The 230,686-nt window shown below is 40.1% G+C and carries 198 protein-coding genes, 12 tRNA genes, 3 rRNA genes, 1 pseudogene, 1 riboswitch and 2 other annotated features (1 of these 217 only partly in view); of the genes and pseudogenes, 43 read left to right on the top strand and 171 right to left on the bottom strand.

Annotated elements, in window-relative coordinates:
• Positions 1–250: 250 nt before the first annotated feature.
• The 12 genes from PQ456_RS16850 to cymR all read right to left on the bottom strand — a co-directional run bounded on the left by PQ456_RS16850 (position 251) and on the right by cymR (position 11,016).
• A complete protein-coding gene (locus PQ456_RS16850; protein WP_273613335.1) occupies positions 251–1,621 on the bottom strand; it encodes a peptidase U32 family protein in 1,371 nt (456 codons plus the stop codon).
• 40 nt (positions 1,622–1,661) lie between these two features.
• Positions 1,662–2,594, bottom strand: coding sequence for a peptidase U32 family protein (locus tag PQ456_RS16855; protein ID WP_273613336.1), 933 nt, complete (start codon positions 2,592–2,594; stop codon positions 1,662–1,664).
• A gap of 24 nt (positions 2,595–2,618) precedes the next feature.
• Positions 2,619–3,668, bottom strand: a complete 1,050-nt coding sequence (mltG, locus tag PQ456_RS16860; RefSeq protein ID WP_273613337.1) for an endolytic transglycosylase MltG — start codon at positions 3,666–3,668, stop codon at positions 2,619–2,621.
• A 90-nt stretch (positions 3,669–3,758) separates the two neighbouring features.
• On the bottom strand, positions 3,759–4,067 hold the full coding sequence (locus tag PQ456_RS16865; RefSeq protein ID WP_204822994.1) for a DUF1292 domain-containing protein: 309 nt from the start codon (positions 4,065–4,067) through the stop codon (positions 3,759–3,761).
• Positions 4,068–4,071: 4 nt separating this feature from the next.
• The gene (locus PQ456_RS16870; RefSeq protein WP_204822993.1) at positions 4,072–4,368 is read right to left on the bottom strand and encodes a DUF1292 domain-containing protein; all 297 of its coding nucleotides are present in this window, start codon (positions 4,366–4,368) and stop codon (positions 4,072–4,074) included.
• Positions 4,369–4,379: 11 nt separating this feature from the next.
• The gene (gene ruvX, locus PQ456_RS16875) at positions 4,380–4,796 is read right to left on the bottom strand and encodes a Holliday junction resolvase RuvX (protein ID WP_204822992.1); all 417 of its coding nucleotides are present in this window, start codon (positions 4,794–4,796) and stop codon (positions 4,380–4,382) included.
• Positions 4,797–4,813: 17 nt separating this feature from the next.
• Positions 4,814–5,074 (bottom strand): IreB family regulatory phosphoprotein, encoded by a 261-nt coding sequence (locus tag PQ456_RS16880; protein WP_069329188.1) that lies wholly within the window; start codon positions 5,072–5,074, stop codon positions 4,814–4,816.
• 221 nt (positions 5,075–5,295) lie between these two features.
• Entirely contained in the window at positions 5,296–7,923 is a 2,628-nt protein-coding gene (alaS, locus tag PQ456_RS16885) for an alanine--tRNA ligase (protein ID WP_273613338.1), read from the bottom strand.
• A 557-nt stretch (positions 7,924–8,480) separates the two neighbouring features.
• Positions 8,481–8,675, bottom strand: coding sequence for a hypothetical protein (locus tag PQ456_RS16890; protein WP_273613339.1), 195 nt, complete (start codon positions 8,673–8,675; stop codon positions 8,481–8,483).
• A 28-nt stretch (positions 8,676–8,703) separates the two neighbouring features.
• The gene (locus tag PQ456_RS16895) at positions 8,704–9,210 is read right to left on the bottom strand and encodes a PRC-barrel domain-containing protein (RefSeq protein WP_273613340.1); all 507 of its coding nucleotides are present in this window, start codon (positions 9,208–9,210) and stop codon (positions 8,704–8,706) included.
• 119 nt (positions 9,211–9,329) lie between these two features.
• Positions 9,330–10,481 (bottom strand): cysteine desulfurase family protein, encoded by a 1,152-nt coding sequence (locus PQ456_RS16900; RefSeq protein WP_273613341.1) that lies wholly within the window; start codon positions 10,479–10,481, stop codon positions 9,330–9,332.
• Positions 10,482–10,596: 115 nt separating this feature from the next.
• Positions 10,597–11,016 carry a cysteine metabolism transcriptional regulator CymR gene (cymR, locus tag PQ456_RS16905; protein WP_069329183.1) on the bottom strand — a complete coding sequence of 140 codons (420 nt, stop codon included), beginning with the start codon at positions 11,014–11,016 and terminating at the stop codon, positions 10,597–10,599.
• Between the two features lie 330 nt (positions 11,017–11,346).
• Here cymR and mnmA point away from each other — a divergent pair, with 330 nt between their 5' ends.
• On the top strand, positions 11,347–12,471 hold the full coding sequence (gene mnmA, locus PQ456_RS16910) for a tRNA 2-thiouridine(34) synthase MnmA (protein WP_273613342.1): 1,125 nt from the start codon (positions 11,347–11,349) through the stop codon (positions 12,469–12,471).
• Between the two features lie 172 nt (positions 12,472–12,643).
• Here the strand turns inward: mnmA and crcB (PQ456_RS16915) are convergent, their stop codons facing one another.
• From crcB (PQ456_RS16915) to PQ456_RS16925, 3 genes are all read right to left on the bottom strand, one after another.
• Positions 12,644–13,009, bottom strand: coding sequence for a fluoride efflux transporter CrcB (gene crcB, locus PQ456_RS16915; protein WP_273613343.1), 366 nt, complete (start codon positions 13,007–13,009; stop codon positions 12,644–12,646).
• Positions 12,999–13,391 (bottom strand): fluoride efflux transporter CrcB, encoded by a 393-nt coding sequence (gene crcB / locus PQ456_RS16920; RefSeq protein ID WP_204822986.1) that lies wholly within the window; start codon positions 13,389–13,391, stop codon positions 12,999–13,001. The genes crcB (PQ456_RS16915) and crcB (PQ456_RS16920) overlap by 11 nt, the downstream gene beginning before the upstream one ends.
• 68 nt (positions 13,392–13,459) lie before the next feature.
• Positions 13,460–13,522, bottom strand: a riboswitch (Fluoride riboswitch).
• A gap of 45 nt (positions 13,523–13,567) precedes the next feature.
• Positions 13,568–14,887: a replication-associated recombination protein A gene (locus PQ456_RS16925; RefSeq protein ID WP_273613344.1), complete on the bottom strand. Its 1,320-nt coding sequence runs from the start codon at positions 14,885–14,887 to the stop codon at positions 13,568–13,570.
• Between the two features lie 153 nt (positions 14,888–15,040).
• Between PQ456_RS16925 and PQ456_RS16930 the strand changes: the two genes are divergently transcribed.
• Positions 15,041–15,334, top strand: a complete 294-nt coding sequence (locus PQ456_RS16930; protein ID WP_273613345.1) for a cupin domain-containing protein — start codon at positions 15,041–15,043, stop codon at positions 15,332–15,334.
• A gap of 110 nt (positions 15,335–15,444) precedes the next feature.
• Here the strand turns inward: PQ456_RS16930 and PQ456_RS16935 are convergent, their stop codons facing one another.
• The 8 genes from PQ456_RS16935 to PQ456_RS16970 all read right to left on the bottom strand — a co-directional run bounded on the left by PQ456_RS16935 (position 15,445) and on the right by PQ456_RS16970 (position 26,908).
• The gene (locus PQ456_RS16935; RefSeq protein ID WP_273613346.1) at positions 15,445–17,586 is read right to left on the bottom strand and encodes a HelD family protein; all 2,142 of its coding nucleotides are present in this window, start codon (positions 17,584–17,586) and stop codon (positions 15,445–15,447) included.
• 556 nt (positions 17,587–18,142) lie between these two features.
• Positions 18,143–18,898, bottom strand: a complete 756-nt coding sequence (locus PQ456_RS16940; RefSeq protein WP_273613347.1) for a tRNA threonylcarbamoyladenosine dehydratase — start codon at positions 18,896–18,898, stop codon at positions 18,143–18,145.
• Positions 18,899–18,964: 66 nt separating this feature from the next.
• Complete coding sequence (gene aspS / locus PQ456_RS16945) at positions 18,965–20,755, bottom strand: aspartate--tRNA ligase (RefSeq protein WP_273613348.1); 1,791 nt, start codon at positions 20,753–20,755, stop codon at positions 18,965–18,967.
• 82 nt (positions 20,756–20,837) lie between these two features.
• Positions 20,838–22,082, bottom strand: a complete 1,245-nt coding sequence (hisS, locus tag PQ456_RS16950; RefSeq protein WP_273613349.1) for a histidine--tRNA ligase — start codon at positions 22,080–22,082, stop codon at positions 20,838–20,840.
• 846 nt (positions 22,083–22,928) lie between these two features.
• A complete protein-coding gene (locus PQ456_RS16955; RefSeq protein WP_273613350.1) occupies positions 22,929–23,375 on the bottom strand; it encodes a hypothetical protein in 447 nt (148 codons plus the stop codon).
• A gap of 84 nt (positions 23,376–23,459) precedes the next feature.
• On the bottom strand, positions 23,460–23,966 hold the full coding sequence (locus tag PQ456_RS16960) for a type 1 glutamine amidotransferase domain-containing protein (protein ID WP_273613351.1): 507 nt from the start codon (positions 23,964–23,966) through the stop codon (positions 23,460–23,462).
• Between the two features lie 220 nt (positions 23,967–24,186).
• Positions 24,187–24,639 carry a D-aminoacyl-tRNA deacylase gene (gene dtd / locus PQ456_RS16965; protein WP_273613352.1) on the bottom strand — a complete coding sequence of 151 codons (453 nt, stop codon included), beginning with the start codon at positions 24,637–24,639 and terminating at the stop codon, positions 24,187–24,189.
• A gap of 94 nt (positions 24,640–24,733) precedes the next feature.
• A complete protein-coding gene (locus PQ456_RS16970) occupies positions 24,734–26,908 on the bottom strand; it encodes a RelA/SpoT family protein (protein ID WP_273613353.1) in 2,175 nt (724 codons plus the stop codon).
• 376 nt (positions 26,909–27,284) lie between these two features.
• Here PQ456_RS16970 and uraA point away from each other — a divergent pair, with 376 nt between their 5' ends.
• Complete coding sequence (gene uraA / locus PQ456_RS16975; protein WP_273613354.1) at positions 27,285–28,604, top strand: uracil permease; 1,320 nt, start codon at positions 27,285–27,287, stop codon at positions 28,602–28,604.
• Positions 28,605–28,875: 271 nt separating this feature from the next.
• Here uraA and PQ456_RS16980 read toward each other — a convergent pair whose 3' ends face one another.
• The 68 genes from PQ456_RS16980 to PQ456_RS17315 all read right to left on the bottom strand — a co-directional run bounded on the left by PQ456_RS16980 (position 28,876) and on the right by PQ456_RS17315 (position 95,511).
• Positions 28,876–30,069, bottom strand: a complete 1,194-nt coding sequence (locus tag PQ456_RS16980) for a cation:proton antiporter (RefSeq protein WP_273613355.1) — start codon at positions 30,067–30,069, stop codon at positions 28,876–28,878.
• A 1-nt stretch (position 30,070) separates the two neighbouring features.
• The gene (locus PQ456_RS16985) at positions 30,071–30,568 is read right to left on the bottom strand and encodes a cation:proton antiporter regulatory subunit (protein ID WP_273613356.1); all 498 of its coding nucleotides are present in this window, start codon (positions 30,566–30,568) and stop codon (positions 30,071–30,073) included.
• Between the two features lie 246 nt (positions 30,569–30,814).
• On the bottom strand, positions 30,815–31,333 hold the full coding sequence (locus PQ456_RS16990) for an adenine phosphoribosyltransferase (RefSeq protein WP_204822972.1): 519 nt from the start codon (positions 31,331–31,333) through the stop codon (positions 30,815–30,817).
• Positions 31,334–31,383: 50 nt separating this feature from the next.
• Positions 31,384–33,789, bottom strand: a complete 2,406-nt coding sequence (gene recJ / locus PQ456_RS16995; protein ID WP_273613357.1) for a single-stranded-DNA-specific exonuclease RecJ — start codon at positions 33,787–33,789, stop codon at positions 31,384–31,386.
• A gap of 11 nt (positions 33,790–33,800) precedes the next feature.
• Positions 33,801–34,784 (bottom strand): cation diffusion facilitator family transporter, encoded by a 984-nt coding sequence (locus tag PQ456_RS17000; RefSeq protein WP_273613358.1) that lies wholly within the window; start codon positions 34,782–34,784, stop codon positions 33,801–33,803.
• Between the two features lie 73 nt (positions 34,785–34,857).
• Complete coding sequence (gene secF, locus PQ456_RS17005; RefSeq protein WP_273613359.1) at positions 34,858–35,766, bottom strand: protein translocase subunit SecF; 909 nt, start codon at positions 35,764–35,766, stop codon at positions 34,858–34,860.
• A complete protein-coding gene (gene secD / locus PQ456_RS17010) occupies positions 35,756–37,228 on the bottom strand; it encodes a protein translocase subunit SecD (RefSeq protein ID WP_273613360.1) in 1,473 nt (490 codons plus the stop codon). The genes secF and secD overlap by 11 nt, the downstream gene beginning before the upstream one ends.
• A gap of 152 nt (positions 37,229–37,380) precedes the next feature.
• Positions 37,381–37,665 (bottom strand): post-transcriptional regulator, encoded by a 285-nt coding sequence (locus PQ456_RS17015; protein ID WP_204822967.1) that lies wholly within the window; start codon positions 37,663–37,665, stop codon positions 37,381–37,383.
• Between the two features lie 103 nt (positions 37,666–37,768).
• Positions 37,769–39,091, bottom strand: coding sequence for an ArsB/NhaD family transporter (locus PQ456_RS17020; protein ID WP_273613361.1), 1,323 nt, complete (start codon positions 39,089–39,091; stop codon positions 37,769–37,771).
• A 129-nt stretch (positions 39,092–39,220) separates the two neighbouring features.
• The gene (gene yajC / locus PQ456_RS17025) at positions 39,221–39,535 is read right to left on the bottom strand and encodes a preprotein translocase subunit YajC (RefSeq protein ID WP_204822965.1); all 315 of its coding nucleotides are present in this window, start codon (positions 39,533–39,535) and stop codon (positions 39,221–39,223) included.
• Positions 39,536–39,619: 84 nt separating this feature from the next.
• Positions 39,620–40,759 (bottom strand): tRNA guanosine(34) transglycosylase Tgt, encoded by a 1,140-nt coding sequence (gene tgt / locus PQ456_RS17030; protein ID WP_204822964.1) that lies wholly within the window; start codon positions 40,757–40,759, stop codon positions 39,620–39,622.
• 153 nt (positions 40,760–40,912) lie between these two features.
• The gene (queA, locus tag PQ456_RS17035) at positions 40,913–41,941 is read right to left on the bottom strand and encodes a tRNA preQ1(34) S-adenosylmethionine ribosyltransferase-isomerase QueA (protein WP_273613362.1); all 1,029 of its coding nucleotides are present in this window, start codon (positions 41,939–41,941) and stop codon (positions 40,913–40,915) included.
• An 8-nt stretch (positions 41,942–41,949) separates the two neighbouring features.
• Positions 41,950–44,061 (bottom strand): SpoIID/LytB domain-containing protein, encoded by a 2,112-nt coding sequence (locus PQ456_RS17040; protein WP_273613363.1) that lies wholly within the window; start codon positions 44,059–44,061, stop codon positions 41,950–41,952.
• Positions 44,062–44,542: 481 nt separating this feature from the next.
• On the bottom strand, positions 44,543–45,562 hold the full coding sequence (ruvB, locus tag PQ456_RS17045) for a Holliday junction branch migration DNA helicase RuvB (protein WP_069329815.1): 1,020 nt from the start codon (positions 45,560–45,562) through the stop codon (positions 44,543–44,545).
• 285 nt (positions 45,563–45,847) lie between these two features.
• A complete protein-coding gene (gene ruvA, locus PQ456_RS17050; protein WP_273613364.1) occupies positions 45,848–46,462 on the bottom strand; it encodes a Holliday junction branch migration protein RuvA in 615 nt (204 codons plus the stop codon).
• Positions 46,459–46,962 (bottom strand): crossover junction endodeoxyribonuclease RuvC, encoded by a 504-nt coding sequence (gene ruvC, locus PQ456_RS17055; protein WP_204822960.1) that lies wholly within the window; start codon positions 46,960–46,962, stop codon positions 46,459–46,461. Before ruvC ends, ruvA begins: the two co-directional genes overlap by 4 nt.
• A gap of 494 nt (positions 46,963–47,456) precedes the next feature.
• Positions 47,457–47,530: transfer RNA gene (locus tag PQ456_RS17060), tRNA-Pro, on the bottom strand.
• 10 nt (positions 47,531–47,540) lie between these two features.
• A tRNA-Leu gene (locus tag PQ456_RS17065) sits at positions 47,541–47,620 on the bottom strand.
• Between the two features lie 15 nt (positions 47,621–47,635).
• Positions 47,636–47,712 (bottom strand) — tRNA-Arg (locus PQ456_RS17070).
• A 20-nt stretch (positions 47,713–47,732) separates the two neighbouring features.
• A tRNA-Gly gene (locus PQ456_RS17075) sits at positions 47,733–47,807 on the bottom strand.
• Between the two features lie 54 nt (positions 47,808–47,861).
• A tRNA-Asp gene (locus tag PQ456_RS17080) sits at positions 47,862–47,937 on the bottom strand.
• A 7-nt stretch (positions 47,938–47,944) separates the two neighbouring features.
• Positions 47,945–48,018 (bottom strand) — tRNA-Met (locus tag PQ456_RS17085).
• A gap of 26 nt (positions 48,019–48,044) precedes the next feature.
• Positions 48,045–48,120, bottom strand: a tRNA-Val gene (locus PQ456_RS17090).
• Between the two features lie 12 nt (positions 48,121–48,132).
• Positions 48,133–48,204 (bottom strand) — tRNA-Glu (locus PQ456_RS17095).
• 100 nt (positions 48,205–48,304) lie between these two features.
• A tRNA-Ser gene (locus tag PQ456_RS17100) sits at positions 48,305–48,396 on the bottom strand.
• A gap of 3 nt (positions 48,397–48,399) precedes the next feature.
• Positions 48,400–48,475 (bottom strand) — tRNA-Asn (locus PQ456_RS17105).
• A gap of 52 nt (positions 48,476–48,527) precedes the next feature.
• Positions 48,528–48,644 (bottom strand): 5S ribosomal RNA (rrf, locus tag PQ456_RS17110).
• A gap of 63 nt (positions 48,645–48,707) precedes the next feature.
• Positions 48,708–51,631, bottom strand: a 23S ribosomal RNA gene (locus PQ456_RS17115).
• Between the two features lie 279 nt (positions 51,632–51,910).
• Positions 51,911–53,463 (bottom strand): 16S ribosomal RNA (locus tag PQ456_RS17120).
• The 16S, 23S and 5S rRNA genes sit together here with 10 tRNA genes alongside, the layout of an rRNA operon.
• A 384-nt stretch (positions 53,464–53,847) precedes the next feature.
• Positions 53,848–54,726, bottom strand: a complete 879-nt coding sequence (gene pheA / locus PQ456_RS17125) for a prephenate dehydratase (RefSeq protein WP_273613365.1) — start codon at positions 54,724–54,726, stop codon at positions 53,848–53,850.
• On the bottom strand, positions 54,723–55,718 hold the full coding sequence (gene thrB / locus PQ456_RS17130; RefSeq protein WP_273613366.1) for a homoserine kinase: 996 nt from the start codon (positions 55,716–55,718) through the stop codon (positions 54,723–54,725). The genes pheA and thrB overlap by 4 nt, the downstream gene beginning before the upstream one ends.
• A gap of 47 nt (positions 55,719–55,765) precedes the next feature.
• The gene (locus tag PQ456_RS17135; RefSeq protein WP_273613367.1) at positions 55,766–57,055 is read right to left on the bottom strand and encodes a homoserine dehydrogenase; all 1,290 of its coding nucleotides are present in this window, start codon (positions 57,053–57,055) and stop codon (positions 55,766–55,768) included.
• A gap of 111 nt (positions 57,056–57,166) precedes the next feature.
• The gene (locus PQ456_RS17140; protein WP_204826679.1) at positions 57,167–57,604 is read right to left on the bottom strand and encodes an ACT domain-containing protein; all 438 of its coding nucleotides are present in this window, start codon (positions 57,602–57,604) and stop codon (positions 57,167–57,169) included.
• 225 nt (positions 57,605–57,829) lie between these two features.
• Entirely contained in the window at positions 57,830–59,140 is a 1,311-nt protein-coding gene (obgE, locus tag PQ456_RS17145; RefSeq protein ID WP_273613368.1) for a GTPase ObgE, read from the bottom strand.
• 10 nt (positions 59,141–59,150) lie between these two features.
• Entirely contained in the window at positions 59,151–60,002 is an 852-nt protein-coding gene (locus tag PQ456_RS17150) for a Spo0B domain-containing protein (protein WP_273613369.1), read from the bottom strand.
• A gap of 179 nt (positions 60,003–60,181) precedes the next feature.
• Positions 60,182–60,493: a 50S ribosomal protein L27 gene (gene rpmA / locus PQ456_RS17155; protein ID WP_069325503.1), complete on the bottom strand. Its 312-nt coding sequence runs from the start codon at positions 60,491–60,493 to the stop codon at positions 60,182–60,184.
• A 16-nt stretch (positions 60,494–60,509) separates the two neighbouring features.
• Entirely contained in the window at positions 60,510–60,845 is a 336-nt protein-coding gene (locus PQ456_RS17160) for a ribosomal-processing cysteine protease Prp (RefSeq protein WP_273613370.1), read from the bottom strand.
• 13 nt (positions 60,846–60,858) lie between these two features.
• Positions 60,859–61,170 carry a 50S ribosomal protein L21 gene (gene rplU / locus PQ456_RS17165; RefSeq protein WP_204826684.1) on the bottom strand — a complete coding sequence of 104 codons (312 nt, stop codon included), beginning with the start codon at positions 61,168–61,170 and terminating at the stop codon, positions 60,859–60,861.
• Positions 61,171–61,184: 14 nt separating this feature from the next.
• Positions 61,185–61,270 (bottom strand) — a sequence feature (ribosomal protein L21 leader region).
• A gap of 56 nt (positions 61,271–61,326) precedes the next feature.
• Positions 61,327–62,574: an Rne/Rng family ribonuclease gene (locus PQ456_RS17170; RefSeq protein WP_273613371.1), complete on the bottom strand. Its 1,248-nt coding sequence runs from the start codon at positions 62,572–62,574 to the stop codon at positions 61,327–61,329.
• 145 nt (positions 62,575–62,719) lie between these two features.
• On the bottom strand, positions 62,720–63,865 hold the full coding sequence (locus tag PQ456_RS17175) for an FtsW/RodA/SpoVE family cell cycle protein (RefSeq protein WP_273613372.1): 1,146 nt from the start codon (positions 63,863–63,865) through the stop codon (positions 62,720–62,722).
• A gap of 6 nt (positions 63,866–63,871) precedes the next feature.
• Positions 63,872–64,666, bottom strand: coding sequence for a septum site-determining protein MinD (gene minD / locus PQ456_RS17180; RefSeq protein ID WP_273613373.1), 795 nt, complete (start codon positions 64,664–64,666; stop codon positions 63,872–63,874).
• 3 nt (positions 64,667–64,669) lie between these two features.
• Positions 64,670–65,344, bottom strand: coding sequence for a septum site-determining protein MinC (minC, locus tag PQ456_RS17185; RefSeq protein ID WP_273613374.1), 675 nt, complete (start codon positions 65,342–65,344; stop codon positions 64,670–64,672).
• Positions 65,345–65,455: 111 nt separating this feature from the next.
• Entirely contained in the window at positions 65,456–65,986 is a 531-nt protein-coding gene (gene mreD / locus PQ456_RS17190) for a rod shape-determining protein MreD (RefSeq protein ID WP_273613375.1), read from the bottom strand.
• Positions 65,986–66,858: a rod shape-determining protein MreC gene (gene mreC, locus PQ456_RS17195; protein WP_273613376.1), complete on the bottom strand. Its 873-nt coding sequence runs from the start codon at positions 66,856–66,858 to the stop codon at positions 65,986–65,988. The genes mreD and mreC overlap by 1 nt, the downstream gene beginning before the upstream one ends.
• Before the next feature lie 60 nt (positions 66,859–66,918).
• Positions 66,919–67,953, bottom strand: coding sequence for a rod shape-determining protein (locus PQ456_RS17200; RefSeq protein WP_069325512.1), 1,035 nt, complete (start codon positions 67,951–67,953; stop codon positions 66,919–66,921).
• A 40-nt stretch (positions 67,954–67,993) separates the two neighbouring features.
• A complete protein-coding gene (radC, locus tag PQ456_RS17205) occupies positions 67,994–68,683 on the bottom strand; it encodes a RadC family protein (RefSeq protein WP_204826691.1) in 690 nt (229 codons plus the stop codon).
• Positions 68,684–68,711: 28 nt separating this feature from the next.
• Positions 68,712–69,314 (bottom strand): Maf family protein, encoded by a 603-nt coding sequence (locus PQ456_RS17210; protein ID WP_273613377.1) that lies wholly within the window; start codon positions 69,312–69,314, stop codon positions 68,712–68,714.
• Positions 69,315–69,355: 41 nt separating this feature from the next.
• Positions 69,356–69,598, bottom strand: a complete 243-nt coding sequence (locus tag PQ456_RS17215; protein ID WP_273613378.1) for a DUF4321 domain-containing protein — start codon at positions 69,596–69,598, stop codon at positions 69,356–69,358.
• A 171-nt stretch (positions 69,599–69,769) separates the two neighbouring features.
• Complete coding sequence (murC, locus tag PQ456_RS17220; RefSeq protein ID WP_273613379.1) at positions 69,770–71,155, bottom strand: UDP-N-acetylmuramate--L-alanine ligase; 1,386 nt, start codon at positions 71,153–71,155, stop codon at positions 69,770–69,772.
• Between the two features lie 5 nt (positions 71,156–71,160).
• A complete protein-coding gene (locus PQ456_RS17225) occupies positions 71,161–72,537 on the bottom strand; it encodes a bifunctional folylpolyglutamate synthase/dihydrofolate synthase (protein ID WP_273613380.1) in 1,377 nt (458 codons plus the stop codon).
• Between the two features lie 10 nt (positions 72,538–72,547).
• Positions 72,548–75,217 (bottom strand): valine--tRNA ligase, encoded by a 2,670-nt coding sequence (locus PQ456_RS17230; protein WP_273613381.1) that lies wholly within the window; start codon positions 75,215–75,217, stop codon positions 72,548–72,550.
• A 62-nt stretch (positions 75,218–75,279) separates the two neighbouring features.
• Positions 75,280–75,540, bottom strand: a binding site (T-box leader).
• Between the two features lie 82 nt (positions 75,541–75,622).
• Positions 75,623–76,567 (bottom strand): RluA family pseudouridine synthase, encoded by a 945-nt coding sequence (locus tag PQ456_RS17235; RefSeq protein WP_273613382.1) that lies wholly within the window; start codon positions 76,565–76,567, stop codon positions 75,623–75,625.
• Positions 76,564–77,871, bottom strand: coding sequence for a glutamate-1-semialdehyde 2,1-aminomutase (gene hemL, locus PQ456_RS17240; RefSeq protein ID WP_273613383.1), 1,308 nt, complete (start codon positions 77,869–77,871; stop codon positions 76,564–76,566). The genes PQ456_RS17235 and hemL overlap by 4 nt, the downstream gene beginning before the upstream one ends.
• 39 nt (positions 77,872–77,910) lie before the next feature.
• Complete coding sequence (gene hemB, locus PQ456_RS17245) at positions 77,911–78,915, bottom strand: porphobilinogen synthase (RefSeq protein ID WP_273613384.1); 1,005 nt, start codon at positions 78,913–78,915, stop codon at positions 77,911–77,913.
• 122 nt (positions 78,916–79,037) lie between these two features.
• Complete coding sequence (gene cobA, locus PQ456_RS17250; protein ID WP_273613385.1) at positions 79,038–80,588, bottom strand: uroporphyrinogen-III C-methyltransferase; 1,551 nt, start codon at positions 80,586–80,588, stop codon at positions 79,038–79,040.
• Between the two features lie 4 nt (positions 80,589–80,592).
• Positions 80,593–81,543: a hydroxymethylbilane synthase gene (gene hemC, locus PQ456_RS17255; RefSeq protein ID WP_273613386.1), complete on the bottom strand. Its 951-nt coding sequence runs from the start codon at positions 81,541–81,543 to the stop codon at positions 80,593–80,595.
• 26 nt (positions 81,544–81,569) lie between these two features.
• Entirely contained in the window at positions 81,570–82,280 is a 711-nt protein-coding gene (locus tag PQ456_RS17260) for a precorrin-2 dehydrogenase/sirohydrochlorin ferrochelatase family protein (RefSeq protein WP_273613387.1), read from the bottom strand.
• Positions 82,277–82,978, bottom strand: a complete 702-nt coding sequence (gene ccsA, locus PQ456_RS17265; RefSeq protein ID WP_273613388.1) for a cytochrome c biogenesis protein CcsA — start codon at positions 82,976–82,978, stop codon at positions 82,277–82,279. Before ccsA ends, PQ456_RS17260 begins: the two co-directional genes overlap by 4 nt.
• Before the next feature lie 140 nt (positions 82,979–83,118).
• Complete coding sequence (gene hemA, locus PQ456_RS17270; RefSeq protein ID WP_273613389.1) at positions 83,119–84,504, bottom strand: glutamyl-tRNA reductase; 1,386 nt, start codon at positions 84,502–84,504, stop codon at positions 83,119–83,121.
• 278 nt (positions 84,505–84,782) lie between these two features.
• Positions 84,783–85,187, bottom strand: a complete 405-nt coding sequence (gene speD, locus PQ456_RS17275) for an adenosylmethionine decarboxylase (protein ID WP_204826703.1) — start codon at positions 85,185–85,187, stop codon at positions 84,783–84,785.
• A 317-nt stretch (positions 85,188–85,504) separates the two neighbouring features.
• Positions 85,505–86,086 (bottom strand): non-ribosomal peptide synthetase module, encoded by a 582-nt coding sequence (locus tag PQ456_RS17280; RefSeq protein WP_273613390.1) that lies wholly within the window; start codon positions 86,084–86,086, stop codon positions 85,505–85,507.
• Positions 86,087–86,283: 197 nt separating this feature from the next.
• Positions 86,284–86,973 carry a ribosome biogenesis GTP-binding protein YihA/YsxC gene (gene yihA, locus PQ456_RS17285; RefSeq protein ID WP_273613391.1) on the bottom strand — a complete coding sequence of 230 codons (690 nt, stop codon included), beginning with the start codon at positions 86,971–86,973 and terminating at the stop codon, positions 86,284–86,286.
• Between the two features lie 320 nt (positions 86,974–87,293).
• A complete protein-coding gene (gene lon / locus PQ456_RS17290) occupies positions 87,294–89,651 on the bottom strand; it encodes an endopeptidase La (protein WP_273613392.1) in 2,358 nt (785 codons plus the stop codon).
• 192 nt (positions 89,652–89,843) lie between these two features.
• On the bottom strand, positions 89,844–90,962 hold the full coding sequence (gene ispG, locus PQ456_RS17295; RefSeq protein ID WP_204826707.1) for a flavodoxin-dependent (E)-4-hydroxy-3-methylbut-2-enyl-diphosphate synthase: 1,119 nt from the start codon (positions 90,960–90,962) through the stop codon (positions 89,844–89,846).
• Positions 90,963–91,088: 126 nt separating this feature from the next.
• Positions 91,089–92,345, bottom strand: coding sequence for an ATP-dependent protease ATP-binding subunit ClpX (clpX, locus tag PQ456_RS17300; protein WP_069325531.1), 1,257 nt, complete (start codon positions 92,343–92,345; stop codon positions 91,089–91,091).
• A 14-nt stretch (positions 92,346–92,359) separates the two neighbouring features.
• Positions 92,360–92,950, bottom strand: coding sequence for an ATP-dependent Clp endopeptidase proteolytic subunit ClpP (clpP, locus tag PQ456_RS17305; protein ID WP_069325532.1), 591 nt, complete (start codon positions 92,948–92,950; stop codon positions 92,360–92,362).
• 214 nt (positions 92,951–93,164) lie between these two features.
• Complete coding sequence (gene tig / locus PQ456_RS17310; RefSeq protein ID WP_273613393.1) at positions 93,165–94,481, bottom strand: trigger factor; 1,317 nt, start codon at positions 94,479–94,481, stop codon at positions 93,165–93,167.
• A 139-nt stretch (positions 94,482–94,620) separates the two neighbouring features.
• On the bottom strand, positions 94,621–95,511 hold the full coding sequence (locus tag PQ456_RS17315; protein WP_420540621.1) for a hypothetical protein: 891 nt from the start codon (positions 95,509–95,511) through the stop codon (positions 94,621–94,623).
• A gap of 276 nt (positions 95,512–95,787) precedes the next feature.
• Between PQ456_RS17315 and PQ456_RS17320 the strand changes: the two genes are divergently transcribed.
• A tRNA-Arg gene (locus tag PQ456_RS17320) sits at positions 95,788–95,861 on the top strand.
• Between the two features lie 98 nt (positions 95,862–95,959).
• Here PQ456_RS17320 and PQ456_RS17325 read toward each other — a convergent pair.
• Positions 95,960–97,196: pseudogene (locus PQ456_RS17325) on the bottom strand (DUF438 domain-containing protein).
• Between the two features lie 218 nt (positions 97,197–97,414).
• Positions 97,415–98,713, bottom strand: a complete 1,299-nt coding sequence (locus tag PQ456_RS17330; protein ID WP_273613394.1) for a Gfo/Idh/MocA family protein — start codon at positions 98,711–98,713, stop codon at positions 97,415–97,417.
• A 238-nt stretch (positions 98,714–98,951) separates the two neighbouring features.
• On the opposite strand from PQ456_RS17330, the gene PQ456_RS17335 reads away from it, so the two are divergent.
• Positions 98,952–99,833 carry an AraC family transcriptional regulator gene (locus PQ456_RS17335; RefSeq protein ID WP_273613395.1) on the top strand — a complete coding sequence of 294 codons (882 nt, stop codon included), beginning with the start codon at positions 98,952–98,954 and terminating at the stop codon, positions 99,831–99,833.
• Between the two features lie 66 nt (positions 99,834–99,899).
• On the opposite strand, the gene PQ456_RS17340 is transcribed toward PQ456_RS17335, so the two are convergent.
• The 3 genes from PQ456_RS17340 to psiE form a co-directional block, all read right to left on the bottom strand.
• Positions 99,900–100,442: a GNAT family N-acetyltransferase gene (locus tag PQ456_RS17340; RefSeq protein WP_273613396.1), complete on the bottom strand. Its 543-nt coding sequence runs from the start codon at positions 100,440–100,442 to the stop codon at positions 99,900–99,902.
• A gap of 276 nt (positions 100,443–100,718) precedes the next feature.
• Positions 100,719–101,162 (bottom strand): hypothetical protein, encoded by a 444-nt coding sequence (locus PQ456_RS17345; RefSeq protein ID WP_273613397.1) that lies wholly within the window; start codon positions 101,160–101,162, stop codon positions 100,719–100,721.
• A gap of 38 nt (positions 101,163–101,200) precedes the next feature.
• Positions 101,201–101,620 carry a phosphate-starvation-inducible protein PsiE gene (psiE, locus tag PQ456_RS17350; RefSeq protein ID WP_273613398.1) on the bottom strand — a complete coding sequence of 140 codons (420 nt, stop codon included), beginning with the start codon at positions 101,618–101,620 and terminating at the stop codon, positions 101,201–101,203.
• Between the two features lie 237 nt (positions 101,621–101,857).
• Between psiE and PQ456_RS17355 the strand changes: the two genes are divergently transcribed.
• Positions 101,858–102,205: an aegerolysin family protein gene (locus PQ456_RS17355; protein ID WP_204826715.1), complete on the top strand. Its 348-nt coding sequence runs from the start codon at positions 101,858–101,860 to the stop codon at positions 102,203–102,205.
• A 105-nt stretch (positions 102,206–102,310) separates the two neighbouring features.
• Here PQ456_RS17355 and PQ456_RS17360 read toward each other — a convergent pair.
• A tRNA-Arg gene (locus PQ456_RS17360) sits at positions 102,311–102,384 on the bottom strand.
• A gap of 292 nt (positions 102,385–102,676) precedes the next feature.
• On the opposite strand from PQ456_RS17360, the gene PQ456_RS17365 reads away from it, so the two are divergent.
• Positions 102,677–104,551: a flagellar assembly protein A gene (locus tag PQ456_RS17365; RefSeq protein WP_273613399.1), complete on the top strand. Its 1,875-nt coding sequence runs from the start codon at positions 102,677–102,679 to the stop codon at positions 104,549–104,551.
• Between the two features lie 74 nt (positions 104,552–104,625).
• Here the strand turns inward: PQ456_RS17365 and PQ456_RS17370 are convergent, their stop codons facing one another.
• The 7 genes from PQ456_RS17370 to rph form a co-directional block, all read right to left on the bottom strand.
• Entirely contained in the window at positions 104,626–105,510 is an 885-nt protein-coding gene (locus PQ456_RS17370; RefSeq protein ID WP_273616347.1) for an STM4011 family radical SAM protein, read from the bottom strand.
• 2 nt (positions 105,511–105,512) lie between these two features.
• A complete protein-coding gene (locus PQ456_RS17375) occupies positions 105,513–106,823 on the bottom strand; it encodes an STM4012 family radical SAM protein (protein ID WP_273616348.1) in 1,311 nt (436 codons plus the stop codon).
• Between the two features lie 199 nt (positions 106,824–107,022).
• Positions 107,023–107,811, bottom strand: a complete 789-nt coding sequence (locus PQ456_RS17380; RefSeq protein WP_273613400.1) for an STM4013/SEN3800 family hydrolase — start codon at positions 107,809–107,811, stop codon at positions 107,023–107,025.
• A gap of 19 nt (positions 107,812–107,830) precedes the next feature.
• The gene (locus tag PQ456_RS17385; protein ID WP_273613401.1) at positions 107,831–109,189 is read right to left on the bottom strand and encodes an STM4014 family protein; all 1,359 of its coding nucleotides are present in this window, start codon (positions 109,187–109,189) and stop codon (positions 107,831–107,833) included.
• 10 nt (positions 109,190–109,199) lie between these two features.
• On the bottom strand, positions 109,200–110,051 hold the full coding sequence (locus tag PQ456_RS17390; protein ID WP_273613402.1) for an STM4015 family protein: 852 nt from the start codon (positions 110,049–110,051) through the stop codon (positions 109,200–109,202).
• 126 nt (positions 110,052–110,177) lie between these two features.
• Positions 110,178–110,801, bottom strand: a complete 624-nt coding sequence (locus tag PQ456_RS17395; RefSeq protein ID WP_373462045.1) for an XTP/dITP diphosphatase — start codon at positions 110,799–110,801, stop codon at positions 110,178–110,180.
• A gap of 5 nt (positions 110,802–110,806) precedes the next feature.
• Entirely contained in the window at positions 110,807–111,565 is a 759-nt protein-coding gene (gene rph, locus PQ456_RS17400) for a ribonuclease PH (RefSeq protein ID WP_273613404.1), read from the bottom strand.
• Positions 111,566–111,730: 165 nt separating this feature from the next.
• On the opposite strand from rph, the gene PQ456_RS17405 reads away from it, so the two are divergent.
• Positions 111,731–112,315 (top strand): phosphatidylglycerophosphatase A family protein, encoded by a 585-nt coding sequence (locus PQ456_RS17405; RefSeq protein ID WP_273613405.1) that lies wholly within the window; start codon positions 111,731–111,733, stop codon positions 112,313–112,315.
• A 121-nt stretch (positions 112,316–112,436) separates the two neighbouring features.
• On the opposite strand, the gene PQ456_RS17410 is transcribed toward PQ456_RS17405, so the two are convergent.
• The gene (locus PQ456_RS17410) at positions 112,437–113,099 is read right to left on the bottom strand and encodes a hypothetical protein (RefSeq protein ID WP_273613406.1); all 663 of its coding nucleotides are present in this window, start codon (positions 113,097–113,099) and stop codon (positions 112,437–112,439) included.
• Positions 113,100–113,227: 128 nt separating this feature from the next.
• Between PQ456_RS17410 and PQ456_RS17415 the strand changes: the two genes are divergently transcribed.
• Positions 113,228–113,656: a hypothetical protein gene (locus tag PQ456_RS17415; RefSeq protein WP_273613407.1), complete on the top strand. Its 429-nt coding sequence runs from the start codon at positions 113,228–113,230 to the stop codon at positions 113,654–113,656.
• 159 nt (positions 113,657–113,815) lie between these two features.
• Here the strand turns inward: PQ456_RS17415 and PQ456_RS17420 are convergent, their stop codons facing one another.
• From PQ456_RS17420 to PQ456_RS17455, 8 genes are all read right to left on the bottom strand, one after another.
• Entirely contained in the window at positions 113,816–114,793 is a 978-nt protein-coding gene (locus PQ456_RS17420) for an MBL fold metallo-hydrolase (RefSeq protein WP_273613408.1), read from the bottom strand.
• Between the two features lie 131 nt (positions 114,794–114,924).
• On the bottom strand, positions 114,925–115,356 hold the full coding sequence (locus PQ456_RS17425) for a hypothetical protein (protein WP_273613409.1): 432 nt from the start codon (positions 115,354–115,356) through the stop codon (positions 114,925–114,927).
• 621 nt (positions 115,357–115,977) lie between these two features.
• On the bottom strand, positions 115,978–117,345 hold the full coding sequence (locus tag PQ456_RS17430) for an Nramp family divalent metal transporter (protein ID WP_273613410.1): 1,368 nt from the start codon (positions 117,343–117,345) through the stop codon (positions 115,978–115,980).
• Positions 117,346–117,745: 400 nt separating this feature from the next.
• Positions 117,746–118,795, bottom strand: coding sequence for a LacI family DNA-binding transcriptional regulator (locus PQ456_RS17435; RefSeq protein ID WP_273613411.1), 1,050 nt, complete (start codon positions 118,793–118,795; stop codon positions 117,746–117,748).
• Positions 118,796–119,002: 207 nt separating this feature from the next.
• A complete protein-coding gene (locus tag PQ456_RS17440; RefSeq protein WP_273613412.1) occupies positions 119,003–120,346 on the bottom strand; it encodes an ABC transporter substrate-binding protein in 1,344 nt (447 codons plus the stop codon).
• Between the two features lie 31 nt (positions 120,347–120,377).
• On the bottom strand, positions 120,378–121,229 hold the full coding sequence (locus PQ456_RS17445; protein WP_273613413.1) for a carbohydrate ABC transporter permease: 852 nt from the start codon (positions 121,227–121,229) through the stop codon (positions 120,378–120,380).
• Between the two features lie 12 nt (positions 121,230–121,241).
• Entirely contained in the window at positions 121,242–122,132 is an 891-nt protein-coding gene (locus tag PQ456_RS17450; RefSeq protein ID WP_273613414.1) for a carbohydrate ABC transporter permease, read from the bottom strand.
• A gap of 18 nt (positions 122,133–122,150) precedes the next feature.
• A complete protein-coding gene (locus PQ456_RS17455; RefSeq protein ID WP_273613415.1) occupies positions 122,151–123,245 on the bottom strand; it encodes a Gfo/Idh/MocA family protein in 1,095 nt (364 codons plus the stop codon).
• Positions 123,246–123,678: 433 nt separating this feature from the next.
• On the opposite strand from PQ456_RS17455, the gene PQ456_RS17460 reads away from it, so the two are divergent.
• Together PQ456_RS17460 and PQ456_RS17465 are read left to right on the top strand one after the other, a co-directional pair.
• Positions 123,679–125,667 (top strand): DUF4832 domain-containing protein, encoded by a 1,989-nt coding sequence (locus PQ456_RS17460; protein ID WP_273613416.1) that lies wholly within the window; start codon positions 123,679–123,681, stop codon positions 125,665–125,667.
• Between the two features lie 308 nt (positions 125,668–125,975).
• Complete coding sequence (locus tag PQ456_RS17465; protein ID WP_273613417.1) at positions 125,976–127,331, top strand: dipeptidase; 1,356 nt, start codon at positions 125,976–125,978, stop codon at positions 127,329–127,331.
• A gap of 174 nt (positions 127,332–127,505) precedes the next feature.
• Here the strand turns inward: PQ456_RS17465 and PQ456_RS17470 are convergent, their stop codons facing one another.
• Both PQ456_RS17470 and pgmB read right to left on the bottom strand, forming a co-directional pair.
• On the bottom strand, positions 127,506–128,720 hold the full coding sequence (locus PQ456_RS17470) for a MalY/PatB family protein (RefSeq protein WP_273613418.1): 1,215 nt from the start codon (positions 128,718–128,720) through the stop codon (positions 127,506–127,508).
• Positions 128,721–128,831: 111 nt separating this feature from the next.
• Positions 128,832–129,470 carry a beta-phosphoglucomutase gene (gene pgmB / locus PQ456_RS17475; protein ID WP_273613419.1) on the bottom strand — a complete coding sequence of 213 codons (639 nt, stop codon included), beginning with the start codon at positions 129,468–129,470 and terminating at the stop codon, positions 128,832–128,834.
• Positions 129,471–130,439: 969 nt separating this feature from the next.
• Here pgmB and efeO point away from each other — a divergent pair.
• The 8 genes from efeO to PQ456_RS17515 all read left to right on the top strand — a co-directional run bounded on the left by efeO (position 130,440) and on the right by PQ456_RS17515 (position 139,280).
• Positions 130,440–131,339, top strand: coding sequence for an iron uptake system protein EfeO (gene efeO / locus PQ456_RS17480; protein WP_273613420.1), 900 nt, complete (start codon positions 130,440–130,442; stop codon positions 131,337–131,339).
• 5 nt (positions 131,340–131,344) lie between these two features.
• Positions 131,345–132,736: an iron uptake transporter deferrochelatase/peroxidase subunit gene (efeB, locus tag PQ456_RS17485; protein ID WP_273613421.1), complete on the top strand. Its 1,392-nt coding sequence runs from the start codon at positions 131,345–131,347 to the stop codon at positions 132,734–132,736.
• 127 nt (positions 132,737–132,863) lie between these two features.
• Positions 132,864–134,684, top strand: coding sequence for an FTR1 family iron permease (locus tag PQ456_RS17490; protein WP_273613422.1), 1,821 nt, complete (start codon positions 132,864–132,866; stop codon positions 134,682–134,684).
• Positions 134,685–134,831: 147 nt separating this feature from the next.
• Positions 134,832–135,401, top strand: coding sequence for a histidine phosphatase family protein (locus PQ456_RS17495; RefSeq protein WP_273613423.1), 570 nt, complete (start codon positions 134,832–134,834; stop codon positions 135,399–135,401).
• A gap of 177 nt (positions 135,402–135,578) precedes the next feature.
• On the top strand, positions 135,579–136,439 hold the full coding sequence (locus PQ456_RS17500) for a MurR/RpiR family transcriptional regulator (protein ID WP_273613424.1): 861 nt from the start codon (positions 135,579–135,581) through the stop codon (positions 136,437–136,439).
• Between the two features lie 2 nt (positions 136,440–136,441).
• A complete protein-coding gene (gene nagB / locus PQ456_RS17505; protein WP_273613425.1) occupies positions 136,442–137,170 on the top strand; it encodes a glucosamine-6-phosphate deaminase in 729 nt (242 codons plus the stop codon).
• On the top strand, positions 137,170–138,363 hold the full coding sequence (gene nagA / locus PQ456_RS17510) for an N-acetylglucosamine-6-phosphate deacetylase (RefSeq protein ID WP_273613426.1): 1,194 nt from the start codon (positions 137,170–137,172) through the stop codon (positions 138,361–138,363). The genes nagB and nagA overlap by 1 nt, the downstream gene beginning before the upstream one ends.
• 161 nt (positions 138,364–138,524) lie before the next feature.
• Positions 138,525–139,280 (top strand): DeoR/GlpR family DNA-binding transcription regulator, encoded by a 756-nt coding sequence (locus tag PQ456_RS17515; RefSeq protein WP_273613427.1) that lies wholly within the window; start codon positions 138,525–138,527, stop codon positions 139,278–139,280.
• Between the two features lie 108 nt (positions 139,281–139,388).
• Here PQ456_RS17515 and fba read toward each other — a convergent pair whose 3' ends face one another.
• The 11 genes from fba to PQ456_RS17570 form a co-directional block, all read right to left on the bottom strand.
• Complete coding sequence (gene fba / locus PQ456_RS17520) at positions 139,389–140,255, bottom strand: class II fructose-1,6-bisphosphate aldolase (RefSeq protein ID WP_273613428.1); 867 nt, start codon at positions 140,253–140,255, stop codon at positions 139,389–139,391.
• 111 nt (positions 140,256–140,366) lie between these two features.
• Entirely contained in the window at positions 140,367–142,280 is a 1,914-nt protein-coding gene (iolD, locus tag PQ456_RS17525; protein WP_273616349.1) for a 3D-(3,5/4)-trihydroxycyclohexane-1,2-dione acylhydrolase (decyclizing), read from the bottom strand.
• Between the two features lies 1 nt (position 142,281).
• The gene (gene iolC, locus PQ456_RS17530) at positions 142,282–143,280 is read right to left on the bottom strand and encodes a 5-dehydro-2-deoxygluconokinase (protein ID WP_273613429.1); all 999 of its coding nucleotides are present in this window, start codon (positions 143,278–143,280) and stop codon (positions 142,282–142,284) included.
• A gap of 48 nt (positions 143,281–143,328) precedes the next feature.
• Positions 143,329–144,144, bottom strand: a complete 816-nt coding sequence (gene iolB / locus PQ456_RS17535; RefSeq protein ID WP_273613430.1) for a 5-deoxy-glucuronate isomerase — start codon at positions 144,142–144,144, stop codon at positions 143,329–143,331.
• Between the two features lie 15 nt (positions 144,145–144,159).
• Positions 144,160–145,632, bottom strand: coding sequence for a methylmalonate-semialdehyde dehydrogenase (gene iolA / locus PQ456_RS17540; RefSeq protein ID WP_273613431.1), 1,473 nt, complete (start codon positions 145,630–145,632; stop codon positions 144,160–144,162).
• Positions 145,633–145,907: 275 nt separating this feature from the next.
• Positions 145,908–146,894, bottom strand: a complete 987-nt coding sequence (locus tag PQ456_RS17545; protein ID WP_273613432.1) for a DUF4340 domain-containing protein — start codon at positions 146,892–146,894, stop codon at positions 145,908–145,910.
• 18 nt (positions 146,895–146,912) lie between these two features.
• Positions 146,913–148,328 (bottom strand): GldG family protein, encoded by a 1,416-nt coding sequence (locus tag PQ456_RS17550; protein WP_273613433.1) that lies wholly within the window; start codon positions 148,326–148,328, stop codon positions 146,913–146,915.
• 5 nt (positions 148,329–148,333) lie between these two features.
• Positions 148,334–149,047 (bottom strand): ABC transporter permease, encoded by a 714-nt coding sequence (locus PQ456_RS17555; protein ID WP_273613434.1) that lies wholly within the window; start codon positions 149,045–149,047, stop codon positions 148,334–148,336.
• Positions 149,044–150,063 (bottom strand): ABC transporter ATP-binding protein, encoded by a 1,020-nt coding sequence (locus PQ456_RS17560; RefSeq protein WP_273613435.1) that lies wholly within the window; start codon positions 150,061–150,063, stop codon positions 149,044–149,046. The genes PQ456_RS17555 and PQ456_RS17560 overlap by 4 nt, the downstream gene beginning before the upstream one ends.
• A 127-nt stretch (positions 150,064–150,190) precedes the next feature.
• Positions 150,191–150,646 carry a hypothetical protein gene (locus PQ456_RS17565; protein ID WP_273613436.1) on the bottom strand — a complete coding sequence of 152 codons (456 nt, stop codon included), beginning with the start codon at positions 150,644–150,646 and terminating at the stop codon, positions 150,191–150,193.
• 1,467 nt (positions 150,647–152,113) lie between these two features.
• The gene (locus tag PQ456_RS17570) at positions 152,114–153,028 is read right to left on the bottom strand and encodes a DMT family transporter (protein WP_273613437.1); all 915 of its coding nucleotides are present in this window, start codon (positions 153,026–153,028) and stop codon (positions 152,114–152,116) included.
• A gap of 118 nt (positions 153,029–153,146) precedes the next feature.
• Here PQ456_RS17570 and PQ456_RS17575 point away from each other — a divergent pair, with 118 nt between their 5' ends.
• On the top strand, positions 153,147–154,037 hold the full coding sequence (locus PQ456_RS17575) for a LysR family transcriptional regulator (RefSeq protein ID WP_273613438.1): 891 nt from the start codon (positions 153,147–153,149) through the stop codon (positions 154,035–154,037).
• A gap of 115 nt (positions 154,038–154,152) precedes the next feature.
• Here the strand turns inward: PQ456_RS17575 and clpB are convergent, their stop codons facing one another.
• The 7 genes from clpB to PQ456_RS17610 form a co-directional block, all read right to left on the bottom strand.
• Positions 154,153–156,816, bottom strand: coding sequence for an ATP-dependent chaperone ClpB (clpB, locus tag PQ456_RS17580; RefSeq protein ID WP_273613439.1), 2,664 nt, complete (start codon positions 156,814–156,816; stop codon positions 154,153–154,155).
• A gap of 13 nt (positions 156,817–156,829) precedes the next feature.
• Complete coding sequence (locus PQ456_RS17585; RefSeq protein ID WP_273613440.1) at positions 156,830–157,744, bottom strand: DnaJ C-terminal domain-containing protein; 915 nt, start codon at positions 157,742–157,744, stop codon at positions 156,830–156,832.
• Between the two features lie 173 nt (positions 157,745–157,917).
• Positions 157,918–158,409 (bottom strand): Hsp20/alpha crystallin family protein, encoded by a 492-nt coding sequence (locus PQ456_RS17590; RefSeq protein WP_273613441.1) that lies wholly within the window; start codon positions 158,407–158,409, stop codon positions 157,918–157,920.
• Between the two features lie 293 nt (positions 158,410–158,702).
• Entirely contained in the window at positions 158,703–159,659 is a 957-nt protein-coding gene (locus PQ456_RS17595; RefSeq protein WP_273613442.1) for an acetylxylan esterase, read from the bottom strand.
• Between the two features lie 51 nt (positions 159,660–159,710).
• Entirely contained in the window at positions 159,711–159,935 is a 225-nt protein-coding gene (locus PQ456_RS17600; RefSeq protein WP_273613443.1) for a hypothetical protein, read from the bottom strand.
• A gap of 73 nt (positions 159,936–160,008) precedes the next feature.
• Positions 160,009–160,569, bottom strand: coding sequence for a pyridoxamine 5'-phosphate oxidase family protein (locus PQ456_RS17605; RefSeq protein ID WP_273613444.1), 561 nt, complete (start codon positions 160,567–160,569; stop codon positions 160,009–160,011).
• A gap of 79 nt (positions 160,570–160,648) precedes the next feature.
• Positions 160,649–161,092 carry a GNAT family N-acetyltransferase gene (locus PQ456_RS17610; RefSeq protein ID WP_273613445.1) on the bottom strand — a complete coding sequence of 148 codons (444 nt, stop codon included), beginning with the start codon at positions 161,090–161,092 and terminating at the stop codon, positions 160,649–160,651.
• A gap of 329 nt (positions 161,093–161,421) precedes the next feature.
• Here PQ456_RS17610 and PQ456_RS17615 point away from each other — a divergent pair, with 329 nt between their 5' ends.
• A complete protein-coding gene (locus tag PQ456_RS17615; RefSeq protein WP_273613446.1) occupies positions 161,422–163,137 on the top strand; it encodes a glycoside hydrolase family 13 protein in 1,716 nt (571 codons plus the stop codon).
• A 51-nt stretch (positions 163,138–163,188) separates the two neighbouring features.
• Here PQ456_RS17615 and PQ456_RS17620 read toward each other — a convergent pair whose 3' ends face one another.
• Positions 163,189–163,983, bottom strand: coding sequence for a GNAT family N-acetyltransferase (locus tag PQ456_RS17620; protein WP_273613447.1), 795 nt, complete (start codon positions 163,981–163,983; stop codon positions 163,189–163,191).
• A gap of 128 nt (positions 163,984–164,111) precedes the next feature.
• Here PQ456_RS17620 and PQ456_RS17625 point away from each other — a divergent pair, with 128 nt between their 5' ends.
• The 3 genes from PQ456_RS17625 (at position 164,112) to PQ456_RS17635 (ending at position 167,715) form a co-directional block, all read left to right on the top strand.
• Positions 164,112–165,320: a cytochrome P450 gene (locus PQ456_RS17625; protein ID WP_273613448.1), complete on the top strand. Its 1,209-nt coding sequence runs from the start codon at positions 164,112–164,114 to the stop codon at positions 165,318–165,320.
• Positions 165,321–165,518: 198 nt separating this feature from the next.
• Positions 165,519–166,490, top strand: coding sequence for a nuclear transport factor 2 family protein (locus tag PQ456_RS17630; RefSeq protein WP_273613449.1), 972 nt, complete (start codon positions 165,519–165,521; stop codon positions 166,488–166,490).
• 280 nt (positions 166,491–166,770) lie between these two features.
• Entirely contained in the window at positions 166,771–167,715 is a 945-nt protein-coding gene (locus PQ456_RS17635; protein ID WP_273613450.1) for an AEC family transporter, read from the top strand.
• 94 nt (positions 167,716–167,809) lie between these two features.
• Here PQ456_RS17635 and PQ456_RS17640 read toward each other — a convergent pair whose 3' ends face one another.
• Together PQ456_RS17640 and PQ456_RS17645 are read right to left on the bottom strand one after the other, a co-directional pair.
• Positions 167,810–168,427: an NUDIX hydrolase gene (locus PQ456_RS17640; RefSeq protein WP_273613451.1), complete on the bottom strand. Its 618-nt coding sequence runs from the start codon at positions 168,425–168,427 to the stop codon at positions 167,810–167,812.
• Between the two features lie 40 nt (positions 168,428–168,467).
• A complete protein-coding gene (locus tag PQ456_RS17645) occupies positions 168,468–169,067 on the bottom strand; it encodes a histidine phosphatase family protein (protein WP_273613452.1) in 600 nt (199 codons plus the stop codon).
• Between the two features lie 333 nt (positions 169,068–169,400).
• Here PQ456_RS17645 and asd point away from each other — a divergent pair, with 333 nt between their 5' ends.
• Positions 169,401–170,237: an archaetidylserine decarboxylase gene (asd, locus tag PQ456_RS17650; RefSeq protein ID WP_273613453.1), complete on the top strand. Its 837-nt coding sequence runs from the start codon at positions 169,401–169,403 to the stop codon at positions 170,235–170,237.
• Between the two features lie 478 nt (positions 170,238–170,715).
• Here the strand turns inward: asd and PQ456_RS17655 are convergent, their stop codons facing one another.
• Together PQ456_RS17655 and pdxR are read right to left on the bottom strand one after the other, a co-directional pair.
• Positions 170,716–171,501, bottom strand: coding sequence for a helix-turn-helix domain-containing protein (locus PQ456_RS17655; RefSeq protein ID WP_273613454.1), 786 nt, complete (start codon positions 171,499–171,501; stop codon positions 170,716–170,718).
• A 100-nt stretch (positions 171,502–171,601) separates the two neighbouring features.
• Positions 171,602–173,170 (bottom strand): MocR-like pyridoxine biosynthesis transcription factor PdxR, encoded by a 1,569-nt coding sequence (gene pdxR / locus PQ456_RS17660; RefSeq protein WP_273613455.1) that lies wholly within the window; start codon positions 173,168–173,170, stop codon positions 171,602–171,604.
• A 114-nt stretch (positions 173,171–173,284) separates the two neighbouring features.
• On the opposite strand from pdxR, the gene PQ456_RS17665 reads away from it, so the two are divergent.
• Positions 173,285–173,902, top strand: coding sequence for a pyridoxamine 5'-phosphate oxidase family protein (locus PQ456_RS17665; protein WP_273613456.1), 618 nt, complete (start codon positions 173,285–173,287; stop codon positions 173,900–173,902).
• Positions 173,903–174,095: 193 nt separating this feature from the next.
• On the top strand, positions 174,096–175,394 hold the full coding sequence (locus tag PQ456_RS17670) for an aminotransferase class I/II-fold pyridoxal phosphate-dependent enzyme (protein ID WP_273613457.1): 1,299 nt from the start codon (positions 174,096–174,098) through the stop codon (positions 175,392–175,394).
• Positions 175,395–175,534: 140 nt separating this feature from the next.
• Here PQ456_RS17670 and PQ456_RS17675 read toward each other — a convergent pair whose 3' ends face one another.
• The 8 genes from PQ456_RS17675 to PQ456_RS17710 all read right to left on the bottom strand — a co-directional run bounded on the left by PQ456_RS17675 (position 175,535) and on the right by PQ456_RS17710 (position 183,567).
• The gene (locus PQ456_RS17675; RefSeq protein WP_273613458.1) at positions 175,535–176,239 is read right to left on the bottom strand and encodes an ABC transporter ATP-binding protein; all 705 of its coding nucleotides are present in this window, start codon (positions 176,237–176,239) and stop codon (positions 175,535–175,537) included.
• On the bottom strand, positions 176,236–177,039 hold the full coding sequence (locus PQ456_RS17680; protein ID WP_273613459.1) for an ABC transporter ATP-binding protein: 804 nt from the start codon (positions 177,037–177,039) through the stop codon (positions 176,236–176,238). Before PQ456_RS17680 ends, PQ456_RS17675 begins: the two co-directional genes overlap by 4 nt.
• A gap of 65 nt (positions 177,040–177,104) precedes the next feature.
• Positions 177,105–178,373, bottom strand: coding sequence for a branched-chain amino acid ABC transporter permease (locus PQ456_RS17685; protein WP_273613460.1), 1,269 nt, complete (start codon positions 178,371–178,373; stop codon positions 177,105–177,107).
• 9 nt (positions 178,374–178,382) lie between these two features.
• Positions 178,383–179,369: a branched-chain amino acid ABC transporter permease gene (locus tag PQ456_RS17690; RefSeq protein WP_204826776.1), complete on the bottom strand. Its 987-nt coding sequence runs from the start codon at positions 179,367–179,369 to the stop codon at positions 178,383–178,385.
• Positions 179,370–179,501: 132 nt separating this feature from the next.
• A complete protein-coding gene (locus tag PQ456_RS17695; protein WP_273613461.1) occupies positions 179,502–180,713 on the bottom strand; it encodes a branched-chain amino acid ABC transporter substrate-binding protein in 1,212 nt (403 codons plus the stop codon).
• 468 nt (positions 180,714–181,181) lie between these two features.
• Positions 181,182–181,802, bottom strand: coding sequence for a TetR/AcrR family transcriptional regulator (locus PQ456_RS17700; RefSeq protein ID WP_273613462.1), 621 nt, complete (start codon positions 181,800–181,802; stop codon positions 181,182–181,184).
• Between the two features lie 102 nt (positions 181,803–181,904).
• Entirely contained in the window at positions 181,905–183,056 is a 1,152-nt protein-coding gene (locus PQ456_RS17705) for a YhgE/Pip domain-containing protein (protein WP_273613463.1), read from the bottom strand.
• A 238-nt stretch (positions 183,057–183,294) separates the two neighbouring features.
• On the bottom strand, positions 183,295–183,567 hold the full coding sequence (locus PQ456_RS17710; protein ID WP_273613464.1) for a DUF6809 family protein: 273 nt from the start codon (positions 183,565–183,567) through the stop codon (positions 183,295–183,297).
• 460 nt (positions 183,568–184,027) lie between these two features.
• Between PQ456_RS17710 and PQ456_RS17715 the strand changes: the two genes are divergently transcribed.
• Positions 184,028–185,119, top strand: coding sequence for a hypothetical protein (locus tag PQ456_RS17715; RefSeq protein ID WP_273613465.1), 1,092 nt, complete (start codon positions 184,028–184,030; stop codon positions 185,117–185,119).
• A gap of 99 nt (positions 185,120–185,218) precedes the next feature.
• On the opposite strand, the gene ald is transcribed toward PQ456_RS17715, so the two are convergent.
• The 7 genes from ald to PQ456_RS17750 form a co-directional block, all read right to left on the bottom strand.
• Complete coding sequence (gene ald / locus PQ456_RS17720; RefSeq protein ID WP_273613466.1) at positions 185,219–186,355, bottom strand: alanine dehydrogenase; 1,137 nt, start codon at positions 186,353–186,355, stop codon at positions 185,219–185,221.
• A gap of 232 nt (positions 186,356–186,587) precedes the next feature.
• On the bottom strand, positions 186,588–187,802 hold the full coding sequence (locus PQ456_RS17725; protein WP_273613467.1) for a PucR family transcriptional regulator: 1,215 nt from the start codon (positions 187,800–187,802) through the stop codon (positions 186,588–186,590).
• 405 nt (positions 187,803–188,207) lie between these two features.
• Complete coding sequence (locus PQ456_RS17730; RefSeq protein WP_273613468.1) at positions 188,208–189,434, bottom strand: ABC transporter permease; 1,227 nt, start codon at positions 189,432–189,434, stop codon at positions 188,208–188,210.
• Positions 189,435–189,436: 2 nt separating this feature from the next.
• Positions 189,437–190,183, bottom strand: a complete 747-nt coding sequence (locus tag PQ456_RS17735; RefSeq protein ID WP_273613469.1) for an ABC transporter ATP-binding protein — start codon at positions 190,181–190,183, stop codon at positions 189,437–189,439.
• Between the two features lie 10 nt (positions 190,184–190,193).
• A complete protein-coding gene (locus PQ456_RS17740; RefSeq protein ID WP_273613470.1) occupies positions 190,194–191,675 on the bottom strand; it encodes a DEAD/DEAH box helicase in 1,482 nt (493 codons plus the stop codon).
• A 206-nt stretch (positions 191,676–191,881) separates the two neighbouring features.
• The gene (locus PQ456_RS17745; RefSeq protein ID WP_273616350.1) at positions 191,882–192,661 is read right to left on the bottom strand and encodes an SDR family NAD(P)-dependent oxidoreductase; all 780 of its coding nucleotides are present in this window, start codon (positions 192,659–192,661) and stop codon (positions 191,882–191,884) included.
• 100 nt (positions 192,662–192,761) lie between these two features.
• Positions 192,762–193,166 carry a hypothetical protein gene (locus PQ456_RS17750; RefSeq protein WP_273613471.1) on the bottom strand — a complete coding sequence of 135 codons (405 nt, stop codon included), beginning with the start codon at positions 193,164–193,166 and terminating at the stop codon, positions 192,762–192,764.
• A 534-nt stretch (positions 193,167–193,700) separates the two neighbouring features.
• Here PQ456_RS17750 and PQ456_RS17755 point away from each other — a divergent pair.
• Both PQ456_RS17755 and PQ456_RS17760 read left to right on the top strand, forming a co-directional pair.
• Complete coding sequence (locus tag PQ456_RS17755) at positions 193,701–195,014, top strand: zinc-ribbon domain-containing protein (protein WP_273613472.1); 1,314 nt, start codon at positions 193,701–193,703, stop codon at positions 195,012–195,014.
• A 12-nt stretch (positions 195,015–195,026) separates the two neighbouring features.
• Positions 195,027–196,163, top strand: a complete 1,137-nt coding sequence (locus tag PQ456_RS17760; RefSeq protein ID WP_273613473.1) for a S1C family serine protease — start codon at positions 195,027–195,029, stop codon at positions 196,161–196,163.
• Positions 196,164–196,280: 117 nt separating this feature from the next.
• Here the strand turns inward: PQ456_RS17760 and PQ456_RS17765 are convergent, their stop codons facing one another.
• The gene (locus PQ456_RS17765; protein WP_204826789.1) at positions 196,281–196,739 is read right to left on the bottom strand and encodes a chemotaxis protein CheX; all 459 of its coding nucleotides are present in this window, start codon (positions 196,737–196,739) and stop codon (positions 196,281–196,283) included.
• A gap of 406 nt (positions 196,740–197,145) precedes the next feature.
• Between PQ456_RS17765 and PQ456_RS17770 the strand changes: the two genes are divergently transcribed.
• Positions 197,146–198,048, top strand: coding sequence for a LysR family transcriptional regulator (locus tag PQ456_RS17770; RefSeq protein ID WP_273613474.1), 903 nt, complete (start codon positions 197,146–197,148; stop codon positions 198,046–198,048).
• A gap of 137 nt (positions 198,049–198,185) precedes the next feature.
• Complete coding sequence (locus tag PQ456_RS17775; protein WP_273613475.1) at positions 198,186–198,995, top strand: histidinol-phosphatase; 810 nt, start codon at positions 198,186–198,188, stop codon at positions 198,993–198,995.
• A gap of 320 nt (positions 198,996–199,315) precedes the next feature.
• On the opposite strand, the gene PQ456_RS17780 is transcribed toward PQ456_RS17775, so the two are convergent.
• The 9 genes from PQ456_RS17780 to PQ456_RS17820 form a co-directional block, all read right to left on the bottom strand.
• Positions 199,316–200,251, bottom strand: coding sequence for a DMT family transporter (locus PQ456_RS17780; RefSeq protein ID WP_273613476.1), 936 nt, complete (start codon positions 200,249–200,251; stop codon positions 199,316–199,318).
• Entirely contained in the window at positions 200,248–200,889 is a 642-nt protein-coding gene (locus tag PQ456_RS17785) for a GNAT family N-acetyltransferase (protein WP_273613477.1), read from the bottom strand. The genes PQ456_RS17780 and PQ456_RS17785 overlap by 4 nt, the downstream gene beginning before the upstream one ends.
• A gap of 17 nt (positions 200,890–200,906) precedes the next feature.
• The gene (locus PQ456_RS17790; RefSeq protein ID WP_273613478.1) at positions 200,907–201,650 is read right to left on the bottom strand and encodes a metallophosphoesterase family protein; all 744 of its coding nucleotides are present in this window, start codon (positions 201,648–201,650) and stop codon (positions 200,907–200,909) included.
• Positions 201,651–201,854: 204 nt separating this feature from the next.
• Positions 201,855–202,796, bottom strand: a complete 942-nt coding sequence (locus tag PQ456_RS17795; RefSeq protein ID WP_420540672.1) for a metallophosphoesterase — start codon at positions 202,794–202,796, stop codon at positions 201,855–201,857.
• A 294-nt stretch (positions 202,797–203,090) separates the two neighbouring features.
• Positions 203,091–203,867: a DUF3891 family protein gene (locus tag PQ456_RS17800; RefSeq protein WP_273613480.1), complete on the bottom strand. Its 777-nt coding sequence runs from the start codon at positions 203,865–203,867 to the stop codon at positions 203,091–203,093.
• A 69-nt stretch (positions 203,868–203,936) separates the two neighbouring features.
• Entirely contained in the window at positions 203,937–204,734 is a 798-nt protein-coding gene (locus PQ456_RS17805) for an AAC(3) family N-acetyltransferase (protein ID WP_273613481.1), read from the bottom strand.
• Between the two features lie 119 nt (positions 204,735–204,853).
• Positions 204,854–205,642: a succinate dehydrogenase iron-sulfur subunit gene (gene sdhB / locus PQ456_RS17810; RefSeq protein ID WP_273613482.1), complete on the bottom strand. Its 789-nt coding sequence runs from the start codon at positions 205,640–205,642 to the stop codon at positions 204,854–204,856.
• Between the two features lie 51 nt (positions 205,643–205,693).
• Positions 205,694–207,436: a succinate dehydrogenase flavoprotein subunit gene (gene sdhA, locus PQ456_RS17815; RefSeq protein ID WP_204826799.1), complete on the bottom strand. Its 1,743-nt coding sequence runs from the start codon at positions 207,434–207,436 to the stop codon at positions 205,694–205,696.
• 178 nt (positions 207,437–207,614) lie between these two features.
• A complete protein-coding gene (locus tag PQ456_RS17820) occupies positions 207,615–208,283 on the bottom strand; it encodes a succinate dehydrogenase cytochrome b558 subunit (RefSeq protein ID WP_204826800.1) in 669 nt (222 codons plus the stop codon).
• 277 nt (positions 208,284–208,560) lie between these two features.
• On the opposite strand from PQ456_RS17820, the gene PQ456_RS17825 reads away from it, so the two are divergent.
• The gene (locus PQ456_RS17825) at positions 208,561–209,478 is read left to right on the top strand and encodes a LysR family transcriptional regulator (protein WP_273613483.1); all 918 of its coding nucleotides are present in this window, start codon (positions 208,561–208,563) and stop codon (positions 209,476–209,478) included.
• An 11-nt stretch (positions 209,479–209,489) separates the two neighbouring features.
• On the opposite strand, the gene PQ456_RS17830 is transcribed toward PQ456_RS17825, so the two are convergent.
• The gene (locus PQ456_RS17830; RefSeq protein WP_420540622.1) at positions 209,490–210,830 is read right to left on the bottom strand and encodes a TrkH family potassium uptake protein; all 1,341 of its coding nucleotides are present in this window, start codon (positions 210,828–210,830) and stop codon (positions 209,490–209,492) included.
• A 234-nt stretch (positions 210,831–211,064) separates the two neighbouring features.
• Here PQ456_RS17830 and PQ456_RS17835 point away from each other — a divergent pair, with 234 nt between their 5' ends.
• Complete coding sequence (locus PQ456_RS17835) at positions 211,065–212,864, top strand: CPBP family glutamic-type intramembrane protease (protein WP_273613484.1); 1,800 nt, start codon at positions 211,065–211,067, stop codon at positions 212,862–212,864.
• A 138-nt stretch (positions 212,865–213,002) separates the two neighbouring features.
• On the opposite strand, the gene uvrC is transcribed toward PQ456_RS17835, so the two are convergent.
• The 4 genes from uvrC to PQ456_RS17855 form a co-directional block, all read right to left on the bottom strand.
• Positions 213,003–215,072, bottom strand: coding sequence for an excinuclease ABC subunit UvrC (gene uvrC / locus PQ456_RS17840; protein WP_273613485.1), 2,070 nt, complete (start codon positions 215,070–215,072; stop codon positions 213,003–213,005).
• 199 nt (positions 215,073–215,271) lie between these two features.
• Entirely contained in the window at positions 215,272–215,598 is a 327-nt protein-coding gene (gene trxA, locus PQ456_RS17845; RefSeq protein WP_465264549.1) for a thioredoxin, read from the bottom strand.
• Between the two features lie 175 nt (positions 215,599–215,773).
• Positions 215,774–216,736, bottom strand: a complete 963-nt coding sequence (gene dnaI, locus PQ456_RS17850; protein WP_273613486.1) for a primosomal protein DnaI — start codon at positions 216,734–216,736, stop codon at positions 215,774–215,776.
• 29 nt (positions 216,737–216,765) lie between these two features.
• The gene (locus PQ456_RS17855) at positions 216,766–218,328 is read right to left on the bottom strand and encodes a replication initiation and membrane attachment family protein (RefSeq protein ID WP_273613487.1); all 1,563 of its coding nucleotides are present in this window, start codon (positions 218,326–218,328) and stop codon (positions 216,766–216,768) included.
• A 320-nt stretch (positions 218,329–218,648) separates the two neighbouring features.
• Here PQ456_RS17855 and hemQ point away from each other — a divergent pair, with 320 nt between their 5' ends.
• The 3 genes from hemQ to PQ456_RS17870 all read left to right on the top strand — a co-directional run bounded on the left by hemQ (position 218,649) and on the right by PQ456_RS17870 (position 224,032).
• On the top strand, positions 218,649–219,398 hold the full coding sequence (gene hemQ / locus PQ456_RS17860) for a hydrogen peroxide-dependent heme synthase (RefSeq protein WP_273613488.1): 750 nt from the start codon (positions 218,649–218,651) through the stop codon (positions 219,396–219,398).
• Between the two features lie 305 nt (positions 219,399–219,703).
• Positions 219,704–221,722 carry a methyl-accepting chemotaxis protein gene (locus PQ456_RS17865; RefSeq protein ID WP_273613489.1) on the top strand — a complete coding sequence of 673 codons (2,019 nt, stop codon included), beginning with the start codon at positions 219,704–219,706 and terminating at the stop codon, positions 221,720–221,722.
• A 288-nt stretch (positions 221,723–222,010) separates the two neighbouring features.
• On the top strand, positions 222,011–224,032 hold the full coding sequence (locus tag PQ456_RS17870; RefSeq protein WP_273613490.1) for a methyl-accepting chemotaxis protein: 2,022 nt from the start codon (positions 222,011–222,013) through the stop codon (positions 224,030–224,032).
• A gap of 67 nt (positions 224,033–224,099) precedes the next feature.
• Here PQ456_RS17870 and PQ456_RS17875 read toward each other — a convergent pair whose 3' ends face one another.
• Both PQ456_RS17875 and PQ456_RS17880 read right to left on the bottom strand, forming a co-directional pair.
• A complete protein-coding gene (locus PQ456_RS17875) occupies positions 224,100–224,357 on the bottom strand; it encodes a hypothetical protein (protein ID WP_273613491.1) in 258 nt (85 codons plus the stop codon).
• A gap of 1 nt (position 224,358) precedes the next feature.
• On the bottom strand, positions 224,359–225,552 hold the full coding sequence (locus tag PQ456_RS17880; RefSeq protein ID WP_273613492.1) for an NAD(P)/FAD-dependent oxidoreductase: 1,194 nt from the start codon (positions 225,550–225,552) through the stop codon (positions 224,359–224,361).
• A gap of 564 nt (positions 225,553–226,116) precedes the next feature.
• Between PQ456_RS17880 and PQ456_RS17885 the strand changes: the two genes are divergently transcribed.
• The 6 genes from PQ456_RS17885 to PQ456_RS17910 all read left to right on the top strand — a co-directional run bounded on the left by PQ456_RS17885 (position 226,117) and on the right by PQ456_RS17910 (position 230,416).
• Positions 226,117–227,115 (top strand): NAD(P)/FAD-dependent oxidoreductase, encoded by a 999-nt coding sequence (locus PQ456_RS17885; RefSeq protein ID WP_069326229.1) that lies wholly within the window; start codon positions 226,117–226,119, stop codon positions 227,113–227,115.
• 163 nt (positions 227,116–227,278) lie between these two features.
• On the top strand, positions 227,279–227,476 hold the full coding sequence (locus PQ456_RS17890; RefSeq protein WP_069326228.1) for a hypothetical protein: 198 nt from the start codon (positions 227,279–227,281) through the stop codon (positions 227,474–227,476).
• A 12-nt stretch (positions 227,477–227,488) separates the two neighbouring features.
• The gene (locus tag PQ456_RS17895) at positions 227,489–228,127 is read left to right on the top strand and encodes a TraX family protein (RefSeq protein ID WP_273613493.1); all 639 of its coding nucleotides are present in this window, start codon (positions 227,489–227,491) and stop codon (positions 228,125–228,127) included.
• Between the two features lie 149 nt (positions 228,128–228,276).
• Complete coding sequence (locus PQ456_RS17900; RefSeq protein WP_204826813.1) at positions 228,277–228,504, top strand: hypothetical protein; 228 nt, start codon at positions 228,277–228,279, stop codon at positions 228,502–228,504.
• Between the two features lie 199 nt (positions 228,505–228,703).
• Positions 228,704–229,300: a hypothetical protein gene (locus PQ456_RS17905; protein WP_273613494.1), complete on the top strand. Its 597-nt coding sequence runs from the start codon at positions 228,704–228,706 to the stop codon at positions 229,298–229,300.
• Between the two features lie 291 nt (positions 229,301–229,591).
• Positions 229,592–230,416, top strand: coding sequence for a hypothetical protein (locus PQ456_RS17910; RefSeq protein ID WP_273613495.1), 825 nt, complete (start codon positions 229,592–229,594; stop codon positions 230,414–230,416).
• A 100-nt stretch (positions 230,417–230,516) separates the two neighbouring features.
• On the opposite strand, the gene PQ456_RS17915 is transcribed toward PQ456_RS17910, so the two are convergent.
• Positions 230,517–230,686 carry the end of a hypothetical protein gene (locus PQ456_RS17915; RefSeq protein ID WP_273613496.1) on the bottom strand. 604 nt of this gene lie beyond the right edge of the window, so the window shows 170 of its 774 coding nt (coding positions 605–774); its start codon lies off the right edge, out of view — the gene reads right to left on this strand; its stop codon occupies positions 230,517–230,519.

Genomic DNA, 230,686 nt, shown 5'->3' on the forward strand with positions numbered 1-230,686 from the left:
CCGTTTTAGATTTCGTGTGCATACAGGTTTTTTTATGTAATTCGACTGGTTTATCCCTGCTTCACCTTAATAAACGAAACAAAAAATAAGCATCGAAAATGCTCTTGATTCCATTATCGGTTATAAAACAGGAAATTTGAACCCCTTTTCGCAAAAAAATAAGGTCTATTATACTATGACGTATAATAGACCTTATTACATAATATGATTGTAAACTATCTAGCTTATGATACAGAATCATGAACTATGATTAGACGGTTACTGTTGCTTTTACAGCTTGTTTGGCTTGTTTAGTGTTATTTTTGCGCATCATATCAAAATAACGAACAGGATGATCTACTTTCATTTTCACTTTTTGTAAAGGATGGCGGGCAGCATCTAATTCATGGCCTGCTTCATCCCATAATTGACCGACTGTTTGTTTGAAGAACATTTGATTTGGTCCAAAAAATTCAATTTGCTGTCCTGGTTTGAAATGATTACGTTGTTGCACAGTAGCGATCCCTGTAGCTTCATCATAATCCAATACCAATCCTGCAAAATCATAAGGAACTGCTTTTTCTTCTGCTTCGTAAATATGATCTTCATGATCAGGTGTATCATAGAAAAATCCTGTATTTAGCGGACGGTTAGCTGCTTTGTTAATATCTTCAAGCCATTCTGGCTTTAAAACATAGTTCTCGGGATCAGCCATATAAGAGTCGATCGCTTGACGATATGCATTAACCACAGTCGCTACATAGTGAATAGATTTCATACGACCTTCGATTTTGAAGCTATCTACGCCGACTTCAATCAGACTAGGAATATGCTCTAACATACACAAATCTTTAGAACCCATCGAGAACGCAGAATCTTGTTCTTCGTATAAAGGCTTTTGATTCACGCCCAGACTAAACTGTTGCAACATCTGTTGGTCTGCTGCATCTTCTTCGGATACCCATTCTTGTTCTGAACGTGCATCTTCAAAAAGATCATATTTCCAACGACAAGACTGACAGCATCCACCACGATTAGAATCACGATCTGTAAAATGGTTCGATAATACACAACGTCCAGAGAAAGAAGAACACATTGCTCCATGAATAAACGCTTCGATTTCAACATCAACATGTTTTTTGATCTCCGCGATTTCTGCAAAGCTTGTTTCCCGTCCTAATACCACTCGTGGCAATCCTTCTTCTTTCCAGAATTTCACCGCTTGCCAGTTCAATGTGGATTGCTGAGTACTCAAATGCACTTCCAGACCCGGTGCACAACGAAGAGCGGTCTCAATAATCGCAGGATCGGCTACAATCACCGCAGAGATACCGACTTCTTCTAATTTACATAAATATTCTTCCAGACCTGCTATATCTTCATCATGAGCATAAATATTTGTAGCTACAAATACTTTAGCACCATAGCGATTAGCAAATTCGACTCCTTCGCGCATTTCTTCAAAGCTGAAGTTATCTGCATTTGAACGAAGACCGTATTTTTGTCCACCAATATAGACCGCATCTGCCCCATAATGAATAGCAAATTTCAGTTTTTCCAAATTACCAGCCGGTGCTAGTAATTCAGGTTTGGCAAGACGATGACGTTTACCATAATACTTTGGTTTTTCCGTTGTTGACATGGAAAGCCCCCCTTTTTCAATCATTCCATCTATACTGCAATCAAAATACTTGTTCTTTATAAAAGAATCCAAATGACAATTCACGTTCAGGATCTTGCATACGGCGAATCTCATCCATCCATGATTCATCAAATTCATACTGTTCTGGATCTTGAGCATACTGATCAATCGCTTGACGGAACATCCGGACCGCTGTTTCGTTATATGCGATAGATTTAAGAATGCCTTCGATTTTAAAACTTTGAACGCCAGCTTCCATTAACAAATGCAAATCTTCCAGAATACACACATCTTCTGAACTCATGATATGCGTTCCATTGTTATCTTCATAAATAGGGAATTTTTCATCACGACGCTCAGCTTCGATCAAAAACAGTCCACGTTGCAGACCCAAATCATCACCATCAACCGGTCGACCTTGATGCTGCATATAACTTCCTACTAGGCGTCTTTTGGAATGATAAATATTGGTCATCCCATGTACTTGTACTTGAGCTTCTACTTCTAATGTATCAATCATGCCTGTAATCTCATCCATATTGAGCTCACGTGCTAGCACAGCACGTGTAGCGCCTTTACGACCCCAGTAGTTCGCTGTAGTCGCATTGGTAGAAGTCATCTCTGCATTCCAGTGCAAAGCGATCTCAGGCGCATACTCACGAGCTAGACCTACTATCGCTGGATCACCAAATTCGATCCCATCGACTTGTAACTTTGCCATCTGCTCCATATAATCCGGTAAACCTTCTAATAAGTCATTTGTCATTAAATTATTAACCGCTACATAAATACGCTTGCCATGTTCATGCGCATAATCTACTGCTTGTGCAATATCTTCTACTTTGAACTCCCCAGACAACCGCATACCATAACGTTCTTCACCGATCAAAAAAGCATCGGCTCCCGCTTCTGCTAAACGATACAATTCTTCGAGTGAAGATGCTGTAACTAACAGTTCAGGTTTTTTATTCATCTTGAAGCCGCCTCCCACACAGCCTTATTTGGCTGTACTCTTGCTTGTTTCTATATTTTTGAGATGTTCTTGATACGTTTTGGCGAATAAATGACCGCCTGTACCGTCTTTTTTCGTAACATAATACAGATATTCTGAAGCTTCAGGTGCCAGTGCTGCTTTGATCGCATCCAGACCTGGATTAGCGATTGGCCCCGGTGGTAAACCTTCATGTAAGTACGTGTTGTAAGGACTATCTATTTTAAGATCTGAGTATAACAGTCGATCTTTTTGCTTGCCTAGGGCATATTGCACAGTTGCATCAATTTGAAGCTTCATCTTTTGTTTGAGACGATTATCGATGACACCTGCGACTTGCGCTCTTTCTGCTGGAACTACGACTTCACGCTCCACTAGAGAAGCTTCTGTCAACAGTTGGTGAACCGTGAGATTACGTTCTTTTAGTTGAGCATCCAGATTATCAATTGAGCGTAGCTTGGTGCGAGTCGCTAACAACATATTAGCAATAATATCGGATTCTGTACTTTCGATCGGTAGATCATACGTTGCCGGGAACAAATAACCTTCCAGTGGATGCAGAATACCATCACCTGTTGGCACTTTAAGTTCTTGAGCGAGTTTTAAAGATGAAGGATCATCTACTAATTTCATAAAAGCATCGCGATCTACATATCCAGCCTCACTTAATTTATCGGCAATCTGAGTTACTGTATACCCTTCAGGAATCGTAAATTTCATCGTTTTGGGCACAACAACTTCTGCATTATCTAACTTTGAAATAATCTGATCATACGTTAATCCTGGCGTGAATTCATAATCACCTGCTTTGAATTCACTGCCCTCACTTTTCATTTTCAAATACACTTTAAAAGCGAACGCATTTTTGATTAATCCATTTTGAGCTAATTCATCAGCTACTGTAGCTGTGCTTGTGCCTTGCTTTAACGTATACGGTACTACTTGATCCGATGCTGCTGTAGGTTGCATAGCATTCCACCCATAGCCAATACCGGCTGCAATCACAATCAGAACAATCAATATAATCCATATCCCTGTCCTACCTCGTCTGCGCAATGAATATAACAGCTCCTTTTACAGCCAAAAAGAGCGGAAAGATCCCGCTCTTTTTGGAAGATAATTGTGCATATTGTACTGCATCCGTGATTAATCTTCAAACGGTAATGTCAGTTCGTCATATAGCTCGGCTACATCTTCCCATTCATCATCATCATCAATAGTCACAAGTTCAGGTTGTCCATCCGCAGCATCGATAATTTTTAAAATCTCGACTTCGTCTTCAGGAATACCATTATCTTTTTGCAAGACTGCATAAGTCCCTGTGTCTATCTGAAATTCACTGACAATACGATAAACAGTCACTTCGTTCTGTTCATCCGTTAGTTCAATCAACAGACCATAAGCTTCCAGCAATCTTGACGTAAACTTGACGTTACTCGCAGAAAGATCAGTCATAGGTTTATTCACCATCCAATTCAGCAACTAAAGTATTGAATGTTTCTTCAACGATCTGCCATTCCTCTTCATTTTCGATAATGAAAAGTTTGAGATCTTCGCCTTCTTCTTCATATCGAAACGCATATACTTCGTCGGTATCGTCCTCTGTGGATTCCATAGGCACGACCATCATATATTTGGCGTCCGAACCATCAACCTCGAATTTCATGATGACTTCAAACTCTTCCTCATTACCTTCATCATCAGGAATATAAATAATTTCTGGTTCTTCCTCAAGCAAATTTTGATCTTTAGCCATATTTACCACCCTCACCTTTTACTTTTGGCATCCAAGTAATTTTGTAAAATCAAGCTTGCAGCCATTTTATCAACCACTTGCTTGCGTTTCTTGCGACTTACATCTGCTTCAATAAGCGTACGCTCGGCTGAGACAGTGGTAAGCCTTTCATCCCATAGGTGAACAGGTAGCTGCACAGATTCTTTGAGACTTTCAGCGAATTCCATACTTAGTTGACCACGGGGACCGACGCTTCCGTTCATATTCTTAGGTAATCCAACCACGATCTCTGTCACTTCAAGCTCACGTATAAGCTCGACGATACGCGCATCCACATCTTTGGTACGCTTGCGATCAATGACTTCTACCCCTTGAGCGGTCCAGCCAAAAGCGTCGCTGATTGCAACGCCAATTTTTCGATCCCCATAATCTAAACCTAATATTCTCATTTCTTTACGCTCCGTCTCTACCGATGACTGGCCAGGTAGGATCGGACCAGTTCTTCTATTAATTCATCCCGCTCTTTTTTGCCGATCAAACTTCTAGCATTTTTATGCCGGGGAATGTAAGCGGGGTCCCCTGAGATTAAATATCCAACCATTTGATTGATCGGGTTGTATTCCTTCTCAACCAGTGCATCGTATACAGTGAGAAGTATTTCCTGAGAAGAGGTTTCGTGCTCGTCACCCTTCACATTAAATTTAACTGTTTTATCCATGGAGTCCACTCGCTGACACCTCGCTTTTTGGAAAAAGTGTATACTTGTACACTTCCTCAAAATGGAATCCCTTGCTATTCATGCTGATTCTTTTTCATCATAACACAACAAGGGATATACAAGGAATATTTACGTTAAAACAATTCAAAAAGTTACAAAATTGTTTCACCTTTTTGAATCTAACACGCTATTCCTTATCTTTTTATACCCATTATCTGTTCCTAATATCATTAAATCGAAGCGACATGTTGCTTCGCTGCTGCAAGAGCTTCTGTTAATTTGGAAGCATCTTTACCACCAGCTTGTGCCATATCAGGACGACCACCACCACCGCCACCACAGATAGCAGCGACTTCTTTCACCAATTTACCTGCATGTAGTCCGCGTTCAATACCAGACTTCGGAACAACAACAACAAAGTTTACTTTGTCGTCTTGAGCTGCACCTAGCACAAGCACTGCTTCAGGCAACTTACCTTTTAATTCATCTGCTAGACCACGCAAAGCATCCATACTTGGAACATTAACAGAGACAGCTAACAGTTGAGTAGAACCTACAGTTTCAACTTGATCTGTTAATTGACCTGCTTCAATCAAGCTTAATTTGCTTTGCAGTGATTCATTCTCACGACCTAGATCGCGTAGTTGTTGGTTAAGCGATTCGATACGTTTAGGAACATCATGTACGTTTGATTTCAATTGTACCGCAGCTTGCTTCAAAATATCCAATTGGCTATCTAAAAACATGTATGCTAAACGTCCAGTAACGGCTTCGATACGGCGTACACCCGAACCAATACCACTTTCAGATACCAATTTGAACAATCCGATACGTGCTGTGTTATCAACATGACAACCACCACATAATTCAATACTGTAATCACCGATTTGGACTACACGTACAATATCGCCATACTTTTCGCCAAATAGTGCCATAGCGCCCATTGCTTTCGCTTCGTCGATTCCTTTGTACTCAATCTCTACATCTAGGCCTTTCCAGATTTCCTGATTCACACGACGCTCAATATCTGCAAGTTCTTCCGGTGTAATACTACCGAAGTGAGAAAAGTCAAAACGCAAACGCTCTGCTTCAACCAGTGAACCTGCTTGATTAACATGTGTACCTAATACATCTTTAAGCGCTTGATGCAATAAGTGAGTCGCTGTATGGTTTTTGATAATATCGTTACGGTTTGGTGCATCTACTTCTGCTGTTACGACATCGCCGATATGCAGTTCACCCGAACTTACAGTAACGATATGCACAAATTGTCCGCGTGGAGCTTTGAACAATCCTTCGACAGAAGCTTCAACCGTATCATTGCTCAAACGACCTACGTCACTGATCTGACCGCCACTTTCTGCATAGAAAGGAGTTACATCCAGAATCACCTGACATTGTTGCCCTTCGCCTACACGATCTACCGATGCTTCTTCTTGAATCAAAGCGACTACAGTAGCTTGTACTGTTAATTGCTCATAACCGATAAATTCACTTTTGCCTTCAAAATCAGACAATACGCCGCCTTGAACTTTCATACTGCCGCTATCTTGACGAGCTGCACGAGCGCGATCACGTTGCTCTTGCATAGCTACATCAAAGCCTTCACGGTCTACAGTTAGTCCATTTTCTGCTGCATAATCTTCTGTCAAGTCAAACGGGAAACCATACGTATCATATAATTTGAACGCTTCTGCACCACTGATTGCTGTTTGTCCATTTTGCTTCGCTTGTGTACTCAGATCAGCCAAAATATTCAAACCATCGGATAAAGTTTCATGGAAACGCTCTTCTTCTGTACGAATAATTTTCTCGATAAATTCACGTTTGGATACCACTTCTGGATAGTAGACACCCATAATCTCGCCTACGATACCTGTTAAGCTGAATAAGAACGGTTTATCCAGACCGATCACTTTACCGTAACGTACAGCACGACGTAGCAAACGACGAATAACATAACCGCGTCCTTCATTGGAAGGCAATACACCGTCAGCCGCTGCAAAAGCAACAGTACGAATATGGTCAGCAATAACTTTCAATGCTACATCGGTTTCTTCGTTTTGTTTGTAAGTTACGCCTGCAATTTGAGCAGCTTGTTGAATAATCGGTTGGAACAAGTCAGTGTCAAAGTTAGAATCCACTTCTTGCAAAATCGAAGCAAAACGTTCTAAACCTGCACCTGTATCTATATTTTTGTTCGGTAGCGGTGTGTAGCTACCATCTTTGTTATGATTAAATTGAGAAAATACCAGGTTCCATACTTCTAAGAAACGTTCGTTTTCTCCACCTGGATACATTTCTGGATCATTTGGATCAAGAGCACCATAAGCATCTCCACGATCATAGAAAATCTCACTACACGGTCCACAAGGGCCTTCGCCGATATCCCAGAAGTTTTCTTCTAGACGAATAATACGTTCAGCCGGTAGACCGATTTTCTCGTTCCACAATTTGAAAGCTTCTTCATCTTCTGGATAGACTGTAACTGATAAACGTTCTGGATCAAATCCGATCCATTCTTTGCCTGTCAAAAATTCCCATGCCCAAGTGATCGCTTCTTCTTTGAAATAATCACCAATCGAGAAGTTTCCTAACATTTCAAAAAATGTATGGTGACGACGTGTTTTACCTACGTTTTCAATATCGTTGGTACGAATACATTTTTGTGAATTAGTGATACGTGGATTTTCAGGTTTTTCGCGTCCATCAAAATACGCTTTCAGTGGAGCCATACCCGCATTAATCCATAATAGAGATGGGTCATTATGAGGTACCAGTGGAGCACTTGGCTCTACATTGTGTCCTTTGCTTTCAAAAAAAGCGAGCCATTTGGAACGAATTTCACTTGCTTTCATAAGTAATGAGCCTCCTCAGAATAGTTAAACATCTATTTCTTGTTGATCCAGTGTGATCTATCCAACCTGTATCTACTGACAAGTCGGTAAAAAAAAAGCGCCCTGCGCAAAATCAGGGGCGGTGTTCTGGTGTGTATCTAACATTAGTCCCTGCAACCGCTCTTTTATTGTGTATAGGTTTTGTGAATCAAGTGACAAACAACCGCTTAATACGTCCAATAATACCTATGTAGGGTTCGGTCATCACTTCAATTACCTGTGTAACAAAAGATGTATGCCTGGATCTCCTTTATTTCGATTCATGGATCGTCCATATTCCGAAATTTCACGGTTCTTTAACAACTATATCAGTATATCTAGCGCCCATACGTCTGTCAATCGCATCGGTCATGCTTAAAAGCCCCGACTTCTATCGCCACCTCTACAGATGTGCAATACAAGACGGGGTTTTTAAAATAGCGCTGATACACGTAGTATGTATAAGATAAGAATTGTACCGCGCTGTCAAAACAGCCGATATTCGCCACTCTATACATCGTTCATGTTTATAAAAAGGCTCAAGCTTGTGTATACATAGCTACTGGTTCTTCGACAAACAAATCATCTAATGAACTTAGTGTGCCGTCTTCTTCGACTTGATATACAGACATTTTGCCACCATTTACTGTTAGCTCGATAAAACAACCCCAGCAATAAAATTGATGGGAACCAATTTTACCAATATCTTTTGAATTACAATTTGGACATTTCATTCAGCGCTCACCCTATCCGTCTCCAAGTTTAATGACATTCCTCTAGTCGTTCATTACTTTCGATCGGCACCATAATCGCGCTTTCACCAAAAGCAACTTGTCCGCTTACCGGAAGCCACTTTCTTCCACCTATCATATCCGAGATAAAGCCATCACTGATTTCAATCCCGGTAATGCTTTTACCCAACTCGTGGTCAAAATAAACATCAGAGACATACCCTAACATCGCTCCATCACTTGTCAGAAGTGGCATATCTTTAATTTTGTTTTGACCGATCAAAAATGTATGTTTAATATCGTCAGCCGCGATCTGGCGGACTGCCTGTTGATTACGGATCATAATAGCGTCTTCTCCATAGGACACAATATCTTCCCACAGTATGGTACGCACTTGTAATGAGAAAAAGCTTTTACCTTCCAGTTCAAAACCTTGAACAGACCAGTCTTCGCTTAATATAAAATCATGAATTTTACCAAGTTGCTTGCCATCTTCAATATCAAATACAGCAAGTCCAATCATTCCCTGCATCTTCATAACGCTCAGGACCTCCTCATCGCATAGATTGCGCAGGAAGAAAATCATTTCTTTCTTGCCCGGCTGTTGGCGTCATATGATCATCTTCCCTCCCTTATTATTCACCACACAGGGGAGCCCTAATTTCTACTACGTATACGCTTTAAAATAGTTGCAATCTTTTGTGTAGCATATGCTATTTCTTCCCTAGTATTACCCATACCAAAGCTAAAGCGAATCGCAGAATTCAAGAGATTTTCAGGAATTTTCATTGCTTGAAGAACATGTGACAATTCCAGTGAGCCTGAAGTACAAGCTGACCCACTTGCAGCCGCAATATTTTCCATATCCAAGTTCATTAACATCGTTTCACTTTTCACATCGGGAAAGCTAATATTCAGAATATGAGGCAAGGATTGATCGATAGGTGTATTGACTGCATACCCTTCTGATCCTACTTCATGTTCCAGACATTCCAGCATATACGTACGCAACGAATGAAGATGCTGTATACGCTCTGGTAATCCTTCTACTGCTAGTTCTACCGCTTGACCAAAACCGGCAATACCCGCTAAATTCTCAGTACCTGCACGACGTTTGCGTTCTTGCAGTCCTCCATAAAGAACAGGTTCTACTTTGACACCATGACGAATATAAAGAGCACCGATCCCTTGAGGACCATTGATTTTGTGAGAGGAAAAGCTAATCAAATCAACAGGCAATTCATGACAGTTCAAATCAATAGCACCTAATGCTTGTACAGCATCGGTATGAAAAATAATGTCTTTAGAACGTGCCAGCTGTCCTATTGCTGCAATCGGCTGAATCGTACCGACTTCATTGTTGCCAAACATAATACTAATCAATATCGTTTCTGGACGGATCGCCGCTTCTACATCTTCAATATGAACCAATCCATGTTGATCGACAGGCAGATAAGTCACTTCATATCCACGACTTTCCAGAGCTTCACACGCATGAAGTACCGCATGATGTTCAATTTGTGAAGTGATAATATGATTGCCTTTATGACGTAATGATTCAGCAATACCGAATAAAGCCAAATTATCACTTTCAGTTCCTCCTGCTGTAAAAACAAGCTCATCAGGACGGCATCCTAACCGCTTAGCCATCTGATCTCTTGCTCCACTGACTACTTTTTTCGCAGAGCGACCAAAAGCATGGACACTTGAAGCATTACCGTGAGTATCTGTCATTACTTTTAACATCTGTTCAGCGACTTGTGGATGAATCGGTGTAGAAGCCGCATGATCTAAATAAATAGCTTTCATCATGTATTCACCTTTCTGTATAAGAAAATAAAATATACGTACAAAGACAACAAAAAACGGAAGGGAGCAGCAATATACCTGCGGGTTCCCCTCCGTCTTGTGGTCTACATCGAATTTAGATATAAAACATATAATTGTCTTCTTGACCTTGCTCACGATACGTGATCAAGTCTTTGAGCGTCGTTGAATCAATCACTTGTGCGATTGCGTCACGAATCTGCATCCATAAATGACGCTTCGCTGCTACATCTTCATCGGTAAAATCAACCACTGAGATTGGACCTTCAAGTACACGGATCACTTCACCTGCTGTGATCGTTTCCGGTTCACGAGACAAAATATAACCGCCATACGCACCACGGATACTTTTTACTAATCCGGCATTACGAAGTGGAGCGATCAATTGCTCCAGATAATGTTCAGAAAGTTGATTTTTTTCAGCGATACTTTTGAGTGATGTCGGGCCTTCACCAAAACGGGAAGACAATTCCATCATAATCGTTAGACCGTAACGTCCTTTAGTTGATATCTTCATATAGGGCACCTCACTTAAATTTGGCAAAAACAATGATAAATCGTTGATTTATTGAACAACCTCAATTATTATTAATAGTTGCACGTATCGTAAAATTCCGATAATTCACTGTATTCCGATCATTCTTGTTACCTATCGTAACATATATACAGGCTTTATGGGAAATTATTCGTGCCTTTTACAACGTTATGTTACAAGAAAATGGTACAATGAATTATTGCTGTCGGTTAGATATACCTTTTACAGATGAATTCTTATTATTGTGCACTTCCTATTAATCATTTCGCAAATAATAGAATCATCTCATCTTATATAAAGTGGTGAGTACAAATGGAAAAAGCAAAAGCAGACACTCGTGTCGTTGTCGGTATGTCCGGCGGAGTCGATTCCTCAGTAACCGCGTTGCTACTCAAACAACAAGGTTATGATGTAATCGGAATTTTTATGAAAAACTGGGATGATACCGATGAGTTCGGTCATTGCACAGCAGAAGAAGATTCAGAAGATGTACGCCGGGTCTGTGAACAGATCGGGATTCCTTACTATACCGTCAATTTTGAAAAAGAATATTTCGATAAAGTATTCACTTATTTCTTAGATGAATACAAACGTGGACGTACACCGAATCCAGACGTGATGTGTAACCGTGAGATCAAGTTTGGTGAATTTTTAAATAAAGCGATGGATCTAGGTGCTGATTATGTAGCTACAGGTCATTATGCACGTGTCGTTGAAAAAGACGGCGTGTTCCAATTACTACGTGGTATCGATAATGGCAAAGATCAAACGTATTTCTTAAATGCATTGAATCAAAAGCAATTATCCAAAACGATGTTCCCGATCGGTCATTTACCAAAACCTGAAGTTCGTCGTATTGCAGAAGAAGCAGGTTTATATACAGCGAAGAAAAAAGATAGCACAGGCGTATGCTTTATCGGCGAACGTAATTTCCGCGAATTTTTAAGTGGATATTTGCCTGCCAAATCTGGCAAAATGGTCGATATTGCAACAGGTGAAGTAAAAGGCGATCATGATGGATTGATGTATTATACGCTTGGACAACGTCAAGGATTGGGTATTGGCGGTTCAGGAAATGGTAATCCATGGTTTGTCGCTGACAAAGATTTAGAACAAAATATTCTGTATGTTGTACAAGGTGATCAACATCCAAGTCTATACTCTACTGGTCTTGTAGCATCTGTAATGAACTGGATTGATGGTTCAGAGCATGCACCAGGTACTACACTGCATTGTGTAGCCAAATTCCGTTATCGCCAACCGGATCAAGGAGTTACATTAACATGGCAAGCAGACGGTAATGTCCATGTACAGTTCGATGAGCCACAAAAAGCTATCACTCCAGGACAAGCTGTTGTTTTTTATGATGGCGAACTTTGTCTTGGTGGCGGTACAATTGATGTCGTAGAAAAAGTAGCTTACGAAGCAGTAGTATAATTGCTCTGTATAGTATCGGCTCAAACTACCGATAGTATTTTATGTAATAGTATAGGTTCAAGAGTAACAGTATTTGATAGACATGATCATAAATAAGTATTACAAAAAAGAGTTACTGATGATTGTCATCGGTAACTCTTTTTTGATTGGGTATTTTAGATTTTCGAGATGATTAGAAATACGTATTTCCAACCCATAATCCAAGCGCTGCACAGCCGATACCTAGTATATATGAAGCACCGATATAACTCCAAAATAGACGATACTTTTGCTTGAGATGCAATTCAATATTTTCTAATTTGAATGTTGAGAAAGTAGTATAACTACCCATAAAACCAGTTCCAATTAACAATTGAAAGTGACTATTCAACCCTGAAGCGAATAATAATCCTAGCAAAAAAGAACCGCTAACATTAATACATAATGTCGCTAAAGGAAATTGCATCGGCCACTTCGTTTTCATCCAATTGGATAACAATAAGCGAGCCAGAACGCCAAATACAGCTCCTACCGATACCAACAGCATATTAATGAGCATGACGGTTCCTCCTTCTGTTCAGCCACTGTTCACTAACATAGAATCCGAAGCGTGAAGATAACAATCCACCTATAAGACTTGCTCCAATATAAAGTGCTGCTGTGCCATACCAGTGTTTTTCGATCAGTTGGATACTTTCCAGACTGAATGTTGAAAAGGTAGTAAATGAACCTACAAATCCTGTACCTAATGCTGTAATAATCGTTTTGGAGATATAAGGAAGTTCCGCTAAGTATTTCATCACTATAGCTAATAGAAAACATCCAACAATATTAATAATCAATGTCGCTAGTGGAAAGCCAGGGCTGACAATCCATACTCCTGTTAGATAACGACATAATGCTCCTAACACGCCAAATAGAGCTACCCAGACATAATACATATTCATAATCCCCTTCCCTGTCCATAAAAATAACTCCTACTCGAACAACACACAGTAATCCTGTGATTGCACAAGTAGGAGTCATTAGCTGAAACCAGCAGTCAATGGCGAACTCCATCGCCGATTTAGTTGATTTTAATATAACGTATGACTATTGGTTTGTAAAGATTGGCATATTACAATCCTCTACGGCGCTCTTGATTTAGCTTGATTTTCGATTCATTGCCTTGCTCTGTCGCTTGATAAAACACTTTACGAGACAGCCCTTTTGGCAGATATTCTTGTTTGACAAAATGATTCGGGAAGTTATGAGGATACTTGTATCCTTCATGCCCTAACTGAGCAGCCCCTTTGTAATGAGTATCCCGTAAATGCAGTGGAACTTCAGCAGATTTGATCTCATCTATCGCTGACATGGCGCTGGAGATCGCTGTATAGACTGCATTAGACTTCGGACTTTCTACAGCAAACAAAATCGCTTGTGCAATATTTAGCTTCGCTTCAGGCCAACCGTTCGTACGATAAGCATCCAGCGCTCCTAACGACTGAATCATCGCTTGTGGATTAGCCAGACCGATATCTTCACTACTAGCGGCGATTAAGCGTCGTAGAAATGTCATCGGGTCCATCCCTAACTTTTCAACTGCATACAAGAACCAGAATAAAGCGGCATCACTGGAACCTCGTATACTTTTGTGAAAAGCAGACAACACATCATATTGAGTCGATTCATCTGCTCGGACAATCGGACGACGAATCGATTCTTCCGCCACCTCTAGAGTCACATGAATATTGCCTTCTGCATCTGGAGGAGTAGTTACAGCGGCAAGTTCTAATGCATTAAGAGCACGCCGAATATCTCCATTTGCCATCGAAGCAATATGTTGTAGTGCTTCTTCATCCACCTGTAATTGCATAAATCCAAGTCCACGTTCAGCATCGCTTAATGCACGTTTCATCGCAATCATAGAATGCTCTTGATTCAGTGGTTCTAATTGAAACAAAGTTGATCGGCTCATTAATGCGCCATTCACATAGTGAAAAGGATTTTCGGTAGTTGCTCCAATAAAAATAATCGTTCCTTTTTCTACTGCTGGTAATAGAGCATCCTGACGAGAACTGTTAAAACGATGTACCTCATCTAAAAAAAGAATCGTTTTCGTTCCATATAGCGACTTATTCGTCTGTGCACGCTCGATCACTTCACGAACTTCTTTAACCGTCGCTTCAACGGCATTTAATCGTACAAATTCAGCTTTCGTATGCTTGGAAATAATATGAGCTAATGTGGTCTTACCACAACCCGGTGGCCCATATAGCAAAATAGACGATACTTGATCGGCTTCAATCGCACGACGTAACAATTTACCTTGACCTACAATCTGTTCTTGCCCTATATATTCATCTAGTGACTGTGGACGCATCCGGTCAGCAAGTACACCCATACTATTCGATCCAGCATCCTGACCACCACCATCATACGAAAATAAGTCCATACGTTCACATCCTATCTATAATCCATCATTTGTACTGTCACATTTATAGTGACTGTAATCACCTATATCATGATCATTCCGGTATATATTAAAAGCAGATCCACATCGATCATATTATTGCTTTATTTTATTAACCCAAAGGAGACCTATATTATGCAAACTATTTCATTAGATACAGTCATACCTCAACAAGACAAAAAAATAACTTCGATCTACAATACCGAAGCCCGTCAAATCGTTCATCTGCAATTAAGTGCAACACAAGAAATTCCTACTCATAAAAGCCCTAAACAAGTATTCATTATTGTCAAAAGTGGAAAGGTTGTATTTACCGTATCCGATCAAGAAATCACACTATCTCCTAATGAAGTATTAGTGATGGAACCGGATGAATACCATTCACTTAAAGCGCTTGAAGATACATCGATTTTAGTGATCAAATCTTAAATCATACTAAAGCCCGTCTCTTTATTTTAACATTATTTTGCACAAAAAGCAGAAAAGAGAGTTCTTCTACAGATCAACTGTACAGAGAACTCTCTTTTTCTGTATTCTTTTTATTCTGTATCGCTCGTAATATACTCAGGGATCTGCTGTCCGTGCATAATCCATAATTCATGCAATGCACGCGTACAACCTACATATAATAACTTGGCATCCCATGCATCATTTCGATAATGGTCGGTATCCACATCACTCACAATAACAGCATCAAATTCTAACCCTTTGGATAAATATACAGGTAAAATCGAATGCCCACCTTGATAAGCGGCTTTACCTCCATCAATTAAATGAATCTCTATCCCTTGCTCGGTTAGTTGTTGATGTAATTCAATAGCTTCATGTAATGTTCGCGTCAAAATGGCTGTAGTCCGGTAATCTTTGGTCTGCAATTGTTGCCAGTTCGCGCGGATTGTCTCCAGACGTGTATCTGTTGAACAAGGAATCATCCGCACAGGATCACCACTACGGAATACAGGCACAGCTGTAATTCCATTTTGTACACCTTTTTCCAAAATGATATTTGCAAATTCGATAATTTCCATCGTCGAACGATAACTTCGAGTTAGCGGGAAATAATCAGTCTGTTCTGGAGTAAATAAATCACTGATCTCTTCCCATTGATGTACTCCGCGATAAGCATGAATCCCTTGCGATAGATCACCTAATATTGTAAATGAACTACCACGTACATAAAGATCAAGCAAAGCGACATGAAAAGGAGAAAAATCTTGTGCTTCATCCATAACCACATGGTCAAATCGATGTTCTGCTTCCATCTCATGAAGTAACGTATGGATATAGACTAGAGCAGGCAGATCATCTTCACGAATACGATCTTTTTTTAATTCAGTAGATACCTGTTTTAGCACGTCTGCCGGGATTTGTTCCCAGATCGATTGAAGTGCTTCAGCATGGTTACCACTTTTGATCGCTTTAAATAACTGTTTATATAATGATAATGGCTCGTATTTAGGCCATTTATTTAAGTATGCTTTTTCTCGTTGAGCTGCTTTTTTCTTGCGTTCTTTGCGAATTGCTTCTGAAGGTGCTACTTTAAGCTGCATTTCTATCCAGCGATGAACACGTGCCATCACCCGTTCTTTGCGCTTCGCTAATGGATAATGTTTGTATTCGTTATTAAACCATTCCAGTATCTCTTGCTGTGACAAAACAGCCTCATCCCACGGATTGAAATCAAGCTCAGGTACAGCCGTCTGTTCCAATACATTCACATACTCACGAATCAACTGCATAAAAGCAAGTGATCCTTTGTAACGTGAAGGAGTGTGATCTGTAACAGCCGGACGATCTGCATTTTCAAACCAGTATTCATACGTCTCTGATTGAGGTACCAGACGAATATCACTTTCCAGAATCTGTTGTGCCCAATCACTAAATGTACTCTGCTGAATATCGCCTACACCCAGTTCTGGCAACACTTCCGAAATGTAATCTAAAAACATATGGTTGGGTGCAAAAATAATCATTTTATCGGCGGATACTTGCTCTTGATATTGATACAGTAAAAAAGCTAATCGGTGCAAAGCAACCGTTGTTTTTCCACTACCTGCGACGCCTTGAATGACCAGTGCTGTATTTTTGGCAGCACGGATAATCCGATCTTGCTCGGCTTGAATCGTAGATACAATATCGCGTAGTTTGTTGTCTTTGTTTTCGCCCAGACGGTACACTAGAAATTCATCGGTGACTGCGGGCTCTGTACTTTCACGATCATACGTATCTGCTAGACGTTCTAACATGCGTTGATGAATAACAATATTGCGCTTGAGATAGACTAATCCTTGAATCAATCCTTCTGGCGCTTCATACACCGCTGCTTCTTCTCCACCTGTAAATGAGTAAAACAAACTTGCTACAGGTGCTCGCCAATCAATCACTAACGGCTGATCCTCTACCTCAGACTTGCCCACACCGATCTTACCAATATACAGAGGTTGGCGTGTTCCTTCTTCTCCTTCTGCAAAATCCAGACGACCAAAATATGGTGCTTGTGCGCTTTTCGAAAGAGATTGACGTTGCTGTTCACGACCGGATTCCAAAATCTGTTCGGTAAAATCATGCCCCGTATAGACAGGAATCTGGCTTAAACGCTCTAGTTGTTCATCAATCTCAACAACTGTTTGTTGCAACTTGTCTTGCTCTTCTTGATAGGCACTTTGAAAGTTGTCCTCCAATTTCAGTTACCTCCTAAGAAATCTACTTATGATCTCTTTGTTAAACACGCAAAAAAACAAAACGCAGACGTAACAGTAAAAGGTACACTTCTCATGATCACTTTTTGCAAAGCGAATATGGTGTCATGTGTACTATTTTCAGGTCAGTCTGCGCTTATGTTTATAGTTTTGCCATTAACAAAGGATTTTTAATATACCACAAGCATTTTGAAAAAACTAGTTCTTTTTTGAAGGATATCTATGGAGTGAGTTGTTTTTAAATGCTTGTTTTAAGCATCATCCGCTTCAGAAAAGTCTTTGTTCTTGCCGTCGCTGGTGAAATGAAATCCCTTGATTAGACTGCATAGCAGTCAGGATTCCACTTCAAAGGCGACTTTCAGAACAATGCCATTTCTTACGCTATGTTGGTACTTGGATTCTTTACATTAACTGTAGCAAAATCGTAAATAATCACGAATGGATACTAATCATTCTTAAAAAGAACTACAAGAAAAGAGCATGTATCTTTTAAAAGATAACATGCTCTTTATTGGTGGAAATTATTTAGAAATACGTATTAAAGTTCGATACCATTTTTTTCGAGCAGTTCACGAACGGTGACGCTGACCATAATTAGTCCTGCTACAGGAGGAACGAAAGCATTACTTGCTGGTGGTTGTTTAGCTTTGCGAATCTCCGGTGCATTTTCAGGTACAATTTTATCGGTAATATCTTGACGTGGTTTCATCGGTTTTTCGGTAGAAAAGACTACTTTCACGCCTTTTTTGATTCCTTCTTGACGCAATTTGGTACGGACAATGCGTGCAATCGGGTCCATTTTAGTTTGTGAAATATCTGCGACCTGAAATTGACTAGGGTCCATCTTATTAGCAGCACCCATGCTCGAAATCACTGGAATATTGCGTTCCAAGCATTGTTTAATCAAATGGATTTTGTAAATAATCGTATCAGACGCATCAATGACATAATCAAGATCATATTTAAATAATTCTTCATACGTTTCTTCGGTATAAAACATGTTAAGTGCTATTGCTTCACATTCTGGATTGATCAATTTCACACGATCAACCATAAGATCAGCTTTCTTTTGTCCAACAGTAGTCGTTAGCGCATGAATTTGACGATTGATATTAGTGATATCGACTGTATCTTTATCGATCAAAATAATGCGTCCAACCCCTGTACGTGCTAGAGCTTCGACAGCGATTGAACCGACTCCACCGATCCCAAGAACGGCAACGGTACTGTTTTTCATCACTTCCATACCTTCTGAACCGAAAGCAAGTTCTGTACGTGAGAATTGATTTAACATCGATGTTCACTCCTTTCTTTATAAATGAGAAACTGCAACTATAATCATCATTTGTTACAAACGAGTTTAGTTGTTTTCTTGTTTTTTATCGTCGCCTGGTTTTTTAGCAAGCTTGATATGCAATTGTTGTAATTGAGAAACGTCAACTTGAGACGGTGCATCCATCAATAAGTCAGTAGCATTGGCTGTTTTCGGGAATGCGATCGTTTCACGCAAGTTCGTACGTCCTGCAAGCAACATCACTAGACGGTCAAATCCGAAAGCAATACCGCCGTGTGGAGGTGTTCCGTATTCAAATGCATCCATCAAGTAACCGAATTTATCACGAGATTCTTCTTCTGGAAGACCTAGTGCTGCGAACATTTTTTCTTGTACATCACGTTTGTAGATACGCATCGAACCACCGCCTACTTCGTAACCATTCAATACGATATCGTAAGCTTGAGCACGAATTTGACCTGGATCGGTATCGAATAAATGGACATCTTCTTCACGAGGACGTGTGAACGGATGGTGTTCTGCTACATAACGTTTTGCATCTTCATCGTAACCAAGTAATGGGAAGTCTACAACCCATACAAATTTGAATGCTTTGTCATCGATTAGACCTAGATCGCGTCCAATTTTCAGACGTAAAGCACCTAATACATCTGCAACTACTTTTTTGGTATCTGCTGAGAATAACAATAAGTCGCCATCTTCTGCGCCTACAGCTGTTTTGATTTGCTCTAATTCTTGCTCATTGAAGAACTTAACGATAGGTCCTTTAAGCTCGCCTTCTTTGACTTGAATCCAAGCTAGACCTTTAGCGCCATAACGTGCTGCATATGGCTCTAAGCTATCGATTTCTTTACGAGTCCATGTGCCACAGCCTTTAGCGTTTAAGCATTTCACTTCTCCACCTTTTTCAATCACAGAAGCAAATACTTTAACACCACTAGCTGCTACAATATCACTCACATTGACCAATTCTAAGCCAAAGCGAAGATCTGGTTTATCTGAACCGTATTTGTCCATTGCATCTGCATGTGTAATGCGTTGGAATGGTGTAGGAATATCTACATTCACGGTTTCTTTAAATAATTTCACCATTAATTGTTCCATCATATCAAGCAAGTTGTCTTGAGTTAAGAACGAAGTCTCGATATCGACCTGTGTAAATTCAGGCTGACGGTCTGAACGCAAATCTTCATCACGGAAACAACGAGCGATCTGGTAGTAACGTTCAAGTCCACTCACCATTAACAATTGCTTAAAGATCTGTGGTGATTGTGGCAATGCGAAAAATTCGCCTGCATGAACACGACTTGGTACAAGATAATCACGTGCACCCTCTGGTGAACTCTTTGTCAAAATTGGCGTTTCTACATCAATAAACCCTTCTCCATCCAAGAAGTCGCGGAAAACTTTAGCTGCTTTGGAACGCAACATCAATGTTTTTTGCATTTCAGGGCGACGCAAGTCCAAGTAACGATATTTCAGACGAACTGATTCGTCGACTTCAATACCATCTTCGATAAAGAATGGAGGCGTTTTGGCTGCATTCAATACTTCGATTTCGGTAATACGTACTTCGATTTCACCTGTAGGCAAGTTTTTGTTAATTGTCTCATCATCACGTAGTACCACTTCACCTTTAACGGCTAATACATATTCGCTACGAACACGATCTGCGACTTGTAAAGCATCGCCAGAGTATGCAGGGTTGAATACAACTTGTACAATCCCTGTACGGTCACGTAGATCGATAAATAGTACGCCACCCAAGTCACGACGAGTCTGTACCCAGCCGTTCAACGTAATCGTTTCGCCAATGTTGGCAGTTGTTAATTGTCCACAGTTATGAGTCCTTAACATAAGTTATTCATTCTCCTTTAAATTGAGTTGATCGTTTTTCGCTATTGCAGTGATACAGTGTTGCTTAATCAGATATAGCTATTTATTTCAAGTGATCTGCTAACTCGTCCATTTTGACAGTTTGCTGTTCACCAGTATCCATACGTTTCAATGCAATTTCTCCACGTAACAATTCATCATCACCTAAGATCGCTGTATAGCGGGCTTTGAAGCGATCGGCTGATTTCATTTGAGCTTTCATTTTACGTCCTAGATAATCGCGTTCTGCGGAGAAACCTAGTTTACGTAATTTGAATAATTGTTTGACCACTTCAACTTCTGCTGCTTCCCCTAAGGCAAGCAAATATACATCAAGTGGTTGAACACCTGGAACTTCTACTTCTTGATCTTCCAGTAACAATTGCAGACGTTCCATTCCGATACCAAAGCCGATACCCGGTTGATCCGGTCCGCCGACTTCTGATACTAATTTGGTATAACGTCCACCGCCACCAACCGTATCAATAGCACCGATTCCTTGCGCTTTGTATTCAAAAGCAGTGTGTGCGTAGTAATCCAAGCCACGTACAAGACGAGGGTTGATCGTATACTCTACATCCATAATCTCCAAATACTCTTTGACTTTAGCAAAATAAACAGTACTTTCTTCATCCAGACTATCTAAAATCGAAGGTGCATCTACAAATTTGTCATGATCGATTTTGCAATCTAATACACGCATCGGGTTACGTTCCATTCGAGTCTGACAATCTTTACACAATGTGTCGCGCATCGGGCGCAAAAATCCAAGTAATGTCTCGTTATAGTTGGCACGTGTCTCTGCTGTACCTACAGAGTTCACTTCAACCGTAACTCCTTTTAATCCTAATTCTCTAAAAAATTCTAAACCTAGTGCAATCACTTCTGCATCAATCGCTGGATCAACAGAACCAAAAGCTTCGATACCGAATTGGTGAAATTGACGATAACGCCCTGCTTGTGGACGCTCATAACGGAACATAGGTCCCATATAATATAATTTGCTGACATCAGGCTCGCCATACAATTTATTTTCAGCATAAGCACGTACAACACCAGCTGTTCCTTCAGGACGTAGCGTCATACTTCTGCCACCTTTATCTTCAAACGTATACATTTCTTTTTGTACCACATCGGTTGTTTCCCCTACACCACGCTGGAACAATTCTGTAGATTCGAATAATGGAGTACGGATCTCACGATAGTTATATCGTCTACATAGATCGCGTGCTTGTTGTTCGATATACTGCCATTTTTCTACTTTACCTGGTAAAAAATCTTGCGTACCTGTTGGTTTTTGAAAAGCCATGACTGATTCCTCCTTGATTCAAGTGATTCTTTATCTTGTTCATAAATGACACAAAAAAATCCCACGCCTCTGTTTATTATAAACAGGGACGAGGGATTGGATTATTCCATTCACCCGTGGTACCACCCACATTTCGAATACAACCTTCTATCTCAAACGATAACAGTCTGATCTAGAGTACAACCATTGCACTCGCTTCATTAGCGGTTAACGCCCGCTGACTACGCATGAGGTTACTTGGATTCCAAAAGGAATAGTTATACTGCAAATATCAATTTACAGCTCCTATCTCACTTTTCTATCTTTCACATCATGTTCTCGGGGAGGTCTTTTCACAAAGGAATACAGGGAATTCTTCCAGCCACGGAATTCCTCTCTTTATCGATCATCGATACTGTATCGTTCTAAGCTACTTTTCCCGTCTACAAATTCGTATATTTAAAGATTACTTTAATCAACATAATCTTATATTCAATCGTTCCAACTTTCATCTACTATGACATTTGCAAAGCTCATAGTCAGAATCATGTTATATTTAACGATTGTAATGAACCACTGCACTAAAGTCAACACTTTCACTTAATAAAAATATACTGTGCAAGTACAGTATATCGCTATAGACAAAAAAATAACCTACAGCAACGGGCTGTAGGCCAACATAGTATGTTAAAAAGGGGGTCATAGGTACATTATAGATGGTGATTGTTAAGAGAAGATGTTTCCTATATTACAGTTTCATTACAATAGGTAAACTTTTATCATAAAAATCAATAAAAAAGGTGTTACAAATGGAGAAACTCCACCTGTAACACCGATTATTTCATCTATTTGTTACTAAAATAAAAATTAATCTAACACTTCTACAAATGCATTATTTGTACGCAATGCTTGTACCACATGCTCTACATCGGCTTCCATCACAGAAGCAGATAATACATATTTAAGATCATCATAGTCTTTTTCTGTCGCATTGCTTGCACTGTATGCTGCATCATTGTCACTGTCGCTACGAGGAGAATCTTCACCCTCAAGACGATCTTCACGATTTTCAATGATAGCCGTTGGAGCAACAATACCGCCTGGACCTGCTCCAGATGGAGCTCCTGCTGTACCTACAGCACCGCCTGTATTTGTAGCAATCGGAACGAGTGGTACTAATACTTTACCACTTTGACTAATTTGGTGTGGCAATCGTCCCACCTCAAGTTGTTTTACATTGAACGTTTGCAGAGCTGTTCTAGCACCCTCTGCTTGATCTTCTGTTTGAAAATAAGCTTGAATATGTTTAGTCATTGTCATTACCTCCTTGCTGTATTTTAAATACGTATTACAGACATACTATTTAAGAAAAAGAAATCTTTTCGTGGTGCGTTACACTTACAATGCTTTTAGTATTTCACGTACAAACGCAGGCTCGTCTTTTGGCGTACGAGAAGTGATAAAATTACCATCTACAATCGCTTCACCATCTTCAAACGTTGCTCCTGCATTGACCATATCGTCTTTTAGCGGAGGGAACGAAGTGATCGTACGTCCTTTAAGCAAATTAGCACTTGCCAGAATTTGTGGACCGTGGCAAATCGCTGCGATTGGTTTTTTCGCTGTATTTACTTCAGTAACAAATTTCAAAATGTCTTGATCCAAACGCAAGCCTTCCGGTGAAGAACCACCAGGGATTACAACTGCATCATAATCCGCAGCATTAACTTCACTGATTGCTTTTTCGATCGTGTATTCCTCTTTACCGTTTTTACCTTTCACCGTTTCTCCTTTTTGGAGACCGATGATATCTGCATCATGACCTGCTTTTTTTAGCTCGTCATAAGGTACCTGCATTTCGGAATCTTCAAATTGGTCTGCTAATAAGAATGCTACTTTACTCATGGGAATTGTTCTCCTTTCGTGTTGCTATCTAGTTAATCAATACAGTATAGTACTGTAATTGTTCTCGCTTTCTTATTACCCTGTTCTCCTGTTCTTCTACCACAATCAGCTCTTGAATTGATAAATAAATAACAAAAAGGACAATCTTTTGTCCGAAAGATTGCCCTTTTCATCTTGTTAATATTATATTTTTGATCACGATCATCTACATATCAACGTATTAATTTTTAGCAGCAGGGCTATCAATAATCAATGTTACTGGTCCCCAATTGGTCAGAGATACATCCATATCTGCGCCAAATATTCCTGTTTCTACACCTACGCCTAGACTGCATAAAGCCTCGTTAAACGCTTCATAGATAGGGGTAGCGACTTCAGGACGTGCAGCATCACTGAACCCCGGGCGCTTTCCTTTGCGGCAATCTCCATATAACGTAAACTGGGATACCGATAATACTTCACCACCGATATCTTGTAGACCTAGATTCATTTTACCTTGCTCATCTTCAAAAATACGAATGCCTGCTACTTTGCCTGCAAGATACTTCGCATCTTCGATCGTATCCGTATGAGTAACACCGACTAACACCATTAATCCTTTACCAATCTGCCCGACAATTTCTTCATTTACAGTGACAGAAGCATGTTTGCAACGTTGAACGACTACTCTCATAAATTCAAATCCTGCCTTTCTATGTAGAAAAGAAGCTAAACATTCCAGTAAAGGAGATTAGCTTCTTTTCAATTTGTATCATCATGTGTTGGTTTTACTGCATAATCCGGTGAACGGTATATACATCTTGGATTCGTTTGATTTTATCAACAACCGATTGCAAATGATCGGTATTACGAATCAGAATCGTCATATGAATCATTGCCATTTTGTTTTTGTCTGAACGTCCAGACACAGCCGAAATATTGGTTTTATTTTCAGCTACTGTCTGCAACACTTCATTTAGCAATCCACGGCGATCATGACCGGTAATTTCAATATCAACACTGTAGTTCGATTCGACTGCATTTTCCCAGCCGACTTCGATAATACGTGCTGCTTCACTGTTATCACTGACATCAGGCACATTGGTACAATCGCTACGGTGAATCGAGACACCCCGTCCGCGTGTAACATAACCGACAATATCATCACCTGGAACTGGATTACAACATCGAGCAAAACGAACTAATAGATTATCAATACCTTTGACGCTCACGCCATTGGTTGGACGTGGACGTTTTTCTTCCGGTGCTGTTTTGACTTCTTTAACCTGTTCGCTCAGTTCAATAATTGCAGATTCTTCTTGTTCTTTACGCAATTTTTCAGTTAAACGTGTACAGACTTGAGCTGCTGTAATGCCGCCAAATCCTATAGCAGATAACATATCTTCGCTATCATGAAAGGCAAACTTTTTACCGACTTCGACTAACTTATCATCGGTTAACCAGACAGAAGGCTCCAGATTTAGGCGTTTGATTTCACGTTCTAATGCATCGCGACCTTTTTCTACATTCTCTTCACGTTTTTCTTTTTTGAACCATTGCTTAATTTTGCTACGTGCATGAGAAGACTGTGCAATTTTGAGCCAATCTTGACTTGGGCCATATGAATGTTTGGAAGTCAAAATTTCAATAATATCGCCTGTTTTTAAGCGGTGATCGAGCGGTACAATACGACCGTTGACTTTAGCACCAATCGTTCGATTCCCCACTTCGGTATGAATACGGTAAGCAAAATCTAGCGGTACTGAACCGATTGGTAATTCAATGACCTCGCCTTTTGGTGTAAATACAAACACTAGATCAGAGAAAAAGTCCATTTTAAGGGATTCTACAAATTCAGAAGCATCTTTCGCTTCATGCTGTAATTCGAGAATTTCTTTGAAAAAAGGAACTTTATTTTCGATTGTACCTGTTGTGCCTTCTTTGTATGCCCAGTGAGCCGCAATACCAAATTCAGCGGTGCGGTGCATATCCCATGTACGAATCTGTACTTCTGTAGGTTCACCATTTGGTCCTACAACGGTAGTATGCAAAGACTGATACATATTTGTTTTAGGCATCGCGATATAGTCTTTAAATCGACCAGGCATCGGCTTCCATAAGGTATGAATAATACCGAGTGTTGCATAACAATCTTTAATATTATCTACGATAATACGGATCGCCAGCAGATCATAGATTTCATTAAATTGTTTATTTTTGATCGTCATTTTTTGATACACACTATAGATATGTTTCGGTCTACCGGAAAGGTCAGCTTCTACACCCATCTCTGATAGCTTTTCATTAATACGACCGATAACATTATCGATATATTGTTCACGTTCAGCACGTTTTTTGTGCATCAAATTAGCAATACGATAGTACTGTTGTGGATTCAAGTAACGAAGTGCAATATCTTCCATTTCCCATTTAATCGCCGAAATACCCAGACGATGAGCAACAGGACAGAAAATTTCAAGCGTTTCGTACGCAATCCGGCGTTGGCTTTCTTCGGATTGGTATTTGAGCGTACGCATATTATGCAGACGGTCAGCCAGCTTGATTACAATTACGCGGATATCTTGCGCCATTGCGATAAACATTTTACGGTAATTCTCATTTTGTTGTTCTTCTTTGGAGCGGAATTTAATTCGTTCTAGCTTGGTTAGACCATCAACCAGCATGGCACAATTATCGCCAAACCGGGTACGAATTTCATCAAGGGATACGGTGGTATCTTCAACAACATCATGCAGAAGTGCGGCGATAATGGAGATCGTATCCATTTCCATGCCAACAACAATATCTGCAACCGCCAAAGGATGCAAAATATAAGGTTCTCCTGACTTCCGCACCTGGCCGTGATGGGCTTGATCAGCAAACTCATAGGCTTCCCGTATGCGGTGAAGATCCTTTTCTTTAATGTAGGCGGACGCCTTTTCAAGTAATCGCTCTATGCCCATAGAATCGTTGTCGTATCCTTTCTATTTATAAATAAACATTGTGAGTTCCTTTAAAAAAAACAAAGAATATCACCTGTTTTCACATCTTTTTTAAAATTTTCAGTAGTTGTCAAAAATACATATCAAAATGGAACCTGCCCATATCTGTGTGGCATCAGGTTCCGAAAAGGGGATTTCCTATAATTATGCCTCTTGCACGTATCCGCGTCAACCATTCTGGATGAATGGTTTATGAAGATTATCAAGCTTTTCTGAAAAACGTTATTGAAAAAAACATCCAAACTCATTAAGCTATTAAAGATATGCGTTCTAGTTGTGAGTCAGACAGTTGTTTCATGATTGAAGTAGTGCCATTTGATACAGAGGAGTGAATAGCGTGCAGCGTGAAATTCAAGTGAATGAGAAACTGCCTTTATTTCAGGGATTGCTGTTAAGCTTACAGCATCTTTTTGCTATGTTCGGAAGTACTGTTCTTGTTCCTAATCTATTCCATGTTGATCCAGGTATGATTTTATTGATGAATGGTATAGGAACCCTGCTTTACATTTGGATCTGTCGGGGCAAAATTCCGGCTTATCTCGGTTCTAGTTTTGCTTTTATCGCTCCAGTTACCCTTGTTTTGACCAAATACGGATTTGATGAGAATGGATATTCTCTAGCTTTAGGTGCTTTTATTATAACAGGAGTTATCTTTGCACTAGTCGCTCTTATTGTAAAATATGCTGGTACACGCTGGTTAGATATTGTATTCCCACCAGCAGCGATGGGCGCTATTGTGGCTTTGATCGGACTTGAACTGATTCCGGTTGCTGCACAAATGGCTGGATTTATAGCTCCTTCAGGTACAGATGCAAGTACATGGGCTCCTGATATGAAAGTCATTACGTTATCGCTGATTACACTGGGAGTTACCCTGCTAGGTGCAGTAACGTTTCGTGGATTTCCCAAAATCATACATATTCTAATTGGTATTGCTGTTGGTTATGGACTCGCTTTTCCGATGGGATTAGTCGATACCACCAAAATTCATGAAGCAAGCTTTATCCAATTACCACAGGTTGTGACACCTTCATTTAACTGGTCTGTTATTTTGACTATTATTCCAGTGGCATTAGTTGTTATTGTAGAACATGTAGGTCACTTGCTAGTCACCAGTAATATTGTCGGCAAAAATTTATCCAAAGATCCAGGGCTACATCGTTCCTTATTAGGTAATGGTATTTCTACGATCTTATCCGGGTTTGTCGGTTCTACACCGAATACTACTTATGGTGAAAATATCGGTGTTATGGCGTTGACCAAAGTGTACTCTATTTATGTGATTGCAGGTGCAGCGGTATTCGCTATCGTATTATCATTCTCAGGTACATTTACAGGAGCAATCTCTGCTATTCCTCAACCGGTTATGGGCGGTGTTTCTCTACTGCTATTTGGAGTTATTGCTGCGTCTGGTCTACGTATTCTGGTCGAGCAAAAAGTCGATTATTCCAAAGCGCAAAATATGCTACTTACTACTATGGTACTGATTACAGGTCTAAGCGGAGCGACTTTGAAATTTGGCTCTGTAGAGTTAAAAGGCATGGCACTTGCTACGATTGTAGGTATTGTACTGAGTTTGTTTTTCCGTTTGCTACATGTAACCGGATTATCGAATGATAAAGACGATCCATCTTTGCCAGCCAAAAATCCAGATTGATAGATTAATATATTCATCTTCACTACTTTAAATAAAAAAGACTACCTTTAGCGTACAAAGTAATTGTACAAAGGTAGTCTTTTTTATTGAATGCTATGCCTTGTTTCTTTTTAGAAATAGCGTTGTATTTTCTGTTCGAGATATCAAGGTCATGATGACCATCCCAAGCAAGTCATTTTCTTATAATACGAGTCATATACCATACTCAATATATGGTTGCTGAATAACGCTCACATCTGTTCGCTCGACGTGTTATAGGAAAATAATTTGCTTATTTTTTGAGTCTGAAAATACGAGCTATTCCATTGTGAATCCATTTCGATTCTTTGGTCATCAAAGGGCCCAAAATTGCTAAAATTAATACATAGATTGCAGCAAACGGTTGTAAAATCGCAGCCAGTCCACCAGCAGCACCCAGATTCGCTACAATAATTGAAAACTCACCACGCGACATAATCGTTAGCCCTACATTGGATGAAGATTTAGGTGACAATTTAGCTGTTTTGCCTGCTAACATTCCTGCCGAGTAATTACCAATCATCGTCAAAATCACAGCGCCGATTGCTAACCAGACAGCATTTCCACCTAATGACAATGGATCAATCGTTAATCCAAAGCTAAAGAAGAACAATGCGCCAAAGAAATCACGGAAAGGTAAAATAATTTTTTCGATCCGATGCATATGCGAAGTTTCGGCAAGAACAAGCCCTACTAACAAAGCACCGATTGCTTCTGCGACATGAATCGTCTCGGAAAATCCAGCAATTAAAAATAATGCAGCAAATACAGTACACATAAAAATTTCATTCGACGGGATATTGAGTAGCTTATTCAATAACGGTACAGCTTTGCGTCCAATGACTAAGATGAGTAACATATATCCAAGTGCCAAAGCAGCCGATAGAAGAATACCACCAATAGAAGTTGCTCCACTTAACAATAGACCGGAGAGTACAGACAGATACACTGCTAAAAATACATCTTCAAACATAATAATGCCGAGTATCATTTCTGTTTCTGGATTAGCAGTCCGTTTGAGATCAACTAACACTTTCGCTACAATCGCGCTAGAAGAGATCGTTGTAATCCCTGCAATCACCAATGTTTCTTTGATGCCGAATCCAGTAGCAAAACCGAACAGCAATCCAAGTGTAAAGTTAATTCCAATATAAATCGTTCCGCCAATCGCTATTGATTTACCGGCTTTGACCAACCGACCTACCGAGAATTCGAGTCCCAGATAGAACAGCAGGAAAATAACGCCGATCTTTCCCATAAATTCAATCAATTCCGCACTTTGAATAAATCGAAAATCTAAAATGCCGAATACCGGTGCATGAGGTCCTACAGCCATTCCTGCTAAAATATAAAAAGGAACTACCGAGAACTTCAATTTGGATGCAAGTAATCCTGCTAGTGCTACTAACAGAACAGCAATCCCAATCTCAAAAACAATATAGTCCATATTATCCAGACCCCCTCTCAAGCAATTGCTTAAGAATCTGAATACCACTACGCTCACCAGCTACTACAAGTGTATATCCTTCTTGAAGTACATATTCTGGTCCTGGACTGATCTTCTGCTTACGACTGGATTCAATACTTGCAATAACGACAGTGCCTGTATTTTCCCGAATCGCTAAGTCGCCAATCGTTTTACCCAGACAATCCATATTTCTTTTCAATTTGTACCATTCGATACTTAATTGAGATAACGATAATTCAGCTTGTTCCAGTCCACTAGGTCGATAACTCATCCCACCAATAATACTAGCAATTTGACGAGCTTCTACATCTCCAAGTGTAACGACCAACTCATACTCTTCCGGGCTGTCCGGTGGATTGTGAAAAATCTCTCGCTTCCCATCTTCATGGACAATAATCGAAATTTTCTCACTCTCTTCTGTTTCTACTGAAAATTTCCTGCCAATACCGGGTAAGTCCGTCTCACGAATGTTAGCCATACTTCCCCCTCCTTTATCTTTAAAATAGCATGACTATTTGATACAGAAAGAACTGTACATACAGTATGCTTCTACAATGTTATACGGGCTTCTATTCAATAGGTTTCATAAAAAAACTCATTTTTGACCAATTTAGCTCAAAAAACGCCAAAAAACCCGATTTACCAATAATAGTTATTGGCAATCGGGTGATATTACAACACTTTTTATATATGATTCTTTTTATTTCCCGGGAAATGCTCTGTTTTAGAACGGATATTGTGTCAATGTGAACACATCAACGTCTGGCAATTTTTCACGACCATTTAAATCTTGCAACTCGATCATAAATGCTGTACCAACTACATTACCACCCAATTGACGAATCAAATTGATGGATGTAGCAATAGTTCCACCTGTAGCAAGTAGATCATCAGCAATCAGAACATTTTGTCCTTCTGTGATCGCATCAGCATGCATTGCCAGACTATCTTGACCATATTCAAGCGCATAATCAGCTTGAATCGTTTTGTAAGGAAGTTTACCAGCTTTACGAATAGGTACAAAAGCTACACCTAATGCATAAGCAAGTGGCGCACCTACTACAAAACCGCGTGCTTCTGGACCAGCAATCACATCAATTTGTAAATGCTCAACCATTTTTTTCAATTCATTGATAGACTGTTGGTAGACAGGTCCATTTTGCATCAAAGTGGTGATATCTTTAAAACTGATTCCTTCTTGCGGGAAATCAGGAATCACGCGAATATACTCTTTAAAATCCAAAAAAATCTCCTCCTCAAAATAAAAACCTGTATAACCCTATACTTTTTTTGTTATGACGCGCCTTGCATGCGGGAAATCATCCATGATGTTAACTGCGGCAGATCACTTTCACATAACATATATTCCATTTCAGCCAGCTCGCTAAGTTCCTGATACCGCTTCGAACTATCCAGAGGACGTTTGGAAGGAGAAGTATTAACCGTAACCTTTCCTTGCTCTCGGATAATAAATTCCAGTTCCTCGAATACTTCCAGCATAAGCTGTACCATTCTTATTGAACTGGATGTTTTTTGACTCAGGTAAGGAATAAGCTCATCTTCATGAACAAATTGCTGATTGCTTTTGACAAGCCATCCATAGATCAATTTAAATTGATCTCGATCAGGTTTTTGCAGAAGTTCCTGCTGTTGCCGCTTATCATGGAGAAGAATGATATTTTCAAGAGAAGTGAACTGGGCAAAAATCATATCCAATTGCCCTGTATGCGCTGGTAAAGACAATACACATAACGTGCGTACAGCTTCTGCACCATATTGCATAGAAATAGTATTGCCAGCGATAATGCCAGCCTTTCTATCATAACCCCAAAGGGATACATCACACAATTGGCTTTTTAATAAATCTTCATCTTCTTCACTTAATATCGCCCATTGTCCTTGTTCCATCGCCATATAACGTCCAAATTGTTGACGAACTTTAGTCAATTCACTATCGATCGCTTTGCAATCACGACGATCCCAGATTTGTAAGCCCGGTACAGCGATATCCTGAATCATCAATTGAGGTTTGCGATTACCCCGCCATTCATTGATACTCGTTTCGGCAAGCAGATCGATATGATCTCCTTCAGCAAGTAAACCCGCAAGTTCTCCTTTACCAAAAGCAACACCTTCTATCATCGTATCCCCTTGCTCTACAACTAATCGCAGATGTGTACCTGTTTTACCAATCGTTTTGGCTTGAATCACTTTAACACCGCGCAACACAATCCGGGGTAATGGATTAGACATCCCAAATGGAGCCAACTGATCTAATTCTTCAATCGCAGATAAAGATAACTCGCTTAACTCACATTCACAATCCGCTTGTGTCTGTGGAACCAACTCTTTTTCCGTTAAGATCGTAGCTGCTCGCTCATTCAAAGCGTGACGAAAAGCATCCAATTGATCACGATGAAGTGTCATTCCTGCCGCCGCTGGATGTCCTCCAAAATGATCCATTAAATCGGCACAGTTCAGTAGCGCTTGATAAATATCGTATCCGTCAATCGAACGAGCAGAACCTTTACACAGCCCTGTTACGGGATCAATTCCCAATACAATCGTAGGACGATAATAACGATCTAACAATTTAGAAGCCACAATCCCAACTACACCTGGATTCCAACCTTCTCCTGCGACTACAATCACATCTGGAATCTCTTTGGTCTGTCCCTCGTATCCTTTTGCAACCATCTGATGTGCTTCTTGAGTGATCGTATTTACAAGCTCCTGACGAGATTTGTTTAATTGATCCAGCTCATGAGAAATATAATCGGCTTGCTCTGCATCTGTTGTAGTCAACAATTCTACAGCACGCATCGCATGTTCCATTCGTCCACTTGCATTGATACGTGGAGCCATTGCAAATGCAATATGTGTAGCCGATACTTGTTCATGTTCAATACCAGCTACATTCATCAAAGCGGTAATCCCTACAAATGAACTATTTTTCATTTTTTCTACACCTGCACGTACCATCATGCGGTTCTCACCTTCAAGTGGCATCAGATCGGCTACCGTACCGATAGCGACGATTTCTAACCATTGCTCAGGCATAGAACCTAATAAAGCGTGAGCAAGCTTAAAAGCAACCCCAACACCTGCTAACCCTTTAAAAGGATATGGGCAATAAGGTAGCTTCGGATTCACTAACGCATACGCTTGTGGCAACACAGCAGGTGGTTCGTGATGATCGGTAACAATAACATCTATACCATATTGCGCTGCATGAGCAATTTGTTCTACTGCACTAATACCTGTATCCACGGTAATAATTAAGGTTACACCTTGTGCATGAGCTTGATCGATCGCATGTTGATGCAGTCCATATCCTTCTTTGGAACGATGAGGAATATACGTATCAAAGTCAGCCTGTAAATGACGCAACAAATAGATCATAAGGGTCGTACTGGATACACCATCTGCATCATAATCCCCGTAGATCCATATTTTTTCCTTTTGTTCTAAAGCTTGACGTATTCGTCCGACCGCTTCTGTCATCCCTGCTAGCAAATACGGATCATGAATATCATCACGACTTCCATGAAGAAAATGCAGTGCTCGTTGTTCCTCTGTATAGCCTCTACTGGTTAAAAGAGTAGACATTAATGAAGATATGCCCAACTTGTTCGCTAGAGACTGTGAAATCGTCTGATCAGGACGACGAATATTCCAATGATATTGTGAATGAATCATATGGTTCCTCCTTATTGAAGCATACCGTTTCCAGATGTATCTCTGCTTTGTGTCAGTTCATAATTCGATTTATACGGATATCCACCGTTATAAGGCACTACCTGTACCTGTACACTACTGACATGAGCAAAACGACTTAACAATAAATTTTTGGCATACTCTGAAATTTCTGCCGCTTCTCGAACCGTAATTTGTGGATTCACACTGATTTTAAGATCGATTTTGACACTGTCTCCTACTTCTTGTGCTTTTAATTCTTCTACAGTGATAACACCCTGTACACGTTGTACGGTATCCATAAAATCTACAGCATCCTGTTGATCTAATTCTTGTACCAGTGATCCATAAATAGAATGCTTCGCAATTCGATATCCTTGACGCCATACAATACCAGCCACCAGAATAGCTGAAATCGGTTCGATATAATACAGTTGATCGATATTCAGTTCCAAAGCTGCAATTGTACTTAACATCCCGGCAAGCACCAGAATAGAAGAGTACAACGAATAACGGTGATTATCTACATCATCTGCTAGACGAGCATTTTTTTGCTTTTTCGCATAACGATAACGATAACGGAATACCGCTTCATTGATAGCAATAGATAAAAATACAGGAATAATCGCATACGGCTTAGGATCAGGAGTCTCTATAGACATCATATCTCGTATAGCTGAAATGCCAATTTCTAATCCACCTAACAACAAAAGCACAGTTATCATCAAGTTAGCAAATGGAGCACCTGTTTTGGCAGGAGGTTGATTTTGCGCTAATTTGTTATGTTGGCGTGTGTGCTGTTTTGCAGTCCCATTGGGATTGGATAAACGTTCGACAAGACTACTTGCCGCTGTAGAAGCTGTATATAATGCATCTCCCATCAATGCTTTATTGTTAGCAATATAACCGGTAACTCCTTTGACAATCGCCAATCCGAGTCCCGTAACAACCGATGTCCAAAACACCTTTTCTCCTTGATGGATATCTTGGTTTTTCACGATTTCCCCTCCTAAAACAACATAAAGCCGCGTCTGTAACAGGACGCGGCTTCAACATGTTGGACTTGCAATGTTACGCCGTCGTTTTAGACGGAGTTTTCGCTTTTGGTTTTTGTCTGTTTTTAAGCAATAACCACAATGGGCTAGCAATAAAGACAGAAGAGTAAGCACCAAATACAAGACCAAGAATCATTGCTAATGAGAACATACGAATCGACTCACTGCCGAATATGAACAAACATACGCAAGCGATAAATACAGTTAATACTGTATTTAGTGAACGAGTCATGGTTTGAGAAATACTGTTGTTGACGATGGTTTTAACATCACCAGTTTTCTTCTGTTTAGAGAAGCGTAGATTTTCCCTGATACGGTCAAAGATAACGACAGTATCATTCAGCGAGTAACCGATAATAGTCAGGATCGCTGTAATAAAGGTAAGATCGACTTCCAAACGGAAAATAGAGAAAATCGCAATTACGATAAATGCATCATGAAGCATTGCTACAACCGCAGCGACAGCAAAGCGCCATTCAAAACGAATCGTAATGTAGATAATAATACCCAAACTTGCAGCTAATACTGCCCATAGAGCATTACGCTCTAATTCTTGTGCAATCGCTGGGTCTACCGTGTTGACTTCAAAAGAAGCTCCACTATCCAATTGTTTGGTAAATGCTTGTTTGAACTGATTTTCTTGAGTATCACTTAATACTTTTTCGAAACGGACATTCATTCGTCCATCACCGATTGTAATACTAGGATCATCACTCAATTTTAAAGCTTCAATAACTGGTTTGGCTTGAGCTTCTGTGATTGGTTTTGTTAATGTGACATCCACATTAGAACCTGAACGGAAATCAACGCCATAATTTAATTTGAAGATCGCTAGACTCAAAATACCAAGTACGATCAAAATGATCGAGAACGTATAGAAATACTTACTGATTTTGACAAAATCATAATTCCACTTAAAGCGCACTGCGTTCACTCTCCTTTACACCGAACGACTTCGCTTTGGTAATAATCTTTCCTTTGAGAAGCAAAGATAGCAAGAAGCGAGAGAAGAACACATTCGTCAAGATACTTACTATGATATTAAGAATCAATACTAATGCAAAACCTTTTACTGCCCCTGTACCTAATGCGAACATTACAGCACCAGCAATAATCGTTGTGATATTAGCATCCATAATTGTTCCGAATGAATTACGTCCACCTGCTTTGAATGCAGACAATAAGCTCTTACCACTACGAAGTTCATCTTTGATCCGTTCGTAGGTAATAATATTCGCATCTACACCCATACCAACCCCGAGAATAAATGCTGCAATACCTGGCAAGGTTAATGTAAAGTCACCTGCAATAAAGATCATAACCAACAACCATGTATGAACGATAATACAGAAACCTGCAATAAGACCAGGCACACGATAGACTAGAGCCATAAATAACAGGATCAAGATCGAACCAATAACACCTGCAAGCAATGTATCTTTCAACGATTGTTGACCTAATGTTGCGCCAACACTTTGTGAATACACTTCTGTCAATTTAAGTGGCAAAGCACCCAAGTTGATCTGGTCTTTCAATTGTTGTGCTTCTTCTTGTGTATACGTACCTGTAATAACAGCTGTTCCGTCTGAAAGTTCACCTTGTACTCTAGGAGCAGAAAGCAATTGATCATTTAGGAAAATAGCTAAGTTTTGACCTGTCAAACGTTTAGTGATCTCAGCAAATTTGCTTGCATCTTTCAACTTAATCGCAATTTGTGGCTCATTCAGTTGAGTGTACGAAATAGATGCTCCATTTTCTGTGAAATCATTACCTGTCAATTCTACTTTACAATATACTTTAAGCGGATCTTGTGCTGCTGGATCCTGCTCTGCTGCGCCATTGTATGTATCTCCAGGGGCAGTTGTAGCTTCTCCAGTCGTTGGATCAACATTAATTTCTTGTGTTGCTCCTGCCGATTGAGTCGATACTTCATTGCTGTCTTTGGAAGTCGATTTACTCGTAGCATCAGATTTTTTAGTGCTACTTGTAGATTTGCTTGTTGCTTCATCTTTTTTCGCAGAAGAATCTGTTGTACAGCCATCTGCGCTACGGAATGTTAATTCCGCTGGTTCTTTCATCGTTTGGCGAACTGTTGCTTCGTCTGTAACTCCAGCAATTTTCAGACGAATACGATCTGTACCCTCTGTTGTAATTTCTGGTTCACTGGTTCCCAAAGCATTTGCACGTTGTTCCAAACTTTTTGCTGTTTGCAATAATGATTCCCTGGTGACTTGTTCCCCCTGCGTGGTTGGCGTAGCCTGATACAAAATCTCGAAACCGCCTTTAAGATCCAGTCCTAAACGAACATCCTTAAATAACGGTGTCGTTGCGCCAATAACGCCAGCAACGACGAGCATAACGACTACGAAGCTGATGATTCTTTTCATCCCGTGTGTGGTTCCCCTTTCATTCTCAATATTCCTATTATAGCGATGGCACAAATTACAGTCAATTTACCACTGGTCTGCAAAATAAACAAGCTGATGTCGATAAAGTACCGACTCCAGCTTATCATTGGTTCATGCTGTTATTCAACAGTTTATGATTGATCCAACGGTGCCTGGTTCCAAGTATCTGGTGCGCTTTTATAAGATGACATTGTTACATAATTCATAAACTGATTTACCCTCATCGACAAAATGTCACTAACCAACTCATGAAGTTTGGGCATCCCCTGCTTATCATATTTGTGGCCGAGGCAATCCCATATCTCATCTGAAGTCACATTTTCGTAGCCAAGCAGACGAAATTCTTCTGCTTTACTTTCGCATAATGTCTCAATTACTTCAGTAAGCTCGGCATTGGTCAATTCTTCCATCGCCATTGGAGCACCTTTCCTTCCCACACTTGATTACCCTGTCTATTTTTTTATTTGTCCATGCTCAACATTAAGTAATTCTGCATTGAATTGGAATCTCCTGCTACATTCACAAGATAATAAAATAAAGATAAGCAGAAGCTATTGCCAAAGAAATAAGTGTTAATGGTAATCCTACTTTCAAAAATTCCATATAACTAAAATGATGTTTTTCACGATGAGCTATAGCAGCGACCAATAGATTGGAAGAAGCACCGATTAATGTTCCATTTCCACCAATACAAGCACCTAGGGATAAAGCCCACCAGAGAGGGTTAAGCACAGCAGGCGCATCTGCATTCATTTGCACTCCTGCTTCTTGAATTAAAGGAATCATCGTCGCAACCCATGGGATATTATCAATCGCCGCAGATACCAGACCTGTTATCCACAATATAATCATCGCTGCAAATCCCAGATTTCCATTCGTTAATTCTAATAATTGTGTAGCTCCCAGACTAATCCATCCTGTATCGACTAGACCGCCTACCAATATAAATAGCCCGATAAAAAACAAAACGGTTTCCCATTCGATCTCACGCCAGATTTCGCCAGTACGCCACTGGGATCGAGTGCTGACTAACAGCATCAATACAGCGCCGCTTAAAGCAATCACAGGAGTCTCAATGCCTATCCAGTTCTGACTTATAAACGCAAGCAACGTCAATATAAATATAATCAATATCGCTATTGCGCGACGAGGGTTCTGAATATAAGAACGCGCTTCTTCCTCCAAATGTTGCAGTGGAACCTTGAGTGAGTGTTGCCGGAATGATTTGCGATAAAACAACAATAACAGTCCTACATTTACAACCAATAATATAAGTACAATAGGTCCAAGTACTGTCAGAAATAAATTAAAAGTCAACTGAGTATTAGCTGATCCGATCCAAATATTCACCGGGTGCCCAATCAATGTCGCAGCACCGCCCAGATTACTCACCAAAATCTCAGCAATCAAAAAAGGAACAGGATTCAGCTCTAATTTACGAGTAATCACAAATGTGACCGGTACGATCAATAATACCATCGTGACACTATCTAACAGTGCTGAACCAATAGCAGTCAAACAGGTCAGCAAAAGCATAACCCGTACAGGCCCGCCTTTCGTCCATTTCAGACTATAGATCGCTGCATACGGTATCAAGCCACTTCGATTCATCACAGCCGCAATGAGCATCATACCGATCCAGAGAAAGATCGTATTCCACTGGATATGCATCATATAAGCATCTTGCCAATGCACAATACCAATCACAAGAAAAATCAGAGCTCCTGCTAACGCAACTAACGCTCTACTGATCCGATCGGTCATCCAAACTGCATATATGATCAAAAAGATCACAATCGCTGCCACAGGCTGCCATGAACTCATCAACGCTGTCGGTTGCATATTGCACCTCCTTATTCATACTTTATGTTTATCCTATCTACTTCAATATATCATCTTCAAGCAAAAAACGGACCTGTTAATCAGGCCCGCTTCGATGTAAACATTATTATTAAGGATCAATACACGTAATTATTTAGTCAAAACAGGTGCTTTTTCGCCTGTTGCATGACTGATTGAAGCACGATCAAATGTTAATTTAGTAACATCGTTTACGCGCAAAACAACGATATCGTCTGTGATTTCAGCAATCGTACCGTGCAATCCACCGATCGTTACCACTTTATCACCTTTAGACAATGTATTTAACATCATTTTACGTTGCTTTTGTTTCTTTTGTTGCGGACGAATCAGTAAGAAGTAAAAAATAACGAACATAAATACAAATGGAAGGATTGCTCCCCAGATACCGCCTGTTCCACCTGCAGCTGCTGCTGTTTCAAACATGTTATTTCCCCCTTTTTCTTATCAACCATTAATCGAAAAACAATATCATATCGTTTTCGATGGATGTCATGTACATACCGTTTTTTAGAACCCTTTATCATTATCATGTAGTCCATATTGCGTGAAGAACTCTTCTTTGAAGTCGAGAAGACGATCATCCATAATCGCTTGACGTACATTTTTCATCAGATTCAATAAGAAATGCAGATTGTGATAAGTGGTCAATCGTAGACCAAATGTCTCGTCTGCTTTGATGAGGTGACGCAGATAGGCACGGGAATAATTCCGACACGTATAACAATCACAGTTCGGATCAAGTGGTCCAAAATCACGTGCATATTTTGCATTACGCACCACTACGCGTCCTTCACTAGTCATGGTTGTACCATTGCGTGCAATCCTTGTAGGCAACACACAATCGAACATATCTACTCCACGAATCGATCCTTCGATCAAAGCATCAGGCGAACCTACACCCATGAGATAACGTGGCTTATTGTGCGGAAGAAACGGTATAGTGAAATCCAAAGCTTGATACATCAAGTCTTTAGGCTCACCTACACTCAGTCCACCAATAGCATACCCCGGAAAATCCATCGAAGTCAAATCAAGTGCACTTTGTTTACGTAGATCTTCATGCATCCCACCTTGAACGATTGCAAACAGCCCTTGATCATGTGGACGACCATGACTTTCAAGGCAACGTTCTGCCCAACGAGTCGTACGTTCAAGTGACTTTTTCACATATTCATATTCAGCAGGATATGGAGGACATTCATCAAATGCCATCATAATATCCGAACCTAATGAATTTTGAATATCCATTGCAATTTCAGGAGATAAAAACAACTTATCTCCATTCAAATGCGATTTAAAATGAACGCCTTCTTCACTAATTTTACGCATATCGCTCAGGCTAAATACTTGGAATCCACCGCTGTCTGTCAAAATTGGGCGATCCCAGTTCATAAATTTGTGTAACCCACCAGCATCACGAATCAAATCATGTCCTGGACGAAGAAACAAATGATACGTATTACTCAAAATAATATGCGCATCCATCTGTTTTAATTCTTCTGGACTCATAGTTTTGACTGTTGCTTGTGTACCTACAGGCATAAAAGCAGGTGTTTCAATAACTCCATGCGGAGTATGAACACGTCCAAGACGTGCTCCTGATTGCTTACAAGTTTTGATATGTTCGTACGTAATAGGTCCAGCCATAGTATTGGTTCTCATCCTTCTGCTTATAAAATAGGATAGTCAGTCTTATCACTAAGTTAGCTTATCCTGTTAACGTCACTATAGATATAGCTTACAACAACGTTCATCAACAGTTAATTATACGGGAGCATCCCTATGAAATACAATCATTTTCTAATAAATAAACATCGCATCACCAAAGCTGAAAAAGCGATACTCCTCAGCTACTGCCTGCTGATAAGCATCCATAATATGCTCTCGTCCAGCTAATGCACTGACTAACATGACCAAGGTAGATTTAGGCAAATGGAAATTCGTAACCATTGCATCAACCAGACCAAACTCATGTCCTGGATAAATAAAAATCTGCGTCCAGCCACTAGAAACTTCGATCAATTGCCCTTTTGCTTCACGAGCTACAGTTTCCAGTGTACGTGCAGAAGTTGTACCTACAGCAATAATACGGCCACCGCGCGCTTTCGTTTCATTTAACAATTGAGCCGTCTCAGCAGACAATGAGTAAAACTCTTCATGCATCACATGTTCTTCAACCGTTTCGACAGACATAGGACGGAATGTACCTAATCCAACATGCAAAGTCACAAAGCCTACCTGTACACCTTTGGCTACAATTTGATCTAACAATTCTTTTGTAAAATGAAGCCCGGCTGTTGGTGCAGCTGCGGAACCTTCATGTTTTGCATATACCGTCTGATAACGTTCACGATCATCTAACTTTTCTTTAATATATGGAGGAAGTGGCATTTCTCCTAGACGATCTAGGATTTCTTGAAAAATCCCTTCATATCGGAAAGACAATACACGCATCCCCATATCCGATTCTTCTTCTATTACGGCTTCCAGCTCACCGCCAAAATCAATAACAGCGCCTTTTTTCAGCTTTTTACCTGGTTTTACTAGTGCTTCCCAACGATCACCTTCCAGTTGAGTTAATAACAATACTTCTGCTTTAGCACCTGTATCACGTTTGATCCCAAATAGACGAGCTGGAATTACACGTGTATCATTCAAAATCAATGTATCGCCTTCATGTAAATAATCTAAAATTTCACCAAAATGCTGATGTCTGACTTCACCTGTTTGTTTGTTTAAAGTAAGCAAGCGTGAAGCTGTTCGATCTTGCAATGGAACTTGAGCAATCAAATGCTCTGGTAATTCAAAATCATATACATCTACTTTCATGGTTCTACTTACCCCTTCGTAATTTGCACATTGTTATAATAATGTTGCAAGATTTGTTTATAATTTGATCCTTTGTCAGCCATACCTTTAGCGCCCCATTGGGACATACCTAATCCATGACCATTCCCGTTACCTGTAAATAAAAATCCACCTGCTTCAGTCACTCTAGCTACACCATCACCATTTAAAATCACCGTTGAGCTTGAACCTGTTCCCTGTCCTGAAGCTCCTAAAATAACAGTCCCGGCAGCTGGCATTTCATTTTGATCATTATTTGAACCTACAACTACATAATTTGCTGTATTTACCACATCAAACAATGTACTTGGTAGACTATTCAGTGCAGAACGGAACACATCTGGATACTTCACTTTCACAACAGCTCCATTTACTTTGATTTCAGTAACACGTCCAGAAGGACCACGCTGAGAAACCTGAATAGAAGTGATTGTAGATGGTAAGCTTGCGGTTGTTTTACCTTTTAACGTTGCCAGTATTTGCGCCGAAGTAAAAGGGCCACGTATCCACTGATAGCTATTGGACTCAGGTAATAATTCTAACACAACAGCTTGATCACCTGGATTCATTTGACCTACCATAGATACATTACTTTGTACCACTGGTAAAGGACGCACATTTGTATTTTTAGCAGTAACTGTCATATAGTCTAGTCCAGCCGATGTTTTCTTGCCTGATAATTTTACATTATCTTCACGTACATAACCAGACTTTCCGTTATCTAATAATACATGATACCAATTTTTAAGCGCCGCTTGTGAAGCCGCATCTTCTTTTGATACCACACTCACAAATACGTCTCCACCGCCGTTCCATACTTCAGAAGGATCAGCTGAAGCCCCGCCACTATTGGCAGAAAATATCGCCTCAATCACTTTATTATTTTTTGTAACGATTTCACCTGCTGTAGCATCGACAGCCGCAATGATTCGTTTATCTTCTGCACTCACACCGTTATACGCTTGACTCAGTGTAGTATCGACCACATCTGCTATTTTAAATTTAGAACCTTGCTCTTGAAATCTAGCATAACTACGTGCAGCTACTGCTTGAGCTTTCAAAGCTTCTGCCGGCCATGAAGCAGATACTTCGCCACCGACTACCGAATACAGATACTCTTCCATAGGCAAAACATTAATCCATGCCAGTTGACCGTTGTAATTACTTATTTCAAAATCACCACGATATGTTCGAGCAGAACGTTCAGTCACTTGAGTCCCTGAATCGTTTCCTTGTAACATCATTTTGACATCTGTTCCACTAACCATATAATGATCAATCGGTGAGGGGCTAGTAATACTTGAAGTCACATTTGTACGTTTAATAAGCACCGCTTGTGTACTACTTACAGTAGTGAGCGTGATATCAGGTAATGATGTTGCTGCAACTGATTTAATACTTGCCAAAGAAGCCGCATCTGCTTCTTCCCCTACCCATACATTGTAAGCGAGAGCTCCGCCACTTTTAGTAATAGCGACAAATCCATCCAATCCAGCTGCACTGACAGTAGCAAGTCCAGCATTCGCTTGTGCTTCAGTTGCATAACTTCCCGCAGACAAATGGAAACCACCTTTTACCGCAGGTGTCTGACCATTCAAAATAGATCTTACTGTAGAAGCTACACGAGAAGCTCCAGTCGTAGCCGCTGCTTTAGAAGAATACATCCCTGTATACAATTGATATACGGTGCCACCATTTTTGGAAGCTGAGAATACGATAGGTTTATCACTTGTCGATTGTAATAGTTTGATCCCTGCCGCCGCTGTGGTGAAATCAGCCGTTTCCAATACTTTCACCCGATAGCCATCAATACCAAAGCTTGCTTGATTGCCAATAGATAACCAAGAATCAACTACTCCAGTCTTCGATTGACCTACACTAAGACTCCCTGCGGATTTCACATTAACTACAGGGACTATCGAAGAATATGTATTCCCCACATCTAAAAATAGCCCTACACGCACTTTTTCATTATCAACAGATGGTGTTGCTGCATAAGAAGATTGAGGCAATGTTCCTGCTAAAAGTATCACTACAGGCAAAAGCCATAATGTTTGCTTCCATTTTTTCAACGTTGTATTTACATTTGTAGTCACATTCATTCACTTGTTCCTTTCTTGAGTCCATACTTATACATCGACACTCTTATCCATTATACGCATAAGTAGTCCAAATGACTTGGTTTGCACCGAAATTCTCTTAAAATCCTTGCGACTGGTCATACTCAAGTCCTTTTATGCAAAATGTTTTAATATTCAAATCCTCTATTTCCTAGTCATGTCTTTCTCAGTCTATACTCGTTGTAAATTATATCTATATTACTACACTACATATTTAAAATTGCTCTATTTAACTTACAACACTCAACACTCAACACTCAACACTCAACACTCAACACTCAACACTCAACACTCAACACTCAACACTCAACACTCAACACTCAACACTCAACACTCAACACTCAACACTCCAAAATTATACGGATAGCTGAACAGTAAGCAACTTCTTTGAGTGCAAAAAAAGACTGACTATTTATAGCATCTTGCTCTCTACAAATAACCAGCCTTTTCGATTCATTCAATTTTATGCTTTTCCATTCAAATGATCAGGCATAGGTATCCCCAAATAATCATAAGCCATAGGCGTAACAATACGTCCTCGTGGAGTACGTTGTAGGAATCCTAACTGAAGCAGATACGGTTCATATACATCTTCAATCGTTTGGCCTTCTTCACCGATGGTAGCAGCGATAGTGTCCAACCCTACAGGACCACCGCGGAAATTATGAATCATCGCTTGCAATACCTTATGATCAATCTGATCCAATCCTCGCGGATCAACTTGTAACATATCCAATGCTTCGTCTGCAATCTCAGGTGTGATAATCCCATCGCCACGTACCTGTGCATAATCCCGTACACGTTTGAGTAGACGGTTAGCAATACGCGGTGTTCCTCTACCACGAAGTGCAATCTCGTCTGCTGCATCGCCTACAATATCAATTCCGAGAATCTCTGATCCCCGGCTTACAATAAAGGAAAGTTCATCGACTGTGTATAATTCTAGCCGACTCACTACTCCAAATCGATCACGCAAAGGAGCAGATAACAAACCTGCACGTGTTGTTGCACCAATCAATGTAAATGGCGGCAAGTCCAAACGTACTGAACGAGCACTAGGTCCTTTACCAATCATAATATCAAGCGCCGAATCTTCCATAGCCGGATACAAGACTTCTTCTACAGACCGATGTAATCGATGAATCTCATCAATAAACAATACATCCCCATCTTGCAGATTAGTCAGCAAAGCCGCTAGATCACCAGGACGCTCAATAGCAGGCCCTGAAGTTGTTCTTAAGTTAACACCAAGCTCATTGGCAATAATGTTAGCAAGTGTAGTTTTACCTAACCCTGGGGGGCCATATAAAAGAACATGATCCAACGCCTCGCCTCTCAACTTAGCAGCTTCAATATAAATTTTCATATTTTCTTTAATCCGAGTTTGCCCGATATATTCTGAAAGGTAACGGGGACGTAGACTCAGTTCCACCGCTTGGTCTTCCATCATCAAGTTAGCAGATATGATGCGGTCATCCGTCATCTTTATTCGCTCCCCTTCATCTTTTCTACCTGTCTTTTTAAATCTTTTTAAAATTTCATTACCACTATCTTTAAATATACCATAGCTATTCTAATATAAATATTTAGCACAAGATAAGTTCATAGATTGCCGTTTTTTAAAATAGTATCCATTGATCTCAATTACTATATTATTCATCATATGTGCAAAATAGAACTAAGCTTTCACCTTCATTAGCTTTGTTTCCAAATATACCAAAATAGAACGAATTTCTATTATTCCGATGTATTTAGCATAGTAATGACGTTAGCCAGTATACAACATTTTTAATGCTCTCTTCATAACATCATCGGCTGTATCGTCAGGGAATACTTCGTGTTTCAACGTTTGCCAGATTCGATCCAATTCGGTATCCGTATACCCCAGAGCTTTCAATCCATCACGTACTTCAGGCCATACTTCTCCAGAAGCAGTACTAGTCGTTGGTGGAGCAAATAATCCTGTAGCAATAATAGAATCACCAATACCACCCAATTTATCTTTCAAATCCAGAATCATACGTTGTGCAGTCTTTTTACCGATCCCAGGCAGTTTGGTCAAAAACGTAATATTTTCTTGATAAATAGCAGTAACCACACCTTCAGGGCTACCACCACTTAGAATACCAAGAGCTACACGTGGACCAATACCAGATACTTCAATCAATTTGCGAAATAATTTCTGTTCATCACGTGTAGGGAATCCAAATAATTGAATTGCATCTTCACGTACATGATGATGAATATAAATGGTAACTTCACCGGTTTCTTTCATCCATGCATAAGGGTTAGGGCAAAATACGCGATACCCGATTCCTTGCATATCTACAACCACATATTCATTTTCTAAATGCACTATCGGCCCGCGCAAAAAATCAATCATTTTTTCAATACCTCATTTATCTTCGAATTTAGCACATAAGAATGAGCATGACATACAGCTACAGCTAATGCATCAGCGACATCATCAGGTTTCGGAATTTTTTGCAAATTCAAAAACATTCGAATCATTTCTTGAACTTGTCTTTTTTCAGCTTTACCATACCCTACAACAGCTTGTTTTACTTGCATAGGTGTATATTCTGCAATAGGCAAACCCTTTTGTTTAGCTGCTAAGATCATCACACCACGCGCCTGACTCACAGACATCGCATTGGTTACATTACGGTTAAAAAATAGTTTTTCAAAAGCAACCGTATCTGGTTGATACTTTTCGATTAATTGTACAGTACCTTCATATACATGCAATAATCTATCTTCATCAGGTGTATGAGCTTCTGTCTGAATACAACCGTATTGAACAGGAGTCAACTTGCTTCCATTTTTATCTATAAACCCAAAACCAACAATCGCAATTCCGGGGTCAATTCCCATTACACGCAAATCGATCTCTCCCTTGTTCTATTACATAAATATTAATCCTCTTTTTATAAATAAAATAGTAATCATAATGAATACATGTATTCTGTTTTCCAAACAAATGAAATGAGTTCTTCATGATGATAGAGAGTAATTTATTATAGGGCTTACTACTACTCATCATCTTAATCATATATTCAAGTAAAGCTAAATAGGCGAACATATGTATCTCTTTCATTTCATTATAGCAAATATAAATCCACTTGAGTTAATAAAATAACAAAATTTCATTTCGATAAAATCTATTCCATTTCAAAGCTAGGTTAAGTTATTCTTATTAAAATCATAACTATAAATATGTACGTATAATTCATCTATATCAGTAGATGTAAGTCGATACAGTAGATGCTATAGCAAGGTTTATATTATTCTTATAACTATTTATCATAAGCAAATTAAAACGAATATAAATGAACATAAAAAAACCATTGATCGCAATGATCAATGGTTTTTTAGTATCGGGACGACACGATTTGAACATGCGACCCCCTGGACCCAAACCAGGTGCTCTACCAAGCTGAGCTACGTCCCGATAAATAATATGCCGGTGAAGGGACTCGAACCCCCACGGTTTCCCTCACGATTTTGAGTCGCGCGCGTCTGCCAATTCCGCCACACCGGCCAATCAAGATAAAAATGGCGCGCCCTAAGAGATTCGAACTCCTGGCCTTTTGATTCGTAGTCAAACGCTCTATCCAGCTGAGCTAAGGGCGCATATAAAATTTAGAAAATATTGGAGCGGACGATGGGAATCGAACCCACGACCCTCGCCTTGGCAAGGCGATGCTCTACCGCTGAGCCACGTCCGCAGTATAATATGAATTACAAAGTCTTATGATCGAACCAATTTCTTTAAAAGAAAATGGCGGAACCGACGGGATTTGAACCCGCGATCTCCTGCGTGACAGGCAGGCATGTTAACCCCTACACCACGGTTCCAGATTAATTGCGGGGACAGGATTTGAACCTGTGACCTTCGGGTTATGAGCCCGACGAGCTACCGGACTGCTCCACCCCGCGTCATTAATACTTACTATAAAATTCTATGGTGGAGATTGACGGGATCGAACCGCCGACCCTCTGCTTGTAAGGCAGATGCTCTCCCAGCTGAGCTAAATCTCCAAAGAAGTAATATGACCCGTAGGGGACTCGAACCCCTGTTACCTCCGTGAAAGGGAGGTGTCTTAACCACTTGACCAACGGGCCACAACAAAACCGATACTTTACATACTAACATCTTATTACTTTTAGAACAAGTCCATTTACAACTAATATTCTAGGCTAGTGGCTGTAATAAAACGGCCTCTGGCGGAGAGAGAGGGATTCGAACCCTCGAGACGCTTGTGACGCCTACACGATTTCCAATCGTGCTCCTTCGGCCAACTCGGACACCTCTCCATATGGCTCCCCGAACAGGACTCGAACCTGTGACAACTCGATTAACAGTCGAGTGCTCTACCAACTGAGCTATCAGGGAATAGTCACCGCTTCGCCGGATCTCTCCTCGAAACGGTCAATTGTCTTGCTTCGCTTGGCAACGTCCTACTCTCCCAGGACCCTGCGGTCCAAGTACCATCGGCGCTGGAGGGCTTAACGGTCGTGTTCGGGATGGGTACGTGTGGAACCCCTCCGCCATCATTACCAAACGGGCAGGTGTGTTGCTCCCTGAAAACTGAATCCGAAAACGAAAACCATCGCGTGTTAGCTTATTGGATAAGCCCTCGACCGATTAGTATTGGTCAGCTCCATGCCTTACGGCACTTCCACCCCCAACCTATTGACCTCGTCGTCTACAAGGGGTCTTACATACTGGGAAATCTCATCTTGAGGGGGGCTTCACGCTTAGATGCTTTCAGCGCTTATCCCTTCCGCACGTAGCTACCCAGCGATGCTCCTGGCGGAACAACTGGTACACCAGCGGTGCGTCCATCCCGGTCCTCTCGTACTAAGGACAGCTCCTCTCAAATTTCCTACGCCCACGACAGATAGGGACCGAACTGTCTCACGACGTTCTGAACCCAGCTCGCGTACCGCTTTAATGGGCGAACAGCCCAACCCTTGGGACCTACTTCAGCCCCAGGATGCGATGAGCCGACATCGAGGTGCCAAACCTCCCCGTCGATGTGGACTCTTGGGGGAGATAAGCCTGTTATCCCCAGGGTAGCTTTTATCCGTTGAGCGATGGCCCTTCCATGCGGTACCACCGGATCACTAAGCCCGACTTTCGTCCCTGCTCGACGTGTCTGTCTCGCAGTCAAGCTCCCTTATGCCTTTACACTCTTCGAATGATTTCCAACCATTCTGAGGGAACCTTAGGGCGCCTCCGTTACACTTTAGGAGGCGACCGCCCCAGTCAAACTGCCCACCTGACACGGTCCCTGTACCGGATCACGGTACGAGGTTAGAACTCAAATGCGATCAGGGTGGTATCCCAACGGCGCCTCAACCGAAGCTTGCGCTCCGATGTCTACGGCTCCCACCTATCCTGTACAAATCGCACCCCAGTTCAATATCAAGTTGCAGTAAAGCTCCATGGGGTCTTTCCGTCTTGTCGCGGGTAACCTGCATCTTCACAGGTATTAAAATTTCACCGGATCTCTCGTTGAGACAGCGCCCAAATCGTTACGCCATTCGTGCGGGTCAGAATTTACCTGACAAGGAATTTCGCTACCTTAGGACCGTTATAGTTACGGCCGCCGTTTACTGGGGCTTCGGTTCATAGCTTCGCTTGCGCTAACCACTCCCCTTAACCTTCCAGCACCGGGCAGGCGTCAGCCCGTATACTTCGCCTTGCGGCTTCGCACAGACCTGTGTTTTTGCTAAACAGTCGCTTGGGCCTTTTCACTGCGGCCCCCTCGTGCTATTCACACTACCGGGGCACCCCTTCTCCCGAAGTTACGGGGTCATTTTGCCGAGTTCCTTAACGAGAGTTCTTCCGCGCGCCTTAGAATTCTCTTCTCACCCACCTGTGTCGGTTTACGGTACGGGCACCTGCTTCCTGGCTAGAGACTTTTCTTGGCAGTGTGAAATCATGACCTTCGCTACTACAATTTTCGCTCCTCATCACAGCCTGGCCTTGGGGTATGCGGATTTGCCTACATACCAGCCTCACTGCTTGAACGGACATCCATCAGTCCGCGTCACTATCCTCCTGCGTCATCCCATTGCTCATAACGGCTTTCGGTGGTACAGGAATTTCAACCTGTTGTCCGTCGACTACGCCTTTCGGCCTCGCCTTAGGTCCCGACTTACCCTGAGAGGACGAGTCTTCCTCAGGAATCCTTGGGTTTTCGGCGGATCAGATTCTCACTGATCTTTTCGTTACTCATACCGGCATTCTCACTTGAATGAGGTCCAGCGCTCCTTGCGGTACACCTTCAATCTTCATTCAACGCTCCCCTACCCCTGATACGAATGTATCAAGCCATAGCTTCGGTGGTGTGTTTAGCCCCGTTACATTTTCGGCGCAAAGTCACTCGACCAGTGAGCTATTACGCACTCTTTCAATGGTGGCTGCTTCTAAGCCAACATCCTGGTTGTCTGTGCAACTTCACATCCTTTCCCACTTAACACACACTTGGGGACCTTAGCTGATGGTCTGGGCTGTTTCCCTTTCGACAATGGATCTTAGCACTCACTGTCTGACTCCCGGAATAAAGTCTGTGGCATTCGGAGTTTGACTGAACTTGGTAACCCTTGCGGGCCCCGCATCCAATCAGTGCTCTACCTCCACGACTCAACTTCCGAGGCTAGCCCTAAAGCTATTTCGGGGAGAACCAGCTATCTCCAGGTTCGATTGGAATTTCTCCGCTACCCCCACCTCATCCCCGCACTTTTCAACGTGCGTGGGTTCGGGCCTCCAGTACGTGTTACCGTACCTTCACCCTGGACAGGGGTAGATCACCTGGTTTCGGGTCTACGTCCACGTACTCAGTCGCCCTATTCAGACTCGCTTTCGCTGCGGCTCCGGCTTTTCACCTTAACCTTGCACGGGAACGTAACTCGCCGGTTCATTCTACAAAAGGCACGCCATCACCCATTAAACGGGCTCTGACTTTTTGTAAGCACACGGTTTCAGGTTCTATTTCACTCCCCTTCCGGGGTCCTTTTCACCTTTCCCTCACGGTACTGCTTCACTATCGGTCGCTAGGGAGTATTTAGCCTTACCAGATGGTCCTGGCAGATTCATACGGGGTTTCACGTGCCCCGCACTACTCGGGATCCGTCTCGGAGAGAAGATGATTTTAGCTACAGGGCTTTCACCTTGTCTTGCGGGCCTTTCCAGACCTCTTCGCCTACCATCTTCCTTTGTAACTCCAAAGAGACGTCCCACAACCCCAACAAGCAAGCTCATTGGTTTGGGCTGTTCCGCGTTCGCTCGCCGCTACTGACGGAATCACTCTTGTTTTCTGTTCCTGAGGGTACTTAGATGTTTCAGTTCCCCTCGTCTGCCTCTGCACACCCTATGTATTCAGGTGTGAGTAACTGGAGATGAATCCAGTTAGGTTTCCCCATTCGGACATCCCCGGATCACAGCTTGCTTACAGCTCCCCGAGGCCTTATCGTTGTTCGCCACGTCCTTCATCGGCTCCTAGCGCCTAGGCATCCACCGTGTGCTCTTAGTAGCTTAACCTAAGTGTTTCTAAATTAATAGAAACGGTGTATTTCAATTTCTCGCCTACTGCTGTTTAACACAGTCGTAGAGAAGAAACCTTCTAAAACGCGATGTTTCGTTTTCGGTATCCAGTTTTCAAGGATCAACAGTCTGAAAGAGGTTTACTCTTTCAAAACTGAACAACGAGTGAGTGTGTCACCACTTGGGTGACCACAGATCCACCGAAGTGTTCTGCGTTTGTCTTTCCCGAAAGAAAGACGTTCGAATGTTTCCGTTGCAGGAAACGATTCTCCATAGAAAGGAGGTGATCCAGCCGCACCTTCCGATACGGCTACCTTGTTACGACTTCACCCCAATCATCTACCCCACCTTCGGCGGCTGGCTCCTTGCGGTTACCCCACCGACTTCGGGTGTTGCAAACTCTCGTGGTGTGACGGGCGGTGTGTACAAGACCCGGGAACGTATTCACCGCGGCATGCTGATCCGCGATTACTAGCAATTCCGACTTCATGCAGGCGAGTTGCAGCCTGCAATCCGAACTGAGACCGGCTTTTAAGGATTGGCTCCATCTTGCGATATTGCTTCCCGTTGTACCGGCCATTGTAGTACGTGTGTAGCCCAAGTCATAAGGGGCATGATGATTTGACGTCATCCCCACCTTCCTCCGGTTTGTCACCGGCAGTCTGCTTAGAGTGCCCACCATCATGTGCTGGCAACTAAGCATAAGGGTTGCGCTCGTTGCGGGACTTAACCCAACATCTCACGACACGAGCTGACGACAACCATGCACCACCTGTCTCCTTTGTCCCGAAGGAAAAGACTATCTCTAGTCCGGTCAAAGGGATGTCAAGACTTGGTAAGGTTCTTCGCGTTGCTTCGAATTAAACCACATACTCCACTGCTTGTGCGGGTCCCCGTCAATTCCTTTGAGTTTCAGTCTTGCGACCGTACTCCCCAGGCGGAATGCTTAATGTGTTAACTTCGGCACCAAGGGTATCGAAACCCCTAACACCTAGCATTCATCGTTTACGGCGTGGACTACCAGGGTATCTAATCCTGTTTGCTCCCCACGCTTTCGCGCCTCAGCGTCAGTTACAGCCCAGAAAGTCGCCTTCGCCACTGGTGTTCCTCCACATCTCTACGCATTTCACCGCTACACGTGGAATTCCACTTTCCTCTTCTGTACTCAAGCTCTCCAGTTTCCAGTGCGACCCAAGGTTGAGCCTTGGGCTGTGACACCGGACTTAAAAAGCCGCCTGCGCGCGCTTTACGCCCAATAATTCCGGACAACGCTTGCCCCCTACGTATTACCGCGGCTGCTGGCACGTAGTTAGCCGGGGCTTTCTTCTCAGGTACCGTCACTCCGGGTTCAGTTACTAACCCGGACGTTCTTCCCTGGCAACAGAGCTTTACGATCCGAAAACCTTCATCACTCACGCGGCGTTGCTCCGTCAGACTTGCGTCCATTGCGGAAGATTCCCTACTGCTGCCTCCCGTAGGAGTCTGGGCCGTGTCTCAGTCCCAGTGTGGCCGATCACCCTCTCAGGTCGGCTACGCATCGTCGCCTTGGTGAGCCGTTACCTCACCAACTAGCTAATGCGCCGCAGGCCCATCCTCAAGTGACAGATTGCTCCGTCTTTCCAGATTCGTTCAGGCGAACAAATCATGTATTCGGTATTAGCTACCGTTTCCGGTAGTTGTCCCAAGCTTGAGGGCAGGTTGCCTACGTGTTACTCACCCGTCCGCCGCTAAGTATCAGAGAAGCAAGCTTCTCTTCAACTCCGCTCGACTTGCATGTATTAGGCACGCCGCCAGCGTTCGTCCTGAGCCAGGATCAAACTCTCCATAAAGTGTTTGACTTGCTCAATTGAAACTGGCGAGAACCGAAGTTCTCTATTTTGTAAAGGTCGGCTAAGACCTTTGTTTACTCACTCGTTGTTCAGTTTTCAAAGATCAAACATTTCGTTTTTCGTTGTCATTGTTTCTCGGTGACAACTTTTATATCATATCATGTTTTCAACCACTTGGCAAGCACTTTTTTTGAAGTGTTTTTTCAAGTTGTTTTCGTATGATGTGTTGCTTGTGTTGTCGTTCGTTCGTGACAACTTTTATAATATATCATGGTTGAATTTATTTAGCAAGCATTATTTTAGAATTATTTTTAAAAGCTAAAATAGCATACCTTAAAGGTATATCTATACCCTAAGGTATGCTATTCGTTTAGATCAACTATACTACTTGGATACGAGGTTGTATTCAAAGCAAGGATACGAACCTAGTACTCTCACCTGACAACCTAGAGCTATAATTTCCTCTATCGCTGCTGTTAATAAAATTGAATCGTGAGGCGCTAGTACATCCAAATAGAAATAGTAGCTTCCTAACTTCTTCTTGGTTGGACGAGATTCGATGCGTGATAGATTTAACTTTCTCCAGGAGAACGTAGCTAGTACCTGATGGAGTGCTCCTGCAAAGTCTTCTGATAGCGTGACTAATATACTTGTTTTGGTATGATCTGCTGCTCGCTCAATATGAACAGGTTGTTGTCCGATCAAAACAAATCGTGTGTAGTTGTTATCATGGTCTGTCACTCGATCGGCTAGTATATCAAGATTATATCGAAGTGCTCCCAACGAAGTGCCGATAGCAGTCCAACCTTTACCTGCATTTTTGCTAACCATCTCTACTGCTTCTGCTGTACTGCCTACATGCTCTAGTTCTGCATGAGGCATTTCTTTTCGAATAAAGTGAAGACACTGTGCCATTGCTACAGGGTGTGATAATACTTTCTGCACTCCACTATAATCAAGTTCATTTTTCTCATTGCTGAATTCAGCACGATTACCAATCAAATTCTGAATAGATGGATACACCCATTCTGCTTGCATTGGGATATCGACTTCATGTACAAGCCAATCCATATGAAGACTTACAGAACCTTCGATTGTATTTTCAATCGGAATAACGCTGTAGTCGGTTTTCCCTTCAGCAGTTGAAAGAAATACATCTGCAATAAGCTTATGATGAGAGATCTCGATTTCCTGATCTCCTAGTAGATGCAAAAGTGCTTCATGTGAAACAGATCCAGAGGGTAAAGCAGCTATACGAATCATAAACGTACTTCTCCTTTAATTACATCCATGAATGAATGAGATTCTATATCATCATAGTATATTACACCTTCAGTTACAGGCTTGAGCCACATTGCCTGTGCATTGATTCCTTGATCTTTCATTGTATCTACCAGATATTGCTCCAGTTGTTCTTTTTGCACTGAATGACGATCTACAAAAGCGATCATTGTAGGGCCTGCTCCACTAAGCGCTATACCTAATGCTCCTTGCTCTGTAGCTTGCTCCAGTATCTGCTGCATACCAGGTACAAGCGACGCACGATACGGTTGATGTAGTCGATCTTGCATCCCTGTTTTGATCATGTCTAGTTTGCCTAATGATAATGCAGCTACTAATAAGGAGCTACGACTAATATTAAATATCGCATCTGCTACAGATAACCCGGTCGGTAATACTTCACGAGCTTTGGAAGTGGATAGTTGAAATTCTGGAATAACAACTAATGTTTCCAAATCTTCTGGTGGAGTAATCTGAATACAATTAGCTTCTTGCCCATCCCATGTCGCTACTACTATCCCTCCATATAAGGAAGCCGCTACATTATCAGGATGCTTTTCAATAGAAGTTGATATATTCAGAATATCTTTGTCTGTTAAAGGAAAACCGATTAAAGCATTAGCCGCACATAGCCCACCAACAAATGCCGATGCACTACTTCCTAATCCACGCGTAAGTGGAATATCAGAGTACATTGTGATTTCTAAGTCCGGGATAGTTACTTGTGCTTTTTGAAAAACCAATTGTGCCATTTTGTAGATCAGATTGCTTTTGTCTGTCGGAATACCATAAAGCTCATCACCTAGTAAAGTAATTTTGGTCTCGGTAGACACTTTCATCTCGATCCAAGAATATAGATTAACTGCCATTCCTAATGTATCAAATCCCGGCCCTAAGTTAGCAGTACTTGCTGGTACAGCTACACGTACTGTATGGTTCTGCCATTGTTCTTGTTTAGTGTCTTGCTCTATCATAATCTATGACTCCTTACTTCAAATGTATTCCACGAATCGGTAGACAATTAAATATCTTCTACACGATATACACTTTTGATTCGTTGAATAACATCCAACTGTTCAAAATGTTTAAGTACTTTGTCCATATTGGCTTTGCTTGCTTTGTGAGTGATGATAATAATCTCTGCATCTGGATTATGTTCATTAGGTTGTTGAACAACAGAAGCTAAACTTACATCGTATTCTGCAAAAATCTGTGTAATTCGAGCGAGTACCCCTGCTTTATCATCTACATGCAGCAAAATGAAGTTTTTATAAAAGATTTGTTCATCGCTTTGTAGTTTCTTCGTCTTATAAGGAACAATCGCTTTGAGTCCATTTACACCTAATTTAAGATTTTTGATTACAGCGATGAGATCAGCTACGATGGATGTGGCTGTTGGTAATTCTCCTGCCCCTGCTCCATAGAACATCGTTTCCCCTACAGATTCACCATGTACTACTACAGCATTAAATACACCATTTACAGAAGCGATCGGATGAGACTGCTTAATCATTGTTGGTTGCACACTGATTGTAATATATTCATCTTGACGATCGGCGATACCGATTAGCTTCATTTCATAACCCAAATTTTTGGCATACGTAATATCGTCTTTGGTTACCGAAGAGATACCTTTGACACTTACATCACTCAAATCTACATTTGTACGGAATCCGAGTGTACCGAGAATAGCCATTTTGCGTGCAGCATCCAATCCTTCTACATCACCTGTAGGATCAGATTCTGCATAACCTAATTCTTGAGCTTCTTTAAGCACATCTTCATAGGAAGCTCCTTCTTGACTCATTTTGGTTAAAATATAGTTGGTTGTTCCATTAACGATACCCATGATTTTGATAATACGATCAGAAGAGAATCCTTCGATTAATGTACGAATAATAGGTATACCACCTGCCACACTAGCTTCATAGAAAACATCGCATTGCTTTTCTTGAGCTTTGGCTAAAATCTCTGAGCCATGCAGTGCCATTAAATCTTTATTAGCTGTTACGATATGTTTGCCAAGATTTAAAGCTTCTAATATATATTCTTTGGTCTGTTCAATGCCACCCATCACTTCTACAATGACATCAATCTCAGGATCACGAATAACTTCCCATGGATCTTCTGTAAGTTTGGACGGATCAATTTCGATATTGCGTAGCTTGTCTATATTTTTTACAGCTACTTTACCAATCAGAATAGGCGATCCTACCTGACTGCTTAGATCTTCTTGATTTCCTTCTACGATACGTACAACTCCTGTACCTACTGTACCGAGTCCAAGCAATCCTACTTTTACTGGTTTCATATGTTGTTTCCCTCCTGGAACTATTCGTTAGCAAGCTTTTATTATAGGATATTTATTTTATTGTAGCTTATCCTATATTGCTTCTAGATTAAAGTAGATTCACTGATAAGATTATCCTTGACCGGTAATCCGAATTTGTTTGACACCCGGAACATTTTCCATCGCTTCTACCATCGTTTCCAAATCTTCTGTTAAGCGAGAAATCTCTACAGAGAGTACCACATTCGCTCGACCTTGAAGAGGAATACTTTGATGAATTGTTAATACATTCCCACCGTACTCTGCCATCAGACCCAGTACATGAGACAAAATACCGGAACGATGCTCTAAATCAAATGAGATCGTAATAATCTGATCTTTTTCCAAACGGTTAAGCGGATGAATCCCATCTTTGTATTTATAAAAAGCACTCCGGCTTAAACCAACTTTTTCGACTGCTTCGTTAATCGTCCGAGTCTCTCCAGCAGCAAGCAGTTCTTTCACACGCATCGTTTTGATCACTGCTTCTGGTAAAATATCTTCTCGAACTAAATAATAGCGCTCTTTCACAACGTCCTCTCCTCAAAGACTCATGTATTCGTATAGTGGACATTATAAAGTAACCATTCGTGTTAGGCAACTATATTACGAAGAAAGGTCATTTTGCACAACTTTTCTAATATTATTTCCTTACCTATTTTATAGAGCAAAACGATTAGCTTTCTTCTAAAATCATAACAAAAAAACCGAACATGATGATCCATGTCCGGTTTTTGATAGTGATATAGATTGCGCTTAGAAGTAACTACTACCTTCAACAAATTCAAATTCAAGCTCACCGATACGTACTAATGTGCCATCTTTCGCACCACGTTGACGAAGTTCGCTATCTACACCCATATGACGAAGTGTACGTCCTAATTTGAGAATAGCATCATGAGAGTTCAACTGCATCCGTTTCATCATGTTCTCAATTTTGGCACTTTCCACAACAAAAGTATCGTTCTCGCGACGAATAATAAAGCCATCGTCTTCTTTCTTTTCTAACGTGTACACTTTACGTTCAGCAATTTGTTCTACTTCTTCTACCGCTACTGCATCTGGTAATTTATCAAGCATATCGACTGTTTTGTAAAGCATTTCTTGAATACCATCACGAGTCAACGCAGAAATAGGAAGAATTTCAATATCTGAACGAACTTCACGTACTTTTTTAGAGAATTCTTCTAAGTTTTCTTGAGCTTGTGGATCGTCCATTTTATTAGCTGCAATAATTTGTAGACGATTTTCAAGTTCTGCATTATACAGTTTTAATTCTTCGTTGATTTTCTGCCAGTCCTCAAATGGATCGCGTCCTTCTGAACCGGACATATCTACCACATGAATAATTACACGCGTACGTTCAACATGACGTAAAAATTCATGTCCAAGCCCTATGCCTTCATGTGCACCTTCAATCAATCCAGGTAGATCAGCCATCACAAAACTGCGTCCATCTCCTACATCAACCACACCCAAGTTCGGAGTGATTGTTGTAAAATGGTATGCGCCAATTTTGGGCTGAGCAGCAGATACTACAGATAACAGTGTAGATTTACCTACACTTGGAAAACCAACTAACCCTACATCAGCCATTACTTTAAGTTCAAGTACGATATAACGTTCTTGTCCTTCTTCACCATTTTCAGCGATTTGAGGAGCTGTATTCGCTGCTGTAGCAAAACGAACGTTACCACGTCCGCCACGTCCACCTTTAGCAATAACGATCTCTTGACCGTGACGAGTCAAATCTGCAATCACTTCGCCTGTATCATCATTCAAAATCACTGTACCTGGAGGAATACGAACAATCGTATGTTCTGCATTCGCACCATGCTGACTTTTATTACGACCTTTAACGCCACGTTCGCCTTTGAAATGACGTTGGTACCGGAAATCCATCAATGTTCGCAAACCTTCATCTACACGAAAAATGACATCTCCACCACGTCCACCGTCGCCACCTGCCGGGCCGCCGTTAGGTACATATTTTTCACGACGGAAAGAGATAATACCATCTCCACCGTCACCGCCTTTTACATAAATCTTCGCTTTATCTACAAACATGATTACACCTCTAATTTTTAGAATCCACTAACACTTGCAGAGAAATGGAGGCAGGATCTTCTTCCGTTCGAGTTGCTGTGATCTGGGTGTCTTGAACAATCAAATCAATAGCTTCCCATACTCCATCAGGATTAGGATACTCTTCTTCTGGCTCAAATATAAAATGAACTGCTCCTTCATATTCGCTCACCATCAGAAATAGTGTGGGGCACTCACCCCAGGACGATCCACCAAATTGCTCATATGCAGAGACCGTCTCTTTGATGACTCGGGTCAATTCCTCACTCTGTTCCGTTCCCAATCGATCTGCAAGCGTGATTCCGTCATTTAATTCAACTTCTAATTGAATCGAACGATTCACCGCTTTAAAAGATTGTAAATAAAAAACAAGGGAATGAATACCCAGTTTGGAAACGCGACTCTCTGCTAGCATTTGCTCTTTAATTCTTTCAACACATTCGACTTGCTTATCACGTTTGCCTAATTGAACATAACCGTACAATAATTGGAGTTCATTCATCCAGTCATGCCGATGATGGCTTAAAGCATCAACTGCTACTGCATAGACTTCATCTAATTCTGTATGAGCTTGGTCAATGACTGCACGTTGTTTTTGATGTTCTGCTTGATACTGTTTCTTTTTCACAGCCATTTTGGATTGTCCGTTATGGTATTCTCCAAGTTGCACTTGCTCACGCTTTTCATAAAAACGACGTGTATATTGTACACCTTTTGCATAGGCTGCAACAATCCAGATGCCGAGTACAATGTAAGCAATCCAAGATTGCGTCCAATAAGCAATAATTAATGGGATGATAATAGAAATAAGTAAAAGCGTGGGTACTTGATTGGATTGCTTCATGGTTTCTCTCCATTCTTTCAATGGCTTTTTAACCAAGAACAAGTATAACATATAGCGCAGAATTTTATGACATTATTATACTAAAAATTACGTTAACGTCCAACTTATATGCAAATATAATAAGCCCCCGGCACATCAAGTACCGGAGGCTTATCTAATCTAACCTATCAGGTTTATGATTAATTTTCGATTGCTGCTGCTACTGGTGCAACGTCAACCGGGTAGACGCTCACTTTTTTACGGTCGCGGCCCCAACGTTCGAATTTAACAACGCCGTCCACTTTTGCAAATAGTGTATCGTCTTTACCGATGCCTACATTAGTTCCTGGGTGAATTTTTGTACCGCGTTGACGGAACAAAATATTACCACCAGTTACGAATTGTCCATCAGCACGTTTTGCTCCCAAACGTTTGGAGTGAGAATCACGTCCGTTTTTTGTGGAACCTACACCTTTTTTCGATGCGAATAACTGCAAATTAATTTTTAACATGTGGTCTACCTCCTTCTTACGAGATTGTGACTTGCTTTATTTTTATATACTTATCATATTCATCTTCAATTCCAATAAGAATAACCTGCATAGATTCAAGTAACAGTTGAATCTGTTCCACATTTGCATTTTCCGAAAGCTTCGGTAAACGCGCACTTAGAAACCCGTCTTTCATTCTTGATTTCATGACTACTCCTGTTAAAGCTTCAACTGAGTTCACTGTTCCGATTGTTATAGCGGAAACAGCAGCACAGACAATATCTTCACCAGGATCGGCATAACCGGCATGTCCTCGGGATGAAAAACCATCAATCGTACCATCTGGTCTACGTTCGATTCGCACGATAATCAATTACCGCACCTTCTTATGCCTGGATTTTTCCGATAGTTACTTTTGTATATGGTTGACGATGACCTTGTTTCACGTGATAGTTCTTCTTAGGTTTGTATTTGTAAACTACAACCTTAGCTCCTTTGCCGTGTTTCTCGACAGTCGCTGTTACAGAAGCACCTTCTACCAACGGTAAACCAGTTACCAAACCATCTTCTTTAGATACTGCTAGAACACGGTCGAAAGTTACGCTGTCGCCATCATTAGCGTCCAACTTTTCAATGAACAATACGTCGCCCTCTTGAACTTTGTATTGTTTACCACCTGTTTCGATAATTGCGTACATTTGAATTGCACCTCCTCATGTCTCAGACTCGCCTAATGCAGGTGTCATACGTTCTACAACGTATAAGCTTGTGACCCCATCGGAGCGGTTACAGCATGTGAAAAGCTTATGAACCAGACACATACTTGACTATTCTATCACAGCCATTTTAAGAAATCAATCTTTTATCCATGATGCTATTTTACCGGTTCCCTGACAGACGGTACAGGTCTCATATGAAAAGCCACCTGTTTCTTCGCGAACTTTTTTACGAGTTAATTCTAAAAGTCCTAATCGTGTCCATCCAACAATATGAGTTTTGGTCCGATCTCTTTGTAAGATCTGTTCTAAAGCTTCTACTACTGATCGGCGATTAGCTTCATTATCCATATCTATAAAATCCACAATAATGATTCCACCGGTATCCCGTAGCCGAAGCAATCGTGCAATTTCTGAAGCTGCTTGAAGATTAGTCTGCGTTACTGTATCTTCCAGTGTGATTCCACCTGTGAATTTACCTGTATTTACATCAATCACCGTAAAAGCTTCTGTCTGATCCCATACAATATAACCGCCACTTTGCAACCATACTTTACGTTGAAAATCACGATGCAATTGTTCGTGTATATTCATTGCATGGAATAAAGGCTCTTTCTCTGTATAAATAGATACCGGTGGTTGTACTCCAGCAGGAAGTAAGGTTTGCAGAAATTGAATAGCAGAAGTAGCTCGCTCTTGGTTATCAATAATCAATTGATCTTGTAATGGATTAAATACATCACGAATTAATCGTTCCACCATCCCTAGATCACGATGTAATTCTGCTGGAGCCGATTTCTGAACAAAAGATTCACGAATATGTTGCCAGTGTTGTCTTAGTGTATTCAGATCATTTGTAATGGCTTCGTCATTTTCTCCTTCAGCTACAGTACGTAAAATAAGCCCTTCTTCACCTTGCTTCAAATGTGAACCCAATTGACGTAATCTTGCCCGCTCTCCATCGGTACTGATCTTTTTGGATACAGCAATATAGTCAGCTTCCGGCATATAGACAATCCATCGCCCTGGCAATGAATAATGAGTGGTAATACGTGCCCCTTTGTTCGCATAAGGTTCTTTGGTCACCTGTACTAGTATTTCTTGACCAGGTTTTAATAGATCAGCAATACTTGGTTTGACTTTCGGTTGTTTATCTAAATGAGCATGCAAAACATCATCAATATATAGAAAAGCATTTTTCTTCTGACCAATATCTACAAATGCAGCTTGCATCCCCGGCAGAACATTCATCACTTTTCCTTTATAAAAACTTCCAGCAATTCCGCTACCTGATGATTGTTCTGAAGCAAATTCAACTAATTTACTATTATCAAGCAGTACCATACGTGTATCTTTGACACCACAGTTTACAATCATTTGCTTCACTATATGTTCCACCTCTATCTCTCATCAAGGCTACTATTTATCTAACGAACCTTATAAGTTCCCTTGATGTCTAGACGTTATCTGTAAGTAAAAAGTTTCATCATCACTATAGTGTTAACAAAAAACCGGCACCTTCCGGTACCGGCTATTCTAATTCGTATTTTTCTTGATAAATCTTAATACTAAGGACAAGCCCGATACTAAACATATTCAAAAGCAATGAAGTACCGCCGTAGCTAATAAATGGTAACGTGATTCCTGTAATAGGCATCAGACCAATCATCATACCCACATTTTCAAAAATCTGAAATACGAACATGCTGACAATTCCGATAATAATATATGAACCTCGCCGATCATAACACTGCAATGCAATCAAAATCATCCTATAGATGAGTAAGAAATACAAAAGTAATAATATCGATGCTCCGATAAACCCAAATTCTTCACCAATAACAACAAAAATAGAATCTGAATACGGATAAGGTACAAATTTATTATTTTTTAATTGTCCATTCATATAACCGTCGCCTAGCAAACCGCCTGATCCTACAGCAATCAATGCATAACTAGATTGATGCTTATCATCATCTGAAGCTTGGGCTGGATCTATAAATGTATTGATACGTTGATACCAGTGCAACTTACTATGGCTTTCTAAGTAATCATGAATCTGTGTATTAAAGGTAGTAAACATCACTACAACCAATATGAGTCCACCTACAATTGTCGTTATTCCAATGAGTACATGGGTATATTTGGTGTTACCGATCCACAACATACCTACCAGTATAATAAGATAGATAATCGCATTTCCCAAATCGGGTTGAATCAATACAATCAGAAAAGGTACCAATGCAATAAAAGCCGTTGGTATCAGATCAGAACGAAATCGAAGAGGATCTCCGTCTCTTTTACTTAACATATGAGCCATCGTTAAGATAAGCACAATTTTGACCATTTCGGCAGGTTGAAATTGTAACCCTCCTGGAAAAGCATACCAGCTTTTGGCACCATTAATCTCTGAACCAAACGGATACAATAACAACAGCGAAAGTAAACCTAAGCCATATAAATACCAGTGTTTGCGTAATAAGATGCGATAATCAAATATACTGACTGCAAATAAAACGATAAACCCGATGACATAGAAAATGATCGTCCGCGTATCATAGCCCTGAAATTTGGGATCAGGAGCAATTGCACTGCGCACGATCAACGTGCTAAACACCATAAAAACAACGAGTAAAGTAATAATACCCAAGTCTAGCTTTTTTAGCTTGTTAAGCAAAATCGATCAACCCATTCCAAAAAACTTCTTAAAGCGAGTGAATGCACTTTTCTTTTGATCCAGTGGCATCAAAGGAACTGTGTCACCTAAAATACGACGAGCAATATTACGATAAGCAATCGCTGCTTTGGATTCAGGATTCATGACTGTAGGTTCCCCTGAGTTGGCAGCTTTGATCACCATTTCATCATCCGGTACAACACCTAAAAGATCAATATTCAGCACTTGTAATACTTCATCAATATCCAGCATATCTCCTGATTTGACCATACTTTGACGAATACGGTTCACAATCAATTTGGGTGCTGTAATATGTGAATTTTCAAGTAATCCGATCACTCGATCTGCATCTCGAACAGAAGCATTTTCGGGCGTTGTCATAACGATCGCTTGATCTGCACCTGCAATCGCATTTTTGAATCCTTGCTCTATACCTGCCGGGCAATCAATCACTACATAGTCAAAGTCTTTTTTGAGCTCTAAAATGATTTCTTTGACTTGTTCTGGTGATACAGAATTTTTATCTTTTGTTTGCGCAGCTGGAAGCATGTATAACTCATCAAACCGTTTATCTTTGACTAGTGCTTGATTTAAACGGCAACGACCATCCGCTACATCACAAAGATCATAAATAATCCGGTTTTCCAGCCCCATTACAACATCCAGATTACGTAAACCGATATCTGTATCGACTAGACAGACTTTCTTACCAAGAAGCGCGAGCGCGGTACCTATATTAGCAGTAGTGGTTGTCTTTCCAACTCCGCCTTTGCCTGAAGTGACGACAATAGCCTCTCCCATGTACTACACCCCTTTGAACACATTGAAATCCCGACCAAGTCGAGCAATATTAGCCATTTTATCAATCTTCATGATTCCGTCCTGCAAATAAGCAAATTCCATATGAGATTCTCGACTTTCACCTTCATCTGGCGGGCGACTAATCATATCCGCGATCCGAATCTGTGTAGGTGAGAAAAAAGAAGCAGCGATTACAGCCTGTTCATTACCATCTATACCTGCATGAGCCATTCCACGAAGTGCTCCCAAAATATAGATATCACCTGTACTAATAATCGTACCTCCTGCATTAACATCGCCTAGAAATAGAACGGTTCCTTCATGCTCAAGTACCTGACCGGAACGAATCATACCACTGATCGTTTTGACCATATGTTTTTCTGGCAAAGATGCTACTACAGGTTCCTCATGCGGAGAATCAAATGAACGAACAATCAGATTTCCTTTTTGACTAAGTATATCTAACAATGTATCTTTTTGTTCATCTGTAATTTCCCGTTTTCCTAATTTCATATCAATATGAACTAGCGGGCCTGTTAAAATATTTTGATGACTATGTTCCAGCTTATACGTCAGCTCTGTTACAAGGTCATTAAATTCACATTGATCATCAAATTGAAAAATCAATCCATCTTTGATTCCTTTGATGGTTACATATCTTGATGATTTTACAGCCATTCACCTGTCACCCCCACCTTACTATCAGTTCGTGCTAGTCGCGGGATTTTCCTGCTTCATCCGCAAATTAAGCAGGAACTGAATGTCTCTGCATGTGGGAATATTATACGTTTACTCATCTTCGGCAGCCCGTTTACGCAACTTGGCTACTTTCTCCAGTTGACGACGAACAGGTACAAACACCAGCAAAGCAAATATAAAATGAAGCAGCAAATTCGGGAACATATAATGTCCTAACGCCCAACTGTAAGGTTCTCTAGTTAAACCAAATACCAAATAAAGTCCATACAGCATATTATCCAGTAACAAACTACCGATTAATACCACTGTCATCATTAGTGGATATGGTGCTCGAGGAGATTGGAACAGCAGCCCTAATACATAAGCAGACAATCCCATAGAAAACGAATAAGCACCAATCATATCACCGTAAAATACAACATCATGCAATAATCCAAACACCAATCCTAGCACAAGCGCTGTATGACGATGATAATAAACTGTTACAAACAAAATTAAAATATACGCTAAATGTGGAATCAATCTAGTATGCAATACATCTGGAATCAGCCATGGCACAATGGTTGATTCACAGACAAATACTAGAAATAACAACAACAGCAATACGATACGACGTACCATTATTCCTGAGTCTCCTTGGTGTACACTACAAATACTTCTTTCCAGTCTTTAAAGTCTGCCGCTGGTTGAATTGTAGCTGTATTGGTCAATCCAAAATCACCAACTTGACGACTAACGACTTTACCAATAATCATGCCACTTGGAAATAATCCACCACTACCGGATGAAACAATTTCATCGCCTCTTTTGAGCGGATCATTTTCTTTAATTTGTGTCATTGTGAGCATACCTGTTGCTTTATCATAGCTTTCTATCATGCCGAAAGATTCATTTTCTTTACCTACTACAGTTGCAGCAATCGCTTTGGAATTAGAATCGAGTGGATCAAGTGTCGTTAACAGCTTCACTGTTGAATGGAACGGACTTGTCTCACTAATAATTCCAACCATACCTTTTATGGAAATAACAGGCATATCTTTACGTACCCCATCATTTTGCCCCAGATCAATCACAATCGTTCCTGTATCTGCATCTGTATCGACACTCGTTACATTTGCAATATGAAGATCAAATTGGTTTTGAGCAAGTTGCTGTTGTGTAAATTTAAGATCTTCTTTATAGCTTTTATTGAGCTGGACTAATTTGTTATAACTCGCTTGTTGCAGTAAATACTGCGCAGCTGTCAGTTTCAACTGTTGGTTTTCCTCATAAAGGTTGTCCAAGTTGCCGATATCTTCAAACAAGCCCGCCATGTAAGAAGCGGGCTTGTAAAACACACCTTGAACAAAACCAACAGTATCACGGACGAACTTCTCAGGCCAGGACAAAGATGTACGATTCGTCAACGTAAATCCCATTAAAGCGATAAATAAAATGAGTCCTACAAGCAGGATAAACAGTTTCTTGTTACCCAGCAGCTTAAACAGTTTCAACACCCTCTTAATTAACGGTTTTTCTTTCCCTAGCAGGGGTTGACCATACCTGGCCGAAAATTAGCGTTTTGAACGAAGTGACGAACTACTACGTGATTTGAACAGGTGGATATTCTCCAATGCTTTTCCTGTACCAATTGCTACACAATCCAAAGGATTTTCAGCAACGATTACAGGCATACCTGTTTCACCAGCAAGTAATTTATCCAGATTGCGAAGTAATGCTCCACCACCTGTTAATACGATACCGCGATCCATAATATCTGCTGCAAGTTCTGGAGGACATTTCTCCAAAGTTACTTTTACAGCTTCTACAATAGCAGCTACTGTATCTGACAATGCTTCAGCAATCTCGTCTGAAGTGATTGTTAATGTTTTTGGTAGACCACTTACAAGGTCACGACCACGAATTTCCATCGTTTCTACTTTTTCAAATGGAGTTGCAGAACCCACTTCCATTTTCAATTGTTCCGATGTACGTTCACCAATCATTAAGTTGTATTGACGTTTGATGTACTGGATAATCGACTCATCCATTTCATCGCCGGCTACACGTACAGAACGACTTGTTACGATACCACCAAGAGAAATAACAGCTACTTCTGTTGTACCGCCACCGATATCAACAACCATACTACCTGTTGGTTCCCATACTGGAAGATCTGCACCGATTGCTGCTGCAAAAGGCTCTTCAATCGTATAAGCTTCACGCGCACCAGCTTGTTTGGTTGCATCTTCAACAGCGCGTTGTTCTACTGCTGTAATACCCGATGGTACACAAACCATTACGTTTGGATGTTGCGGGAACATCGAACGTTGTTTTTGCGCTTGACGTATAAAATATTTAATCATCGTAGCTGTTGTATCAAAATCAGCAATAACGCCATCTTTCATCGGACGAATTGCACGGATATTTCCAGGTGTACGACCGATCATTTTTTTTGCAGATTCTCCTACTGCTTCGATTGTATTCGTATCTGTACGAATCGCCACAACCGACGGTTCTCTGACAACAATACCTTTACCTCTTACATATACCAACGTGTTTGCTGTTCCTAAATCAATTCCTAAATCTTTTGAAAAGCCACCCAACATAACTATTAACTCCCTTTCTTCCTAAATCTCGACTATTATATTACATTAAGCCCTGTTCCTTCAAACTTACGAATTTCATATCACCAATCACAAGGTGATCCAGTACTTCAATTCCAATAATTTTGCCTGCATCTACAAGCCGTTTGGTTAATGCTACATCTTCCGGGCTTGGTGTAGGATCACCACTAGGATGATTATGTGCAAAAATAACAGATGCACTACTACATTTGATCGCTGCTCGAAAAACTTCACGTGGATGAACAATAGACGCATTTAAACTACCCATCGACAATGTTTCCTGGGAAATAATATGATTCTTCGTGTTTAGAAACAGACATACAAAATGTTCTTTTTGAAGATATCGTAATTGTTCAATCAATAAATCAGCCGCATCACGCGGACTGCGAATAGCTTTGACTTCTTCTTTACCAGTACGGGTAATACGTCTACCTAACTCGATCCCCGCTTTGATCTGGATTGCTTTGGCTGTTCCGATTCCTTTGATCTCTGTTAATTCTTCAATACTGAGATCAACCAGTTGCCGGATACTGCCTACTTGACGCATAATTCGGTTCGCTAAATGCATCACCGATTCATCTTTTGTGCCTGTGCGCAGTAAAATCGCTAGTAATTCTGCATGACTAAGCGCCTCTGCACCGTAATTCATCATCCGTTCCCGGGGTCTTTCTTCCAGTGGAACATCACGTAAAAGGTACTGTGGCGCCTCCATTAATATGTTCCTCTTCTCCACGACAGATTCAAATAATCTGCACACCAAATTGTTCCAACATATCGCTCAAAAGTGATACAGGCAATCCGACGACTGTAAAATAACAGCCTTCTATTTTATCGATCAACGTCGAACCTAGACCTTGAATAGCATAAGCTCCAGCTTTGTCAGCAGGTTCACCGCTAAGTACGTATGATTGAATTTTGGAAGGGGTGAGCGGCTTCATATGTACAAGAGTTCGCCGGTATTCCACACGAGTTACGCCAGTAGAAGTATCAATACAAGCTACACTTGTGTAGACATAATGACTTCTTCCTTGCAAAGCATCTAACATCGCTACAGCTTCATCATAATCACGAGGCTTACCAAATATACGTTTATCCAAAACAACGATTGTATCGCTGCCTATAATAATGCTATCTGCTACCTCGGTTGTATAATGATGTTGAACAGCAGTAGCTTTGCGCAGTGCAAGCTCTTTGACGACTTGCTCTGGTGACCAGTCTTCAGGCACCGATTCGTCTGTATCACTGGGTAACACTTCAAATTCCAGTTGTAAAGAGGTCATTAATTCCTTTCTCCTTGGAGAAGCGGACGCCAAAATGAGACGGCGTGTTGATTCTCTGTTCATCGAAAGGTCCTCTCCTTTGTGTTAAAAGTCAGATTGGTTCTTTACAGTTTGCGATATGCCCAAATACTAGCAACAATACCGATCAAACTAAGTAGACTCACTTTGAAATGAATCTCGAGATGATAACGAATCATGTCTAAATTAGCGCTAGGCTCCCAATCAATCGTTGTCGATCGCGTGAGAAAAGATACCATCGCTACAGGTTCAAGTAAAGTGGCTACCCATGTGCCAATAAACCAGCCTAGCAATAAAAATAAAATAAGCATACCTGCATTCTTTTTCATTCTTATTTCTCCTGCCTTTAATTTGACACTTCATCATTATACGTTTATTCCCACATCAATACAAACAAAAATGAAAGTAACAATTTTTTGTAACTTATCGCCTTCATTTCGCAAACATTTTGTTATTATTCCAGTTAAAAAGACTGTCCGGAGACAGCCTTTTTTATCACATTACTCTATTTTCTCCGTGGCTTGCAAATCAGCAGCAAGTGCTTCTGCGACTTTCCATATATCGCCTGCACCCATAGTGATAACAAGATCGCCGGGTTGAATACGAGTAGATAAGTCTGCAATAATATCTTCTTTTTGTGCGATATAACGCGCACCCGCATTACTATTTTGCTTAATCAGTTCAACCAGACGTGCAGAGTTAATACCTTCAATCTGCTTTTCTCCTGCTGGTGAATAGATATCAGCAATAATCACTTCGTCAGCTCCTGTAAAAGCACGGCTAAAAGCATCTAACAAAAAGAAGGTGCGTGAATAACGTTGCGGTTGGAAAACAGCAATCACACGTTTGCCTGTTGCTTGAGCTGCCACAATCGTCGCTTCGATTTCAGTAGGATGATGAGCATAATCATCGACGATCAAAATGTCTCTAGCATCACCGACCACTTGAAAACGACGCTTGGCGCCATGGAATTGAACGATCGCTGCTGCAATCGCTGTAAATGAAATTCCTGCTTCCAAACAAGAAATTACAGTTGCCATCGCATTATATACATTATGCAGTCCTGGCACAGATAATTCAATCCGACCCAAATCTGCTCCTTGATATTGCATAGTAAAGGAAATTTTACGATCACCGGGTTGAATATCTGTCGCTGTATAATCATTTTGCGTTTCTACACCGTAAGTTATCGTTGTGCCTTCGATATTCGGTATAATTTCGCGAATATTTTCATCATCACCACAAACGATAGCTTTACCACCCGCTTGTAATTGACTTAAAAATTGCACGTAGGCTGCTTTGAGATTAGCAAAGTCACCATCATAATTTTCAAGATGATCGGCTTCAATATTAGTTACTACAGCGATAGCAGGATGATATTGTAAAAAAGTACCGTCACTTTCATCGGCTTCTGCAACTACATAGTCGCCTTTACCTGCTTTGGCGTTGGTACCCAGATTAACGATTTCTCCACCGATAATATACGTTGGATCGGTATCACATTCTTCCATCACCAGTGCAATCATTGAAGAAGTAGTTGTTTTGCCATGAGCACCTGCTACAGCTACACCTTTACGTTCATTAAGCAATCTTGCTAACATTTCAGAACGATGAATCACTGGAATATCAAGACGCTTCGCTTCTACCCATTCTGCATTGTCATCAGATAGTGCAGTAGAATAGACTACCAGATCAGCACCATGAACTTGTTCTGTCGCATGACCTATATGAATGACTGCTCCTTTTTGTTGCAATTTCGCTGCTAACGCGCTCATTGCCATATCGGAACCTGTTACTTTGTATCCCATTTCAAGCATAACACGGGCGATGGCACTCATACCGTACCCACCAATCCCGATAAAATGTACATGTTCTGTCTTATTCATCTGACTCACCAGCCCTTTTCAGAATCGGTTTGATGCAAAAGAGTCGCTCTTACATCCGAAATTAAATACAGTGTTCCGGTTACGACCCCTAGATCTTCCCGTTCTGTTCGTGATTGAAGCAACTGAATACCTTGCCGCCAGTCACGCTCCACTATAACATTGACTTCTGTTCTGTTCATTTCTTGTTGTAATCTGATCACTAATTGTGCCAATTGATCTGCATCCATTTTGCGTCGAAAATCGGGTTCTGTCAAAATAATTGTATCTGCAATTGATAATAGATGTCTAAATACAGGTTCATGATGCTTGTTTTCTAACATGCCGACAAGCATATGAAGCTTCTTGTAATGATAAGTCTGCGGTATACTTTTGACAAGCATTGCTGCTCCTTCAGGATTATGTGCTCCATCCAGTACAATCGTTGGCTCGCCAGGCATCTTCTCTAAGCGTCCTGCCCAAAAAGTATGTCTAAATCCCTTCAGCAACAGCTCATCATCCAATACAAAAGCTGAATATTGACGCAGTACTTCTAACGCCATCATCGCTACACCTGCATTGGTACATTGATGTTCTCCTTGCATAGAGATCGTAATATCGATTTCACGAAAAAGACCTTTGTAACGGAACGTTTGCTCAGCTTCATCGCCAGATCGACGTTCTGCTGTGTATTGTTCACCTGCTAAATAAAGCGTTGATTTGCAAGCTGCTGCTTTAGCACGAAGCACTTCGATCACTTCCGGTTGATCTACACTGCTCACTACAGGTACGCCCGGCTTGATAATACCGGCTTTTTCACTAGCAATCTGCTCTAATGTATCTCCTAGAATATCAGTGTGATCATAGCCTACATTTGTAATGACCGACAATATCGGATGAACAATATTGGTTACATCCATTCGTCCACCAAGACCTGTTTCCCAGATCACCACATCAGGATAACATTCTTCAGCAAAGTACAAAATGGCAAGTGCTGTTGATACTTCAAACATCGTTGGTGATCCCAAATCTGTTGTTGCCATTTGCTCCACTAAAGGATATAGACGATTAGCTAAGCGACACAATGTCTCTTCTGGAATATCTATACCGTTATATTGAAAACGATTGGTGAATTTGGTGATATACGGCGATGTAAATGTACCGACATCATAGCCGCACTGTATCAAAACACTTGTTAAAAAAGCACACGTGCTTCCTTTACCATTCGTCCCTGCAACATGTACAAATTTAAGCTTACGATGCGGGTTACTCAATAACTCCATCAGACCTTCAATACGAGATAACCCCGGACGAATCCCAAAAGGAATCAGACTATTTATCCATTCAACAGCTTGCTCATAAGTGTGAAAAGGGGCTTGATGCCCCTCTGATGTTCCATGTTCCATCCTGTTCACCTTACCCTTTCAATTCTGCGATTCGGGCAAGAACTTTTTCACGTTTTTCCGAATAATCAGCTTGTTTAGCACGTTCTTCTTCAATCACTTTAGCAGGTGCTTTAGCTACAAAGCCTTGATTAGCTAATTTTTTATCAACACGTTCAACTTCAGAAGTTAAAGTCGCTACTTCTTTTTCCAGACGAGCGATTTCCTGACCGATATCAAGCAGACCCGCAAGTGGTAAATACAACTCTGCGCCGGTAATAATCGCTGTCATCGCTTTATCCGGTGCTGATAGATCCAATCCAGATTGATACTCAGAAGTGTTGCTGAAGCGACGAATATATCCTTCGTTGGATTGAATAATATCCAATGTTTTTTGGTCTTTGGCTTTAACCATCAACTCGATTTTTTTGCTCATCGGTACATTCACTTCTGCACGAATATTACGAACAGCACGAATCAAGTCGATCAACAAATTCATTTCTTCTTGCGCTGCTTTGTTTTCTAAAGCTGGATCAAATTCAGGCCAAGCTGCAAGTGTAATCGTATTGCCTTCATGCGGCAAATGTTGCCAAATATCTTCTGAAATAAATGGCATAAATGGATGAATCATGCGCAATGTACGATCCAACACATAAGCTAATACCGATTGCGTTGTTTTCTTCGCTACTGCATCTTCACCATATAGTGACAACTTAGCAATTTCGATATACCAATCACATAGATCATCCCAGATAAAGTTATACAATAGGCGACCTGTTTCACCAAATTCATACGAATCGATTAGACGTGTAATATCACGTGCTGTTTCGTTCATACGATGTAGTATCCAGCGATCTGCTGTGCTAAGATCACCACTCAAGTCGATATCTTCATAACGGAAGCCTTCCATATTCATCAAAACAAAACGGGAAGCATTCCAGATTTTATTTGCAAAGTTACGTGCTTGTTCTACACGCTCCAGACGGAAACGCAAATCTTGTCCTGGTGTACTACTTGTAGACAACATATAACGCATCGCATCTGTACCATATTGCTCAATCACTTCAAGTGGATCAATACCGTTACCTAGTGACTTGGACATTTTCTGTCCATCCGCAGCCCGTACCAAACCATGCATCAATACGTCTTTAAATGGAATTTGATCTGTAAATTCAAGTGCTGTAAAGATCATACGAGATACCCAGAAATAGATAATATCGTATCCAGTTACAAGTAAATCGGTAGGATAATAACGTTTCAAATCTTCTGTTTCATCCGGCCAGCCAAGTGTAGAGAACGGCCATAATGCAGAACTGAACCATGTATCCAATACATCTTCATCTTGACGCAAAGTTTTACCTGCATGTTCAGGCAAATGACTTGGATCTTCTGTTGCTACAATAATCTCGCCTGTTTCTTCACAATGCCATGCTGGAATACGATGTCCCCACCATAATTGACGGGAGATACACCAGTCACGTACATTTTCGATCCAGTTCAAATACGTTTTTTCAAAACGATCCGGTACAAAGTTAACGCCTTCGCCTTCTTTTTGCGCTTTAATCGCAACATCAGCAAGTGGTTTCATTTTTACAAACCATTGTGTAGACAAATACGGTTCAACTACTGCGCCTGTACGTTCGCTGTGTCCTACTTGGTGTACATGATCTTCGATTTTGATCAAAACACCTGCTGCTTCTAGATCTTTAACGATCTGTTTGCGACATTCACTACGATCTAATCCTTGGTATTGGGCTGCATTTTCATTCATCGTGCCTGTCTCATCCATTACTACGATCTGAGGCAGATCATGACGATGCCCCATTTCAAAGTCATTCGGATCATGAGCAGGAGTGATTTTTACAGCGCCACTACCGAATTCACGGTCAACATAATCATCAGCAATAATCGGAATTTCACGTCCGGTAATTGGTAATACTAGCATTTTACCAATCATATCTTTGTAACGTTCGTCTTTGGGATGAACGGCTACCGCTGTATCACCAAGCATTGTCTCCGGGCGAGTCGTTGCTACCACAATATGTCCGCTACCATCTTGAAGCGGGTATTGTAAATGATACAGATGTCCGTTCACTTCTTTGTATTCTACTTCAATATCTGATAAAGCTGTACGTGCTTCAGGGTCCCAGTTAATAATGTATTTACCACGATAAATGAGACCTTTGTTGTATAGCTTTACAAATACTTCACGAACCGCTTTGGATAAACCTTCATCCAATGTAAAACGTTCGCGTGAATAATCAAGAGAAAAGCCCATTTTCGCCCATTGCTCATGAATGTTAGCTGCGTATTTGTCTTTCCATTCCCACACTTTTTCTACAAACTTCTCACGTCCCAAATCATGACGAGTGATACCTTCTGCACGCAGATTTTGCTCTACTTTGGTCTGTGTTGCAATCCCTGCATGATCTGCTCCTGGAAGCCAAAGCGCATCAAACCCTTGCATCCGTTTGGTACGAGTCATAATATCTTGCAATGTAAAATCAAGTGCATGTCCAATATGAAGCATACCTGTTACGTTAGGAGGTGGAATAACGATTGTATATGGCTTCGCATCAGGACGTTGCCCTGCTTTGAAAAAATCATTTTCCATCCAATAGTCATACCATTTACGTTCTGCCGATTTAGGATCATAAGTTGTCGGCATTGAAGTTGTTGCTTGATTCTCATGCGTATCTGCCATAGTAAATACCCCCATATTCGTAGTCATTTTGCTAAAATTCTCAATAAAAAAAGCCCTTCGTCTCAAAGGACGAAAGGACTTAGCTCTCGCGGTACCACCTTTGTTTCGTCCATGCATAAAAAAGCCTATGAACGACACTCCGAGGCAGATAACGGCTGCTACCGGTTTATTCTACATTCAGTATCCATCTAATAGGTTTACTGAAATTCAAATAAACAACTCCCAGGCGACTTCGATCTACCGGATCCTATAGAACCTTTCAGCGCAACAGTTCTACTCTCTTGAGGACGATATAATCTACTATTCCCGTTCAAGGTTATTGAGATCATAAATAAATCAATATTTACTCCAAATCATACCCGTTGCTCCTATCAAAGTCAATAAAAAACCTGTCATAGAGCTGACTTAAAGGCGAGGTATGCCTGATTGATCCAATAATTCGATCATATCCTCTGGTAAAGGATCATTAACAGTCATTATTTCCTCTGTAAAAGGATGTTCAAATGTTAATTGTTCTCCATGAAGTGCCTGACGATAAAATTCTTGACTACCTCCATAAAGAACATCCCCGATAAGCGTATGACCGACATCACTCATATGCACACGAATTTGATGAGTGCGCCCTGTTTCTAGTGTTAACCGCACAAGACTCGCTCTGGCTGAACTGTATAATTTCTCAATATGAGTAATCGCTTCTTGCCCTGTCGGAGACACCCGTCGACGCTGTTTGTGATGGCGATCTTTGCCGATTGGTTGATCTATGATAGTTAATTGATCACTTACTTTGCCCTGTACAATAGCTATATATTTACGATCAATCGTTTTAGAACGCATTTGCTCATCTAATTTGGATAAAGCAAATTCATTTTTGGCATATAAAACAGGGCCTGTTGTATCTTCATCCAGACGATGCACATGACGAACAGCATACTTCTGATCTGTTTGTTGATAATGATCGGCTACTACATTGGCTAATGTAATCGTTGAATCAGATGCTTCCGAAGGATGAACATTCATACCTGATGGCTTATGCATCACCAGAACATAATCATCTTCATAGAGCACTTTCGCGCGATCATGTGGACGAGGATCAAACCCATAATCCATCGGTGGAAACAGACGAAGCCGAATATGCTCTCCGTCTATTTTCACTTCACCTTTGGAATGCAGTCGACCGATTAATTTCACCGGAACCGATACTTGTTCTAACCACTGCATCACCGCTTTGTGTCTGGCATTGCCTTCTGCCTGTAGAAGATCATTATTCGGTGTAATTTGTAACCATTCTCCATCTCTTATAGAACACTGAGCCAGAATAGAAGATGGCTTAGGATCGGATACATTCATCATGATTGCAAAGACTTCATCACTTCATAATGAGCTGCAAGCGTCTGTTCAATATCTTCATCACTATGAACACCCGATACAAACATACCTTCAAATGGAGACGGAGCTACACTGATTCCGCGATCTAACATGGCTCCAAAGTAACGCTTGAACATATCCATATCGCTAGCTTTGGCAGAATCATAATCTGTTACCGGCCCTGCTGTAAAGAATGGACATACCATCGATCCTACACGATTGACAGTCAATGGAATCCCAAACTCAGCCGCATTCTTTTCAAATCCTGCTTGCAAACGAGCAGAAATTGTCTCCAAACGCTCATAAACTGCTGGAGTTAAAAGACTAAGTGTAGTATACCCTGCCGCCATAGCCAGTGGATTACCACTCAATGTTCCTGCTTGATAAATAGGGCCTGTTGGCGCTACTTGCTCCATAATTTCACGTTTACCACCATAAGCACCTACAGGCAATCCACCACCGATGACTTTACCCAGACATGTCAAATCAGGTGTAACACCGTAACGTCCTTGTGCACAATTCAAATCAACACGGAAACCTGTCATCACTTCATCAAAAATAAGCAAACTACCATATTGAGTCGTAATATCACGTAATCCCTGTAAAAATCCCGGTTGTGGTGGAACCACTCCCATATTTCCAGCAACAGGCTCTACAATAATACAAGCAATCTCTTCTCCAAAACGTTCAAACGCTAACTTTAGAGATTCCAGATCATTGTAAGGAACTGTAATCGTATTGGTTGCTACTGATTCAGGAACACCCGGACTATCAGGTAAACCTAATGTAGCGACACCTGAACCTGCTTTGATCAGCAGACTATCGGAATGTCCATGATATGAACCTTCAAATTTCAAAATTTTATTGCGCTTTGTATATCCACGAGCAAGACGAATCACACTCATGGTCGCTTCTGTTCCTGAATTGACCATACGTACAATATCCATTGATGGAACACGTTCTACGACAAGCTTCGCCATTTTTGTTTCCAGTTCAGTAGGTGCACCAAAGCTTGTTCCTTTGATTGCTGTTTCTTGAAGAGCACGCACCACATCAGGATGCGCATGTCCCATAATGAGTGGTCCCCAAGAGCCGATATAATCGATAAATACATTACCATCAATATCATACAATCTTGAACCTTCACCACGTTCAGCATAGATTGGTGTTAAGCCTACCGTTTTGAAAGCACGAACAGGGCTGTTCACGCCTCCAGGAATATATTGTTTTGCTTCTTCAAAAGCTTCTCGTGAACGCTCATCACGACGAACAGAATGAGTAGATTCCATGAGCAAATACCTCCATCAATCAATTTATTTGAGATTAAATTATTGTTCTTCACGCAACCAACGTACAACATCTTTGGAGAAATACGTAATAATCATGTCTGCTCCTGCACGTTTGAAGCCAAGCATCATTTCAGTTACAATCCCACGTTCATTAATCCAGCCATTTTGTGCAGCAGCTTTGACCATAGCGTACTCACCGCTTACGTTATAAGCCACCAATGGTAGATCAAAGTTCTCACGTACAGCACGCAATACATCCATATAAGCAAGAGAAGGTTTGACCATCAACATGTCTGCTCCTTCGGCTACATCACTTTCAGCTTCCCGTAATGCTTCACGTACGTTAGCAGGATCCATTTGATAAGACTTACGATCACCAAATTGAGGTGCAGATTGAGCAGCCTCACGGAATGGGCCATAAAATGCTGAAGCATATTTAACAGCATACGACATAATCGGAATATCTTTGTATCCTGCTGCATCTAAGCCTTCACGAATCGCATATACAAATCCATCCATCATATTAGAAGGAGCAATAATATCTGCTCCTGCTTCTGCTTGAGAGACTGCTGTTTTGACTAACAATGTTAACGATTCATCGTTATCGACTTCTGCTTCAATATGACCATCACATTCATGTGCATGCACAACACCGCAATGTCCATGATCGGTAAATTCACATAGACACGTATCTGCAACCACTAGTAGATTCGGATAATTAGCTTTAATCCAGCGAGTCGCTTGTTGTACCAGACCATCTTGAGCATAAGCACCTGTACCTACACTATCTTTCACTTCAGGAACGGCAAATAATAAGACTGCTGGAATGCCCAATTCAGCAATTTCTTGAATTTCTGCTTGCATAGTATCTAATGAGAAATTGTATACGCCAGGCATCGACGAAATTTCTTCTTTTACATTTGTGCCGTATGTTACAAATACCGGTTGAATAAAATCGCTTTTGTGCAAAATCGTTTCTCTTACCATGCTACGAATAGCAGGCGTTTTGCGAAGACGACGGTGACGTGAAAAAGGTTGACTCATAATCATATTCCTCCTTGAATGTATACATCATAAATAACAACATATTCTTACTACCCTAGATAAATAAAACCGACCAGCACTTGCAAGGTCGGCATATCTGATGTCGATCATCAATTTATAGCTTAAACATCTATCAATACATCAGCATTCCAACGACAAAGCACATCTAGTAATCCTTCAATCGTTGCTTGTTCAGCCAATAATCCTACTTTGAGGCCTGCTTGCTCTGCTGTTAAAGCAGTCTGCGGTCCAATACAAGCAATCATCGAATGTTGCAATGCTTGTACAGGATCTTCAATGCCCATCTTTTTCAAAGCTGCTAAAAGATTAGTTACTGTCGAAGAACTGGTAAATGTAACAGCATGAATCGCTTCTTCCTCTAATAACTTACGTAACTCAATATCATCTTCTCCGACCATAACTGTCTCATACGTATCGATCTCGGTCACTTCTATATTCATCGTTCGAAGTGTATCCGGTAACCATGAGCGTGCTAGATCACCACGGGGTAGTAAAACATGCTGTCCGGCTTGTAGTTGACCTTCTAAGCTGTCTAACAAGCCTTCTGCTTGGAATTTCTCAGGCAAGGGCATAGCAGCAATCCCATGCAATCTTAGAGCTTCTAATGTAGCAGGACCGACAGCTACTATTTTGGCACGATACAATGCTCGAATATCTTGAGCATGTAGCTTCAAATGTTCAAAGAAGTACTCTACTCCATTAACACTGGTGAAGAATACCCAATCATATTTAGGCAAATTTGATAAAGCATTGGCGATATTTTGAGTGCTTTCTTCATCTACAGACAGCCTTGTCTCAATTACTGGATACTCATACGGTTCTCCGCCTAGCTCATCAATACGATTAACCAATTCACTCGCCTGACTACGTGCACGAGTTACCAAAATACGCTTACCGAATAGAGGCAAATCTTCTACCCATTTCAAATGCTCACGTTGATTCACCACTTCACCGACTACAATGACAGCAGGCGGTCTGAAGTTAGCAGCTTCTACTTTAGCAGCGATATCTTCAAGTGTACCGACCAGTGTCTCTTGTTCAGCTCGTGTTCCCCAACGAATCAAAGCAACAGGTGTAGATGTCGGTCGTCCATGCTTTATCAATTGCTCACTAATATAACCAATCTTAGCAACACCCATCATAAAGACAAGTGTTCCTGTAGCGTTAGTCACTTTATCCCAGTGAATACTTTGATCCAATTTATCAGGGCTCTCATGCCCTGTAATAATAGATAAAGATGAAGCAAAGTCACGATGAGTAACCGGAATACCTGCATATGCAGGCACAGCAATCGAAGAACTAATCCCCGGTACAATTTCATAAGGAATCTGATGTTGGCGTAGCAATTCAGCTTCTTCCGCTACTCTACCAAAAATCGTCGGATCGCCACCTTTTAGACGGACAACCGTTTTCCCTTGTAAAGCCAGATCAACCAGCAACTGATTAATCTCTTCTTGCTTCATCGTATGACGATCAGGCAATTTGCCTACATAAATTTTTTCTGCTCCTGGCTTGACTTGCTTGAGCAACCGTGGACTTGCTAGACGATCATAGACTACCGCATCTGCAAGCCCTATGCATTCCCAGCCCCGAAGCGTAATTAACTTTAACGCTCCAGGACCTGCCCCCACCAAATACACTTTACCGGTCATACACTCATCCCCTTACTTCTGCCAGTATCCGATCTGCTCCCTGACTTTTCAGTTGTGCCGCTACAGCAATACCAAGTGCTACAGGATCTGTACCCTGCATCGTTTCTTTCAGCATAATACTGCCATCCGGTGTAGCAACCATTCCTGTTAATTGTATAATACTTTGCTCTTCCGGCACATCCGAACTTTGAAGACGAACTGCATATGCACCGATAGGCACCTGACAACCACCATTTAACTCAGCCAAAAATGTACGTTCTGCTGTAACTGTGACTGCGGTTAGATCGTCATTATACAAAGACAACAATTGCAACATTTCGATATCATCTGCGCGACATTCGATTCCAAGTGCTCCTTGTCCTACAGCAGGCAGACAGATGTCTGTCGGTAAAAAGGAAGTGATTCGATCCGACCAACCCATACGCTCTAATCCTGCCGCCGCTAGCATAATCGCATCAAAGCCTTCGGTTTCAAGCTTACGCAAACGAGAATCAATATTGCCTCGAATCGATTCAATTTGTAGATCAGGACGATATAATTTAAGCTGACTTGCACGTCTAAGACTACTTGTACCAAGCTTAGCCCCTTGCGGAAGCTCTTCTAACGAACAACCTGTACGTGTAATCAAGCAATCTCTAGGATCGACTCTTGGTGGTATTGCACCATTGATAAGACCTTCTTGTAATTCAGACGGCATATCTTTCATACTATGCACAGCCATATCAATCTCACCATCAAGTAGTGCTTGCTCAATTTCTTTAACAAATAGACCTTTTCCCCCGACTTTGGACAAAGTAACATCTAGAATCCGGTCGCCTTTGGTAATAATCTTTTTAATTTCAAAATGTACTTCTAGACCTTGCTCTTCACTAATCGCGGTTAACGCATCAATCACATGACCTGTTTGTGTTAACGCTAGAGCACTTTGTCTACTTCCTACTACGATCGTACGCATATATTCATCTCCTGATCCCATTGTATTCAATAGTCTAATTGCTCTATTGATTGGTTGATCCAGTGTTGTATTTGTTGCTCACTCCAGGGTTCAAATACACCCTGCCGAATATCTTCTAAAATAGAAAGCGACATCGCTTGATGTAGCAATGATTTGCGTAATGATTCATCGCTGACTTGTGTAGCAATCTTTTCCCGTAAATGATACAAAAAATCAATATACATCTCATATTCATTTCCAAAATGTTGATTGATTTCTTTCGCAATCTGACGACCTGCTAAAGGTCCAGCTCCAGAAGTCGCTACAGCTATCGTTAACCGTCCACGACGAATCACATTTGGATTAATAAAAGTACTCTGTTCACGCTGATGAGCAACATTTACCGGAATGCGGTAAGAACGTGCTTCATTAGCAACTTGATTATTAACTTCAGGTACTGATGTAGCCGCATGTACCAAAAAATAAGGTCTGTAACCAAATTCACTAAGTTTCTCATCGGAAAGAACACGATTAGCGATATCACCACTCTGATATTCGCGATCATGCCAGCGTATCTGCTGTTGATCTACTAATTGTTGCAATTTCGGTGTTACAGTAGGGCTGATTATCGTGAGTACGGCTCCTGCTTGTAGCAAAGAGATACTTTTACGTTCAGCCACTTTACCGCCACCTACAATCAGACAATCTTGATCTCTACAATCCAGCATAATAGGCAGATAATGAATAGAATCACTCATACACCCACCCATTGATGAAAAGCAGACCATGAATTAGAAACAAAATTTAAAATAAACAAAATATATCCTAAGATTGCCCATAGTGCCATCGTGTTGGCTGAATAGTTACGCATTTTTTTGGTAGCAAAAAAAGCGACATACACACATAACGCTAACAACGTAAACACCACTTTGGAATCCAGCAAAAGAATATATCTTCCTTCTGCAACAATCGACATCAAAGCGACAATCAACGAAACGATCAATACCGGTGTACCGATTAACATCGCTGTGTAAGTGTACTTCTCCATACTTTCTAAGCTAGGTAAACGGCGTACTGTATTATCCCATTTTTTTTGTTTTAATTTGCGATGTAAAAAGAGATACATCGAAGCAAACACAGCAGCTACCGTATAAGCAGCAAAACTAATATTAGCAAATATTACATGTAAAATTAATAATCCATGAACGGTATCCCAACCTGTAGGGAGTACACCTTCACCCGGTGAATGAAGTCGATTTTGCACCATAGCACAAAAGCCGATTACATTTAACAGCAATACGGCATAATCAGTCTTCAATACCTTTTCAATAAAAAAGGAAATTAATATTAAAATAAAAGTCAGTACAAAGAAAAAATCATACGTTGAAAATAACGGTAATGTTTTTTCCTCTATCGTTCGAATCGTAATACTGACGATCTGAATAACAAATACCAAAATAAGAAACCCTGTGCCTAACCGCTTCGCCCTCGGATTGCGACGAATGCAATCCGAGAAATAAAACAGAAGGCTCAGGGCGTATAAATAAATAATAATATCGTATAACAGGTTAAAAAGCGTCAAAGCGAATCACCTGCCTATAGGGTTGCGGGAGCAAAAGACCCAAAACTACCTTCTAATCCCAATTTATTAGCTTGCACAGGCGACTGTGCTTCAGAAACTTCGCTTTGATTGACTTGATCTGCTGAATGTTCAAGCTGATCTTCTAAAGCAAATATTCGAGTGAACAAATCAAGTGCTTCAGCCCCATCTTTCTCGGCAGCCATTTCTTTAATCCGATGAATCGGTTCATGATTCATTTGATTTACGATACTTTTGGTTAGACGACTGATCACTTTACGTTGTCGTTCATCTAACTCTGGTAATTTATTAAATAAACTTTCCAGTGTCTCTGCATGAATATCTGCTCCACGTTCTTGTAGAGCACGAATTGCTGGACGTACACCTAATGTTTTGAGCCATTGATTGAACGATTCTACTTCTTGGCGGATCATACGCTCAATCTTAATCGATTCTGCTCGGCGCATTTCCATATTGCTTTCTACAATACCTTCTAGATCATCGATATCATATAAAAACACATTGCTAATATCGCCAATTGCTGGATCGATATCACGTGGAACCGCTATATCAATCATAAACAAAGGACGAGACTTACGCAATTTCATACTTTGAGCAAGTGTATCTGCATTTAGTACATATCCTTGTGCTCCTGTAGAACTGATCAGAATATCTACTTGATGTAAACGATCCATCGCTTGTTCAATAGTACACGGTGTACCGTTGAACTTATGCGCCAATTCTTGAGCACGTCCAAGTGTACGATTCGCTACAATCACTTCAGCCGCACCGTTCGCATATAGATGCTTCACAGTAAGCTCGCTCATTTTACCAGCACCTAGAATCATAATCACTTTATTATGAAAAGCACCGAAAATGCGCTTGCCTAACTCTACAGCTGCATAACTGATCGAAACTGCACTTTCACCGATCATTGTTTCTGAATGTGCCCGTTTGCCCAGTGTCACAGCTTGCTTAAACAACATATTAAACCATGTACCTGTTGCTTTATTTTCTTGCGCCCATTGGAATGAACGCTTTACTTGACCCAGAATCTGAGTCTCACCCAGCACCATCGAATCCAATCCACAAGCTACACGAAAAAGATGACTAATCGCTTGTTCATCTTCATATATATATAAATGCTGTGTAAATTCCTGACGGGGAATACCGAACCACTGCTCCATAAAGGTACGAATAAAATGTCCACACATATGCAGACGATCTAATACCACGTAAATCTCCGTACGGTTGCAAGTCGCTACAATAGTCCCTTCCAACACACTCTTAGTTTCTCTGAGCTGCCGGAGCGCCTGCGGTAAATCTTCGTCCGCAATAGCAAACCGTTCTCTCACTTCAACGGGTGCTGTGCGGTAATTCAATCCGACAACAACGATGTGCATTGCAAGTTCACCTGCCTAATCTAAAAGTCATATCTCTATACGTTCATTAACAATACGTTAATTATATCACAGCTAAATTACGAATTTCGTCGTTTTTATGAAATGTTTATGAAATCATCATCGGAATATAGACACAATTTCTTTATCCCTACCATAATCAAATGATTTCATATCTTCAAATGATGGACTTAAAAAGAAATAGCCATAGGTAACCCCCATGGCTATTGTTTAGATCTTATTTCATTTTAATCTTTTGCTTCTACAAAGCAAAGTTTATATTATTGATTGATAAGTTCAACCGATTTGATTTCAGGTGTTTCCACTTGAAGTTCTCCCAAACCGCGAACTAATTTTTTGGCATACGTTTTTTCAGGTTTCAGAACGGATACCAGGTAGTCAATAGCTAACTGTGGATCTACGGTCTCTCCGCAGGTATAGCAGTCAATAGCCGCGAATCCTCTCTCAGGATATGTGTGAATCGAGAGGTGACTCTCCGACAACAAAACAAGTACTGTAGCACCTTGTGGTTCGAATTGTTTGGCTTGAACAGACATTACTGTTGCTCCGCATGCTTCAGCTGCATCAACCATATGAGCTTGCAAAACCTCAGCATTATTCAGCATATCAAAATCTACACCCCAAGTATCGACAGCAACGTGTCTTCCGAAAGTTGAGTATTCCATCTTCCGGTTCCCCCTTCCTAGGAATAAAATGTTTGAAAAATTTCATCCGCTAGGACCTACGTCATTCACTTCCCGAGGGTCTTATCTCTCGCAACATTACTATGTCCTGAGTGAATCCTGGTTCCTAATATTATTTTCAACGAGATTAAAAATAACATCTATCGACATGAAATGCAAGCCTTTTTGCAATATTTATTAAATATTTAAAGATTGTTTATTTTATCTGATTTAGTATGCATTTTTATGTATAAATATAATATTTTTATAATAAAAAAGCCTGCTTTCCTCAAAAGGAAAACAGACACTATGATTCGTAGTTAAGCTTCCATACCGAACAATCTTTGGGATTGAATACGTAGCTCTTGATCAATCTGCTCATACGGACCTTGTGAAGCTAAACGTTGGTCCAACAGACGATCTACAATACTTCGCACCAATTCAATATCAGTCTCAACAGATACAGATTGCCACTGGCTTTTCATATCTATTGCTGTATGTTTGTGTTGGTAGATCATTTTCTCTTGTTCGCCTATACATTCCACAATCTGACGAACAGAGCCTTGTTGATAATGGTATCTCATGATAAATCCATCATAGATTCGATTGACTACTCCGTTGCCTTTGAAAGCAACAAATAGTTTGCGAATGATGTTGGTTAACTGCGGATTTACCAAGCGGAAAGATAACTCACAGACATAGCTTCCTTCTCTGAGGTCAAAAGGTAAATGCACTTCTTCTCCGTTTTTCACTCCGAGAACAATTTCCTGATTTCCGTTATCAAGTATTTTTACCCGATGGTGGATCTGAGGATCTTCGGCATAATGGACAAACTGGGACATTTGAGCTTTCGACAACTGTAAACTGGCTTTAATATATTCTGTGGCTAACCGCTGAGCCATAAAAATCTCCTCAATTCTTTTAACATTCCAATATATTCATTATACATCATCTGCGAAACGCCTTGCTTGTGATCAAGATGAACTATTTTCACCATATTCCAGAAAAAAACGGAACAATCCCCGTAAAGTTCTAAAGAACGGCCTGAATACTCACTTTTCTATACAAACTTCTTCGTTTTGCTGACCTGTTCGTGACTTTATTGATTGCTTTGAGGGGGTTTGGACTCTTCCATTTCTAACGAATGATCTTCGTTCTCTGTCTCCACTTGCGCTACTTCTTCATCATCTTCTGACTCAGGAAGTGCAAAAGCATAACGTTCGATGACGGACCATAGTTCATCTTTACCCAATCCTGTTTCAGATGAAAACAGTACAAAATCATCTTCCGGTACAAAGCTCAAACCATGTTTAACGATTTTGATATGCTTGTCCCATTTACTACGTGGAATCTTATCGGCTTTGGTAGCAACGATACAGACATCCCGTTCATAGTATTTAAGCCACTCATACATAATTACATCGTCTTTGGAAGGTGGATGGCGAAGATCGATCACCAGTACAACCATACGTAACGTTTCGCGTTCGAGTAAATATTTTTCAATCATTTTACCCCATGCTTCACGCTGACTTTTGGAAACTTTGGCATAACCATATCCAGGAAAATCGACGAAATACATCGATTCATTGATCATATAGTAGTTTAGATGTTGTGTTTTACCCGGTGTTGCACTGGTACGTGCCAGGTTTTTACGGCTAATCAAACGGTTAGTCATAGAAGATTTACCTACATTAGATCGTCCTGCTAGAGCAATCTCTGGCAACCCATCTTCCGGGTATTGGTTCGGACGCACCGCGCTAATAATAAATTCCGCGCTATTTACTTTCATAATTACAAGTTCCCCTTTAGTTAGAAGTTGAAAGTGAATCGCTGACCTATTAGCTTCAATCGCTCCATAAATAGATTATTTTGTCGATCGCTGTTAAGGTCGAATATCTTGAAATACTGCTGGTCGCAATAGATATTCGACCTTAAAGGCAAGCGCTTCGCTTCTATCAAATAATTCTATTTATTTCGCTACGTGCTAAAAAAGGTATGCTATCCCTTACAACGGATTAGTAATAGTATAGCACATCAAATAAACGGAATCGCTCTATTTTACTGCTTATAGAACGATTCCGTTGGTTGGTTGTTATTTAGTTGAGTGGTTTAGATTAAAGGTTGGATCGTTTCAGGTGTTTCTTTGGGAGCGATAAGAGCTTCTTCTAGCACCTGATCCATATGAGATACAGGCACAAAGGTAAGATCGTTTCTTACGCTTTCTGGAATGTCACGTAAGTCGCGTTCGTTATCCATTGGAAGTAGGATTTTTTTGTAGCCTGCACGGTGAGCAGCTAAAGTTTTTTCTTTGAGACCACCGATAGGGAGTACACGTCCACGCAGTGTGATTTCACCTGTCATGGCGACTTCTTTAGATACAGGGCGACCGGTTAGAGCCGAGATTAGTGCAGTTGCAATCGTAATACCGGCAGAAGGACCGTCTTTAGGGATAGCGCCTTCTGGAATATGAATATGGATATCATTTTTCTCATGGAAATCGTCTGCAATATGCAGGTCTTTGGCTTTGGAACGTGTGTAACTGAATGCAGCTTGTGCTGATTCTTTCATCACATCGCCTAATTTACCTGTTAGCATTAATTTACCACTACCCGGTACAACGGTGACTTCAATCGTTAGCGTTTCTCCGCCTACTTCTGTCCAAGCAAGTCCAGTGACACTACCGACTTGATCTTCTTTTTCAATCAGACCATAACGGAATTTAGGTACACCTAGATAATCTTTGATTTGATCCGGTTCAATAGATACTTTTTCTAAATTATCAGAGACGATTGCTTTGGCTGCTTTACGACAAAGTGCAGCTACTTGCTGTTCTAAATTACGCACACCCGATTCACGTGTATACTCACGAATCATACGTAGCAGTGCATCTTCGCCAATTTCTAATTGCTCAGGAGTTAGACCATGTTCTTCGGTCTGCTTAGGCAATAGATACTGCTTAGCGATCTGCATTTTCTCAAGTTCAGTATATCCAGGAATAGAAAGCATCTCCATCCGATCTAATAACGGACGAGGAATACTTTGCACACTATTTGCTGTTGTCACAAACATAACGTTCGATAAATCAAACGGCACTTCAACAAAATGGTCACTAAACGTATTGTTTTGCTCGGGATCAAGCACTTCCAACAATGCCGCTGAAGGATCTCCACGGAAATCAGAAGCCATTTTGTCGATCTCATCCATTAGGAATACAGGATTGGTCGAACCTGCTGTTTTCATCCCTTGAATAATACGTCCAGGCATTGCTCCTACATACGTACGACGATGACCACGAATCTCAGCTTCGTCACGCACACCACCAAGTGAGATACGAACAAATTCGCGTCCTAAAGACTTGGCAATCGAACGTGCTAATGACGTTTTACCAACACCCGGAGGCCCTACAAGACAAAGAATAGGTCCTTTTAGCTTTTTCACTAATTTCTGTACTGCTAAATATTCAAGCACCCGTTCTTTGGGCTTATCAAGTCCATAATGATCTTCGTTCAAAATCGCTTCTGCATGATGAAGATCCAGATCATCATCTGTCGATTTCGACCACGGTAAGCTGATCAACCAGTCAACATAGTTACGAATAACACTACCTTCAGCAGAACTGGCAGGCATTTTCTCCAAACGATCAATTTCTTTTTCGATCTTTTCTTGTACTTTTTCAGGTACCGAAATTTCGGATAATTGTTGACGTAACTCTTCGACTTCGCCAGCTCGACCTTCTTTTTCACCTAGTTCTTTTTGGATCGCTTTCATTTGTTCACGCAAATAATATTCACGTTGCGTTTTTTCCATTTGCTTTTTGACACGTTGATTGATTTTGCGTTCCAATTCTAATACTTCACGTTCATTATTCAAAATATCTAACAAACGTTCCAGACGCGCACGAACATCAACCGTTTCCAAAATATCTTGTTTGTCTTTGATTTTGATCAACAAATGACTGGTAATCACATCTGCCAACCGACCAGGTTCTTCAATATCAGATACCGCTGCTAATGTCTCTGGCGTTACCTTTTTGGACAAATTAATATAATGTTCAAACTGAGTCAATACGGTCCGCATCAATGCACTGACTTCCGGATCATTGGTTTCTTCTTCCGGTAGTTCTTTTGCTTGCACTTCATAGTATTCTTCATTATCAATATATTGAATAATCTCTGCACGTTCCAAACCTTCCACCAGTACACGAATCGTTCCATTAGGCAGCTTCAACATTTGTCTGACTTTAGCTACCGTTCCGATTCTAAAAATCTCATCCTGGCTCGGCTCTTCGATGCTGACTTCCGATTGCGAACAAAGAAGAATTAAATTATCGTCAACCATCGCTTTTTCTAATGCCTTTACAGATTTATCTCGTCCTACATCCAGATGTAATACCATACTTGGATAGACAAGTAGTCCTCTCAAAGGCAGTAAAGGAAAACGACGCCCCTTATTTTTATTTGGTCCCATCGCTTTCATCCTCCTATGCTTGTGCGTATCATACTGCCTATATCATTCCTAGTTTACCAAATATCACATTGAAAAACCAATGATCCTCCAACCGATCTGATTTTGCAGAAATTCATGTAAAAAAAGATACTGATTGAGGCAACTTCCTCCACCAGTATCTTTACGTATGCTTTATTACATTAGTCTATACATTTACTTCGTTGCAGGTGCATGACGCTCTTCACGACCCGGAATTTTTCCTGTCGCTTCAAACGCTACAACAATTGCATCGATTTCTTTTTTCAATTCTACGACCATATCTGCTTCTGGTACTTTACGGATCATTTTACCATAGCGGAAAAGAAGTCCTTCTCCACGAGCACCAGCGATACCGATATCGGCTTCTTTCGCTTCACCTGGTCCATTTACCGCACAACCCAGTACAGATACTTTGATCGGCACTTTCAATTTGGAAATATACTCTTCAACTTCATTAGCTATCGAAAACAGATCAATATCCAAACGTCCGCAAGTCGGACAAGATACCAATGTTGCTGCATTCGTAATCAAGCCGAATGTTTTGAGTAGTTCACGAGCTACTTTTACTTCTTCTACAGGATCGGCACTCAATGAGATACGAACAGTAGAACCGATACCTAGTGCTAAAAGTGCACCAATACCCGCAGAACTTTTGATCGTTCCTGCATTCAATGTTCCTGCTTCTGTAATTCCTAAATGAAGCGGATAAGGAATCACTTTCGCTGCTTGACTATAAGCTTCGATCGCCATAGGCACATCAGATGCTTTAAGTGAAACGATAATATCATGGAAATCCAATTCTTCCAAAATACCGATATGGAATAATGCACTTTCTACCATTGCTTCTGGTGTTGGGTAACCATATTTCTCAAGCAAATGATTTTCCAGTGAACCGGCATTAACGCCGATACGAATTGGAATATTTTTTTCTTTACATGCACGTACAACAGCTTCAACTTTATCACGTCTACCGATATTACCCGGATTAATACGTACTTTGTCGATTCCATTTTCAATCGCAAGTAAAGCTAATTTATGATTGAAATGAATATCCGCTACAAGAGGGATATGAATGCGTTTTTTGATCTCTTTGATTGCTGCTGCTGCTTCTTCGTTGTTGACTGTTACACGAACCAACTGACAACCTGCTTCTTCCAGACGTAGTATTTCAGCTACAGTCGCTTCTACATCTGCTGTTTTGGTGGTACACATACTTTGAATCAGAACTTCATTACTGCCGCCAATTGTCAAATCTCCGACTTTGACCGGTCTTGTGTTTTCTCTCAAAAACATTTTTTTTGCTCCCTTACATGTGGGCTTAATCGCAAACCAGCCTTCATCCTGCAAAGGAAAAAGGCCGGCGCGTTATCTATGAACATCATAGAAGAAACGCATACTCAACCATTGATCGTTAAGTTATTATGCACTTTCTTCTTGCTTTTTATCTTTGCCTGTCTGTAACTCAGGAACCACTTTATCCTCAACAACTTGCTGAGTAATCACACATTTGGTTACATCATCACGAGACGGTACTTCATACATCACATCAAGCATAATGCTTTCGATGATGGCACGAAGTCCACGAGCACCAGTGTTACGTTTGATCGCTTCACGGGAGATCGCTTCAAGTGCACCTTGTTCAAATACTAATTCTACATTGTCCATTTCCAACATTTTGGAATATTGTTTTACCAATGCATTTTTAGGTTCAGACAAAATGCGTACCAATGTTTCTTCATCTAGTGGTTCTAGAGCAGAAATAACTGGTAGACGTCCTACAAATTCAGGAATCAAACCGAATTTAAGCAAATCTTCTGGCAATACCATACTTAGGTATTCGCCTGCTTTCAATTCTTTTTGACCTTCATTGTTAGAGTTAAAACCGATTACTTTTTTACCGATCCGGCGTTTGATATATTGCTCAAGACCGTCAAAAGCACCACCTACGATAAATAAGATGTTAGTGGTATCGATTTGAATAAATTCTTGATGAGGATGCTTACGTCCGCCTTGTGGTGGAACAGAAGCAACCGTACCTTCAAGGATTTTCAGCAATGCTTGCTGAACACCTTCACCGGATACATCACGAGTGATTGAAGGATTTTCAGATTTACGAGCTACTTTATCAATTTCATCGATATAAATAATACCGCGTTCTGCTTTTTCTACATCATAATCAGCAGCTTGGATCAGTTTCAGCAAGATATTTTCAACATCTTCCCCTACATAACCAGCTTCTGTTAAAGAAGTTGCATCTGCAATCGCGAATGGTACGTTCAAAATACGAGCCATTGTTTGCGCAAGTAACGTTTTACCAGAACCTGTTGGTCCTACAAGCATAATGTTACTTTTTTGCAATTCTACATCTTCAATTTTACTTTGTGAATTTACACGTTTGTAGTGATTATATACAGCTACAGACAATGATTTTTTTGCTTGATCTTGTCCGATAACGTATTGATCCAAAATCGCACGGATTTCTTGTGGTTTTGGGATATCTTTAAGATCTAACTCTTCTTCATGTCCCAATTCCTCTTCTACGATCTCTGTGCAAAGTTCGATACATTCGTCACATATATAAACACCAGGACCTGCTACAAGCTTACGGACCTGATCTTGAGATTTTCCGCAAAAAGAACATTTAAGCTGTCCTTTTTCATCATTAAATTTAAACATGTAAGCACCCCTCTTTAGCTTGTGATCGGACGAGTGAGAATTTGATCTATAATTCCGTAAGCTTTCGCTTCCTCAGCTTCTAAGAAATAATCGCGATCGGTATCTTTTTCAATCTTGTCTAAAGATTGCCCCGTACGTTCTACATAAATTTGGTTCAATTTTTGACGTGTTTTGATAATCCATTCAGCATGGATTTTCATATCTGATGCTTGTCCGCTAATACCACCAAGCGGTTGATGAATCATCACTTCACTGTTCGGCAATGCATAACGTTTACCTGGTGCACCTGCTGTTAACAACAGTGAACCCATACTTGCAGCCATACCGATACAGATCGTGGATACATCTGGCTTAATGAATTGCATTGTATCGTATATACCCATCCCTGCTGTGACAGAACCACCAGGAGAGTTGATGTATAGATGAATGTCTTTCTCTGGATCTTCCGCAGCTAAAAACAATAGTTGTGCAATAATGAGATTGGCTACATCATCATCAATCGCCGTGCTCAGAAACACGATACGGTCTTTGAGCAATCTTGAATAAATATCGTAAGATCGTTCACCTCTACTGGTTTGTTCGACAACCATAGGTACTAGACTCATAAGACCAACCTCTTTTCTTTGTCATAAAATATAGGGCATATAAAAATGCATAGAAATAATGACACAGAACCATTTTAACATGTACAAGGTCTCATGTCATTTTTTCAGTGCTAATCATTTTATCTATAAATAGGTAAAAATAAGGCACGCAAATGTATACGTGCCTTATCTGAAAAGGTTGCAAATATTTGCAACGTTCATATAAAGTTAAAAATTACTCAGCTTTCTCAGCAGCTACAGGCTCAACTTCTTTGCTGTTGTCTACCAAGATTTCGATTGTTTTGCGCAATTTGATTTCGTCAGAAAGACTTGCAAGAGAACCATTCGCAGCAAGAATGTTACGAACTTCTTCAGCATCACGTTGGAATTGTCCAGCCATTTTTTCCAATTCCGCAGTTACTTCTTCTTCAGAAACTTCGATATTTTCTTCTTTAGCGATTTGTTCCAACACTAGGTTGTTACGAACGCGTTTGGAAGCTTCTTCTTTCATTTGCTCTTTAAGATCATCTGTTGTTTGACCAGAGAATCCTGTGTACATTTCAAGGTTCATACCTTGTTGACGAAGACGGTTGTCAAAATCACGAACCATGTTTTCTGTTTCGGAGCTGATCATCGCTTCTGGAATTTCTACTTCAGCATTTTCAGCTGCTTTTTCTACTGCTGCTGATTCTTTTGCTGCTTTTACTTCGTTTTCTTTACGAGTAGCGATTTGAGATTTCAAATCTGCTTTGAACTCATCAAGTGTATCAAATTCACTTACGTCTTTAGCAAACTCATCGTCCAATTCAGGAAGATTTTTGCGTTTGATTTCGTGAACTTTTACTTTGAATACTGCATCTTTACCAGCAAGTTCTACCGCATGGTAGCTGTCTGGGAAAGTTACACTTACGTCTTTGAAGTCACCAGTAGCCATACCAACTACTTGCTCTTCAAATCCTGGAATAAAGGAGTTAGAACCCAATTCAAGAGAATAACGCTCTGCTTGTCCACCTTCGAATTGAACGCCATCTACAGAACCGTCGAAGTCGATAACAACAACGTCTCCATTTTCAGCAGCGCCTTCTTCAAGTACAGACAATTCAGCATGACGTTGTTGCAAACGTGTCAATTCTTCGTTCACGTCTTCTTCGCTAACTTCAGCTTTAGCAACTGGTACTTCTAGTCCTTTGTATTCGCCCAATTTAACTTCAGGTTTTACAGTAACTTTAGCTTTAAATTTGAAAGTTTCGCCTTTTGCGAATTGCTCGATTTCGATTTCAGGACGATCCACAGGGAAAATATCTGCTTCGTCAACAGCTTCAGAGTAAGCTTCTGGAAGCAAGATATCGATTGCATCGTTATAAAGACTTTCTACGCCAAAGCGTGCTTCAAAAATAGACCGAGGCACTTTACCTTTGCGGAAACCAGGGATGCTGGTTTTTTTAACTACTGTAGTGAATGCTTTATCAAGTGCCGCGCTTACACGCTCTGCACCTACTTCTACCTCAAGAACCCCAAGGTTCTTTTCTGTTTTTTCCCATTTTGCTGTCATTTCAAGTATTCCCCTCCAAAAAATATTTCACATTGTATAAATGTTAATTTCACGTACAGAATAACCATTATAGTATATACAACTATCGATGGTTTTTCAAGCTTGATTCCTTTGATGGTCTGGACTCTCTGTTCTTAGATCAAGAACGTGGCAATTGTCCTGACACAAATTGGTGCATAGCGCGATAAGCTTGCTCATAGCGGAAGCGAATATTATCTGTTACCCCGTATAGTAAACGGATACTTTCTTCTTCCTTGCTACCTTCTAATGTCTCAGAAACGGTCTGATGAAGAGCCGCTGCCCAAATATCAAGTTCAGCATCGTCGCCTCTTGCGATCAACTGATAATTAGATGTACCGTATATGCCCATCATAAACTGTGACCATAATTCTTGAGCAAAGTAAAATAAGTTCGGTGCATCACTTTCCGTCTTATCAGCGACACGTTCCAAAATCTGAATAACCGGTAAAGGAAACTCAGCAGGTTCTAACGGAACATTTTCCACTTCGACTTCAATCCATTCATGATCACGTTCAAAGCTTACATTACCCAAATGCCCACGTCTACGCAACGTTTGCAAAATACGGAATTGAATCAAAGGATGTTGCTTACCTGTCTGCAACCATTCAATCAACTCGTCATCAATCTTTGGCTGATCCAAATAAGATAGCTGTTCAAGCGCTAACAACGTGCGCTCGGTGACAGGCTGTTGCATGGCTGTCTCCAGTAGTTGGGATTCATACGAATGATCTGCTGATTGTTTCCCTTTGATACGATCTCGCATCATCGTATCACTATCTGGATGGTTCTCTTCCTCTTCTTGTTGATCCAAAGAACTATTTTGGATCGCTGCTTCTGGAAAGCTCATCCGTAACCAACCTAATAGCGATTCCCACTCTTCGATTTGCTGGTCGCTTTGTCCCTGACAATGCAGTAAAAAATCAAGCAAAGCCATCGCTTCGCCATAACGTTCGGTTTCTAACATATTTGTTAATTCGATCTGATAAAAATCTAACGTTTTGGGAAACAAAATAACATTTCCAGATGATTCTGTATGTGAATTCGTTGAGTCCGTTATAATAGCACCTCCTACATTTCAATGCTAACTGTATATTTAATATTACGAAAATATCAATATAAGCGTTACGATTTTATGATTATAACATAGCTTGTCCCTGCTTCAAAAAGTATGTAATCGTTCTTCCCTCGTTGCATTACGTTATTTTACAATCTAAAAAAAGTGTTGTCTTACCTATTTATGTTATGCTATAATATTTTTGTTGCGCTTCAAACGCATATTTTATTTGTCTCAGTAGCTCAGCTGGATAGAGCAACGCCCTTCTAAGGCGTCGGTCGGGGGTTCGAATCCCTCCTGGGACGTACCAAAAAGAAGTATTCTATTTCATTATAGAATACTTCTTTTTTTTGTTTTTATCGTAGTACTGTTCTTTTTTATTATATCCTTCATACATATATGATTAGGATAAAATGCGTTTCTCTCCTTCTAGCGCTTGAATAGGTTTGATATTTTGGGTGAATTCTAATGTCCCCATATAGGTGCCTGCTTCATCACGAATAGCAAAATAACGGATATAAATAAATTGATCTTTTAAAGGAATCCAGAAATCTTCGATATCTTTAATCCCTGCTTTAAAATCTCGTAAAAGTTCTTCAACTACATGTACACTTTGTGGAGGATGACAATTTTGTACCGTGCGGCCGATCACTGCTTTGGTTCGTGCAAAGATCCGTTCTTTGCCATGAGAGAAATAACGAACTACATCATTTTCGTCTATAAATGTAAGATCTACAGGTAAATGATTCATCATCAGTTCAAGCTGTTGTACCGAAAGTATACCTGTTGGTAAATGAATATAACCTGAATGTTCTTCTGTAGAAGCTAGAGGTACTGGCTGGCGATCAGGATTCCATTGCGAATCCGATTCTATTAAGCAAAATCCAATCTGATCACTTTCACGAGCGATTGATACCCACTCATCTTCTGTTAATTTGTCCAATGCCATCGGCAATAAAATATGTTCTTCTTTAAAAATCATTTCGCTAACTTCGCGGCTGACTTGCTCTATACAAGCAATCACTTCATCAGCATTGCCTTGATAAGTCGTTAACAACCGTTTGGCTTGTTTGATCGCTCCACGAATCGCATCATCGACACCCCACATTACTTTGGTCGGCCCGAAAATGCCGTACTTTTCTAAAAATGGAAAAATTAAATTTTCTTTACGGCTATAATGCTTATCTACATCATACAATAAGCTCAAATCTTCTAATAATTTGAGACGGTTATGCTCGGCATCTGATTTGCGAAATTGATCTAGATGCAGACTGATAGAGAAATGCAATAACCGTTCTAATTCTGCATTTTCTTTTTTTTAATAGATAAACAGGATGTCCGGGTTGTTCTTCTGGTCTGTGAACACGATGAATATCTTGAATCGATCCTTTGAAGATCGCTGCATGTACACTACATAACCGTTGCACTTCTTCCACAGGAATGCCTTCATCTTCCATTAATGATTGTTCCAAGCTAGAAATTTCTTCGACCGTAATATCACCTACTGCTTCTGTAAATCGGGCTTTCACTTCTTCAGTACTTTTACCTTGATGCAGTTCTTTAATAATTTCTTTTAGTATCTGTTGACGTGTATCCTCTAAGGGACTCCGATGTTCCCGGTTGTTGATCAGTTCACTCATTATAGTTCAATCCTTCCTTATCGATCATGCTTGGCTATCATTCTGTTTATTGAGAATTATTCTCAAATGAATCGTAACATGTGCATATATTCAAGGTAGTGATTGTAATCACTATGAGGAAGATGAATAGACATAGAAAAAAAGCCCTTCTTATTGAAGAGAGAAGGGCTTTTTCTTAATATATTGTTTTTGATCTCTAAATTGATAATGTTTGCATATTACTTGGATTGATTAAAATGAACCAAGCCATCGATTTTGACAGGTAAACCGGTACGGATCGATTGGTTAGCTGCGATTCCTGTTAGGATCGAGCGTGCTCCATCCACATGATCGGCTGCGCGGTGAAAAGGATCTTCGACAGGTTCGCCGAATAGATCGTTTAGAAGCACAGGATCGCCTCCACCATGACCGCCTTCTTTTTCTTCCACTTGCACTTCATAGGCTTCAGCGAACATCGGGAACACTTTGATCGTTTTGCGTTTGAGAGCACCTTCGTCTGCTTTTTCTCCGCCTGCATTGACATAAGATTTTTCGACGACTTCCATTTCGATACGTCCTTTGGTTCCGTTAAAAGCAATACGGTATCCTTCCCAGGGCATATACGCATTTAACGAATAGGTTAGCATCGCTTTATTTTTGTAACGCACCACAACACTCATTGTATCTTCAATATTAATTCCATCTCCAAACACACTCTGATCCCGAATATAGCCATCTTCATGTTCGGCATCCAGATACATCGCTTTTAGATTAGGATTGGTATCTAGTGGTAAAGCGAATGGATCATTTTTAGCGACTTCGCTTCCTGTAGAACGTGCATAGAAATTCGTTTCGCCTCGTTCTTCTGCATTTTCACGACCATAAAACAATAAGTCTCCCATCGCAAATACCGTATCCGGCTGTGAACCGATCCAAAAGTTAACCAGATCAAAATGATGGGTAGATTTGTGGACTAATAATCCACCGCTGTTGCGCTTGTCTCGATGCCAGCGACGGAAATAGTCTGCTCCATGTTCTGTATTGAGCAACCATTCAAAATGAACAGAAGTGATATCACCAATCGTACCGTCTGCGATTAATTCACGTGCTTTGGTATGATGAGGAGCATAACGATAATTGAATGTCACTCTTACTTTCTGACCGGTACGTTCCACAGCATCAATAATATCCTGACATTTATGTTCATCTACTGTCATAGGTTTTTCGGTAATTACATCGCATCCCAATTCCAGTGCTTTAATAATATAACGATGATGGGTACGGTCGACACTTGTAACGATCACAACATCTGGACGTTTGTCATGAATCATTTGCTCAAATTGATCTGCGGTATATAGATCTACAGCATGGTAATGATATTTATTTTGTAATAATTGATTAGCATGACGGGCGCGAGTGAGATTGATATCACATAGTCCCACTAATTCCGACGTATCTCGATATGTATTTGCTATAGCTCCATAGAAAAATTCAGCCCGTCCACCTGTACCTACTAATACATATTTTTTCAATGTCATGCTATATTCCCCTCTCATTACTTTATCATTGGTTATAAAAAGAGTAGCAAATAAAGCATTGTATTTCTCCGCAAATCTTGTTTTATTTCATATATACCGCTTATTTTGTTGTGATATACTCATTTAAAGATAACGCTTACAGATAGATAGACAGATAGACTAGATAAATAGATAGACTAGATAAATAGATATGGCACATAAAAACTTATGGATTTTATCGAGCAGGAGGAAGCTAGATATGAATCATGGATATAACACAGGATCAAGCTTGACTGATACGCAGACGCCGAATGCGCTCACTGTAGAATATGCAGGAAGAAGCGATTATTTTGCGATGACTCATGAGCATTTTCATCCTCATTATGAAGTGTATATTTTGTTATCAGGTGAGCGCCATTATTTTATACGAGATCAGATCTATCGTGTGCAACAAGGAGATCTTGTATTTATCGCCAAAAATGAATTGCATCGTACGCTTCCTGCTGAACTGCCTGAACATGAACGAATTGTGATGTACTTTAATGATCATTTTGCTGAACAACATTTTGCCGGACATCGTGCATGGATATTATCTTTATTCCAGTCCAAACAACCTGTTTTTCATTTATCTACACGAGAACAATCTCATCTAAATCCTCTTGTACAACAACTATTGCGTGAGTTAACTGTGCAAGCAACAGGGTATGAATTATGTATGCAGTGTATTGTAACTGAATTACTAATTACTTGTGCTCGTCTGCATCGCGAACAGCCTCAGCTCCCTGCCCCTATCGGAACTGAAGCTCATCAACATATGTCTGAAGTCGCTCGCTATATCAAGTCTCATTATCAGCAAGAGCTCTCTTTACCTTTACTAGCAGATCAATTTCATTTAAGCCCGTCATACCTTAGTCGTATTTTCAAAAAAACAACAGGATTCAGTATCACTGAATATTTGAATACAGTTCGTATACAGGAAGCACAGCGATTGTTAAGAGAATCTGAGCTTAAAGTTATCGATATCGCAAATACAGTAGGCTTCGGCAACTTTTCGCATTTTGGTAAAATGTTTAAGCATTTATCTCAGGTCAGTCCTCGGGAATACCGGGTTTCAGCCAAACATATAGGGGTAAATAGATAAACATGCAGTGTATGAGATGAGCTACCTTTTGCATATGCGATTTTTGAACATACAATTAAATGGTGACTACATAGACTGATGTTGTAACCACTCTTTTTTGAGCAATGCATATTGAAAAGTATTCTCATATTTGGGAGTGCCGTCTTCATACGTAGTCATAGATACAAATTCTACAAAACAACCTTCTTGACGCATTTTGAATCGTTCACATAATTTCTGTGATCTATAATTATCATCTTCAACATAAGCATATAATCTTCTCGCTTGCATCTGTGTAAATAGGTATTGAAACAACGCCTGCACACTTTCACTGGCATACCCTTTGCCTTCAAACCGAGCATTGAAGTTCCAACCGACACAATACGTATCCGGTTCTTCTTTTAACGCAAATAATTCTCCGATCAACTCATTTGTGTCTTTGAGACAGACAGCGATATACGAATCATCTTTGCTTCTTTTTTGAATTTTTAATTGAGCTTCTTGTAATGTATTGATTTTATCATCGAGAAAACAATTTACCCGTGGCTGTCCTAAATATTCTAAAAGTCCCTGCGCATCTGCTTCGATAAAATGTCTCAATCTCAATCGCTGTGTTTCAATATTTTGCATCATCGATCTCCTATTGTTTTTCTTTTTGATTTGAGTCTATGTATACCATATCGTAATGAAATGCTATGTTCAAATGAAGCATAAGATAGATTAAAATGATCACTTATTAAAATCACATAGCTATAAGTTGAAATTAAAAAGTTAAAATCCAAAGAAAGTTGAAATCAAAAAAAGCTAGCTTCAAAAAGCCGCAAACCAAACAAAATAAAAAGACTTCGATCTCCACCGATATATCATCTAAGTGTGAGTATAGAAGTCTTTTTATTGTACATGTATTTATGAAGCAGGTAACAATCCTCGCAGCGCAAGAGACACTGTACCATCTTCTTGTTCCAGCACTACCCAATTTACAGCAATAGCTTCTTTTAATTGCTCAATCTGGTCAGCAGTCAATGTAATCTCATCCAAGCGACCTTCGCCTTCTGTATAATCATCATCTTCTTCAAGCAAAAAGCGATAATCCAACCACATTTTCAATCCTTGAATCGTATTAAATGTGATTCGGTATCCTTCTTTTACTGCTTGTACCAAAGGTTCACCATGCTCTATTGCATAAGCAAACCATTCTTGAAAATCAGTCTGTGATGATGTGATTTGCTCTAATGGAGCGATATCCTGGCGTTCCAAAGCATCGATCAATTGCTCTTGCGTTATTCCATCACGACGTAGACGCTCTAAAATCAATGCGGTACGCTGCGATACTTTCACTTGTTCACTCATGCGGATTCCTCCAGAATTAGGGTTAGATGAATAGGTCTTTAATGCTCGTCTCTTCGTACAACTTTCATATTCGCCAGTACCAGTGCACCTAGTAATACAGCAATCGAGATCGACCACAATAATGTATTGGATGCGTTGGTATAGTCGATAATAATCAGACGAATAATCGCAGTAATCCCAATATAGATAAAGTAGCGTAACGGGAAATGAAATCCACTTTTAAAATACTGGATAATTAGTGCAATAAATTCGAAATACAAAAAGAATACTAAAAGCTGTTCTGTAAATTCATAATCTGTTTTACCCACATCTGAATCAATAAACATAAAGCTAAAAATATACCATGTCTCTTTGAGAAGAAAAAATGTTAGTGTAAAACCTACTAAAACAAGCGTAATATTCAATATTCCTTGTAAAATAGCAGGTATTTTATAAATATGACTCATCCACGATTTCAAGGTGATCCTCCTCTATTTCATAACGATCTACTATCTGTCATTTGCATATATGCGTCTATCCATAGATTATACAATCGGAATTGAGAACCCGCAATGAAACTATTCAAAGCTTTACATTCATACTTACATTTTACTTTTTATACCAAAAATGTTTTAAAATAAATATATTGATTAAATTAGTAAATTAAATTATTATAGTTCTGCAAGACCACTTTATATTAGAAGAGTGATTTTCGTATGTCTCAACGCGAAGTACACATTTCTGTAATTAATGTAACGGACAGTGAATTGGTTTTGGAAAGCAAAACGAATTTAGCACATGGAGAATGGGTGGTTTCTCCAACCAATGTAACAAACAATGCTAAGCCTGTTAATTTTGAAGCAGATTCTGATGGATTCGCAACAGGGGTAGAAGGAACAATTTATTACAAGTTACCTCAAGGGGAAATTACGTTGTACTTTGATGATCCATACGTGGGTTCAGACGGATTTTCTGCACAAAGTAGTTCACCTGCTTATACGGTTCAGGTGATTGGCGGTAGTGGGAATGTATGTAATGTGACTTATCTAGTTAGTAACACATAAGTGAAATCTATCGTTAAGTGATTGTATGCTTACTATTTTTATTTATGGTTATTGAATATAGAAAGAAGTCTCCCCATTGGTATAATGAGAAGACTTCTTTTTTTACGTCCCAGGAGGGATTCGAACCCCCGACCGACGCCTTAGAAGGGCGTTGCTCTATCCAGCTGAGCTACTGAGACAAATAGGTTATGTATGTAATACAACATTATTGATTATACTCTATTATGTATTTAATTTCAAAAAAAATTATTATATACTTAGAATTACCTGTTTTTTTTATGAAATACGTGGTACTTTATATTCAATTATAAGTTTCAATTGGAAAAAAGTGGATTAATATACCTATATCGAATCTCCCACGCATACATACTTTTCCTACTTGCAAACGCTCCCACTTATTTTTTCAAACATACTCATGTCGGTTCCATTTTCCTATAGTATCTATTAGCAATTGAAATGGAGGTATTCCCTATGGCTACACCCATCTCCGAAAAGGAACTGGGCTTACTTATTAACCGAATGAACTTGGATTCATCGTCTGCTTCTGTAGATCGTAAGTCTGGTGCATCGGATTCTTTTCATGGTAATGGATGGATTCAGGTGGAGAATCATCAGATTATCGTCACTTCACCAGATGAAGGTAAAAAGCCGGCCACTATTTGTGCAGTCTCCCCTTTAACATTATTGATCAACGGGATTCCTTTAAATGGAGCAACAGAAGTTACCGAAGACGATATTATTACATGGGATATTAAATACCCACCGTTATTTGAAATTAAAGTGTCTCGCGATCAAATGGAAGCTTCATTCATTCTATATTCACGTGAAAAATATACATGGGAACTGCAAGATTTGCCTGCTTCTGATCGTGCTTTTATTAAAGTTGCACCGAACAAAGATCTTGTAATTGATGTGGTGCAATTCAATCATATTATCAATACACTTGAGAAGCTAGGGATTCGCAAACATGTGGATACCGCTGCTATTATGGAAGAATTGGAACATCCTACTCACCAACCTGTGGTGGTAGCTCGTGGCAAAGCGTCAACACCAGGCATCGATGCAAGATTAGAGTTATTTTTTCCTGAACAAGTTGAAACGATCTTCCATGAAATTGGTGGTGTGATCGATTATCGCAGTCATCGCCGTATCCCTTCTGTTCATGAAGGTGATGTGATTGCTGTCAAACATGCATTGGTCGACGGGATTCCAGGCTATAACGTATATGGAGATATGCTTCCTCCTACACCTGCTCAAGATATTATAGTGGTCGCTAAAGAATCAACGGAAATGAATGACAAAGGTGAAATTATTGCTCTCACTCCGGGCAGACCACGCTTAACTGGCAAAAAAGTACATCAATTCGATATTTCTAATGCTTTTATCGTGGAAGGCAATGTAGATCTTAGTACAGGTAATATCGTCTTTTCAGGTGATGTGATTATTCATGGTCATGTCACTGATCATATGATTATTGAATCGCTTGGCAATGTCTATGTTCATGGAAATGTGTATAATTCTACAATCACAGCGACAGGAAGTATTCTGGTTAAAGGAAATGTGATTAGTGGTCAGTTGTATTCAGGGTATTTCGGAGTGATGTTCAATCGAATGTATATGGTCTCCAAGCAACTCAAGCAAGAAATGGAACGCTTAGAGATTGCTGCTCAATTGCTGACTAATGAAATACGTGCACGCAAACAAACGGTACGGTATGGACAGGTTATTATGTTGTTGTTAGAAAGCAAATTTAAGATTATTCCTGATCTCGCACGTGACCTATTACAAGTATTTGCAAGTATCCAACAAGTGCAGACTGAACAAAATGAACAGTTATTGCTATTACTTCGACAGATCATTCAATCCGCTCAAGTAGCAGATATTTTCTGCGAACAGACTTTGGGACGAATGAGATTATTGTTAGAACAGCTTCATTCCAATGTAGCCAGTATGCAAGAGACCAAAGTCAGTATCGAAATGGCTCAATGTCAGAATGCTATTATCAAATCAAATGGCGATATCGTAGTTACACAAGCAGGTGTGATCCAAAGTGAATTGTATTCTGCGGGCAGTATCGCTTTTTTAGATGAACATTCCGTATGTCGTGGTTCTCAACTGGAAGCTATGGATCGAATCGTTGCTCAAAATGTAGGTAGTAGTAGCAATGCACACTGCGTACTCAAAGCACGTACTCATGTGTATGTGAACAATATGCACAACGGTTGCATTATGATTGATAGTTATAAATTAAACGTCTGGGAAAAAGTCGAAAAACAATTGTTCAATATGGAGTACATGTTAAATCAACCACAAGTACCTCAACAAACCAGCGTTTCTTCTTCATAAACGTATACTCTTTTACCAATAGAATCGATAAAAAAACAAAAACCGGTGATGGATATATTCCATTCCGGTTTTGTTTATCGTTGCATAGCTGTAGATAATGTACGATACGATTGAGGTACACGTTCCAACAAATGTGATCCATACATAGAGTCAAACGGCTGATCTTTCATATGAATATAACCGATATAACAACCACATGTTTTCATTTGACACGGACGATCTTGCGATAACTTTTCCAAAGAATGACGATAAAGATGTCCAATCACACGCTTATCTTGATAACAACGCTTTACAATCCCTGAGCCTTGCACATAAAAAACATGCTCCCCTGCCTGACAAGATTGTCCGAGACTATCATAATCTTGCAGATTGTATCTAAAATAAGGATCGATCCCGCTCAATTCTTCTACTTCTGCTTCGCTATAATAATGCGGACGATCTTTGAATGCATTGACCCAGACATAGACATCTTCAGGCAATCGAGCACGCAAACGATGAATCGCTGGAAAAGCTTCCCGTAATCCGACTGTACCTGCACTAAATACTATGCCTTGTTGATACAATGTCATCGCTTGAGCAACAAATCGATCTTCACGTACTTGTTCTGGATGATACGTTGCCCAAAACGATACTTTGGTTGGATTCAGTTGAGCTGTCCAATCTAACTTCACAGACAGATTGGTCTGCACAGCCACCTTGTTCACATGACTCATATGAGACAATTCAATCATCGCTTCTCGGTACCATGAATGTACAAGAGCTTCTCCATAAGGATTGAAAAAGATAGAAAGCTGATGACCATAATGCTGTTGCTCACGTACCCACTCCATAAAGCGTTCTAATTGCTCACGATCTTGCATCAATGTCTCTTTACTATCGACTGTTTTGCTAAACGGACAATAGGGACAACTATAATTGCACGAAGATAATTTGCCCCGATAATAAATAGTTGCCTGCATACTCATGAGCCTACATATCCTTCCATCAATGCATACACATCTTCTGAAATAAACCAATCTCCAATACCATCTGAATAAGCTAACCCTTCGGTGGTTAGTTGTAACACTTGAGATTGTTGCTCGTCTTCTACAAGTTCAGCCATCCCTGTCCAGATCAAATTCTGTAATTCTGGAAAATGAGTAAGTGGTGACTGACCAAACCGTTCTACATAATCAGCTATCGTTAATCCTTCGCGATGTAAAATAGCTTTGAGAATAAAACGTCGCTGGCGTTCTTCTTGATTCAGTACAAATCCATAATTCGCCTGATCATGACGTTCAGCGGCTACATAGTCTTCGATAATACTACGTGTTGTAGCGGCGCTCACTCCATAATGAGAAGCGTAATGCACCTCTCTAGTATAAGAACGTGCTCCACATCCAAGTCCAGCCATCCCTTCTTCCTGACAGCTATACGGCAGTAGTTGCTTGGAGGAAGATAACGGCTTAGCAAAACGTCGCATCGAGTACTGTGTATATCCAGCGGCTTCTAGACGGGTACGAGCAGCATGATACAGCTCTAGACGAATATCTTGCTCTAATCCGGTATGCCCTGGCTTCAATATGGTATTTTCTCGAATATATAATGGATAAATAAATATTTCACCTGGATTATACGATAATGCTTGGTCTACTGAATATAACCATGTCTCTACCGTCTGTTCAGGCAATCCATAGATCAGATCTACATTCAGTAAAGGAAAATCATAATCCACTAACATCCGCAACGCTTCACGTACTAACTCTGGTTTTTGTGGACGATAGATTGCTTTACTTTCCGATTCAACAAAGCTCTGAATCCCCATACTCACCCGGTCAGTTCCGCGACGCTTCAAAATATCCAACCGTTCAGGAGTTACCGTATCCGGCGATGTTTCTACAGAAATCGAAGCATGCGTAGGATCAAGCCCCATAATATGTTCAGCAATATCAAACAATCGATTCAATTGATCTGGCTGTAATAAAGTAGGCGTCCCTCCACCAATCGCAAATCGTGAAAAAGGTCGTCTGGATACAATTGGTGCCCATTGCTTGGCTTGACGTTCCAGCGCATCTACATATTGCTGATGTACATCAACCCGCTTATCTGGCAACGTAAATAAATTACAAAACCCACAACGGGCTCCGCAAAATGGAATATGCATATAAAGAAAATAACTTTCCAGTTGCTCTTGTTCCCATAATTGTTGCAACGAATACGGTGGACTGAGTTCACGATACGCTGTCTTATGTGGATAAGAGTAAAGATATGAACGATAAGGAGCACTCTTCATCTGTTGTTCCCATTCCTGCAACTGAGGTGTCCATTCTGATGGTGGAATCGCATGGAGCGGTAACTGTAATGATTCCGAATTCATACTACAACACTCCTTTTTTATCAATAACCGCTTAACTTGAACAGATTCATGTTTTGTTTTATTTACATGATTTTATACTTTTTATACAATACACAGCTTATATCATATACATTTTCTATAATATAAATTCACGATAAGGCACATTCCAGACTACTTCATGGGCTAACCGGTGACCTTCGTATCCATCTTCCCCATAAGCGGTTCCATGATCGGAAAATACCAGACATAAGGTGGGGCGCTTCCGCTTGCGAAAAGCCTCAAATAGTCGTCCTACTTCTCTATCGACATAACGCAAAGCCGCTCGCTGAGTCTCTATCGAGTCTTTACGAATATGATTCGAAATAAAATAATGATTCGGTCCATGAATAGCAGATACATTGAGAAATAAAAATAAACGTTGCTCTAGATCAGCTCCGTCTAACAATTGTAACGCATGATTCACTTGATGTTCGGTAGAACGTGGATTGGTCACGCCAAATGTCATTCGCCAATAACTCTCTTGGAAATAAGCAGGTAATACTTTTGCCAGTTTATTCTTTTTCGTAAAAAAGATTACACCACCGATACAGATCGTACGGTATCCTTCTTGCGCCAATCCAGATACGATATCAGGCGCATCAAATAGCCAGGTGTACGGATGAGTGCGAAATCCGCTGTGTTTTCCATGAAATAATCGAATATGTGAATCTTTATCCGTATTAGCAGGCGTCGGTAGAAATCCACCGAAAAAAGCATGGTGCGCAGCATACGTAAAACTGCCCGGACTATGACGCTTCTCCCATCCTCCTGTTGCACATAAATGAGGACAGTTCTCTTCTTCTAACTTGGCTACATCATATCGCAACGTATCCAGTGTAATCATCAAAATGTCATGTGTACCGACAATTTCATTCATATTAAGCATAACGATAATCCTTTCATTGTCACTCATGCGCTAACCATTGTTGTAATTCCCATGCATAAGTGCCTAACCCGCGATGCTCTACATCATACAGCAAATCACCAAATGGGTTCATATCTATAATATAAGTCTGTCCACCGTGACTCGGAACAAGCACATCAATTCCTGCACAAAATGAATAAGGAAACGTACGTAGCCCAGCCATCGCTGTCTGTTCAATAGCATGTATTTGGTCTGCTGACAAATGAGATTGAGACACTACCAACCGATCATTACGCAAATGTAAATTTGTAATCGGGGTATGGCTTAATCGCATAACGGCATGTCCTGCTTCATGTCGGCACACCAACTGGCGTACATCATAAGCTTTACTTTGCCAGCTGGCTTTGCTGATCCATCGTTCAGCGTGCATACCTTCTTGCCCTACCCAATCGATAATCTGCGCTATAGTTGCAGAGTCTGTATAACGACGTAATTTGCCAGAGTTATAGTAATAAGATTCATTGCCACTGTTATCTATTCCGATTGTAGTGGTCGCAATCTCTGCCCCTGTACGGGGATTGTATTGATAAGCGATTACACCCGAAGCCGCAGATCCACAAAATAATTTGATAAATACGCGATGAATTCGGTGTTGCTTCATACTTTGACGAAGTTGTTCATAACCAGTATGCTTTCCTAGCAGATCAGGTACAAGTGGAGGTACAGCTACACCTGCTGTATGTAGCCACTGATGACAGCGCCTTTTATCGAACATGATAGCAATATCAGCAGGATCATTCATCCATTTTGCGTGTGGTAATAACAATGATACTTCACGCTTAAGCCACGATAACAATCGGCAATACCCTCGAAACCACTGAGCAGGATACCAGATACGTCCATGTTGAGGTTGCAATCGACGTGCTGCTGTTGCTGAGATCGAAGAACCTACTGTATAAGCATCTAACGGCACCAACGCATCATCTATATCGCCTTCTGCATCTACTGCCCCTAGTGCAATCAATTCACGTTCGACTGCAAAATGATCACCAGGTGCATCCAGACGCAATAATAATGAAGATGGAGATAACGAAGATGACTCTACACCAGAGGATGTTGAACATCCATCAATACCGATTTTGGGTTCACTCACACGAATAGGATGCTGATGATGAGTCTGTCTTTGAAATACTGCTTGTAACAGATCATCTAGCGATTCTCCTGCACGAATACTGTGCAACAGACGAATATAAGGAACGACCAATGCAGAAGACAGATCATATTGTTCTCTTGCTTGTTGCCAGCCTGCTGTCCGCTTGTTATTAGGATTACCAAACAAAATACAACCAGACGCAGAAGCCAGCCATTGCTGATAAGAAGTCGATGTAGATCTATTCATATCAAATTCATTACTCCGTAAGTGCAGGATAACGCCATTCGTACTCGCCATCTTCATCTACTTCTTGTTGGTCACCTGTATCAACAGACAAGCCTGTATCTTTCCAGCGCTTGATCATCTTGTCAGACATATAATGATAATTTAAATTCAAATGTTTAAGCTTTTTGACGGTATCACTATTGATAAGTGCCTCTGCCCCTTTGTCGGATAGTGTTCCATTCGATAAGTCGAGTGTATCTAGTTGCTCAAGTACAGGCGCATTTGCCGCTGCGATAGCGATCTCATCTTGAATTTCACTATCAGTTAGACCTAGATATCTTAATTTAGGAAAAGGATTCTGATTCAAAAATGGCAAAATATCTTCTATAGAACCATCAAATCCATAATCTTCTACTCCTAGATATAAAGTAAGTGTTGTTAATTCAGGTAAATGCGCGTTATAAATCTCATTCAAAACGGATTTGGGCAATCCTCCGCAAATAATAGTTAATGTATGTAATTTATCATGATGTAAAGGTTCTAACGATAAGTCTGTACTTCCTTGAATCGTAAACGATTCGATCTGTGGATAAGCAGCAAGTACAGGTCCTAGATTGGTCTGATTAATCCACGAAACTTCACATTCTTCTGAAGACATCTCGCCAATATAAAGGCTTTTTAAATTCGGCAATATCGGGCTTGCTTCAATCAGAGCTGGAATAGCATCATCCATCGTATCTTCGTAAGCTGCGCCCCAATCCCCTATAATCAAGCTGGTAATGGCTTTGCAAGCTTCTACATCAGCAACCAGTTCTGTGATCAAATCTTTTAGCTTGACCCCATTTTCATTCTGATCATAATCAACCGATAATTTCACTTCCATTATTAAACCCTCCTTCAATTCTATTTGTTATATTTTACAATAGAAATCTCTCGATAATCAAAAAAAGAATGCTTATTGACATAAAAACAGCTTAACCTCTATTGTTCAGGTTAAGCTGTTTCTACTTTAAGAATTAAGATTCAATTGATCGACTAATTTACGTAACGCTTCTCCGCGATGACTAATCGCTTGCTTTTCTTCGATCGTAATATCTGCCATCGTTTTGTCGTGAGTCGGTAAATAAAATAATGGATCATACCCAAAGCCAGCGTTGCCAGAAGGTTGAGATGTAATCCAACCATCTACCGATCCTTCTGTTGTTACTGCTAAGCCTGTAGCAGGATCATACAATACCAGACAACATACAAATTGTGCTGTACTGAGCAATGTCTGATCGGTATCTTCACCCATTTGTAAACGTTCAAGTGCATCTAGCAATTTGGCATTGTTATCAGCATCTGTAGCCGATTCGCCTGCATATCTTGCCGAATACACTCCAGGTTCTCCATCTAAACGATCCACACATAGACCTGAATCGTCAGCAAGTACAGGAACACCTAAAGCATCTCCAACAGTTTTGGCTTTTTTGAGTGCATTTTCAGCAAATGTGGCTCCATCTTCTACCACTTCAGGCAGATCAGGATAATCAAACATGCTGCGCACTTCTTTGCCGAAAGGAGCTAGAGCATGAGCAAACTCTCTAACTTTCCCTTTATTCTGAGTAGCAACAACGACAATAGAGCTACTCATCAGATTCATACTTGTGTACCAGCTTGACCGGAACCAATTTTCAAAACGATCGGGCCAAGAATTTCTTTTTGCATCGCAATCATTTTCTCAATACCTTCGCTACCCAGTACTAGCAATTGATCTAGCTCTTCACGAGAAAATGGACGTTCTTCGCCTGTGCCTTGCAGTTCTACAAATTGTCCTGCGCCTGTCATTACCACGTTCATATCTACTTTGGCTTTGGAATCTTCTTCATAGTTCAAATCAAGTAAAGCACGATCTCCGACTACACCCACACTAACAGAAGCTAAATAATCTGTAATAGGGAATTTAGTCAGTTTATTTTGAGTCGATAATTTGTTCATAGCGATTGCTAACGCAACAAAAGAACCGGTGATCGATGTTGTACGTGTGCCACCGTCCGCTTGAATCACATCACAGTCGACTGTAATCGTACGTTCTCCTAATGCTTGTAGGTCAATAACTGAACGAAGTGCACGTCCAATCAGACGTTGAATTTCCATCGTACGTCCGCCCAATTTACCTTTTGCTGCTTCACGCTGGTTACGGGTATGTGTAGCACGAGGTAGCATCGAATACTCTGCTGTTACCCAGCCTTTACCCTGACCTTTCATAAAGTGCGGTACACGTTCTTCTACAGAAGCAGTACATAATACTTTGGTATCGCCTACTTCAATATAGACAGAACCTTCTGCATATTTGTTCACGTTCGGTGTTATTGTTAACGGGCGTAATTCATTCGGTTGTCGTCCGTCTGTTCTCATAAATGGTTGCCTCCTGCGTCATATTCACCTTCTTATTCTAACAAACCTAACTTGTAAAAGCATCCTTATCTGACGATTGATTATGATGCTACAGCGGATATGTGAGTTTTTCATAAAAAATCGGTTAATACTGTATAACGTTATTTATGAAAGAGGTGGCTATCTATGGAATCCCAACCAAGCAAAGTTCCTTATAATCTAAGCAGTCTAAATGTAGAACAAGCGACAAGAGAATGGTTGCTCAAACGTGGGGTTACGATTTTGGAAATAGCAGACATTGTAATGTTTCTTCAAAAAAGTTACTATCCTTCGCTTACGATAGAAGAGTGCGTAGAAAGTGTCGAAAAAGTACTATTAAAGCGTGAAGTGCAAAATGCTGTTCTGACCGGTATTCAATTAGATATTCTGGCAGAAGAAGGTAAATTGATCTCTCCATTACAAGAAATGATCGAAAACGATGAAGGATTGTATGGTGTCGATGAAATTTTGGCATTTGCGATTGTGAATGTATATGGAAGTATCGGCTTTACCAATTATGGATATGTCGATAAATTAAAACCAGGTGTATTAGGACGATTAAATGATAAAAGTATCGGGCCGATTCATACGTTTTTTGACGATATTGTAGGTGCGATTGCAGCGGCAGCAAGTAGTCGTATTGCTCATGGCAAATATAAAGAACAAGACCCTACAGCAGATACAAGCAATACCCCATTACCTGAAGATGATGAAAGCGAACCATCTGTCTAGTCTGCTCAAATCAATCCCAACAAAAAAACTCTGACTCTGTATAGATACTTTATACAGAGTCAGAGTTTTTGATTAGCACATATATGATCGTTATCCAACAAGTGATAGTAGATTAATTCTTTTAAAATCCTTTGGGATGAAATAAAGAAGATGGTTCTTCTTTTGATTCGGGTTGAACATTGGAAGAAGATTGGTGACCTACTTTGATATCAGGGCTGACCCACCAGTGCTTGCGTTCACGTCGTCTTCTACTTTCACCAGACATAAACTGTAGTACGAATAACCAAATTAAGCATAATCCTGTAAATACATAAAATAAGTGAATCGATAAAATACCAGAATCATTACGAGTCAATAATCCAGACAGCAATAACAACTCTAATACAGGGTACAACAAGACTGAAATAAAGCGAGGTGACGGTTGATGATGTCTTTTCCATACCCAGATAGCAGGAATAACATATGCTAGTGTGATATAGAAAGCAATTAATGCACAGCCATTGGCCAAACGTCCTGAAGCTGTGGTAAATGGAATGATAGCAGCCGACCATCCTTGATGAACAATAATATTAATCATACTGGTGATCCCTTGAACAATACCAACACTAAGTCCCATAAAGACCAGGATATTACGGCCACGGTACCAGACAGAACGGTACTTTTCTTGTATCATAGACATATTACTAAATATTCCGATAACTGCACCAATCAGCAATAATAAATAAGCAAGGAATCGCAATCCTTCGACTGCGATATCCAATAAAGTTCCATTTGTGCTAAACATATGATAAGCCCCTTTCGCATTTCGGGGTGTTGATTATTATGTATTGTAAAAGAATTAGCTTAATATTGGATGAAAATGGACTTAAACAGAGTTAAAACTAATGACGATAGGTTGCGGAGGTTGATATGATGTCACAAGAAGTCAGTCGAGTACACAAAATTCCTTTTCGTAAAATATGTGGATTATTGCATATTAGACAAAAAATTGTGAATGTTTATCCTGATTATGCGAATAAAATGGTTGTTGTTGAAACAGAGCGAAATGCTCGTAATACCGAAACCGTTATCGAATACAAAAATAGCTATCTGGATATTCGTAAAATGTCAGCTTCCGAATATAACCAGATGCCTCATGAACCTAATGTGACTGATAAGCTCAAAGCATTATTGGATGAAAATGAACGTGATGTACTGCTTCGCAGTCTACAACATACAATTCATCAAGCAGAACGACAATTAGAACAAGTGCAATCTGCCAAAAATAAAGCCACTACAGAAGACACATTACAGATCGCTCGCCGGGCAATCGCCAAATTAACCGGTGATCTGAATGAATGATAGTATCACTTTTTATTGATATGTAATTTTTTTAATAAAATCATAGTATTTTTCAAATGATAATGAAAAGAAGCAGGATATAGATGTGGTTGCTACCCTCTATATCCTGCTTCTTTATATTGATATTCTGTAATTATGACTGTAATCTACCCATACTAATCAGACTGCATAGATCCAAATGCCATCTTGTTGATATTTATGTGCAATCCCGCGGCGAATAAGTTCTTCCAGATGCGCCAACGTCTCGGACATCGCAAATCTTAGTTGATGTAGTGTAAGCTTGCTATTGAATATCGACATACATACATCGTATCCGTTAGCAGGTTGAGTACGGATGCGTTCTGTCATCGCATCCAATCGTTGTTCATGATGATCTAATAATTTGACAGTACGTTCTCTAAATCCGTTAAAAGGACGACGATGCCCCGGATATGCCCACTCTACCTCATATTGACCAAGCACACGTAATCCTTCTACATAAGACTTTAATGGTTCAGGATCACTATTCGGAATCAGACTAATATTAGGTGATATCTGAGGTAAGACTGCATCGCCACAGATGATCGCTTTCCAATCGGCTTGATAAAAAGATATATGCCCTGCTGCATGACCCGATGTCTGGATCGGTAACCATGAATGCCCTGCAATCAGAAATGGTTGCTCTGGTGTAATTATAGATACTTCTGGCTGTGGTAATACCTGCGTGACAAAGCTTTGCAAATGTTCAGGAAGTTCATTGGTAATCTCTGAAGGCATACCATGAATCTTATAAAACGTAATCAAATCTTGAGCTGCGGTATTACCTTCTCCCCATGCTAATCGAGCTTCAGCCAGTGAACGTGCTGACATATACACAGGTGCATGACTTTGTGCTTGTAACCAACCGGCTAATCCATAATGATCAGGATGATGATGCGTCAAAATAATGGATTCCAATTGGTCCACATGTAATTCCAACGTATTCAGTACGGTGTGCCATGCAGCTTCATTTTCTGCACTACGAGGCCCTGGATCGATAACACTCCATGTATGATCGCCAACAATAATATAACTGTTGACCCAGCGTAGTGGATAAGACATCGCTATTTTCACCTGAATAATACCATGTTCAAAATGAGTGATTTCTGGTAATTCCATAATGTATGTATCCTCCGTCAGTCTGTCTATAGATATATTATAAACGATCCAAACACAAAAAACTCTTCTGATTGCACCTCTATAGCATAAGGTGTTCAGAAGAGCTTGTTTTTGATTCGGTCATTCATTGCTCAATAACTTTCTTCCCACGGGTTGAACATTTCGTGTTTGAAGTAAGTGCTGTCTGCTGCTTTTTCGTTCCAGTCCCACAATTTTTGGCTAGCTTTTTCGATCTCTTCATTTTTGATTTGACGAATTTCATCTAAAATAGTGAAAGATTTGCCTGCTTCTTTTTGGTGTTCCCAGATAACGAACATAATGCTATCTAAATTATCGCCATAACCCACAACGTTGACTTGGTTAGCATGGTCATTCAATCCTACATTTAGAAAATCATTAGTTACGATATATTTATCATTAGCAACGTGGTAAATAGCTGCCCATTGTTCCATTTCATTTGCATTGTTTTTAATTTCGCTACTTTCTACAAATCGGAACCATCCACCAGAAGTTGCTTTTGCTTTTTCCATAATTTTTACGTTAGATAATTTAGTATAATTCATAGGTTGAATCCCCCTTAGATTTTAGGTAATGTTTGCGTTTTTCATGCGACTTTGTGCCTGTTATATAGTTTATCGGTAAATTTTGCATAATATTTATAGCACTTTCCTCTCATTCGTTCTTTTTCGACATTTTTATATTCCTATACATAGGTATGAGAGTAGGAATAGTATGCCTATAGAACCATAAAACAGTAGGAAGAAGTAGTACTTATTACTCAATAGTAACTTTTATAAAAGGAGTGAATTCATTAGTAGAAGTAAATGATGAAGGATAATGATAGATGTACAATAATGCTATATTCTTTCGCTTGATTGCAATTGAGTGATATATAGACTGCGGTATACATATTTTAACCACAGCTTATCAAACAAATCGTAAAAGTAATATTTATTTATCAATATTCGTAAATGTATGACATATATTATTGAAATTTGTTCTACTTATATATACGTACAAACTACACAAAACGATTAGTATTTTATAAAAAAATATTCCATTTTTCCCACCTTTTTAGCCCATTATTTGAACAAAATATGACAAAAAAGCTTTTACCCTTGTAAGTGGATAAAAGCTTTTTGAGATCGGTGGATTAAACATCCTATATTGATATTAATTTGGTATTAAAAGCCACCGCCGGTTGCAAAAATATAAATAATTAAAAATATATTTAAAGCTACGATCACCACAGTGGCGATCCATGCCAAAATTTTGACCCATGCTGGATTGACAAATGAACCCATTTTGGCACGATCACTCGTAAACCGAACCAGTGGAATAATTGCAAATGGTAATTGTAGACTCAGTACCACCTGACTCCATAGTAATAACTCTCCTGTTCCTTTTGCTCCTGCAATCCATGTCACGATAAAAGCAGGAATAACAGCTAATAATCGAGTGATAATACGGCGTAACACAGGTGAAATACGTAAATTGATAAATCCTTCCATGACAATCTGTCCTGCTAGTGTACCTGTGATTGTGGAATTCTGTCCTGAAGCCAGCAAAGCTACTGCAAATAATGTACTGGCAATTCCTACGCCTAATGTCGGACTTAGCAAAGCATAAGCATCTTCAATCCCACTAACATTTAACCCTGTACCAAAAAAAGCAGAAGCTCCTAAGATTAAAATCGCCGAGTTGATTAGAAAAGCGACAGATAATGAAAGAATAGAATCAATATTCGCAAATTTTACTGCTTCTTTGCGACCTTCTTCTGTGCGCTTGTATTGACGTGTCTGTACGATCGATGAATGTAGATATAGATTATGCGGCATTACTGTCGCTCCCAAAATCCCTAATGCTACAAATAACATCGCTGGATTGGTCACAATCTCAAACTTCGGTACATATCCGCCTAACAAAGCCGATACTTCTGGCTTGGAGATAATCACTTCAAATACAAAGATACAAAAAATCGTCGCCATCAATACGATAATAATAGATTCAATAATCCGAAATCCTTTTTTCTGTAATAACAATAGAAGTAATACATCAAAAGTGGTAATCACAATACCCCATAGTAACGGTATCCCGAATAACAAATTCAGTGCAATCGCTGATCCGATTACTTCTGCTAGATCAGTAGCAATAATCGCAAGTTCAGTCAGTATCCAGAGAAAAACGGCTGTTCTTTTGTTCGTTGTATCACGAGTCGCCTGTGCCAAATCTCGCCCTGTCACAATTCCTAATTTGGCAGATAAACTTTGTAATAACATAGCGATCAAGTTAGAAATCAGTACAACTGATAACAAGGTGTATCCGAAGCGAGCTCCTCCTGCTATCGAAGTTGCCCAGTTCCCCGGGTCCATATATCCAACAGCAACCAATGCTCCCGGACCGGAAAAAGCGAAAAACTTACGCCAGAATCCAGCATTTTCAGGAATCTTAACGGTATTATTCACTTCTTCCATACTAATACTTGAACTGGAGTGTAACCAGTTTGATTTTTTGACATCTATATTTGTATTTAATTCTGTGTTGGAATCCATTCTTCGTGTCTCATCCTTTCTCTACAGTAAGCCTATCCAATGGCTTATTTTATCTAGAATACCAATACATTCTATGTGTCTGTATAGTGATAATAATTATATCAATAGCAACATAATACTTAGACCATATTTTGCATCAGGGAAACTTATTTGTCAACAGCTAATTTTTATGGCTTATAACAATTTAAATATTCATCTAATACTGTTCTTTTCCACTTCAATTATGTATCTGACCTATCGCATATTACCCATAAAATAGGATGTTCAAGACATACTTCTATGATTTATTTCAGAGTATGCTTTTATACAATGATGACATATATAAAAAATACCCTTTGCTACAGAAGCAAAGAGCATTCATTTGATCGATATCTTATTCAACATGACTGCAAAAGAACTATCATGCCTGCGCATCTACTTTTTCAGATAAAAGAGTGCCCGAGGACTGTCTAACAATAATCTGATGGGGAATCGTTATTTTCACAGGAATCGCATATTGATGTTCTAAATAATCCAGTAACAACTTCACTGCAAATATACCCATTTCTAACTTCGGCACGTGCACGGTAGATAACGGTGGTGATGTAAAGGCAGAAACTTCAATATCATCAACTCCAAAAAAAGCGATATCCTCCGGAATTTTCAGCCCTTGTTCATTCGCTGCTCTCATCGCGGCAATCGCCATCATATCACTAGCGGCAAAAATAGCTGTAGGTAATTCTTCATTCTGTGCAAAAGCTTGCTTGGTGAGTTCATAACTAAGTGATACATCCCACTTCACATCAATCACCCATTGATCATCAATAGGAAGATCGGCTTGTAGCATCGCACGTTGATACCCTAGAAAACGCTTTTCACTGCGAAAATGATCATCCGATTCAGAGCCACCTAGATAAGCAATCCGTCGATGTCCTTGTTCGATCAGTGAAGACACCACTTCTTGCACAGCAGCAGTCCGATCATAATGAACAACAGGTATCGAAGCGTCGCTGAGATCAACACCTACGACCACTTGAACATGTTCTTTGATCCATTGATAAGCTTCTTGCTCAATACGTTCTACTACCAGCATCCCATTGATCTGATGTTCATGCACAAGATGCTTTAATTGCTCGGTATCTGTAGGATTTTCGATACTGAATACAAATTCTAACCGCATTCCCCGACGACTCAACTCTTTTTCGATACCTTCTAAAATCACAGAGAAATACGGATTATTATATTTATTTTGCGGCTTTGCTACAACACAACCTATACGGTAAGCTGTAGTCTGCTCGTCTTTTTTGGTAGTGGATGAACGAGTTTTGTTATATCCCAGTTCTGCGGCGGTATCCCATATTTTTTTACGTGTCTCTTCACTTACCGAACGGTTGGCATCATTTTTCATTACTCGTGAAACGGTAGAGATCGACACACCTACACGTTCAGCAATATCTTTTAGTTTAGCCATAAGTTTGTCCTTTCTCTGCAAGTGATTCTTTGGATTGATCATGTGATCGTAACGATTTAATATCTGTATACTTATTTCATGCGCAAATTTTGCGGCAAAATTAATTTTATAGTGCTCATTTGCTTCTGTCAATCATACCATCTTTATGTAAATAAGCAGAACAAGCGCGATAATCTCACTATTGTTCTGCTTCTGAACGTGATATCTTTAATTCATTTGCGATGCTAACTGATCTAGTGCGGCTTGTACATCTCCTTCACCTGCCAACGGAAGTTTGAGTGCTTGTTCACCATATGTCCAGACCAAATCCGTTTTCTTCGCGGTAAAAGGAGATACAATTCCAAATTGTTGAGCATCAATAAAAATCTGATTACCTGAACCTGCTTTGGCTAAATAAGCATCGGCGGCGGCTTTATTTGACGGAATCGAATACCCTTGCTGTGCCAGCGCTGTTTGTCCATCCGGCCCTGCTAACCATGCGGCCAAACGGTACGCCGCTTCTTCATGTTCGGTCATAGCGCTAACGGCTACACCTGCGGGCTGAACAACGGTTTTATTTTCTTTGAATTTAGGCAAATACGTAATACCGTAATCGGTCTTCGCTTCCTGGTAATTGGTTACATTCCAGCTTCCACCAGGGTTCATAGCTACTTTGCCTGTAGTAATCGCTAGGTTAACCTGTCCACCCAATCCTTCAATTTGAGCAGGAGTGGTATTGATTTTTTTAGTTTTGGTTAGATCGATAAATGTATCTAACACTTGCTTGGCTTCAGGTGTGTTCAGCGCTAATGTACCGTCATCATTGATTAATTTAGCTCCATTGGACCACAATTCAGGTTCTAGAAACCAATCAATACTTGAACCGGGTGAGATCGACATCCCCCACTGGGCTATCTGATTACTATCGAATCCTGTTTCATCTGCTGTTTTCCCATTTTTATCTATCGTCATCTGGGTAGCAATTTGTGTAATCTCGTCCCATGTAGGTTCTAATACAGGCGGTTTGGCTCCTTTGGGATTGGTTTTGGGATCATTGAACAATGCTTTGTTGTAATACCAGACAATCACATTGGCATCGATCGGCAAAGAGACTTGTTTGCCCTCATATTGATGAAGCGCTAAGATACCGGGATCAATATTATTCAGATCAAAAGATTGACTGGTTAATAGCGTATCTAATTCTTTAAAAATACCAAGCTGTGCATACTTCTCAATATATGCATAACTTGTTTTCATCACATCAGGTAATTTACCGCCTGCGGCATTCGCGGTTAGCCCATCCCAATAACTGCTCCAATCTTTACCTTCTAATGTTACTTTGATATCGGGATTGGCTTTCATAAAAGTATCCAACAATTCCTGTGTACGCTGTAATTCTTCTGCGGTTCCCCACTGCGCATACGTAATCTCAACCGGACTGTCTGCTGAACCTTCTTTGGTTCCAGAAGCTGAATTCGAATTGGAAGTGCCACGTCCACACCCTGCCAGTATCATACTCATCATCACCAACATGATCACACTACAGTACATCCATTTACTGTTGATTTTCATAATAAGCGCCCCTTTAATCAGATGATCGACCTTATCCTTTGGAACCTGTCAGTACAACCCCTTCGACAATATAACGTTGCGCAAAAAAATACAGAATCGCTATTGGAATAATGCTGATAAAAGCACCTGCCGCCAGAGCGGGAAAATCCTGGCTGGTCTGTCCGATTAACAATTGCAAACCTACACTCAATGTGAATAACTGACTGTCTTTGATATACAAAAAAGGACCTAAAAAATCGAGCCACGAATTAACAAAAGCAAAAATAATCGTCGTGATAATAATCGGCTTGGACAAAGGCATAATTACGCGAAAATAAACCGTCCAGCGATTGCCTCCATCGAGATAAGTAGCTTCATCCAGTTCTTGCGGAATTGTTAAGAAAAATTGGCGGAACAAAAAAATATAATAGGCTCCTCCTAACCATGAAGGAACGATAAGCGGTAGCCAGGTATCAATCCACCCGAGCTTAGTAAATAATACGTACGAAGGAATCATCATAATTGAAGGAGGGATCATCAATGTCATTAACACTAATGGAAATAAACGTGAAGCGTAGTTTGTTTTGAAGCGGGCAAATCCATAGGCAACCAGTGAACTAGAAATCACAGCACCAATCACGACCAAGATCGATACGATTAATGAATTTTCTATCCATTGCAACATTAAAGGCTGAACAGCAAACAATCGCTCAAACGATTCAAACGTAATCGATTCTGGTAAAAGAGTAGGCGGCATTTTATACGTTTCAGCTTTTGTTTTCATCATGGTAGAAAGTAGCCAGACTAAAGGCCCTATAAATAGTAATAATGCGGTACATAACAATACATATTTCACAATCACACCTGCGATATAACGGGTTGATGTCGTTCTCGTACTTCTCATTATTTCCCCTCCCTACTTATCCCCTTCGTAATACACAACACGATTCGAAATTTTCATCAATATCCATGTCACGACAGCAATCAGAATAAACAAAAAGATAGACTGGGACATCGCCATACTAAACTTGAGGTCGGTAAAGGTTGATTTGTAAATGCTATACACAAACGTATACGAAGCATAATTGGGTCCACCCCGGGATAATAATAAGGATTCGGTAAATAGCTGAAAGTTGTACATGGTCTGAATAATCACAACAAATAAAATCGAAGGGCTAATCATCGGAAGAGTAATCGAAAAGAAACTGCGTACTTTACCTGCTCCATCAATTTCTACCGCTTCATACAGATGACGGGGTACATTTTTGAGAGCAGCCAGAAAGATAAGAACACCACTACCCGAAATCCATACTTGTAGCAAAATAATAACTGGTTTTATCGTATGCTCGCCGCCAAGCCAATCGATTTTGGAAATACCGATACTCCCAAGCGCAGCATTCAATATCCCAAATTCGGAGTTGAATACCAACCGCCAGATAATCACGGTCGCGACAATCGGTACCAATGTCGGCAAATAGTAAAAGGTACGGAATAGCGCTATGCCTTTGATATTCATATTCAGTAATAACGCTAACAACAACATACCAATCGTCACAACAGGAACGCCAAACACAACAAAATATAATGTATTAAACAAACTTTTGAGAAAAATAGAATCATTCGTCATCTCGACAAAATTATCCAGACCTACAAATTGATACGTGACGGCTCCTGGTAAACGAGCATCGGTAAAAGCATAAAAAACAGATGTTCCAAAAGGAATCAAGAAAAATGTAATAAAGCCGATGATCCATGGAGCAATAAAAAGAAAAAATAACAGGGTATCATACTTTCTGAGACCTTTCATTTGAGCCCCCCTTTCTTTTTATAGTTCGGCTAAATACACATACCGTTCTTCTACGATTGATTTCTCGGCTGCAAGTGCGACTAACAAAGCATTACGACCGATCTCCGCATTGGCAAATGGCTCAGTTCCTTCTATAATACATTTCAAAAAATCGATCCGTTGGGTCTGTCCACCGGTATGTCCACCCATAATCGAATCTGAAGTTACATCCATATCCAAATGTTCGCGTGTATAATCGGCTCCACCTGCAATATCGATCGTACGGTCGTTTTTGGCTACCATTTGCACACCATTTTCACCGATCAGTCCGATCTCTAATCCTTCATCCAGTAGATTTCTAGGTTGCAGATACATACACAATCCTAGATTCGCTTTACTGCCATTTTCATAATCAATCGTGATAAAAGCGTGATCTACGATCGAAGTCTGTTCTATACTTTTGACCGGATAATGACTATATGAATTATAAATCATATTTTCCTGTCCTTGTTTCAGTACATGCTGCCCACCTGAAGCAAATACACGTACAGGTGGAGAGTCGATCATCCAGTTGAAAATATCAAAATGATGGCAATCTTTCTCTACAATCGCTCCACCCGATTTGGACTGATCATAAAACCAATCGGTCGGTGGAAAAGGATCACGAAACTCTTTGCACCACATTAATTTCACATCGCCTAAGCGTTCATTCGCTAATTCTTTTGCCATACGGCGATACAGATTCGAATAACGATAGACCAGCCCGATCTGCAATACTTTATTATGTTGAGCTGCCGCCGCAATAATAGCATCACAGTCTTCTAATGTATGAGCAACTGGCTTTTCCAAAAAAACATGTTTGCCTGCTTCTAAAAAAGCAACAGCTACTTCACGGTGCAAATAGTTAGGAATACTGATCACGACTGCATCCAGATCGTCCTTGTTCAATAATTCCCGATAATCTTGATAAATAACAGGTTGACTATTCGTTAATTCTTTTAACGTTCGTTCTACATTGGCTTCATGGGTATCACATATGTACAACACTTCACAATCATCTAATCGATCGAATCCGATACAATGATGCGAGCCCATATCGCCTACTCCAATAAATGCTAGTCTTATTTTCTCCATTTTTCCACACTCCATCATTTAATTTTGCGGCAAATTAAAATATAAACAATGTCAAATAAGCTAACTCAATACTAAGTATGACTTGATAGTAAAGTAGACATTGGCTCTTGTCAATCTATTTTATGCTTTTTCATGTTATATTTTGCCGCAATTTTAAGTTTAATTTCTTTTATTTTCTCTAAAATATCCAAATTTGAGGTTAAATTAGCTTGTATATGGAAAATAATTGACTTATAATGCTTATGTGATCTTACATAATATTTTTCTCAATTCTATTCATTTTAAATATTTGCCGCAAAAAAATAAGTTTATTGCTTATTTTCTAAAAGTCATGGGTAGATTAACTATTTAATACGTAAAGGAGGTGGTTGAACAGGGGAGGAAGCAGATCTTCAGTCACGAATAAACCGTATAAATACGAAGGAGGATGACGATGCAATTATTAAAATGGAGTACGAAGCGTCTTACTTTAATGTGGATCGTGTTAGTGATGTTATGTACACTGTTTGCCCCTTCAACCATGATTCAACAAAGTCAGGCAGCAACGATTGGAGTAGATGGTAATGCAGCCGATTGGAGTAGTATTAACGCTTTAACAACTAATACAGGTACTGCTCAGAGTCTCAAAGTAACGCAGAATAGTACTAACTTGTACGCTCTTGTTCAAGGTGCTGGTCTGAGCACGGCTACAGGAAGCTTCTGGCTCAATACAGACAATAATACAGCTACAGGTTACCAAGCTTCTGGCTGGGGTGTCACCGGTATTGAATGGATGCTCGAAAATAATACGTTATATCGTTACACCGGAGATGGCACAAGTTGGAGTTGGAATGCAATCAGCACTTTACCTGCTTCTCAATTTGTACGTAATTCTTCCACTATTGAGACTTCTATCCCATTGTCCACCTTGCAATTAGCAGTCGGCAATACGATAAAAATTGGTTATATTGATAACAATTCAGCAACTAACCGTCTTCCTGCCGCTTCACTGCTATTGCCTTTGTATACTATTGCTACAGATACACCATCAACAGGCACGACAACAGTGGTCACGCCTACAGAATTAGATAGCCCTCTTAATAATCCTTTTAAAGGTTGGTCTCCTTCTGCCAAATCGACTTCTTATCCGCAACAACACCGATTGGTATATGCAGGAGTCACATGGAAAGAATTAGAACCCACCAAAGGTAATTATGATTTCGCCGCGATCGAAGCGACTAACAATTTTGCATACTGGAAAAGTAAAGGAGTTAAAGTCGTATTCCGCCTTATTCTCGATAGCCCTTCTGGAAGTGCCCATCGCGATATTCCAGATTGGTTAGTCAATGATATTGTTGCTCAAGGTGAATCTGCTGGAGTAGCTTATAGTGATGCTACTGGAGGCATGGGCGCTGGTAACAATACAGGATTTTCTCCTAATTATAGTTCCACTTATTTGATTGCTCGCCATAAGCTAGCGATCGAAGCCATTGCTAATCGTTATAATACGAATGATCGTCCGGTCGCTTTTGTACAGATTGGATCGCTTGGACATTGGGGTGAATTCCATACATGGCCTTATGTTGGACCTAATGGAGAAACGAACTATACCGGAACATTCCCTGTTAATGCGATCTCTAATCAATATGTACAACATTATATTGATGCTTTTGCAGGCAAAGAAGATAAAATGCAATTAATGATTCGACGCAGTATTGCTCTTGCCAAAACCAATAATAAAGGGCTTGTCATGGGTATGTTTAACGATGTATTCGGAGACAAACCAAGCTTCGATGCCGATTGGGGCTGGTACACAGGAACGCAAAATGGCTACTGGGATGATATTGGTCAACAGCAACCTGCTCACAAAGATTTCTGGGAAACACGCATTTCGGGTGGTGAGTTCTATGGTGGTGCTTCGGGTATGAATGCAGCACTCACTACAGGTGCTGGATTTACTGAAACGTTGCGTCAGACGGAACTTAGTAAACCAAGCTGGCTCGGCCCTAACTCCCCTGCTTCTCTTGCTGTTGGAGGAACACTACAAGCCAATATCGATACGTTGAAAAAACGAATGGGTTATCATTTTGTCATCAAAGAAGTATCCCATCCGACTACACTTACAGGCGCTTCTGTAGCGGTAACAGTCAAAGTCGAAAATAAAGGCGTACAGCATTTCCCTTTTGCATGGCCGTTGGAAATTCAATTGCGTAAAGGAGATACCGTTGTTGCCAAAAAAACCACAACCGCTAATCTAACTACATGGAAAACAGGATCATATACAGTAACTGATTCGATTCCTGTGGCTAGTAGTCTTGCCGCAGGTACGTATGATATTGCAGTAGCGATTATCAATCCGGAGACCAATACACCGGGTGTCGATTTTGCCAATACAGGTAAATTGACAGATGGAGCTTTTAAAGTAAGCACGACTACAAAATAAGTATAGTGATAAAAGAAACACAACAACAAATAGATCTATTTTTGTTGTTTGTGTTTATAGTTATCTCTCTTTTTATGCTTTTCTTTATCTTTCTTTTTTAAGTAGATCAATAGTTGAATACATGATGATTGTATAGAGCAGAACGATTCCAAAGTACGCTTTTGGAACCGTTCTGCTTTATTTTGTAGTTAAACTTTTCGCAATTGGAGCAAAACGTAGTAAAATAGAAACATACGCTTTTTGATGACTGGATATGATCCTATCGGATTCAAGCAATGATCTCTATTTCCTAAGGAGGATATACAATTATGAGTTATGCTACATATTTTCAAGAACATCGTGAACACCATTTAAATGAGTTAAAAGAATGGTTATCTATTCCTAGTATTTCTGCTATCTCAGAACATAAGCCAGATATGCTACGTGCGGCTGAATGGTTAGCAGAAACGTTGAAAAAAGCGGGTCTCGAACATGTAGAGATTCATCCAACTGCTGGTCATCCAATTGTTACAGCGGATTATTTGCATGCACCGGGTAAGCCAACGGTATTGGTCTATGGACATTATGATGTACAACCGGTCGATCCATTACACTTATGGGAGACGCCTCCGTTTGAACCTACGATTCGTGGTGACAAATTGTTCGCTCGTGGCGCAACCGATGATAAAGGTCAAATCTTTTTGCATATCAAAGCAGTAGAAGCGATTCTAAAGCAAGAAGGAACACTTCCGGTAAACGTGAAGTTTTGTATCGAAGGTGAAGAAGAAATTTCTAGTGCGAATCTGCCTGCATTTTTGGAAAGCAATAAAGACATGCTATCTGCGGATGCTGTATTGATCTCGGATACGGCTTTGATCGAAAAAGGAAAACCTGCGATCTGCACAGGATTGCGTGGACTATGCTCGCTTGAATTTACGATTCATACAGCTAATACCGATCTACACTCCGGTAGCTTCGGTGGTGGAGTTCCAAATGCACTTCACTCTATCGTAGAAATACTGAACTCTTTGCATGATAAACAAGGTCGTGTATTGGTTGATGGATTCTATGAAGGTGTATTGCCATTGTCGGATGAAATGCGCAATGAATTTGTAAAACAAGCTTTCGATGAGAAGAAATTGCAACAATCGTTAGCGCTAGAATCTCTTCATGGTGAAGAAGGTTATTCCTTTGTAGAACGTGTCGGCGCTCGTCCAACACTTGAGATCAATGGATTGTATGGTGGTTTTCAAGGCGAAGGAAGCAAAACAGTTATTCCAAAAGAAGCCAGTGCCAAAATCACTTGTCGTCTAGTCGCTAATCAAGATCCTGCTTATGTATTGGATCAAATTATTAAGCATCTAGAAGCAAATGTACCAACCGGCGCAACGATTGATATTAAACCAGGTGAAAAAGCTCGTGCTTTCAATATCGATCCTTCTGCCGAATTGTTGCAAAAAGCGGCTGACGCCTTCAAAACAGTATATGGAACACGTGCATTATTCACTAAAGATGGTGGTTCGATTCCAATCGTTGAAGCATTTTCTCGTCTAATTGCTCCGACTGTAGTATTGATGGGCTTCGGCTTACCTGACGAGAACCTGCATGCTCCTAATGAACATTTCAACTTGGAGAACTTTGATAAAGGCTTGCTTACGATTGTAGAATACTTGAACCAAATCTAAAATTGGCATAGCCGCGATATACAGAATAGCAATCTACTCTGTATATCAATAATGATCCAAAGCAAACAGACTGCTTTCTAGATACCTATAGTCGGTATTGTAGAAAGCAGTCTGTTTTTAATAATTTGAAGATATCGTAAAAAGCTTGAACAGTTGTTACTTATAAGGTGTATTCTATTCCACCGTAGCTGTTACTGGTTGCGTTGTTCTCCATACCTTTATAGCGTTATGCAATCGTCCCATCGCTTCTTCTAATAAAGAACGTGAACATGCTACATTCATACGCATATACCCTTGACCTGTCGTACCAAACGCATTGCCATCATTCAGTGCAATCTTGGCTTGATCCAGTAAAAAAGAAACCAACTCCAATTGTTCCATCTGAAGCTGACTACAATCGATCCATAGTAAATAAGTTGCTTCTGGCAATCGCACTGATAATTCTGGTAAATGCTCCGCTATATACTGTTGTACATATTCCATATTGCGATACGTGTACTCCATACATTGCTGTAACCACTCTTGACCATGTGTATATGCTGCTTCTGTAGCGACCGCTCCAAACACATTAATTTGTCCGATCCCAAATTGATTAATTTTCAATGCAAATGCGTTCCGTAATTGTTCATTCGGGATAATAATGTTAGATGTGTTCAAGCCTGCAATATTGAATGTTTTGCTTGGCGCAGTACAAATAATACTCCGGTTTCTAGCAGATTCAGACAAGCTGGCATACGGAATATGAGAATGAGGTTCATGCACAAGATCACCATGAATTTCATCGGATACTACAATAATATTCCACTTCGCACAGAGACGTTCTAATTGTTCTAATTCGTTGCGTGTCCATACCCGTCCAATAGGATTATGCGGATTGCACAAAATCAACATTTTCACATGCTCATCTAGCACACTTTCTAAATGTTCGAAATCCATAAGATAATCTCCATTAGAATCTTGGATCAACGGATTTTCGACCAATTCTCGTCCATGTCCTTTGACAACACTATAAAAAGGAGGATACACCGGTGTCTGGATAATCACTTTATCCCCGGGTTCTGTATAAGTCTCTACAGCAAAATTCAGCGCAGATACCACACCTGGTGTAAATACGATCCAGTCCTGATCTATACTCCATTGATGCCTACGTTCCATCCAATTCACTATCGACTGATGATACTGATTGGTACGAACTGTATAACCAAGCACACCATGTTCCATCCGTTGCTGAATAGCTTCTTGTACAGGTAATGGCGCCGCAAAGTCCATATCTGCTACCCATAAAGGAATAACATCGTCTGTCCCAAAATGTTTACGAAGCGCATCCCACTTTTCTGAACTGGTTCCTATACGCGCAATTGTACGATCAAATGTTGACGTGTAATCCATTGCTGATTCCCCCCATAGCCCACTATCAGAATATTTTTATCTATTCATTATCTTTATCCCAGAATGAATTTAAGATATATTCATCATAGCATGTTTTGAAGGGTGTTCAAGTTATAATACTAATTCAAGTAATTCATCGACCGTTTCCAGATAGTAGTCTGCATCAGAACTACGCAAAGACTCTCCTACAGCCGCTACATTCATTTTGCCAGCTATCGCTGCTTCTACACCTGCTAGTGCATCTTCTACAACCAGACATTCTTCTGGAGCAATATCCAAGCGAGTTGCTGCTAATAAAAACACTTCAGGATCAGGCTTACTGCGCGTAATATCATTACCGTCTGCAATCGCATCAAATTCTTTATCCAGACCTATCTGCTTCAAAATCGTTGGTGTATTTTTGCTAGAAGAACCGATAGCAATTTTGATTTTATTTTTTTTCAATTCTTTCAGTGTATGTTCAACCCCTGGTAATAGATCGCTCGGGCTTAAATGGTGTAACGATTGGCGATAATACTCATTCTTTTTCTCTGCTAATGCTAATTTTTCTTTGTCTGTATACGTTTTGGTCGCACGTTGCAAAATAATATCCAGACTCTCCATCCGACTCACTCCGCGCAACTGATGATTGATCGTTTCGTTAAAAGGGATACCTTCTTCTTCACTAATTTTACTCCAAGCTTCAAAATGATACTGATCCGTCGATACGATAACTCCATCTAAATCAAAAATAACTGCTTTAATCGTCATAATTATTTCCTCCTCGGGTATGTTCAATGCTTGATAATGCTTGATAATGTTTGATTAGCAAAACTAAGTATGTTCTTTATTAAACACGAAACACGAATACTAGACAAAGAACGGTAAATTATATTTGCAGATGAATTGGGAAAATGGATACTTCCGTGTGACGTCAATCTCAGATACGGGAGGCTGGTAAAGGTAATATCGCTACACAAACGGATCATTCTTCTGATCGCTGTTAAGAATAGATATCTTTGAAATCTGCTTGCGCAGAGGATATCTATTCTTAAAGGCGAACGCTCCGCTTCTCCAGAACGATTCCGTTTGCTCCGCTAGAGGTGTTTATCTATATTATGGTTGTATATCATTTCTTAGTTTGGCATATGCCAGCAAACTTAATTTTCCTTATAAAATTAAGCAATAAGATTCCATTAATCTATTTTAATAACAAATAAATGTTGAGTGTATTCCTATCGTATTTGATCTATCAATTTAAGCTCATCAGAAATATTAGCAACTCCTAAGACCAAAAATAGCTTTCTTTCACCATATATGTTCTATCTATTCATCCTTCACCCATTCAAAATAAAATATACTATATTTTATTCCCTTATCCCTTTTTCTACCTCCCCCTCCCGATTGAAAATAGCCCACTACCTAACCCATCACTAAGGTTCTGCTTCCGACCAAGCGGAGGGAAAGGAATCGTTCAGCAGAAGCGAAGCGTTCGCCTTTAAGAGCAGATATCATCTGTTGAAAACAGAATCCAAGATATCTGCTCTTAACAGCGATCATATGAATGATCCTTTCCCACAGCGAAGTCACTCGCAACCTTTTCCACTCCCCCAACCCTCATCTTATTTTCAATCCCCCTTGTATCCATTTACATAAAAATAAAGATTGACGCTCTTATCGTTCACCATTATGATAGATTAATAATTGAGAACGATTATCATTATTAAGGAGTGTCATTTTATGAAAGCACGTGTAACATTACCAGCAACAATTCTTTTATCTTCTGTACTGTTTACCGCTTGTGGTAATCAAGCGCCTACTAATACAACAGCAGCTCCAGCAACAACAGAAGCAACTACCACAGAGTCAACAACTGCTACACCATCTACCGAATCGACTACAGCTTCTACAGCTGATTTCAAAAATGAGACCGAACAGTATCGTACATATGCGATCGGTGAGATTGATTCATTTGTAACCGAAACAGAGAAATTTACAGCAGCAGTCAAAGCCGGCAAGTTGAAAGAAGCTCAAGCGCTTTATGCTCCAGCTCGTATGCATTATGAACGGATCGAACCGATTGCAGAAGCTTTGGGAAATCTTGATCCTGATATTGATGCGCGTGCAGGCGATGTTGATGATAAAGACTGGCGTGGATTCCATAAGATCGAACAAGCACTTTGGGAAAAGAAAACAACAGACGGCATGAGCGAATATGCTGATCGTCTTCTACAAGATGCGCAATTGTTACGCGCTAAAGTGGAAACGGTTGACATTGATGCTAGTATGCTTGTGGTTGGAGCCGTAGAACTGCTGAATGAAGTCTCTTCTTCCAAAATTACAGGTGAAGAAGAACGCTACTCTCATACGGACTTGTATGATTTTGTCGCTAACGTAGAAGGTGCAGAAAAAATTTACGACATTCTCAAACCACGTTTGGCTGAAAAAGATGCTGATCTGGAAAAACAAATCGGTGAACGGTTTGAAGCGTTAAATAAAGAATTGGCTCCTTTTGCTACCAAAGACGGCGGTTATGTAACCTATGACAAACTGACTAAAGAAGATATTCGTACATTAAGTCAAAACCTTGATGCACTGGCTGAACCTTTGTCGCAGATGGGTACTATTTTAGGGGTGTAATCATAATGAGCAAAAAGAATTCATCCGAAGATCAACCAAAATCCACTTCAGTTCCATCTGAAGTGGATTCAACTTCTTCTACAGAAGTAAGTAACGAACCTCAAACTGGAGTATTCAAAAAGCCTGTTAGCCGTCGTGATATGTTGCGGTTAGCAGGCGCTTCTGGTGTTGGGCTTCTTTTGGGAAGTTCAGGCGCACTAGGTATCATGAAAGCTACCGGTCTCACCAAACAACCTGCGTCCGATACACCGGGTAGTGCTGAAAATGTAACAACTGGTATTACACATGGCGGGGATCAACATTCTTTTTATGGTACACATCAAGCGGGTATTGTTACGCCTAGTCAGAACTTTATGTGCTTTGCTTCATTTGATGTGACTTTAAATGATGCCGCAGGCTTACGCCGACTATTTCAAGCTTGGACTAAGGCAAGTGCTTCACTTATGGCTGGCGAATTGTTAGATGGGCAAAATGAAAATCCGAATCTTCCCCCTGCGGATACCGGTGAAGCGGCAGGGCTTTCTTCTTCCAACCTTACAATTACATTTGGTGCAGGCCCTGCTTTATTTGACCATCGATTTGGACTATCTGGCAAAAGACCAGCGAACTTTAAAGACCTGCCTGCTTTTAACGGAGACAATCTACAATCCGAATGGTGTGGCGGAGATCTAGCTGTACAAATCTGTGCTGATGATATGCAGGTCGCTTTTCACGCGATGCGTAATTTAATTCGAATTGCCCGCGGTTCGGCGGTTTTACGTTGGAGCCAAGAAGGATTCCAGCGCAGTAGTGCAGCTGATCCCAATCAAGCCACTCCACGAAATCTGATGGGCTTCAAAGATGGCACCGCTAATCCAAGCGTCAAAGACAACTCAATGATGAACGAAGTCGTCTGGGTGCAACCACAAGATGGTGCAGGCTGGATGACCAATGGTAGTTATATGGTCGTGCGCCGGATTCGGATGCGTATTGAAGTATGGGATCGTTCCAGTCTAGCAGATCAGGAAAATACATTTGGACGAGAACGAGTCAGTGGTGCTCCACTCGGTTCACATAATGAATTTGATCGCGGAGATATGGAAGCCAAAGACACTTCAGGTAAGCCTGTGATTCCAATGAATGCCCATATGCGTGTCGCTCGCGGAGACGGTACTATGCAAATTTTGCGTCGTCCTTATTCATATTCAAGTGGGATGGATAAAGTTACCGGACAATTGGATGCTGGATTGTTTTTTATTAGTTATCAACGCAGTATTGAAAAACAATTTATTCCGATGCAACAACGGTTAGCACAGATCGATGCGTTGAATGAATACATTCAGCATATCGGAAGTGCTGTTTTCGCTTGTTTCCCGGGTGTACAGCAAGGCGGTTATATCGGCGACCAGCTGGTGTGACGGCTTGAGTAATTGCTTATTTAGACAGGTTATAGAGATATGTCTTTTTTACAATAGTGATTTTTGAAATACAGTCTAATCAGTATGATCGTTATTTATTTTGATATGGAAAAGAGGGTTCTAGGCTATGCGTAAAAGTGCCCTGTTGATCAGGTTTATGCTTTGCTTGAGTCTATTGATAGTCTTATCTGCTTCTGCTTGGAGTGTAGCCCTATCTACTGCACAAGCTGCTTCTAATGATTCTACGGAAGTAGATCAACTTTTGCCACTGGTAGGTAGTGCTCTTGTAGATGCCGGGCAACAAAAGTGGACAGATGCAAAACAGGAATTAGATACATTTGCTACAGCATGGAAAGCTATCGATACATCGGCGGCTCCAACTGAAGCCAATGAAGTAAACACAGCTTTGACCGATGCTCAAACAGCTCTTGGCAAATCGTCTACTGATCCCAAAGCAGCTACCTCTGCTCTAGGGACATTAGCACGTGCAGTCAATACATTTGCCGAAGCTGGTCAAGCCAAAAGCAGTGCAACAAGTAGCAGTACCGGGCCTTCTCAGCAGGGACTCACAGCAGTTAAAGTCATTTTGCCTTTAGCGGATACAACGATTGAACATATCGATCAGCACAATTGGCAAGCTGCTCAAGACAGTTACAAACAAATTGTTAATTCGTGGCCTGATGTAGAGAATGCGATTCGTGCCGATAATTTCACAGTGTACAGTCAGCTTGAAGTTAAAATGAGTATGATTCGTGTTGCACTTCAAGCAGACCCTCCACGTGAAGAACAAGCCAAAGCAGACACTCAAGCATTGATTACTTTACTGAACGAATATGCAGCAGGCGATATTGCGGATACTGCTCCTGCAAGTGGTACGGTTCGTTTGAGTGATGCTGTCACTTTACTACAACAAGTACAGACTGCTGTAACTAATCAAGATCAGACCCAAGCTTCTGATCTTATGACTCAATTCATCTCAATGTGGCCGTTGGTTGAAGGAGAAGTACAGATCTCTTCTGCTTCTACGTATACAGCTATTGAAAATGAAATGGCTGAAGTTCAAGGATATCTGGTATCTAATCCTCCCCTATGGTCACAAGCGAATACAGTGATTGTGACGATGCTTGATGAATTAACACCTTTAACTTCCAAAACATCTTATACCGCATGGGATGCCGCTATCATTTTGCTACGTGAAGGTCTGGAAGCGATTTTGGTTTTAGCTGCTTTGCTAGCTTATGCCAAACGTAGTGGTAGTCGTACTGCCGGCAACTATATCTGGTCTGGTGCTATTTCCGGACTGGTGCTTAGTGGCGTGATGGCAGCGATCTTCGTGTATGCTTTCTCTCAAGTGTCTAGTAGCGGAAGTACTCGCGAAATGATTGAAGGTATTACCGGTCTGGTCGCTGTTGTGATGATGCTTAGTGTAGGGCACTGGTTACATCAGAAAGCTAATTTAAAAAACTGGAATACGTATATTGAAAATCAGGTCAGTGGCGCTTTGGAACGTGGTAGTCTGTGGTCGTTAGCTATCGTTTCTGGACTCGCTATTTTGCGTGAAGGTGCAGAGACTGCTATTTTCTATATTGGAATGGCTCCAGCGATAGCCCTTTCACAATTGATCTTAGGTATAGCGATTGCGTTAGTGATTCTAATCGTCATTGCTGTACTGATTATCAAGTTCAGTGTGAAGTTGCCGATTCGTCCATTTTTCTTAACGGCCACCGTATTGATCTATTATCTCGTTTTCCGTTTTCTGGGGGAAAGTATTCATGCACTGCAAGTGGCAGGTAAATTCCCTGCTCATACAGTTGCTGGATTGCCTTCGATCAGTTGGATCGGTATGTATCCGACATGGGAGACCTTTATCCCACAAATGATCGTACTGATCTGGATGGTATGGAGATTGATTTTACCTGAATATCGTAGCCGTAAACAAACAGCTTAAATGGCTATAATCCGCTACAATCATGATTATAAAATAAAGTATATCGAAAGAGTCTATATCCTTTTATATAAGGGTATAGACTTTTTTTGTTAACATACTATATATAATCCATTCTATGTATGATTGATCATACCAAAGGAGAATACGATGAAAATTATTTTTATACGTCATGGTCAGGGCGAACATACCTTATCTCCAACAGAAAGCCTACATATAAACCATCCCTCTTTAACGGAAAAAGGAAAACAACAAGCACAGCAATTAGCACACACATTCCCTTTACATACCGATGATACGATAGTTATAAGCCCTACTCGACGCACGATTCAAACTTCTCTGATCTGGTCACAAAATATATCTTGTACGCTGATCGTTCATCCATTTGTCGGTCCGCGAATGTTTCCTTTATTAGCACCAGATCAAGCTTATAGTTGTGATCAAATATTGCCTTTGCACCAAATAAGATCAGATTATCCTTCGGTTCGTATTGCAGAATGCTCACAGCACATATGGAGAGGCGGAATAAATACAATCAGTGAGCAAGAATTCAGCACAGTTGCAGATCAGTTTATCACATGGTGTCGTCAACAAGACCAACCTAGAATCTATATTGTCACGCATGACGGAACAATCAATGCTTACCGCTCCTATTTCGGAGAATCAGTCACCCGTCATCATTTTTTACAAGAATCTCAATCTTATGTATTACATATATAAGCGTGCTAAATCATACCCTTTATGAAGTATGATCTACACTGTGAATAACGTTGCTCCAAAAAGAATATTTATAGGTTGCAATCTTGTTTATGGTGCTTTAAGATAATGGTGAAAGAAAATAATTTTCTCTATATATAATTAAAAAATAAAAATAATTTTCATTAAGGAGGATTAAACTTGTCTCCTATTTTGCATATGTTGGAGCAACGCATCGAAAGTTTATCTCCTCAAGAGCGCCGACTGGCTCATTATATTTTACAACAACCTTCTACTGTGATCCGTATGGGGATTACACAGCTAGCTACTCAATGTGGCATTAGTCCTGCTACAGTTACTCGGTTTTGCAAAACGTTCCATTTCGAAGGATTTCCTGATTTTAAAATGAAGTTAGCTAGTGAATTAGCACAACAATCGATTCCAAGTTCTTATCAAGATATTATTGCAGGTAATCCGCTAGCAGAGATTGTCAAAGCGATAGAAACCAATCATATTACATCGATTAATGATACAACCCGTCTTCTGGATCTACCTAAGCTTGAACAAGCTATCGGTTATCTTACCCGTGCGCGTCGTATAGATCTATACGGTATTGCAACTTCGTCGATCGTCGCGCAAGACTTTTATCAGAAATTAATTCGGATCGGTAAAAATAGCACATCGTTCTCTGATTCTCATATGCAGATCACTTCTGCTTCTACCCTTTCTTCAGAAGATGTAGCTCTAGCGATCTCTTATTCCGGGGAAACGAAAGAAACGATTGATGCTCTTTCTTGTGCCAAAGATAATGGAGCCACTGTGTTATCACTTACTCAATACAGCAACAATAAATTAGCTTCGATGGCGGATATTGCATTATTCTCTTCGTCTCTTGAACAAGGAGTACGCCGCGGGGATATGGCTTCACGAATCGCTCAGCTTCATATTATTGATATTTTGTTTACCGGTATGATCAGCGCTCAATTTAATGATTCTGTTGCTAAGTTGGAACTATCTTATAAAAATGTGCAACGCTATCGTAAAGACTCGGGAGGTTTTTAATAATGGCTAATGTAATCAAAGTGACTCATGAAGAAGATTTTCACAAAGTAGCTGCTCATATTGTCGCTAGTCTGGTACAGACTTCTCCTCGTGCAGTATTAGGGCTTGCTACAGGAGGCACACCTGTAGGATTGTATCGTGAATTGATTCAGATTCATAAGCAAGGATTAGTTAGTTTTGCCAAAGTAAAAAGCTACAATCTGGATGAATATGCAGGTCTGCCTACCGATCATCCTGCTTCTTATCGTACATTTATGAATGAGCATTTATTTAACCATATTGATATTAATCTTGAAAATACACATGTACCAGATGGACAAGCGACTGATCTGGATGCTGAATGTCGTCTGTATGATGAAATGTTGTCTGAAGCCGTTATTGATCTACAAGTTCTAGGTATTGGACATAATGGTCATATTGGATTCAATGAACCCGATGATAGCTTGAATCCTGCTACTCATGTCGTGACTTTATTAGAACAGACGCGAGAAGCTAATTCTCGTTATTTTGATTCGATCGACGAAGTTCCTGCACAAGCGATTACGATGGGTGTCGGTAGTATTATGAAAGCCCGTCAAATACTATTGCTAGTACGTGGTGCAGACAAAGCCGAAATTATCCATCGCGCAGTTACAGGTCCGATTACAACCCAATGCCCTGCTTCACTGTTACAATTGCATTCCAATGTTACGGTGTTGCTGGATGCTGAAGCCGGGAGGTTGTTTCAGTAATGCCGATCTCAACAGACATAACTCATTCATTTCAAATTATTCATGGGCGTGTGGTAACACCTACACATATTATTGAAAATGGAACTGTGCAAGTACAAGATCAAATGATTACGTATGTGGGTTCAACAGCCAATGCTCCTATATGGCAACACCAGACTACATACGATGCTCAAGGTGGCTTGGTGATTCCTGGCTTTATTGATATTCATGTGCATGGTGGAATGGGTGCAGACTTTATGGATGCTGATCCACAAGTATTGGACACGATTACTACTTTTCACGCCAGTCAAGGAACAACTGCTATTCTAGCTACGACGATGACAGCACCTCATGCGGATATCGATCATGTATTAGAACAGGTCTACAATTATATGCATCATGGACAAATGCCAGGTGCTCAAGTCGAGGGTGTTCATCTGGAAGGCCCATTTATCAGTCCGAAATGGCCGGGTGCTCAAAATCCAGAACATATCGTATTACCGAATATCGAATGGTTAGAACAATGGGAGGCACGTTATCCCGGGCTGATCAAGCAACTTACTCTCGCTCCTGAGCGGGAAGGTGCTTTGGAATTAATCTCATGGTTACGTGAGCATGGAATTACAGCCGCTGCCGGACATACAGATGCTTCTTATGAAGAGGTTATGGCGGCTGTAGAAATGGGGCTTAATCACGCAGTTCATACATTTAATGCCATGACTCCACTGCATCATCGCAAACCAGGAGTCGCTGGTGCTGTACTAAGTACTCCTGCTATTCATGCTGAAGTGATAGCCGATGGCATTCATGTTCATCCTGCGGCGGTTGCTTTGCTAGCACAGTTAAAGCAAGCCCATAATCTTATTCTGATTACGGATGCGATGTCTGCGGCTGGACTTGGAGATGGTCAGTATATGCTTGGCGATCAACCTGTAAATGTGATCAATGGGATAGCGACATTACCGGATGATAGTGGAACACTAGCAGGTAGCCGCTTAACAATGATCGAAGGTTTCCGCTTTTTGATCCAGCAAGCAGGGCTATCGATTATGCAAGCTTCTGCTGCCGCAAGTGGTAATCCTGCTCGTGAACTAGGCTTGTATGAACAGACAGGTAGTCTAGATATTGGCAAACGTGCTGATATACTGGTGCTGAATCCTGAAATGGAATTACAGCATATTTTTATCAAAGGATTGCTCAAATCTTACCGTTAATATGCAATAGATAAGCAAGTTCTCCAGGTATAATTACTAGAGAACTTGCTTTTTTTGTTGTATTTATACTCAAATTATTATTTAAAGATAAACTATTGATTAACTTTTGGTCATATGTTATATTCTGAGTACCATTTTTGATGAGACAGGAGTTTACTTTCATGAAAGAAAAACGTCTACAACATCTAGAAGATTATATCCATTCAGTAGGTACCGTCTCTTTAGATGAACTTTGTGAATATTTTAACGTTTCTAAAAATACAGTACGTCGTGATGTAAATCAGATTTTAGAAAAGGGAACGATTCAAAAAGTATACGGTGGTGTTACATCCGTCACTCCTGCTTTGATCCCATTTGAAAATCGTGATCATACCAATCATCCCGAAAAAGTAAAAATCGGCAAACAAGCAGCGGCATTAGTACAAGATCAAGATTTGATTTTTATCGACTCCGGTACAACCACACGTAATATTGTTGAATTTCTTCCGTCCTCTCAACAGTTAACCATTTTGACCAATAGTCTGGATGTGATCAATGCGGCTGTTGCTTTTGAAAATATTACATTGATTACGATCGGTAATCGCTACAAACGCAAAACCAAATCGTTTGTCAGTATTGATGATCTACATATTTTAGATAAGTACAATATTAGTAAAGCTTTTATGGCGGCAACTGGAGTATCCATTGCGCATGGTTTGACGAATTCAGATATTTTGGAATATGAAATAAAAAAGCGAATAGCTGAAAAAGCACAGGCTGTCTATTTACTTGCAGATGCTTCCAAATTCGGCAAGTCTACTCAGCTTACGTATGCTCCTTTGCAAGAGGTCGATGTGCTAATTACTTCTGGCACCTTATCTGATGAATATCATTCGTTCTGTCGGGAGCATCAGATTGAATTATATATTTGTAAATAAACGATCCAAAAAGACAATTCTTTTTTCTAAGTTATGATTAGAGAAAGCATTGTCTTTTTGGTATAAAATATTATTTGTTCTGCTGATTGGATCATTCATAAATATCTGCTATACCGTGTGCATCGCCTGACCACTGGTACCAAACTCTTGCATTTTATTTTGAACTACTTGTTGGATAGCTTCTGTACCGGGTGTAAGAATGTGACTAGGATCGTAAAGTTGAGGATTCTGGTTCAGCACTGTACGTACGGCTGATGCCCATGCCTGAATACATTCAGTATTAACGTTAATTTTGGCATGCCCTAATTCGATTGCTTGCCGAATCTGATGTGCTGGAATACCTGAACCTCCATGTAACACTAACGGTACACCTGTGAGGTCGGAAATATGTTTCATTTCAGCGAATCCAAGTAGAGGTTCTCCTTGATAAGGACCATGTACAGAACCAAGAGCAGCGGCTAGTGCATCTACTCCTGTTTCTTTGACCAGTCGATCACATTCAAGCGGATCTGCGTATTGGATACCTCCGATCAATCCATCTTCCATCCCACCAACAGTGCCAACTTCTGCTTCAACAGATACACCAAAAGAACTAGCATACTTTACGACTTCTAGCGTCATCGCTATATTCTGTTCAATAGGATAATGTGAACCATCAATCATTACTGAACTGAATCCATTATCAATAGCTTGCTTGCAGTGTTCTACACTCATTCCGTGATCTAAATGCAAAGCAACCGGTACAGTAATCGATAATTCTTGTATCGACTTATCGACAATAGCTGCTATTAAAGCATATCCTCCAAGAAATGATACCAGTCGATCAGAAGCCGCCAAAATAACAGGTGCTTGCTCTGCTTGAGCAGCTCTAAGAATAGCTTGTACCCATTGCACACCATTAATATTATATTGCCCTACTGCATATCCATCAGCTTGCGCTTGAAGTAACATCTGTTTCATAGATACCGTTCTCAACTTCATCTCTCCTTATTATCATTTTGCATTTAGAAGAGCATATCTTGTTGTGGTTTAACTTCAAATCTAGCATGCTATCCGTAGATCATTAAAAGATAGTTAAAGAAAATATTAATACTGTTTAGCTGTTTTTAACTTTTCTTGTTGCGCCGCAAAAACACGCTGAATGCTTTCGTGATCAGATACTTCGGCTACTCCTACATTCCACCAGCTCTCATATCCATGAGTCATCGTTTTCGGTAATACTTTGATCTCAATCAATGTAGAAGATACCTGTTGCTGTGCATCTGCCAGAGCATCTTGCAATTGCTTGATATTGTTCACTTTGTACGATTTGGCTCCATAGGCTTCGGCTATTTTGGCATAATCAATATTTAATATACGGTTGTCTCGCGTACGGAATTCGCACAAATAACTGCCTCCACCGTTCTCCATCTGTAGATTGTTAATACAACCAAAGCCTGCATTATCAAAAAGAATAATATTGATCTTATGATGATATTGAATAGCAGTAACCAACTCGGAATGTAACATTAAAAAACTTCCATCACCCACAATAGAATATACTTCTTGATCAGGAGCGGCTAACTTAACACCAAGCGCACCGGATACTTCATAACCCATACAAGAATATCCATATTCCAGATGATACGTATTGGTAATGCTCGGATTCCAAATCCGTTGCAGATCACCTGGCAACGATCCTGCTGAACCAACAATAATACTATCTGCTGGTATAGATTCATTCATAGCGATCAAAGCCGTAGTCTGTGGCAACTCGGTCTGAAGTGCATCTGCATATTCATTAAGTGCCGCTTGATCAAATTGATTATCCACTTCTGGCGTAAAGTCTGTACGGTTAAATGTAATCTGACTTAATCGTTCTCGCTCTTGATCCCACTCTGCTTTGAGCTCCTGTATCTGATTACCAAATTCACTGGTATATCCTTCCAACAGTGAAGCCAGTTGTTCTAATGTTACTTTTGCATCCGCAACTACTTGAAAAGCATCTAATTTGTACGCTTGAGAACGACTAACATTAATATTCAAAAATTGACCATGTTCAAAATCAAACGCCGTTTTGGAAGAGGTTGCAAAGTCAGTATAACGTGTACCGATACCAATAATCAGATCCGCTTGCCGAGCTATTTTGTTAGCCGCTAATGTACCGGTAACTCCTACCCCACCTAGGTTGTTCGCAAATGTATATTCAACAGTCGCTTTACCTGCTTGTGTCTCTACTAATGGAATATGATGCTTTTCAGATAATTTTTTTAATATATCGCCTGCTTCTGAATATTTAGCTCCACCACCGACAAGAATAACCGGATGGCGACTTGCTTTGATCAATGCTACTGCTCCTGTTAATTCACGTGTGGTTGGCAATTTGCGATCTACATAATGTACACGACGAGCAAAAAAGGTCTCATCATAATCATAAGCTTCCCCTTCTACATCTTGCGCAATACAGATCGTCACAGGCCCTGCTTTGGCAGGATCGGTCATCACTTCAAAAGCTCGCAGTAAACTAGACATCAATTGTTCCGGGCGAGTAATACGATCCCAATAGCGTGATAACGGTTTTAAAGCATCATTGGTTGTCACTGCGGCACTGTATTCTTGCTCGATTTGTTGAAGCACCGGATCAGGCTGGCGGGTAGCAAATGTATCTCCCGGTAGAAAAAGTACCGGAATCTGATTGGCAAGTGCTGTTCCTGCCGCCGCTGCTAGATTGGCGGCTCCTGGTCCTACAGAAGTAGTGACTGCATATATTTTTTGGCGTAGCATTTGCTTACTATAGGCAATCGCCGCATGAGCCATGCCCTGTTCATTTTTACCTTGTATCACTTTGAGATGACCGGATTCTTGTTCTAATGCTTGACCGATCCCAAGTACATTGCCATGTCCAAAAATGGTAAATATCCCTTCTACAAAAGGAAATTCGTTCCCATCTATATGGATATATTGCGCATTCAAAAAACGAATTAATGCTTGTGCTGTTGTAAGCCGAATCGTTTGCATTATTTCACCTCGATCTGTATTGTGCCTCTGTCTCATCTGCTGCAATCAATTGTTCAATCTGACTTACTGTAGGCATCGCTTCAGAAGAACTATGCTTGCTAACCACGATCGAAGCAGAAGCACTACCATATTTGAGCGCTGTAGCAATATCTTTACCTGCAAATAAAGCATACAAAAAAGCAGAAGCATACGAATCGCCAGCACCAAATGTTTTTAACACTTTAGTCATATATGCTTTGCTTTGAAAAACATCGCCTGACTTTGTATACGCATATGATCCTTCGATTCCATGCTTGATCACAATCAATTGAGGCGTATGCTGAAATAAATAAGCGATCGTCTGCTCATTTTCTCCTATACGATTTTCCAAAATATCAAATTCATCTCGTGTGCCGATGATAATATCTGCTTGTTCTGCAACCAGTGTATAGTAGATCGAGGTCTGTTCTTTGGATGTCCATGTATACGGACGATAATCCAATTCAAAAATCACTTTCACCTGATGCTTGCGAGCGAGGCTCACTGCTTTGATAATAGCTTCTCGTGAGGGGCTTTGAGATAAGGCAGTGCCTGATACCAGTAGAACGCTTGCTTGTTTAATATAATCTTCGCTTACTTCATCAGGCTCCAGATAAAGATCTGCTACATTTTCGCGGTACATCAGAATACTGCATTCTTCAGGGCTTTTGATCTCGGTAAAAGCAAGCCCTGTTTTGTGACCTGCCTGATCAATCACGACTCCTGTAATATCAATACCTAGATTCTGAATATAATTTGAAATAAAGCGACCATGTTGATCATCTGCAAGCTTACCGATAAACCCTGTTTTAAGCCCTAATTTGGAACTGCCAATCGCGATATTAACAGGCGATCCGCCTACATATTTGGTAAAGGTCATCGTTTCTTCCATAGGACGATTATATTCAGTAGCATTCAGATCAATACATGCTCTTCCGATCGCAATCATATCGAATACACGGTCACTTTTTAATTCGAATTTCATCTGTACTTCCACTCCGTTTCCTTCACAATTTTCGACTTGATGATCTGCTTAACGTTGCAATATCCATTCGTGATCAGGATCGTTGTGGAATTTCCAGATGCGCTTGGGCCCTGCCATAACATTCAGATAATAAGACGTGTATCCATCAGGTACACCTACAGGATGATATCCAGCAGGAACGATAACGACATTTCGATGTTCTACCGCCATCGTCTCATCGATCGAGCGATCATCTGTGTATACCCGTTGAAAAACAAATCCTTGTACCGGATCGATTTCATGATAATACGTTTCTTCTAATAAAGATTCAGCAGGCAACATATCTACATCATGCTTATGTGGTGGATAACTTGACCAGTTGGCACTTTCTGTGATCACTTCAACCACTAATAGACTATTCACAGTCTGATCAGAATCTGGCAAAATATTATGCACAAGCCGTTGATTATTATATTTACCACGATGTTCTACGCTATTTTCACTAGCTGGAATAAGACGAGTTGGACGTTGTACAGATGAAGGTGAATAACATAATGCTACTCTAGCTATCGTCTCTGCGGTCACTACAAAAGAACGATCATTCGAGATATAGACGCTATCTGTAGGCTTTTTCTCAAACACACTTGTTCGTGTCCCTACTCCTGCAAAAGTCTGTTCATGATCACTAACGGTGATTGTACCGGTCACTGCTACAATACAACATTCTGTTCGACCTAATACTTCATCGTATAGTGCACCGGGTTCCAAGTCGATCATTTTGAATCCTACATAATGCAGTGGTGAATGATCTGCGTTGACTTCATGCAAAAGGGTGACACCCGGACGAATATTTTGTTGTTGAGGCTTACGCAATAATGTACTCATCATGTGCCATCTCCCTTATTCAAACGTCGGTGTCACATAACGAGCAGTGACTACTTTTTTGTGCGTGTAAAAGTCTACGCTGTCTTTGCCGTTAGCATGCAATGTACCAAAAAATGAAGATTTCCAACCGGAAAAAGGGAAAAATGCCATCGGAGCAGGTACACCCAGATTCACACCTAACATACCTGCATCTATATGTTCACGGAAATAACGAATCGCTGACGCATTGGATGTAAAAATACACGCTCCATTTGCAAATTCAGACCGATTAGCCGTTTCAACTGCTTCTTTCAAATGCTTCACTCGAATAATCGATAATACCGGAGCAAAGATTTCATCTTTCCAGATGGTCATGTCTGTCGTTACATTTTCAAAAATAGTCGGCCCGATAAAATAGCCTTCATTCGAAATCTGTTCACGTCCATCGCAGACTAATGTAGCGCCTTCACTGATTCCTTTTTCAATATAGCCTATCGTACGTTGCTGATTTTCTTCCCGAATAACCGGCCCCAAAAACACTCCATCATCAAGACCGTTACCGATAGTGATCTCGCCTGCTCTTTCTTTTAACCGTTGTATAAATGCGTCAGCAATGCCTTCTTCAACAGCAACTACAGCACAAGCCATACAACGCTCACCTGCCGAACCAAAAGCAGATGCAATCACATTCGTTACCGTATCTTCAAGATCAGCATCGTTCAATACAATCGTATGATTTTTGGCTCCGGTTAATGCTTGTACACGTTTGAGGTTATTGCTTCCACGCTTAAATACATATTCTCCTACAGGCTTTGAACCGACAAATGAAATAGCTTGCACAGACGGATGATCCAATACACCATTTACGACATCATGCGCGCCGTATACGATATTGAATACTCCTTTGGGTAGACCTGCTTCTGTAAATAATTCCACCAGACGTTTCGTTAATAGCGGTGTGCGTTCAGAAGGTTTGAGAATAAAAGTATTTCCCAGTGCAATAGCCATCGGGAACATCCAACAAGGCACCATCATAGGAAAGTTAAATGGAGCAATGCCACCGACTACACCAATAGGATAGCGGTAATTAACAGCTTCTACATCTGTTGCGATTGAAGCGAGTGAATCTCCCATCATCAATGTAGGTGCACCTGCGGCAAACTCTACATTTTCTATCCCACGCCCTACTTCTCCAAGCGCTTCTGTTAGATTTTTCCCATTTTCAATAGTGATAAGACGAGCTAATTCTTCTTTATGAGTAGATAATAATTGTTGGAAATTGAACAGAATTCGAGCACGACGGGGAACAGCTACTTTTTGCCAGGATTGAAAAGCTTGATGTGCGACTTCAACGGCATAATCAATATCTTCTTTGGTAGAAAGAGGGACTCTGGCGATAATTTCTTTGGTCGCTGGATTATATACATCTTCGTAGACTGTTGTTTTGCTTTCTACCCATTCTCCATTGATATAATTTTTCAACTTTTCTACTGCTCGTGCTTCTGTCATTTCTGTTCCTCCTCTAATCAATACACATCATAAAAGTTAACTGTACTATCCATATTATTGTTATATTTTGATTCATTTATCACTTTTTGATTATGTTTTGATTAATTTATAGTTAGATATTATTATCAATTTTACCTACAGTCAATCATTTTATGTAACCATACTGCTTTTTGGCAAAAATAAAAACATCTTTTACAGAGTATAGGATCGACTCTATAAAAGATGTTAGTTATCCATAGTTCTATAATGTATATCTATGACATACCGCTTTGAACTTATTGGTGAGCAGATGATGAAGTTATCGCTTGCGCGGCTTGAATCACTTGCTTGATCGATTCTGACGGCAACCGATATGCCCATTGATGAGCAGGATCGACCACCTCAATATAAGCAGAGTTATCGGGAGACTGGAATCCTTGATAAGTCTCGGTCACTGTTCGCTCCCCTTCCTTACGAGTAACCTTAAGAGTGAATACAGGCGACTTGGAAGATAGCTGAGAAGCCGGTTGTGGCAGTTGATCGGTTGGAATATTTTTGATACTATCGGTCAAATTAGAAGCTTGTTCACTACTAATCGAATGACCATTAAATGTCCAGCGATCTTGACTTGGATCTTCCAGATTGGCTTGATGTTTTAAAGTCCACTGATTGTCCTGATCTTGACCTGTCCAGCTCAAAGCTGTCATATATTGATCATCCCAACCGAATGGAGTCGTATCCACGAAACTAAATACAGTCGCTGATAAGTCTGTAACTGTCTGCTGAGATAATTGAATAATAGCTCCTTCATTTAAGCGTGCATAGTAATACCCATCTGTTGGTAATTTGCTACCAATATAGAGCCTATCCTGCTTGCCATCTGTTGATGTAAGTACAATCGTAGGTTGCTTGGTATCTATCCCATATTTGGCAACATCGGTCGGTTGATTTTCGACAATAGCATGTACTGTTGCTGCTTGCAGTGTAGTCAACCAATCTGTAATTGCATACGCATTGGTCGGATAGCTTGCAGGTGTACGCATTTGCCATTGATTTTGTTTATTTTCTAAAGTGATCGATGATGGTGTTGTAGTGGTTTTTGCATCATCTGATAAAGATTTCACTTCGATTTGCTGCACGTTAGCAGGTGTAAATGTAATCCATTTCGCTTCCACAGGAGCAGTCTGATCTTGTTGAAAAAAGTTCTGTGAATAGGCATAGGCTCCACCTAATAGCAAAATCGCCACCATGATGATCGTTGGCATCCATTTACGAAGTTGCACGATCTGCACGACTCCTTTCTATCCTCTACGTCGTCTCCACCATAGTACAATTCCTACAATGACAAATAACAAAGGAAATACAATAACCGTTCCAATAAAAATGATTTTCGCTTGAGATAACGATAAATTAGCAGTCTGGTATTGCTCTTGCTCTTGTGGTCGAATCGTAATTTTATTCGAATTTCCCAGTAGATCATTGATACTATTCAGTGCAAAATCCAAATTCGCTTGTTGTACTATCTCCTGATCCATCATAAATGTAGACCCGCCCAAAATCACAGCTTTCGGTTCACCTTTAGCATCTGCTACAGCAAAACCAAGATCGAATGGTCCTGCAAGGTCTTTGGTATCACGCTCTGTTTTGGATTCTAGTAATCCAGATAGATTCGTTTCTCCATAACTGTTACTTGAAGAAGTCAGTAATGGCGTAGTTGTCCATCCTTTCACTGCTTCTAACTGCAATCCTATCGACAGTGACATCATCGTATACAATTTATTTGCCGCTAATTTGGCTGTAATCTCATGTTGCCCGTAGTCTGGAATAATCGTAAGTGGATCGTATAATGAAGTGTCTTTGGGTTCTACCGCTACAGCATGGGTATCTTTGACACCATACATACTCATCAAAGAGTCTAAGTTTTTCCAGCTACTGCTCATTTTTTCATTAAAGCCAAGCGATAAAAATAACTTACCACCATTGTTCAAATACTGCTTAATCAGCTTGGTTTCTCCATCGCTCAAATCATTTTGCGGTCCAATAATCATGAGCAGATTAGCATCTTTTGGAATTGATCCTTCTTGCAATAGCGACAGATCACTTATAGTAATATGTTCTTCTTTTAAATGATTCATCAGTGTACTCATATCTGTCGTTGCAAATTCATTATGTCCGTTAAGCAAATATGCTTTGTGTGTCGTAGATGAAGATAGCGATAACAGACCTGACGTTAACTTTTCTTCACCACTAAATTGATAAGATGCACTGGCTTCCGCGCTTTCTGCACTCATATCACTAGCTCCTGCACCATCAGCGAACATATCGTAGACAGGAACAATTTTGGTAGTATCTCCTTTTTTCAATACTACTGCACTTTCGGTAACGCCATATTGCTTCGCAAGTGTCGGATTGGTCAACAGATCATACGTTTTGACTTCTAGCTTGCTGTTTACTTTATGGTATTCTGCTAATAAATCAGTCACTTCGCGGGTATATACTTCTGCATCCTGTGAATTTAGAAAAACAAGAGCTTCAACATTCTGATCCAATCCTTGCAGGGTGGTGATCGTCTGATCGGATAATGTATATTGTTTGTTTTTGGTTAGATCAACTTGAAATGTTCCGATCGAATTAAGAAATAACGTCAAAATAATAAAAATACCAATAACGGCTACCGAAAATACGACTGCATTTGTGCCTTGTATCCATTTTTTCATTGTGCTCACCTCCACCTTTTCCGTTCCACGACTTGTATACTCAGTACAAGGAACAATAACGATAAGGTGAGATAGAACAGAATATCCGGTCCATGCAGTACACCTTTGACTAGATTATCAATGCGGCTGGATATGGAAAAAGGCTCTAGCCATTTCTGAGCGATATCTGAATTCATCGTAAAGGAATCTATTATCCATAACCCTAGCAATAATACAAAAGCGATCACAGCCGATACCATCTGGTGTTGAGACAGACTGGAAGCAAATAATCCGATCGCCATCATGGCAGCGCCTAGTAAAAATACCGCTAACAAAGATAACAACAACATCGGTATATTCATCGTACCGAAAAAAGACATCGTGATCGGATACACCAGATTGCAAGCAATCAATACCAGTAACAATCCAAGAGAAGCTAAGTATTTACCGATTACAATCTCGGTGACGGTTACAGGGGAAGTCAGTAACAATTCATCGGTTCCTTGTCTAAATTCTTCGGATATCAAACGCATCGTTAATAACGGAATAATAATCAATAACATAAAAATCGTATTGCCCAAAATCAAACGGTAATCCAGTATACTTGGCTGGTAACCGACAAAACTAACATAAAACATATAACTAGACAGCAATACATAGACCGCTATCGCAAAATACGTTGTTGGATTCAAAAAATACAACTGTAATTCTTTAGAACATATTGCCCACATGCGTCTCACTTGGTTGTGTCCTCCTTCGGTAAAGGAGTATCTAGATCATCCACAGAAGTTGAATTTACATTACCATCAGATGGAGAATCGGTTGTTAATTTGGCAAATAGTTCTTCCAGACTCTGACCTTCTTTACGCATTTCCAGTACAGGAATCCGTGCTTCTGCTAATAAAAGAGACAACGATTCTCTAAAGTCTTCTTGGTCGATTCCTGTTAATTTAATCGTAATCAATTGCTCTTGTTGTTCATTGGTATGAGAATACTGAAATTCAGTATGTGCAAAAGCAGCATGTTCCAGTACAGATCGTACGATTGCAGGCTTCGATTTCACTTCCAATTGCACCTGGAAATTCTGCTGTAACGAATCACCAATATGATCAGCATCGCGATCCAGTACTAATTTGCCTTCATGGATAATTAACATCCGATTGCACAGCATACTGACTTCAGGCAAAATATGCGTGCTTAATAGTACAGTGTGTTGTTCACCTAATTCTCGAATCAATTGTCTAATTTCCATAATCTGATTCGGATCAAGCCCGGATGTCGGTTCATCCAAAATAAGCAATTCCGGTTGATGAATAATCGCGCCAGCTAGACCGAGACGTTGCTTGTATCCTTTAGATAAAGAACGGATCACCTGTCGCTCTCTTCCTTGTAGTCCAAGCCGGTCGATCATTTCACTAATTCGCAATTTCTGCTCTCGTACCGATACATCGCGTAAGTCTGCTACAAAACGTAAATAAGAGCGTACCGTCATATCTGGATAAAGTGGCGGTGTCTCTGGTAAATACCCTATTTTGCTACGTGCTTGTCTGGATTGTTCATGCATCGGTAAGCCATCTACCCATATCTGTCCAGAAGATGGGGTGAGATAGCCTGTAATCATACGCATCGTTGTGGTTTTGCCAGCTCCATTGGGACCTAGAAAGCCAACAATTTCGCCCCGCTTCATTTCAAAATCGATCCCGTCTACACTTCGACGCTGATCGAACCATTTGCTTACTTGCTGGACTTGCAGCATATTTCGTTCCCTCCCGCTTTTCCCAAAATCCTTTTTACTATAACGTAATTGTTATAAATTCAGCTTAAAAGAAGGTAAAGGAAAGCTTAAAAAAAGCCGCCAGATCATGATGATCTTAGCGACTTATTTAAGATGAAGTATGAAAAGTATGATCCAATTCAAAAAACCATTCTAAAAAAGAGTTAAAACTCTGCCATTGCGGTTGTAATTGCCCTGCCCAAAAGTCTTGTAATCGTTGACCGAGACTTAACTCCAACACTTGATCTGTCTGCCGATTGTAAAAGTATCCACCTTCACCGACAAAAGCATCCAGTGGAAGATATTGTTCAGGCAATTTCAATGTCTCGCGAGCACTATGTATACTTAGATCATAATTCGAATACAATACAAACCAGCAAATATGGTAAAGCTCCTGATGTCGACTGTAAAAAGTAGGCCCTGTCTCTGCATGTAGATAAAACTGCGCAAAGTCTGAATCCAGTGGAATCTGCAACGTTTCCAGTGCACCTGCATATTCAGTCGAAGCTTCTTCATACCATGCGTTTTGTTCTTTGAAATATTGTTCAACTTTAGGTGATAACAATGAAATGCTCCTTTTTGATTGAAATGTAGTGCTTATAATAAAGAGTATAATAGATATTTTTATATTATTCTAATTTGACTAATCTCCATATGGTTATGCCTACAATAAAGATGAGAATAAAATAAAACTGCAAACGCATATATGATTTTTTGCTTATCTGCTTGAATATACATCGTTACAGCTACAAACAAAAATGGAAGAGCACAAATGATCCATAAAACAATAAATGTATTTAGATCGAACAGATTTAAATTCCCACCCAAATAGCTCAGCACCGCAGCCCCAACAAACATAAGAATTAAAGACATATTCAGCCATCGATTAATTAACTGCTTATCTATATTCTTTAACATATTGATCATCTTCCATATCTCCAATATCCAATCATACTAAACACAATTACCCCAAGATATAATCGTATTCGGTATTGCTTGCGTTCTGATTCATCTGCAAGTATGTAATTAATTGTTATTATAGCCAAAGCAGGTATTAATGAAGCAACTACAATGATTACTCCCCATCTAAAACTTAATATTTCTAAGTGTCTATTCAGATAACTAGTTAACAACATAGCAAATACAAAAATGAGAGCACTTAATCTCAAATAATGAAGTTGCCGCTTATGAGTAAAATATTTACGGATTTTTTGCAAATGATTTTCTCCTTCAAATGAATGTGACTACCTTCCGTACCTCCAATATCCAATCATACTAAACACGATTACACCCAGATAGAGTCGTATTCGATATTGTTTACGTTCTGGTTCATCTGCAAGTATATATATAGCAATAATTACTAGAGTTCCAGGTATAAAAGAAGCACTTGCAATAATGAGTCCCCAAAAATAACTCAATACTCCTAAATGTCTATTCAGATAACTTACTGTGAAAAGTGTACCCATCATAAATAAAAGACTAATATTTAAATATATTTTTTGTTTACGATCATCAAAGTTTCTCCTTAATAACTCTATCATGATGTTTGTCTCTTTCCTTAATTATGAGATTATGATTTATGCCTAAATTTATGTTTAAGATCAAACGGTAAATATGACTCATTAATAAGTTTTGAAAAACATGTTTTTATTTTGTCCGAATTTGAAGCAGAGGTAAATAGAGCTGCTTTCCTAATAAAAGGAAAAAATAGCAACTTACTATTTAGCATTGTAGTTTTTTCTAATATGAATAACCAAAATTAGGTATTTTCATATGAAAAATAGTACAAACCTCATTAACGTTCGACATGGTTACCATTATATGTAATATAAATAAGGTCTATCGGTCAGCTTAGAAAGGTACTTACTTCATAGTCAGCTTGACCTAGATTTTGTTCAAATTTTTGAAATATAACTTAGAATAGCTGGTTCCACATTCACTTTTATGATTATTTGAAAGCAAAAAAAGACTATTTCTAGAATCGAAATAGTCTTTTAATAATGATGATGTATTTATTTAGCTGTAACCGAAGTTACTTTTTATTTAAAGGAACAGGGACAACCAATGGAGCTTTCATCGCTTTTTTCCAATTGACGAGAGCGATACTACAAGCAATCATAACTAGACCGATCAATAATGATAATGTGATCGACTCATGAAGAATCCAGATACTAAAAATATTAGATAACACCGGAATCATAAATGTATACGTTCCTACGGTGCTGACTTCTCCACTGTCGATTAATTTGAAATAAACCATCCATCCACCTGCAATAACAAACAGCGAGATAAACAATAATACTTCGATAAATGAAGGAGTCCACTGAATATCACTCCAACTTTCGGTAGACGATCCAGCAATCATTAATACTACGCCACCGATCAATAACTGCATCGTAACTGTCCATAACGAATCCAATTGTTGATTATTTTTCTTCATATATATTGTACCTAGCGCCCAGCATAAGGAAGAGGCTAGCGCGAATCCGATACCGGTTAACGATAAATTGCCTTCAAGCCCCCCTGAACTAATCACAGCCACACCTACAAAACCTAGTATTAATCCAATCACTTTTAAAGTGTTCATCTTTTCGCCTAACCATAACCATGAGAACAGCCCTAACAAAATAGGTTGTAAAAATATAATCGTTGAGAATAACCCTGCTGGTAAATAACCGATTCCGATCGTTTGCAATCCATAGTACCCGATAATATTTAAAACGGCGAGTATAGCGTATATCTTTCGATTTCGTTTCCATTGCAATCGTTCGACATGCTTCATAGCAAATCCTAACAAAATAAGTCCACCAATTAATGTTCGCAGACCTGAAAATAAAAGTGGCGGTACATCAGGTAATACTAATTTGGTTAAAGGCCAGTTAATGCCCCAGATCGTTACAAGGAAAATGACCAGCCATAATGTCATTTTGGGTGATAAAGTCTTCATGTTGTTCATCCTTTCATCTATTACAGTACACTGTTTTAAATTTGTGCTTCTTTAGGTTATACTTTTATCACTCATAAAGAAAATGAATATTTTGCATAAAGGAGATAACGATATTGTTATGACCATCACTCAGATTATGACATTTGTGCGGGTTGCCGAGACATTAAGTTTTACCCAAGCTGCACATGAGCTACATATGACCCAACCTGCTGTTAGCCATGCGATTGCCAGTATTGAGAATGAATTAGACACTTTGTTACTGTTACGGGATCGCAAAAAAGGAGTATTACTGACTGAAATCGGTGAGCAAGTATTAGTGCAATTTCGTACCATTTTACACAGTATGGAAAAAGTACAACAACAGGTAGCTGCTGTGAAAGGGTTAGATGTAGGCACGATCTGTGTAGGCGCTTTTCCTTCAGCATCTGCTTATTTTTTGCCACCTATTATTCAAAAAATCAAACAAAACTATCCTAACCTGATCTTCGATCTACACGAAGGCTCTGCTAATGATGTCAAAGAATGGATCTATACTCGCAAGATTGAAGTCGGTATTGTACTGTTGCCGGCACCCGACTTGGATGTTATTCCATTATGTGAAAATGATATGGTACTGCTATTACCAGATAACCATCCATTGCAACAGGAAGCTCATATTACTGTTCAGCATCTTCATGGAGAAGATATGATTTTGTGCAAAGGTGGTCATGAGACTGCGATTATTGAAGCTTTTGATCAAGAAAAAAGCCATCTCAAAATTACATTTACGACCCATAATGTAAGTGCATTGATCAATATGGTTCGTCAGGGGCTTGGAATTGGTATCGTTTCTAATCTAGCCTTATCGATGCATCCCCATCATCTGGATGTACGAGAAGTCACCCCGCGCATCACAAGTCAGATCGGAATCGCTATTCCTTCTGTATCTCAAGCATCACTTGCGGTACAACTACTGATCAAAACAGCGCAAGAATTATTTTTAGAGTCTCCTGTACTGACCTCTTCCTAATCAAACGCAAAAAGTCTGCATCCGCTCATTACGAGCATGCAGACTTTTTGTAATATATTCTAGATTTAGTTCGCCAAAATAGCGTATCTTTTACAACTTGTACAGCCATTTACGATCAGCCAATCGAAATAGCCTCAGGAGATTCTTCTGCCGGGCGGTCTGCTGATGGCGATGACTGAATCACAACATGCAATTCTTGATCCACCACATTTACGATAACTGTCGATCCTTCTGAAGCTTCACCAGCAATCATTGCACGAGCGACTTTGGTTTCTAATGCACGCTGAATAAATCGTTTGAGCGGTCTTGCACCATAAGCCGGGTCAAATCCTTGTTCAGCAATCAGTTGGACAGCTTCGTCAGTCAATTGTAACGTAATCTGACGATCTTTCAGACGATCTTGTAAATGCTCTACCAATTTGCGAACAATCTGTCCAATCTCTGTTAAGCTTAGTGGTTTGAATAAGACAATATCATCGACACGATTGAGAAATTCAGGGCGGAAATGATTACTCAATTCACGCATAACATTGTCACGTACCGTCTCGCTCCATTCTCCATCTGCGCCCAATCCACTCACAAGATGAGCAGAGCCTATATTTGAAGTCATAATTACGATTGTATTTTTAAAATCAACGACTCTGCCTTGCGAATCTGTTAATCGTCCTTCATCTAGCAATTGTAAAAGAATATGGAACACATCGGGATGTGCTTTTTCGACTTCATCCAATAGCAATACAGAATAAGGTTGACGACGTATAGCTTCGGTTAATTGTCCGCCTTCTTCGTAACCGACATATCCAGGCGGCGCTCCGACTAATCGAGAAACGCTGTGTTTTTCCATATACTCTGACATATCGATTCGAATCATACCATCTTCACGATCAAATAAAGAAGCAGCTATCGATTTGGCAAGTTCTGTTTTCCCTACTCCGGTAGGTCCGAGGAATAAGAATGAACCTATCGGACGATTCGGGTCTTTGATACCTGCACGTGAACGAATCACAGCATCAGCAACCAATTGTACCGCTTCATCTTGACCGACTACACGCTTATGCAGACTTTCCTCTAACCGTAATAATTTGTCCCGTTCCCCTTCAACCAGACGACTTACCGGAATACCTGTCCAGCGAGATACGATATCTGATATTTCTTCTTCGGTAACAGCTTCACGCAAGAGACGATTGTCTTGATCTTGATACGCTTCTTCTTCCGCTTGTTTTAACTGACGTTCTAGATCTGGAATAATACCGTAACTGAGTTCAGCCGATTTGTTCAAATCATATTCTTCCTGTGCTTCTAACAGATCGTTGCGTGCTTGTTCTAGATTTTTTTTGAGATCACGCACAATTTGAATCGCTGATTTTTCTTTTTCCCAGCGTGCTGTCATTTCTAGTTGCTTTTCTTTGAGGTCAGCTAGTTCACGTTGTAACTGTTCTAATCGATGCTGGCTAGCATCGTCAGTTTCTTTTTTTAGAGCAGCTTCTTCAATCTCAATCTGCATAATTCGGCGGGTGACTTCATCCATTTCACTTGGCATAGAGTCAATCTCGGTACGAATCATAGCACAAGCTTCATCAATCAAATCGATTGCTTTGTCCGGTAAAAAGCGATCTGAAATATACCGATCAGATAGCACACCTGCGGCTACAATAGCACTATCATGAATTTTGACACCATGATGCACTTCAAACCGTTCTTTTAAGCCGCGCAAAATAGAAATGGTATCTTCTACATTAGGCTCATGCACTAGCACCTGTTGGAAACGGCGCTCCAATGCAGGGTCTTTTTCAATATAATTGCGATATTCATCCAGTGTTGTTGCACCGATACAATGAAGTTCTCCACGTGCTAACATCGGTTTGAGCATATTCCCTGCATCCATTGAACCTTCTGTTTTGCCTGCTCCTACAATCGTATGCAATTCATCAATAAATAAAATAATCCGTCCATCGCTTTCTCGAATTTCTTTGAGCACTGCTTGAAGACGTTCTTCAAATTCACCACGATATTTAGCACCGGCAACCAGTGCACTCATATCCAGTGAGAAAATCGTTTTATCTTTAAGCCCTTCCGGTACATCTCTGCGTACGATCCGGTGTGCCAGCCCTTCAACAATCGCTGTTTTACCGACACCAGGTTCACCAATCAGTACCGGATTGTTTTTGGTTTTGCGAGATAAAATACGAATAACTCTACGAATCTCAGCGTCCCGTCCAATCACAGGATCGACTTTACCACTGCGTACTTCTGCAACAAGATCACGACCGTACTTCTGCAATACTTCATAGGTCGCTTCCGGTTCCCGGCTAGTCACCCGTTGATGACCTCGTATCTCGGCTAAAGCAGTTAATAACGGATCACGCTTTAATCCTTGTTGTTGTAACATATTGCGTAGTTCTTGATTCTCGCGATCATGACCGGACACCATAGCAAGTACAGCATGTTCTACGGCTACGAACTCATCTTGCATAGTAGTCGCTTCTTGCTGAGCTTGATCCAATACAGATAATAATGCAGGTGAAGCATAACGACGTACGGCTCCAGATGAGCCGCTAATAGTCGGTTTACGACGTAAATGTTCATTGTTTAAGCGTGTGACTTCCGACAATGAAATATTCATTTTTTGCAACAATCGAGGTAATAATCCTTCCGATTGTTCTAGTAATGCTTTTAACAGATGAGCAGTATCAATTTCTTGATGTCCCATCGTTGAAGCAATGGATTGTGAAGAAGCGACCGCTTCTTGAAGCTTTTGAGTCAGCTTATTATAATCCATTGTGAACTCCTCCTTATTTGGTTTTGATTTGTGGTTGGAACGGGTTAAATTCTGCTAATTGACGATACAATCTGCGTTCATTTTCATCGATATCGTTGATCTCAGGAATAATCATTTCGATACGAATCAGTACATCTCCATAATGTTGCTTGTCTTTGCTTAATCCTTTACCGGAAAGGCGTAACGTTTGACCGGTCTGTGTACCGGCAGGAATTTTGAGACGAACCGTAGATTGATCAGGTAAACGGACAGGCATATCGCCACCAAAAACCGCTTGCCACGGTGCAATTTGACCTACCGCGATCAGATTACTTTCTTCAATCGTATACATCGAGTGGTTAACAATATGGAAGCTAATTAATAACTCTTCATTTGGATCAAGTCCATTGCTACCATTTCCACGAATTTTTAATGTGCTATTATTTTTGATGCGGGCAGGCAATTTGAGTTGAATCGATTTGCCACTGACTCGTACTGAAATTCGATCTCCCCGATAGGCTTGTTCCAGTGTAATATCCAGATTAGCCCGTAACGTTTGAGTCATATTCTCCATCCCTCGACCAGCGCCAGCGGTACGGCTATTAAAAAACATATCGAATAAATCTTCATCAGGAAAACCTGCGTTATCAAAATTTTCAAAATTGTAAGCTCGACTTGCTTTATGATCACGCGTTGAATACGCGGTGTTCGCTCTTGTATGACGAGGAGGATTTTCTTGGTAATGTAACTGCTGATCATACGTTTCTTTTTTGTTGGTATGACTTAACGTTTCGTAGGCTTCGGCAATTTCTTTAAATTTACTTTCCGCTTCCGTAGCTTTATTCACATCAGGGTGCCACTTTTTAGCCAATTGTTGATACGCTTTCTTCACTTCTTTGGGTGAAGCCTGGCGATCAACGCCTAGAATCTTATAATAATCTTTGAGCATCGGTTCTCCCCCTTTCCTGTAGCTTTCATCTTTCTATTTATTAACGTACTTTACAGGAAAATAAGCGGAATGGCTTCTTTTTACTCAAAAAAAGGTGCATCATAGCTGTTTAATCTACAATGCACCTCTGGATATAAGATTATTTTACAGCTAACCTGTGAATGATGCGACTTTTATTCAGAAGACTTTTGCTGTCCGTCTTCAAGTCGAGCCGAAGAGGAACTGCCATCTTCAATCTGAATCCGCCGACCTTCAACACGCTGTTTTTTCGGAATAGTTAGTAACAGTATTCCATCTTTCAGAGTCGCTTGAATCTGATCTTCTTCAATATCTTGCACATAAAATCTTCTAACATACTCTCCATAACGACGCTCTTTGCGCACCATACGTTGCTCAGCATTCTCTTCTTGTTGCTCTTGTTGTTGTACAGCTTTGATCGTCAAATAAGGAGCGGCATAATCAATGTCGATATTTTCTTTTTGCAAACCAGGCAATTCGGCTTCAACAAGATACGCTTTGTCATTTTCCCGAATATCCGTACGGAAGGATAAGGTCGATCCTTTGAACGGAGTTAGCAAATCATCTTCAAACATATCTTGAAACGACTTCATCCATTGACTCAAAGCATCCTCACGACGTTTACCAAAAGGAACCAAATCAAACATATCCAATCTCCTCCTTAAATGATTTTTTAACTGCTTTTGATAAGTTTGACTTTGTTTGACCTTATGTCTTTATTATAGTGATAACACCTGTAGTAAGCAAAATAGATTATTGGCAAAATAAACCTATTTAGACCGATTTACAGCCTTTTTCTTTATTAAAATTCTTGTTTTCAACCTCTTTTATCGTTTTTGACCTTTTTTGACCTTCGCTTGATATATTTACTTTTTCAGAACAAAAAAAGCCTGTTTCTTATCGACTCAGAAACAGACTTTTCTTTAAACTTTTTGATGATTTATCCGAAATGTTTTTGAACAAATTCCATCGTTTTTCGTCGATGATATGGACTCACAAAATGTCCATCAAATGGATACAGACACATTTCTTTTTCTGCATGAATCCGATTGTATACTGCATAGACCGTTTCAGGCATACAGACAGTGTCTTTAAGACCGCACGAGATCAATATAGGTGTATGGATACGATCTGCTAGATTAATCATGTCAAAATAACTCAACGTCTCTAGCGCTTGATCCAAATGTTGAGGATACCGACTTACAAATTGAGCGGCTTCACGAAGAGAACTTTCTGAATTTAATATGCCGAAATCCATATGGCTCATATTCGGAATATTAGCGACAGTGATTGCTGGAATATCGCTTAGAGCAGATGTGATGAGCGCTAGCCCGCCACCTTGACTACCGCCATAGACTGCAATTTTACTGCGATCTACATCAGATTGCTCGGCTACCCATTGTATCGCTTTGAGCGCATCCATCGTGATTGCACGATAATAAAAGTTATCTTTATCCAGCAATCCTTGAGTCAACCAACCGCTACTCATCCCAAAATCAGCATTCAAATGATTACCTGTATCTCCGCCCTGTCCACGAATGTCAATAGCGAATACCGCATATCCCATCGCTGTCCAGTGAGCATAATCTTCAGGATACCCTTTGTTCATCGTATATCCATGAAACATAACGATACATGGAATCGCTTGTCCTGCTTGATCGGCAGGTCGTACATAGATACCATGAAGTGGCGTATCATCAAATCCTTCATAGATCACTTGATACGACTCGATTGATTTCATCGGTGTTACTTGCTCCGTCTGTTGAGCGTTTAACGGCTTATCTGCAAATTGTTGTAATGTCTGTTGCCAGAAATCAGCCAAATCAGGTTGTGCTGTATGCATTGGGGCATATTGTTCTAATTCACGCACTCGTCTAGCAATCGCATGATTCTTCATAACTAAATAACTCCTTTGCTTATCTAAGCTCTACTTCTATTTATTACCCTACTATTCGTTGAGTTTGACAATCCAACCCGTAATTAAGCGGAAAAAGAAGCTGAAAATAGCAGCTGGAATCAACGCCATCACCAGTGTAATCAATACACTCAAAAATGTAACACCATCAGGATTATTTTTCACATCTAACACAACTAACAAAATCGCCATAATCACATACCACGTTATAAAATCCGATAATCTAAAATTATTTTTGATCGTATTGACCAACTTCATGCTCATCCCTCTTTATCTGCGTGTATAATCCATCATTTGCATGCTATCAATAATATAGATGAAATACAACAACTTACTGAATATCAGCCAACTTTTGACCTATCGGTGTAATTATGCCGTCTATAGTTGTCGAGTTCTTCTGCTTACGATATTGTTCCAACTTCTCTTCACCTTTGTTCTCTGCCCAATCAATCAGCGTATCTCGTTCCCCTTCATATTCATAGAAAGGAATACCATATCCACAAGACGTCTGTACCCGGTGAATATTCGAAACAATGATCTGCCGGTATCCTGGATAAAGATCAAATAAATGCGCGTACTGCTCCCATGCTGGATCATCCGGTAAAATAATCTGTCCATCTCCATACAATCGCAAAATCAGTGGCTTACCTTCCAAAGCGATAAACATATACGTCATCCGATTACTTTCTTGCAAATGAGCACTGGTCTCATTACCACTACCTGTTAGATCAAGATAAGCGACCTGATTAGGGGATAGAATGCGAAATGAATCGTAGCCTTTTGGTGAAATATTGACATGACCTTCTGCTGCCGCACTACCTACAAAAAACATCTTCTGTGCTTGTATAAATGCGATATGCTCGGGAGACATAGAATCGAATACTTTAGCCATCATGAACATCCTCTCTATAAATAGATATGGTTATTCTGATACAGACACCTTTGCATCCTACTTGTGCAATTTTCTTCGTTTATAACTTTTTTACAAATCCAGTAGAAAGTCCTGCAAATCCTAATTTGCGATAAAATTCATGTGCACCTTCACGCTCATATCGATTACCGCTATTTAAAGCGATCGCTTGAGCGCCCACACTACCTGCCCAGCCTTCCGCTGCTTGCATCAAAGAATGACCTATCCCTGCACCACGATATTGTTCATCGACAACTAATGAGCCGATGCGGACATGTACTCCATCTCGTTCAAAGCGCAGTTCACGAATCAAGCCAACCATACCGACCACTTGCTCTTCTATTTCGGCTACAAATATTTGATAATCTTCATGTTGCTCTAACGCATCGATTCTTATTTTGAACACTTCTTCTGTAGTCGGGTAGCCTAATTGTTCCATTAACCCTACTAATGGTGTGATATCTTGTTGATGGGCTTCACGAATAACAACGGTATGATTGTTCATGATCATAAGCTCCTTTAGATAAATTATGTATTTGTTAGCAGTGTAGCAGATCATTGAAATGATCACAATAAATACACTTTCATCGTATTGATTCAGTGATAATCGCTTATTTCGTTTTCGTCTGTGACTAAATTGGATAAAAGTAAAGTAGAGATATCGCGTACATCGTAGTACTTAGAATAGTAAGCTATTATGTTCTGCTCAAACACCAAGCGATTTTGCAAAGTGCTCTATCTTCTTATTTGCAAATCAATTACACAAGAAAGTGCAACTCTTTATTCATTATTTACTATAAACATATACTCAGCTTGCAGATGGAGGAACCAACGATGATACGCAAATGGTGGAAAGAAAATGCAATCTATCAGATTTATCCAAGAAGTTTTAAAGATTCTAACGGTGATGGTATCGGCGATTTTCAAGGCATTATTTCCAAATTAGATTATCTGCAAGAACTCGGGATCGGGGCGATCTGGCTGTGCCCTATTTATGAATCTCCCAATTTTGATAACGGTTATGATATCAGTGATTTTCAAGCGATTATGAAAGATTTCGGAACGATGCAGGATTTCGACGAATTTATGCGTGAAGCTCATGAACGGGGAATCAAAGTTGTGCTCGATATGGTGCTCAATCATACATCGGATAAGCACGATTGGTTTGTCGAATCACGTTCTTCACTGGATAATCCGAAGCGGGATTATTATATCTGGCGTAAAGGAAAAAATGGCGGCTATCCGAATAACTGGGAGTCGTATTTTAGCGGTTCGGTCTGGGAATATGATCAAGAAACAGAAGAATACTATATGCATCTCTATGCCCGTCAACAACCTGACCTGAACTGGGAAAACAAAGAAGTGGTCAATGAATTACACGATATGATTCGCTGGTGGATGGATAAAGGTGTCGATGGATTCCGTCTAGATGCGATCGCTCATATTGTCAAAGCTGTTGGTCTACCGGATGCGGATAATCCACAAAATCTACCGGTTGTACAAGCTTTTCAATTTTTCTCCAATCTGGAAAAAGTCCATACCTTACTGAAAGACCTCAATCAGCAAGTATTTGCAACACGTGATCTGATGACAGTGGGTGAAACATCCGGTCTTGGCCCTGAACAAGCTCTCGAATATGTGGGAAATGAACGTCATGAACTGGATATGGTGTTCCAATTTGAACATATGCATCTGGATTGTGTCGGTACAGGAAGTTCCAAATGGGTAGGGCGAAGCTGGAACTTGTTAGATATCAAAAAGATTATGAGTCACTGGCAGACCGTTCTACATGGCAAAGGCTGGAATGCAAATTACTTCTCTAACCATGATCAACCAAGACATCTATCACGCTTTGGCAATACAGGCGAATACCGCAAACAATCTGCCAAAATGTTAGCAACACTGATCCATTTACTACAAGGAACTCCATATATTTATCAAGGTGAAGAGATTGGAATGACCAATGCGAGCTTCCAGCATATTGAAGATTACCGCGATGTAGAGACGATTAATTACTACAATATTTCGTTAAAAGAAGGCAAAACCGAAGAAGAGATTCTGAAAAATTTGGCTAGACGTAGTCGGGATAATGCTCGTACTCCAATGCAATGGGATAATACAACTCATGCTGGCTTTACAGATGGCAATCCATGGATTCAAGTCAATTCAAACTATACGGATATCAATGTAGAACAAGCGCTTAACGACCCTGACTCGATTTTTTACTATTATAAAAGTCTAATCGCTTTACGCAAAAAATATCCGGTTGTGATCTATGGAGATTATCGGTTGCTCTGTGCTTTGCATCATCAAGTGTATTCGTTTATACGTAGTTATGAAGGCACTGAGTTAATGGTTATTATGAATTTCTTTGATGATAAACCGACATTTGAATTATCTGAACGTATTAGTGATGAAGGATGGGAACTGGTCTTATCTAACTATGATGATCACGAACATCACCAACTTCATTCTTTACCGTTACGTCCGTATGAGACTAGAGTATATTACAAAGATACTCCATCCGTTTTACCCAAATCGACTCATTAAATAATTGAGTAGTAAACACAAAAAAGAGCGCCCGATCATAGGCGCTCTTTGTTATTTTTCTAGCAATACACGATACCAATAGCGATATATTTCTTCAAATCCTAGATGACGATAGAGCTGAATAGCCACCTCATTATGTTCACCTACATGTAGATACGTATAACTTGCTCCTTTGTCTTTTGCCCATTTCATCAGATGGTATAACATTGTTCTAGCAAAACCAAGACGTCGATAAGCAGCCCCTGTGATCACATCGTAAATACCCATATAATCACCATCTATAATCCCAATAGCACAAGCTACAGGTGTTCCTGCTTGATAAAGCGTGATATACGCTTTTGGTAATGATGGATTCACCTTCATCAATTTGGCAATAGATTGACCTACATTATCAGGCCATTGTCCAAGTGTGCTCGCTTGTCTAATCCACGCTTCACTCCACTGCTCTTCAATGGTATAAGTTACTTCCGATAACCTTTGTTGTTGAGTACTTTTGTAGTTAGCATACTCTTGATCGATCATATTGAGTGACTTCAACTGTACGCTTGTCTCATCTTGGATCTGATAATTTCGTGCATGTAGAAGTTGATCGAGTATCGTCGGCTCTACAAAAGAAGTCATTTTAAAAACAACCGGCAATTGCGCCTGATGATACTGTGCTTCACAATAAGCGATCTGCTCTTCCAGCGTCATTTTCGTTTCTACATAATCTAACGGGCTGACAGAATTGGAACGTTTACTATAGCCGTCAGAAAGACGTATATTCCATCCATTGAGCAGTTGACTCTGTAGTGCAGGCCATGTCTGTAGCGAACTTTGTTCGATCTTTTTCCATAAAATATTCATATGTAGCCCACCTTTCAACTGTATGTATAAGTCATGAAAAATTACAAAATTTGTATCTTGGCACAAGTACGTTTATAATAAAGAAAGAGTTTTATATGTAAATAAATATATAAAGGTGGAGGAATATCATGAATCAAGCTACCAAGAAGTATGCAAACTACATTCCTATTCGAGAACTGGCAGCGATTGAAAGTCAGCTATCTCCTTTTACCGTTTATGATGAAATGCGCGAACAGACCCCTGTTCGGTATGATGAAAATCGCAAATGTTGGGACGTTTTCCGTTATGAAGATGTTCAATATGTGCTTAAAAATCCAAAATTATTCTCGTCTCAGCGTAATCGTGCCAATGAGAGTATGTTGACAACCGATCCACCCAAACACAAACAATTACGTGATCTAGTGAATCAAGCATTTACTCCGCGTGCGATAGAAGCGTTGGCTCCACGTATTCAAGAAATTGCCGATGATCTGCTTTCTTCTCATTTAGCCAAAGGAAAGATCCGTATGGTTTATGATCTCGCTACACCGCTTCCGGTTATCGTGATTGCTGAATTAATCGGTGTACCTACATCAGATCGTGATAAATTTAAAGAATGGTCAGATGTACAGGTAAAAGGCGCTAGAGATGATAGCGATGAAGCTTTCCAAGAATTAATGGCGGAAAAAGCTAAAAATCATGAAGAATTATCTAATTACTTCACTGCTATTATGGAGCAACGTCGTGTACAACCGGAAGATGACCTGATCTCATTATTGTTAGCAGCAGAAATTGATGGTCAGAAATTAACAGATAAAGAAATCGTCGGCTTTTGTATTCTGTTGCTAGCAGCAGGTAATGAGACGACCACTAATCTGATAACGAATGGTGTTCGGATTCTGGCGGAACAACCTCAATTGCAAGAGCAATTACGTGAGCATCCAGAAATGATCCAGACTGCTGTCGAAGAAACGTTGCGTTATTATCCACCAATTGTCGCTATTGGACGGGTAGCCAAAGAAACAGTTGAGCTAGGAGGGCAGACGATTCAAGCAGGAGATCAAGTCATCTCATGGGTCGGTTCAGCTAACCGAGATGAACAGAAATTTGCAGATGCAGATACATTTGTTCCTAATCGCAAGCCCAATCAACATATGGGATTCGGATTCGGAATTCACTTCTGTCTCGGCGCTCCGCTTGCTCGCTTAGAAGGTAGAGTCGTATTACAGACATTGTTAAATCATATGGAACATATTCAACTGGTTCCTGATACGACATTGCAACCGATTCAAAGCGCTTTCGTATTTGGAGTAAAAGAATACCCGATTACATTCACACCACGCAATATAAATGAATAGAAGCATTATATACGAAGAGCCACTTCATCGTCTACCTGACATGAAGTGGCTTTTTTTGTTGTCATTACAAGCTTTTTTTGTTGTTACTGCAAGTATGTAACCGTTTCAAAGTAAAACTTGCATACATGTAACTATGTAAGTTACAATCATTCCATCCATACAGGATACAAGATCATTTTATACAAAGGAGTGTTATTCATGATGAAGAAAACAAGTACATTGGCAATCAGTTTTACATTAGCATCTGCGCTTGCAGTTACAGGTGTTCAGGCGAGTCCACTTGCAGGATCAAAAGATAATACATGCACCTCTTCTCCTGTCAAAATATCTTCTACCAGTGCGACACCAACTAGCACGACAACAGCGAAGTCTACAGAAGCGCAACTGGCTAAAAACAAAAAGCTGGTACTCAACATGTACAAAGATATTTTCAATGATCATGAATTGAACAAAGCTAGCTTGTATATCGTCTCAAATTATAAGCAACACAATCCGTTAGCTGCAGATGGTCGTCAAGCTTTCGTGAAATTTTTTGGATCTTATCTGAAGCAGAATCCAAATTATAAATCTGAAGTAAAACGCATTATCGCTCAAAATGATCTAGTGGTTGTGCATAATTATGTGACCACAGGTGCAAAAGATCGTGGAAGCTCTGTAGTCGATATTTTCCGTATCAAAAACAATAAAATCGTAGAGCACTGGGATGTTTTCCAACCGGTTCCTGAGAAATCAGCAAATACAAATACAATGTTCCCTGCTAAAGGTACACCTGTCGAAGTGACTCCTCTAAGCCCGAGTGAAGTTCAAGCAAATGCCAAAATGGTGCGAACATTCTACGATGATCTTTTTAACAAACACGATGTATCTGTGATTAACAAATATATCGCAGAAGATTATATTCAACATAATCCTACCGTGCCTACAGGCAGAGAACCTTTAAATCAATTTGCTTCATTTTTACAATCTAACAAAAATAGCAGCAACAAAATTATTCGTGTTATTGCAGAAGGTGATATAGTCGTTCTGCATAGCTGGAGCCGTATGGATAAAAATGATCGTGGTTCTGCAGTAGTCGATATTTTCAGAGTAGCTGATGGTAAAATTGTAGAACACTGGGATACTATACAAGCCGTTCCTGAGAAATCAGCTAACAAAAATACAATGTTTTAAGTTCGGTCTCATCTACAATCTAAATAAATAAATCTTCGCTTAGTTGACGAAGAATGATTGGGAACATACAAAAGCCACTTCATGGACGCTGTAACTAGCAGCGTAACGAAGTGGCTTTTGTGTGCTCTGATATATCATATATTTTCAATCAGATTGCTACATCCAATAAACGAATAATCATTAATAGGTACAGACTATAAATGAATAGGATATAGATATTTGACGAAGAGTACATTCAGACGTAAATTGGTAACATCGAACTGGAAAGGATGAATACCATTTGATCATGAATCTGTTACATACGTTATATCAAGTTTTTTTGCCGATCTCGCTACCTGTGATTGGTGGTATTCTGCTCAAGCGATTTCGCAATCTCGATAGTAAACCGATTGCTACGATGTCTCTGTATGTATTAACACCAGCGATTGTGTTTAATACTTTATTGCATGCTGATATTTCGCTACAAGATATAGGCACTACTATTAGCTTTTCATTATTAAGTCTTGTGTTATTATGGGCGATTGCGGTCGGGTTGAGTCGTATTTTACGATTGAATAAAGAAGAACAAGCCGGTCTAACACTTATCTCTACATTTACGAACTGTGTGAATTATGGGCTACCGTTGGTATTACTAGCTTTTGGACAATTGGGATTAGATAAAGCTTCGGTCTATGTAATCGGGCAAATGATTATTGTAAATACTGTCGGTGTGTTTTTTGCAGCTCGTTCTCAATTTTCGGTAAAACAAGCAGGTATGGCTATTTTTCGATTACCTGCCATCTATGCGACCGTGATCGCTATTGTATTACGAGTAACTGATCTTTCATTGCCAACTGCACTTGATTCTGGATTTGCGATGTTAGCGGCGGCTTATTCACCAGTAGCGCTTGTTGTTCTAGGCACACAGATGATTACGATGGGCACTACAAGCTCTACGACCCCTGCTGAACACACAATATCATCTAGCAACAGAGCATTCTGGGCAGGCATGAGTATTCGTCTCGTAGGCGCTCCGTTGCTGTCATGGGTATTGTTAACATTGTTGCATGTGGAAGGCATATTGTTTAGTGTATTGTTGATTCTTACATCGATGCCAACCGCAGTCAATGCTGTTATTCTTGCAGGACAATTCAATGCGGCTCCCCAGCTTGTCTCGCGTTGTATTCTTTGGACAACACTGGCTTCATTTATAGTGATGCCGGTATTGATCGTCTGGTTACAATAATCATCTCTTACAATCATGATCCGATGATTGTTATCGTAACTAGACATGTTCTGGTTTTCTTTATTTTTACAATGATCAATACAGTTACTTATTATTAATCGCAAAATACTGTTTTGTGCGGACTGCTGTTACTATCAAACATTTTCAATATTTGCTCCTGGGTATTACGTTCTACCGATAAAGGCGGTAATTCATGGGCAGCAAAAAAGCCGACTTCGGATGTCTCATCACCTACGGTTGCTTCTCCGCCAACTATCCGGCACAAAATAAAAAACTTATATACATGCCAGGGAGATGGTGGATGGTTATGGAAATTTTTATCCGCAACACCAAGCAGACGAACCGCTTCTACATCGAAGCCAGATTCTTCTTTTGTTTCTTTAACTGCAATCTGCTTGGGCGATAATCCTATATCTCCCCATCCACCCGGTAATGCCCATGCACCGTCTTGCTTTTCACGTACCATCAAGATTTTATCGTTTTGAAAAACAACCGCGCGGATATCGACTTTGGGCGTTGCATACCCTGTCTCATTGGCAAAAAGCGCTTGCACTTTTTCCACTTCTACATCGGTGTACTGATGCATAATCTCTACACTAAGTTCGCGTAACTGTTGGAAACGTTCAATATCATACATATCTTTAGAGTATTCTAGCCCTGCTTGACTGATCGCTTGAATCTGTTTCGCCCATTCTAGCCACTTTAATTGCATGATTCTAATCTCCTTTGATTACAAACGATCTGTACCCTCTTTATTCCAAAGCTTCTGCTTCAGACGGTAATAAATGTTGAGTACAGTTATATAATTCACAACTCCACACATGATCTTCATTACAGTGTACAACAGTCATCGACATATTTTCCAGTCCATGCCATTTCGGTTCATCTGCCAAAATCTGATTTAACACATGATTAAGTAACACGCCATGACTGACAATCAAAATGCGTTCATTTGGATAAAGACTCACTAATTCTTCCAGACAGCTCACTCCACGTGCCGCTCCAGACTCAGGCGTTTCCAATCCAAGATCTTGATTTTTCCAGTCTTCTCCCCAGCGTTCGATACGGTCAGCTTGAGTCGTTCCCTCAATCAGACCTCCATCCAATTCACGTAGACGAGGATCAGAACTAATTTGCAAATCTCCACCTTCTGCTATCGCTTGCGCTGTCTGTTGTGCACGAATCAGATCACTTGCATAAATGCGATCCCACGATTCGGTTTGGATTCGTTTGCCTAATTGATACGCTTGCTCCCAACCACCTTCATCTAGTGGAATATCTGAACTCCCCTGTGCTCTGCCTTCTTTATTCCAAATGGTACTACCATGTCTGATTAATCCAAATGTAGTCATTATTATTCCTCCATTCACGTACTTACTTCTGTATGATTTAGCATATCCTTCTGTATATATCAAATGGTACGATTATCAATTGTGATCTCTCTATTTTATCACTGTTAGGTGACAATTCGTAGGCTGATTTTAGATACGATCCTGTCACATTTGATTCAAACCATTGATTTCATGTGTTATATATGGCAATATAACGTAGCGAACCAACGAGCGTTATCGTCCAGTATTTTAGCGAGTAAAAAGCATTTTTTAATAGAATTATGGTCGTGCTTGTCTATTCAAGCACTACATCATATTTGTTTTCCCGAATGTAGAAAGGGGTTCAATTTTATTATGGCCAACACAGTGTTTCGCCTGATGACCGAGTTATCTTCACGCAAGTGGGTTTCACGGCTTACAGGAAGCTTCGCTAAATCACGGGCCAGCCGGACATTTATCCCGAAATTTATCCAGGCATATCATATTCCAGCGGAAGAAGCAGAAAAAAACATACAAGATTATAATAGCCTTAATGAATTTTTCACACGTCGACTTCGTCCTGGAATGCGTCCGATTGATGCTGATCCAATGTCGCTTGTGAGTCCGGTCGATGCTGTGATTACAGCAATGGGGCCACTTCAGAACAATGTCATTCCACAAGTAAAAGGTCAAGACTACTTACTGGAAGAACTACTTAATTATTCTCCACGTATGGAGACGTACAAAGATGGATATATGTTTGTGCTCTATTTAAGCCCTACTGATTATCATCGTATTCATTCACCTGTTACAGGTAGACAGACCGAGTCTGAACATATTCCAGGCAAAGTTTATCCTGTCAATGATAAAGGTATGACCTTTATGCGTTCTGTACTCAGTCGTAATGAACGATTAATTACCTACATGTCTCATGATTGTGGCGAAGTGGCTGTCGTCAAAGTAGGTGCGCTCAATGTAAGCAGTATTCAATACGCTGATCCTGAACGTACATCATGGCAAAAAGGTGATGAGCTGGCTTATTTCGAATTTGGTTCTACAGTAGTTCTACTGGTGCAACAAGGAACATTTATAGCCAATGAACAATTACACATTGGTAGTAAAGTTAAAATGGGAGAACGTCTGGGTACACTGGTCGATTTGCAAGCTACTCGCCCTTATCGTCGTGTTGCTCCAGAAACGGTTCAATCTTAATCATATACTTCTACATGGATGTAGAGATAAGAATAGAAAGACAGCCCTATTTGAAAGAATACTTTCAAGCAGGGCTGTCTTTCTATCATCTGATCAACCGGTAAAGGTTGAGATATGCTATATATAGTAGATTGCTGAATACACATTCAACAAGCCTTGTATAAGTTAAAAGAACGACCTAAGTATACACCTTGTGATCAAAACCACGATTCAGTAAGAGTAGTGGACATTTTGAATCGACGCAGCCGATTACGAAAAATGTTTTTACCTGCTGTAGATGAACCGCCTCTGTTACGAATCCGCTGTCTAAAACGCATTTTCTGTAGACCTCCTTCCATTTACATTACGTTAACATGACAAGTATTACCCGTTGACAATTATTGTGAAACAATCAGAAATCACGGGTATCCCTATCTTAAATCAAGCATAATGTAAAATGCAAAGTTTACAGAAATGTGTAGTTGACCCTATATCCTATTTATCTAATCTCAGACGGGCTTTTACCTGTATATTGCTTAAATTGACGACTGAAAAAGAAAATATCTCGATATCCCAGTGCATCTGCTACTTCAGTTACATTCATGCCTGTATAGACTAGCAAATGTTCTGCTCGTTCGATCCGCATTTTGATAATATACGATTGCACCGATACACCGATTAACTCTTTGAATTTGATCGAAAAATAGCGTGGTGACAATCCGGCACGTGAAGCCAAATCTTCTACCCGATGAGCCAGACTGGGATGCTGACGAATATAGTTCGCAATTTCCTGCACAACTTCGCTTAGCTGATTACTGACTTTACGCTCTACCGGTTCACGCTGATCTTCACGTAATAAATGAATCATCAACTGCTTCAAAATCAGCTTGGCTTCTTCTTCTGCGGCAAAAGCTTGTTCGAGAAATAATCGTACATACCGTACTAGCATATATTCAAAATCAATTCGCTCTTCTAATTTGCGATAACGTACAGGAATCATTTGCGCCGGTTCAGCGATATCAAAATGAATATAAGTAAGCACCAGTGGTTTTTGCGGATTGTGTGTCGCTGTTGTCTCATCCCCCGGATAGAACAAAAAACAACTGCCTTGACTGATCGGATAAGGCTCACCGTTTAAAATTAATTCTCCTTCACCGCTCCACACATAGAATAAATCATAATTGGGCATCGGTTTTTCACGTTTGGGCCAACGCCATTCTGGTTCACAAAAAATTTTAGCAAAAGCTGGTTTCAGTATAAATGAAGAAGGTGACAAATTCAGCATCACTCAACCCTCCTTGATTTTTATTTTATCTATAGCTCTATTCAATCCTAACAACAGATGAGATAGCTTTTCTTTATATTGACCAAAAAGTCTGTAACCGTCAATCATTGTATTGCATACGATCCCATGATTCTCGCAGACGGCGAACACCTTCAATAATATGAGATTCAGGCAGATACGCGAAAATAAAACAAGCAGACGGTACGGTAGGCACAATCTGATACGTAGCAGCATCACGCCAGACTACACCATGACGATAAGCAGATTGCATCCACTGATTATACATAGCAGGTTGGTGTTTCCAGGTGGCATAAGCATGTAATCCGCAATCCGTTTGTTGCCAGTGAAATAGTTCATCCAGATTGTACTCATGAATCGCTTGTTGAAAAACATCATAACGTGAGCGATATAACCGATTCATACGACGCAAATGTCGTACATAATCACCACGAATCATAAATCGAGCTAATGCTCTTTGCTCTAATCTAGCAGGTGGCAATGGATCATAGATACGCTTGGCAGCAGTAAGTGCTTGCGCCAGTACGGTCGGCAAGATCGCATAACCAAGACGCAGACTGCTGAACATACTTCTGGAAAAGGAGCCGACATAGATCACACAATTCGTATCATCTAAAGCTTTGAGCGGTTCGATTGGACGACCCGACCAGCGAAATTCACTATCATAATCATCTTCGATGATCCATGCTCCACGAGATCTTGCCCATTGTAAAATATGTTGACGACGAGCCAGTGGTAATATGGATCCAGTCGGAAATTGACGACCCGGTGTGACAACTAACAATTGAGCATGCCAATCTTCTGGAATAATGCCATGCTGATCTAGCGGAGCCGGTTCGATCTTCCCTCCACATGCCGTAATCGCACGCCGTATACCGGAGTAACAGGGATTTTCCAAAATGACGGTATCTTGTTCATTGATTAACAATTGACACAATAAAGCAATCACTTCCATAGAACCGCTACACAATACCACTTGTTCTGGAGTAGCTGTAATTCCTCGTGTTCGCCCTACATGATGACAGATCGCTTCACGCAACCAGAGATCACCTTGAACTGTCGCTTTATTGGTATCAAGTGCTGACTTTTGCACATCTTTACCTGCAGCAGACAGTGCACTTTTCCACGAAATCTGCGAACTGCCTTCTAATATAATTTCGCCCGATTGAAAAGAAATGATGTCAGGTGGTGCATCTGTAGAGTTCATTTGTTGATGTAGAGACTTCACTAGATGATGTTCATCATAAGTAGAATCTGGTGTATATGTGCGAGTCTCTATAATTTCCTGTTCAATCTGAACAATCCGTTGTCCCCATAGCGATAAAGGAGGCAAAGGTGCTGTCGTATTCGATATATGATCTGCTTGGATCGGAATATCGTTATCTGTATTCGATAAAAGAGATTGTTCAATCACAAAAGTTCCTTTACCTACAGCAGATTGAATATATCCTTCAGCCAGTAGCATGTCATACGCTTCCGATACACTTCCACGTGATAATCCATACATCGTAGCTAGATCACGAGTAGAAGGTAGACGTGTTCCACTGGCTAGCGATCCATTTAGAATACCTTCTCGCAGTGCATGGTATAACGCTACATATTTATGTTGATACTTCTGAATAGCACGCTGATACGCAATCGTAATATCCATCGTATTCTCCTTTATTGGACTACTTGTTTTCATGCAAATTGGCTCTTTTGACTAATCCAATTGTAGCATATGCTGAAATGCATAGATGGTCAATACACAAAAGGAGAGATACATATGAGACGCAAAGAATTTACGATCGAAGAAGAACAAGAACTGGAAACATTTTTACAAGAAATGAGTTTTGGATTTCTAGGGATGAGTCATGAAGATGGATTTCCGAGGGTGATTCCACTCAACTTTGCTTATGGTAAAGGGGTGTTTTATATTCATGGTAGTCGCGCAGGAGAGAAAATGAAATTGCTCAAACAGGATACTCGTGTTACATTTTCGGTCGCCAAAGAGTACGCGCTGATTCCTTCTTACTTTACCGATGCTGAACTGGCTTGCCCGGCGACAGCCTTTTTTAAAAGTGTAACGGTGCGTGGACATGCAGAGTTGATCACCGATCTGGAAGAGAAAGCAGATGCTTTTTCGATATTTATGCACAAGCTCCAACCTGAAGGCGGTTATGATACGATTGATGCGAATGATCCACGTTATATTCCGCAATTAAAAGGCGTCGCTTTGATCAAAATTGTCCCGCAGGAATGGACAGCCAAGTTCAAATTCGGTCAAAATGTCAAAGGCGATCAGCGTCAACATATTATTGATGGTCTCCAAGAACGTGGTCTTGACGATGATCTAACTACAATCGAAATGATGAAAAAATACTGTCCACATCATCAAAGTTAAGGGCTATTGGGCTATATGTTATAAGATTCACATCATAGTCACAACTTACACATCAAATTTCACTTCCTGAACGGTGACACTTCAACGCGAAAAATGATATACTAGGGCAGCAGAAATCAGGCGAACTTCTACTGTTCCATTATCATCAGGTGCGGCTGATTCATTATTTAACAGACCTGGAAGGATGAAAACGATGAACCCACTGGCTGGACAATTGAACGAGAAACTGAAAACAGATAGTCCTCATATTTATGAGATGTTATCGACTCTTGGCAAAGAGATTTATTTCCCAAAAGAAGGTATATTAAGTCAATCGGCAGAAGCATCAAGCCAGGCTAAAAAATATAATGCAACGATCGGAATTGCAACTGAAAATGGTGGACCGATGCATTTGAAGGTGCTACAAGATTCGTTGTCTGCTTTTGCTCCTAAAGATTTGTACCCTTATGCTCCACCTGCGGGCAAACCAGAACTTCGCAGTGTATGGCGTGAGAAAATGATCAAAGACAATCCTTCATTACAAGATAAAAAATTCAGTAACCCTATCGTTACCAATGCGTTGACACATGGTCTAAGCATTGTAGCGGATCTGTTCGCAGACGTAGGCGATGCTGTTATATATCCAGATAAAAACTGGGAAAACTATGAGCTTACTTTTGCGGTTCGTCGCGGAGCAGAGATTATCACTTATCCATTATTTACAGCAGAAATGACATTTAACAGCGATGGATTAAGAGATGCTCTTTTAGCGCAAAAAGAAAAAGGTAAAGCGATCGTTGTTCTCAATTTCCCTAACAACCCGACAGGTTATACTCCAAGTGTAGCGGATGGTAAAAAAATCGTAGCTGCAATCAACGAAGCGGCGGAAGCAGGAATCAATGTAGTCGTAGTTACTGATGATGCTTACTTCGGATTATTTTTTGAAGATTCGTTGCATGAATCATTGTTCGGCTCATTGCTTGACTTGCACCCACGTATTCTACCGATCAAAGTCGATGGTGCAACCAAAGAAGAATATGTATGGGGATTCCGTGTCGGCTTTATCACATATGGCGCGCAAGATACAGAATCTATTGTAGCTTTAGAACAAAAAACACTGGGTATTATTCGTGCAACCATTTCCAGCGGGCCACACCCATCACAGACTTTTATTTTAAAAGCGTTACAAGATTCTAATTTCGAAGCGCAAAAAGAAGAAAAGTTCCAAATCATGAAAGGCAGAGCAAACAAAGTTAAAGAATTGCTCGACACTGATAAATATCAAGATGCATGGGAATACTATCCATTCAACTCGGGATACTTTATGTGCCTCAAATTAAAAGACGTATCTGCGGAAGATGTTCGTCTACGTTTACTACGTGAATACGAAGTCGGCACAATCGCTCTTGGCGCACATGACCTTCGCGTTGCTTTCTCTTGTATCGCTGAAGAATATTTGGAAGACCTGTTCAACTTGATCTACCAAGCGGTTCAAGATGTGAAAAAAGGCTAATTTATTTGAATGAACTGTTATAATTAAAAAAGCTTCTGTCCACTATTGAGAGAATTATTCTCTTTATAGCGATACAGAAGCTTTTTAATTTTTCATAAACAATCATCACAGTCTAATTCAAAACAACAAAAGTAAACTATCTATGCCAAATAAGCTTCCCGCACCTGATTATTCGTCAGCAGTACTTTGGCATCATCCTGTAGAATAATTTCGCCTGTCTGAATGACATAGCCCCGATGTGCGATCTGTAATGCTTGATACGCATTTTGCTCGACCAGTAAGATGGTCATTCCTGCATCGTTCAACTCCTGAATAATCTCAAAAATCTGATCGACCAATACCGGAGCAAGACCCATCGAAGGCTCATCCAACAGCAGAATTTTGGGATTCATCATCAGTCCTCTAGCAATTGCAAGCATTTGCTGTTCTCCACCACTCATCGTGCCACCGGTCTGATGATAACGCTCTTTGAGCCGTGGAAAATATACAAATGATTTCTCTATTCGCTCCTTGATCAGCTTTTTACTTTTGACCGAGAACGCGCCCATTTCCAGATTTTCTTTTACTGTTAAACGCGGGAAAATACGACGTCCTTCTGGCACATGTGCAATACCACTTTGCGCAATCACATGCGGTTCAAGCGATGTAATCTTTTTACCATCGAAATGAATTTCGCCTTTGGTCTGCACCTGTCCACAGATCGACTTGAGTGTAGTCGATTTGCCTGCACCGTTGGAACCGATCAATGTCACAATCTCGCCTGCATTCACTTCCAGATTGATACCTTTTAACGCTTCAATACCGCCGTAAAAAGCTTGTACATTTTTTAGTTCGACCAGACTCATATCTGTATCTCCTCCTCGACTGCACTTTTACCGAGATACGCTTCGATCACTTTCGGATTGGAACGAATATCTTCCGGGCCACCTTCAGCGATCTTTTCTCCATGATCCAGTACAAGAATATGATGAGATAATTCCATCACTAATTTCATATCATGTTCAATCAAAATAATCGAAATATCCAACTCTTGCTGGATACGGCGGATCAGCCCTGTTAATTCAGACGTTTCGCGTGGATTCATCCCTGCGGCAGGTTCATCTAACAGCAATACTTTAGGCTTGGCGGCAAGTGCGCGGGCAATTTCTAATCGCCGTTGTGCACCATAGGATAGACTGCTTGCTTCCTCGTTATACCATTCTGCCAGACCGACATATTCGAGTAATCGGTACGCTTCACGCTGAGAATCATGTTCTTCATGACGAACACGAGGAAGATTTAACAGTGTGCCGACAATGCCTGTTTTGAGATGAATATGCATACCAACCTGCACATTTTCAAGTACGGTCATACTGCCGAACAAGCGAATATTTTGAAAAGTACGGGCGATACCGCGACTGGTGATGCGATCAGGCTTAATATTAACAATCGATTTTCCATCCAGTTCAATATTGCCTTTATCCGGTACATATATCCCTGTAATCATATTAAAAAAAGTCGTTTTGCCCGCTCCATTCGGCCCGATGACTGCTGAGATCTGTCCTTTCGGAAAATCAAAGTTCACTCCATTCACAGCCGTTAATCCGCCAAAACGTTTGATCAGATTGGTCACTTTTAGCACACTATGATCGGGGTAGTCACTCATACTTATGCTCCTTCCTCATTCACTGTTATTCATGCAATAGCTCTAATTATGCTTTGTATTAACCTTTAGTCTGGTTGCACTTCTGACTTGGATACAGGTGGAGACGGGTCTTTGACTGCTTCCTCAGGAAGTCTGCGATTTCGAGCAGCAATTAATCCATTGGGACGGAAAATAGCGACTAAAATCAAAATCATACCGAAAATAAAACGTTGCATTTTAGAAGGAGATAACGCATTAGGTACTTCAAAAATTCCTTGCTGAGACAATTGATTAAGCCAGCTTGTGAACTCGGTCAACACCTGCAAATTCAGAATCGTGACCAGACTTGCTCCCAAGATCACACCCGGTACACTGCCCATTCCACCTAACACAACCATTACCAGAATCGTGATCGACTCGATCAATGTAAAGCTGGTCGGATCGATAAATGTCTGCTTGGCTGCAAACACAACACCCATCATTCCTGAAAAAGAAGCTCCGATTGCAAAAGCCATCAATTTGGTACGAATCAATGGAATCCCCATCGACTGTGCAGCAATTTCATTTTCACGTACTGCTTTCCACGAACGCCCTAGACGTGAATGTTCTAACCGTCTTACTGCGAAGATAACAATTAATAATATCCCAATTACAATAAAATAAAATTGATGTGGAAATGTAAATTGAAAGCCAAACAAATTCGGTGGCTGGATCGAAGATAACCCCATCGCACCATTCGTAATATTGACGGGCTTTTCTAAATTGTTAAAAATAATACGAATGATCTCCCCGAAGCCCAGTGTCACAATCGCCAGATAATCGCCTTTGACACGCAGTACAGGCAGACCGAGCAATATCCCAAAAATCCCTGCAATAAAACCTCCGATTAGAATAAAAATCCAGAAGCTTTCACCGGATAACGGAAAGAGTTCTCCTGAAATAAAATTATTCGCTTGCCCTGTCGCAAAAATGCCGTATGTATAGGCGCCTACAGCGAAAAAAGCAATAAACCCCATGTCCAACAATCCTGCAAATCCAACTACAATATTCAGCCCGAGCGCCATCGCTACATATATACCGCATTGGGTCGCCACTTCCATATACGATTCGCGGGATGTACCGCCTGAAGTGGCGAATGGAATCACAATCACCAGTAAAAATACGGCAATACTCCATTTCATCCCATTGCTAAATGACGTATAGTACAACAGCAACAGCGAAGCCAGCATCAATAGAAAGGCAGTGACCGAACGGTCGATCAAATATACAGCACCTGCGGTTACAAGTATAAATGCAGCTAACAGTAATCCTTGTGCAAGTTTATTCGCTTGCAACATCGTTTGTAATTTCCCCATCGGTTTCACCTACACTTTCTCTTTGATTGCTTTGCCGAATATGCCCTCCGGTTTGAAGATCAGCACAATAATCAGAATCATAAAAGCAAATACATCTTTGTACTCTGCTCCAAAATTACCACCTGTCAAAATGCCCAGATTCGATGAAGCAAACATTTCAAGCACACCCAGTACGATTCCGCCGAACATCGCACCACGAATATTACCAATTCCTCCTAGAACAGCAGCGGTAAATGCTTTGAGTCCCAAAATAAATCCGATATACGGATCAATCGTTCCATACTGTTGAGCAAATAAAACCCCTGTCGATCCACCTAATGCTGAACCGATAAAAAAGGTTAGCACAATCACTTTATTTACATTGATAGACATTAACGATGCGGTCTCCCGATCTTGCGCAACTGCACGCATCGCTCCGCCCCATTTGGTTCGATTCACAAAAATATCGAGCCCAATCATTAACAAAATCGCGATTACAAAAATAAACAATGTATTCGCTTTGACTGAAGCATCGGTAAACCAGCTAGAGATCGAAGAAAGCGGCAATTGATAACGCTGATCAAATAATTGTGGTGTGCTAATAATATAGTTACCTGTTTTGAGCTCCGCGATAAATCGAATCACATCTTGCAAAACAAACGAGACTCCAAAAGCAGAGATTAATAGGATCAACTTGGGTGCTTTGCGTAACGGTCGATAAGCTACCCTTTCAATCCCGACCCCAAGTGCCCCTGTAACCAGCATTGCGATTAAAATAATCAGTAAATACGACAACCATGCGGGCATACCGGTCAACCACCCTGCCCCCTGAAAACCAAACAGCACTGCTGTCCCTACAAAAGCACCGGTCATAAAAATCTCACCATGCGCAAAGTTAATCAATTCCAGAATACCGTATACCATCGTATAACCTAGTGCTACTACAGCATAGATTGCACCTAGCGCCAGACCATCGATCAATACCTGAGGTAAAGTTTGCAAAATACTTGAGAACATTCAGTTACTCCCTTCATACGCTCATTCGTCATTCTGCTACATGATGATTTTGCAAAAGTACTCTAAAACAAAAGCCAAAAGATGTGTATATCACAGCACATACCTTTTGGCTTTTATTTGGAAAAGGATTGTTTATTTTGCAGGTTGAGCAATCTCTGCTTCAAGTGATCCTGGATACGTAGCATCAGCGAATTTGTAAATAAATACTTTCGCATACGCATTGTCTCCGATATCATCAAAGCTTACTTTAGTGGCTACACCTTCAAAATCTTTGGTCGCACGCACAGCATCACGTACTGCATCACGAGCTGGTGCTTCTGTACCTGAACCCATCGCTGTTTTGATCGCTTCTAACATGACACTCATCGAATCATACGCATAGACAGAATAACCTTCTGGATTTTTACCAAATGCTTCTTTGTAACGGGCTGTCCATTCTTGTCCGTCCGGTAATTTGCTAATATCTCCAGCCACCGAACTGTACAATGCTCCTTTTACATCAGCTCCAGCAATATCGACCAGACCGGAAGAATCAAGCGCATCTCCTCCCATAATCGGAGCTGTAATTCCTTTATCACGAGCTTGCTTAATCAATAGACCTGCTTCAGCATACAGTCCACCGAAGAAAATAAAATCAGGCTTTTGCGTAGCTGCAATATTCAGTACACCGTTGAAATCTTTTTCACCAACAGTGATTCCTTCATAGCCAGAAATCGTAGCTCCTTGGGCTTGAGCGGCATCACGAAAAGCTTCCGCCAATCCCTGACCGTAAGCTGTTTTGTCTTGTATAATAAAAATATTTTTGGCTCCTGCTGTTTTTATAGCATATTCAGCCGCTGCTGGACCTTGAAAATCATCGCGTGCAACGACACGGTTCACGACTTTGAGTTTGCGATCAGTTAATTCTGTAGCGGTACTTGCAGGGGAAATCATTGGGATGTTGTATTTTTCGTAGACAACAGAGGAAGGAATAGATACGCCGGAGTTCAAATGCCCGATCACGCCCAGTACTTGTTGATCAGCACCGATCAATTCAGCATTGGCTACACCTTTTTTGGGATCACCTTGATCGTCATAAGGAACCAATTCGAGTGAATATCCTAATTTGGTAAACTCTTCTTTGTGATCTTCCATCGACATCTGTGCACCTAGCTTAATCGCTTCACCTTGAATAGAACTACCACCGGATAATGGAGATTGAGTAGCAATTTTAATCACTTTACCACCTGTACTTGCTGTAGAACCTCCACTTGCGCCAGAAGAAGACGTAGCTCCATTTCCACACCCTGCCAGTAATCCTGTAATCAATGCTGCGATCATTAATCCACTCCACTTGCTTCTCATCATAATCCCCCTTTAATAATGTCAACTTTAGTAACACATTAAATTAACTATATTGCCTATTTCTTACATCAGTATAACGATATCCATTATATTATTCAATTAGAATTTATATCTTCTAATTCCAAATAATATAATATTTAAACATTATTAACTGATTAACATTCATTATACTGTGAAAATTTAGGTTATCAATACTATTTTTATTCATTTTAAAAGTTTTTATAATTATTTACTGATATTTTATAATATACATTCTCTATTTCCAACATGTTAGGTATATACCATTTACCTTTTTATTTTATCTTCTATGTAATATTTACATATTATTAATGTTATTTTATATAACATTAGTTCATAACAAAAAAGCCAGAACTTTCACTTATCTTCTTCTTAGCGGAAGATAAACAAAGTTCTGGCTTAGTTACCACTATACCTGTAAATAACATCTGCATATAGCATCTTGATGATCTACGATATAGCGATCTGTTCATTGGTACAACCGAGACCACGTAAAATATACTGCGTCAATTCTTCTAACTGATCAGTCTCTACAGAACGCTGAATATCTAGCAATGTGACGACGGTTAATGACTTGACATCATTACTGCTAAATAAAATACTGCCCATCACTTGCAAAGAAGTATGATTCAACGACCGAAAATAAAAAGTACCTTGCTGTAGACCATGTTCCAAATAATGACGAAGTAATTGCCATACCGGAAGAGTGTACTTTTGAATAATATCGATTCGCTGAGAATGCAGGGTGAATTCTTGATGTATAATGTCTGAAATCTCCGGATCACATTTGCAAAAATGATACATCTCTTCAATCAACCGCTTCATTCCCTGAATCGGATCGACTTCTTCACGACGGATATGTTCTGCAAATAGAGGAATTGGAATAAATTCTTTTAACATCGCTTCAAATAATGGCTCTTTGCCACCATAATAATACGAAACCAACGAAATATTCGCATTCGCTTCTTTGCAGATTTCTCGTACTGACGTCGCTTCAAACCCTTTTGTGGCTGCTAATTTTTTGGTTGCTTGCAAAATACGCATTTTAACATGGTCTTCATTTTTATCCACCACGTTCACTTCCCTGCCTTTGATTGCTATCGCTAGAAATCATCCGTATCTCCATGATGCGGAATAGTAATCTTTTCCAGCCATACTGTCTTTATCATATCATCAAGACTCGGCTATCGCTACCAGTGGAGAGACAGGCAGTTTGTCTTTGCGTAGTGCAGTGGCAATTCCAATAATAAGAAGAGCAACAATCATAATACATACCAGTGCTAGGCAATCTTTGCCTACACCTGTACCGCCGAACAATAGATTCATTAACCCTTGTACAGCATAAGTCGCTGGAAACGCCGACCCAATCCACTGGTAAAAGTCTGGTAGCAATTCACGTGGCATCATCGCTCCTGACGAAACCAATTGTACAGACAGTATCAAAATATTAAATAGCATTCCTGCCATATCGAATACAAATAAAAACATCTGTGCAACTAACATAAAAGTTAACAAGAATAATGCTTGAAAGCCCCACAATGCCATAAATCCATGCCCTAACTGTCCTCCGAATAATGCCACCAGTGAAGTCCCTACCAGAGATACGACAATCGATGCACCTGCTGTCACTAACAAACGAACAGACATACGTGACCAGCGTCCGAACCGACTTGCCAGTGCTTTGGACGAAATCTGGAAGTTCTGTCCCATAATCATCGCACCGACATAGGAAGCCAGAATCATCATCATCGGCACCATCTGATTGTTCATCCCTTGTACGGGATTGACCGATTGAATATCAGACACCACCCGCTGAGACATCATTGTCGCCGCCGTCTGTGCTTGTTGTTCTGGAAGTTGTCCTGCAAATACACCTTTTAGTCCACTTTCCACAGCGACTTTATTAACATTAGCAGTAACTTTATCTGCAATCGAAGTCATCATATTTTTGATCATAATCGGATTGGATTCATTGATAAAATAATGCAATTGTGCAGGATTCTGAGACTGTACAGTCGTTGCAAAATCTGCTGGAATCTCAATAATCATCTGTATATCACGTTCTTGCAATTGTTGTTGAGCTTGAGCTAACGTCATCCCTGTGCGAACACCTACAGGTAACGAAGATTGCAGACTGGTAATCAACTGTTCTCCGTATACTTTATCTTCATTAACAATAGCTACATTCAAGTGATCTAACCGTTCTGTAATGCCTTGATAACCAGTCATCCACACAATGGTAAAAATAAGCTGAAATAAAATCGCTGTCGCAATCCCTACTTTGGTCGTAGGCAACTTCATAAATGCTGCAAAAATAGATTTCATAATTCCTCCTGTATCGGCTATCGCTACCGTATCCTTGATTTTACCAAATTCAAACAATCGTTTTAAACGACTGTTTGATTAATATAATGATTGAAAACGATTACTGTCAAACTTTATTTTAAATTTTACATATGTATTGTATTAGGACGATAAAAAAAGCATCCAGCAACTTGCACCAGATGCCCAGAAATATGTGTAATTGTATATATTCCATACTATTCTTTCATCTGTACTGATCTTAACGTTCTCCTTGTAACACCTCTATCATTAATTCCCCACCTAATCGAAATCCATATGTAAATGAACCTGCACGATCCATACTGTTCAACTGGTAATACAAGTCCCACATAGATTCAAGCTCCAACCATTCTTCAGGAGACAGCTTCTCTTTCCACTCTGCCATTTTAGCTGATATTTGTTCGCTGATCTGTGTATATTCTTTGTTGTGAGATACTGCTTTCTCATCTGGACGCAAGTTGCCGTAGTAGATATTTTCTAACAGACTGCTCATGATTTTGTATCCTTTCTGTAGTTGATCATATACATTAATATGGTTTGCTGAATACATTATAATCATCATATACTACAGAGTGAGCTAAGCTAATGATTTATGCGAAAGTCGCATACGTTTAAGATGTCTTTGAATACTATAAATATATACAATTTAACGAGAGATTTATTTATAAGACTGCGTATTCCATTAATCGTTTTACCTTTAGGAATAGTATTATTCTTATCCTATTATGTAGGTCTTTTCTAGAATAATAGTGCTAAAATTCATCTTATATGTTATTTGTTGTAGCGCTAGTATTTATATCTGAGAAAAAAGTAAACGTATTTGCTGGGTTTGGTATATTAATATTAGGTTTACTTTTTGAATTTGTGATTGAACCTAAAGATTGGTCGTAATTGCTTAGAGTGTTAACTTAGGATTCTATAAATGTATAATTTTTAATCTAAGGAGAGATAATATGAGAATAAAAATATCAAAATATATGATACCCATTATTTGGCTAGATACAAGCATTTTAAGCAATTTTCAAATATATAAATCTAAAGGAACATTCAAATCAATTGAACACAAAAATTATGTAGAACAATTGTATCGGCTTATACAAACTAAAACAAAAGAAAAAAAGTTGATTTTTGCTTTGGGAGATCAATTTGAAGAACTTAATGGACGAACCGAAGAGGAATTTCTTGATCGTAGACGTACATCTCAAAACTTATCTATGAATATTAAAATGAAAAATCGTCAAATTATACATAATGATCAATTGAATGAAGCCATGAAATTTCACGTAGGTAAAACTTCAGTCTTACATTTTTCAGCTAAAAATCTTTTTTATCAAGACCCTCTTGAAAAGATGAATGAAAATCAAAAGTATAGTATCTCTATTGAAAGCAAAAATGATTATTTATTGGCTAAAAATCGAAATATACAAAGCTTAGATTTTCAATCAGAACTGGAAAATGTCCATAAAGCAATTTCAGAAAAAAAGGTGACTTATGAGGAGCATTTGCAAGAGGAATATTTAGGTCGCCTTCGTGCTATTGATATAATAAGAACTAGACATAAAGAAAAATTAATAAAAATTTTATCCGATATTAATTCAAATAAATTTGAAAATGAAACAGAAATTATTTATAGCCTTATAAATTGTCTAGAATACAATGAGTATTGGATTTATAAAGATATTGAGGAAATGTGGAAGTCTGCTAATAATATTCATGAACAATTATTTTCTCTAAATTTATTTAGTTATTATGAAAAGGTGAAGTCATTTTTAGAATCTAATGTATACAAATCATTACCCTATGTTGATATTAGTAGTAAATTAACTGCAAAAATTTTTATTGGTAAAAAACAAATTGCTAGTGGCGATCGAATGGATATCGAACATTTATCAACAGTTGTTCCCTTCGTAAACTATGTAGTCACAGACACAGCAATGAAAAATCATCTTAAAGAATTAGAGATAGACAGAATATATAACACAGAAATATACGGTTCTAAATTTAGTGATTATTCTAAATTAATTGAAAAGCTAGAAAATTTATAAACTTTTATATTAGATCAGATTAATTAACTTGCATTTTATAAATAAGAAAGAGTTACCGCCTCTTCCTCACGGTAACCCTCTCTTCCATTTACTTCCTTTTTAATTCAACGCCGCAAAAGTCTCAACCAATGCTTCATTTACATCCACATGTGTATAGCCCAAATCTCTCGCCACCGCCGCATACGTCATTCGACCTGCCGCTGTGTTCACTCCTAATTTCAAAGCAGGATTACTTTCAAGTGCTACTCTCAATCCTTGATTCGCAATCTGTGTTACATAAGGCAATGTCGCATTCGTCAATGCCATCGTCGACGTTCTTGGTACCGCACCCGGCATATTCGCCACAGCGTAATGGACAACACCATGCTTCACATACGTCGGTTCGTTATGTGTCGTAATCCGGTCAATCGTCTCGACAATTCCGCCCTGATCGATCGCTACATCGACAATGACAGAGTTTGGCGACATCGATTGTACCATCGCTTCGGTGACTAATTTAGGTGCTTTCGCTCCCGGAATCAATACAGCTCCGATCACTAGATCCGAAGCGGCTACCGCTTCTGCAATATTGTAAGGATTGGAGATTAACGTCTGGATCGATGAGCCAAAGATATCTTCTAACTGACGCAACCGATCTGGGTTCAAGTCCATAATCGTTACATCTGCTCCCAGTCCGACTGCGGTTTTGGCAGCATTTGTTCCGACCACGCCACCACCGATAATAGTTACTTTTCCTTTTTTCACACCCGGTACACCACTGAGCAAGATACCTTTACCACCATGAGGACTTTCAAGGAATTGTGCACCGATCTGACTTGCCATACGTCCAGCGACTTCGCTCATTGGAGTTAGTAATGGTAACGTCCGATTCACTTCTACTGTCTCGTAAGCGATCCCGATGACTTTATGCTCGATGAGAGCAGCAGCCAGCTTCGGTTCTGCGGCGAGATGGAGATAAGTGAATAGAATTAAGCCTTCACGAAAATACACATATTCGGATGGCAATGGTTCTTTTACTTTCAACACCATCTCTGCGGTACTCCACACTTGAGCCGCTTCGACCAGAATCTGCGCCCCTGCTTGTTCGTAGACGCTATCTGTGAATCCACTACCTGCACCAGCGCCAGATTGGATATAGACCTCATGCCCTGCTCCGCTTAATGTAGCCACACCTGCTGGTGTAATCGCTACCCGATTTTCGTTGTTTTTAATTTCTGTCGGGACTCCAATTCTCATGCCAGTTCCTCCTTTAAGGTACGTTCTTGCTCTACGTCATCATTATAGGATAGATAAAATGTCATGTAATCGTCTAATTCCCCAAATTTGAAGGTTTTTATTTGTGTAAAAATACAAAAGGTTATCTAAATATGTCATATAATCTAACTCATTAACTCATAAAGGTTTATAAATAAAATATTTCAACAATAAATTTCACATCAAAGAGAAGCTTTATACTACATATATACCCTTATTCTGATTCTTCTAATAGTAAAAGCTTAATTTCTAGATACAATGTTACTTTTTGCGCCATATCGTTCAGATCGATCTGTCCGACTTCGGCTATTCGTTTGAGCCGATAATTCAGTGTATTGGTATGCACATGCAGTTGCCCGGCAGCTAATTTGGCATCGCTGTTATGATCGAGAAATACAGCTAACGTATGCAGTAAATGACTATGATGCTCTTGATCGTACGCCGCAAGCTTGTCTAGTGGAGACGTATACGCCGGGAATTGTACAGCTTCTTGCTTCATTGCATAGAGATACCGGTAAAATCCTGCTTGTGGATAATACAAAATAGAAGTCGTTTCAGGCAATCGGTGATGTAACATCAATAGATATTGCGCTTCGGTATAGCTACGACTGATCGCTAATACAGAGGACACTACACTCCCTGCTCCATATTCAATAGGAGATGAAGGTAGTAACGTAGAAAGTCGATTCACCAGAGGAACAATCGTATGTTCGACAGGTGCGACTGAAGAGGCTGTTTTGGCAGTACTGCATAATAGAATCAACCGATGGGGCTCTCGCAAATGAAGCACAATTCGTACAGCATACTCGGTAGCGGCTTGCATGGCTTTGTCTAACCAATCGTTGTTATCATGATTGCTGTCTTGTTCAATCATTAGAATGTACGAATAAGCAGGCATTTGTATACCTACTTCACGAGCTTGTGCTAGCGCATCTTGTTCCGAAGTAAATCGACCTTTTAATAAACGGTTAAAAAAATCAATACTTTGTTTACGCTTTTGCATCTGGATCATTTTGGATGCAGCTAGAGTAGCACTGTATTTTAATTGCTGGATTTGCTCACTGGTGAAAGAACCTTTATTTTCAAGCAACCAGATATAGCCGAGCACTTCATCGTAATGCCGAATCGCGATTGCCATCCGGTTATTTAATCCCACTTGGCTCATGCCCTCTACATGCACAGGTTCCCATGTATCTAGCAATTGTTGCATCGCTCCCGATTCATACAGTGCACGCACTACATCTTCAGGCACTTTGCGTCCGACAATGGTAGCGATGCGCGCAGGATCGCTATTCGGATCATGCGAACTGTAGGCTAGCAGGCGGTGTTCTGCATCTTCTATCGTTACAGGTGTCTCCATGACTTCACTTATTTTTTCGACTAATGTTTGTAAATTATCGATATCCATTTCGTTAATTTTGGGGATCATAGCGCACCACCTGTAATAAGCAATTTTACCCGTTCAATACATTATAGGCTTTATTGAATATACTGTTTTTTTCTGGAATTTACAATTATGGATAATCAACTTGATGTTAAATATGAAAAAAACCTGTCGATCATAATCAACCACATCAAGAGTGGCAGATCGATCAACAGGTTGATTACAAAAATCATATATTCAGATCATACATTCCATACGTACAGATAGGATATCATCCTACAGCAGATATAAGCGATCTCAAGCCATTTGGACTGCAAATAACATAACATCCTATCGAATATGCTTGAAGAAAGTTCAACGCCAGCTATTTTGCTTGGCAAACATCACTTTTTCCTTATAGTAGAAAAATGTAATAGCAAAAGTCGCACTTATAGTGCCAAGATTAGAACTTTAATCAAATTCCGCTTCCGCTTCGATATCTTTAAGCCATTTGCGATTCAATGAACGGCGATATAACCAGACCGCTACCAAGCCTGCGATAAATGTAAGAATCATTCGCACCGGATCACCTGCACTTGCAAGAGGTAACCACAGTAGCAATGTTATCCATATCTGTGTCTGTGTGATTAATTTGACCGTTTCCAGACGTTGTGATTCAGGAGGAATCGGATAGATTGATAACCAGAGTGTATCGGTATGTTGCTTACGCAAACTGGTCATTTGCATCCCTGCTAGTAAAATAAACAGCAGATATACCACAATGCCGAACCACGATTCACGAGTAATCAATACAAATACGATACCGATCACTACAAATCGAATCAAGATCGGTAATAGCTCTCCACGAACCAATGTTTTGGAAACGAGAAAACGAAATGCTTTGGCAGGTATCCAGGGTACACGATTGCCGACAAAAGATAACCAGCGGCGATGACTGACTTTGCGTTCGCCATTCGGTACATCGACAAACCAACCGAGCATACGCATGACGCCTGCGGCATGATTTCTTTCTGTCGCAATCAATCGTTCCCACGGCACAGAAGCCTTACCGGGAATACGCAACAGCACGATATAGACAAGAGCAATTACAACGACTGCAATAAGAGCAGTCATCAGTGGCAACCAGAGAAATGCCGCCAGTAAGCCAATAATCAATACATAGCGCAATAGACGATAACCGACACGAGCAGCGGCTGTATTCATCCGCAATTCTTGCCAGCTTCCGTAACTACCGAGTAATTTGGCAATAATCAGCACAATCACAAGTAGACTTAACGACTTGGCGTTCATATCTGCACGTACGTAAAATGGAAAAGCAACCAGTGCTAGAATCAACAACCAGATCGTTTTCCCAATCACACTACTACGCCAAGCCGGAGCAAAGTATTCACGCATACGCACTTCGAGTGGCAACATAAATACAATATCGGCTGTTCGCATATACGTACGCACACTGCCATAGATCGATAGCGGTGTGAATAAAATCAGTAATATCCAGTGTACAGGCAGACCTTGAGGTACATTTTGCAAAAAGGTCGTATACCATGCTGCAAATACAATGAGCAGAAAAAAAGTGACGATTGCGAGTCCGCTTTGCATCACATAGCGTAGATAAGGAAGCACTTCTCCCCAAAAAGCTTGTTGCCTCTGCTGACGTAACTTGAGCAGATCATTCATAATTACAGCCCATCCTGAACCAGATCATAGAAAATCTGTTCGAGTGGTACGTTCTGCTGACCCGTCTGCTCACGAATCTGCTCCAATGTCCCTTGAATAATAACTTTTCCTTTGTGCAACACAATAAATCGATCACAATAATTTTCGATCGTCGACAAAATGTGTGAACTTAGCAATATAGATGATCCACTTTCTTTGGTCTGTACCATAAAATCAAGCAACGACCGAATACCGAGCGGATCAAGCCCTAGAAATGGCTCATCGATTACATACAATGGAGGAGCGGCTACAAAAGCACTCATGATCATCACTTTCTGCTTCATCCCTTTGGATAAGTGCATCGACAGGCTATCTTCTTTGTCACCCATATTGAATAGCTTGATCAAATGAGCGGAACGTTGTTCATAATCTGCTTGACTCACATTATAAGCACGTGCGGTAAATTCTAGATGTTCACGCACTGTCATTTCTTCATACAATTGCGGAGATTCCGGTACAAAAGCAAGTGAAGCCCGATATTGCTCAGTTTCTTCTGCCAGTGTAGATCCTTGAATCCGAATCTCCCCTTGTTGCGGAGTCATTAATCCCAAAATATGCTTCATGGTTGTGCTTTTTCCTGCACCATTCAGACCAATCAGTCCAATCATCTCACCGCGACCGACTTCAAAGCTGATATCATGCAGGACAGGCTTACCACGACTGTATCCACCACTGAGGTGATCCACGTTAAGTATAGCTACCTGTTCCATTATTGTTACCTCACTTTTCGTCTTGAGATGCAGCCCGTTTTTCTTTTAACCATTTCGGTGCACCTTTACTTTTGGTATCTACTTTTGGTTTGCGTTTCTTTTTATCTGTTTTCGGATTCACTTTAGCCGCAGGTGACGATGTTCTTGGCTTGAACTCACGTTCTGTCGGACGAGTTGAATCTGGATTACTTTTTGCAGAAGATTCTGTATTCACATCAGATTTGACCGTTGAGCGTGTTTCTGATGATCCTTTTTCTTTTTTGACAGATGGTGTAGATGCAGGGCGAGAAGAACGAGCGGCTGCCGCTTCTGCACGTGAAGCACGATATGATTCTTCACGTTCTTGTTGTTGTTCCAGTGTCAGGACTGCTCCACCTTTTAACACATGCTCTTGCAAATCAATATGCAAAGCATCGGCAAATTTACGCATAATAAACCGTTCACGTTCGGTAATAATCGAAGCGGCTACGCCTTTTTTGCCCATACGTCCTGTACGTCCACTGCGATGTACATAATGATCGGTATCAAAGGCTGGATCAAGACTTACCACCAGATTCAATCCTTCAATATCCAGTCCACGTGCAGCTACATCGGAAGCGACAAGCACTTTGATTTTACCTTCTCTAAATTGAGACAATACGGTACTACGTGTTACTTTGTTTGCATCACCATACAATACACGCGCAGATAGACCCAGATGGTTTAGCTTCGCTTCCACTTCTGCAATATCGTTCGTATCGTTGACGAATACGAGTGAACGTGGAGAGTTATAATGGCGTAATACACGACGTAGAATTTCTAATTTATCCCGTTCTTCGGCTACAAAATACACATGTTCAATCCCTGACGATGTACGGGTATCCGGTTCGATCCCAATCTCTAACAAGTCGTTCATTTCACGATTCGCCAGTGTCAAAATCTCTTCATTCACTGTAGCGGATAAAAAGACCAGTTGACGATCTTTGCGTGTGCTACGAATAATCTTCTTCACATCACTGCCACCACCAAGTCCGATCACTTGATCCACTTCATCGACAATCAGTGTATTCACAAGGTGCATTTTGAGCTTACGCAGATTGATCAATTCACTAATCCGTCCAGGAGTTCCGACTACAATCTGTGGATGACGCTTTAACTTTTCAATCTGACGCTTCATCGCTGCTCCACCGATCAGACCCAGTGTCATAATGCCACGTTCTGCGCCATAACGCTCACTTTCACGTACGATCTGCATCGCTAGCTCCTGTGTAGGTGCTAAGATCATCGCTTGTAATTGCTTGCGCTCTGGATCGACTTGTTGCAATACAGGCAATAAATACGCTAGCGTTTTACCGCTACCTGTTTGCGATTGAGCGATAGCGTCTTTTCCTTCGAGCAAATGAGGAATAGCCTCTGCTTGCACCGGAGAAGGCTCCGTAATCCCATAACGTTCTAGTACATCATTTAACCATTCATTGATGCCCAGTCCGAGAAAATTCACTTTTGATTCCATACATTTCATCCTTTCAAGCCCTTGAATCATTTTATAAGTACAAACTATTCAACACTTGTTTATATTCTAATACATGAGTAATCAGACAGAGTACAACACTCTACTATTATATGCGAAAACAGAGACTACACCAAATATAATCATACCGCACCAAAAACCGGTTCATTTCGAACCGGCTGGATCATTGTATAACGTATATTTTTCTTTTATTTTCGATCAAATAAACGGTAGGTTAACCGATCAATAAATCGTGGAAAAAGTCCGTACAGACGCATTCCTGGAATCGCAATACGTGGCAAATCCAGTTCTTCTTTGCGCTTTTCCATCACTTTAACAATATCACGTGCCACTTTATCAGGAGTCATCATAAATTGACTTACATTTTTAACATAATCTCCTGAAGGATCAGCACGATCAAAAAAGGCAGTCGCGATTGGCCCCGGATTGATCGAAGAAATTTTGATATTGGTTTCTCTCAACTCTTGTCGTAATGCATTGGTGAATCCAAGTACTGCATGCTTGGTTGCTGTATACGATGTCGATTTGGCAGTTGGAAATTTGCCTGCGAGCGAAGCGATATTAACGATCTGCCCTGTTCCAGCGGTCAACATATGTGGAAGAACAGCCTGTGTACAACGGACAATCCCTAGATAATTGACGTCCATCATCATTTTATAATCTTCGATAGGCATTTCGGTAATCGTTTTGAATTGTCCGTAACCAGCGTTATTTAGCAAAATATCAATTTTACCGTATTGCTGGATCACTTGATCCACTACACGCTTCACATCTTCATCTTGTTGTACATCCATACGAATCACTTGATGCTCGCCTTTTAACTGTCTGGATAATGTAGCTAATTTATCTTCAGAACGTGCAGTCAAAATCGGAATTGCTCCTTTTTCTACTAATAAGGATGCTACTCCTGCTCCAAGTCCGCTAGAAGCTCCTGTGATCAGAACGACTTTATTCGTCAGTTTTACCATAGTATCGCAGTAATCATACTGCATTCCTCCCTTTTGTACCTACCCGAAAATGAATTCTAATTTATCTACAACATATGAATTGATATATTTGCATATACATTTACAGATTGCCTGTCACTTCTATACCGTCAGCATTCTGTACATGTGTACTGATCCATGTTTTAAATTGTTGACAGAATACTGCCAGCTCTGGATCTTCTACTTGCTGTTGATCCAGTTCTTCTAATACAGCCACCCATATTTCTTTACCGATCGGATTATCCCAACAGGGATCTAATCCATTCATTGTCTCCATCGTATATGGATTGGTTAACGGAAAATGCTTATCCAACAGCGGACGGATATAATCAAAATCCTCATTATATATAAACAACATTTCTTGTAATGAAATGTCTTGTTGATCGTCTTCGATAAGAAAAGGCGATAATGTAAAACCTATATTTCTTTTCGGCCCTTGATAACGATAGATCAGTACAGGGATCGAATCTTTCGCTTGGTTTGCCATTGGCGTCCTCCTGTATCTATTGCTAGCACACGCATCTACAAAATTCTTTTTCATTATACTTTGATAGGTCTGAACTGCCAAATAAACTCTTTTACAAACGCTTTACTTATAGGAAATTATTTCCTCAACATCAAGAAAACATGTTATATTTTATTCAGTTACTTGGTTACTTTTAACTCAGAATTCATTATAGCGTTTTTATTGCCAAACGTTTGATGTAAGATATTTTGCTTTGCAAAAATCATTATTCATTTCATTAAAAGAAATCGCGTTTATGTTGCCAAACGCTTGATGTAAGATATTTTGCTTTGCAAAAATCATTATTCATTTCATTAAAAGAAATCGCGTTTATGTTGCCAAACGCTTGATGTAAGATATTTTGCTTTGCAAAAATCATTATTCATTTCATTAAAAGAAATCGCGTTTATGTTGCCAAACGCTTGATGTAAGATATTTTGCTTTGCAAAAATCATTATTCATTTCATTAAAAGAAATCGCGTTTATGTTGCCAAACGCTTGATAAGGAGGATTATGATGTATTGTAACCATTGTGGGGCAAATCAGCCGGATAATGCTGTTTTTTGCAGTCAGTGTGGAGCTAAACTTCAGACACCAACAGAACCTTCACCTGATACACAGGAAATCCCTAACGAACAGCCTCCTGTAGATATTCTGGATCAACTTCGTTCAGATTCGTCTTCAGTTCATGCTGATTCGCAGTCTAGTGATACAGAACATATTCATTCTGTAGCATCTGCATCATCGACTTCATCTTCAGGAGCACCACCTCACCCCCCTGCTTCTCCTTTACGTCATCTAACATGGATCATACCAACAGTATTATTGCTTGGTATAGCAGGTACTTTATTTTGGTGGTATCAACATCAACAAGATATCAATCAACAAGTCACCCAGTTACATCAAGAAGCAAGTACCCTTGCTCTTAAAGGGCAGTATGAACCTGCTCTGACCAAGCTTACCCAAGCCACTACTTTACGCCCGACCTATGCAGTATTAAATACAGATCAACGTATGATTGAGACCGCGAATCGTATCCATACCAAATTAACAACGGTTTCTTCCAAGCTCAAGTTAAATCAGCTAGAACCTGCGGAACAATCATTGACCACTTTGCAAAAAGCTTTAGATGCTCGCAAAGAACCGATATTTGATCAAGAAAAAACGTTAGCCAATCGCAACCAAGATCTGCTGGCTGTTCTTCAAGTGAAAAAAGAATTAGACCAATTGGATACGATTGATGCACTCGCTTATAAGCTTGATGAAGTAGATCGACTAAATAATCAGGAAGCTAAAGAAGTTCATCAATTGATTATTAATAAGATTATAACGATCAGTATGAAAAATGCCGAAAAGCTTCTCCAACAAAATGATTTTAGCCAGGCTACAGAAGCTGTCAAATCCGGGCTACAGTACTCTAGCAAAGATGAAAAATTACTATCGCTACAAAAACGGATCACTTCTGAAAAAGAAGCCTTCGAACTTGCTGAAAAACAGCGCATCGAACGAGCTATTCAACAAGCCGAAGAAGAAGATTTAAAAAACCGAACAGCTGGTGTTGAATTATCGAATCTCGATGTACAGCTCAATGAGTATGGTGATATCGAAATTTACGGTGAAGTCAAAAATGTAGCTACCAAGCCTATTTATTCGATCACTGTTTATTATTCCGGTTATGATGCCGCCGGTAATTATCTATTTTCTTCTTCCGCATCTGTCGAACCTTATGATCTGGCGATCGGAGCTACAGGATCTTACAGTGCGTATGAATATGATTGGTATGAAGAAGTGACGATACAGATTGATAATATTACATGGTATCTGGATTAAGGAGGAGCCTATATGAATAAAGCATGGATAGTAAGCAGTATTGCCAGCGTAGTCATTGTTGCAGCAGGTATAGGTTCCTTTATGTATATCAATCGTACCGTTCCTGCTCAATTACCAAATAAACCTTTAGTCGCAACGGTTACAACCAAAGCTACCCAAGCTTCGAAAGGGAATCCAGCTTTAAAAGATGTTATTTTTAATACTCAGAAAAAAGTCGTGATGATTGAGTTAGATGATGGATCTCTTGGATCAGGGTTTCTTTATAACAAGCAAGGCGATATTATTACCAATGCCCATGTTGTCGCAGGAGCACTGAACGTCAAAGTGAAAACAGCCGATGCTCGTACGCTAGATGGCAAAGTGATCGGTATGGGTACAGATATGGATATCGCTGTGGTTAGAGTTCCAGAGCTAGCTGACACAGAACCTTTAGCATTAGCGCAAAATAGTAATGCCGATGTAGGTGATAATGTATTAGCTCTCGGTAGCCCGCTTGGCTTACAAAATACGATCACCACTGGCATTATTAGTGGCGTGGGGCGTGATTTTACGATAGATCCTTATGTCTATACCAATCTCTATCAGATCAGTGCACCTATTGCTCCAGGGAATAGCGGTGGCCCACTCATTCATGCCGATACTGGCGAAGTGTTAGGTATTAATTCAGCGATGGCAAGCGAATCGAATACGATTGGCTTCAGTATTCCTGTATCCGAGATTCAAGAAACGGTACAGAAATGGTCAAAGAATCCGGGTAAAGATTTACCTAAAACCTCCAAGCCAGCTACCGATACCGTATCCGATGCACCTTCTGTACAAGATGATGCTCAGTATATCGTCAGCTACTTTTATGAAAGTCTAAGTATGCAAGATTATGTTACCGCATACTCTTTGCTGGGGAGTCGCTGGCAAAGCAATCTGTCTTATGCCGATTTCCGTCAAGGCTATATTCAGACAGGCGAAGTCTCGATTGATTCGATTATTGCTAGCAAAGATGGAGATCAAGTTAAAGTAACGGTTGAGATTACAGCCGAAGAACGCAAAGATTCAGGAACAGTATATAGCTCGTATAAGCTTGATTATGTATTAGGCTATGAGAATGATATTCTGAAAATATTAAGCGGTGAAGGTAAAAAATTGACCTCTTAACTTTATGCTTGGTTATGCTCATGCTGTATGAATATACAATAAAACCTCTTTTACCTTTACGCTCAGGTAGAAGAGGTTTTATCGTACTCTTTGGAAGTATACAGATGGTTTTGCCGATTAAGAGATCATTACTTGAATATCGAGTTCTCCGATTCCATCCATTAACAAAGGAATTGTTAATGCTTTGGCGGACACAAATCCAGTCATGGCACTAGTCTTCATTACCTTTGGAGGTGTAATGTCTACTGTAACGCCCTGGTTGGATAAAATGGTACTTGCATTACCACTAATCATATTGCCTAATTCTGAGATAGCACTTTGACTCATTTCGTCCATCTCTGTAATCACAAAGCCACCCATCATTGCTGAAACCATACGCAACGCTACTGCTTCTTCAATACCAAACATAATATCTCCGCTCATTTGTCCGGTCATTCCGATCTGAATCCAGATATAACCGTCAACTAGCTCGATATCTTTAATGCCCAGGCTTCCTGTGGAAGGAGCCACTTGTACTACTTGTCCAATAACGAGTCGCGCAGCTTCCAAAAATGGATTGATTACTTCCGCTTTCATAATTCGTTTACTCCCCTTTACGATTGGGTTCATATTTAAATACAACTTTTGACCTATGATATTATGGATATTATACCTTATAACCTAGTTCAAATCATCTAGAATCATTGATGTATCTTCCATTTTTTAATTTTTTTTGCAAATCTACTGTTGATAATCTTAAAAATCGACATTTACTGGTAAATTTGTTGCTCTTTTTTCTAAATCTTAGGTCTTTTTAACTGTCTTTACTTATTATCGGTCGCAAGCACTGAATTATGTACATTTTATGTTAATAGATTTTAAAGATTTCTTCCTGCATTGATGCTTTTTGTGTAATCCCCTATAATTTAGATAGGTATCGATTGTTGAATACTTTATCTTCTATGCAAGTATTTAACAATTTGGCATACATAAGGAGGAACTCATGAATATCAGTCAATTGGAAACCTTATTGACCATTTCGCGGACAATGAGCTTCCGTAAAGCAGGAGAACTACTAAATCTAACTCAGCCTGCAGTCTCTGCTCAGATTAAAAGTCTGGAAGATGAATTTAAAACGGTACTGGTGGATCGTAACCAACCCGTTACGTTAACCGATCAGGGTGTTGTTTTTTTAGAACATGCTGAGCAAATGTTAGCGATTGTTGAGCAATTAAAGCAACGGTTATCTGATCTGGATGAGACGCCTCAAGGACGCATTACACTGGGTACGCCGACTTCTATAGCGATTCAGATTTTACCGAGAGTACTTTCTTATTTCCAAGATCAATTTCCACTGATTCAAACGATGATTCATTCGATGTCATCTTCACAGGTCTATCATAGTGTAGAAAATGGGCTGGTCGATGTCGGAATCAGTTATCTGATTGAACGCAATCCGAATTTAAATACCTCTATTTTATATTATGATATGTTTGAGTTAGTCGTTTCTCCACAGCATCCTTTAGCTCGTACCAAAAAAGCCAATATTCAAGATTTGCAACATCTGCCTCTTATTATGTTATCTCCGGATACGGTAGGTCGCCGATTTGTAGATGAAGTATTCAAAGAACATCATATTGAACCTCAGATTGTGATGGAATTGTCCAGTAGTGAAGAAGTCAAACGAATGGTGGAGATTGATCTGGGGGTAGCGATTATTTCGAGACAATCAATCACAAGTGAATTACGCCACGGTACACTAGTGATGATTCCTATGCCTGAATTTGAGGTAAGTCATCCTGTAGGTCTGATTTATAAATCAGGTAGATATCTGAATTCGGCTATGCGTCAATTTTTAGACGATCTCAAAGGTATGCCTGCTGATCAATTTATTAGCACTGAATAATGGCTAAAAAGTTGATAAAGAACTAATACTTATCTTGCCAAGCACTTATTGTCACATAATTTGGCTGTGCATCTATTCTGTTTGATTTACTATAAGAAGTTGCGCTGAACTAACCAGGCGCTTAAGGAGCGATTGTTATGAAATTCGATCTTCATACCCATCATTATCGTTGTGGACATGCGGATGGTGATATCCGCGATTATATAGAAGCTGCGATTGCTGCTGATATTCAAGTGATCGGCATTTCAGATCATACTCCCTTTTTCAGCAGTGACCTCGATCAAGCTTTTCCCAAGATAGCCATGGGTAAAAGCGAGCTTCAACATTATGTACATGAAGTATTAGAACTCAAAAAAGAATACGAAGGCAAAATCGATGTTTTGCTTGGTATCGAATCAGATTATTTCCCGGATCATGCCAAGTTATATCATGAAACGTTGTCTCAATATCCTTTTGATTATATTATCGGTTCTGTTCATTACAGTAGCGGTTATAGTATTTTTGATCGTTCACGCTGGAAAGGCATGAATACAGCAGACCAGATTGCGACCAAAGAAGAATACTTCCGCATGATCGCTGAATCTGCTCGTAGCGGGATGTTCCAGATTCTTGGACATATTGACGCTATCAAAAGTAATTATCCTGATTTCACTCAAATTGAGGCTCCACAAGCGATAGACCGTACATTACAAGTTATAGCGGAGTGTGGCGTAGCGATTGAAGTGAATACTTCGGGTAAGATTAAAGTCTGTGGACTATGGCATCCTGTAGATGAAATTCTTGAACGTGCTCATCATTTCGGTGTAGACATTTCATTTGGTTCCGATTCTCATATTCCACAACGAGTTGGCGATGATTTCGATAAAGTCGCTCAAAAGTTACGTGATATCGGCTTTACAGAATGGGTCTACTATAAGCAAAAACAACGTCAAGCTGTTGCCCTGTAAATCATTTGTAGTGATAGATGCTTGTACTATCATTTAGAGAAGATGTACTGTATTGCAATTGAATACTCTCGGTGAATATACAAATAGATATACCATATGGCTCTAACCTTTGACTGTCTAGCTCTTCGTTATTGAAGTGGTTACAGGCACAAAGGTTAGAGTTTTTGTATTTTTTAACGTATAAAGGTGTTCAGACGCAAAAAAAAGAGACCTGCACTCACGCAGGTCCATCATATATTCAAAAAGGGGGTCTTGAGAACATCATACCTGTTTTCTATTGGGATTGAGTTGCAACACTGTTGCAGTTGTATAACAAAATTTTACCCTTTATGTACAATCCGTTCCCGATTGACCAGTATAATCCCGCTTGCGACCAGAAGTAACGCAAGTGCTGCCCAGATCGATAACTTTTCATCTAACCATAGAGCAGACAATACAACGCCAAATAATGGTGTCAAAAATAGATACATCGATACTTTGCCTACTTTATTGTATTTCATCACTGTATTCCATAGTGCGAATGCTCCAGCAGACAGTACAACCAGATACAGAAGCATCCATACAGCCGCTAGATCCCATTGGAAAGGAAACGGATGCCCGGTTAAAGAACCGATAACAATCAAGCCTAGACCGCCCCAGAACATCTGACGACCGGTCAGACTTAGAATCGGCTCAATGCCTGCTTCCCGCCTTGCCAACACATTACCCCATCCTCCAGTAAGTGCAGACAACAACATCAGCAGTTCACCCAGTCCAAAGCCAAAATGGACATTGCCTCCACTTTGACCAAACCCCATCACTGCAATTCCTGTAAACCCAAGCAGTAATCCCAACCACTTCCGCAACGATAATCGTTCTGTATTGTCGATCCAACGAATCGATAACATTTGAAAAAGGGACACAGAGCCTGCAATAATCGACATCGTCATCCCTGATCCCATCCCCAGTGCCGCATATACAAAAATGTATTGTAACAATGTCTGGAACAGCGATAAATGAATTAACCGTTTAGCAGGAATATGAGGAATAGGTTGCCCTTTGGGATTTAATATTTTCGCTAATACCATTAATAACAATCCCGCTAATGTAAAGCGATACCCTGCAAATAACCATTGCGCAAAAATATCATGACTCTCTATCCCCAGATGAGCATAGCTTAACTTGATAAAAGGCAGTGCACTTCCCCACAAAATCGTAGCGATCAGTGAACTGCTCCATATACCAAGCGGACGGGTGAACCACTGTTGTCCATTCATGAAGAAGAAGCGCCTCCACTTCTGCCTTGACTATGACTATGTGAAGCTGCACGTTCTTTGCGCAACAAGTATTCGGTATGCGCGATAGAATAAATCATGATCCCCATCTCTTCCCAGTAGCTCTGAATCCCTGCATTGGAAGAAGGTTGTTGCGGACGCATGCCATTTTTCTCAAGTACCCGTTGAGACAGAGCATTGTCGGCATGACAACGACCTACTATATGAGATAAGCCCATCTCTTCAAATCCAAATTCAACCATCCTACTGGACGCTTCAGCTGCGTATCCTCTACCCCAGTGGCTACGGCACAGCGCAAACCCTATTTCTGCACGTGCTGCACGTTCGTCCCACCGTTGAAAAGAACACACGCCATATAATGTGCCCTCTTCTTTGGAAGTGATCGCAAAATGCATTGAACTCAGGCTACGAAAAGCTTCTTCCACTCTTCGGCCCAGACGGTCTGGCTGTAAAGACTGATACTCTTTGCTTTCTTTGGCTCCGTACAAATATTTCATCACCTGTGGATCACTGGCACACTCCCACCAAATCTCCACATCCTGCGCAGTTAGACGGCGTAATTTGAGTCGGTCTGTATACAGATCAGGAAAGCCCTTTTTCAAATCCTGTTTACTCAACATCGCCATTCCTCCTCGGGTTAGTCTTGCTGCATGGCACGATACACACCGGTGCGCAATTCTTTAATATAGTAATCCAGTGCAGGAATATCTGCATCTCGGGCATCCTGTACCGCCTGCTCAATATCGTAAGGAACACGAACCAATTGTAATGAATAAGGAGAAATCACTTCAGATAAATAATCCCCCTCCAAAATCGCATACGATGCGGCTGGCATATCTAATGGATTCCCTACACTTCCTGTATTAAATAATAATCGACCTTCCAGATGTTGCATATATGCATTATGGATATCTCCGTAGCCAACGATATCTGGAATAAGCGATTCTTGTGTATCTGGATTAACGATCGGTGCAAACATCCCCATGCGGCGCTCTAGGTCATCCCAGGGCTGTACACGATGAAAAACATTTTCAGGTGATGCATGGACTAACGAGACCAATCGTCCACTTAATAAAAATTCATGGCGAAATGGTAATTCATCCAGAAATTTGACCCGCTCTGCTCCCAATTGCCGGGCTTGCCAGCCAAACAATTCATCATTTTCACTCATACGAGCAACAAGTTCTTCCCAATTTCCACGAATAATGACTTCACAACGCAAAGCGACTTCATCGGTAATTTTGACCGCATCCGGCCCTTTACCAACCAGATCGCCCAGACAAAAAATACGTGTAATTCCTTTTTGATCTATATCTGCTAATACCGCCTGCCAAGCCGGATAATTTCCATGAATATCAGACACCAAAGCAATACGTTCCATTTCTTTTCCCCCCAGCATTTGGCTTTATAAATGCGACTTCTTCTAACCTCATCAAACATGATTTTTGCTCCGCAAAATATCTTTCCTTCCGCATTTGGCTTTATAAATGCGATTTCTTCTAACCTCATCAAACATGATTTTTGCCCCGCAAAATATCTTTCATCCAGCATTTGGCTTCACAAATACAACTTCTTCTTACTGCTGTTAACCCTCTGCTCGTCTCAGTGTAAATATCGTCAACTCTGGTCGACAGAGAAAGCGGATTGGCACTTGAGACGTTCCGATACCACGATTAACATAGAGTGGAAGCTGACGCTGTGGCCCTGCTTGATACCAGCCCATAATATATTTACGTGAGCCACGAGGGGTAATCACTGCGCCGAACCAGGGCAATCGAATCTGCCCGCCATGACTGTGACCTGACAATTGCAAATGAAAACCAAAATTAATCGGAATCTTATCCGCATAATCAGGTTCATGCATTAATAAAATACGACAAGCGTCTTTACCAATATCTGCTGTCGCTTTATTCACATTAGGCTTGCCGAGTAACTGATCATCCAGACCAATAATCGCAAGTGTTCCATCCGGTTGCTTGATCTGTACATTTTCGTTTGTTAACATTTGGAAGCCGCCTTGTTCTATCATAGTAGACACAGACAGAACATCTTGCAAATAATCATGATTCCCCAATACAGCAAATTTGCCTAACGGAGCAGACATTTTCTGAAGTGCGCCTACTCCTGCACGTAAAGGTGTTGGATCATCGTCTACCATATCTCCTGTAAAACAAATCATATCCGGTTTTTCCGCCATAATGATATCGGCTAACTTTTCCAGATCGGATGCTTCTTTGCCCATACCTAGATGGACATCGCTAAATTGAATTAATTTCATCCCGTTTAGACTGGGTGGTAACTGAGGAAGCGGTAAATCGATATAGACTTTGTCTAACCAATTCGGCTCTCCTAGCCACGTATATCCTGCTGTTCCCAATCCTAGAGAAGCGACTACGACTGTACTTCGCTTCAAAAATTGTCTACGGGTAATATCATATCTATGTTTAAAATAAAAAGGAATTCTTATCGGATCATAAAGTGTGTGTAAAGAGTCATAGGGATTCAGGCTAAAATTCCTCCTTTGGATTCGGCTGCCCGCAGGCGGTTGAACATATTATGCTTATTGTGCCGAATCCAACAGCTATCGTCAAATTTACGATAGTGACCTGCTCATTTTACACTTTCGTTATTATTCCATTTTTTCGTTGAACTCGGTCACATTTTTACTCAAAATGCTTAATGAATAGATATTGGGCTTTGCAAAAATCTTACTTTTATTGAACCTGATCGCGTTTTTACTCAAAACGCTTATGTAAATACGTATCTCTTAATGGGCATATAAGAATGATCACAACCATTAAGAGATACCCCTCCCCATCTATTACGATTCTGATGGGACAAATTCGATGTTCCATGTTTGTTTTTCAGTGTCGGCAAATGCTTGAGCCAGACCGGATTGTTGAATATCTTTTTTATTCACTTTGCGATAGACCAATTCCAGTGTAAATGGAGCTTCAAACGGGAATGGAGACAGACTCACCCGATGCTCGTCTACCCATTTAGGCATAATCGCTTGATCGTTTGTAAAAGCGAATTTTTTCCCTACTTCAAATCCTTCTTTCCACCAATCCTGTTCATTTTCTTTGCTCACGCCAGGATCATTTAAGCATACATATAGTGATAGATCATCACATAATTCCAATACAGAACGATGAAATGCGAGCGCTTGTTCATTAGGTTTGACTTGCTCTTTGATACGTTCTTGACGTTCTTTTTCTTCTTTGACAAAAGCGATACAAAACGGATCTTCTTCCCCATAATGACTTACTAACGCCGCATAATGCAGACTGGCTAACATTCCACCATAGGGCGTCATATTTTCCAATTCTTTAATTCCATATCTGTAAAAGACTAATTTCGCCGGTTCTGGAAAATGCATAAATGAAAATGGAATTTGCTTTGCATCGTCCCATAGTGGAATCTCATCTAAAGGAATCCAGCCACGATCATGTTGCTCACAGCCGATCAGCACCTCATCCCAGCGCTCTTTTTGTTCAATATACTGAGGATTCAAATGACGGGCAAATTCCCCTGACAATTTTGCGTGGTCATGCTGACGAATCATAATAAAAGCATCTTCATGCTCTCTCCAAATCATAACTATTCCCCTCTCTATATAAACGATGTCTACTTATTCCTATAAAATACTACTTCTAATTATTTATCCTTAACGATGGGTTTCCAACCAACCTGCCGCATAATCCACCAGTCCACGTTGCTGAATCAAAAGTGTTTTGGCTTTGGCTATATATCCCTGTGTAAATAAATGGGGACAATCCTGTTCAAAATCGGCTCCAATTTCATCAAAATCATCGGAATCAAAATTCAAATCTTTGAACTTCACCCACTGTTTCCCCTCATCCGTCATCATAGGAGCTTTCATAGTAATCTCTTTTTTGCCGTTCCATTCAGCAATATATTCTGCCAGATGAATCGATGTATTGGTATGATATGACGTTCCAAGCATCATGACATATCCATTCGCATGATATAAATCTTGTAAAGGAGAATGACTGCCTAATCCAAAATCCAGATCATGGTCGCTCATCCATTCTTCTGCATGCTTACCCCATGCGGCAAACGATACTTGAGGATGGGCGCTACGGTAGACTCCTTTTTGTTTACGGAACGTTTCAGCGATAACGCCCATACCTGTTGTCACTGTAAAATCAGGATCATATGGCGGCATACTTTCACGTATCAGATTCCACCAACGTTGTTCAGCAGGTGGATACATCCATCCTTTTGGATCGGTTAATTGCGATGTTTGAGTAGGCATAATCAATGTGCCTGACTCCCCTAATACTGCTTCCAAAGCCAGGATAACGGTTTCAGCACTTCCCGGAATCCATCCTCCCAGACTTTTTAGCGAAGAATGTACTAGAATATTCATCCCTTCTGTAATGCCTAATGCTTTGAATTCTTCCACTAATTGATCATAACTTATCGGTCTTTCACTGATCATGCACATCACTCCTATCTACCACCGGTTCAAGATAAAAGGCGGGTTTCCGCTTTTACACGGAACCCGCCTGATCAGTGGCTTACTATCAACCCGGTATGATCGTATATACGACTATACCATTATACACCCAACCACCGTTTGAACATATGCTTGGATGTTTCTTTGTTCATTTCTGCAATCGAAGTTGTCAATGGAATACCTTTTGGACAAGAGCGTACACAGTTCTGCGAGTTACCGCATCCCTCGATACCACCCGGCTCCATCAATGCATCTAGACGATCTTCTTTATTCATCTCACCTGTTGGATGAGCATTAAACAGACGAACCTGAGACAACGCCGCAGGGCCGATAAAGTCTGTTTTGTCATTTACATTCGGGCAAGCTTCCAGACATACACCACAAGTCATACATTTCGACAATTCATAAGCCCATTGACGTTTTTTCTCTGGCATACGCGGACCTGCACCCAGATCATACGTACCATCAATCGGAATCCATGCTTTTACTTTTTTCAGTGCACCGAACATACGGCTACGATCAATAACAAGATCGCGTACTACTGGAAAAGTTTTCATTGGAGCAATATGAACCGGTTGTTCTAATTTATCAACCAGTGCAGAACACGCTTGACGTGGCTTGCCATTGATTACCATAGAGCAAGCTCCACATACTTCTTCCAAACAGTTGGATTCCCAGCAGACAGGTGCTGTTGCTTTACCTGTGTTGTCGACAGGGTTACGTTGAATCTCCATCAGCGCACTGATCACATTCATCCCTGGACGATAAGGTAATTCAAATTCTTCTGTATATGATGGGCTATCCGGCTTATCCTGACGGGTAATAATAAACTTGACGTTTTTTTTGGCCGTTACATTAGCTGGGTTACTCTGTGTTGAGGTTTCCGCCATTTCTAATGCCCCCTTAAATTAATCACTTCACTGAGATAGGTGTCATGTGTCTTAATCTTTGGAATAATCACGTATACGCGGTGGAATCAGAGATACATCCACATCTTCATATGAAATCTGTGGACCATCTGGTGTCCAAGTTGCTTTGGTCGTTTTGAGGAAATCTTCATCATTACGTGTTGGGAATTCAGGTTTATAGTGAGCTCCACGACTCTCATCACGCATTAATGCTCCAAGTGTCATCGCTTCAGACAATTCAAGCATATTCCACAATTGACGCGTAAAAGCTACGCTAGGATTATTCCAACTGGATGAATCATTCATATTGATTTTCGTATAACGTTGTTTTAGCTCTTTGATCTTATTGATCGTTGCTTGCAACTTATCGTTATAACGAACTACTGTCATGTTGTCAGTCATCCACTCACCTAATTCTTTATGCAAAACATACGCATTTTCATTGCCTTGCATATTCATTAGGTTCGTATATTTATCTTCCTGCTGTTTGCGAATTTGATCGTACATCGTTGTCGGCATATCCGCAGCAGATTTTTTCAATCCTTTAATATATTCAACTGCTTTTGGACCTGCAACCATACCACCATAGATCGCTGATACTAATGAGTTAGCACCCAGACGATTTGCTCCATGATATTGGTACTCACATTCACCAGCAGCGAACAGACCAGGAATATTAGTCATCTGATTATAATCTACCCACATACCGCCCATTGAATAATGAACCGCGGGGAAAATTTTCATCGGAATCTTACGTGGATCATCACCCATGAATTTTTCATAGATTTCGATAATACCACCTAATTTAACATCCAGTTCTTTTGGATCTTTATGTGATAGATCCAGATAAACCATGTTTTCACCGTTGATCCCTAATTTTTCATCTACACACACTTGGAAAATTTCGCGTGTTGCAATATCGCGGGGAACGAGATTACCATAAGATGGATATTTTTCTTCAAGGAAATACCACGGTTTACCATCTTTATACGTCCAGATACGTCCACCTTCACCACGTGCAGATTCAGACATCAGACGCAACTTGTCATCGCCTGGAATCGCTGTCGGGTGAATTTGAATAAATTCTCCGTTCGCATAATGTACACCTTGTTGATATACAGCACTTGCTGCTGTTCCTGTATTGATCACCGAGTTGGTTGTTTTACCGAAAATAATACCTGGGCCACCTGTTGCCAAAATAACAGCATCTGCGGCGAACGTAACCACTTCCATATTGCGAAGATCCTGTGCACAAATTCCACGACATGCACCTTCATCATCCAATACAGCAGAAAGGAATTCCCAGTTTTCATGTTTGGTTACAAGGCCCGCTGTTTCCCAGCGACGTACTTGCTCATCCAGTGCATACAACAATTGTTGACCTGTTGTTGCTCCTGCATAAGCAGTACGGTGAAACTTCGTTCCACCAAAACGGCGGAAATCAAGCAATCCTTCTGGTGTACGGTTAAACATAACGCCCATACGGTCCATTAAGTGAATAATACCAGGTGCTGCTTCACACATTGCTTTAACTGGTGGCTGATTCGCTAAAAAGTCACCGCCATACACAGTATCATCAAAATGCACCCATGGTGAATCTCCTTCACCTTTTGTATTTACAGCTCCATTGATCCCGCCTTGCGCACATACGGAATGTGAACGTTTGACCGGTACCAATGAAAATAAATGTACATGAACGCCTGCTTCTGCTGCTTTGACTGTAGACATCAAGCCCGCTAGCCCGCCGCCCACGACAATAATATTGGATGTTGCCATAACGATTTACCCTCCCCTTAGCCTACTGATCCTTATAGCTCTTCTATCTTCAACGAACAGCAGAACGGTTCACCTGCCACCGTTCATCACGTTACATCTGTTCGACTATGAGCTGAGTGAAGCAAATATAAGGTATTACGGTATATCTATTGTGCTGTGCACTAATATGACTTCATGTTTATGCTACGAAATGACGAATCGCTTGCAATGCAACCGTTGGGTCTTCGAATTCCATATTGCGGAAAGCGACAAGAGACAAAATAAACATAATAGATACAATCACAAAAAGTGTCATACATACGTATGAAGATACACGTTGTGCTCTTGGACCTACTGTAATTCCCCAGCTTACTAGGAAAGACCATAGACCATTTGCAAAGTGGAACGAAGCTGCCAATACACCAATAGTGTAAAGTACGAAGGTTACTGGATTGGTCACGATATTGTACATAACTCCGCCTAATTGCTCATGAGTTACATTACCGAGAGCAACCTGGAAACGAGTCTCAAATACATGCCATACAATATACACGAACGTGATTACACCAGTAATCCGTTGAAGTGTATAGCGCCAGTTACGTTCATAACCGTAATTAGCATTGTTTGGCTTCGCTTGATAAGCGATATACAGACCGTAGACTCCATGATAAATCAGTGGTAAAAAAATGAATAAACTTTCCAAAACCAGAACAAGTGGCAGGTTATTCAAAAATGCCACACTTTTATCGAAGGATTCTTTTCCGCCTTCGTATGCAGAAAAGTTGGTAATCATATGCTCAATAAAAAAAGCTCCGAGCGGAATGACCCCTAATAATGAGTGTAACCTTCTGGCGTAAAACCCTTTCATGAATGACGTTCCCCTTTCATAATAAGAGCGTTTTCATAGTGACAGTCATTAGTTAATGCTGTCCCGGACGTGGATTAACGAGAGATGTTCGGACCTTCGTCAATCTCCGCGTAGGAAGTCCCCATCTTCCGTAGCTTTACAATCTGTTCACAATGCTCAAATCCTGTGAACAAGTTGTGTCACTTTTTATGTTACTCTACTTTGACTTATAATGGAATTGCAATATAATTATTAATTGTTATAACTAAAACGCATAAGAGGAAAGGATAAATTCCAGATGCTTGAAGATATTGATATATTTGCGGTCGTTGTAGAACAATCCAGTCTCAATCAAGCTTCTAAATTATTAAATTTATCTCAGCCTGCGCTGTCTCGTAAAATCTCTAAATTAGAAGAAAATCTAGGTGTCTCCCTTTTTAATCGTAATGGTAAACGACTGGAATTAACGTCGATTGGACGACTTACGTATACATTCGCTTTAGAACAGCGCCAGCAGAACCTCAAGTTCCTGCAAAGCCTTAATCGCTATAAGTCTGAGGATCAGACAACAGTGACCTTTGGAGCCAGTCTGACGACCTTACAGACGACATTGCCTCCACTGGTGAGTAGCTTTACACGTAAACACCCTTATGCAGAGCTCAAATTGATCACCGGCAAAACGCATGAAATCGTCAATGCGGTACGCGATAAAAAAGTAGATGTAGGTATAGTCGCTTCAGCTATCCATGAATCCGGTCTGATTTGTGTGCCTTTATTTGACGATCATCTTGAATTGGTAGTACCGGGCAATCATCTACTAGCAGATAAAAAAGATATTACGATGCAAGATTTACAAGGTTTGGCTATGATTATTTTCTCAAAAGGCACATGGTATCGTAAATTAATTGATGATGTTTTTCATCGTTATACCGTCATGCCCGATTTGCGAATGGAGATCGATTCATTTGAAGCGATTGTTCGTCTGTTACCGATCTGTATGGCTGCTGCGTTGTTACCCAAATCTTATGTAGGCGAACAGTTATTGTCAGGCAATGAACTGGTTTCTCTTCATATTCCGGAACTGGAACAGACCCGCCGTACAACATGTCTTCTGTATAGTGAAAGTTCTGATCTAGGTTCAGCAGCCAGACAATGGATTATTGATACCAAAGAACAATTTGAAACGATGAATGATTCGATACGCTTAGATGAATAAACTTACTGATTTTAACCGATCATGATTTTACCTTCAGGATAACGATACAGTTCTTTGCCTTGTTTTGGAGCAAGTGCGTAGACCAGCGTAATCATGCCTACTCGTCCGGCAAACATCAACAAACAAATCACTAATTTACCGGGTGTGCTTAGATTAGGTGTGAGTCCAAGTGACAATCCAACTGTTCCAAATGCAGAAGTGGCTTCAAATAACACATTTATAAATCCAGTCGCTTCTGTCATTGTCAGAATCATTGTCGCTACAATAACTAACGATAAAGAAAAGACCGTAATCGTTAACGCTTTATAAATCCGATCTTTGTTGATCCGAAAATAAAATAGAACCACATCTTCTTTTCCTTTTACCATACTAATCACAGCTCCAATAATGAGCAAAATGGTCGTAGTTTTTACTCCACCTGCTGTCGAACCCGGTGAACCTCCAATAAACATCAGAATAATCGTTAACAATAAAGTCGCTTGTCTTAACTGTGTCAAATCCAATGTGTTAGCTCCTGCTGTTCTGGTGGTAACCGATTGAAATAACGATCCCCAGAACTTACCGTCCCAGCTCAAGCTACCAATCGTTCTCATATTCGTAAATTCAAATGCAAAAACGAGTACAAAACCCCCAACAAGCAAAATCGAAGTCATCCATAATACGGCTTTGGAATGAAGAGATAGTTTACGTTTTTTGCGATATTCTATCAAATCAGACAATACAACAAACCCTAACCCGCCCAATATGATCAAAGCCATCGATATCAGATTGATTGCTGGATCGGATACATAGCGGGTAAAGCTACTATAATGACCGAACAAATCAAACCCGGCATTATTGAATAAAGATACCGCATGAAACACACCATAATACATCGCTTGTCCTAACGGAAAATCTGCCATTAAACGCAGCGTAAACAAGCAAGCAGCAATCAATTCAATCGCAAATGAATAATAAATCACTTTTTTGATTAAGCGAACGATCCCTTCCATATCGCCTTGATTCATCGCTTCTTGCAAAACCAGACGTTCTCGTAAAGAAATACGTCTTCGAAAAACGAGTGCAAATAATGTAGCCACTGTCATAAATCCAAGTCCGCCGATCTGAATGAGACACATAATCACGACCTGACCAAAAGTTGAGAAAAACGTTCCTGTATCTACAACCACTAACCCTGTTACACAAGTAGCGGAAGTGGCTGTAAAAAAAGCATTCAAAAAGCTTAATCCTTCTCCACTTCGATGAGCAACAGGTAACATCAATAATAACGTTCCTATTAAAATACAGACTGCATAACCGATAGCAAGAATACGAGGTGGAGTCCACACTTTTATTTCAAAACCATTTTTCAAAATCGATTCAACCTCTCTATTCTTGAAATAATACGTATTCAAATGGTCTAACTGCTTCTGATTATAGTTCCTCTGAGCAGAGACTGCTATAGCGTTTTGCAATCAAAAAAAGATTGCGTTACACTAACATTCAGTAGTATGCATATGCCACAGCTTAAGTAAAAACGATTTTTGTATCACAAAATATCTATCCCTCTACTAAATAGGTATTTTTAAAATTGAAGGAGGATGTTCATGAACCCCACCGGACAACCCGTCCAGCTCAAACCGAATTACAAAATTCTTGGTGTGCTTGCTGCTGTCGGATTGGTATTATTTTTACTTTTACAAGTATTCCCTTCTACAGCTTCAGACACATTAGAAGTTCAACAAGTAAATGTGGTTAGTCAGGAAAAAGCAATCGATAGTGCCAAAGCTTTTGCCAATGATACTTTGGTATTACCCGATCTGCCTGCTCCTTCAGTAACGTATCATACGAATGCTGAATTAAGCGGTTATGTAGCCAAAGAGAAATTAACACAGACGTATATGCAAAAGTTAGAAAAAGTAGCTCCTTATGATGTGTTTCGTGTTCATTATCCAGATGTAGGTACCGGGGATGCACTCGATATTGATGTACATATGAATACCGGTAAAGTGGTTGCTTTTTCTATGTATGATAACAAGACAGGAGCATCACAGCCATTTAGTCTTGATCCTACAGCTACAACTGAAAAAGATGAATCAGTTACACTGGCTGAAAAGCAAGAACAAGCACAACCTATTTTAAAAGCAATGGGATTTGATGTAGGACAATTAAATCTACAGACCAAAGGTAATCAACAAGACTTGCTATACACTACCAAAGACGGAAAATTAGGCGATAGTCAGTTACAACTCAAGTTTACGTATGAGTATGGACAAATTCGTTCCTTCCAGCCGGTACTGACTCCACCGGATACGTACACAGCTTATGTCAAAGAACAGACAACATTAGCTGGTTGGTTAACCGCACTCGGTTATGGACTGTTTACGCTTGTACTTGGTGTATTGGCTATCGTATTCGGTTCACTAAAACGTAGACATACTTCATTCAAACGAGGTATTGTGCTCAGCATTATCTATTGCGCTATTTCAGTATTCAGTGTGCTCAATATGTGGCCTATTCTGGTCGATATTACACTCGGTGAATCGAACAAAATCGTTTCTTATGTCATTATTGGTCTTCAATTGATTTTAAATGTATTGATGGCGATTTTACTGTACTTCTCCTTTGTCGGTGGAGATGGATTATGGAGAGAACGCGGAATCAATATCTGGCCACGTTCAAAAGAAATCGGTTATGGCAAATATGTATTGCATAGTGTTGCGGTAGGTTACTTGTATGCTCTCATTTTGCTAGGGGTACAGTCGATTATTTATTTAATTTTGGAAAATGCACTTGGTGTGTACTCTGCTACAGATGATACCAGCTCGCCTTATAATATGATCTATCCAGCACTATTCCCGTTATTAGCATGGATGGCAGGGATTGGCGAAGAAGCCGTCTATCGTCTATTCGGGATTGCGATGCTGAAAAAAATAGTACGTAATACTTTTGTAGCTTGTTTTATTACTACAATGATCTGGGCGCTTGGACATACGTTGTATCCGATCTATCCTGTATATTCCCGTCCGATTGAATTGTTATTTATCGGTTTGTTATTCAGCTTTATCTTTTTACGTTACGGCTTTATCGCGGCTGTATTCGCACATGTTATTTTCGATAGTATTTTAATGTCACTCAGTCTCATCAGTATGGGTGGAATAGTGAATATCTTACTTGGTGTATTCTATATTGCTTTGCCAGCCATTGTAGCTGTAGTGATCTATACTTTTACCAAAAACAAAGGGGTCGAAAATGCATATCCACCTTATGTACCTCCTGCACCGATCCCGCAAGCTTATTATGATCCAGCACAAGGACAACAACAGTATCCAGATCATCCGCAACAATTTCAACAATATACAAGTCCAGTTCCACCGTCTGAACATGAAAATAAACCAAAAGAGTAGCCATAATGGCTACTCTTTTTTTGTGTCTCTTTTAGATTATCATTCACAGACTATCATCATAAGGTGTTAGATTGATCGAATCGTTAGATAACAAAAACGATTGATGCGCTTTACGTTATATTGATTGTATTTGTGCATTTATTCTTCTTTGAGAGCTTCAAGAATTTGCTTCGCTAATTTATCGCCAATACCTAACTGACGGAAATCATCTACACTGGCTTCTCTAATTTTTTTGAGTGAACCAAAATGTTTGAGTAGTAACTTGCGACGTTTATCTCCGATCCCCGGAATGCTATCCAATTGCGATGTAATCATCGATTTACCACGTTGTTCCCGGTGGAACGTAATTGCAAAGCGATGGACTTCATCTTGAATCCGTTGCAATAGATAAAATTCCTGACTATCACGCGCTAAGTTTACCGGTTCTGCTGGATCACCGACCATCAATTGAGAAGTACGGTGCTTGGAATCTTTGACTAATCCACAGACAGGGATAAATAAACCTAATTCATTTTCCAATACATCGGTTGCCGCAGAAATCTGTCCTTTACCACCATCGACTACAATTAGATCAGGCATCGGTAAATTTTCTTTAACTACACGCTCATATCGACGACGAATCACTTCGCGCATAGTACCATAATCATCTGAACCTTCGACCGTACGGACTTTGTATTTACGATACTCTTTACGAGCTGGCTTACCATCAATAAATACAACCATCGCTGATACAGGATTGGTTCCTTGAATATTAGAGTTATCAAAAGCTTCAATTCGTTCAAGGCTTTCTAGTCCAATCGCTTGTCCCAGATTGCCTGCGGCTTTGGATGTACGTTCTTCATCACGTTCAATCAGACGGAATTTTTCATCCAATGATACTCTAGCATTATCCTGCGCCATCGTTGTCATTTGCTTTTTCAATCCACGACGAGGAATAAGAACTTTCACGCCTAACCATTGCTGTAACGCGGCTGCACTACTTGAAGGATCAGCTTGTTCGTTATTCTCCGCTTGTCCACTTGGCTCGTTAGCACCTTCTACTACAGACGCATTAGCGGCTTCTGCTTGCTGGATAGACTGTTCTGTTGTCTGCACTGCATAAGCTGTTCCTTCTTCTGCTACACGATCGCTAACCACTGCTGCATCGACTTGTTCACGATCGCTACTATCCAACCCTGCTGCTTCAGCATGTTCGATAGCTTGATCGTTAACATCGCTCGGTTCATCTGCAATCATTTCTTCGACAGGCAACATAATTTCCTGAGGCATCGCTGGATTTTCACTATAATACTGCGTCACATAAGACATAAAGTCGTTATAAGGCTCTCCGTAAAAAGGAAAGACCGAAGCATGACGTTCAATCATTTTACCTTGACGCATATATAGAATCTGTACACACATCCAGCCTTTATCAACAGCAAATCCAAATACATCACGATCTTTCGCATCTGCCATCGTGATTTTTTGTTTTTCCATCAAGGCATCGATATTGATAATTTGATCCCGTAATTCTTTGGCACGTTCAAAATACAGATCTTCTGCAGCTTCTTCCATTTTGCGTTGTAAGTCTTTTTTGATCTCTTCATGACCGCCACTCAAAAACTTGCTGATTTCTTGCTTAATTTCATCATATGATTGTTGAGGCACTTCGAATTCACAAGGTGCAAGACATTGTCCCATATGATAATACAAGCAGACTTCTTTAGGCATGACTTTACATTTACGCAATGGATACATACGATCCAACAATTTTTTGGTTTGTTGAGCAGCAAAAGCATTCGGATAAGGGCCAAAGTACTTGGCTTTATCTTTAAGAATACGTCGCGTCACTTCCAGACGTGGATGTGGCTCATTGGTGATTTTGATATACGGAAAAGTTTTATCATCTTTGAGCAATACATTATATTTAGGCTGATGCGTTTTGATCAGATTACATTCCAGAATAAGAGCTTCCATATTACTTGCAGTCACAATATATTCAAAATCACGAATATCTGCAACCAGACGTTGCGTTTTACCATCGTGACTCCCTGTAAAATAAGAGCGAACCCGGTTTTTGAGCACTTTCGCTTTACCTACATAAATAATTGTACCTTCACGATTTTTCATTAAATAACAACCAGATAAATCCGGTAACAAGGCGAGTTTATTGCGAATATTGTTCATGGCTTGTTCTTGTTCTTGAATAAGATCCATATGAGAGTCCATAAATCTCTCCTTTCTAACGATATAGTACTTTTAACGCCAAATACTTTGTACCCTAATTATACAATTAAAAAACCCCCGGTGCATGACCGGAGGTTTTACATAAGCTAGTCGTATACACTCACTTATGTCTATTGGTAATTCATAATACTTATGATAAAGACTCATGATGAGTAAATCGGCAGGATTTACGTATTACAAATTATTGATGTTTTGCAAGAATAGATTTAAGAGCATCTTTAGAGTTCAAGCCTACTACTTTATCTACAGGTTGACCGTCTTTGAAGAAGATCATTGTAGGAATACTCATAACACCAAAACGTGAAGCTGTTTCAGGGTTTTCATCTACGTTTACTTTAGCGATTTTAACACTGTCGCCTACTTCTGTAGATAACTCGTCCAAGATTGGAGCAAGCATTTTACAAGGTCCACACCACGGTGCCCAGAAATCCACCAATACTGTTCCTTGTCCTTCAACTTCGTTTGTGAAAGATTGATCAGATACATTAACGATAGCCATGTGAAATATCCTCCTTGAGTAACTTTTATTTTGAATTAATATTATTTAAACATTAAACAAGTCTTGTCATTCCTGACTCCTTTATTATAACACAACATTGGAGTTTCCGAAACAGATGTTACGATTTATTCATACTTATCTATCAATTAGTAAGTATTGTATCATAAATAACGAGATAAGCATACTAGCTATTGCTCATACCGCCTCTTTTATTTTCTCCTTCAACCCGAATGACTTTTACAAAAGGACTGATTCGATTCATCAATCGTTCCCCTTTATAAAATTCTTCGCCATCTTTATTCGTAAAACTCAAATGCTTTTGCAAATCAGCCAACGAATAATTAGAAGTATAAAATGTCGGTTTGCGATTCATCCGATAATTGAGAATCGAACCTAAGACATGATCTCGTACCCATGAACTTAAATTTTCAGCACCGATATCATCGAAGATTAACAGATCGGTATGCTTCATAATATCCATCGTTTCTTTCATTCGATTGTTATCTTGAAACATAGATTTGAGATCTTCTACAAAATCAGGCATATAGACAATAACGCCGGTATGACCAACTTTGGCTAATTCATGCAGTAGATAAGACGCCAAAAATGTTTTGCCTGTACCGAATCCACCTTCTAAATATAACCCTTGCGGAGATAGTCCATTTTGCTTGGTGTCACTAATATATTGAAAAATCTGTACAACAGCGGGTACACGATTCGAATCTTTCGCTACAATTTCTTTGGGATTATACCCTTCATTCAATGCGCGTTCATCAATATAAAAGCTATGAATACGCTGTTTGACCTGTTGCTCATGTTGTCTTGTTAATTGTTTATGACAAGGTGTTTTGCGGTCGTATAACTTGGCTCCACTTTCAGAAGGTTCTACACTAAGTTTCGTGTAATGCCCTTGAAAATCATTGGGACAGTTATCCAATCCCGGGCAGTTATCACAATGACCACGATCGCCTACATATTGATATAGCTTACTAAGGTTCGTCATGAGTTCCTGATCGGTAAGCTCTGGATGCTGTGCTCTTAATTCCAGCACAAGCGGATCACTGAGTAGACGCCCGGCAATCTTTTGTGACTCTTCCCGAAAGCGCGGACTTTTCATCTGCCGTAACAGATCACCGAGGGATTCCATGGCAGTTTGCCCCTTCCTTTTGCGTTAACTCAACTATTGGTCTTTTGGACACGATCTTGTCCGGATTGCATTTGTTCGGCTAATCGCATCGCTTCTGCAATTTCTTCATCAGATACGATACTACTACCTTCACGTGCGCTTTTGACAATCGGAATCTCCGGTTTGGCATTAGCTGATCGGTTATATGTTCGTGTATTGGTACGTTTGTTACCGCCAGTTGCTCCACCTTTGGCTTGTAGCTTCGCTTGATCGCTAATTTTGAGATCGAGCTTGTTCTGCTCTCTGACATAGCGAACTGCTTTTTCATACGTATCCACTTGTTGATTCAGCATATTGGTCACTACCCAATCGACAAATTTACTACTCAAGCGCTCACCCGGTTGAGACATTTTGATCGCTAACAAGTAATGTATCAATACATTAACCACTTCTTCAGACAATTTATAATTAATATCGACATGTTCGAATATATCATTCACACTGTTAGGCACGCTACCCGGATAAAACATTTCCAGAACGCGTGTATAGGGTTCATTGCGTAGAATTGTATTATATTGATGAATATCGCATTTGCTTGTAAATTGACGCGGTACTTCCAGATAATACTCCATTTCAACTGCATATTCTACAGGTAAATCTTGAGATTCTTCTTTTTTCTCTTCTCGAAGCGAGATCACTTTGGCTTCATGAATCTGTCGTTCTTCCTGACGCTTTTTCCCTTGACGGAATTGCAGATTGGCACGACGTTGAATTTCTTCTTCCGCCAGTTCGCCTTTGGCATCAAATACGCCATCTTCATCTAGCATCCGGCAAATATCTTGAATATCCAGACGATATTTATAAGCGATATAGCTCAGTACATTCATCTGCTCTGGTAAAAATCGCAACTTTTCTACATATATACGGTTACGTGATCCACGCGGGAAATAACGAATAATATCTGCATAATTAATCAGATCATCTTCACTTAGCTTCGGCTGACTGCTACGCTGTTGCGCACTTACTTCTGTCAGCGCTTGCTCTAATTCGTAATCAATCACATGGGTATTCAATTCGAAAATATCATAAAACGGTTGTGAAATATTTTCTTTTTGAACGGTATTGTCTCCCCAACCATCGGGTTCTTTGGCTAAAAAACGTTCACGCAAAGATAACACCGCAAACTTACCCATTTTGTCTCGTAGCAACAATGTTAAATGTTGTGTTCGGAAAAACTCACTTGGTGATAGCGGCTGTTGTAATTCATATTCATATATATAATCATCTTGATCAGGGAAATATACGCGATTGGTCTGTAATAAGCCAACAGCTTCTAATAACGAAGTCTGCTCGACCAAAAATTTACGTCCATGTTCTCCCGGTTCAAGCCCTAACGTTAAAAATAAACGACGCTGTTGTTCAATTGGGGAATAACCTACTTGCTGTGCTTCGACATGCTCACACAATAATCGATATACACTAATCGCAAAAGCCCCTGTTAACGGTTGATAAACCAGACTAAGCATCCGTTCATCCAGCGCACCTATACCAAATTCGCGGTACACGCAATATCGGTGATTTTCAGTAAAATGAAGTAGATTCTTTATGCGCATGATCCGCCCCCTCTCTTTTTGCTCCTGTGCATGCGGAATTCTATTCTAACACAAATCTTGAAATTTCAATGCTGAAAAGAAAGGTGAATTTGGAACATAAACACCTTCGATCTCCACGACAATCATCCTTTTGCGCCATTACGCTAGAAATGAATATATTTTATAGATTGTTCTATTCTTCTACACCATTATGATGAAGCAACCATGAACAGACTGTGAAGTCAATTGCTCTGTGTAGACTCCTTCGGTTACAATAGATCAAGATGTGTAAGTATACTTATGAATAACAATAGTTTCCACTAATATATAGGAGTGATTTTATGAATGAAGCAGTAGCTACGCTTGAAGGCTGGTATGCACTACACGATTTTCGTACAATTGATTGGCATGCCTGGAAAGCAGCAGACGATGAAGAACGTGCCGGCGCGATCGACGAATTGAACGCTCTTATTCATGATTGGCAAGCTGTTAGCAATGACGGTAGTGGTAGTACAGTTCTTTATACAGTTGTTGGACAAAAAGCTGATTTTATGATGATGCACTTACGTGAAACGTTAGAAGATTTGAATGCGATCGAAAATGAATTTAACAAAACAACATTCGCTAGTTTTACGAAAAAATCATACTCATATGTGAGTATCGTAGAACTTAGTAGTTATATGGCTAGTCATGTAGAAGGCGATCCAATGGAAAATCCACATATTCTTGCCCGTCTAAAACCAGCTTTACCAGATTCTCGTTATATCTGTTTCTATCCGATGAACAAAACCCGTAATCTAGGGGATAACTGGTACATGCTTCCGATGGATGAGCGTCGTGAAATGATTCGTAGTCATGGATTGATTGGACGCAGTTATGCAGGTAAAGTCAAACAAATCATTACCGGCTCTGTTGGACTGGATGATTGGGAATGGGGCGTAACGTTATTTGCAGACGATGCACTTCAATTTAAAAAATTAGTATACGAAATGCGCTTCGATGAAGCAAGTGCTCGTTTTGGAGAATTTGGTTCATTTTACGTCGGCAGTATGCTAGACACCGCTAAATTCGAAGAAATGCTCAAACTTTAATACTTTTGATCTTCTATAGAGATACAAATTGTAAATAGCCTATCCACTCAAAACCTCTGCGGTGTCTTAGACACTACGTTATGCAGAGGTTTTTTATTTGTTTATATTTGGGGAGAATTCATTATAGAAGTGATGATTGTTAATTAGTCCTTAAGACTTATCTAAAAATAAAAAAATTCTTATTTACATATAATTTTTGTCGAAAAATATACAGAAATACAGAACTATTGACGATATAATCAACAATTAAGGGATCAAAGTCGCATAAACAGATTTTGATAATCATATAGAAAAGAGGGGTACTTATGACGTTGAAAGTCAAATTGATTCTGTTAGTAATGGCGACTGCGATTCTAATTGCTGTCCCTATTGGATGGTCAGCACTGTATATTATCAAAAATCAAGCAACCAAGTCAGTCAATACAACACTTCAAAATACAGTGTCTCAAGCAGTCACACAAGTCGATGGTTGGATTAATACCAATAGTAAAGTAATCGAAACCCTCGGCTCTGTTATCAATGCCACCGTTCCATTGGATCAAATTACAGTCAATCATCTAAAAGTATTTCAAGATGCTTCTAATGCTAAAAGCATATCCGATATTTATGTTGGACTGGAAAATGGAAAATTTGTGGATGGAACTGAATGGGTTCCTGATGCGGGTTATGATGCTAGACAGCGTCCGTGGTATCAAAAAACAAAAGAAGTGAATGGTTTATCTATTAGTGATCCTTATCTAGATGCAACTACAGATGGTTATGCAGTCTCAATTGCAGTACCGCTCAAAAACAGTCAGGGCAATTTTGCAGGTGTACTATCTGAAGATATTTTATTATCAACTATTACCGATTATATCAACAATATCAAAATCAAAGGTGGCTTTACCTTTTTATTAGATCAACATGGTAATGTTATGTCTCACCCCAATGCACATTTTATTAATAAACCTCTCAAAGATCAAGCCGATTATAGTGCGATTGCAGATACGCTACTGAGTCAAAATTCAGGCAGTACCGAATATACTTATAAAGGTGATCCACAACTACTCTATTATAGTAAAATTCCAGGTACAAATTGGATTGTCGCTTCCTCTACTTCTAAGCAATTGGCTTTTGCAGAATATACCCAATTACGCAATCAATATACGATTGCTATCATTATCCTAACGTTACTATTTGTTGTTTTTGCTTTCTTGGTAGCCGTTCGTATCGTCAAACCTATCGTTTTTTTGAAAAAAAGTGCGCAGCAATTAGCAGAAGGTGATCTTACTGTTCATGTTCCCGTCAAAGGCAAAGATGAAGTCGCTCAACTGGCAACTGCTTTTAATACCATGTCTGCTGCTCTTCGTCACTTAATTCAGACCGTGTCACAGTCAGCGCATGGAGTAAATACCGCTTCTTCTGAGATGTATCATAATGCTTCTAATTCAGGAGATATTGCAGGACAGATTTCTACGGTTATTGAAGAGATTGCTCGTGGTGCTGTAGAACAAGCCGAATCGATCCAATCTGGTGCTGAAATGGTTATGACAATGACAGACTCTTTAGACAAAGTATCCAGCAGTGCAGATCAAGCTGCTCATATGATCACTCAGGTGAATGAAGCTATGAATCGGGGTACAGAAGCTATTATTCAACAGACAGCTCTGTCGCAAGCCGGACAAGCCTCCACTCGTCGTGTAGAAGATTCCAATGCGATTTTGATTCAGAAATTAGATGAAATTGCTCAGATTACTAATGTTATTCGTGAAATCAGTAGCCAGACCAATCTATTGTCGCTTAATGCTGCGATCGAAGCCGCACGTGCTGGTGAACATGGAGCAGGATTCGCTGTTGTCGCCAGTGAAGTTCGTAAGCTAGCTGAACAAGCTTCTCATTCTGCTTCTGATATTGATGCGCTACTGATTCAATTAAATGAAGCAGGCAAGCAAAGTTCTCTCGAATTATCTTCATTCCGCGATACGACTGTGCAACAGCAACAGTCTGTTAATGAAACCAAAGACTCTTTTGAACATATTCGTCAATCGGTAGATGATATTATTTCACGTATCGGTCATGTGTCTGAAGGAATAACGACACTTAAATCTAATGCTAATCAAGTATCAGATGTCATTACTGGATTGGCGGCGGTATCGGAGCAAAGCGCGGCTTCTACAGAGCAAGCGGCTTCTTCAACTGTAGAGCAAACTCAAGCAATCGCTAGTATTTCAACATCATCCAAACAATTATCCGAAAGTGCCAACCATTTATTACAAGAAATCGGTCAGTTCAAAATCGAAGACTCTTCTGCGCTACCTCCTGCTACTACAAATCATAATCAATAATTTCACATCTAAAAAAGCTATGTTCTTTTATTAAGAGCATAGCTTTTTTGTTATATATGTATTCATCAACTCTTCATATTTTATTTTTAATTTTATTTATTTCGTGAATGAATCATTTATTTTTAGGACTAAAGAATTATTTTTGTGACAAAAAAAGTAAATATAAAGAAAAATTTTGTCGGAAAAGGTAATTAATTAAAGTTGAGATGACGATATAAGTAACAAGCAATTAAAACGCATTCATACTTGTTCGTTATTTTTATATACGTATAGAAAAGAGGGGTACTCATGACGTTAAAAGTAAAATTGATTTTGCTTGTTATAGCTACTGCTATTCTTATTGCTGTTCCTGTTGGATGGTCTGCTCTGTACATTATTAAAAAACAAGCTACTCAATCGGTCGATGCCGATGTCAAAAAAACAGTGACTCAAGGCGTTACACAAATCAACGGTTGGGTTAACACGAATAGTAAAGTGGTAGAAACGCTAGCTTCTCTAATCAATAGTACTGTTCCGCTAGATCAAATTACATTAAAACATCTACAAGTTTTTAAAGATGAAAGTAATGCAAAAAGTATTTTTGATATGTATTATGCTTTAGAAGACGCTACTTTTTTAGATGGTGGCGATTGGAAAGCTCCACCAGGGTATGATCCTCGTACAAGACCTTGGTATGAAGAAACTAAAAAAGCTAACAAACTATTTGTCAGTGCTCCTTACGAAGATGCTGGTACCAAAACATATAAAGCCATCTTTATTGGTGCTCCTCTAAAAGACCCTCAAGGTAAATTTGCCGGTGTTATAGCAGAAGATATTTTATTATCTACGATTACTAGCTATATCGATACTCTCAAAACAAATAACGGTTTTACATTTTTGATCGATCCTAATGGAAATGTAATGTCTCATCCAGATGCTTCTTTTGTTAACAAACCACTTAAAGATCAAGCCGATTATACCAATGTAGCAAATACACTGCTTAGCCAAAATTCAGGTAGTATGGAATACACTTATAAAGGCGATCCTCAATTACTGTATTATGAAAAAATTCCAGGTATCAATTGGATTGTTGCTTCTTCTACTTCTAAAAAAGCAGCTTTTGCTGAATATACACAATTACGCAATCAATACATTATTGTTATTATTGCTCTTACTTTATTATTCGCTTTGTTAGCTTTCTGGGTAGCGGTTCGTATCGTCAAACCAATCATCTTGCTTAAGAAAAGTGCTCAACAGTTGGCTGAAGGTGATCTGACAGTTGTGGTTGCTATTAAAGGGAAAGATGAAATTGCTCAGTTAGGCATTGCTTTTAATACGATGTCCACCGCTTTGCGTAACTTGATTCAGACCGTTTCTCACTCTGCATTAGGTGTCAATCAAGCTTCTACTGAAATGTATCGTAATGCTACCAATTCAGGAGATATCGCAGGACAGATTTCTACAGTTATCGAAGAAATCGCTCGTGGTGCAGGCGATCAAGCGGAATCGATCCAATCCGGTGCTGAAATGGTTATGGATATGACAGGATCACTTGAAAAAGTAGCGGCTAGTGCTAATCAAGCTTCTCATATGATCAGTGAAGTCAATGATGCTATGCAGCGGGGTACACAAGCGATCTCTCAACAAACATCGCTAGCTCAAGCAGGACAAGAGTCTACGCAACGGGTAGAAGCTTCCAACGCTATTTTGTTGAAAAAACTAGATGAAATTGCACAGATCACAAACGTTATTCGCGAAATCAGTAATCAAACCAATCTACTATCTCTTAATGCCGCTATTGAAGCTGCACGTGCCGGCGAACATGGAGCAGGATTCGCTGTTGTTGCTAGTGAAGTTCGTAAGCTAGCTGAACAAGCTTCTCATTCCGCTTCTGATATTGATGCGTTGCTTATTCAGTTGAATGAAGCAGGCAAACAAAGTTCGCTTGAATTATCTTCGTTCCGTGATACAACTGTTCAACAGCAACAATCTGTAGACGAGACCAAAGATTCTTTTGAACAAATTCGCTCTTCGGTAGACGGTATTATTTCACAGATTGCTCATGTATCTGATGGAGTGACTTCTCTAAAATCAAGCGCTAACCAAGTATCCGATGTCATTACAGGGCTTGCCGCTGTATCTGAACAAAGTGCCGCTGCTACTGAAGAAGCTGCTTCTTCTACTATCGAACAGACTCAATCGATTGCGAGTATCTCTACTTCTTCCAAACACTTATCTGAAAGTGCCGATCATTTGTTAAAAGAAATCGGTCAATTCAAAATTGAAGAAGATACTTCTACTCCTTCAGCTACAACGAATCATAACAACTAATCGTATAGTAAAACACAAAAAGCCAGGTTCCTTAAAAGGGACCTGGCTTTTGCATGAGCATTTCAAATTAGACTTCTTCGGACAAATCCTGAGAACGATCTAGTGATGCTAGATATTCCTGATCATCACGATCTCGTGCACGACTTTTGTCTTTCAAACGTTCTATCGCTGGTAAGATCAAAATATCAATTTCTTTTTGGATCGGATACGCAAGATCATAACGACCCTGCTCTTCCAAAAATCCACCGACTTCGATCAATCCGTTATACCGATCCAGCTCTTCACGCGTAAGAAGTCCACGTACCTGAACGCTACAGTGACGCATCTTATAAGAATTTTCCTTTTTTCATAACAAGCGATACGCCACCAATAATAAATAGGTAACGAATATCGATTACTTTTTTCAATTGAGCTGCTACAAAACCTTTCAATTTGCGATCGCCAACGATACCTACTGCTTCGCCTTTACCAAGGGATGCTACAGTACCTTTGTTGCTGAATACAAATTTCTTAGGTTGTTGTCCACGAATAGCTGCTACGATGTTTTGTGCACAAAGTACACCTTGTTGCATCGAAATTTGCGCTGTTGGTGGGTAAGGACGACCTTCTTCATTGAACATCAATGAGCTATCGCCAATGATGTATACATTTTCGTGTCCTGGTGCACGCAAGTACTCGTCAATTTTAACGCGTCCACGCATCGCTTCGAATCCAGCTTGCTCAACAAGACGGTTACCACGGATACCACCTGTCCATACGACAGTGTTTGCATGGATTTTTTCAGAATTTTCACCAACGATAACACCGTCAGTTAGACATTCTTTGATCGCAACACCAATTTTGAATGTTACGCCTTTGTTTTGTAGAACTTTCATAGCATACTCAACCAATTCAGGATCGAAACCTGGCAATGCTGTTGGAGCTGCTTCTACATTGTACAATTTAACTTCAGAACGGCTAATGCCATGAGTTCTGCACAATTCTTGTAGACGATCAGACAATTCACCAACAAACTCGATACCTGTGAAACCTGCGCCACCGACTACGAAAGTCAAACGCTCTGGTTTTTTATCTACTTTGTAAGCTGTAAATTGTGCTTCAATGTGATCACGAATTTTGCGTACAGAGTTGATACTGCGAATCGTCATCGCATTTTCAAGCATACCCGGGATACCGAAAGTTTCTGGTTCGCCACCTAGACAGATGATCAAGTGATCATAAGACAAAGTTCCGTCTTCCAAAATAACTTTTTTCTCTTGTGGGATGATTTCTTGTACATTCGATTTCACTACATCGATTTTGAACTCATCAACCAATTTGGAAATTTGCTCACGCGCATTATCCAATTTGTCTGTACCTGCTGCTGGCATATGCAAGTGTGTTGTAAAGTAATGATAGTCGTGGCGGTTAACCAAAGTTACGTCAGCCTCATTATAATTCAGTTCTTTTTGCAAACGTTGTGCAGCAAGAATACCTGCATAACCTGCGCCCAAAATAACAATTTTAGGAATGCTACTCATATTCATTTTCCCCTTCCAATGATTCACTCAGAATGTATTTCATTGAAGTACATCGCCTATGTCAAAGCATTACAATGATCGATAACAATAGACTTTGCACTGAAACGATAAAATCAGTTAAAATAGTTGATACCCATATATAACCATGATTGCTCCGTATACCTTCACAAAATTGTGAAAATATACACAACAGTAGACAAATGATTACATTCATCATAAAAGCGCAATAGGATATGTCACATTATATTGTACTCTTTCTAGCGAATATGTTCAAAAAAATTTACGTTTTCTGAAAAAAATGTTCTATTTTCGTCACATGACATCATTAGCCCAACTGAAATGATATCTATTTTTCTTTGAAATATCAAGAGTAAATTTAATTTTTTATCTATCTTTTTATATATTTTTGTGCATCAGAAAGATGGAGTTTGTTTATTTTTTGTTTACTTTTGCAAATTGCGATAAGATTGATAGGAGCTGTTTTGAGAATTGTCGTTTTAAAAATATTCTCTTTATGATATATAATTGGGTAAGATCGAACTAATTTACGGAGGTGCTTGTGAAGTGTCATCTACAACAAACAACGAACTAAGCGATATTATTATTATTGGTGGAGGGCCTGCCGGGATGTTTGCTGCTTTTTATGGCGGTATGCGTCAAGCGTCAGTGAAACTAATTGAAAGTATGCCTCAACTTGGCGGACAATTAGCTGCCCTTTATCCTGAAAAATATATTTATGATGTAGCAGGATTCCCGAAAATTACAGCGCAAGAGCTAGTGAACAACTTACAACAACAAATGAATCATTTTGATTCTGATATTCGTTTGGAAGAAAAAGTACTTAATGTAGAAAAGAAAGCAGATCGTCATTTTGTCGTGACTACTGATAAAGGCACACATGAAAGTAAAGCTGTTATTATTACAGCAGGCGTAGGCGCATTTGAACCTCGTCGTCTAGATTTACCGAATGCTAGCCATTTTGAAAAAACAAATCTGCATTACTTTGTAAGTGATTTGAGCCGTTTTGCAGGTAAAAAAGTATTGATCAGTGGTGGAGGCGACTCCGCAGTAGACTGGGCGCTTATGATCGAACCGATCGCTGCTGAAGTATACTTGATCCATCGTCGTGACAAATTCCGTGCTCATGAACATAGTGTAGAGAACTTGAATGCTTCTGGCGTCAAAATCATTACACCGACAGAAATTACAGAATTGCATGGTGAAGATACGATTGAGCGTGTTACTCTTTCTCATGTCAAAACCAAAGAAACACAAGAAATCGAAGTCGATGATGTAATTGTTAACTTCGGCTTTATCTCTTCACTTGGCCCTATCGCTGAATGGGGTATTGAGATCAATAGCAATTCGATTGTGGTTGATTCTCGTATGGAAACGAATGTTGAAGGCATCTTTGCTGCTGGAGATATCACTACTTACCCTGGTAAGCTTAAATTGATCGCTGTTGGTTTTGGTGAAGCGCCTACGGCTATCAACAACGCTAAAGTATATGTTGATCCTGATGCGAAATTGTCTCCAGGACACAGTAGTAATATGAAAATGTAGTTTCGCTTTATACATGCTCTTTTCTTCACTGGATCACGAATCCGCTGGAGAGAAGAGCATTTTTTTGTGGTTTTGCGAAATGTTCATCTTTTACTTGGATTACACCCCTTAATATGTCGTATAGTAAACATAAGATTATTTAAAATTTGCAGGAGGTGCCCTAGTGAGCGTTGGTGTATTTATTTTTCTACGTATTATAATCGTACTTGTATTGTTAGCGATTGCAGGACTTGTGTTTGCATTAAGTCGCAAATTTTTTAAAGAAAGTCGTAAAGGTGCAGGAATCGGCTTTTCTATATTTGGATTGCTTATTATTTCGCTAATCGTACAAACGATATTTAATTTTAGTCTGATGAAGTAACGAAAAGGAGGTATGCCTGTGCAATGGTTAGCTATGCTTACGATGCTAACCGATCATTTGGGGTATGCTTTCTTTCCAGATGAACGGTATTTGCGTGTTATTGGTAGAATCGCTTTTCCTATTTATTGTTATTTTCTTGTACTTGGTTATCAACGTACACGCAATGTACGCAAATATACGATTCGATTACTGATTATTGCAGCTTTATCGCAACTTCCTTTTATGTATGCTTTTGATATTACGAATTTAAATGTAGTCTGTACATTATTTATTTCCTTGCTTTTAATGATCGCAATTGATAAACTATCACTGAAATATTTTCCGGTTTCACTTCTTCTGATCCTTGCTGTAGGCTGGTTGGCAGATCAACTACATATGGATTATGGGATGTACGGCGTTCTATTAGTATTGGTATTTCGTTATACGACCGGTTATTGGGTAATTTTCGCTCATTTGGCGCTTACTGTTGTGTTTGTACTGTTTGGAGGATTTTCAGATATTCAGATATTTAGCGTTCTAGCAACAGCTTTGATCGCCATTCATCTGCAATTGTATCCAAAAACAAAACTGTATTCACCTCCACGCTGGATATGGCGTTCCTTTTATCCCGCGCATTTAGCTATTATTGCGATCATACGTTTGGTATTTTAACAAATACAAATCGGGAATCTATCACTTCCCGATTTTTTTCTGTCTTTATACAAAAAACCATCGCCTTATGAGTACATCTTAGAGTATAATCGTTACCGGAAGTAATCTGTCGGGTATAGGCAGTTTTAAATATAGGAAGGGGAACCCCCATGAAATCGAACAAAAAACACACACTTACTGAAGATATGGACTTTTTTACCGCTGGACTGTCTGGCAGTCTAATTACAGTATGGCAGGAAGATCCTGCTGGCGTATATTGTGAAATTGGACGTGGTTATGTAGAAGCATATACGAATGAATCTGTTCGTGTTCGGAATCTGCAATCTGGAACCAAAAGCTTATACTCTCGTGAATCGACTATGTTTCAAACAGATTGATTAATATTTGATCGTATATGTAAAAGCCAGTTGTCTACTTTTTCTTTGTAAAGAGGAAGTGAGTAACTGGCTTTTTTGCGTTTTTAAAATGATGTTCATTTGAAGTTCATATTACGCATCTATACTACGTGAAGAGGTATAACACCTCGGCTAGATATCACAATAAATGTGTTACGAACTTTAGGAGGAATATAAATTTATGAAAACATTAAAAGTACTTTCCAGTGTCGCTCTTTCCGCAGCTTTGTTAGTAGGTTCCCTATCTACTCTATCTACAGCTCAGGCTGCTACTACGACCAAGTCGGCAACAACTGTGGCTAAAGATGCCAAAGCTATGAACAATGTATTGATTGGTAAAATCAAATCGATTAGCGGTAGCAAAATTACACTATACAAATCTTCTACGCAACCAGATATTCCTGCTGGTAAAGAAGGAACGACTGCTCCAGCAGCGGGCGAAGCGCCTCCTAGTGGTACAGCGCCTGCTGCTCCGCCTACTGGCTCTGCTCCAACCGCAGGAACAGGAACGACTCCACCTACTCAATCTTTCAGTACAACGACAACCAGTGTCACTGTAAGCAGTACGACAAGTATCGTCAGTGTAACGCGCGCCGCAGGTAGCACCAAAGCAACAGAAACCAAAAAAACACTATCCAGTCTCAAAGCAGGTGATATTATTTTCGTAACACTAGCTTCAGGTACAACCAAAGCGACCAAAATTGAAATTATGCCTGCTACCACTACTCCAAAAGCAACAACTACCAAATCTACTGCAAAATCAACCACAACAAAATGAACTATAACAAGCAAATGATCATCTAATTTATGATTTAAAAAATATTTTTTAAGATTGTTTTCCCACAAACTGTAAAGCATCCCTTGTTGAAACAATAAGGCAGTGAACCGTTGAAGCTAGCGGTTTGCTGCCTTTTACTTGTATTTACTGTTGTTTAGACAATTTTATGGTAAAAATCAGGTTTTAATGTTCTATTCATTTTTAGTTCACATTGAGTTCATAATCCCTATCTATACTTCCGTTTAAGGACGTGCCTATTGAACAGTCCTTCAAATTAAAGGAGGTATATTCATGAAGACACTTAAAGTATTATCTAACGTAGCTTTCTCAGCAGCGCTTATTGCAGGTGCTGTAGCAGCTCCATCCGCATTTGCAGCATCTTCTTCAGATCAATCGAAATCAACATCTGTACAATCACAGCAACGCACGGTACTTGCAGATGCACCTGCATTACCGGATGGAACAACTCCACCAGCTCCTCCAATAGGTGGCCCTACTCCACCTGCACCTGGTAAAGATGGTGGCCCGGGATTGAAAGGTGAAAAAGCAGATGTTATCGGTCAAATTAAATCGATCAATGGTAATCAAATTACGATCACTGCGCCTGAAAAACCACCACTACCGGCAACAGATCGTAAAGTAAATACGAAATCCAGTTCTAAAAATACGAAATCTTCTACAAAATCATCTGTTAGTAAAGATACGTATAGCAAACCACAAGGACCGTTGCCAGAAGGTACAAGTGTAACCATCAATGTGTATAGTGGCACAGATATTATCAAAACTTCACACAGTCCAGAAAAAGGACATATCGAAACGACTATTTCGTTATCTGACCTTAACGTTGGTGATCATATTGCTGTAATCCTTGCATCAGATACAAGCAAACAAGCAACGAAAATCGAAGTGCATGAAGCTCCACAACCACCAGCAAATGGAGGCACTCCACCAACGCCACCTGCGCCTAAAGATGGAAGCACTCCGCCAGCTCCACCGGCACCAGCAGATGGAAGTACTCCTCCTACACCACCAGCTCCACCTGTAGATGGCAGTACCCCGCCTACTCCGCCAGCAGATGCTTCTGCTCCAGTAGCGACAGAAGAATCTTCTTCATAAAATATGATCATTTATCATATCGTTATTGATAGCTAATACGATATATGAATATAGCAAAAAAAAGAGTGAATAATCCTGTTCACTCTTTTTTGCTATATTATTAGTTAGCTGTAGTTGTGTTATCTGTTGTTGAAGATGTTGGACTAGAAGTATCATCTTTCATCTGACCGCCTCTTATTCCACCGCCCATACCGTTAACTATTTGAATCTGGTCTCCTAACGAAGAATCATCAGTGTTCAACCAGACATTGATAACATCATCTGCTTTGA

The organism is Paenibacillus kyungheensis, from assembly GCF_028606985.1.
GTDB classification, from domain to species: Bacteria; Bacillota; Bacilli; order Paenibacillales; family Paenibacillaceae; genus Saccharibacillus; species Saccharibacillus kyungheensis.

Excerpts from the sequence above, each read along its gene's own strand:
- PQ456_RS16850 (WP_273613335.1), bottom strand. The coding sequence starts at position 1,621 with ATGTCAACAACGGAAAAACCAAAGTATTATGGTAAACGTCATCGTCTT.
- PQ456_RS16855 (WP_273613336.1), bottom strand. The coding sequence starts at position 2,594 with ATGAATAAAAAACCTGAACTGTTAGTTACAGCATCTTCACTCGAAGAA.
- PQ456_RS16865 (WP_204822994.1), bottom strand. The coding sequence starts at position 4,067 with ATGACTGATCTTTCTGCGAGTAACGTCAAGTTTACGTCAAGATTGCTG.
- PQ456_RS16870 (WP_204822993.1), bottom strand. The coding sequence starts at position 4,368 with ATGGCTAAAGATCAAAATTTGCTTGAGGAAGAACCAGAAATTATTTAT.
- ruvX (WP_204822992.1), bottom strand. The coding sequence starts at position 4,796 with ATGAGAATATTAGGTTTAGATTATGGGGATCGAAAAATTGGCGTTGCA.
- alaS (WP_273613338.1), bottom strand. The coding sequence starts at position 7,923 with ATGAAAGCAAGTGAAATTCGTTCCAAATGGCTCGCTTTTTTTGAAAGC.
- PQ456_RS16890 (WP_273613339.1), bottom strand. The coding sequence starts at position 8,675 with ATGAAATGTCCAAATTGTAATTCAAAAGATATTGGTAAAATTGGTTCC.
- PQ456_RS16895 (WP_273613340.1), bottom strand. The coding sequence starts at position 9,210 with ATGAAGATGCAGGGAATGATTGGACTTGCTGTATTTGATATTGAAGAT.
- PQ456_RS16900 (WP_273613341.1), bottom strand. The coding sequence starts at position 10,481 with ATGAAAGCTATTTATTTAGATCATGCGGCTTCTACACCGATTCATCCA.
- cymR (WP_069329183.1), bottom strand. The coding sequence starts at position 11,016 with ATGAAGATATCAACTAAAGGACGTTACGGTCTAACGATTATGATGGAA.
- mnmA (WP_273613342.1), top strand. The coding sequence starts at position 11,347 with ATGGAAAAAGCAAAAGCAGACACTCGTGTCGTTGTCGGTATGTCCGGC.
- crcB (WP_273613343.1), bottom strand. The coding sequence starts at position 13,009 with ATGCTCATTAATATGCTGTTGGTATCGGTAGGAGCTGTATTTGGCGTT.
- crcB (WP_204822986.1), bottom strand. The coding sequence starts at position 13,391 with ATGTATTATGTCTGGGTAGCTCTATTTGGCGTGTTAGGAGCATTATGT.
- PQ456_RS16925 (WP_273613344.1), bottom strand. The coding sequence starts at position 14,887 with ATGGACTTATTTTCGTATGATGGTGGTGGTCAGGATGCTGGATCGAAT.
- PQ456_RS16930 (WP_273613345.1), top strand. The coding sequence starts at position 15,041 with ATGCAAACTATTTCATTAGATACAGTCATACCTCAACAAGACAAAAAA.
- PQ456_RS16940 (WP_273613347.1), bottom strand. The coding sequence starts at position 18,898 with ATGTTAAATCAATTCTCACGTACAGAACTTGCTTTCGGTTCAGAAGGT.
- aspS (WP_273613348.1), bottom strand. The coding sequence starts at position 20,755 with ATGTTAAGGACTCATAACTGTGGACAATTAACAACTGCCAACATTGGC.
- hisS (WP_273613349.1), bottom strand. The coding sequence starts at position 22,082 with ATGGCTTTTCAAAAACCAACAGGTACGCAAGATTTTTTACCAGGTAAA.
- PQ456_RS16955 (WP_273613350.1), bottom strand. The coding sequence starts at position 23,375 with ATGACTAAACATATTCAAGCTTATTTTCAAACAGAAGATCAAGCAGAG.
- PQ456_RS16960 (WP_273613351.1), bottom strand. The coding sequence starts at position 23,966 with ATGAGTAAAGTAGCATTCTTATTAGCAGACCAATTTGAAGATTCCGAA.
- dtd (WP_273613352.1), bottom strand. The coding sequence starts at position 24,639 with ATGAGAGTAGTCGTTCAACGTTGCAAACATGCTTCTGTCACTGTAAAT.
- PQ456_RS16970 (WP_273613353.1), bottom strand. The coding sequence starts at position 26,908 with ATGGGCATAGAGCGATTACTTGAAAAGGCGTCCGCCTACATTAAAGAA.
- PQ456_RS16980 (WP_273613355.1), bottom strand. The coding sequence starts at position 30,069 with ATGGACTATATTGTTTTTGAGATTGGGATTGCTGTTCTGTTAGTAGCA.
- PQ456_RS16985 (WP_273613356.1), bottom strand. The coding sequence starts at position 30,568 with ATGGCTAACATTCGTGAGACGGACTTACCCGGTATTGGCAGGAAATTT.
- recJ (WP_273613357.1), bottom strand. The coding sequence starts at position 33,789 with ATGATTCATTCACAATATCATTGGAATATTCGTCGTCCTGATCAGACG.
- secD (WP_273613360.1), bottom strand. The coding sequence starts at position 37,228 with ATGAAAAGAATCATCAGCTTCGTAGTCGTTATGCTCGTCGTTGCTGGC.
- PQ456_RS17015 (WP_204822967.1), bottom strand. The coding sequence starts at position 37,665 with ATGGCGATGGAAGAATTGACCAATGCCGAGCTTACTGAAGTAATTGAG.
- PQ456_RS17020 (WP_273613361.1), bottom strand. The coding sequence starts at position 39,091 with ATGCAACCGACAGCGTTGATGAGTTCATGGCAGCCTGTGGCAGCGATT.
- yajC (WP_204822965.1), bottom strand. The coding sequence starts at position 39,535 with ATGTTTGAAACAGCAGCAGCTGCAGGTGGAACAGGCGGTATCTGGGGA.
- tgt (WP_204822964.1), bottom strand. The coding sequence starts at position 40,759 with ATGGCTGGACCTATTACGTACGAACATATCAAAACTTGTAAGCAATCA.
- queA (WP_273613362.1), bottom strand. The coding sequence starts at position 41,941 with ATGAAAGTAGATGTATATGATTTTGAATTACCAGAGCATTTGATTGCT.
- PQ456_RS17040 (WP_273613363.1), bottom strand. The coding sequence starts at position 44,061 with ATGAATGTGACTACAAATGTAAATACAACGTTGAAAAAATGGAAGCAA.
- ruvB (WP_069329815.1), bottom strand. The coding sequence starts at position 45,562 with ATGACGGATGACCGCATCATATCTGCTAACTTGATGATGGAAGACCAA.
- ruvA (WP_273613364.1), bottom strand. The coding sequence starts at position 46,462 with ATGATTGATTTTTTGCGCGGGCCGATAGTGCATTTAGAAAATGAATAT.
- pheA (WP_273613365.1), bottom strand. The coding sequence starts at position 54,726 with ATGATTCGTATAGCTGCTTTACCCTCTGGATCTGTTTCACATGAAGCA.
- thrB (WP_273613366.1), bottom strand. The coding sequence starts at position 55,718 with ATGATAGAGCAAGACACTAAACAAGAACAATGGCAGAACCATACAGTA.
- PQ456_RS17135 (WP_273613367.1), bottom strand. The coding sequence starts at position 57,055 with ATGAAACCAGTAAAAGTAGGATTGCTTGGACTCGGTACAGTAGGTACA.
- obgE (WP_273613368.1), bottom strand. The coding sequence starts at position 59,140 with ATGTTTGTAGATAAAGCGAAGATTTATGTAAAAGGCGGTGACGGTGGA.
- PQ456_RS17150 (WP_273613369.1), bottom strand. The coding sequence starts at position 60,002 with ATGAAGCAATCCAATCAAGTACCCACGCTTTTACTTATTTCTATTATC.
- rpmA (WP_069325503.1), bottom strand. The coding sequence starts at position 60,493 with ATGTTAAAAATTAATTTGCAGTTATTCGCATCGAAAAAAGGTGTAGGT.
- rplU (WP_204826684.1), bottom strand. The coding sequence starts at position 61,170 with ATGTACGCAATTATCGAAACAGGTGGTAAACAATACAAAGTTCAAGAG.
- minD (WP_273613373.1), bottom strand. The coding sequence starts at position 64,666 with ATGGGAGAGGCTATTGTCGTCACTTCAGGCAAAGGCGGAGTTGGAAAG.
- minC (WP_273613374.1), bottom strand. The coding sequence starts at position 65,344 with ATGGCTGTAAAATCATCAAGATATGTAACCATCAAAGGAATCAAAGAT.
- mreD (WP_273613375.1), bottom strand. The coding sequence starts at position 65,986 with ATGGTACGTCGTATCGTATTGCTGTTGTTGTTATTTCTAGTATTTGTC.
- PQ456_RS17200 (WP_069325512.1), bottom strand. The coding sequence starts at position 67,953 with ATGTTGGGTGGCTTTTCAAAAGATTTAGGAATTGATTTAGGAACAGCA.
- radC (WP_204826691.1), bottom strand. The coding sequence starts at position 68,683 with ATGGAGGCGCCACAGTACCTTTTACGTGATGTTCCACTGGAAGAAAGA.
- PQ456_RS17210 (WP_273613377.1), bottom strand. The coding sequence starts at position 69,314 with ATGAACAGAGAATCAACACGCCGTCTCATTTTGGCGTCCGCTTCTCCA.
- PQ456_RS17215 (WP_273613378.1), bottom strand. The coding sequence starts at position 69,598 with ATGAAAAAGAATGCAGGTATGCTTATTTTATTTTTATTGCTAGGCTGG.
- murC (WP_273613379.1), bottom strand. The coding sequence starts at position 71,155 with ATGAATAAGACAGAACATGTACATTTTATCGGGATTGGTGGGTACGGT.
- PQ456_RS17225 (WP_273613380.1), bottom strand. The coding sequence starts at position 72,537 with ATGGAACATGGAACATCAGAGGGGCATCAAGCCCCTTTTCACACTTAT.
- PQ456_RS17230 (WP_273613381.1), bottom strand. The coding sequence starts at position 75,217 with ATGGCAGATACGCATGAGAATCAAGCAACAACTTCAATGCCGACAACT.
- PQ456_RS17235 (WP_273613382.1), bottom strand. The coding sequence starts at position 76,567 with ATGATGAATGTATCCGATCCTAAGCCATCTTCTATTCTGGCTCAGTGT.
- hemL (WP_273613383.1), bottom strand. The coding sequence starts at position 77,871 with ATGGAATCTACTCATTCTGTTCGTCGTGATGAGCGTTCACGAGAAGCT.
- hemB (WP_273613384.1), bottom strand. The coding sequence starts at position 78,915 with ATGAGTCAACCTTTTTCACGTCACCGTCGTCTTCGCAAAACGCCTGCT.
- cobA (WP_273613385.1), bottom strand. The coding sequence starts at position 80,588 with ATGACCGGTAAAGTGTATTTGGTGGGGGCAGGTCCTGGAGCGTTAAAG.
- hemC (WP_273613386.1), bottom strand. The coding sequence starts at position 81,543 with ATGCGTACGATCGTAGTAGGAAGTAGACAAAGTGCTCTAGCGTTAACA.
- PQ456_RS17260 (WP_273613387.1), bottom strand. The coding sequence starts at position 82,280 with ATGAGTGATTCTATTCATTATCTGCCTATTATGCTGGATTGTAGAGAT.
- hemA (WP_273613389.1), bottom strand. The coding sequence starts at position 84,504 with ATGCACATCGTTGTTGTCGGATTGAATTACCGCACAGCACCCGTTGAA.
- speD (WP_204826703.1), bottom strand. The coding sequence starts at position 85,187 with ATGGAATACTCAACTTTCGGAAGACACGTTGCTGTCGATACTTGGGGT.
- PQ456_RS17280 (WP_273613390.1), bottom strand. The coding sequence starts at position 86,086 with ATGGCTCAGCGGTTAGCCACAGAATATATTAAAGCCAGTTTACAGTTG.
- yihA (WP_273613391.1), bottom strand. The coding sequence starts at position 86,973 with ATGAAAGTAAATAGCGCGGAATTTATTATTAGCGCGGTGCGTCCGAAC.
- lon (WP_273613392.1), bottom strand. The coding sequence starts at position 89,651 with ATGGGACCAAATAAAAATAAGGGGCGTCGTTTTCCTTTACTGCCTTTG.
- ispG (WP_204826707.1), bottom strand. The coding sequence starts at position 90,962 with ATGTTTTTGAGAGAAAACACAAGACCGGTCAAAGTCGGAGATTTGACA.
- clpX (WP_069325531.1), bottom strand. The coding sequence starts at position 92,345 with ATGTTTAAATTTAATGATGAAAAAGGACAGCTTAAATGTTCTTTTTGC.
- clpP (WP_069325532.1), bottom strand. The coding sequence starts at position 92,950 with ATGAGTCTAGTACCTATGGTTGTCGAACAAACCAGTAGAGGTGAACGA.
- tig (WP_273613393.1), bottom strand. The coding sequence starts at position 94,481 with ATGACAGCAAAATGGGAAAAAACAGAAAAGAACCTTGGGGTTCTTGAG.
- PQ456_RS17330 (WP_273613394.1), bottom strand. The coding sequence starts at position 98,713 with ATGACATTGAAAAAATATGTATTAGTAGGTACAGGTGGACGGGCTGAA.
- PQ456_RS17335 (WP_273613395.1), top strand. The coding sequence starts at position 98,952 with ATGAATCATGGATATAACACAGGATCAAGCTTGACTGATACGCAGACG.
- PQ456_RS17340 (WP_273613396.1), bottom strand. The coding sequence starts at position 100,442 with ATGCAAAATATTGAAACACAGCGATTGAGATTGAGACATTTTATCGAA.
- PQ456_RS17345 (WP_273613397.1), bottom strand. The coding sequence starts at position 101,162 with ATGAGTGAACAAGTGAAAGTATCGCAGCGTACCGCATTGATTTTAGAG.
- PQ456_RS17355 (WP_204826715.1), top strand. The coding sequence starts at position 101,858 with ATGTCTCAACGCGAAGTACACATTTCTGTAATTAATGTAACGGACAGT.
- PQ456_RS17365 (WP_273613399.1), top strand. The coding sequence starts at position 102,677 with ATGGCTACACCCATCTCCGAAAAGGAACTGGGCTTACTTATTAACCGA.
- PQ456_RS17370 (WP_273616347.1), bottom strand. The coding sequence starts at position 105,510 with ATGCAGGCAACTATTTATTATCGGGGCAAATTATCTTCGTGCAATTAT.
- PQ456_RS17375 (WP_273616348.1), bottom strand. The coding sequence starts at position 106,823 with ATGAAGAGTGCTCCTTATCGTTCATATCTTTACTCTTATCCACATAAG.
- PQ456_RS17380 (WP_273613400.1), bottom strand. The coding sequence starts at position 107,811 with ATGCTTAATATGAATGAAATTGTCGGTACACATGACATTTTGATGATT.
- PQ456_RS17385 (WP_273613401.1), bottom strand. The coding sequence starts at position 109,189 with ATGAATAGATCTACATCGACTTCTTATCAGCAATGGCTGGCTTCTGCG.
- PQ456_RS17390 (WP_273613402.1), bottom strand. The coding sequence starts at position 110,051 with ATGGAAGTGAAATTATCGGTTGATTATGATCAGAATGAAAATGGGGTC.
- PQ456_RS17395 (WP_373462045.1), bottom strand. The coding sequence starts at position 110,801 with ATGAGTAGCTCTATTGTCGTTGTTGCTACTCAGAATAAAGGGAAAGTT.
- rph (WP_273613404.1), bottom strand. The coding sequence starts at position 111,565 with ATGAGAACAGACGGACGACAACCGAATGAATTACGCCCGTTAACAATA.
- PQ456_RS17405 (WP_273613405.1), top strand. The coding sequence starts at position 111,731 with ATGGAATCCCAACCAAGCAAAGTTCCTTATAATCTAAGCAGTCTAAAT.
- PQ456_RS17410 (WP_273613406.1), bottom strand. The coding sequence starts at position 113,099 with ATGTTTAGCACAAATGGAACTTTATTGGATATCGCAGTCGAAGGATTG.
- PQ456_RS17415 (WP_273613407.1), top strand. The coding sequence starts at position 113,228 with ATGTCACAAGAAGTCAGTCGAGTACACAAAATTCCTTTTCGTAAAATA.
- PQ456_RS17420 (WP_273613408.1), bottom strand. The coding sequence starts at position 114,793 with ATGGAATTACCAGAAATCACTCATTTTGAACATGGTATTATTCAGGTG.
- PQ456_RS17425 (WP_273613409.1), bottom strand. The coding sequence starts at position 115,356 with ATGAATTATACTAAATTATCTAACGTAAAAATTATGGAAAAAGCAAAA.
- PQ456_RS17430 (WP_273613410.1), bottom strand. The coding sequence starts at position 117,345 with ATGGATTCCAACACAGAATTAAATACAAATATAGATGTCAAAAAATCA.
- PQ456_RS17435 (WP_273613411.1), bottom strand. The coding sequence starts at position 118,795 with ATGGCTAAACTAAAAGATATTGCTGAACGTGTAGGTGTGTCGATCTCT.
- PQ456_RS17440 (WP_273613412.1), bottom strand. The coding sequence starts at position 120,346 with ATGAAAATCAACAGTAAATGGATGTACTGTAGTGTGATCATGTTGGTG.
- PQ456_RS17445 (WP_273613413.1), bottom strand. The coding sequence starts at position 121,229 with ATGAGAAGTACGAGAACGACATCAACCCGTTATATCGCAGGTGTGATT.
- PQ456_RS17450 (WP_273613414.1), bottom strand. The coding sequence starts at position 122,132 with ATGAAAGGTCTCAGAAAGTATGATACCCTGTTATTTTTTCTTTTTATT.
- PQ456_RS17455 (WP_273613415.1), bottom strand. The coding sequence starts at position 123,245 with ATGGAGAAAATAAGACTAGCATTTATTGGAGTAGGCGATATGGGCTCG.
- PQ456_RS17460 (WP_273613416.1), top strand. The coding sequence starts at position 123,679 with ATGCAATTATTAAAATGGAGTACGAAGCGTCTTACTTTAATGTGGATC.
- PQ456_RS17465 (WP_273613417.1), top strand. The coding sequence starts at position 125,976 with ATGAGTTATGCTACATATTTTCAAGAACATCGTGAACACCATTTAAAT.
- PQ456_RS17470 (WP_273613418.1), bottom strand. The coding sequence starts at position 128,720 with ATGGATTACACGTCAACATTTGATCGTACAATTGCGCGTATAGGAACC.
- pgmB (WP_273613419.1), bottom strand. The coding sequence starts at position 129,470 with ATGACGATTAAAGCAGTTATTTTTGATTTAGATGGAGTTATCGTATCG.
- efeO (WP_273613420.1), top strand. The coding sequence starts at position 130,440 with ATGAAAGCACGTGTAACATTACCAGCAACAATTCTTTTATCTTCTGTA.
- efeB (WP_273613421.1), top strand. The coding sequence starts at position 131,345 with ATGAGCAAAAAGAATTCATCCGAAGATCAACCAAAATCCACTTCAGTT.
- PQ456_RS17490 (WP_273613422.1), top strand. The coding sequence starts at position 132,864 with ATGCGTAAAAGTGCCCTGTTGATCAGGTTTATGCTTTGCTTGAGTCTA.
- PQ456_RS17495 (WP_273613423.1), top strand. The coding sequence starts at position 134,832 with ATGAAAATTATTTTTATACGTCATGGTCAGGGCGAACATACCTTATCT.
- nagB (WP_273613425.1), top strand. The coding sequence starts at position 136,442 with ATGGCTAATGTAATCAAAGTGACTCATGAAGAAGATTTTCACAAAGTA.
- nagA (WP_273613426.1), top strand. The coding sequence starts at position 137,170 with ATGCCGATCTCAACAGACATAACTCATTCATTTCAAATTATTCATGGG.
- PQ456_RS17515 (WP_273613427.1), top strand. The coding sequence starts at position 138,525 with ATGAAAGAAAAACGTCTACAACATCTAGAAGATTATATCCATTCAGTA.
- iolC (WP_273613429.1), bottom strand. The coding sequence starts at position 143,280 with ATGAAATTCGAATTAAAAAGTGACCGTGTATTCGATATGATTGCGATC.
- iolB (WP_273613430.1), bottom strand. The coding sequence starts at position 144,144 with ATGAGTACATTATTGCGTAAGCCTCAACAACAAAATATTCGTCCGGGT.
- iolA (WP_273613431.1), bottom strand. The coding sequence starts at position 145,632 with ATGACAGAAGCACGAGCAGTAGAAAAGTTGAAAAATTATATCAATGGA.
- PQ456_RS17550 (WP_273613433.1), bottom strand. The coding sequence starts at position 148,328 with ATGAAAAAATGGATACAAGGCACAAATGCAGTCGTATTTTCGGTAGCC.
- PQ456_RS17560 (WP_273613435.1), bottom strand. The coding sequence starts at position 150,063 with ATGCTGCAAGTCCAGCAAGTAAGCAAATGGTTCGATCAGCGTCGAAGT.
- PQ456_RS17570 (WP_273613437.1), bottom strand. The coding sequence starts at position 153,028 with ATGAAGACTTTATCACCCAAAATGACATTATGGCTGGTCATTTTCCTT.
- PQ456_RS17575 (WP_273613438.1), top strand. The coding sequence starts at position 153,147 with ATGACCATCACTCAGATTATGACATTTGTGCGGGTTGCCGAGACATTA.
- clpB (WP_273613439.1), bottom strand. The coding sequence starts at position 156,816 with ATGGATTATAATAAGCTGACTCAAAAGCTTCAAGAAGCGGTCGCTTCT.
- PQ456_RS17585 (WP_273613440.1), bottom strand. The coding sequence starts at position 157,744 with ATGCTCAAAGATTATTATAAGATTCTAGGCGTTGATCGCCAGGCTTCA.
- PQ456_RS17590 (WP_273613441.1), bottom strand. The coding sequence starts at position 158,409 with ATGTTTGATTTGGTTCCTTTTGGTAAACGTCGTGAGGATGCTTTGAGT.
- PQ456_RS17595 (WP_273613442.1), bottom strand. The coding sequence starts at position 159,659 with ATGAAGAATCATGCGATTGCTAGACGAGTGCGTGAATTAGAACAATAT.
- PQ456_RS17600 (WP_273613443.1), bottom strand. The coding sequence starts at position 159,935 with ATGAAGTTGGTCAATACGATCAAAAATAATTTTAGATTATCGGATTTT.
- PQ456_RS17605 (WP_273613444.1), bottom strand. The coding sequence starts at position 160,569 with ATGGCTAAAGTATTCGATTCTATGTCTCCCGAGCATATCGCATTTATA.
- PQ456_RS17610 (WP_273613445.1), bottom strand. The coding sequence starts at position 161,092 with ATGAACAATCATACCGTTGTTATTCGTGAAGCCCATCAACAAGATATC.
- PQ456_RS17615 (WP_273613446.1), top strand. The coding sequence starts at position 161,422 with ATGATACGCAAATGGTGGAAAGAAAATGCAATCTATCAGATTTATCCA.
- PQ456_RS17620 (WP_273613447.1), bottom strand. The coding sequence starts at position 163,983 with ATGAATATTTTATGGAAAAAGATCGAACAAAGTTCGCTACAGACATGG.
- PQ456_RS17625 (WP_273613448.1), top strand. The coding sequence starts at position 164,112 with ATGAATCAAGCTACCAAGAAGTATGCAAACTACATTCCTATTCGAGAA.
- PQ456_RS17630 (WP_273613449.1), top strand. The coding sequence starts at position 165,519 with ATGATGAAGAAAACAAGTACATTGGCAATCAGTTTTACATTAGCATCT.
- PQ456_RS17640 (WP_273613451.1), bottom strand. The coding sequence starts at position 168,427 with ATGCAATTAAAGTGGCTAGAATGGGCGAAACAGATTCAAGCGATCAGT.
- PQ456_RS17645 (WP_273613452.1), bottom strand. The coding sequence starts at position 169,067 with ATGACTACATTTGGATTAATCAGACATGGTAGTACCATTTGGAATAAA.
- asd (WP_273613453.1), top strand. The coding sequence starts at position 169,401 with ATGGCCAACACAGTGTTTCGCCTGATGACCGAGTTATCTTCACGCAAG.
- PQ456_RS17655 (WP_273613454.1), bottom strand. The coding sequence starts at position 171,501 with ATGCTGAATTTGTCACCTTCTTCATTTATACTGAAACCAGCTTTTGCT.
- pdxR (WP_273613455.1), bottom strand. The coding sequence starts at position 173,170 with ATGGATATTACGATTGCGTATCAGCGTGCTATTCAGAAGTATCAACAT.
- PQ456_RS17665 (WP_273613456.1), top strand. The coding sequence starts at position 173,285 with ATGAGACGCAAAGAATTTACGATCGAAGAAGAACAAGAACTGGAAACA.
- PQ456_RS17670 (WP_273613457.1), top strand. The coding sequence starts at position 174,096 with ATGAACCCACTGGCTGGACAATTGAACGAGAAACTGAAAACAGATAGT.
- PQ456_RS17675 (WP_273613458.1), bottom strand. The coding sequence starts at position 176,239 with ATGAGTCTGGTCGAACTAAAAAATGTACAAGCTTTTTACGGCGGTATT.
- PQ456_RS17680 (WP_273613459.1), bottom strand. The coding sequence starts at position 177,039 with ATGAGTGACTACCCCGATCATAGTGTGCTAAAAGTGACCAATCTGATC.
- PQ456_RS17685 (WP_273613460.1), bottom strand. The coding sequence starts at position 178,373 with ATGGGGAAATTACAAACGATGTTGCAAGCGAATAAACTTGCACAAGGA.
- PQ456_RS17690 (WP_204826776.1), bottom strand. The coding sequence starts at position 179,369 with ATGTTCTCAAGTATTTTGCAAACTTTACCTCAGGTATTGATCGATGGT.
- PQ456_RS17695 (WP_273613461.1), bottom strand. The coding sequence starts at position 180,713 with ATGAGAAGCAAGTGGAGTGGATTAATGATCGCAGCATTGATTACAGGA.
- PQ456_RS17705 (WP_273613463.1), bottom strand. The coding sequence starts at position 183,056 with ATGAAATCTATTTTTGCAGCATTTATGAAGTTGCCTACGACCAAAGTA.
- PQ456_RS17710 (WP_273613464.1), bottom strand. The coding sequence starts at position 183,567 with ATGAGCAGTCTGTTAGAAAATATCTACTACGGCAACTTGCGTCCAGAT.
- PQ456_RS17715 (WP_273613465.1), top strand. The coding sequence starts at position 184,028 with ATGAGAATAAAAATATCAAAATATATGATACCCATTATTTGGCTAGAT.
- ald (WP_273613466.1), bottom strand. The coding sequence starts at position 186,355 with ATGAGAATTGGAGTCCCGACAGAAATTAAAAACAACGAAAATCGGGTA.
- PQ456_RS17725 (WP_273613467.1), bottom strand. The coding sequence starts at position 187,802 with ATGATCCCCAAAATTAACGAAATGGATATCGATAATTTACAAACATTA.
- PQ456_RS17730 (WP_273613468.1), bottom strand. The coding sequence starts at position 189,434 with ATGAATGATCTGCTCAAGTTACGTCAGCAGAGGCAACAAGCTTTTTGG.
- PQ456_RS17735 (WP_273613469.1), bottom strand. The coding sequence starts at position 190,183 with ATGGAACAGGTAGCTATACTTAACGTGGATCACCTCAGTGGTGGATAC.
- PQ456_RS17740 (WP_273613470.1), bottom strand. The coding sequence starts at position 191,675 with ATGGAATCAAAAGTGAATTTTCTCGGACTGGGCATCAATGAATGGTTA.
- PQ456_RS17745 (WP_273616350.1), bottom strand. The coding sequence starts at position 192,661 with ATGGTAAAACTGACGAATAAAGTCGTTCTGATCACAGGAGCTTCTAGC.
- PQ456_RS17750 (WP_273613471.1), bottom strand. The coding sequence starts at position 193,166 with ATGGCAAACCAAGCGAAAGATTCGATCCCTGTACTGATCTATCGTTAT.
- PQ456_RS17755 (WP_273613472.1), top strand. The coding sequence starts at position 193,701 with ATGTATTGTAACCATTGTGGGGCAAATCAGCCGGATAATGCTGTTTTT.
- PQ456_RS17760 (WP_273613473.1), top strand. The coding sequence starts at position 195,027 with ATGAATAAAGCATGGATAGTAAGCAGTATTGCCAGCGTAGTCATTGTT.
- PQ456_RS17765 (WP_204826789.1), bottom strand. The coding sequence starts at position 196,739 with ATGAAAGCGGAAGTAATCAATCCATTTTTGGAAGCTGCGCGACTCGTT.
- PQ456_RS17770 (WP_273613474.1), top strand. The coding sequence starts at position 197,146 with ATGAATATCAGTCAATTGGAAACCTTATTGACCATTTCGCGGACAATG.
- PQ456_RS17775 (WP_273613475.1), top strand. The coding sequence starts at position 198,186 with ATGAAATTCGATCTTCATACCCATCATTATCGTTGTGGACATGCGGAT.
- PQ456_RS17780 (WP_273613476.1), bottom strand. The coding sequence starts at position 200,251 with ATGAATGGACAACAGTGGTTCACCCGTCCGCTTGGTATATGGAGCAGT.
- PQ456_RS17785 (WP_273613477.1), bottom strand. The coding sequence starts at position 200,889 with ATGTTGAGTAAACAGGATTTGAAAAAGGGCTTTCCTGATCTGTATACA.
- PQ456_RS17790 (WP_273613478.1), bottom strand. The coding sequence starts at position 201,650 with ATGGAACGTATTGCTTTGGTGTCTGATATTCATGGAAATTATCCGGCT.
- PQ456_RS17800 (WP_273613480.1), bottom strand. The coding sequence starts at position 203,867 with ATGATTTGGAGAGAGCATGAAGATGCTTTTATTATGATTCGTCAGCAT.
- PQ456_RS17805 (WP_273613481.1), bottom strand. The coding sequence starts at position 204,734 with ATGATCAGTGAAAGACCGATAAGTTATGATCAATTAGTGGAAGAATTC.
- sdhB (WP_273613482.1), bottom strand. The coding sequence starts at position 205,642 with ATGGCGGAAACCTCAACACAGAGTAACCCAGCTAATGTAACGGCCAAA.
- sdhA (WP_204826799.1), bottom strand. The coding sequence starts at position 207,436 with ATGGCAACATCCAATATTATTGTCGTGGGCGGCGGGCTAGCGGGCTTG.
- PQ456_RS17820 (WP_204826800.1), bottom strand. The coding sequence starts at position 208,283 with ATGAAAGGGTTTTACGCCAGAAGGTTACACTCATTATTAGGGGTCATT.
- PQ456_RS17825 (WP_273613483.1), top strand. The coding sequence starts at position 208,561 with ATGCTTGAAGATATTGATATATTTGCGGTCGTTGTAGAACAATCCAGT.
- PQ456_RS17835 (WP_273613484.1), top strand. The coding sequence starts at position 211,065 with ATGAACCCCACCGGACAACCCGTCCAGCTCAAACCGAATTACAAAATT.
- uvrC (WP_273613485.1), bottom strand. The coding sequence starts at position 215,072 with ATGGACTCTCATATGGATCTTATTCAAGAACAAGAACAAGCCATGAAC.
- dnaI (WP_273613486.1), bottom strand. The coding sequence starts at position 216,736 with ATGGAATCCCTCGGTGATCTGTTACGGCAGATGAAAAGTCCGCGCTTT.
- PQ456_RS17855 (WP_273613487.1), bottom strand. The coding sequence starts at position 218,328 with ATGCGCATAAAGAATCTACTTCATTTTACTGAAAATCACCGATATTGC.
- hemQ (WP_273613488.1), top strand. The coding sequence starts at position 218,649 with ATGAATGAAGCAGTAGCTACGCTTGAAGGCTGGTATGCACTACACGAT.
- PQ456_RS17865 (WP_273613489.1), top strand. The coding sequence starts at position 219,704 with ATGACGTTGAAAGTCAAATTGATTCTGTTAGTAATGGCGACTGCGATT.
- PQ456_RS17870 (WP_273613490.1), top strand. The coding sequence starts at position 222,011 with ATGACGTTAAAAGTAAAATTGATTTTGCTTGTTATAGCTACTGCTATT.
- PQ456_RS17875 (WP_273613491.1), bottom strand. The coding sequence starts at position 224,357 with ATGCGTCACTGTAGCGTTCAGGTACGTGGACTTCTTACGCGTGAAGAG.
- PQ456_RS17880 (WP_273613492.1), bottom strand. The coding sequence starts at position 225,552 with ATGAGTAGCATTCCTAAAATTGTTATTTTGGGCGCAGGTTATGCAGGT.
- PQ456_RS17895 (WP_273613493.1), top strand. The coding sequence starts at position 227,489 with ATGCCTGTGCAATGGTTAGCTATGCTTACGATGCTAACCGATCATTTG.
- PQ456_RS17900 (WP_204826813.1), top strand. The coding sequence starts at position 228,277 with ATGAAATCGAACAAAAAACACACACTTACTGAAGATATGGACTTTTTT.
- PQ456_RS17905 (WP_273613494.1), top strand. The coding sequence starts at position 228,704 with ATGAAAACATTAAAAGTACTTTCCAGTGTCGCTCTTTCCGCAGCTTTG.
- PQ456_RS17910 (WP_273613495.1), top strand. The coding sequence starts at position 229,592 with ATGAAGACACTTAAAGTATTATCTAACGTAGCTTTCTCAGCAGCGCTT.